A 218,811-nucleotide genomic window follows, 5' to 3' on the forward strand; every position below is an offset into this window, starting at 1 on the left:
CGTCGCCGCCGGTGTCGATCCGCGCGTCAGCACCGTCGTCTTCGTGCCGTCGACGCCGGTCGAGACCAAGGTCGCGCGCGGCCTGCTGCCCGAGGTCGTGCCGCACGCCGACGCCGCGGCCAACAGCGGGCGCGCCGCCCTGCTCGTGGCCGCCCTCGCGGGCCGCCCCGAGCACCTGCTCGCTGCCACGCGCGACTACCTGCACCGGGGAGCAGCGGGAGCCGGCCATGCCCGAGTCCCCGGCCCTCGTGCACGCTGCTGCGCCCGACGGGATCGCGGCCGTGATCAGCGGAGCCGGCCCCACGGTGCTGGCCTTCACGGACAGCTACGGCGACGACCTGACCACGCGCGCCCCTGCCGGGTGGGCCTGTCACGTGCTCGACATCGAGCGCGCCGGCGTGGTCGTCGGGGACTGACACGGACGCGTGTCCCCCCGGTGTTAGCATCACGCTGCGCCGTAGATCGGCTGCCTCTCCACTCCTCCGGCCATCTGGTTGCCGGAGTTCTTGTCCTGATGACACGCGCCGCCCACCTTCGTGGCAGCGGCGGCGCCACAACTGAGTTGGACTCACGTGACTGAATCAACCGACGCTCCCGCTGCAACGCCTGCCAAGAAGAAGAGCGGTGGCCTCAGCTCCATGCTCCCGGCCGACCTCAAGTCGATGGCCGGTGGCCCGGGTGTCTCCGGCGCCGGCTCGATGAAGAAGGCCCAGCTCGTGGAGGCGATCAAGGCCGCCCGGGTTGGGTCCTCCGCCCGGGTTGGGTCTTCCGCCCGGAGCCGGTTCTTCCACCCGGGCCGGCTCGTCCGCCGCTGCCCCTGCCAGTGCTCCCGCCAGCGCTCCGACGGTCACGACCGGGACGCGTACGCCGCGGACCGCCCCGACGAGTGACGCTGCGCCCTCGCCCGAGGAGGCGAAGGTGGAGCCCCGGGCCGAGCGTGCGGCGGAGAAGGTCGAGCCCACCGCCGAGCCCGGGGCGGAGAAGGAGAAGAAGTCCGACGAGCAGCCCGCCGTCGAGCAGACCAACCGCCAGCGGACCCGCAACCGGCAGGGCAACCAGCAGGGCAACCAGCAGGCCCCCCGGGACAAGCCGGAGCAGAAGTCCGAGCAGAAGTCCGAGCAGAAGCAGGGCCAGCCGGAGAAGCAGTCCGAGAAGCAGGGCAACCAGCAGGGCCAGAACCGGAACCAGCAGCAGGGCCAGCAGGCCAACCAGCAGCAGGGCCAGAAGGGCGACCAGCAAGGCCAGCAGGCCCAGCAGCAGGCCCAGCTCGACGACTACGACGACGACGAGCGAGGGCGGAAGCCGTCGCAACCGTCGCCGTCGCGGTCGCGACCGTGACCGCCGGGCCCCCCGCGTTCCCGGAGGCCGCAACGAGCCCGACACCACCGTGCTCGAGGACGACGTGCTGGTGCCGGCCGCCGGCATCCTCGACGTGCTCGACAACTACGCCTTCGTGCGCACCTCGGGCTACCTCCCCGGGACCGACGACGTCTACCTGTCGTTGTCGATGGTGCGGAAGTTCGGCCTGCGCCGCGGCGACGCCGTCGTCGGCCGGGTGCGCCAGCCCCGCGAGGGCGAGCGCAAGGAGAAGTTCAACCCGATGGTCCGCATCGACAGCGTCAACGGGACCGACCCCGAGGCCGCCCGTGAGCGCCCGGAGTTCGAGACCTTCACGCCGGTGCACCCGACCGAGCGCCTCCGCCTCGAGACCGATGCCGCCAACCTGACGGGGCGCGTCATCGACATCGCGGCCCCGATCGGCAAGGGCCAGCGCGGCCCGGTCGTCGCCCCGCCGAAGTCCGGTCGCACCACGCTGCTGCAGTCGGCGGCCCAGTCGATCTCACGCAACAACCCCGAGGTCCACCTCATGGTCGTGCTGCTCGACGCTCGCCCCGAGGAGGTCACCGACTTCCAGCGCGCCGTCAAGGGCGAGGTCATCGCCTCGACCTTCGACAGGGCAGCCAGCGACCACACCATGCTGGCCGAGCTCGCGATCGAGCGCGCCAAGCGACTGGTCGAGCTCGGCCACGACGTGGTCGTCCTGCTCGACTCGGTCACGAGCCCGGCCCGGGCCTACAACGTCTCGGCTCCCGCGACCGGACGCACCCCGGCCGGAGGCGTCGATGCCGGCGCCGTACACCCGCCCAAGCAGATCTTCGGCGCGGCCCGCAACGTCGAGGGCGGCGGCTCGCTGACCATCCCGGCGACGGTCGTCGTCGAGACCGGCTCGGCCACCGACGAGGTGATCTTCGAGGAGTTCGGCGGCACCGCCAACATGGAGCTGCGGCTGCGCCGCGAGCTGGCCGAGGCGCAGACCTTCCCCGCCGTGGACATCGTCGCGTCGGGCACCCGCCGAGGCGCTGCTGTCCAGCGAGCAGGAGGCCGGGATCGTCCAGTCGCTGCGTCGCAAGATGTCCTCGGACCCGATCGGCTCGGTCCGGGGGGTGCTCGACCAGCTCCGCAAGTCGCAGAACAACATCGAGTTCCTGACCAAGCAGCAGAAGCCCGGCGCGGCGCGCGGAAACTAGCCCGTGGCGCGCATCCTTGTCGCCGACGACGACGTCGACATCCGTGAGCTCGTCGCCTTCAAGCTGACGTCGCTCGGACACGACGTCGTCGCCGTCGGCGACGGTGCCGCCGCAGGTCGAGGCGTGCCGCGAGCAGCGGCCCGACCTCGCGGTGCTCGACGTCATGATGCCCGGCATGTCCGGTCTGGACGCGGTTCGGCTCCTTCGCGCCGAGGCGCACCCGGCCACCCTGCCGGTCATCCTGCTCACGGCTCGCGCGCAGGAGTCCGACGTCGAGACCGGCTTCGACTCCGGCGCCGACGACTACGTCACCAAGCCGTTCAGCCCGCGTGAGCTGGCCCACCGCGTGGCCGCCCTGCTCGCTCGGGAATCCACGGATTCGCCCTAGCGTTCAGACCGGTGGCACACTGTGCCGGTTCCGGTTCACGTCCTCCGCACCCAAGCGGCGACGACCCGGAGCATCGTTTGAAAGGACGACACCCCATGAAGAAGGACATCCACCCCGCTTACGTGGAGACGACCGTCACCTGCACCTGTGGCGCGAACTTCACGACCCGCAGCACCGCGACCTCCGGCGTGCTCAAGGCCGACGTCTGCTCGCAGTGCCACCCGTTCTACACCGGCAAGCAGAAGATCCTCGACACCGGCGGCCGCGTGGCCCGCTTCGAGGCCCGCTACGCCAAGAAGGCCGACAAGGCCGAGACGGCGGAGCCTGCCGAGAGCAAGTAGCTCCCTTCCAGCGCCGACCTCCCGCACTGCGGGCGGTCGGCGTTGTGCATTTCGCGCAAGCCTTTGTCGATCGACCATCTGAGGAGCACCGTGTTCGAGGCCGTAGAAGGGCTCGTCGCCGAGCATCGCGACATCGAGGGTCGCCTCGCGGAGCCGGAGACGCACGCCGACCAGCGCCCGGCCAAGAAGCTCAACCAGCGCTACGCCGAGCTGTCGGCGATCGTCACGACGTGGCGCCACTGGTTGCAGCTCGCCGACGACATCGAGGCGGCACGCGAGCTCGCGAGCGAGGATCCGGGCTTCGCCGCCGAGGCCGACCAGCTGAGCGCCGAGCGGGAGAAGGCCCAGGAGCGACTGCGCCACCTCCTCGTCCCGCGGGACGCGACGGACGCCAAGGACGCCATCCTCGAGGTGAAGTCGGGGGAGGGTGGCGAGGAGTCGGCCCTGTTCGCCGGCGACCTGCTGCGGATGTACACCCGGTTCGCCGAGCAGCGCGGGTGGTCCACCGAGATCATCGACGCCACCGAGTCCGACCCGGGCGGCTACAAGTCCGTCACCGTCGCGGTGAAGGCCAAGGGGATTGCGGAGCCGGGCGAGGCGCCGTACGCACTGCTCAAGTTCGAGGGCGGCGTGCACCGCGTGCAGCGCGTGCCGGTGACGGAGTCCCAAGGACGCGTCCACACCAGCGCCGCCGGCGTGCTGGTGATGCCCGAGGCCGAGGACATCGACGTCGAGGTCAACGACTCCGACCTGCGCATCGACGTCTACCGCTCGTCCGGCCCCGGCGGCCAGAGCGTCAACACCACCGACTCGGCCGTGCGCATCACGCACGTGCCCACGGGCATCGTCGCCAGCTGCCAGAACGAGAAGAGCCAGCTGCAGAACAAGGAGTCGGCGATGCGGATCCTGCGCGCCCGCCTGCTCGCGGCCGCCCGGGGAGGAGGCCGACGCCGAGGCCAGCGCCGCGCGCAAGAGCCAGATCCGCACGGTCGACCGCTCCGAGCGCATCCGCACCTACAACTACCCGGAGAACCGCATCTCCGACCACCGCACCGGCTACAAGGCCTACAACCTCGACACCGTCCTCGACGGCGAGCTCGGCCCGGTCCTGCAGTCGTGTGTCGAGGCCGACCTCGCCACGCGCCTCGAGGCGCTCGAGCAGTGACCGGCGTACGCCGCACGGTGGCCCCGGCAGCGGCCGCCGACCGGCTCCGGTCGGCCGGGGTCGCGAGCCCGGAGCACGACGCGGCCGAGCTGCTCGCCCACGTGCACGGGCTCGAGCGCAAGACCCTGTTCCGGGTCGACACGGTCGAGGGCGAGCCGGCCGACCGCTTCGACGCGCTGATCGAGCGACGGGCTGCCCGCGAACCGCTGCAGCACCTGACCGGTGCGGCCTTCTTCCGGCACGTCGAGCTGGCCGTCGGTCCGGGCGTCTTCGTGCCGCGGCCCGAGACCGAGCTGCTGGCCGGCTGGGCCGTCGAGCACGCGTCGGCCGTCCCGGCCGCCGGACGGACGCCGGTCGTCGTCGACCTCTGCACCGGCTCCGGTGCGATCGCCAAGGCCGTGACCGACGAGGTCCCGGACGCCGACGTGCACGCCGTGGAGCTGGACGAGTCGGCCCACGACTGGGCCGAGCGCAACCTCGCCGGTTCCGGGGTCGACCTGCGTCAGGGCGACATGGGTACGGCGTTCGACGACCTGCTCGGGACCGTGGACGTGGTCGTGTGCAACCCGCCGTACATCCCGCTGGAGGCCCGGGAGTCGGTGGCCGCCGAAGCGCGAGACCACGACCCGCACCCGGCCCTGTTCTCCGGGGACGACGGGCTCGACGCGATCCGCGTCCCGGCCGTGCGCGCAGCGCTGCTGCTCAGGCCCGGTGGAGTGGTCGGCGCCGAGCACGCGGACGTGCAGGGGGAGTCGGCACCGGCCGTCTTTGCGGCGACCGGTCGGTGGGTCGAGGTCGTCGACCACCGCGACCCGGCAGGTCGTCCGCGCTTCACGACGGCACGGCTGGCACGATAGGCGGGTGCAACGCCTACCCGTGACGACCGACGACGAGCGCGAGGCGGCGATCGAGGCCGCGGCCCCGGCCATCCGGCGTGGAGAACTGATCGTGCTGCCGACCGACACGGTCTACGGCATCGCCGCCGACGCCTTCTCGCCCGACGCCGTCAAGGCGCTGCTGGCGGCCAAGGGCCGAGGCCGGGAGATGCCGCCGCCGGTGCTGGTGAGCGCCGCGACGACGCTCGATGCACTCGCCGTCGGCGTCCCGTCCTACGCCCGCGCCCCGGTCGCGGAGTTCTGGCCCGGCGCGCTCACCGTCGTCTGCCGTCAGCAGTCCTCCCTGCAGTGGGACTCGGGGGAGACGCGCGGCACGGTCGCGGTGCGGATGCCCGACGATCAGATCGCCCCCGGCCGTGCTCGAGCGCACCGGCCCGCTGGCCGTGAGCTCGGCCAACCTGTCGGGGCGCCCGGCCGCGCGGACTGCCGACGAGGCGGAGGCGATGCTCGGTGACTCGGTCGAGGTGATCGTGGACGCCGGCACGAGCGCGGGTGCCGATGCCTCGACGATCGTCGACTGCACGGACGTCAACCGGGGCCGGATCCTGCGCCGGGGTGCGATCTCCCTCGACGAGCTGAACGCCGTCCTCGATCCGCTGGGCATCGCGCTCACGGACGAGGGCTAGAAGCCGCAGATGCGCGAATACCTCCTCGTCTTCCTCGTTGCCGGCACCGTCACCTACCTGCTGACCGTGATCGCACGCGAGATCGCGCTGCGCACTGGCGCGGTCGCGGCGGTCCGTGATCGCGACGTCCACACCGAGCCGATTCCCTACATGGGAGGGCTCGCCATGCTCGGTGGCCCGGGCGCGGCCTACCTCGTGGCCCGGGAGCTGCCGTTCCTCTCGCGCAGCGACCCGTTCGTCTTCCGCGACGCCGGCGTGGTGCTGCTCGCCGGTGCCCCCGGTCTGTGCCGTCGGCGTCCTCGACGACATCTTCGACATCGATGCGCTGACCAAGCTCGGCGGCCGTGCTGGCCGCCGCACTGCTCGTGGTCTTCGGGGTGCGGTTCTACTACTTCCCGGGCCTCGACGGCAGCAGCCAGTTCATCCCGGATCCCGCGCAGGGGGCCCTGCTGAGCGTCGTCGTGGTGATCGCGACCATCAACGCCGTCAACTTCGTCGACGGGCTCGACGGGCTGGCGGCCGGCGTGGTCGGCATCGGCGCCGTCGCGTTCTTCCTCTTCTGCTACGTCCCGGCCAGCAAGAACGACCTGACGCTGGCCACCACCGGGGCGCTGCTCACGGCCAGCCCGGCGGGGGCGTGCGCCGGCTTCCTGCCGCACAACTTCCACCCGGCGAGGCTCTTCATGGGCGACTCCGGCTCGATGCTGATCGGTCTGGTGCTCTCGGCCAGCGCCCTGACGGTCACCGGCCAGTTCGCCGGCAACGAGATCGACTCCGACGGCAACAACCTGCTCGTGACGGTGCTTCCGGTGCTGCTGCCGGCCTCGCTGCTGATGGTGCCCGTGGCCGACCCGGTGCTGGCGGTCGTACGCCGCACGCGGGCCGGTCGCTCGCCGTTCGCGCCTGACAAGCAGCACCTGCACCACCGCCTGCTCGAGATCGGGCACTCGCAGCGTCGCGCCGTCTACATCATGTGGATGTGGGCCGCCCCGGTCGCCGGGGGATCGGTGCTCGTCAGCCTGCGCAGCGGGGCCTCCACGTGGGTCGGACTGGGAGCCGCGTTCGTGCTGGTGGCGGTGATGACGTTCGTCCTGCCGGTGCTGCACAAGCCCGGTGCGAACAGGGCCGGTTGTCAGGGCCCGGAAACTTTGTGATAGTTTTCACGAGCGGACGAGAAGCCCCGTAGATCAAGGGTTTTCCGCACTGATCTGACCCCTCCACAGGACGGCCGCCGCCATGACGACCGAGTCGAAGCAGGACACCCGCCCGGGTGCTTTCGTGCTCCTCGGTGCCGCCGGAGCGGCGTTCGTCGCCGGCCCGGTGATGGCCCTGCTCGCTCGGCTCTTCGCCGACGCCACCGCGGTGCGCAGCGTCGCCGTCAGCACGCTGCTGGTCGTCGCGGTGATCGGCTTCGGGGTCTATGTCCTCAACACCGTGGCCTCGATCATGCCCAGCATGACCGTGCTCGTCGCGCTCGTGACCTACGCCGTGCAGCTGGTCGTGCTGGCCGCCGTCGTGCTCGGTCTGGCGCGCAACGGGATGATGGACGACACCTTCGACCGACGCTGGTTCGGGGGCGGCGTCGCCGTCGCCACGCTGGCCCGGATGGTGGCCCAAATCATCGCCGCCATGCGGGCCCGGATCCCGGTCTACGACCTCCCTGAGCCGGGTGCGCGATGACCACCCACGCCTGCTATTGTCCGGGGCGCGATGGCTCAGCAGCAGGCCTCTTCGGAGCATCCCGACGAACCCCATTACGGCGACCCCCGGTTGGCGTTCTCCTACCTCGTCTCGGGTGCTGCGATCTACGGTCTCATCGGCTGGGGTCTCGATCGATGGCTCGGAACCGGGTTCCTCGTCGTCGTCGGCATCCTGCTCGGTGTGGCGCTGGCGATCTACATGACTTTCGGACGGTTCGGCGGGCTCAGCCCGCGCCAGGGACAAGCAGAGCCAAGGCAGGAGAGAGAATGAGCTTCCACGTGACTCTGAGTGAGGGCGCTGCAGTCGAGGAGAGCGGTTTCCACGCTCCCGGCCCGGGCAGCTTCGAGCTGCCCCCGGTGTTCCACGTCGGCGACTTCGGCGTCACCAAGCCGATGCTGCTGCTGATCCTCTCGGCCGTGCTGATCCCGGGCTTCACGATCGCTGCCTCGGGCAAGCGCCAGCTGGTCCCGGGCCGCCTTCAGTTCGCCGGGGAGGCCGTCTACGGCTTCGTGCGCAACACGCTGGCTCGCGACAACATCGGCAGCGAGCACTTCATGAAGTTCGTGCCCTACCTCTTCTCGTTGTTCATGTTCATCCTCGTGAACAACTACTACGGCATCATCCCGCTGCTGCAGTTCTCGAGCTTCTCGCGCATCGGCTTCGTCGTCCCGCTGGCGGCCATCTCCCCGGCTGGTCTACGTCGGCACCGGCGTGTGGAAGCACGGCCTGTTCGGCTACCTCAAGCACGCGACGATGCCCTCGGGCGTCTCCGGGCCGATCCTGATCCTGCTGGTCCCGCTGGAGTTCTTCTCCAACATCCCGGTCCGCCCGGTCACGCTCACGCTGCGTCTGTTCGGCAACATGTTCGCCGGCCACCTGCTGCTGATCCTGTTCGCGACCGGTGGTGCCGCGCTCCTGACCAGCGGAAACCTGTTGTACGGCGGCGTGGGCATCCTGTCCTTCGCCCTCGGCATCGGCGTGAGCTTCCCGGAGATGCTGGTGATGTTCCTCCGGGCCTACGTCTTCACCCTGCTCACATCGATGTACATCGGGGAAGCGCTCGCAGACGAGCACTGATCCACCCCTCATAAGTTTCGCCAAACAGCGGCGCGACAAGCGCGTCGCCGACGAAAGGAAAAGCCGTGGAAGGCTCCATCAACATGATCGGCCTCGGCCTCTCCGCCATCGGTCCCGGTGTCGGTATCGGCCTGATCTTCGCCGCGTTCATCAGTGGCGTTGCCCGTCAGCCCGAGGCTCAGAGCCGCCTGCAGTCGATCGCCATCCTTGGCTTCGTTCTTGCTGAGGCACTCTTCATCATCACCGTCGCGCTCGCGTTCGTCCTGCCCATCTGACGACCGTCCCGGCATAAGGGAGATCACCTGTGAACACCGCTATCCAAGCGGCCGAAGAGGCCCACAACCCTCTCGTACCGGTCGTTTCGGAGATCGTGCTGGCGCTGATCGTCTTCGCGATCTTGTTCTTCGCGATTCGAAAGTTCGTCGTACCGAACTTCGAGAAGACCTTCGCCGAGCGCACTCAGGCGATCGAGGGCGGCCTGAGCGCCGCCGAGTCGAAGCAGGCCGAGGCTGACGCCAAGCTTGCCGAGCTCGAGAAGCAGCTGGCCGACGCCCGGCACGAGGCCGCGCGCATCCGTGAGGAAGCGCGTGAGCAGGGTGCCCAGATCGTCGCCGAGATGCGGGAGTCGGCCCGGAGCCGAGGCCACGCGGATCGTCGAGCACGGCAAGACGCAGATCGAGGCGGAGCGCCAGCAGGCGGTCACCTCCCTGCGTGCCGAGGTCGGCACCCCGGCCACCGGTCTTGCCGGTCGCATCGTCGGGGAGAGCCCGGACGACGAGGCTCGCCAGAGCCGCGTGGTCGAGCGCTTCCTCGCCGAGCTCGAGAGCGACGGCTCCACCAGCACCGGGAGCGGGGTCAACTGATGACCACCGCCTTTCGTGGAGCATCTGCCGACGCCCCGGCTGGGCTCACCAGCGAGCTGGAGAGCAAGCTCGGTTCAGGCGCGGACGCGAGCCGCATCGGCGACGACCTCTTCACGGTGTCGACGCTGCTGCGGTCCGAGCCCGGCCTGCGCCGCGTGACGACGGACCAGTCCGTCGACGCCACGGCGAAGGCCGGCCCGGTCACCGAGATCTTCGGTGGCAAGGTCGACCAGGTCTCCATGGACATCCTCGTGTCGGCCGTCGGCCGGCGCTGGACCGTCGCCCGCAACCTCGGCGACGCGCTGGAGCACCTCAGCGAGGTGGCAATCGTCCGGTCCGCCGGCGACGACTCGGCCCGCCTCGCGGACGAGCTGCACGCCTACGCCCGGGCCGTCAACGACAACCCGTCGCTGCGCGACGCGCTGTCCGACCCGGCCCGGTCCGTGGACGACAAGGCTGTCCCGGTCAACGGACTCCTCGAGGGCAAGGCGCTGCCGGCCACCATCACGCTGGCCCGGCAGGCACTCGCGGGCACCTACCGCACCGTGGCTGTCGCCCTGAAGACCTACCAGCAGGTCGCCGCCCGGGTGCACGGCGAGCGAGTCGCCACCGTTCGGGTGGCGCACCCGCTGGCCGACGCAGAGAAGCAGCGCCTCACGGACGCCCTGTCGCGTCAGTACGACCGGCCGATCCACCTCAACGTGGTGATCGACCCGGACATCATCGGCGGCATTCGCGTCGAGGTCGGTGACGACGTCATCGACGGCACCGTCGCCACGCGCATCGACGACGCCCGCCGCAAGCTGGCCGGCTGACCCGGCGACATGAACACCCATACTTTCGAGCAGCAGCAGATGAAGACGAGGAAGAGGAAATGACGGAGCTTTCGATTCGTCCGGACGAGATCCGGGACGCGCTTCAGCGTTTCGTGTCCGACTACAAGCCCGAGGCGGCCAGCAAGGAAGAGGTCGGCACGGTTGCCGAGGCAGCCGACGGCATCGCCCGCGTCAGCGGCCTGCCCTCGGTCATGGCCAACGAGCTGCTCGAGTTCGAGGACGGCACCCTCGGCATTGCGCTGAACCTCGACACCCGCGAGATCGGCGTCGTCGTCCTCGGTGACTTCGACAAGATCGAGGAAGGCCAGTCGGTTCGCCGTACGGGCGAGATCCTCTCGGTCCCCGTCGGTGACGGCTACCTCGGACGCGTGGTCGACCCGCTCGGCACCGCGATCGACGGACTCGGCGAGATCACCCCGCTCGAGGGTCGCCGCGCGCTGGAGCTCCGGGCTCCCGGCGTGATGGTGCGCAAGTCGGTGCACGAGCCGCTCGCCACGGGCATCAAGGCGATCGACGCTCTGACCCCGATCGGCCGCGGCCAGCGCCAGCTGATCATCGGTGACCGCTCGACCGGCAAGACCACGATCGCGATCGACACGATCATCAACCAGAAGGCCAACTGGGAGTCCGGCGACCCGGACAAGCAGGTCCGCTGCATCTACGTCGCCATCGGTCAGAAGGGTTCGACCATCGCCGCCGTGCGTGGCGCCCCCGGAAGAGGCCGGCGCGCTCGAGTACACGACGATCGTCGCGTCTCCCGCGTCCGACTCGGCCGGCTTCAAGTACCTCGCCCCCTACACCGGCTCGGCCATCGGCCAGCACTGGATGTATGAGGGCAAGCACGTCCTCATCGTGTTCGACGACCTCACCAAGCAGGCCGAGGCCTACCGCGCCGTGTCGCTGCTGCTGCGTCGTCCGCCGGGCCGCGAGGCCTACCCGGGTGACGTCTTCTACCTGCACAGCCGCCTGCTCGAGCGTTGCGCCAAGCTCTCCGACGAGCTGGGCAAGGGCTCGATGACCGGCCTGCCGATCATCGAGACCAAGGCCAACGACGTGTCGGCGTTCATCCCGACCAACGTCATCTCGATCACCGACGGTCAGATCTTCTTGCAGTCCGACCTGTTCGCGGCCAACCAGCGCCCCGCCATCGACGTGGGTGTCTCGGTCTCGCGCGTGGGTGGTTCCGCCATGACCAAGGCGATGAAGACGGTCACGGGTTCGCTCAAGGTCGACCCGGCGCAGTTCCGCGCCATGGAGGCCTTCGCGATGTTCGCCTCCGACCTCGACGCCGCCTCGCGTCAGCAGCTCGACCGCGGACAGCGCCTGATGGCGCTGCTGAAGCAGCCGCAGTACTCGCCGTACCCCGTCGAGGAGATGACCGTCTCCTTGTGGACCGGCACCTCCGGCCGCCTCGACCGCGTTCCGACCGACGACGTCCTCCGCTTCGAGAACGAGTTCCTCGACTACCTGCGTCGCAGCCACGCCGGCATCCTCGCCGGCATCCGCGAGACCACGAAGTTCGAGGACTCCACCGAGACGCAGCTCATCGCGGCGTACGACTCCTTCCTCGACCAGTTCGAGACCTCTGACGGCCAGAACATCAAGGCCGGCAAGGAAGAGCACGTCGCTCTCGAGGACGCGGACGTCGAGCAGGAGCAGATCGTCAAGCAGAAGCGGAGCTGACCGATGGCTCTTTCGGTACGCGAGTACCGCGCGGATCAAGTCGACGGAGTCGATGAAGAAGATCACGCGTGCCATGGAGCTCATCGCCGCGTCCCGCATCATCAAGGCGCAGCAGCGGGCCCAGGGGCCGCCGCTGCATGCGCGTGAGCTCACGCGTGCGGTCTCGGCCGTCGCCACCTTCTCCAACGTCGACCACGCGTTGACGGTGGAGCCGGAGGACCCGAAGAAGGCGGCGATCCTGATCGTCACCTCCGACCGCGGTCTGGCGGGCGCCTACTCCTCGAGCGTGCTCAAGGAGGCCGAGCGCCTCATCGAGAAGCTCAAGGGTGAGGGCAAGCAGGCCGACATCTACGTCACCGGTCGCAAGGGCGAGGCCTACTTCAAGTTCCGCCAGCGCCCGATCGTCCGGGCGTGGACCGGCTTCAGTGACCAGCCGACCTACGACGTCGCCCGCGACATCGGGGAGACGCTGATCTCGGCGTTCCTCAACGAGTCGGACGCAGCGCCGGAGCAGGGCACTGCACCCGGTGTCGACGAGGTCCACGTGGTCTACACGCGGTTCCGCTCGATGCTCAACCGGGAGCCCACCGCGGTCCGGTTGCTGCCGCTGGAGGTCGTCGAGGGCGAGGAGAAGCCCGCCGAGGAGGACCTGCTGCCGCTCTACGAGTTCGAGCCCTCCCCGAGTGAGGTCCTCGACTCGTTGCTGCCGCGCTACGTCCAGAGCCGGATCTTCTTCGCCCTGCTGCAGGCTGCCGCTTCCGAGCTGGCCGCTCGACAGAAGGCGATGAAGTCCGCCACGGACAACGCCGACGAGCTCATCAAGAAGTACAAGCGCATTGCCAACCGGGCTCGCCAGGGCTGGCATTACCCGAGAAATCAGCGAGATTGTCGGCGGCGTGAATGCCCTTGCCGACGCCCAAGCCGGGAGTGAGTGAAAGACATGACTGCCACCATCAACGAGTCTGCAGAGACCAAGGCCGTGGCCGGCGTGGGCCGCATCGCCCGCGTCATCGGCCCGGTCGTGGACATCGAGTTCCCGTCCGACGCGATGCCCCCCATCTACAACGCCCTGACCTGCACCTTCGAGCTGGGTGATGAGACCAAGACGATCATCCTCGAGGTCGCCCAGCACATCGGTGACGGCATGGTTCGTGCCATCTCGATGAAGCCCACCGACGGCCCGGTCCGCGGCGGCCAGATCGTCGACACCGGTGAGTCCATCACCGTGCCCGTCGGCGACGTCACCCTCGGCAAGGTGTTCAACACCACCGGCGACTGCCTCAACCTCGAAGAGGGCGAGACCCTCGACGTCACCGAGCGCTGGGGCATCCACCGCAAGGCGCCGAAGTTCGACCAGCTGGAGTCCAAGACCCAGATGTTCGAGACCGGCATCAAGGTCATCGACCTGCTGACGCCCTACGTCACCGGTGGAAAGATCGGCCTGTTCGGTGGTGCCGGTGTCGGCAAGACCGTGCTGATCCGGGAGATGATCGCCCGCGTCGCCAAGAACCACGGTGGTGTGTCGGTGTTCGCCGGTGTCGGCGAGCGCACCCGTGAGGGCAACGACCTCATCGTCGAGATGCAGGAGGCCGGCGTCTTCGACAAGGTTGCCCCGGTCTTCGGCCAGATGGACGAGCCGCCGGGCACCCGCCTGCGGGTCGCCCTGTCGGCCCTGACGATGGCGGAGTACTTCCGCGACGTCCAGAACCGGGACGTGCTGCTCTTCATCGACAACATCTTCCGGTTCACCCGGGCCGGTTCCGAGGTCTCCACGCTGCTCGGCCGCATGCCGTCCGCGGTGGGCTACCAGCCCAACCTCGCCGACGAGATGGGTCAGCTCCGGGAGCGGATCACCTCGACGCGTGGTCGCTCGATCACCTCGCTGCAGGCGATCTACGTGCCGGCCGACGACTACACCGACCCGGCGCCGGCCACGACCTTCGCGCACCTCGACGCCACCACCGAGCTCTCGCGCGAGATCGCGTCGCTCGGTATCTACCCGGCCGTCGACCCGCTGACCTCGACGTCGCGGATCCTCGACCCGCAGTACATCGGTCAGGACCACTACAACTGCGCGATCCGCGTCAAGCAGATCCTGCAGCGCAACAAGGAGCTCCGAGGGACATCATCGCGATCCTCGGTGTCGACGAGCTCTCCGAGGAGGACAAGATCATCGTCCTCCGCGCCCGTCGCATCCAGCGCTTCCTCTCGCAGAACACCTACGTCGCCAAGCAGTTCACCGGCATCGAGGGTTCGACGGTTCCGGTTGCCGACACGATCGAGGCGTTCAACAAGATCGCGAACGGCGAGTACGACCACGTCGCCGAGCAGGCGTTCTTCATGTGCGGTGGCCTCGACGACGTCGAGCGCAAGTGGGCCGAGATCCAGAAGAGCCTCTGATGGCTGGCACCCTTCAGGTAGAGCTCGTCGCGGCGGACCGGCTCGTCTGGTCCGGTACGGCGAGCCGCGTGATCGCTCGCACGACCGAGGGCGACGTCGGCATCCTGCCGGGGCACGCGCCGATCCTCTCGGTGATCATCGAGGGTGTCGTCGACGTGCTGACCGAGGACGGCGAGACCCGGGTCGCGGCCGTGGACGCGGGCTTCCTGTCCGTGGCCAACAACCGCGTGTCGATCCTCTCGGAGCACGCAGAGATGTCGCACGAGATCGACCTCGAGAAGGCCCGTGCGGACCTCGAACGGGCGAAGGCTTCCGGGGAGAAGAATCTCGACGTCCTCGGCGAGGAAGTCCGCCGCGCCGAGGCGCGGATCCGTGCAGTGGAACGGGCTTCCTGACCACTTGCCCAGACAGCCCGATAGGGTGAGCGCACGAACCCCGCTGGGGTTCGTGCGCTTCTCTGTTTCTGCCTCACCCGCCTCGATCAACAGCAGGAGAGTGGATGCCCGTCTGGCAATGGCTCCTCGAGTCTGCTGCCGTGCTCCTGCTGCTTCCCCTGCTCTACGGACTGGCGCTCATCGTTCGCCGGCGGGTCCTGTCTCGCAACGGCGGCACCTTCGAGCTCAGCTGTCGCCTGCACACCGCCCACCCGGGCCGCGGCTGGCTGCTCGGACTGGGGCGCTACAGCGGTGAGCACCCGGAGTGGTTCCGCATCTTCTCGTTGTCCCACCAGCCCCGTCGGGTCTGGTCGCGGGGGTCGCTGTCCTACTCCGGACGCCGCGACGCCGTCGGGGCCGAGCAGATGTCCCTCTATGCCGGGCACGTCATCGTGTCCTGCGCGACGCCGAACGGTCCCGTCGAGCTCGCCATGAGCGAAGCCTCGCTCACCGGTTTCCAGTCCCGGCTCGAGGCGGGTCCGCCCGGCACCGACTGGGATCGGCACCGCACCTGATGCCTGCGCTGACCTCCGCACGCAACGCGGTCGGTCTCACCTTCTTCCTCAACGGGCTGGTCTTCGCCAGCTGGGTCGCGCGCATCCCCGAGGCGCGAGTCGAGCTTCGACCTGACGAACGGTCAGCTCGGGCTCTTGCTGCTGGCGATCGCCGCCGGGTCCGTCGTTGCTCTGCCCACGACCGGGGCGGCCATCAACCGGTGGGGGACCGTGCGGGTCGTCCGGCTCAGGCGCGGTCGCGGCCGCGCTCGGGATGGCGTTGGCCGCGGTCGGCCCGGGTGAGGTGCTGGCCCTGACCACGGTCGGCCTCTTGTTGTACGGCGTCGGCATCGGCGTGTGGGACGTCGCCATGAACGTCGAGGGTGCCGAGGTCGAGCGCGGGCTGGGTCGCACGATCATGCCGCGCTTCCACGCCGGCTTCAGCGGCGGCACGGTCGTCGGTGCCCTGCTGGGTGCCCTGCTGGTCGAGCTGTCGGTGCCGGCCGTGGTGCACCCGGTCGCCGTGGTCGCCCCGGCCCTCGCCCCCGGTGTGGGTGACCTCGCCGCGCTTCCTGCCGATCGTCGAGGTCCACGCCGACGAGCGCACGTCTGCTGCCCGGGCTCGGCTCGAGCCGCGCACGCTGCTGATCGGGGTGATGGTGCTGGCCCCGGCGACGACCGAGGGCACTGCCAACGACTGGCTCGCGGTCGCCCCGGTCGGTCGACGGCCACGACGTCTCGCACTCCGTAGGCGTGGCCGGCTTCGCCGTCTTCGTCGCGGCGATGACCGCCGGCCGCTTCGCCGGCACGACCCTGATCGACCGCTTCGGCCGGGTGACGATGCTGTGGGGGACCATGGCGACCGCGGGACTCGGCGTCGTGCTCATCGTCTTCGGCTCGCATCCGGCCGTGGTCGTGACCGGCATCGTGCTGTGGGGAGCGGGCGCCTCACTCGGCTTCCCCGTGGGCATGAGTGCCGCGGCCGACGATCCGGTCCGGGCGGCGGCACGGGTCTCGGTCGTCTCGACGATCGGCTACGCCGCCTTCCTCGCCGGCCCGCCTCTTCTCGGTTTCGTGGGGGACGAGGTCGGCACCCTCAAGGCGTTGCTGGTCGTCGCCGTACTCCTCATGCCGGCGGCGCTCGTGGTGCCGGCCGCGCGCGAACCGCAGCTCAGCCGAGTGCGCGACGCATGATCAGTCGTGGCAGCTTGCTCGCGACCGCGTCCGTGCTCCCCACCACCTCGAAGCCGCACCGCTCGAACATGGCCCGGGTGCCGACGAACGCCATGGTCAGGTCCATCCGACCGGGCGGGTCGACGGGATAGGTCTCCACGGCCGGGGCGCCTCGCGCTGCGGCGTAGGACACGGCGCCCTCGATCAAGTGCTGGGTGACACCCAGCCTGCAGGTGCCCCGACCTCACGACGACACAGATGATGCTCCAGACGGGGAGGTCGTCGATCGGCCGGATCAGCCGGGAGGCGGCCAGCCGGGTGATCTCCGCGCGCGGGGCCACGTGGCACCAGCCAACGGGCACCTCGTCGCGGTAGGTGACGACGCCGAAGCTGCCCCGCTGCGTGGCCGGGGCTCGCGCGGCGCTCTCACGGCTGCCGTCGCCGAGCTCGTCGATCTGCTCGGCCTGCAACCGGTGCGACAGGCACCAGCAGTGCGTGTCGCGCCGGTTGGGGTTGATGACGTCGGCGAAGTCGTCGAACCGCGCCGCGGTGACCGGGTGGGTTGCCCAGCGAGCGTCGTCGGTCACCCCTCAGGAGTACATCAGCGAGCCGGGGGTGTCGAGCGGCTCTCCGGTCTCCGGGGAGCGTCTTGAGGCCGGACAGGATCATCGGCCAACCGCCGTACAGCTCGGGGTTGGCCCGGGCGGGCAGGCCGTCGTGGATCACCGTCAGCCGGCACGAGGTGCCGACCTGCTCGATCTCCCGGGTGACGCGGGTCGTGCCCTGTGCCTTGACGTCGTCGCTCCACAGGGCGTCGAACGTCTGCACCAGGAGATGGGGCGGATCGACCTCGATGTTGGTGCCCGAGGAGATGTCGACGACCCCCGGGATGCCCGCGGTGTAGTCGGAGCCCGAGGTCCAGTCGCTCTGCGTCTGGACACCGAAGCTGTAGATCGCCCGCTGCGCGGGGTCGGTGATCGCCTCCCAGAGTCGCTCGGGAGTGGTCTTGATGAATACCTCGAACACGGCGGTGCCCTCGGCGACGGGAGCGGTGCCCTCGGCCCAGGAAACGGTCTTGACGGTGGTCATGTCCTCATCCTCCAGATAGGTCTTGAGCCCGCTGAGCGTCGCGGCCCGGGGCTCGGCAAACTTGCTCACCCACCGGTCGTGGACGAGCCTGATCGGGACGGGGTTGAGGAAGTGCAGCTTCTCGCGGCCTTCGCGGCGCGTGGTGACCACGCCGGCCTCCTCGAGCACCTTCAGGTGCTTCATCACGCCGAAGCGCGTCATCTCGAGGCGCCCCTCCGGGGCGCTCAGCGTCTGACCGTCGGTCGCGAAAAGCGTCCAGCAACGCCCGACGGGTCGGGTCTGCCAGTGCCTTGAACACCTCGTCCATGCGCTCGAGAATAGGTGACCATTTGGTCACATGTCAATGGATCAATCGGTGGAGCGCTCGCCGCCCGGGACCCACAGCACGTCGCCGTTCTCCCGGTTCGCGTGGCGGGCCGGGATGAAGACGAGGTCGGAAAGGCGGTTGAGATAGGTGATCGCCAGCTTGTTCATGGTGTCGCCGTGCTCGGCGTAGGCCGCCCGGGCGGACCGCTCGGCCCGGCGGACGACGGTGCGGGCGACGTGCAGCAGGGCCGCGCCCTCCGTGCCGCCGTTGAGGATGAACGAGCGCAGGTTGGGCAGCTGCTCGTTGTAGAGGTCGCACCGGGACTCGAGCCGGTCGACGTAGTCCTGCTCGATCCGTAGGGGCGGGAACTCGGGGTTCTCCACGACCGGGGTGCAGAAGTCGGCGCCGACGTCGAAGAGGTCGTTCTGCACGTGCGTGAGCACCTTGACGACATCGTCCTCGAGCCTGCCCCGGGCCAATGCCGGGCCGATCGTCGCGTTGGCCTCGTCGACATCGGCGTACGCATGCAGGCGCAGGTCGTTCTTCGTGGTCTCGCTCATGTCGCCGAGCCGGGTGGAGCCGGCATCGCCGGTGCGGGTGTAGATGCGCGTCAGGTTGACCATGTCGGTGAGCGTATCGCTCGGGACACACCGAAAAGGTGTGGCATGAATGCAACGGTCGCGGGTAGTACTGCGTCATAGTCGGTGACGGCGGTCACTCCGCTGCACGGCTCCGGGGGAATGCAGTCCAATCTCGGGACACAGGGGGCAACACCATGGTCATCACCTTCGACGGCACCACACTCATACTCCACGGCGACTTCGACGTCCGCAGCACCTTCGTGGTGCGCAACGCGATCTACGAGTGCCTCGAGGGCACCGAGCAGGACGTGGTCGTCGACATGACCCGGGTCGACACCATCGACGTCACGGCCCTGCGAGTGCTGGCCGTGGCCACCCGGCGGGCCACCCGGTCGGGACACCACCTGACGCTGCGCAACTGCGGGCCGTCGGTGCGCCGGATGATGCACCTCTCGCGGTTGGCGCACTCGTTCGAGGTCGAGCGGCAGGCTGCCAGCGCCTGACCGGGTGGGGTTCTTCACATTTCCATCCGGTGACTCAGTGGTAATGCGGGCCATACCCTGTGCCCATGACAGACAAGCAGGTTGAGGCCGCACGTCCCGAGAAGGATCGCCCGTGGGTGATGCGGACCTACGCCGGCCACTCCACGGCCGCCGCGTCCAACGCGCTCTACCGCGGCAACCTCGCCAAGGGCCAGACCGGCCTCAGTGTGGCCTTCGACCTGCCGACGCAGACCGGCTACGACCCCCGACTCCCCGCTCAGCCGCGGCGAGGTCGGCAAGGTCGGCGTGCCGATCCCGCACATGGGCGAGATGCGCCGCCTGTTCGAGGACATCCCGCTGACGGGGATGAACACCTCGATGACGATCAACGCGACCGCCATGTGGCTGCTCGCGATGTACCAGTCGCCGCGGAGGAGCAGAACCCCGGCATGGCGCCGTCCGAGGTCGCCCACCAGCTCGCGGGCACGACCCAGAACGACATCATCAAGGAATACCTCTCGCGCGGGACCTACGTCTTCCCGCCCGAGCACTCGTTGCGCCTGATCAGCGACATGATCGCCTACACGGTCCACGAGATCCCCAAGTGGAACCCGATCAACATCTGCAGCTACCACCTCCGGGAGGCCGGGGCGACGCCCACCCGGGAGCTGGCCTACGCGTTGTGTACGGCGATCGCGGTGCTCGACCAGGTCAAGAACTCCGGGCAGGTCTCCGAGGACGACTTCGAGAAGGTCGTCGGCCGGATCAGCTTCTTCGTCAACGCCGGCGTCCGCTTCGTCGAGGAGACCTGCAAGATGCGGGCCTTCGTGCAGCTCTGGGACGAGATCACCCGCGAGCGCTACGGCGTCGAGGACGAGAAGATGCGCCGCTTCCGCTACGGCGTGCAGGTCAACTCGCTGGGCCTCACCGAGGCGCAGCCCGAGAACAACGTCCAGCGGATCGTGCTGGAGATGCTCGGGGTCACGTTGTCGAAGAACGCCCGCGCCCGCGCCGTACAGCTGCCGGCGTGGAACGAGGCCCTCGGCCTCCCGCGACCGTGGGACCAGCAGTGGTCGCTGCGCCTGCAGCAGGTGCTCGCCTTCGAGTCCGACCTGCTGGAGTACGACGACATCTTCGACGGCTCGCACGTCATTGCCGCCAAGGTCGCCTCGCTCGTAGAAGGTGCCAAGGCAGAGATCGACCGCGTGCAGGCCATGGGCGGAGCGATCGCCGCCGTCGAGTCCGGCTACATGAAGCAGGCGCTGGTCAGTGCCCACGCCGCTCGCCGGGCCCGGATCGAGGCCGGCGACGAGATCGTCGTCGGGGTGAACAAGTTCGACACCACCGAGCCCTCGCCGCTGACCGCCAACCTCGACGACGCGATCATGGCCGCCGACCCGCAGGCCGAGGCGACCGCGCTCAAGTCCGTCGCCGACTGGAAGGCCCAGCGGGACGAGGCCGCAGTGACCGCGGCGCTCGCCACGCTCGCTGCCGAGGCGAAGACCGACAAGAACCTGATGCACGCGACCACGGCCGCCGCCCGCGCCGGCGCCACGACGGGGGAGTGGGCCGGCACCCTGCGCGAGGTGTTCGGCGAGTTCCGCGCCCCCCACCGGGGTCTCCGGTGCGATCGGTGTGGTCGAGGCCGGTGCCGAGCTGACGGCGGTCCGCGAGAAGGTCAGGGCCACGGGCGCGGAGCTCGGCGGCCGACTCCGACTGCTCGTGGGCAAGCCCGGTCTGGACGGTCACAGCAATGGTGCGGAGCAGGTCGCCGTACGCGCCCGCGACGCCGGCTTCGAGGTCATCTACCGGGGCATCCGGCTGACGCCGGAGCAGATCGTGGCCGCGGCGATCGCCGAGGACGTGCACTGCGTCGGTCTCTCGATCCTGTCGGGCTCGCACATGGAGCTGGTGCCCGACGTGCTCGAGGGGCTGCGGGCCGCGGGCCTCGACGACATCCCGGTGATCGTCGGCGGCATCATCCCCGAGTCCGACGGCAAGCGGCTGATGGAGCAGGGTGTCGCGGCCGTCTACACGCCGAAGGACTTCGGGCTGACCGCCATCATGGGCGGCATCGTCGACGTGATTCGCAAGGCCAACGACCTGTCCTAGGCTCGGGTCATGGGGGATCTCCAATGTGCCGCCCGGGTGTTCGTGGCCCGGCACGGCGAGGCCGAGTACGAGTCGGAGCTGCTGTCGGATGCCGGCGGCAGCCTGAGCGCGCTGGGCAGGACGCAGGCCTTGGCGCTCGCGGACCCGGTGGCGGGGGAGCGCATCGCCCACGTCTACACGAGCTCGATGTCGCGCGCCGTCCAGACGGGCGAGATCGTGGCCGCGCGGCTCGGAGTCGGGGTGACCGTCCGTCATGACCTGCGCGAGTTCGGTGTCGGGTCCCACGCGGGCCAGCCCGCGGAGCCTGATCCGTTCCGCCCGGTCTTCGACGACTGGCTCGAGGGTCGGCTGGACACGCCCATCCGCGGAGGCGAGTCGGGCGCCCGGGTCATCGAGCGGATGTGTGGCGTGCTCGAGGAAGCCGCCGATCGCTATCGCGGCGAGGCCGTGCTGGTCATCAGCCATGGCGGGGCCATCTGTACGGCGATCTCGAACCCGGCACGCAACCTCGAGCCTCGCTTCCCGCTGACCCGCCCGCTCGCGAACTGCGACGTCATCGAGCTCGCGGCGGACGCGGACGGCTGGGTCGCCCGGTCGTGGGCGGGCGAAACGTTGCCGATGTGACGGACGCCTTAGGTAAGGCAAGCCTTCATCGGGTATCGTGCGGGCCATGGGCAAGGGCAAGCGCGGCAAGGTCATGAAGCTTCCGAAGAAGGAATGTTGCGTTTCGAAGTCGAAGTGCAACCGCTGCCCCCTGCGCATGCTCAGGGAGGGCACCCTGCCCGAGGGCTACACCGTGCACAAGCGCAAGCTCGTCAAGGTGAAGAAGTCCCAGATCAAGAAGGCCGGCAAGAAGGCCGCCTGATCAACTCGCGATCTTGCCGGCCACGACGACGGCGATCACGATCAGTGCCATCACCAGCACCGCGATGCCCATCCGCTTCGCGACGCCCCTGATGAAGACCCGGGCGAACGTCTCCGGACGCCCGTGCCGGTCCAGCGGCACGACGTCGACGACGGCCTTGCGGTTGATCGGGCCGTAGACGTGCGGGTAGGTGTCGTCGCCGACGGCTTCCGCGCATACTTCCGACTCCAGCCGCGCAGGGTCGATCGTCAGCAGCACGAGCGGCTCGCCGGCCGCTGCGTAGTAACGGTCGAACACGCCCTGCACCTGCTCGCGGCGTGAGGCGTGGATGAAGCCTTCGTCTGCGAGCGTCCTCCCGGCGGTCGAGGTCGTGTACGTCCCCGACTCGATCGTCGCCTCCCAGTCCGCACGGGTGGCGATGTGGTAGATCCGCTCGCTGGTCACCGGGTGAGGGTAGCGGTCACGCCGCACCGGGCCCCGGCCGCCGATGAACTTCCACTCGAGCGAGTGGAAATTCAGGCCGAGACGGGCGGTCCCACGCTCGACGGCGGATGAATTTCCACTCGTGCGAGTGGAAATGCAGGCCGGAACGCGAGCAGCGGGGTCGCGTGCGCGGCGCGGTGAGTCAGAAGAGCCGGTGCTCGGAGTCGTCCATGCCGCGCAGCAGGTCGTAGTCGACGAGCGCGCAGGCGATCCCGCGGTCGGTCGCGAGAACCCGCGCCCGGGGCTTGATCTCCCGGGCGGCGAAGATGCCGCGGACCGGCCCCTTGCTGTTGAGCAGCGGGTCGCGGTTGAGGAGCTCGAGATAGCGGGTCAGCTGCTCGACGCCGTCGATGTCGCCACGCCGCTTGATCTCGACGGCGACGCTGAGGCCGGCGTCGTCGCGGCACATCAGGTCGACGGGACCGATGGCGGTCGGGAACTCGCGGCGTACGAGCGTCAGGCCGTCGGCCGGGGTCGCGGGGTGCTCGGCGAGCAGCTCCCGGAGGTGCTTCTCGACGCCGTCCTTCTGCAGGCCGGGGTCGAGCCCCGGGTCGTGGATGGAGTCGGCGTGGATCTCCTCGATCAGGATGCGCAGGGTGTCGTCGGTCTTGGCCGCCGTGACGGTCCACTCGACCTGTCCGTCCTCGGTGCTGCCCTCGCGGAACGTGGCCGGCGGAGACATCCAGTTGAGCGGCTTGTAGGACCCGCCGTCGGAGTGCACGAGCACGGAGCCGTCGGCCTTGATCATCAAGACCCGCGTCGCCATGGGCAGATGGGCGGTCAATCGGCCGGCATAGTCCACCGCGGCAGCGCAACGACGATCCTCACGGGGCGTGAATCTACAGTGACCCCGTGACCGCTCCCCGACGTGCGACCCGCTCGCGCCCGCGACCTTCCCCTGCTGACCGGCCCGGCCGGCGACGTCGGACGCGAGGAGATGGTGCTCGTCGTCAGCGACCCGCCCGTCGGCTTCGCGCGAGTCAGCTTCCCCGATGGCCGGGCACACTGGCCCAGCTGGCCGTGTGGACCGAGCAGGACGACGCGCTGGTCGGAGATGCGCTCGTCGAGGCGGTCTGCGAGCAGCTCGCCGTGCGCGGCCACGGGCAGGTCACGACCCTCGTCGAGGCGGGGGCGACCGGGCCGGGCTTCGAGCCGTTCACCCCCGAAGAGCCGCGGGCCTCCCACCAGCTCGCGCTGGAGGCGGAGGCCGACCTGACGGCCAGCACCCCGGCCCGGCGGACCCTGCGCCGACACCGCACCAACGAGGAGCTGCACGCGTTCCTGCCGACGCTCGACGCCTCGCCCAAGGACGAGGGCACGGTCCGCCTCGTCGTACGGCGACCTGCGGTCGGCCAGCGCGAGGTGCTCGCCCTCGGTGAGCTCGACCCGGCGGTCGGGCTCGTCGGCGACAGCTGGGACGCGCGCGGTAGTCGCCGTACGCCCGATGGGGCGGCGCACCCCCGACATGCAGCTCAACGTGATGAACCACCGGCTGGTCGAGTTCGTCGCCCGGGACGCCGAGCGCGAGGCGTTGGCCGGCGACCAGCTCTTCCTCGACCTCGACCTGTCACACGAGAACCTGCCCGCATGGAGCCTGCTGATGTTCGGCGAGCCGGGCGACGGGGGAGCGGTGATCGAGGTGACGGACCAGCCGCACAACGGCTGCGCCAAGTTCATCGCGCTACAGGCAAGGACGCGATGGCCTTCGTGAACGGCCCCGAAGGCAAGCCACGTCGGCTGCGCGGGCTGTGTGCGCGTCGTCCAGCCCGGCGCCGTACGACCCGGCGATCGCGTGGTCGTGACCCGGCCGTGAAGCGTCGGAGGTGACCGACGTCTCAGGCGTCGGGGGTTACTCATGGGTATAACCCGGTGTCACACTTTGCCGCATGACTGAGCTGACGAACGAGCAGATCCACGACGCGCTCGTCCTCCCGTACCTGAACCACGCCGCGCGCATGTTCGAGGCCGGCTACGCCTCTGCGGTCGACATCGACAACGCGATGCGCTTCGGCTGTGGCTACCCCCGGGCCCGCTGACGGTCATCGACGAGATCGGCGCCGACGCCGTGCGGGCCGGGCTCAATGCTCGCTTCCTCGACAGCGGCGACGCGCTGCACCAGCCGGCCGAGGTGCTCCAGACCCTCGCGGCCGACGGCTCGACGTTCGCCGAGACCGGCTCCGCCGCCGGGGCCACGGCCCCCGAGCTCAAGCAGGAGATCGCCAAGGTCGGCGTCGTCGGCACCGGCACCATGGCCTCGGGCATCGTCCGGGTCTTCGCCCGGGCCGGCTACGACGTGGTCTTCGTCGGCCGTGGCGACGACAAGATCGCCGGCGTCGTCGCGTTCATCGACAAGGGCCTGTCCAAGCTCGTCGAGAAGGGCAGGATCGACGAGGCCGCCAAGACGGCTGCGCTCGGCCGCCTGACCGGCGCGACCGACCGCGAAGCGCTCGCCGACGTCGACATCGTCGTCGAGGCGATCGCCGAGGACCTCGCGATCAAGACCGACCTCTACAAGGACCTCGACCGGATCTGCAAGCCCGGCGCGATCCCGGCCACCACGACCTCCTCGATGCCGATCACCGCGCTCGGCGCGGTCACCTCGCGTCCCGAGGCCGTCATCGGCATGCACTTCTTCAACCCCGCCACGATCATGAAGCTGGTCGAGGTAGTCACCACCGAGGCCACGTCCGCCGAGGTCAACGAGACCGTGCTCGCGCTCTGCGCGAAGGTCGGCAAGGTCGCGGTCTCGTGCGGCGACCGGTCGGGCTTCATCGTCAACTGCCTGCTGTTCCCCTACCTCAACGACGCGGTCAAGCTGCTCGACTCGGGCGCCGCGACGATCGACGAGATCGACGACGCGATCAAGGAGCAGGCCGGTTTCCCGATGGGACCCTTCGCCCTGCTCGACGTGGTCGGCAACGACGTGTCGCTGGCGATCCAGCAGGAGCTCTTCGCCGAGTTCGGCGAAAGGGCTTCGCGCCCGCCGCCACACTGGAGTCGCTGGTCGCCGAGGGCAAGCTCGGTCGCAAGACCGGCGAGGGCTTCCGCACCTACTGACAGGTAGTGAACGCCGGCTCGGCGTCCTCTCGTCGCATGGCATGCTGCCGCCATGACGACTGCATCAACCGAGCGCGCCCCCCGCACCTTCGACACCATCGGTGTCATCGGACTCGGCACGATGGGCGCCGGCATCGCCGAGGTCTTCGCACGCAACGGCTTCAGTGTGATCGGCATCGAGCTGACCGACGAGGCCGTCGAGCGCGGCCGCGGGCACCTCTCGCACTCCACGGGGCGTGCGGTGGCGCGCGGCAAGATGTCCGAGGCGGACCGGGCCGAGATCCTCGGCCGGATCTCCTTCGCCACCGACCTGTCCGCGCTCGCGGAGGCCGACTTCGTGGTCGAGGCGGTCGTGGAGTCGCTCGAGATCAAGAAGGACCTCTTCCGCCGCCCGGACGACATCGTCAAGCCCGATGCGATCCCGGCGACCAACACCTCGTCGCTGCCCGTCACCGAGATCTCCACGGCCAACAGGCACCCGGGCCGGGTCGTGGGCGTGCACTTCTTCAACCCGGCGCCCGTCCAGAACCTCGTCGAGATCGTCCGCACCGTGGTCACCGAGCCCGCGGTGCTGGCCGACGTCGAGGGCCCGGTGGGCAAGCTGGGCAAGAACCCCGTCGTCTGCGGCGACAAGGCCGGCTTCATCGCCAACACCTTGCTCTTCGGCTACCTCAACCACGCGGCGTCCATGCTCGAGACGAAGTACGCCACCCGCGAGGACATCGACGCCGCCATGCGGTTCGGCTGCGGCTACCCGATGGGTCCGCTGGCGCTGCTCGACCTGATCGGTCTCGACACGGCCTACGAGATCCTCGACACGATGTACAAGCAGGGCCGCGACCGCCTGCACGCCCCAGTTCCGATCCTGAAGCAGATGGTCACCGCCGGCCTGCTGGGCCGCAAGACCGGCAAGGGCTTCTACACCTACGAGAGCCAGGGACAGCTCGGCGGTCGTCGCCGACGCGAGCACCCCGTCGGCCGACGACCTGCCCCAGCTCAAGCGCCCGGTCGCGACGGTCGGCGTCGTCGGCACCGGCACCATGGCGGCGGGCATCGTCGAGGTCTTCGCCAAGAGCGGCCTCGACGTCGTGTACGTCGGACGCTCGGCCGACAAGGTCGAGGGAGTGCGCGCCACGATCGAGAAGTCGTTGGACAAGGCGATCCAGCGCGGCAAGCTCGAGGAGGCGACCAAGGCCGAGGTGCTCGGCCGGTTGACCGGCACCACCTCGCTCGACGACCTCGCGAATGTCGATCTCGTCGTCGAGGCGATCGCCGAGGACCTGCGGATCAAGACCACGCTGTTCGAGAATCTCGACGAGATCTGCAAGCCGGGCGCGATCCCGGCCACGACGACCTCCTCGCTGCCGGTGATCTCGCTGGCGAAGGCGACGAACCGTCCGCAGGACGTCATCGGCATGCACTTCTTCAACCCCGCCCCGATCATGAAGCTGGTCGAGGTCGTCTCCACCGTCGCCACGGCCGAGGACGTCGCCGAGACGGTCCGTGCGCTGTGCGACAAGGTCGGCAAGGTCGCCGTCTCGTGCGGTGACCGCGCGGGGTTCATCGTCAATGCGCTGCTCTTCCCCTACCTCAACGACGCCGTGAAGATGCTGGAGGCGCACTACGCCACGGCCGACGACATCGACACCGCGATGAAGCAGGGCTGTGCGCTGCCGATGGGTCCCTTCGAGCTGCTCGACGTGGTCGGCAACGACGTGTCGCTGGCGATCCAGCGCGAGCTCTACCTCGAGTTCCGTGAGCCCGGCTTCGCGCCGGCGCCGCTGCTCGAGCACCTCGTCACGGCGGGCTACCTCGGTCGCAAGACCCAGCGCGGATTCCGGGACTACAGCCAGCGCTGACTGTCACCTTGTGCCGACTCGGCGGGCAACTTGCGCCGACTCGGCGGGCAACTTGCGCCGACTCGGCGGGCAACTTGTGCCGACTCGGCGGTTGACTTGCGCCGACTCGGCGGTTGGAGTCAGCCCGGGTTGACGACGAGGGCGGCGAGCTTGGCGCGCGTCGTGATGTCGAGCTTGCGGTAGATGTGCGTGAGGTGGGCGTCGACGGTGCGCGGCGAGATGAAGAGCTCCGCGGCGATCTGTCGACTGGTCAGGCCCAGCGCCACGCGCTCGGCGACCTGTCGCTCCGCGTTGCTCAGGCGGTCGAGCACGGTGTCGGTCGCTCGGGCCGTGGCGCCCGAGAAGAGCCCGACGACCGCCTCGACGCCGGCCGGGGTGAACGTCGTGTCGACGATCCAGCCGGCCGGAACCGACCGGCCGACGACGAGCGGCTCGTCGGCGGCGTAGCCCCACGAGGCGGCCCGGCTGGGAGCTCAGGCGCGGTTGGCGGCTGCCGCCAGTGTGCGGGCATCTCGCATCTCGCGCTGCTGACCGACCCGGGCCCGGGCCGTCGAGCGCATCGGCGACACGCAGTGGCATCGGCAGCTCGGCGGCCCGGTCGAGGGCGGCCGGGAAGGTGGTGATGGCTCCGGGTCTGGTCGCCGCTCGCAAGCAGGGCGCGAGCGAGCAGCAGTCGCCCCTCGACCGCGTCGCGGCCCGGGCCGGTGCTGTCGGCGAGCACGACCACGTCGGCCGCGAGCCCGGCCGCCCGGGCCAGCTCCCCGTCGCGCAGCAGCTCGCGGGCATCCTGCGCGAGCACCGGGATCCGGACCGCCCACGGCAGGGCGTCCCGATCGATGTCGGGAGGCACGAATGACGGGTCGAGGTGGCGCAGCAGCGTCTCGGCGATCAGCGCGACGCGGTCCTCAGCGATGGCGCGGGCGTCGGCCACAACCGCCCGCGCGGCGGACGCTGCCTCGGTCGGGCGTCCCTGCTCGAGGGCGATCCGAGCCAGCAGGGTGCGCGCGGACAGCGAGATCCAGCGCTCGTCCTTGTGGTCGCGGCCGGCGAGAAGGTCGCTGAGGGTCACGGTGGCGTCGCGGAAGGCGCCACGGGAGACCCGGACGTCGGCCGGGGTGCGGGCGGCCTGCCGGGTGATCTCGGTGACGGTGCCCAGCTCGAGCGACCGGCGGGCCTCAGCCTCGGCCTTGATGAGTGCACCCGCGTCGAGGTGCATCTCGGCGCGGATCGAGGCGTTCTTCGCCAGCTGGTCGTCGGGGTCGGGTGCGCTGAGCGCGTGCTCGTCGGCGCGATCGAGCAGCCAGAGCCCCTCGTAGGTCCCGCGCACCTCCGAGGCGGCGATGCCGGCGCGTCGGGCGACCCGGGCGCCGATCTCGGCCGGGCCGTCGCCGCTGACCGGGGGTGGCCTCGAGGATCTCCACCGCATCGCGGGCCCGCATCGAGGTGTAGAGCGAGGAGAAGATGCGGTTGGCCGGGCCGTAGCCGAGGGTCCGGGTCGCCGGGTCCGCACATGCCGTCGAGATCGCGGCGCGCATCACCGGCAGGTCGCTGAGCCGGGGGCGTCGGCGGCACCGGTGTTGAAGTCGGCCGGCGCCACCCGGTCGGCCCAGGGAGAGCAGCGCGCGACGGGTCTGCTCCCGGTCGTCGGTCGACGCGGTCAGGAACTGCCCGTGCCGCCGGATCGGGGTGAGCATGTCGAAGCGGCCGTCGGGCATGAGCTCGAGCAGGCTGCGGCGTACGAGACCACCCGCCGTGGTGCTGGCACGATCGCGGTCGACGCCGCTGATCTCGGCGAGCACGTCGATCGATACCGGCGAGGTCATCTGCGCCATCCGTCGGAAGCAGCGCTGCTGGTCGGCGTCGAGGAGCTCGTAGGACCCGTGCACGGCCTCGGACAGGGACGCGGTCGGCACCACGTTGGTGACCCCGACGAGAGCGATCTGGACCGCGATCTGCTCGATCAGCAGCGGTAGGCCGCCGGTGGCGTGCAGCAGGCGGCGGACGTCGTCGGCGTGGGTGTCGAGATCGATGGGGTGCCCGCCGGCCGCCTCCACCCGGTGCAGGAACAGCTCGACGGCCGCACCGGACAGGGGCTCGTGGTCGCGGGGGACCGGGAAGGGGGCGACGCGCACGACGCGCTCGGCCGGCTGGCCGGCCATCGTCACGGACGTGACGGCGAGGCGCGCGTCCGTGGTCGCGGACATGACCTGCTGGAAGGTCGGCCCGACCGGGCTCGGGTCGAGGTCGAGGCCGTCGACGACGAGCAGGGTGTCCATGCCGTCCATCGCCCGGCACAACGCGCCCTCGGCGGAGTCGCCGGGCGTCGGGGGCACGTCGAGGGCGTCCGGGCACGCCGAGAGGACCCGGTCGGCGCGCTGCATGCCGCGCGCATTGACCCATGTGCTCGCGTCCGCGGCCGTCGCGTGGCGCGCCAGCAGCGTCTTTCCGCTGCCGGGAGGACCGACGATGCTGACCCAGCGCGACGACGCCAGCGCCGTGGCGAGGCGAGCCCGGGTCTGCTCGCGACCGAGACATGGGGTGAGCACGAGGCGAATCTATCGGGCCGGCGCCACTGAATAGGTAGTCCTACCGATGCCGCGACCCCTCGCGCCGCGAGAACGTAGTCCTGCAGTCAAGGCGTGTGGACCGAACAGGGGACAGCCCACCCGCCCGGCGCAGACAGCAGGCCGCGGGATTCGCGGGGGTGAGCCCGCGGCCTGCTGCGCCGAACGGCCCCGATCGAGGGTCAGTCGAGGCAGAACTCGTTGCCCTCGGGGTCGCTCATCACGATGAAGCCGGCGCTCATGCCGCCGTCGGGCTCGAACCGCTTGAGGCGTACGGCGCCGAGCGCGACGACTCGCTCGCACTCCACCTCCGGGGCGGCCATCCGGGCGTCCCCGGCGAGGCCGGGCGCGGCCCGCACGTCGAGGTGCACGCGGTTCTTGGCCACCTTGTCCTCGGGCACCTGCTGGAAGAAGATGCGTGGTCCCTTGCCGGACGGGTCGATGATGCCGAACGCCGAGTTGTGCAGCGACTCCGGAAGTCCGGCCCTCGTCAGGAAGCCGAGCCACGCGTCGGCGGTCTCCACGGGGTCGCCGACCTCGCAGCCGGGCGGCGGGTCGACCGCGTAGTCGAGCACCTCGCGCCAGAAGAGCCCGAGCCGGCGCGGGTCGTGGGCGTCGAAGGTCACCCGGATCTCTGCTGTCATGGCTCCAGCATGCCTCGCACAGGCGGACAGGTCCTGTCCGCTTCCTCTGACACGATGACTGTCATGAGTGACACCACCCAGCGCGTCCTGCTGCTGCTCTCCCTGCTCCAGAAGCGTCCGGTGTGGACCGGACCCGAGCTGGCCGAGCGGCTCGGCGTCACCACCCGCAGCATCCGGCGCGACGTCGAGAGGCTGCGCGGCCTCGGCTACCCGGTGCTGGCCACCCGGGGGCTCGGTGGCGGCTACCAGCTCGGCCGCGGCAAGGACCTGCCGCCGCTGCTCCTCGACGACGAGGAGGCCGTCGCGATCGCGGTGTCGCTGCGGCTGGCGGCAGGCGGCACGGTGACCGGTGCCAGCGAGGCGGCGCTCAGCACGCTCGCCAAGCTGGACCAGGTGATGCCGCCGCGGCTGCGCTCCGAGGTCAAGGCGATCCACGAGTCCACCGAGACACTGAGCACCAACACCGACCCGGTCGACGGTGACGTGCTGCTGACGCTCGCGAAGGCCTGCCGCGACCTGCTGCGCGTCCGCTTCGGCTACGACGCGCGACGGCGCCGCGACCGAGCGCTGGGTCGAGCCCATCCGGCTGGTGGCGACCGGCCGCCGGTGGTACCTCATGGCGTGGGACGTCGACCGCGAGGACTGGCGGACCTTCCGTCTCGACCGGATGCGGGAGGTGGTGCCGTCGACTCGGCGCTTCAAGCCGCGCGATCACCCGGATCCGAAGGACTACGTCCAGAGCTCGATCAGCCGTGCGCCGTACAGCAACCGAGGCCCGGGTGAAGGTGTTGGCCGGCCTCGACGAGGTGTCCGCGAAGATCGACACCCGCTGGGTGACGCTCACCGCGATCGACGAGTCGACCACGCTGCTGGAGGCGAGCGCCGACTCCGCTCGAGCACGTGGCGTTCCACTGCGTGATGACGGGCCTCGACTGCGAGTTCGTGCAGCCGCCCGAGCTCGCGGTGGTCGCGGCCGAGCTGGGGGACCGGCTTCAGCGGGCGGCGGCCAACGGGTAGCCGCGTCGGACCGTGCGCTCGAGGATGCCCAGCGTGGCCTTGAGGTTGGCCTCGGAGATCACCGGGAAGATGCCCGAGTCACGCCACTCGGGGGCAATGTCCGACCAATCGTAGTAGGACGTGACGAGGCTGCCCTCGTCGGTCGGCTCGATCCGGTAGCCGTAGACGTGGCCGATCTGGGGTCGGACGCGCCCCAGCACCTTCCGGGCGATCTCGCGCTCGGGCTCGAAGGCGGTGATCGTCACGGTGACGTCGTACTTGCCCATGTCGAAGTCGCCGAGGGACTCACGATCCATGTGCACCACGAAGGAGTCGCCGACGGCGGTGACAGGGGCGCCGTCGGCGTCCTGCAGCATCCCGGACGCGTCGATCGCGACGTGGCCCTGCGGGTCGCAGAGCACCGCGAAGACGTCGGCCGACGCGGCGGGGAACGGGCGGGCGACCTCGATGCGTTCGACGGCTGTCATGGGGCGAGTCTGACAGGCGGCGCGCGGACCGCGCAGGCTCCGGGCATGGAGCGCCCGCGTACTCTGGGCGCATGGAACTGGTTCTGTTGCTCGTCGTGCTCGGCGGACTCGTCGGGACGGCGTTGTTCTGCGGGCCAGACCGCGAAGAAGCGGCAGCTCGCCAAGGCCGAGGCGGAGCTGGAGCCGGTCAAGCGGCTGGCCGAGGAGGACGTCACCGCCCTCGGTGTGGAGCTGCAGGACCTCGACATCGACATGGCCGGCCGCGACCTCGGCAGCGGTGAGAACGCCGACTACCAGCGCGCCCTCGACGCCTACGAGTCGTCCAAGACCGCGGCGGCCCGGATGACCAAGCCCGACGACGTCCGCCACGTCACCGAGATCCTCGAGGACGGTCGCTACGCCATGGCGTGCGTGCGCGCCCGGGTCGACGGTCAGCCGCTCCCGACCCGGCGTCCGCCGTGCTTCTTCGACCCGCGCCACGGCATGTCCGTGGCCGACGTGGCCTACACGCCCCCGGGCGGCGCACTGCGCGACGTCCCCGCGTGCCAGCTCGACGCCGAGCGCGTCAGGGTCGGCGCCGAGCCCGACATCCGCAAGGTGATGGTCGGCTCACGGCGGGTGCCCTACTGGCAGGGCGGTCGCGCCTACCAGCCCTACGCGCAGGGCTACTTCGGTGGCTTCGGCCCGATGGACTGGATGTTCATGGGCATGCTCTTCAGCGGCGGCTTCGACGGCCTCGGTGAGGGCATCGGCGCTCTCGGCGAAGGCCTCGGCGACATGTTCAGGCAGCATCGGTGACGGCATCGGCGGGATGTTCGACGGGTTCGACTTCTAGCCGATCAGGCCGATCAGCCCGTCAGCCCGTCAGCCCGAGGCCGAGCCGCTCGGTGGTGACCTCGCGCATCTCGGCCTTGCGGATCTTGCCGGTGACGGTCATCGGGAACTCGTCCACGAGCAGCACGTAGCGCGGGATCTTGTAGTGGGCGAGCCTGCCGTCGGCGTACGCCCGGATCGCCGCGGCGTCGAGCTCGGCCGCGCCCGCCTTGAGCTTGATCCAGGCGCACAGCTCCTCGCCGTACTTCTCGTCCGGGACGCCGATGACTCGGACGTCCTCGATGTCGGGGTGGGCGTAGAGGAACTCCTCGATCTCGCGCGGGTAGACGTTCTCACCGCCCCGGATGACCATGTCCTTGATCCGGCCGACGATGTTGCAGTAGCCGTCCTCGCGCATCTCCGCGAGGTCGCCGGTGTGCATCCAACCGTCGGCGTCGATCGCCTCGGCGGTCTTCTCCGGGTCCTCCCAGTAGCCGAGCATCACGGAGTAGCCGCGGGTGCAGAACTCGCCCGGCTGGCCGCGCTCCACGATCTCGCCGGTGACGGGGTCGACGATCTTGATCTCCACGTGCGGGTGCGCGCGACCGATGGTCGACGTGCGCCGGTCCAGTCGTCGTCGGAGCGGGTCTGGCACGAGACGGGCGAGGTCTCGGTCATGCCGTAGGCGATGGACACCTCGGACATGTGCATGTCGTCGACGCAGTGCTTCATCACCTCCACCGGGCAGATCAGAGCCCGCCATGATGCCTGTGCGGAGCGAAGAGAGGTCGTGCTCGGCGAAGCTCGGGTGGTTCTGCATCGCGATGAACATCGTCGGTACGCCGTACACGCCGGTGCACTTCTCCGTGGCGATCGTGCGCAGGGTGATCTCGGGGTCGAACCCGGGCGCCGGGATGACCATCGTGGCGCCGTGGGAGGTGCAGCCGAGGTTGCCCATCACCATGCCGAAGCAGTGGTAGAAGGGCACCGGGATGCAGAGCCGGTCGTCGGGGCCGAGGTCGATCAGCTCGGTGACGAAGTAACCGTTGTTGAGGATGTTGCGGTGGCTCAGCGTGGCGCCCTTGGGGCGACCGGTGGTGCCGGAGGTGTACTGGATGTTGATGGCGTCGTTGGGCGAGAGCCCGGCCATCCGCTCCGCCACGGCTCCTTCAGGCACGTCCGCACCCGACGCGACCAGCCCGGTCCAGTCGTCGGTGCCGATGAAGACGACCCGCTCGAGGGCGGGGCAGTCCGCGTGCGTCTCGGCGACCATCGCGCGGTAGTCGCTGGTCTTGAAGCTCTCCGCGCTGACCGGGAGGCGGACACCCGCCCGGTTGACGGCGTACGCGAACTCGTGGGTGCGGTAGGCCGGATTGACATTGACCCGGGATGATGCCGAGCTTGGCGGTGGCGAACTGGACGAGCACCCACTCCCGCGCAGTTCGGCGCCCAGATCCCGACCCGGTCGCCGGTCGTCAGCCCGGCGGCGAGCAGCCCCCGCGCGAGGGCATCGACATTGCGATCCAGCTCGGCCCCGGGTCCAGCGCCGCCCGCTGGCCACATCGACGAGTGCCTCGCGGTCGTGGTGCTCGGCAACGGTGCGCTCGAAGTTGGCGCCGATCGTCTCCTCGAGCAGCGGGGGCTCGAGCTCTCCAGCGGCATACGACTCCATGGGGCGATGCTGTCAGACTGCCCCGGTGAGCGCTACGGAGCTGAACGTGACCCGGCTACAGGCGCGGTCGCTTGGAGCGCGCTCGCGCTACCGAACAGTACGGGCGGGAAATTTGTTGGCGAGCCCCTGACGGTTCGGTAACCCGGGCGGGCTGCGTGTCGGGGCGACCCATCACGGGATCTCGCCGCCGGCGAGCGCCACGAAGCGTCGCATCACGACCTCGACGTCCGCGCGGAACTCCTCGCGTGGACGAGGTGGCAGCACGTCCTCCCAGCTGGACAAGAACGTCCCCCGGAGCTGGGTGGCCCCGGTAGGGCGCCCCAGCACCCACCAGTGCAGGTGTTCCTGACCGTCACCCCAGCGCAGGATCTGGACGCGGGGTACGTCGAGCACGTCGGTCACCGCACGTTCGAGCAGCACCATCAGCTCACCCATCCGGGCGGCCTCGTATGGCTCGAGGTCGGAGAGGTCGGCGTGGCGTCTCGGCATCAGGAAGCCGATGAAGGGGATCGAGATGTCCTCGTGGGGCATGCCGATCATGGCGATGTCGTCGCGCCACACGATGTAGTCCTGATCCTCGGCAGCCACCGCGGCGCACATGAAGCAGTCGACGCCGCCCGACCCGCCCCGCGTGTCCTCGGCGGCGGGCGGCTGCAGCTCGCGCGGTGCTCCAAGGTCACCGTCGAACGGCCACGTCTCCCCGGGTCGACCACTCGACCGGTCGGTAGCCGTCCGTCTCGATGCGGCGGCGGACGTCGTCGTACCACTCCTGCGCTGACTGGGGCATGGGCGGATGCTGTCAGACTGCCCCGGTGAGCGCCACACAGCTGAACGTGACACGACTGGGGGACCGGGGGCCGATCATCGCCTTCTGCCACGGCCTCTTCGGCCGGGGCAAGAACTGGACGCAGATCGCCAAGGCGTTCGCCGATGACCACCGGGTGCTGCTGATCGACATGCCCAACCACGGGCGCTCGGGGTGGACCGAGGGCTTCGCCTACGCGGACTCGGCCGACGACGTCGCCGCGCTCTTCGGTGCCGACGATCCGGTGACGCTGATCGGTCACTCGATGGGCGGCAAGATCGCGATGGCGATCGCGCTGCGCCATCCCGAGCTCGTCTCGCGGCTGGTGGTCGTTGACGTGTCGCCGGTGGCCTACGAGTCCGGGCGCGAGTTCCTCGGCTACATCGACACGATGCGCGCCTGGATCTCGGCACCCCGGAGCGGCGTGACCCGGGCCGACGAGGCGCTGCGCGGCGCCGTACCCAACACGACGGTGCGCAGCTTCCTGCTGCAGAACCTCCGGCGCGAGGGCGACGGCTGGCGCTGGATGCTGAACCTCGACCTGCTGTCCAAGCACATGTCCGAGCTCGCGGGCTGGCCGGCGGACGAGCTCCGTGGGTCCTACCCCGGACCGGTGCTGTGGATCGGCGGCGCCAACTCGGCGTACGTCGCCGACGACTACGCGACGGCGATGGAAGCGCTCTTCCCCCGGGTGCGACGGGTGACGATCAAGGGCGCCGGGCACTGGGTGCACTCCGAGCAGCCCGCGGTGTTCGTCGAGGTGCTGAAGCGGTTCGTCTCCTAGGCCTGCTGCCGCGCGCTCATTCCTATCCGCGCTGGCGCGCGCGGTAGGCGGCAACGGCCTCGCGGTTGCCGCAGGTGGTCGAGCAGTAGCGCCGGGAGCGGTTGCGCGAGAGATCGAGGACCAGCCCGTCGCAGTCGTCGGCCGCGCAGATGTCGAGGCGGTCGTGCTCGTCGGCGCGGATCACGTCGATCATCGCCATCGCGGTCTCCACCAGCACCCGCTCCGCGAGGCGGAGCGTCGTCGTCGATCGCGTGGATGTGCCAGTCGAGCCGGTCGTGGCGGACCAGTCGAGGCACGGCCGTCGCGTCGGCCGGGGATGCCGTTGACGAGCTCCACCGACGTGGCCCGATCCGCGGTGAGCAGCTCGCGCAGGGCACCACGCACGGCACGGACCGCCTCGAGCTCGGCCGCGTCACGGCGGTGTCCACCGGAGTACTCGTGCTCGGCGTAGAACGCCGACAGCTCCTCGACCGTGGTCAGGGTGTCGGGGTCGAGGGCCGAGTTGGCGAGCGCCACGGCGGCCTGCAGCGACCCCGCCGTGTCATCAGTGAAAGTCACGTTGACACCTTACCAAGTGTGCGCGTAGCGTCATGACCCATGGCGACGATGACTCATGACACCCCCGTGGCCCGGTCGTCCAACACCACGACCGGGCTGGCCTTCGCGGTCGCGTCCGCGGTGTCCTTCGGGCTCTCCGGCGCCCCGGCTCGCGGCCTGCTCGATGCGGGCTGGACGGCGGGGTCGGCCGTCGCCGTACGCATCACGATCGCTGCCGTCGTGCTGGTGGTCCCCGGTGCGCTCGCGCTGCGTGGTCGCTGGCACCTGCTGCGCGAGAGCCGGCTCGTGGTGATCGGCTGCGGCGTCGCCGCGGTCGCCGGTGCGCAGCTGTGCTACTTCTACGCCGTCAGCCACATGCAGGTCGGCGTGGCCCTGCTGATCGAGTACACCGCGCCCGTCGCGGTCGTCGTCTGGTTGTGGCTGCGCCACGGCCACCGGCCCAACCGCCTCACCGTCGCGGGTGCGGTCATCGCCCTGCTGGGGCTCGTGCTGGTGCTCGACGTGGTGTCGGGCGCTGATCTCAGCACGGCCGGAGTGCTCTGGGCGCTCGGTGCGATGGTCGGCGCGGCGACCTACTTCGTCATCAACGGCAACACCGACAACGGGCTGCCGCCGATCAGCCTCGCCGCCGCTGGGCTGGTGGTCGGGGGAACCGTGCTGCTGCTCGCCGGCTGGACCGGCGTGCTGCCGATGCGCGCGACCACGGCCGACGTCGCCTACAACGGGCACGTCGTGGCGTGGTGGATCCCGGTGCTCGCGCTCGGGCTCGTCACGGCCGCGTTCGCCTACGTCACCGGCATCGAGGCCGGGCGTCGCCCGGGCTCGCGCCTCTCGTCGTTCGTCGCGCTGTTCGAGGTGCTGATGGCGCTGGTCTTCGCTCGGCTGTTGCTCGGCGAGCTGCCACGCACGGTGCAGCTGCTCGGCGGGCTGCTGGTGCTGGCCGGCGTCGTCGTGGTCAAGCTGGGTGAGGGGTGGGGCGAGTCAGCGAGCGTCCTGCCGCCTGAGCAGCACCTCGCGGTGCAGGAGGAGCAGAGCAGCAGCGACGGGTACGGCGAGGAGTGCGCCGACGATGCCGAGCAGGCTGCCGCCCACGAGGGCCGAGATGACCGTGATCGAGCCGGGCATGTCGACCGCGCGCTTCATGATCCGCGGATAGATGAAGTAGGACTCGACCTGCTGGTAGGCGACGTAGTAGACCGCCGCGATGATCGCCACCGTCGGTGAGACCGTCAGCGCCAGCAGCGTGATGATCACGCCGGACACGACGGCACCCACGACCGGGATCAGCGACAGCAGGCCGACGATGAAGGCGAGCGCGAAGCTGTAGTCGCGCAGCCCGACGACGAACGTGAAGATCAGCGTGCTGATGCCGGCGCACACCGAGACCATGAACGCGCCGGACACGTAGGAGCCGGTGGAGCGGATGATCTGGTCGCCCAGCTGACTGACCCGGACCCGCTTGGAGGCGGGCGCGATGTTGTAGGCGGCGTGCTTGATGCTCGGCAGCGAGGCCGGGAAGTAGACCATCAGCACGACCACGATGAAGGCGTTGGCCAGTGCGGACAGCACGGCCGGGCCGACGCCCGGGGCGCCGCCGAACACCTGCTGGCCGAAGTCCCCGTCCGTGACGTAGTCCTGCAGCTTGTCGATGACCGAGAAGCGGTCGTCGATCTGCTGGACCGTCCTGTTGGTCTGCAGGTCCTGCAGCCAGCCGGGGGCGTTCTTGGTGATCTGGGCGATCTGGTCGCTGATCACCGGCGCCACGGCGAACACGAAGAGGGTGAGCACGCTGATGACGACGCCGAGCACGAGCAGCACCGAGACACCGCGCCGCATGCCGCGCTTCATGAACCACTCGACGGTCGGGTTGAGGCCGATCGCCGGGAACATCGCCATCACCAGCAGGATCAGCACCGACGAGATGCTGAGCAGCTGCTGGCTGAGGAACACTGCGACGATCGCGCCGAAGGCGCCGAAGAAGCCGATGTTGAAGGGGGAGTGGCGCAGCAGGGACGGCTGCTCGACCGTGGGTGCCACGGGTGCGTATGCCGCCGTGCTGCCGTCCTCGAGGACGAGGTCGGTGGCGTTGTCGATCTGCTCGGCCGAAGCCCGGGCCTGCTCGGCGGAGTCATCCGCACGATCCGCGGCGGCCTCCGCGCGGTCTGCTTCCGGAGCCGGCCCGGTCGACGGCCCGGTCGACGGCCCGGTCGACGGCCTCGTCCACGGCCCGGTCGACCGCGTCGTCGACGTAGTCCGCGATCGTGGTGCGCGGGGCAGTGACCGCCCGCAGGCGGTCGCGCCAGCTCAGGACTCGTCCTCGACGAATCCGGACACGACGTCGCGCAGGGCACCGAGCTGGGCGGCGACGGCGTCGCGGCGCTTGGTCATCCGCTCCACCTCGGCCTGCACGGCGGCGAGCTCGCGCTCGGCGTCAGCGGCACCGCTGGAGGCGATCGACTCGGCCCTGGGTCGAGGCGGACGCGACGATCTGCTCCGCCTCGCGGCGGGCCCGGCTGAGCAGGCCCTCCGCCTCGCTCTGTGCCTGCTGGCGGTGGGCGTTGGCCTGCGTCGTGGCCTCGCGGGCGCGCTGCTCGGCGGCGTTGGCACGCTCCTCGGCCTCCCGGGACCGGGCGCTGCGTCTCGGCGGTGGCGTTGCTGTGGTGGTCGGTGGCCTCGCGGGCGAGCCGCTCCTTCTCCACGGCGAGCGTGCGACGGGCCTCCCGGACCTCGCGGTCGGCGGCGGCGCGCGCCTGCTCGGCCTCGCGCTTGGCCGTCGTGCGCAGCTCGTTGGTCTCCTGCTGGGCGGCGAGCCGCACTGGTCGGCCTCGCGCTTGGCGGCGGCGAGCAGGTCGGCAGCCTCGCCCTTGGCCGGGGTGCGCTCCCGGTCGGCGTCGGCGGTGAGACGGTTGCGCATCTCGTCGAGCTCCTTGAGCTGGACGAGGCGCATGTCGTCGGCCTCGCGGGCGGCCTCGGCGCGCACAGCCTTGGCGTCGCGGGTGGCCCGGAGACGGATCTCGTCGGCGTCGCGGGCCGCGGCGTCGCGCACGTCGTTGGCCTCGTCCTCGGCGAGCTTGAGCATCGAGGTGGCGCGGCCACCGAGGCCGGCGTAGGACGGCGACTTGTTCTCGGCGAGCTCGGCGCGGATGGCTTCCAGCTCGGCCTCGAGGTCGCGCACGCGCTGCTCGGAGGCGCTCAGGCTGCTGCTCAGGCCGGACTTCTCGCCGGAGAGCTGGGCGAGCCGCTGGTCGACGGCGACCTTGTCGTAGCCGCCGCGGCGCACGATCGGGATGAGCGAGCCCGGGGTCGCTGGTGCGGGCGCGGCCGGCCGCGGCACCGTCGGCGCCGCGGGCCGCGTGAAGGACTGGGCGGAGGTGCGCACCGGCTCGGTGGGCGGGGCCGTGCGCGGCTTCGTGGGCGGCGCGGCGGGCTCTGCTGCTGACCGGGGCTCGGCCTCGGTCTTGGGAACGGTCGGCATCACTTGGGTCTCCGTGCTGTCGGGGCCTGCGGGAGCGGCTGTTGCTGGTGCGGCCGGGGACGAGACCTCCGCGTCGAGGTCGGAGTCGGGCTCTGGCTCCTCGTCGAAGATGGACAGGCCCTGATCGCTGCTCATGGTCGAGCACCCACTCTCTGCGTCGAACTTGGTCGCCCCCGATGGCGTTCGGCCCAGTCTGTCTGACCGGCTGCAACAAACACACCCCGGCGCGCAGACGTTTCGCGAGCCGGGGTGTGAATGATGTGTAACTGGGCGGTCAGACTCCGCGGAACCGGTTGATCGCGTCGATGTGCTTGGCCCGCAGCTCCGGGTTGCGCACGCCGAGGCCCTCCTCGGGCGCGAGGCAGAGCACGCCGACCTTGCCCCGGTGGGCGTTCTTGTGGACGTCGAGCGCGGCCCCGGCCGACCTCGTCGAGCGCGTAGGTCTTCGACAGGGTGGGGTGGATCTTGCCCTGCGCGATGAGGCGGTTGGCCTCCCACGACTCGCGGTAGTTGGCGAAGTGCGAGGAGATGATGCGCTTGAGGTTCATCCACAGGTAGCGGTTGTCGTACTCGTGCATGTACCCCGAGGTCGACGCGCAGGTGGTGATGACGCCGCCCTTGCGGGTGACGAACACCGAGGCACCGAAGGTCTCACGACCCGGGTGCTCGAAGACGATGTCGATGTCCTCGCCGCCGGTGAGCTCGCGGATCTTGGCGCCGAAGCGCTTCCACTCGCGCGGGTCCTGCTTGGTGTTCTCGTCGTTCCAGAACTTGTAGCCCTCTTCGGAGCGGTTGATGATCAGCTCCGCGCCCATGCTGCGGGCGATGGCGGCCTTCTCCTCGTTGGAGACGACACAGATCGGGTTGGCGCCACCGTTGAGGGCGTACTGCGTCGCGAAGCCGCCGAGACCGCCGGACGCGCCCCAGATCAGGACGTTGTCGCCCTGCTTCATGTCGCCACCGTTCTTGGAGACGAGCTGGCGGTACGCCGTGGAGTTGACCGGGCCGGGAGCGGCGGCCTCCTCCCGGTGAGGTGTCCGGGCTTGGGCATCAGCTGGTTGGACTTGACCGGGGGCGATGTGCGCGAGACCACCGAAGTTGGTCTCGAAGCCCCAGATGCGCTGCTCCGGGTCGAGCATCGTGTCGTTGTGGCCGTCGGGGCCCTCGAGCTCGACCGAGAGGCAGTGTGCGACGACCTCGTCGCCGGGCTTCCGGGCGTTGACGCCGAGGCCGGTCTTGAGCACGACACCGGCCGGGTCCGAGCCCACGATGTGGTGGTCCGTGGTCGTGGCGCTTGGTCAGCTCGGAGAGGCGGCCGTAGCGCTCGAGGAAGCCGAAGGTGGAGACGGGCTCGAAGATCGAGGTCCACACGGTGTTGTAGTTGATGGCGGAGGCCATCACCGCGACGTACGCCTCGCCCGGGCCGAGCTCGGGCAGCGCGACGTCACCGATGTGCAGCGACTTGCGCGGGTCCTTCTCCTTGGTGGGCACGCCCTCGAACATGTCCACGTCCTCCTTCTTCACGAAGGCGGCGCGGTAGTGGTCGGGGAGCTCGAGGTTCGCGAAGTCGTCGGACGTCGCGTTGCCACTCTGGATGGCGTCGAGGATGTTCTGCACTATGTCTCCCGGTGAGGCAGTTGTGGCTCAAGATCTGGGTCAAGGTACCGGTGAGTAACCCGGCGTGGGGTGGGTTGTGACGTACTTCCCACCGGTCTCGGCTCTCAGTGCGAGCCGTTCGGTTCCACCAGCTCCACGAGGACGCCGCCGGCGTCCTTGGGGTGGATGAAGTTGATGCGGCTGTCGGACGTGCCGCGCTTCGCCGCGTCGTACAGCAGGCGCACACCGCGCTCGCGCAGGATCGCCGAGACGGCGTCGAGGTCGGTGACACGGTAGGCCAGCTGCTGCATGCCCGGGCCCGAGCGGTCGATGAACTTGGCGATCGTCGACTCCGCGTTGAGCGGTGCCAGCAGCTGGATGTGCGAGCCGGACTCGCCGACGGCCAGCATCGCCTCGCGCACTCCCTGCTCCTCGTTGGTCTCCTCGTGCGCGACGTGGAGCCCGAACGTGTCGCGGTAGTAGGCGATGGCCTCGTCCGAGGTCGGGGACGGCGATCCCGACGTGGTCGATGGCCGTGAACAGGTGCTGGGGGATCTCGACGGGAGCGGTCATGGGGACATCGTCCAACAGGCTGTCTCGTGCATCACCTCTCCGGGCGAACAGTGAGACACCGGCGGTATCGTCAGGAACAGACGTCAACCCCTGAAATTCTCCCGGAGGCAGCACTCATGTCCACATCTGTCATCGTCGCGGGCGCCCGCACCCCGATCGGTCGCCTGCTCGGCGGTCTGAAGGACCAGTCCGCTGCTGACACAGGTGGCGTCGCCATCGCCGGCGCCCTCGAGAAGGCCGGCGTCGCGGGCGACCGGGTCGACTACGTCATCATGGGCCGAGGTCATCCGGGGCCGGTGCCGGCCAGATCGCCGCTCGCCGGGCCGCAGTCAAGGGCGGCGTGCCCATGACCGTGCCCGCCATCACCATCAACAAGGTCTGCCTCTCCGGCATCAACGCCATCGCGCTGGCCGACCAGCTGATCCGTGCCGGCGAGCACGAGATCGTCGTCGCCGGCGGCATGGAGTCGATGACCCTCGCTCCGCACCTGCTGCCGAAGAGCCGTGACGGCTTCAAGTACGGCGACACCACGCTGGTCGACTCCATGGCCTACGACGCGCTCTACGACCAGTTCACCGACCAGGGCGATGATCAACCTCACCGACAGCCACAACGTCGCCGGCGCCAAGCTCACCCGCGAGGAGCAGGACGCCTTCTCGGCGCAGTCGCACCAGCGTGCCGCGCTCGCGCAGAAGAACGGCCTGTTCGACGACGAGATCGTCCCCGTCACGATCAAGTCCCGCAAGGGCGACATCACCGTCAGCCGGGACGAGGGCGTCCGCGGCGACACGACCGTCGAGTCGCTGGCCGGCCTGCGTCCGGTCTCCAAGGACGGCAGCATCACCGCCGGCTCCGCCTCGCAGATCTCCGACGGTGCCTGCGCCGTCGTCGTGATGAGCAAGGCCAAGGCCGAGGAGCTCGGACTCACTCGGCTCGCCGAGATCGGTGCCTCCGGCCGGTCGCCGGCCCCGACTCGACGCTGCAGCTGCAGCCGGCCAACGCCATCGCGAAGGCCGCCGAGAAGGAGGGCATCGCGATCTCCGACATCGACCTCTTCGAGCTCAACGAGGCGTTCGCGGCCGTCGGCATCGAGTCCGGTCGCCAGCTCGGCGTCTCCGACGACAAGATCAACGTCAACGGCGGGGCGATCGCGCTCGGCCACCCGGTCGGCATGTCCGGCGCCCGGATCGTGCTGCACCTCGCGCACGAGCTGAAGCGTCGCGGCGGCGGCACCGGCGCGGCCGCGCTGTGTGGTGGCGGCGGTCAGGGCGATGCCCTGATCATCCGCGTCCCGCAGGCGTGACCGACAGCTCCACCACGAGCGCCACGGGAGGGGGCCGACGCCGCGCTGCGGTGTCGGCCCCCGATCTCGTCTCCCGGGCGCGCGCCGGTGACGCACGTGCCGTCGCGCGGCTGATCTCCTTCGTCGAGGACGAGTCACCGGTCCTGCGCGAGGTGATGGCCGAGATTTCTCGGAACGCCGACTCTTCCCATTCGCGGGCCCACCCGCGTGCCCACGTCGTCGGGATCACCGGCTCCCCGGGCGTCGGCAAGTCGACGTCGACCAACGCGCTGGTCACCGAGCTGCGCAAGGCCGGCAAGCGGGTGGGCGTGCTCGCGGTCGACCCGTCCTCACCGTTCTCCGGCGGCGCCCTGCTCGGCGACCGGGTGCGCATGCAGGAGCACGCACTCGACCCGGACGTCTACATCCGGTCGATGGCCTCCCGCGGCCACCTCGGCGGGCTCGCCTGGACGACGCCGCAGGCGCTGCGGGTGCTCGACGCTGCCGGCTTCGACGTGATCCCGGGTCGAGACGGTGGGCGTGGGCCAGAGCGAGGTCGAGATCGCGGCGCTGGCCGACACCACCCCCGGTGCTGCTCGCGCCCGGGATGGGGGACGGGATCCGGGCGGCCAAGGCCGGGATCCCGGAGATCGGCGACCTCTACGTCGTCAACAAGGCCGACCGTGACGGGGCCGACCAGGGTGCGACGCGACCTCCGGTCCATGCTCGCGCTCGCCGAACGCCGTGAGGGTGCACGGAAGCCGCCGATCGTCAAGACGGTGGCGGCCCGGGGCGAGGGCGTGGACGAGGTGGCCGTCGAGATCGAGCGGCACTTCGCGTGGCTCACGGACACTGGTGAGCTCGCGGTGCGCCGTGCGCGACGGGCGCGCGACGAGATCGAGGCGATCGCCGTGACGGCGCTGCGGGCGCGGTGGGGTGACGTGCACGGGCGTTCCGAGCTCGACGACCTCGCGGGCGCGGTGGCCGCGGGGGAGTCGGACCCCTATGCGGCGGCCGACTCGCTGCTGGAGCAGCTCTAGGCAGGCGCGCCTCCTCGGTGCAGAGCGGGCGAGATGGTAGACATTGGTCCGTCCTGTGCACTGCTTCTCGAGGAGTACCCGATGAACGTCAAGAAGGTCGGCATCGCGCTGGTCGTGCTGTTCCTCGGTTTCTGGATGTTCACCGACCCCAACGGGCTGGCCGAGGCGGCCAAGTCGGGGGCCGACCGGGGCTGGGTCCTGACGCAGGAGCTCTTCACGGCGATCATCGACTTCGTCGGTGCGCTGACGTGAGGCCCTGACGTGAGCAGTCGGTGCTGACGTGAGGGGCATCTTCGACCCCAACATCCGCCGGCACCTCCTCCGCGAGGAGGGCGAGGTGATCGTGGACGAGGTCCGCCACCACGGCATCGTCTACGTCCGCCCGATCGCGGAAGTCCTCGTGGCCCCGGCTCTTGTCGTCGCCGTGCCGTTCGTCGACATGGACCTCGCGTGGGTGCCCTTCGCCCCGGCTTTCGTGATCCCGGCGCACGCCGCCCGGCGGGCGCTGACCGAGCACATGGACCGCTTCGTGATCACCAACATGCGCGTCTTCCGCGTGCACGGGGTGCTCTCGCAACAGCTGGCCACGATGCCGCTCTCGCGGATCCTCGACATCACGGTGAAGAAGCCGCTGCACGGCCGCCTGCTCGGCTTCGGACACTTCGTCTTCGAGTCCGCCGCCCAGGGAGCAGGGCCTGCGCGACATCCGCTTCGTCGGTCGCCCCGACGACCGTGACCTCGCCATCCAGCGGGTCGTCCAGCGCTCGGGCCTGCGTGGGCCCCGCGTGACCAACTGAGGCGGCTGTCATGGACGAGCGCCTCGTCGAGATGGTGCTGAGGGCGGTCGACCTCATCCCGCGCGGTCGCGTTGCGGCGTACAGGCGATCTCGGCCGCATCATCGGCATCGGGCCGCGGCAGGTGGGTGCGGTGATGAGCCGCTACGGCGACGGCGTGACCTCGGTGGCGGGTGACCAACGCGAGCGGCGGCTTCGCGCCCGACCTGCTCGAGCGGGCCCGGCCGCACTGGCTCGACGAGGGGATCCCCGGTCAGGCCGAGCGGTGGCGGCTGCCGGATCGCCGAGCACCGCGTGGACTCGGGTGGCTGGCCGACGAGTGGCGCAAGGCCGTCGCCGACCCGGGAGTGACCCAACCCACGCCCCGCAAATGTGCACTGCTGTGCAAAGTTGCCCTACAGTGCAGGTATGAGTCATGACCTGTCCGTCTGCGGCCTGCGTGCCGTCAAGAAGGAACGCACCCGCCGGGCGCTGAGCCGGGCGGCCGTCGCGATCGTCGCCGACGAGGGCATCGACGCCCTGACCGCCGACCGGATCGCCGCCGAGGCGGGCGTCTCCCGGGCGGACCCTGTTCAACTACTTCCCCCGCGTCGAGGACGTGCTGACCGCCTCGATCGAGCAGGTCACCCGCGACACCGTCGCGGCCTTCCCTGGCGCGTCCGGCGCACGAGCCCCTGCGCGAGTCGGTCGCGGCCGTGCTGGCCGGGCTGCTCGACGACCCGGTCTTCGTGCAGGCCCTCGTCCTCGAGCGGGCGGCGGAGTCGTCGCCGGCGACGCGCCGGTTCCTGCGCGAGTTCTCCGACTCCCAGATCGACGCCTTCGAGGAGGGCCTGCGCGAACGCATCGGCCCCGGACGCCGATCCCGTCTACGTCGCCGCGCTGGCCGCCTCCGTGGGCGCGATCCTCACCCGGATGACCCGTCTCGTGGTCGCCCAGATGCCCGATGCGGACCCGACCGACGCGTCGCTGAGCCGGCGCTACCACGACTCGATCCGCCGCTCCTTCGACCTCCTCTTCGCCGGCTTCGACGAGACCGGTGCCCGCTCCAACCCCACTCGGGAGAACTGACATGGCTTCCTTCCTCTACCGCCTCGGCATGCGCGCAGCGCGCCGACCCGTCGCCGTACTCATCGCCCGGATCCTGATCCTCGGCAGCGTGGCCGCCGCGATGGTGTCCTTCCAGCGCCCGCTCACCAACGAGTTCGAGCTGCCCGACAGCGAGTTCGCGGCGGTGCTCGACGACCTCGGCGAGCAGATCCCCGAGATCGCCGGCGGCACCGGCACGGTGGTGCTGCACAGCGAGGACGGGTTCACGCCCGCCCAGCGCAGGGCCATCGACGCGACCCGGGCGGAGTGGCGCACCCTGCCGCACGTGACCGGCATTGTCGACCCGTTCGAGACCCAGCGGCAGCTGGACCGTGGCGCCGCCGACCTCGCCGAGGGGAGCAGAAGCTGCTCGACGGCCGCGCGAAGTACGCCAAGGGGGCCCGCCAGCTGTCCAAGCTCCGCTGGTTCATCGGCGAGGGCGAGCGCGACATCGCGCGATTGCAGCGGACCGACCCCGACAACGCCACCCTGCCCTACCGCGTCAGCGGGCAGGCCGAGCTCGAGCAGATGCTCGCCGACGGCGAGCGCAAGCTCGACCGGGCACGCGCGCAGCTCGATGCCGGTCAGGAGAAGTACACCGACGGTGCCACCCTGCGTGGCCTCGGTGACGGCGTCCGCCTCGTCAGCGAGGACGGCACCACCGCGCTCCTGCAGATCCGTTTCGACGACAGCATGCAGGAGATCTCACCCGACGACCTCGCGCTCGTGCCCGAGACCGGCGAGCAGCTGGCCGACGCCGGCGTGGACGTCGACTACGGCCGGGAGCTGGTCTTCGTCACGGAGGTCGGTGGCATCGGCGAGGCCATCGGGGTCGCGGTCGCGGCCGTGGTGCTGCTCGTGATGCTCGGCTCCTTCGTGATGGCCGGTCTGCCGCTCGCGATCGCCTTCGCGGGGGTCGGCGTCAGCCTGATGGGTGCGATGGGCTTGACCCACTGGCTCGACATCCAGCAGATGGCGCCCGTGCTCGGCGCGATGCTCGGTCTTGCGGTCGGCATCGACTACGCCCTGTTCATCGTCAACCGGCACCGCCGGCAGCTCGCCGACGTGGTCCGCGGTGGAGCCGAGACGACTCGCGAGGAGATCCGGCACAGCATCGCGCTGGCGACCGGCACGGCTGGTACGGCGGTCGTGGTCGCCGGAGCGACCGTGATCATCGCCCCGGCTGCGCTATTGGTGTCCGGCATCCCGACGCTGATCCAGATGGGCCTGCTCGCCGCTGCGACGGTCACTGTCACCGTGCTGGTGGCCCTCACCCTGACGCCTGCGCTGCTGTCGCTGGCGGGGCGCCGCGCCGTACCCCGCAAGGCGGCTGTGTCCACGGCCCCGCGCCGGGACGGCTGGCCCGAGAAGTGGGTGGACGCGGTCACCCGCCGTGCCCCGGCCGCGATCGTCGCCGTCGTCATCGTCATGGGTGCGCTCGCCGTGCCCGCGCTGTCGCTGCGCCTCGGCCTGCCCGACGGCGGCTCGGAGAGTGTCGACTCCACGGCCTTCCGCGCCTACGACCGGGTCTCCGACGCGTTCGGCACCGGTGCCAACGGCCCGATCCCGGTCTCGGCATCGGTGGACTCCCCGATCGCGCGGCGACCCGGTGGGCGAGCAGGCACGGATCGGTGAGGAGATCGCGTCCGTCGACGGCGTGCGTGACGTGCTCCCCGATCGGTGTCAGCGAGGACCGGCGCACCATCGCGTTCCGTGTCGTCTCGGAGGAGGGGCCGTCCGCGGAGACGACCGTCAACCTCGTCGACGAGCTGCGTGGCCCGGTCACCGCCGACCCGGCAACGGATGGCGTGGATCTCGGCGTGACCGGCCGGGCCGTTGCCAACATCGAGGTGTCCGAGCGGCTCGCCGGAGCGCTGCCGCTCTACATCGCGCTCGTCATCGGGCTCTCGCTCGTGCTGCTGACAATCGTCTTCCGCTCCGTGCTGGTGCCGATCCCGGCCACCGCGGGCTTCCTGCTGTCGGTCGGTGCGAGCTTCGGCGTCGTGGTCGCGGTCTACCAGTGGGGCTGGCTCGGCGGTGTCTTCGACGTGCACAACCCGGGCGCAGTCATGAGCTTCATGCCGACGCTGCTGATCGGGATCCTGTTCGGCCCGGCGATGGACTACCAGATGTTTCTGGTCTCCGGGATGCGCGAGTCCTACGTGCACGGCCAGACGGCGCGACAGTCGGTGCGCAGCGGTTTCGCCTCCGGTGCCCGGGTCGTGGCCGCGGCCGCGCTGATCATGGTCGCGGTGTTCTCCGGCTTCGTCTTCTCCCACATGACGATGGCCCGCCCGATCGGGCTGGGGCTCGCGGTCGGCGTACTGCTCGACGCGTTCCTGATCCGGATGACGCTCACGCCCGCGGTGATGTCGCTCCTCGGCGACAGGATCTGGTGGATGCCCGTGTGGCTCGACCGGCTGCTGCCGCACCTCGACGTCGAGGGTTCGGCGCTGGTCGACAAGCAGCGCCCGCCGCGGCGCACGGCGCCTCGTGAGGACGTGCTCGTCTAGATTGACCCTCGTGGTCACTGCCGACGACGTCCGCCGCGTCCTCGACCCCGTTGCCGCGCAGCTACGAGGTCGAGGTGCGCGGGCTCTGGAAGTTCCGCGTGGGTCAGATCGTGTACGTCGCCTTCTCGGCCGACGAGCAGGCGATGGGCTTCGGCTACCCGAAGGCCGCGCGGGACGGGTTGATCGCGTCAGCCCCGGAGACGTTCTTCCTGCCGCCGACGTCAGACCTGCGTTTCCAGTGGGTGTGCGCTCGCCTGCCGTCGCTGGGTCCTGACGAGATGCGTGAGCTCGTGCTCGACGCATGGCGGATGTGCACGCCGAAGATGCTGCACGACCTGCCCGAGCTCCCGGCCCGGGCGATGGCGGCCCGGGCCTGCATCGACGAGTCCGACTGGGCGTCGCTGTCGCCGCTGCTGCATCCGCAGCTGCACTGGCAGGACCGGCGCGTCTCGCTCCGTGGTCGACTCGACGTGCTGTCGCACCTGCGATCCGTGCCGACCCCGCGACCACCCACGTCGGTCGAGATCCGGGACGGACAGATCTACCGCTGGAGCCGCTGAGCGTGGATCGGGTCCTGCAGCTCCCGGTGGTGCGTGCGGACCGCCGCGAAGGTCCACAGCTTGTTGATCACGAAGGACAGAGGCGTGACCACTGCGATGACGATCAGCTGGGCCCAGTAGAGCCGCGTCCGGAAGCCGGTCGAGTCGTCGAGGACGTCGGTCGGCAGGCTGATCAGCGAGTGCGGGTGCAGGAGGCCGGTGAGCAGCGCCAGTCCGATCGCCTGTCCGGCGAGGCCCACGGCCGGGAACGGCAGGTACTCCGTCAGCCAGCGCGTGTGGCCGGAGCTGCGGAAGGTCCAGCTGCGGTTGAGCTGGAAGTTCCAGAGGTTGGCGACGAAGAACGCGATCGTCGAGTAGACGTGGTACCAGCGCAGGTTGAACTCGCCGATCGGCAGGCCGAAGACCGCCTCGTCGAAGCCGGGCCCGAGCTTCTTCACCGGGATCAGCGTGATCAGGTTGATCAGGACACCCGAGGCCCCGACGACACCGAAGCGGACGAGCAGCACGACGTTGTGTCGGTGTCGGTCGATGAGGGCGGCGGCTTGCACGCGGCGAGGCTACCGGCGTCCGGTGCACGGGGGTGCATTCGCCGTCATGGGGGGCGACACGGAACAATGGCCGCATGACGCAGCAGCCGTTCTCCCGTCCCGGTGCGATTGACCTCTCGGCGCTCAAGCGCTCCGCGCCACCCGCTGGCGCCCCGGCCGGTGCTCCCTCGGGGGCCGGCCACTCGGCGTACAGCCTCGACGTCACCGAGAAGAACTTCCAGCAGGTCATCGAGTCGTCGATGAGCGCGCCGGTGCTGCTGGTGTTCTTCTCGCGCACGCAGATGCCCGAGAGCGGTCAGCTGGCCGACGACATGGCCGCAGTGTCGGTTGAGTTCGACGGTCGCTACCTCGTGGGGCTCGTCGACATCGACGCCGTGCCGCAGATCGCGCATGCCATGCAGATCCAGTCGATCCCGCTCGTCGTCGCCGTGGTCGACGGCCGGCCGATGCCGCTCTTCCGGGACATCGTCCCGATCGACGAGCTGCGCACCGCGCTGACGCAGGTCGGCCAGCAGCTCACGACCCGGGGTGTCACCGGGCGGCACCAGCCGCGCGGTGTCGCACCCGTCGAGGGCGAGGAGGAGCAGATCGATCCGCGGTACGCCGCAGCGCAGGACGCGCTGGGCGAGGGCGACATCGACCTCGCGGTGGCCGAGTACCAGAAGCTCGTCGACGCCAACCCGGCCGACGCCGAGGCCGTGGCCGGGCTCGCCATGGCCAAGGTGCTCCAGCGGACCCGGGGCGCCGAGCTCAACGCCGCACGTGCCGCCGCCGCGGCTGCGCCCGACGACGTGGACGCCCAGAGCCTCGTCGCCGACCTCGACCTGCTCGGTGGGCACGTGGACGACGCGTTCACGCGCCTCATCAACCTCGTCGCGCGGACGTCCGACGCCGATCGGACCAAGGCCCGCGACCACCTGCTCGGCCTCTTCGCCGCCGTCGGCAACGACGACGAGCGGGTGCTGGCCGGGCGGCGGAACCTCGCGTCAGCGTTGTTCTGAGAGCCGGGCCCTGAGCGTCGGGTTCGTGCGCGGGTCGTCCCGGATGCGGTGGGTCGCGCCGGTCAGCGTCTCGTGGCGCGCGCCCTTGCGCTTCAGCTCGCCGGCTGTCTGCTCGTAGAGATCTCTTGATCCTCCGGTGAGGACGAGGGTCGGCGTCCTCAGGCTCGTGAGGCCGAGGTCCCGGGGCGGGCGCAGGGCCCTCAACCGCCGTACACGCTCCTCGAGGGCGTTGTCGAGAGCTCCAGGTCGAAGCACGCCACTCGAGCAGGATGAGTGACTTGACGAGCGCTGGCGCTGCCTGCGCGGCGAGCGACGGGGTTTTCGCGGGATGGCCGCCTACACTCCGCAGGTGCCTCGACAGACGGTGAAGCTCCTGTTGGTGGACGAAGAAGACCGTGTCCTCCTCATTCACGCGAAGGATCCTCACACCGGGCGGGAGGCCCGGTATCCCGTTGGCGGAGGGATAGAGGCAGGTGAATCCTGCCAGCAGGCGGCCGCGCGCGAGGCTCGCGAAGAGACCGGGCTGGAAGGGCTGCCAATGGGCACGTCAGTGTGGACTCGCGACGACACCTACCGCTTCGACGGGCGAGAGTGGCAGGTCCACGAAGAGTGGCTGCTGCACTCGGTGCCTCATTTCGACCCGGCCCCAGCGGCGTTGAGCGAGGTCGAGGCCCGGAGCGTCATGGGCTTCGGCTGGTGGACTGCTGCCGAGCTGATGCGGACTTCCGACACTGTGTTTCCGGCGGGGCTCGGAACCCCGTTCGCAGGTTTGCTGCGCGATGGGCCCCCAGATGTCCCGGTCGACATCACAAGGCGTTCGCTGGCAGCGAACTGGGCCGATTCCTGACCCCGAGGCCCTTCCATGGCTGCTCGAACGGGCGTACGATTGCTTCAGCAAACGGCCCAAAGCGGACCAGATCAGCGGGTGAGCAAACTGCGACTCATCCCATCAGGGAACTGCTGATCGAACCACCACCCGGACAAGGCGCCCCGGACCCCGAGTCACTCGACCGTCGGGGTTGGTTCGAGCCGATCCGGGGGGTGCCGATGTCGATCGATGAGGATTGGCGTGCACCCGGTGCCCCGGCTGTGCCGTCACCGATCCTGACCTCTGTGCTGGCGCGGTTGGAGACGGCGTACGACGACGTGGGCTCGATCCCGGTCACGACCCTGACTGACGAGGACCTCACTCGGCTGGTCGATGCGGCCACCCGGCTCGTGGACCGCTCTACCGGTGTGGTGATGGCGGCGGTCGGGGAGGCGGACCACAGGCGTCTCGGCGACGGTTGGGGGACGGTATTGGTGCCCGGCACACGGGGCAGTGGTGGGCGCAGCGCTCGTTGCTGACCCGTCCGGAGGCGAACCGGTTGACCCATCTGGGTCGGCGGCTGTCCGAGGAGCTCTATGCGCCGGTGCAGGCCGCGTTGGCCGCGGGTGGGGTGCATGTGGATCAGGCGTGGGTGATCGTGAAGGCCGTCGATGCGGTCCCGGCCGAACACGGCGACGTGAAGCCCGCGGCGGTCGATCACCTGCTGATCGCGGCGAAGGACCACGACGCCAAGGCCCTCAAGGTCCCGGGGCGGCGGATCCCGGACACGGTGGCCCCGGAGGTGGGCGAGGCCGCCGAGGCGAAGGCGTTGGCTGATGAGGAGGCCGCCGCGGCCCGCAAGGTCACCCTCACGCTGCGCGACCATCCCAACGGCACCACCACCGGCAAGTTCACGCTGCCCACCGCCGGCGCCGGAGAGATGCTCCGCAAGCAGCTGATGGCGATCGCCGCCCCCCAGCACCAGAACGCCACCCGGGACCCGGACCCCAAGGCCGAACGGGATGCGCGGCCGCTGCACGAGCGCCTCGGGTGGGCCTTCATCGAGTGGATCGAGCGCTACGCCGCGGACCGTCTTCCCACCAGCGGTGGGGTGTCGGCGACCGTCGTGGTGACGATGGGCCCGGGGCACGCTGATGGGTGGCCCGGCTGCGGCGTCGCTCGACACCGGTGGCCGGATCAGCGCCGGACAGGCCCGGCGGCTCGCGTGCGAGGCCGGGATCATCCCGGCCGTGCTCGGCGGGGCCTCGGAGGTCCTCGACCTCGGCCGCACCCGTCGGTTCCACACCAAGGCTCAGCGGGTCGCGATCGCGCACCGCGACGGTGGCTGCACCGCCGAGGGGTGTGACCTGCCGCCCGCGGCGTGCCATGTCCACCACGACCAGCCGTGGTCCCGGGGCGGACCCACCGACACCACCACCGGGCGGTTGTTGTGTCACCGCCACCACCGGGTGATCCATGACGACCGCTACGAGACGACGCGCCTGTCCAACGGCAAGGTCAGCTTCCACCGGCGGACGTAGACGGACAGATCCGGGCGATCACGCCTGCGTGCCGTAGAGCGCCGCGAGGAGTTGATGGCCGAACTTCTCGAACCACTCGTCGCCGACCCCGTAGGCCCACACGGCTGTGCCGACTGCTTCGCCGACCAAGGCCCTGCGCCACTCCGCCGGTTCGCGGGGGTCGCACCCATAACCGTCGAAGAACGCTGCCTCGAGGCCGGGCTGGCGTGCGAAGTCCTGCCGTGCCGGGCGGACGAAATCCTCGGTCGGGGGACGCAGGTCGGCGCGTCCGAAATCGATGACCCGGACAACCCCGTCGTCGATCAGCCAATTACGAGGTTGCCAGTCTCCGTGCGTCGGCACGACGAGCGCGCTGCCGCTCGGCCACCCGGAGATTTCCGCGTGGATCTGTCTCACGATCTCAGGATCGATCCTGTGCGGTTGGGCCAGATGGCGCTCCACGCGTGCGCGAAACCTGCTGTTCCAGTCTTCGTCGACGACCGAGAGCTGGGCGTGGAAGGCGGCAAGAAGCGAGCCGGCCCGCCGGTAGGTCTCAGGATCATCCCGGGCACTGGTTCCCTGCACCAGCGTGCCCGAGAGGTAGCGCGTGACCAGCAGCTTGGCGGAATCGTCGCCGAAGAGGAGGACAGGAGCGTGCCCTGTGCTGACCCACGGATGCAGCCACTCCCCGGTGGGCGCGCAGCTCGCGCGCGATGTGGCCGTCCGCGACGCCTCCGGCCTTCGCGATGAGGCGGCCCCCGGTCGCTCGCCAGCTCGAGCACTGTCGTCTCGACGAGCCCCCAGCTCAGATCGGCGAGAACCTGTGCATCCGGGAGCCACCGTGCGAGTAGTCCGCGCTGGTCCGGGCTCAATCGGCTCAGATCGTCGGCCACGAGCAGCGATCCTAGATCCCGTGTCATGCGCGAGTCGGGTCGGCACCGGTCTGAGATGGGCACGGACGTGGCCGAGTGAATCAGCGACTGAGGACGACATACCGCCGCTGGTCGTTGGTCGACTCGAACTCGCCGACCGGCTGGAAGCCGAGCGAAGCGACAACCCGGAGCGCGCGTATTGAAGGACGCGACGGTGACCCGAAATGCCGGTGGGTGGAACCGCTCCGTTCCGAACGCGAGGCCGGTCTGGATCGCGGTCCGTCCGTATCCCTGCCCGATGAGCGACGGCCGCAGACCCCCGCCCGTGTCCAGTGCGGCGTCGTCGTAGTCCCATCCGGGGACCTGCCCATCGGCGCCGAACGAGCGAAACCCGATGAGTTCGCCCTCCATGAGGACCGCGTTGAACCCGGCGGCTGGGTTTAGCAGGTTCGCAGGACGAGCGCCCGTCATGTCGTAGCAGTCGTACGGCGACGGGTACTGCCACGTGCAGATGTCCTGGGCGTGGGCCAAGGTCAGGGGCGCAATCCGCATGGCCGGAGGTCGATCGGGCGACGCTGCCATCTCGGAGCTTTTCATGCGCCTCATCCTCGCGCCCGCAGCGCTAGGCGTGCCACCGACACCGAGCGGGCCGCGCCCCGTCGGCGAGGATGGCGGGGTGACGAATCACCTGACCGATGTCGAGGTTGCTCTGGCGGCCGCCGAAGCCGGCGCGCGGATCGTGCGAGCTGCCTACGGAACGGGCCTCACCGGGCACGCCAAGTCGGGGCTCGACTTCGCGACGAACGCGGACCTCGACGCCGAACGCGCCATCCTCGAGTTCATCCGCGTGGCCCGTCCCGGCGATGCCTGCGTCGGTGAGGAGAGTGGCACCGGCGGCGGCCCCGGCTCGCGCCGCTGGCTCGTCGACCCCTTGTGCGGCACCTTGAACTTTGCGGCTCAGACGCCGCTGGTCGCGGTCAACGTGGCCTTGGTCGAGGGGCCTGACGTACTGGTCGGCGTGTCGGCAGATCCGATCTCGGGGGAGACGTTCTGGACCGATGGCCACGGGGCCTTCGTGCGCCTCGACGGTGCGGATGTGGGGGTATCTCCGTCCGCCCGGTCGCTCCTCGTCGACGTCAACTGCGACGGCCCGGCGGGACGACCCTTCCTCGGCCCGCAGTTGCTTGCCGATCCAGCGTTTCGCACCATGTTCGGCCCGCGAGTGCTGTCCACGACGCTGGCAGTCGCGTGGGTGGCGGCGGGTCGGCGAGCGGCGTACGTCACGGATGGATCGTTGGTGGACAACGTGCACTTCGCTGCCGGGATCGGACTGTCTCGCGCCGCCGGGTGTGTGGTCAGCGACCCGGCGGGCGAGGAGCTGAACGCCGGCAGCGGCCTTGTCGTTGCTGCTGACCGTGGGGTTCACGACCGGCTCATCGAGATCATCCGACCGCACCTCATGGCGGTGAGGGACTAGGAGCCCGGCCGCAGCGCAGCAACCACAGCACGCACCGCGGGGGAGTCGACCATCGAGGCGCGGTGCAGGACCGTGATCTCGCGGGTGGGCACCGGCCGGTGGGCGGCAACAGCGACCACGTCCGGAGCACAGCGGCGCGCGCCCCAGCCGCGGGATGAGCGCGATGCCGAGCCCGGCACCGACGAGGGCGAGGTGGGAGTCGAACTCCATGGCGACGTGCGCGATCCGGGGCGCGCGGCCCGTGCCGTCGTACATCCGCATCAACCACTGTCGGCAGATGGAGCCCTCAGGGGTGGCCACCCACGGCTCGTCGACGAGGTCGCGCGGCGAGACGCGCGTCCGGCCGGCGAGCCGGTGACCGCGGGGGACGATGACGTCGGCGACGTCGCGAGCGATGGTGACGCCGACGAGGTGCTCCGGTATGTGCAGCGGCACGTCGCCCCAGCTGTGCACGATGCCGAGGTCCTGCTGGCCGGACGCGACGAGGTCGATGGTGTCCCGGGGCTCGCGCTCGGTCAGGGTGAGTGACAGATCGGGATGGAGATCGAGCAGCCTGCGCACGACCGGAGCGACCAGCCCGCGCATCGCCGTCGAGAACGCGGCGACCCGCAGCCGCCCGGCGACCCGTCCCGCATCGCGATGGAGGCCGGACTCGAGCTGCTCCAGGTCGCTCAGCAGCCGCGACCCGTCGGTGACGAGTCGGCGCCCGTGCTCGGTGAGCATCACGCCGCGCCCCACCCGCTCCAGCAGCGCGACACCCGCCTGCTTCTCCGGGCGCTTGACCTGCTGGGAGATCGCACTCGGCGTGAAGCCGAGGGCCTCAGCGGCGGCGACGACGGAGCCGTGCGTGTCGACGGCCCGCAGGCTGGTCAGGGCAGCAAGGTCGATCATGAAGCAATGCTACTGCGAAAGATGCAGAACCATTTGCTGGTGCTTCATCATCATGATCGAGAGACTTTGCCTCGTGACCACACGTGACTCGCTCCTCGCCGCCCTCGTCGCCACCATCTGGGGGTTCAACTTCGTGGTCATCGACTGGGGCATGACCGACGTGCCGCCCCTGCTCTTCGTCGCCCTCCGATTCACCGCGGTCGTGCTCCCGGCCATCTTCTTCATCAAGCGCCCGGACGCACCCCCGGCGCAGCATCCTCGCGGTCGGGGTGTTCATGTCGTTGGGCCAGTTCGGCTTCCTGTACGTCGCCATGTCGGCCGGCATGCCGCCCGGACTCGCCGCCCCGGTGCTCCAGGGCGCAGGTCGTCTTCACGATCGTGATCGCGGCCGGGGTGCTGCGCGAGATCCCGACCGTCGCCCGGGCCGCCGGGGTCGCGCTCGGAGTCGTCGGCCTCGTGGTGGTCGCGCTCGGTCGCGGGGGCCACGTGCCGCTCGCGGCGCTGGGGCTGTGCCTGCTCGGCGCCCTGTCGTGGGGGATCGGCAACGTCGTCGCCCGGGCCACGAAGGTGCCGGGCGGCCTCTCGCTCACGGTCTGGTCGGCGGTCGTGGTGCCGGTCCCGCTGCTGGCCCTGTCCCCGGTCATCGACGGTCCGGCCGCCATGACAGTCGCGATGGTCGACTTCGGCTGGCGCGCAGGGCTGTCCACGCTCTACACCGCGGGGCTCGCGTCCCTCGTCGGCTACGGCATCTTCAACAGCCTGCTCGCGCGCTGGCCTTCGAGTGCGGTCGTACCGTGGGTGCTGCTCGCCCCCGTGGTCGCCATGGCGTCTGCGTGGGTGATCCTCGACCAGCGGCCCAACGCTGCCGAGGTCGGCGGGGGCGTGCTCCTGCTGGTCGGCGTCCCGGTGGCGCTGCGTCCCTCGGGACGAGCACGCAGCGCCGTACAAGAACAACAAGATCTCGTGGAGGAACTCCTGTGCACGAAGTAAGGATCGGCGACCGCGGCGTCGCCCAGCTCGGCTTCGGCGCGATGCGCCTCAGCGGCGCTGCACCCTTCGGCGACGCCCCCCGACCGCGACACCGCCATCGCGGTCGCGCGCGGCCGTGGAGGCCGGCTGCCAGCTCATCGACACCGCCGACGCCTACGCCCTCGGCCTCAATGAGGAGCTCGTCGCCGACGCCTTGAGCCCGTACGGCGATGGCGTGCTGATCGCAACGAAGGCCGGTCAGGCCGGGCCCGGCACGAGATGGGTGCCGCTCGGGCGTCCGGACTACCTGATCCAGCAGGCGCACGTGTCCCGGCTGCGACTGAAGCTCGAGGTGATCCCGCTCTTCCAGCTGCACCGGGTGGACCCGACGGTGCCGCTCGCCGACCAGGCTGGCGCGCTCAAGCACCTGCTCGACGACGGTGTCGTCGAGGCGGTCGGCCTGAGCCGTGTGAGCGTCGCGCAGCTCGAGGAGTTCCGCGAGATCGTGCCCATCGCATCGGTGCAGAACAAGTACTCCCTGTCCGACCGCTCCGACGAGGACCTGCTCGAGCACTGCGAGCGCGAGGGCATCGCCTTCCTGCCGTGGCGCCCGCTCGAGCTCTCCGAGACGGTGGCCCCGACCGTGCAGCCGATCGCCGACCGGCTCGGCGTGACGCCGTCGCAGGTCGCACTGGCGTGGCTGCTCCAGCGCTCGCCGGTGATGCTGCCGATCCCGGGCACGGCGTCGCCGACGCACCTCGCCGAGAACGTCGCCGCGCGGGACCTCACCCTCGACGACGAGGCGCTCGCCGCTCTGTCGTAGGTCAGGCGCCTCGGTTTCGACACGGCGCTGGCGCGCCTGCTCAACGAGCGGGCAGCGTCGCCCGGCCGGCCTCCAACCGAGCCACCGGCACACGGAACGGCGAGCAGGAGACGTAGTCGAGCCCGACCTCGTCGAAGAAGTGGATCGAGCGCGGGTCGCCGCCGTGCTCGCCGCAGACGCCGAGGTGCAGGTCGGGGTTGGCCTCGCGGCCGTCCGTTGCGGCCTTGCGGACCAACGCGCCCACACCGTCCACGTCGAGCGACTCGAACGGTGACACCGGGAACACGCCCTGCTCGAGGTAGGTGCTGAAGAAAGACGCCTCGACGTCGTCGCGCGAGAAGCCCCACGTCATCTGGGTCAGGTCGTTGGTGCCGAAGGAGAAGAACTCCGCCGACCCGGCGATCTCACCGGCGGTCATCGCCGCGCGTGGGAGCTCGATCATGGTGCCGATCTTGTGCGGGATGGTGACGCCCAGCTCGGCCTCGACCTCCGAGGCGATCTGCTCGATCCGACCCTTGACCGAGTCGAGCTCGCGCACGCTCGCGACGAGCGGGATCATGATCTCCGGCTCGGCACGACCGCCGTTGCGGATGCGCTCAGCGGCGGCCTCGAGGATCGCCCGGGCCTGCATCGTGAACAGGCCGGGGATGACGATGCCGAGGCGCACGCCGCGCAGGCCGAGCATCGGGTTGGACTCGTGCAGCCGCTGGACCGCCGCGAGCAGCTTGCGCTGGCGCTTCTTGCGGTGCCCGTGGATGTCGGCGACCGCCATCGCGACCGAGAGGTCGGTGAGGTCGGGCAGGAACTCGTGCAGCGGGGGATCGATCAGCCGGATGGTGACGGGCAGCCCGTCCATCGCCTCGAAGATCTCCGGGAAGTCCTGCCGCTGCAGGGGCAGCAGCTCGCCCAGCGCGGCGTCCACGCCCTCCTCACCCTCCGCGACAATGAGGTTCTCGACGAGCTGGCGGCGCTCGCCGAGGAACATGTGCTCGGTGCGGCACAGCCCGATGCCCTGCGCCCCGAAGCGGCGAGCACGGGCCGCGTCCTCGGCGGTGTCGGCGTTGGTGCGCACGCGCAGTCGTCGCTTGGAATCGGCGTGCTCCATCAACCGGGCCACCGCCCGGACCAGCGGCTGGTCGACGTCCTCTCCCTCGAAGTGGCGGACCACGAAGGACGGCACGACCGGCACCTCCCCGTGGAAGACCTCGCCGGTCGAGCCGTCGATCGAGATGACGTCGCCCTCGCGGATCGTCTTGCCGCCGCGGACGGTGAACTCGCCCTCGCGGGTGTCGACGTCGAGCGCCTCGGCGCCGCAGACGCAGGTGCGGCCCATGCCCCGCGCCACGACGGCGGCGTGCGACGTCTTGCCGCCACGGCTGGTCAGCACTCCGCGCGCGACCATCATCCCGTGCAGGTCCTCGGGGGTGGTCTCCTTGCGCACGAGGATGACGTCCTCGCCCTGCTCGGCCCACTCCACGGCGGTCGCCCAGTCGAAGACGGCCTTGCCGACGGCGGCACCGGGGGAGGCGTTCATGCCCACGGCGAGCAGGTCCTTGGCTGCCGACGTGTCGAACCTCGGGAACATCAGGTTGGCGAGCTGCTCCCCGTTGACCCGGCGCAGCGCCTCGTCCATGTCGATGAGGCCTTCGTCAACCATGTGTACGGCGATCCGGAACGCCGCTTCGGGAGTGCGCTTGCCGACCCGGGTCTGCAGCATCCACAGCTTGCCCAGCTCGACGGTGAACTCGATGTCGCACATGTCGAGGTAGTGCTGCTCGAGCGTGGCCATGATCTCCAGCAGCTCGTCGTGCGACTTCTTGTCCACCTTCTCCATGTCTGCCGGGGGACACCGTGTTGCGGATCCCCGCGACCACGTCCTCGCCCTGTGCGTTCTGGAGGTAGTCGCCGTACACGCCCCGGTCGCCGGAGGCGGGGTCGCGGGTGAAGCAGACGCCGGAACCGCTGGTCATCCCGCGGTTGCCGAAGACCATCGCCCGGATGTTGACGGCGGTGCCGAGGTCCTCGGGGATCCGCTCCCCGGCGGCGGTAGAGGACCGCGCGGTCGGTGTTCCACGAGTCGAAGACGGCCTTGATCGCGCGGTCCATCTGTTCGCGCGGGTCCTGCGGGAACTCGATGCCGGCGTGCTCGCGGATCAGTCCCTTGAAGGTCTCGATCAGCGCCTTGAGGTCGTCGACGTCGAGGTCGAGGTCGTCGGTGACGCCCTTGGCGTCCTTCGCCCCGTCCAGCGCGTCGGAGAAGTGCTCGCCGTGGATGCCGAGCACGGTGCCGCCGAACATCTGCAGCAGCCGGCGGTAGGAGTCCATCGCGAACCGCTCGTCCTCGCTCTGGCGCGCGAGGCCGGTGACGGATGCGTCGTTGAGGCCGATGTTGAGGACCGTCTCCATCATGCCGGGCATCGAGAAGGCGGCGCCGGAGCGGACGCTGACCAGCAGCGGGTCGTCGGCGTCGCCGAGCTTGCGGCCCATCTCCTGCTCGAGCTTCGCGAGATGCTCGCTGACCTCGGCCGTCAGGCCCTCGGGCTCGCTGCCCTCCTTGAGGTAGGCGCGACACGCCTCCGTGGTGATCGTGAACCCAGGGCGGCACCGGCAGGCCGAGGTTGCTCATCTCCGCAAGATTGGCCCCCTTGCCTCCCAGCAGGTCCTTCTTGCTCTTGTCTCCCTCGGCAAAGTCGAACACCCAGTGGCTCATCCGGTCATCTTCCACCCACGCGCCGCAGTTTGGGCAGGGGGCGTTCCGATGGGTGGTCAGGTGCCGGATTCGGTGTACGCCGCACCGCCGGCCAGCACCGAACGGACCGCGGCCTCGACCCGCCGCGCGGTGAAGTCGGTCGAGCGCTCGCGCACCTGCTCCGGGGTGCAGAACTGCGCATCACGGATCTCGCGCTCCTGCTTGACGATCGTCTCGACGATCGCCGCGTCGTGGACGCCGCCGTCGAAGACCGGGCAGACGGCGTCGTCCCAGCCGCCCCACGGGGGAAGCCAGTCGGTGAGCAGCAGGTCGCCGGCCGTGATCGCCAGCCCGAGCTCCTCGTCGACCTCGCGGCTGACCGCGAGCCGCGGTGACTCGCCGACCTCGACCACGCCACCGGGCAGGTCCCAGTCGGTCTTGTAGGTGAGCTGGCAGATCAGCACCCGGCCGTCGTCGTCGCGGATCAGCATCTGGCTGATCGCGCGCTTGCGGGGAGGAACGAGTTGAGCAGCGAGCGGAACCCGCCCGGCTCGTCGAGGGGCGCGTCGGTGCTCAGCCGGGCGTAGACGATGCGGTCGACGGCCTCGTCGCCGACCGTCACGCCGCGCATCACGCCCTCGCGGTGCATGCCGGACCGGGTGGCGAGCCGCTGGCCGGTCTTGTCGTGGGGATCGACCCGGGTCTCAACGCGGGAGTGCTGGACCAGTGCGGCGGCCACCCGGCGGCGTACGTCCTCGATCGTGTGCTCGTGGCTCCGGGCCAACCGGGCGATGCCCTCGGCCACGGTCGTCACGTCGATCGGCTGGCTCACCCTCCAACCCTAGCGAGCAGCCTCACGCGGTGGACGACGAGCCGGAGGTCAGGTGGAAGGCGGGCTGCGACAGCGCGGGCACGACGATCACGCGCGGCTCGCGGCCCAGGATCGCCGCCGCCTCACGCAGCGCCTCCTCGACCGTGGCCGTGGTGCGGGCGCCCATCGCGCGCGCCGGTCGGGGACGCTCGGCCCCGGCCGGGAAGAACGCGGAGGAGTGCTCGCGGGCGATGCCGCCGACGTAGATCATCGAGAACGCGTGGAACGGGTGGTAGCCGTCGTGGTGGCGGTAGCTGTCGATCCAGTGCTGATCCGTGGCCAGCGTCTCCCGGTGGGCGACCATGTCGGCCGGGTGCTGGCACGACTGGAGGAGCTCGAAGGCCGCAACGTATGGCGGGAACTCTGCGCTGTTGAACCAGCCGTCGCAGATGGCGGCGGCGATGACGACCGGCTTGTCGACCGGGGGCACGCTTGGCGCGGACCGGGCTCGAGCCGACGGCCTGCGTCATCAGGATCGGGTTGGAGCCCATGCCCGGGCCGTAGTGGAAGTTGCGGGGGATGCCGATGAGCAGCACGTCGGCGGGCGGGCCGTCGACCACGAGGTCGGTGCGTGCTGTCGCCAGCGGCCACGACGCCTGCTCGACCTCGGGGATGCGGCCGGCGTAGACCCCGAGCTGGCGGGCCTTCGAGTCGAGGACGGCATCGACGGTGAAGAACGGCTGCGGCATCTCCTCCTCCATCCGCTGCCCGATCGCACGGAGCTGGTCGCTGGAAGCGGCTGCGGGTCGAGACCGGCACGAAGTCGTCGCGGTAGAGGCTGCGCGGGGCGTGGTGCGAGGCGATCGAACGCCAGCTGGTCAGTCCGGTCGCCGGCATCTTGTAGCCGCCGCTGAATCCGCCGTAGGGGTTGCCGGCGGTGTGGCCGATCATGATCGCGAGGTCGCTCTCGATCACCGCGCGGTTGACCTGCACCGGGTCGCCGAGCGCGGAGACACCGAGGTCGACCATCTCGTCGGGGTCCTCGGCGTCGTGGTTGACGATGTTGGCGCGCGGCAGCCGGGCCATCGTCTCGGCTCCGAGGTAGGCCTCGAACTCGTCCCAGCGGTTCTTGCGGTGCAGCCCGATGGCGCAGACCAGCCGGATGTCCTCGGGTGCGACGCCCGCCTGCTCCGGGTCGTCGAGGAGCTGGGGGAGCACGACGCGGCGATGGGCCGTCTCGTGGGCGCCGCCCTTGACCCGGTCGGGGAAGGCGATCGTCACCCGCTGGCCGGGCCGCACCAGCCCGGTGATCGGCGCGCAGCCGAGCGGTGCGTCGAGGGCGGCCCGGGTCGCGGCGACGGGGTCGGTGAGCGGAGGGGGCTCGTGGTCGGTGCGGTCTGCCGCCACCACCACGGAGTCGTCCGGCACCTCTACGGTGAGGTGGCCGTCGCCGTACTCGATCTCGACCTGCATGTGATGCCCTTCACGTGACGGAGTTTGCCTGTTACACATTACATTCAATCCTCTGCTAATGTGCAGCAAGTCAATTGACTTTATCTCAGGAGGTCGGGTGCAGGCGCTTCGACGCACGCTGCTGCCGTTCGTGGGCTTCGCCCTCGTCATCGCCCTGTGGTGGCTGACCGCCGTCTCGGGTGTGGTGGGGGAACGGAACCTCCCCACCCCGGCCGCGGTGCTCGACGCCGGATGGACAGGGTTGACGACGCCCGACGGGTTGTTGGTCGACATCCGCCTCAGCGTCCTGCGTGTGCTGATCGGGGTCGTCGTCGGTTGCGCGCTGTCCCTGCCGCTCGGCTTCCTGCTGGCGTGGTTCCCCACGACGCGGGCGATGTTCGACCCGATCGTCAGCTTCTGCCGGGCGTTGCCGCCGATCTCGCTGAGCCCGCTGGTGATCATCTACCTCGGCATCGGCGAGGACGCGCGGCTCTTCGTGCTGATCTGGGCGGCGTTCTTCGCCTCGGTCGTGGTGCTCTACGAGGGCATCGCCGCAGTCGACGACATCTACGTCCGCGCCGGCCGCGCACTGGGCGCCTCCGAGTTCGAGATCTTCCGCCGGGTGATCGTGCCGGCCACGGTGCCGCAGATGTTCGTCGCGGTCCGGGTCGCGCTCGGTGTCTCGTGGGCCACGCTGGTGGCCGCCGAGCTGATCGCGGCCCAGCGCGGCCCGGGCTGGTCCATCCAGCGGGCCGCGAGCTTCTTCCGCACCGAGGACGTCTACGCCGGGATCATCCTGATCGGCTTCTCCGCGCTCCTGATGGACATGGGCGTCCGGCTCGTGCAACGCCGGGCCGTCAGCTGGCAGGAGCGGGTGGTCCGATGACGGGCGATATCAGCAACGCGCGCATCTCCTTCGACGACGTCCGTGTCGGCTTCGGTGCCGGCAAGAAGCGGAAAGAGGTCATCGACGGCGTCTCCTTCGACCTCGGCCCCGGCGAGTTCGTCAGCGTCCTCGGGCCGTCGGGCTGCGGGAAGTCGACGCTGCTCAACATGGCGGCCGGCTTCCCGGCGACCGACTCCGGCGAGGTGCGCTTCGACGGCGAGCGGATCACGAGGCCGGAGAGTCGGCGTGGTGTCGTCTTCCAGCAGTATGCGATCTTCCCGTGGCTGACCGTGGAGAAGAACATCGCCTTCGGGCTCACGCTGAAGAGCAACCGCCGGTCGCGCTCGGAGATCGACGAGACCGTGCGCCGCTACATCGACCTGATGGGGCTCGGCGGCTTCGAGAAGGCGCTGCCCAAGGAGCTCTCCGGCGGCATGCGCCAGCGGGTCGCGCTCGCTCGCGCGTACGCCACCGACCCCGACGTGCTGCTGCTCGACGAACCCTTCGCTGCCCTCGACGCCCAGACGCGCGAGTTCATGCAGGAGCTGTTGCACGAGGCGAGCCGGGCCGAGCGCCGCGCGACCCTGCTGATCACGCACTCGGTGGAGGAGGCGATCTACCTCTCGCACCGGATCGTCGTGCTGGGCAACAGACCGACCAGCGTCCACGAGGTCATCGATGTGGATGTCCCGTGGCCGCGCACTCCGCAGTCGCGGCTGCAACCCGAGTTCCTCGAGGTGCGTGGGCACCTCGAGGGCGTCATGCGCCCCCTGTCCGGGAGCACTCTTCGAAAGGCACAGACATGAGATCTCTCCGTACGCCGCTGCGCACCCTGTCACTCGGGTTGGTAGCCGTGCTTGCCCTGTCCGCGTGCGGCGCCCTCGACGAGGGCGGCGAGTCCGCTCGGGCGCGGGCGACGACGCGACCACGGTCAAGGTGGGTTACCTCCACACGATCGCGGTCGACGACAAGCTCTGGCTCGGCCAGATCGACGGCCAGTGGGCCGACCACGACCTGAACATCGAGACCACCGAGTTCGCGACCGGCATCGAGCTCAGCCGGGCGCTCGCCGGCGGCAGCCTCGACGTGGCGATCATGGGCGGTGTCACGTCCAACTTCCCGGCGCAGGGCCGGGGGCAGGTCATCATGCTCAACTCGATCGAGAACGCGACGGCCCGGCTCTACGCCGCACCCGGCAGCGGCATCGAGAGCGCGGCCGACCTCAAGGGCAAGACCCCCGGTCACGACGGAGGGCACGACGGCCGACATCTTCCTGCACCGCGCGTCACCGAGGCCGGCATCGACCGCAAGCAGGTCGACGTCGTCAACGCCAAGATGCCCGATGCGGTGCAGGCCTTCGTGGGTGGCTCGGCCGACGCGATCGCCTTGTGGGTGCCCTTCGACCTGCGCGTGCAGGAGGGGCTCGAGGGCGCGACCGAGATCGACGACGCCGGCAACTACCCCGACGCCGCGGTCGGTGACGGCTGGATCGCCAACAACGAGTGGTACGCAGAGAACGAGGACACCGTCCGCACGCTGATCGACGCGTGGCTCGACATCAACGACGACTTCCGTGCCGACCCGGAGGGCTCGCTGGAGAAGGTGCACGCCGAGGCCTACGAGGGCGCGGCGACGCTCGAGGACCTGACCTACCGTGTCGGGTTCCAGACCGACTACTCCAACGAGGAGTGGCTGGCGGCCTACGAGGACGGGACCGTGCTCGACGTGGTCGGCACCGCCGAGCAGGCCTATGTCGAGCTCGGTGGTGTCCCCACCTACGTCGAGCCCTCGGAGTTCTTCGACACCTCGCTGTTCATCGAGCAGGCGAAGGCGCACCTCGAGTGACCCAGCCTGTCGAGCAGGGTGCCGTCGGCGTGGTCGGACTCGGGGCGATGGGCGGCGCGATCGCCGTTGCCCCCGGTCTCGGCCGTGCCCGAACGACGCGTCGTGGTCCACGACCCGTCCCCCTCTGCCGCCGCACGGGGTGCGGCCGCCGGGGGCGAGGTGGCGGCCGACCTCGTCGCGCTCTGCGAGGCCGTCGACACCGCGATCCTGTCGCTGCCCGACGCAGCCACGGTGGCCGCGGTGCTCGACACCCTGCTCGGTGTGGACTCGCCACCGTCGCTGGTCGTCGACACCTCGACCATCGCTCCGGCCGACTCCCGGCGACATGCCGACCTCTGCGCCGCCCGCGGAGTGTCGTACGTCGACGCGCCGGTGCTCGGCCGGCCGGGTGCCGTGGGCAGGTGGACGATCCCGGTGGGCGGATCGACGAACGAGCACGGCGACAAGTCGCTGCTGGCACGCCTCGACGAGCTGCTCGCCCCGGTCGCGGCCCGCGTCGTGCCCGTCGGGCCCGTCGGCTCCGCCGCGACCGTGAAGGTGGTCAACAACCAGATGCTCGCGGTCATCAACGCCGCGACCGCCGAGGCCCCGGCCGTGGCGGCCGCGGCCGGGCTCTGACCCGGGGGTCTTCGTCGACACCGTGCTCGACAGTGGTGCGGCGTCCGTCAGTGGGCTCTTCCGCGACGTGGCGCCACGCGCCGTGGACGGCGACTTCGATCCCGTGTTCTCCCTCGCGCTGATGCGCAAGGACAACGCCCTCGCCGTCGAGCTCGCCTCGGCGTCCGGGGTGCCGACCCCCGTGACGGCCGCGGCACTGGCGCTGCACACCCGCGGGGTGGACGCTGGGCTCGGCGACCGGGACTCGATCGCGGTGCTGTCCGTGCTCGAGCACGATTCCGGGGTTCCCGCCCGGCGACAGGTCTGAGGAGGCCATCCAAGTGTCCGTGGACGACCAGCCGCTGATCTCGCGCCAGCGCCTCGCCGATCAGGTCTATGACGTGCTGCGCGGCCGGATCCCGGACCGCTCGCTGGTGCCGGGCGACCGCCTCAGCGTCCCGCTGCTCGCCTCCGAGCTGCAGCTCTCGCGCAGCCCGGTGCGTGAAGCGGTCCAGCGGCTCGTCGTCGAGGGGCTGGCGGAGGAGCAGCTGCACCGCGGGGCGCGCGTGGCCGGGGTGGATGCCGCCGACCCGGTCGACGTGTTCGCCGTACGCGGTGCGCTCGAGGGCCGGCCGCGTCGCTGGCGGCAGCCCGCGACACCGAGGCGCTCGTGGCCGGGCTCCGAGCATCGATCGCCGAGCACACTGCCGCCATCGCGGCCGACGACGAGCAGGCGATCATCGCCGCCGACCGGGCCTTCCACCGGGCTCTGCTCACGGCCGCGCACAACCCGGCACCTCGACCGCGCGCTCGGCCCGCTGCTGGGGCGCGCCCGGTCGCGATGCTGTCGGGCGACCTGTCGCGCTGGCCGCGCAAGGCACTGGCCGAGCACAAGACGATCTTGGCCGCGATCCGGGCCGGCGACCCCGGCGCGGCCGACCGGGCGGCCCGCGACCACGTGGCCGCGGTGCTGGCCCGGCACCTCACCCGGGCCTGACCCTCAGCGTCGCTGGCGACGATCGGGCACCACGTCGAAGCGCGCCATCATGCCGTGGTCCTCGTGGTCGAGCATGTGGCAGTGGATCATGAACGGTCCCGTGAAGTCCTCGAAGCGCGCGGCCACCTCGACCACCTCGCCCGGCTCGAGGCGCCACGTGTCCTCGAGCCCCTGCTCCCACGGCGGCGGTGCCTTCCCGTCGCGGAGCACGGTGCGCCACTGCTCGGCGTGGATGTGCACGTAGTGCGTCATGTCGCTGGCGTTGCGCAGGCGCCAGCGCTCGACGGTGCCGAGCCGCGGCCGGTGGTCGATCCGGTCCGGGTCGTAGGCGTGCCCGTTGACCGACCAGAAGGTGCCGTGCTCCTCGTGGCCGTCCGGGTCGAACGTCCACGTCTTCGACACCGTCGCCGGCACCTTCACGAGCTGGGGTGCGGGCAGGCGGGCGGGCAGCCGCGACGGGTCCGCAGCGTCGGCTCCCACGCGGAACTGCATGAGGGCGGCCCGGCGTGCGTCAGCACCGGTGGCCCCGGGCTCGGCGGGCACCGAGTCGAGCACCACGTCGCGGCCGCTGGCGTCGTGGAAGTCGACGATGACGTCGGCGCGCTGTGCGGGCCCCAGCAGCACCCGGTCGCGCACGACCGGCTTGCGCAGCAGCCCGTTGCCGGTGCCGATCTGGAGCAGCGGGCGGCCGTCGGACAGTCCGATCGAGTAGGCCGAGAAGTGCGAGGCGTTGAGCAGCCGCAACCGATAGCGCGTCGCGCTCACCGGCAGGTAGGGCGCATGGCGGCCGTTCACCGGGACGTGCGTGCCGACGGTGGCGTCGTTGGGCGGAGCGTGCGGGCCGACCCACGCCATCGCGCCGCCGTGGCCGACCATCCGCGGCCCGTTCGCGAACGGGTTGGTGAGCGCGTTGTCGCTGCGGGAAGGAGCGGTCGGAAATCATCAGCGGCACGTCCCGGCTGCCCGACGGCAGGCGCAGCGTCTGTTCGTCGTCGTCCTCGACGATGAACATCCCCTGCAGGCCACGCCAGTTGTTGCGGGCCGTGTGGTCCATCCGGTGGTCGTGGTAGAAGAAGAACGAGCTCGGCTCCGGCAGACCGCCGTAGGTGAGCGGATATTCGTAGGTGCGGGACTGCCCGGGCCGCACGAGCTGCGTGGTCGGCTGCCCGTCGTGCTCGGGCGCGTGGTGGTCGCCGTGCAGGTGCACGCTCATCGCACCCGCCTTCCGGGGCAGCCGGTGCTGGAACCGCACCCGCGTCTCGCGACCTGCCCGGCCCACGATCGTGGGGCCGGGATAGCTCCCGCCGTACGTCCACATCGGTGTCCGCGGCCCGGTCGCCAGCATCCGCACGCGCGCCAGCCGCATCGGCAGCGTGACGAGGGCACCGCGTTCCTGCTTCGGTACGGCGAGGGGCTGGTCGAACGACGGCAGCTCGGGTGTCACGGTCCCGCCGGCGCCGTCGACCGCGAGGGTCCCGCGCATCTGCGGGTGCAGCTTGCAGAAGAAGTCGTAGAACCCCTCCGCGAGCAGCTCGACGCCAGTGATGGTCGCGCTCGTCCCGGCGGGCACGCGGACGTCGAAGAGGGAGTGCCCCCGGCGTCCGTGGCGACCGAGGTCACCGTGTGGTCGAAGGTGTCGAGGTTGACCGGGGTGAGCGTCCCGCCGCCCGCCACCGTGACCTTGGCCGGCGAGAACGCCACCGCGCCCCGGTCGATGACCATGGTCGCGGTCCGCGGTGCGGCCGCAGCGGCCGCGGGCGACCCCGACGGCCTCGTCGTCAGCGCGGGCACGGCCAGCAGGAGGGCCAGCACCGGGGCACCGACCAGCCACCCGGCGAGCGTTCGGCGTGTGGTCACCCCGTCAGGGTGCCGGTCCGGCGGCCTCGCGGCATCCCCATTCGTGTGGATGTTCTTACCTCACGCGGGCGATGACGCGCGCCGCCGAGAGGAGCAGAGTCGACGCGGTTCATCACTCACGTCCAAGGAGACGCTCATGCGATTGCACAGCACAGTTCGCACGGCCGTTGCAGTAGCCTGCGCGGTCACCCCAGGGAGCGGCTCCGCTCCCGGGTGCACACAGCTGCGACCTCGAAGACGGCCGAGGCCGCCATGTCGCACATCACCATCAAGGTTGCCAAGACGGCGATCACCGTCCGCGGGGCCAAGGGCATGCACGCCGGCCGCGTGCACGTCGACGTCAAGGGCTCCGGGGCCGCCGAGATCGTGATGTTCGACCGTGGCTACGACTATGCAGACTTCGCGAAGGACCTGCGCACGGCCGGTCCCAAGGACATGAAGGCGCTCAGGCGCCTCGTTGCCAAGACGGAGATCTTCGGCGGCTTCGATCCCGGCGGCAGCGGGACCGTCGTCCTGCCGAAGGCGGGTGAATACGCCGTATTCTCCTTCGCCTCGCGCGGGCACGCCGAGTTCAGCGTCGGGAGGGTGCGAAAGTCTCCGACGCCCGACGTCGACGGCAAGATCGTCGCCGGGTCGGGCCCGAAGTGGACGGGATCAGCGACGATGCCGGCCCGGGGCACGTTCAAGTTCAAGAACGCGGACAGGACGACCCCGCACTTCGTGGTCCTCCAGCAGGTCGCCGAGGGCACCACGACCGACCGGGTGATGGCGTTCTTCCAGAGCCAGGCGGGCCCGCCGCCGTTCCCCGGAGGCGAGCATGAACACGGGCACCCTCAGCCCCGGTCGCTCGTTGACGGCCGACTACGACCTGCCGCCCGGGCAGTACGTGATCATGTGCTTCTTCCCCGACCCCAACATGGGCGGCATGGAGCACGCGTTCATGGGGATGCTCAGGATGATCCACCTGACCTGAGCCCTGCACAGACCGGGGAGTGCTCACCCCTCGTGACGGAACCACACCGTCGCGAGGGGTGGAACCACGATGTCGGCGTAGGCCGGTTGGCCCATGATGCCGCCGGTGTCGCCGGACACCGCCTCGATCCGCCCGAGGTTGCCGACGCCCGATCCGGTGTACGCCGCAGCGTCGGTGTTCAGGATCTCCGACCAGCTCCCGGCGACCGGGAGGGGGAGCCGGTAGCCCTCGTGGGGCACCGCGGCGAAGTTGGCCGGGCACACGACATCCGGCTCGCCGGGGGAGCGGCGCACGAACGAGAAGACATTGCGGTGGGCGTCGTTGGCATCGAGCCACTGGAAGCCCTCGGGGGAGTTGTCGCGGCCCCAGAGCGCTCCGGACGCCGTGTAGGACGCATTCATGTCGCGCACCATCGCGTGCACGCCGGCGTGCTCGGGGTGCTCGAGCAGCCACCAGTCCAGCTCGCGGGACTCCGCCCATTCCGACTCCCCGGCCGAACTCGCAGCCCATGAAGAGCAGCTGCTTGCCGGGGTGGGCCCACATGAAGGCGAGGTAGGCGCGCAGGTTGGCGAGCTGCTGCCAGCGGTCGCCGGGCATCTTGCGCAGCATCGAGCCCTTGCCGTGCACGACCTCGTCGTGGCTGATCGGCAGCACGTAGTTCTCGGTGAACGCATAGACCAGCGAGAAGGTCATCTGGCCGTGGTGGTGGTTGCGCCAGAGCGGATCCTTCTCGACGTAGCCCAGCGAGTCGTGCATCCAGCCCATGTTCCACTTGAAGCCGAACCCCAGTCCGTCGTCGGAGGTGGGGCCGGTGACGGCCGGCCACGACGTGGACTCCTCGGCGATCGTGACCACACCGGGGACGCGCTTGTAGACGGTCGCGTTCATCTCCTGCAGGAACTGCACGGCCTCGAGGTTCTCCCGGCCGCCGAACTTGTTGGGGCTCCACTCGCCCGGCTCGCGGGCGTAGTCGAGGTAGAGCATCGAGGCGACGCCGTCGACGCGCAGGCCGTCGGCGTGGAACTCCTCCAGCCAGTAGAGCGCGTTGGCGTAGAGGAAGTTGCGCACCTCGTGGCGCCCGAAGTTGAAGATGTGCGAGCCCCACTCCTTGTGCCAGCCGCGCTGGGGATTGGGGTCCTCGTAGAGCGGGGTGCCGTCGAAGTTGGCCAACGCCCACTCGTCGGTGGCGAAGTGTCCGGGCACCCAGTCGAGGATCACGCCGATGCCGGCCCGGTGCAGCCGGTCGATCAGCACCTTGAGGCCGTCCGGGTCGCCGAAGCGGGCGTCGGGGGCGAAGTAGGACGTCACGTGGTAACCCCACGAGCCGCCGAACGGGTGCTGCATCACCGGCATCAGCTCGACGTGGGTGAAGCCCGGGTCGGCGAGGTAGGGCACGAGCGCGTCGGCGATCTGGTGCCAGTCGTAGAGGTCGCTGCCCTCGGCATCGGCGCTGTAGTGCTTGCGCCACGAGGCCGGGTGCATCTCGTAGATCGACATCGGACTGTCGACCGCGACCTTCTCCGCCCGGGCCGCGAGCCAAGCATCGTCGCCCCACTCGTAGCCCGAGTCCCAGACGATCGAGGCGGACCGCGGTGGCTTCTCGGCATAGCGGGCCATCGGATCGGCGTGGTCGACCCGGGCGCCGCCGGCGCCCCTGATGCGGAACTTGTACTGCGCGCCGATGCCGATGCCGGGCACGTGTGCACTCCAGACACCGGAGTCGCCGACGCGCGACATCGGGTGCCGGGCGCCGTCCCAGCCGGCCCACTCGCCGGCCACTCGGACCTCGAGCGCGTTGGGTGCCCACACGCGGAAGTCGACCCCCGCCTCCACCACCTGCGCGCCGAGCACCTTCCACAGCTCCTCGTGGCGGCCCTCGTGGATGAGGTGGATGTCGAGCTCTCCAGGCGCTCCGCTGACGGTCGTTGGTTCGCTCATCGTTTCACCCTAGTAGCCGAACAATCTGCGCGACGAGTGGAACTTTCCCGCCGGCCGCGCCTGTGACTGGGTGGAGGTGATGAGATGAATGCGAAGGCAGCGAGCGGGATGATCGGCCCGATGACGGTCGTGCCCGGCCGACGCGAGGCCACGACGCAGGACTTCCAGTCCATGTTCGTGGCGCATTACACGATGGTGGTGCGCACGGTGCGCCTGATCGTGCACGACCACGCGGTGGCCGAGGAGGCCACCCGGGACGCTTTCGTCCAGCTCCTGCGCAACTGGCGCAAGGTGAGTGCCTACGAACGACCTGATCTGTGGGTACGCCGCGTGGCGATCCGGCAGGGCCAGCGACAGGTGCATCGCGACCGGCAACGGAGCCGCCTCGAGCTTGTGAGCCTGCCGACCGTCGCGACCACCGACTCCGCTCCGGACGACGAGGTGCTCGATGCCGTCCGCGAGCTGCCACCCGGCCAGCGGGCCGTCGTCGTCCTCTTCTACCTCGAGGACCGGCCGATGGGCGAGATCGCCGACATCCCGGGCTGCTCGGTCTCGACCGGCTGGAGCCAGCTCCACACCGCACGCAAGCGGCTCGCCGCCGCACTCTTCGAGGAGGTGGACCCCGATGTCCGTTGACCAGCGAATCTGTCAGGCCTTCGCCGACGTGGAAACTCCGTCGCTGCCCGAGGTGAACCGGGCCATGGACCGGGTGCTCGTCGCCGAGCGCCGGGGGCGCGCACGCCGCCGGGCCGCGCTCGCATCAGGAGTCGCCGCCGCCGTCGCCGCGGGAGCGGTGCTCTGGGGCGTGCTGCCCGACGACGGAGCGGAATCCCCGACGCCCGCGCCGCCCGCACCGTCGCAGTCCGCGACGTCCTCCGGCGCCCCGGGTGGGGGAGTGGACGACCAAGCCACTGACGCGATCGGCCATCCGCAGCCACCCGGAGGCGCTGGGCCTGCAACAGGACGCCGACGAGGTGGTGGCCGTTCTCCCAGAGGGGCGCTTCCGGTTCCGTCTGTATGTCCGGGCAACCCGGTTGTGGTCGCTGTGCGTGACGACCCCGGCCGGCAGGCTCGGCGAGTGCTACGACAATGAGATGGCGCGCACCGACGGGGATCGCCTGTTCCTCCAGCCCTATGACTCCCGGGTCGAGGGTGACACGACCTACGAGATGGCGCGCACCGACACGACCCTGACGTTGAGTTTCGTGGGGACGAGCGAGCCGACCACCGACGGCGTCCCGGGTGCGGTGTGGCACCGGGCGTTCTACACCGTGGCGCCGTTCACCCACGACTGACGGGTCACCCTCCCGCGAGACGCGCGAGCGCGTCGAGCGGGATGCTGACCCACGTCGGTCGGTTGCGGGCCTCGTAGACCGCCTCGTAGACGGCCTTGTCCGCGACGTAGGCATCGAGCAGCGTCCGCTCGGCTGCGGTGAGCTCGCGTTCGGCATACGCCGCAAGGAAGGCCCCGGCATTGCGCTCGGTCCACTCGGTGGCGCGGTAGGCCAGCTGGCCTTCCTCGCTCTCTCCGGCATCGAGCGCGAAGCTCGTCATCCGCACCGCGCTCGGCGCGTAGTCGAACGAGCGCAGCATCCCGGCGACGTCGCGCCACGGCGAGTCGGGCAGCAGGCGCTCGGCCAGCGGCTTGGCCGGCTCGCCCTCGAAGTCGACGATCTTCCAGCCCTTGACGGTACGCAGCGTCTGGCCGAGGTGCAGGTCGCCGTGGATCTGCTGCACGGGCACCTCGCTCAGGGCGCCGAGGGCGTCGTACGTCGCGCGCAGGGCGTCCGCATGCTCCGCGAGCTCGGGCACCACATCGATCGCGGCGGTCAGCCGGTCGCGCATGGCGCCGGCCAGCGCGGCCGTCTCGTCGGCAGCCGGGGTCGAGACCGGGAAGTGCTCGGCGAGCGTCTCGTGCGTCTCGGCGAGCGCGCGGCCCAGCCGGGCGGACTCGCCGGCGAAGTCGCCGCCGACCTCCTCGGCATGCAGGTCGGCCTCGGCGAACAGGTTGCGGACGCTGGCCAGAGCGAGCTCCCAGCCGTCCGTGGCGGTGCGCAGGAACTGCTGGAGCATCGCGAGCTGGATGGTGGCGTCGGTCGTCTCGTCGACGACGTCGAGCCAGCCGAAGAGCGCGGCCACGTGGTCGGAGCCGGCGCGTGTGAGCACCTCGTGGATCGAGACATCGGGGTTGACCCCGGGGGTGACCTTGCGGAAGACCTTCATCAGCGAGTCCTCGCCGAAGGCGACCGAGGAGTTGGACTGCTCGCCGGTGAACAGCGTCGAGTGCGCCTCGGTGTCGAGCTCGTGGCCGGCGACCCGGTGGAAGGCGAGGTCGTCGGCGGTGACCTTGCCGTCAGCCGCCGCCGCGAACGCCTGCAGCCACAGGGCCATTGCGTCGCGGTCGTGCAGTGCGTCGTACGCGAAACGCACTCCGATGCCGCCGTCATCGACTCGGCCGATCAGCGCGTGCCCGAGCCGGTCCTGCTGCTGGGGGTAGAGGGCGAGCGGGACCCGGTAGAACTCCGGGTCGCCGTCGGCGTACACGATCTCCACCAGCTCGATGACGACGGTGAGGTCGGGCGTCGATCCCGGCAGCGTGCCGACCCGCCGGATCCGGCCGACCTCCCAGTCGCGGCCCTTGCCGCCGAACCAGCGCGCACCGTCGATGTAGTCCTTGAGTGCGGGTGTCAGCGACCCTGTCGTTCGTGACTGCGTCACGCGTGACCCTCCTCGCTGGGCTGTCCGTCGATCAGTCGCATCCAGTAGAAGCCGTACCCGCCGAGGGTGAGGAGATACGGCAGCTCGCCGATCGCCGGGAACGGCACGCCGCCGAGCAGCTCGACCGGGACCATCCCCTCCCACTGGCGCAGGTCGAGCTCGACCGGCTGCGGGAAGCGGGACAGGTTGTTGATGCAGAGGATGACGTCGCGCTCCCCCGTCGGCGCCCGTGTGCTCGCGCACGTAGGACAGCACCGTCGGGTTGGAGCCGCCGAGGTCGGTGAACGTGCCGAGCCCGAAGGCCGGGTGACGGCGCCGGGCGTGCACGAGCCGCCGCGTCCAGTGCAGCAGCGAGGAGGAGTTCTCCAGCTGCGCCTCGACGTTGACGGACTGGTAGCCGTAGACCGGGTCCCGGATCGCGGGCAGGTGCAGCTTGCCGGGAGTGGCGGACGAGAAGCCGGCGTTGCGGTCGGGCGTCCACTGCATCGGGGTGCGCACGCCGTCGCGGTCACCCAGCCAGATGTTGTCGCCCATCCCGATCTCGTCGCCGTAGTAGAGGACGGGGGAGCCGGGCAGCGACAAGAGGAGCGCGGTGAAGAGCTCCATCCGGTTGGTGTCGTTGTCGAGGAGCGGGGCGAGCCGACGGCGGATGCCGATGTTGGCCTTCATCCGCGGGTCCCGGGCGTATTCGCCCCACATGTAGTCGCGGTCCTCGTCGGTGACCATCTCGAGGGTGAGCTCGTCGTGGTTGCGCAGGAAGATGCCCCACTGGCAGCCGTCGGGGATGGCCGGCGTCTGCTCGAGGATCTCCGAGATCGGGAAGCGCGACTCGCGGCGGACCGCCATGAAGATGCGCGGCATCACCGGGAAGTGGAAGGCCATGTGGCACTCGGTGCCGACCCAGCGTCCGGTCTCCGGGTCGAGCTCGGGACCGAAGTACTCCACCACGTCGGCCGGCCACTGGTTGGCCTCGCACAGCAGCACCCGGCCGGGGTAGTTCGTGTCGACGAACTGACGGCACTTCTTGAGGAACTCGTGGGTCTCCTTGAGGTTCTCGCCGTTGGTGCCGGGGCGCTCGTAGAGATAGGGCACCGCGTCGAGGCGGAAGCCGTCCGGGCCCATGTCGAGCCAGAAGGCCATCGCCTCCATGATTGCGTCGTGCACCCGGGGGTTGTCGAAGTTGAGGTCGGGCTGGTGGTGGAAGAACCGGTGCCAGAAGTACTGCTGGCGCACCGGGTCCCACGTCCAGTTGGACGGCTCGGTGTCGACGAAGATGACGCGCGCCTCCTCGTAGAGCTCGTCGGTGTCGGACCACACGTAGAAGTCGCCGAAGGGACCCTCCGGGTCCTCACGACTGGCCCGGAACCACGGGTGCGCGTCGGAGGTGTGGTTCATGACGAAGTCGATGATCACCCGGATGTCGCGCTTGTGGCACTCGTCGAGGAACTCGTGGAAGTCCTCGGTCGTGCCGCACTCGGGGAGGATGTTGGTGTAGTCGGCGACGTCGTAGCCGCCGTCGCGCAACGGCGAGGTGAAGAACGGCGGCACCCACAGGCAGTCGACGCCGAGCCACTGGAGGTAGTCCAGCTTCTCGATGAGGCCCTTGAAGTCTCCGGTCCCGTCCCCGTTGGAGTCGCGGAAGGACCGCACCAGCACCTCGTAGAAGACAGCGGTGCGGAACCACTCGGTGTCGGTGTTCGCATTCACCGGGCTGTCAGTCAACGGGGGCTCCTCACCGTCAGGATGTGCGCCGGTTCGGCGCCGGGGTCGAGACGAACGTAGTTGTCCCGGCTCCAGCTCCAGTCGGCGCCGGTGATCTCGTCGTGCACGACGAAGGAGTCCTGCCACTCGAACCCGAGCGCGGGCATGTCGAGGTGCACCATCGTCTCGCGGGCACCGTGCGGGTCGAGGTTGACCACCACGATCACGGTGTCACTGTCCGGGCCCTCGCCGTGTTTCTTGGAGAAGACGAGCACGTTGTCGTCGTCGCTGGTGTGGATCGCCGGGTTGCGCAGCAGCTGGAGAGCCGGGTGCGTGCGCCGGATCTCGTTGAGCCTGCTGATGTACGGCGCCAGCGTCCGCCCGTCGGCCTCCGCCTGCTTCCAGTCGCGGATCCGGATCTGGTACTTCTCCGAGTCGAGGTATTCCTCCGACCCCGGGCGCACGGCCACGTGCTCGAACAGCTCGTAGCCGGCGTAGACGCCCCAGCTCGGGGACCCGCACGCTGCGAGCACCGCGCGGATCTTGAACGCCGCCGGTCCGCCGTACTGCAGATAGGCATGGAGGATGTCGGGGGGTGTTGACGAAGAAGTTGGGCCGCATCAGGTGGTCTGACTCCGTGGCGACCTCGGTGAGGTAGGACTCGAGCTCGCGCTTGGTGGTGCGCCACGTGAAGTAGGTGTAGCTCTGGTGGTAGCCGACGGCGCCGAGGCCGTGCATCATCGCCGGGCGGGTGAACGCCTCGGACAGGAAGATGACGTCGGGGTCGGTGCGCCGGACCTCCTTGAGCAACCACTCCCAGAACGCCAGCGGCTTGGTGTGCGGGTTGTCGACGCGGAAGATCCGCACGCCGTGCTCCATCCAGTGCTGCACGATGCGCAGCACCTCGCGGCAGATGCCGGTGGGGTCGTTGTCGAAGTTGACGGGGTAGATGTCCCGGTACTTCTTCGGCGGGTTCTCGGCATAGGCGATGGTGCCGTCGGCGCGGGTGGTGAAGAACTGCGGGTGGCTCGTGACCCACGGGTGGTCGGGTGCGGCCCGGAGTGCCGGGTCGAGGGCGACCTCGAGACCGAGCTCGTTGGCCCTCGCGACGAACGCGTCGAAGTCGTCGAAGGTGCCGAGGTCGGGGGTGGATGGCGTCGTGCCCGCCATCCTTGCTGCCGATCGCCCACGGCGAGCCGGGGTCGTCGGGTCCGGGTGTGAGGGTGTTGTTGGGACCCTTGCGGTTGACCTCGCCGATCGGGTGGATGGGCGGGAGGTAGATGACGTCGAAGCCCATGGCCGCGACGGCGTCGAGCCGCTTCGCCGCGGTCACGAAGGTGCCGGTCGTGACCTTGCCGGTCTGCTCGTCCGACGTCGCGCCCTCGGAGCGCGGGAAGAACTCGTACCGGGAGCCGAAGAGCGCGAGGTTGCGGTCGGCGTAGAAGGGATAGGGGCCCTCGTGGGTGACCAGCTCGCGCAGGGGGTGACGCGTCAGCACGTCGACCAGCTCGGGGCTCTGCAGCACCGCGAGCCCGGCCTCGACGGGGCGGTCGTCGTCGGCCGCGGCCCGGGCGCCGCCGCTGATGATCGCGACCTCACGGTCCTCGAGGCCGCCGCCCGCGATCACCCGGTTGAGCAGCAGCCGCGCCTCGGTGAACATCAGCTCGACGTCGACACCGGCCGGGATCTTCAGGCCGGCGTCGTGCTCCCACGTGGCCAGCGGGTCGGACCACGCCCGGATCTCGAAGGTCCACGCGCCCTCGACGTCCGGGGTGAACCACGCCTCGTAGAGGTCGGGCACGTCGGTGCGCTTCGTCATCCGCACCGGCGCGCGTGGCTCCACCCGGGTCGGTGAGCACCACCTCGGCACTCAGCTGGTCGTGCCCCTCGCGGAACACGGACGCACGGATGGGCAGAGGTTCACCGATGGTCGCCTTGGCCGCGTGACGGCCGAGGTCGACGACGGGGGAGACGTCCATGACGGGGATGCGGCCAACCATGCGTCCACACTTGCGACTCGCGGAGCCACACGCAAGCCCGACGGCGAGGCGGCCCCCCGAGAGGCCACCTCGCCGTCGTGTCAAGTGCGGTGCGGATCGATCAACCGCGCACCGTGATCCGCAGGGTTCGCGACCGGGCCGGCTCGTAGGCGGTGCGGTCGGCCGGGCGGAAGAGCACCACCACCTTGTGCCTGCCGGCTGCGAGACGGCGGGTGATCGACCGCTTCAGCGTGAGCGACGACGCCTTCACCTTGGCGTAGGTCCGCCCGTCGAGCTTGATGATGAACCGGCCGGGAACGTCCGCCAGCTCGCCATCGGCGCGGACCAGCTTCGCAATCACCTTGGGTGCCGCGTTGGCCCGCGTCTGCAGGGCACGGACGAGCCGCACCTTCAGGGCCGTGGCGACCTGCTCGGCGCCCGTGCCGGTGCCGGACGGGCCGGTCGTGCTCGTGGTCGGGCTGGGGGCCGTCGTGGTGAGCTCCGAGGTGGCCGGAGCAGGCGCCCGGCTCGGCGGCGTCGTGCCGGGACCACCCGTCTGCTTGGCGGCCGTGGTGAAGACCCGGAGCTCGGCGGCGTGGACGATCGTGCCGCGGTCGGACGCCGTCTTGCAGTCGGTGTCGTTGAGCGGGTCGTTGTCGAGCTCCCCGGCGTAGCCGGTCTGGCCCGTGCACTGGTTGTGCAGGGTGACGAGGCGTGCGGCGGCCGCCTGCGTGTCAGGCACGTCGAACTCACGCATGGTGAGGTCGGGCGCGACCGGACGGGGCAGCACGGCGGGGAAGGCGTCCGCGGGCGAGGTGTAGAAGCGCGACCACGTGGCGTCGGTGGATGCACAGCTCGCCGTACAGGCCTCGAGGGCGAACTGGCGCAGCGCGGTGAAGCGCGAGCCGGAGTCGGGGTCCTCGACCGCGAGCAGCGGCAGCTCGTTGGGGTCGGCGGGGGCCGGGTTGAGCATGGCGCTCACACCGGACCCGACGGACCGTCTGCTGGTCACCCGCCGGGTCGACGGCCACCGACGGGGTGGTCTCGTCGACGTTGCCGGCCGTGACGCCGCCCCAGTTGGTGGCCTCGGTGCCGTCGATGAGGTGCTCGGCGTTGCGCGAGCCCTCGGTGGCTCCGATGATCGTCGCGCCGGCCGCTGCGGCGGCGACGTTGACCTCGTCGCTGACCTTGACGGTCCGCGCCCCGGCGTCGTCCACGGTGAGCGTGGACCGGGTGAAGCCACGGTCGGCCGAGACGGCAAGGATCTGGTAGGTCCCCGGCGTGAGCTCCGCGGTGGCGCCCAGCTCGGTGGAGCCGATGGTGTCGGCGACCGGCGTGGCGCGAGCCTCGTAGGTGCCGACGTAGATCTTCGACGGGCTGGCCGTCTGGAACGTGATCGGCGCGTTGGGCGTGAGCGCGGCAGCGAAGCTGGGGGTCGGCTCGTGGTCGTCGGCGTTGGCGACCGAGGCGGCCTTGCCCATGCCGCGGCGGGCGAAGGCCTGCCACATCACGGCCCGGTCAGCACCGCCGAAGCGCATCTGGTCGGCCGCGAGCATCGCGTCGCGGGCATCCAGCATCGACGTCGCACCCTGCTGGAGCAGGAACGAGTCGAACATCAGCTGGAGCCAGCGCCGGTTGCCCGGGCACTGGTCTGCGGGCAGCGGTGACAGGTCGTCGCGTGCTGGCGCAGCGCAGCTGCAGGGCCTTGTTCTCGTAGTCGAACTGGGCGTCCCACTTCTGCACGAGGGCCCGGCGCACCTCCCACTGCGTACCGTTCCAGATCTCGCCGTCGGCGTGGACCTCCGGACCGGTGCCGTCAGAACCCGTAGTCGGAGTAGTTGAGCGGGTTCTTGTCGATGGAGTAGTCGCGGATGGCGACGTCCTTGTTGCCGGTGGCGTAGACGCCGACGGCCCAGACGTTGCCGCCGTTGGAGTAGTCGTGCTCGTAGTGGTACTCCCGCGGCGACCGGGTCGCTCCACGACTCACCCATGGCACCGCCCTGCTCGGAGGTGAGGTTGTCGTCGGGCCCACCGACCATGCGGTTGCTGATGGCGTGGGTGTACTCGTGGCCGACGATGCCCATGTCCAGACCGCCGTCGGTGCACGGCGCGTAGAAGGCGCCGGCGATCGGCTGGAAGAGGTACTGGTTGGTGATGCCGGGCGTGCCGTCCTGCAGGGTGATCTGGTTGGCGTTGTCGCGGCCGAGGCCGTGCTGCAGCCCACCGATCGCACCGGCCTGCGTGTTGCCGACCTCGGGGTCGCCCCCGACGCCGCCGCGCCCGCCGTTCTCCGCCTGCATGTTGTAGTTGGACTCGGTGAAGCCGAGGTCGTAGCTGAAGTCGTGCATGCGGTTGTGCGCCACGAACAGGTTGGTGACCGAGGCGTCGATGTCGTTGCCGCCGGGGACCAGGTTGGCAGGGTCGCACTTGGCGTTGTTCCAAGCGTCCGTGAACTCGGTCGTGTACTCGCGGGTGGGCGAGATCGGCGCTTGGAAGAGACCGCCGGGAGTCAGCGGGCTGAGCCGGGCCTCGTGCGTGTTGGCGTTGTTGCCGACCGTGGTCGAGGTCGGCAGGTTGCCGCCGAGCATCGTGTCCCACGGACCCGTGGCCTCGGAGGTGCGCAGCTGGCCGGGAGGCGTGTCACAGCCCGACTCGGAGCTCCAGCAGCCGAGCACCGAGTTGGTCGGCGTCTCCTCGGGGGAGTCGAGGGTCGGGTTGGCCGGGAAGTAGCGCCACTTCGGGTTGAGCTGGAGCGCATCGGGCGACGGAGCTGCCTCGGTCGCTGGTGTAGACGCCCGGGGTGTACTGGCCGACCACGGCCGAGGCTGCGTCGAAGGGGCAGACTCGGATCGAGTAGGTGCCGGCCGGGATCGAGTCGGCGGGGTAGGTCATCAGCTCCGGGCTGGTGAGGAGGTCCCGGTCGGTGAGCAGCTCGTCGCCGGGACCCCAGAGCTTGACGGTGACGTCGTCGAGGGGCAGCGCCGCGGCGAGTGCGTTGATCGACTTCGTCAGGTCGTCGGTCAGCTCGAAGGCGTGCTTCGGTCCGCACGCGAGCGCGGTGAAGGTGCCGGTGAAAACGTTCTGGTAGGACTCGTTGTCGACCCGGTTGCGACGCACGAGCACGGCGCCGCTGACGGCATCGACGAGCGAGGTGTAGGCGAAGGCGTCCCCGCCCTCGGTGTCGACGACGTTGGCCTCGAAGACGGGGCGCACCGTGCCGTCTGCCATGGCGAGCGCGCGCAGGCGGACCTGCTGCTGCTGGGCGAGGCCCGGGACTGAGAACGTGGTCCAGTCGCGCGGCGTGGCTCCCGCCACGAGGTCGGCGACCTTCGCGGCGTCCGTGACGCGGCCGACGTTGGCCGCGGCCTTGAGCCAGCCCCTGGACGGGCGTCAGTGTCGCTGCGGCAGGGGTGGCGCTGGTGCGGGCCAACGACGAGGAGACGTAGGCGACCCGGCCGTCCGCGACGCCGAGGGTGACCATGCCGCCGGTGGCGGAGACCAGTGCGCCGTACTTCTGGCGGAAGAGCACGGCACGGCTGGTGCTGTCGGCCAGCTTCTGGGAGTTGACCAGCTCGAGGCCGTCGACCCGGGCGGCGCTGAGGCCGAAGGCGGCGGCGTGCTGGCGCAGCCACGACCGTGCGCCGTCGGCGGGAGAGCCGGGCGCGGCCCCCAGCGAGCCGTCCGCGGGGAGCAGCGAGGAGGGCGTGCCGAGCGCGTTCCAGCGCACCGTGACGTCACCGAGTGCACCGACCGCGGTCTTCTGCGCCACGGTCGGGGCGGCGGTGCCGCGGGTGTCGATGTCGGCAAGTCCGTGGACCGGGTCGCCGAGGGTGCGGACGAGGTCGGCGACGCTGGGGGCCGTGGTGGGCCGTGCGTCGGCGGGGAGCTGGCTGAGGGCTGGGACCGGGGTGATGGTCAACAGTCCCGCAGCGGCCGCCGCGAGGCGGCGGTGAATCGGGCGGGGAGTGGTCATGTGCCGACAACGCCGATACCCTCCCCGCGGTTACGCGCCAGTAGGAGCTGGTTGTCGGCCCCGTCGTGCGAGCACCGGGCCAATGAGCCCCGTCAGAAATCCCGCGCCCAGCAGTGCAGCCGTCGACGGGCTCGCGACCTCCCACACGAAGAGCTGGTCGGTGTGGGCCATGCCGACGAAGAGCACGAAGCCCACGATCGCCGCGAGGCCGCCGAGGACGGCAAGCATGAGCGACACGAGCGACGCCGTGTCCCGGCCGGCGAGCTCGGGCTCGACTTCGGTGGTGTTCGACACTGGTCCCCTCCCAAGGATCGGGCACATCATGTCGCAGAGCCGACGGTGGCGTAGGAAAAGTCCGCGCCATGAAATTGGAACGATCCAGTCAGAATTGGGCTACGGTCGGCCGGTGCGAGCGATTCGACGATTCACCGTCCGTCCTGTCCTGCCCGAGGCCCCGGCCGGTCTGTCGACCCCGGCCGGCAACCTGCGCTGGTCGTGGCACCCGGAGACGCAGGACGTCTTCGCCTCGATCGACCCAGTGCTGTGGACCGAGGTCAACCACGATCCGGTGCGCCTGCTCGGCGCCGTCGGGCGCGAGCGGCTCGACGAGCTCGCCGGCGACGACGACTTCCGCGGCCGCCTGCACGCGGCCAACGAGTCGCTGGAGCGCTACCTGACGGGGGAGCGCTGGTATGCGCGCAAGGCGGGCGAGGACGCACCCCGCTCGATCGCCTACTTCTCCCCGGAGTACGGCATCACCGCGGTGCTCCCGCAGTACTCCGGCGGCCTCGGCATCCCGGCCGGCGACCACCTCAAGGCCGCGTCCGACCTCGGCATCCCGGTCGTGGGCGTGGGCCTGTTCTACCGCCACGGCTACTTCAAGCAGTCGCTCTCGCGTGAGGGCTGGCAGCAGGAGACCTATCCGGTCCTCGACCCCGACGAGCTCCCGCTGTCCCTGCTGCGCGAGGCCGACGGCTCGCGCGCGATCGTCTCGATCGCCATGCCCGGCGGCCCCGACCTGCTCGCCCGCATCTTCGTGGCCAGCGTCGGTCGGGTGCCACTGCTGCTGCTCGACTCCGACATCGAGGAGAACCCGCAGCACTACCGCGACGTCACCGACCGCCTGTACGGCGGAAACTCCGAGCACCGGCTGCGCCGGGAGCTGCTCCTCGGCGTCGGCGGAGTGCGCGCGCTCCGGGTCCACTCCCGGCTCACCGGTGCCCCGGCGCCCGAGGTCTTCCACACCAACGAGGGCCACGCCGGCTTCCTCGGCATCGAGCGCATCCGCGAGCTCACCCTCAGCGAGGGCGGCCCGGGACTCGACTTCGACACCGCCCTCGAGGTCTCGCGGGCCGGCACCGTGTTCACCACGCACACGCCGGTCCCGGCCGGCATCGATCGTTTCCCACGCGAGCTGATCCAGCAGTACTTCGGCGGCGGCTCGTCACCGACGCCGGGCGTGCCGGCGGACCGCGTGCTCGCCCTCGGCGCCGAGGACTACGACGGCGGCGACGCCGGTGTCTTCAACATGGCGGTGATGGGCTTCCGTCTCGCCCAGCGCGCCAACGGCGTCTCCGAGCTCCACGGCCACGTCAGCCGCGGCATGTTCAACGGCCTCTGGCCCGCCTTCGACGAGGCCGAGGTGCCGATCGGCTCCATCACCAACGGCGTCCACGGCCCGACCCGGATCGCCCGCGAGATCTTCGACATCGCCGCCGAGCTCGGCGCCGACGTCGACAGCGACGACACCGATGCGCTCTGGCCGCTCATCGACCAGATCCCGGGCCGGCGCCTGTGGGACCTGAAGCGCGACCTGCGCGCCCGCACGGTCGAGGACGCCCGCGTCCGGCTGGCCAAGTCGTCGGCCAAGCGCGGGTTCGCGCCCGCCGAGCTCGGCTGGATCGAGACGGCGCTCGACCCCGACGTGCTCACGATCGGCTTCGCCCGCCGCGTGCCGTCCTACAAGCGGCTGACGCTGATGCTGCGCGACCCGGAGCGGCTCAAGCGGATCCTGCTCGACCCGGAGCGGCCGGTCCAGCTGGTCATCGCCGGCAAGTCGCACCCGGCCGACGACGGCGGCAAGAAGCTGATCCGGGGAGCTGGTGCGCTTCGCCGACGACCCGGCCGTCCGGCACCGCATCGTCTTCCTGCCCAACTACGACATCGCCATGGCGCAGCCGCTCTACCCCGGCTGCGACGTGTGGCTCAACAACCCGTTGCGCCCCTACGAGGCGTGCGGCACCTCCGGCATGAAGGCCGCGCTCAACGGCGGGCTCAACCTCTCCATCCTCGACGGCTGGTGGGACGAGTGGTACGACGGCAGCAACGGCTGGGCGATCCCGTCCGCCGACGGTGTCGACGACGTCGACCGTCGCGACGACCTCGAGGCCGACGCGCTCTACGACCTGATCGAGAACGAGGTCGCGCCCCGGTTCTACGACGTCGACCACGAGGGCGTCCCCACGCGCTGGCTGGAGATGGTCCGCCACACGCTCAAGTCGCTCGGTCCCAAGGTGCTGGCGACGCGCCGGTCCGGGACTACGTCCGTGAGCTGTACGCACCCGCGGCCCACACCTCGCGCGCGCTCAACTCCGACTACCACGGCGCCCGCGAGCTGGCCGCCCGGAAGAAGAAGGTGCGGGTGGCCCGGCCGTCCGTGCGCGTGGAGCACGTGGAGTCCGCCGGGGTCGGGGACGTCGCCGAGGTGGGGGCGACCCTCGCCGTACGCGCGTTCGTGGCCCTCGCCGACCTCGGACCCGACGACGTCGAGGTGCAGGTGGTGCACGGGAAGACCAGCGCCGACGACGACCTGCTCGACGCCGGCGTCACCGTGATGCACCCGACCGAGTCCTACGAGGGCAACCGGCACCGCTTCGACGCCGACGTGCCGCTCGACCACTCCGGCTCGTTCGGCTACACGGTGCGCGTGGTGCCCCGCAACGCGGCCCTCGCGTCCGTCTCGGAGATGGGTCTCGTCGCCGTACCCGCCTGATCGGCGCTGTTCCGGTCTGACGCACCGGCGGTGAGTGAGCCACATTCTCTCGAACGGAATTGTGGCTGGCTGACCGCTCCTCGGGCGAGTCGCCTGCAGCGCGCCCCGGAGAGGTGAGTCACCCACATTCGAGCGTCAAGGAATGTGGCTGGCTCACCGCTCGGAGGATCAGCCACGTGCCATCGTGGGCCCATGGAGTCAGATCAAGACGCAGTCGTCGCAGCTGCCCTCGAGCGCGCCGCAGCGCTCGCCGACGGTGACGCTGTGCGCCTGTGTGCATTGCTGCACGAGAACTTCCAGTGGACCGCGCACATCGGCGAGACCTACAGCCGCGACGAGTACGTCCGTCGCAACACCGGCGGCCACACCGTGTGGCGCTCGCAGGAGATGCGCGACGTCGATGTCGTGGTCGTGCGAGACACAGCCGTGCTCCGCGCCGAAGTGGTGGACGTGGTGCTCTCGGACGAGGGCGAACCCGTCACGTTCCGGATGCCGATGACCCGGGTCTGGGTGCGCCGGGCCAACGCATGGATCTGCCTCGGCGGCCACGCGGGCCCGCGCCGCACGTGAACGTTCAGTCGTCCCGGCTGAGCCGGGTCGAGGTCCTCGAGACCGTCAGCGCGATCATCCGCGCCACCACGAGGGCGAGGTAGAGCATGCCGGCGATCTGCTCGATCATCACGAACGACCGCGCGTGCGGCCTGATCGGATAGATGTCAGACAGACCGGTGCTGGTCATCGTGGTGACCGAGAGGAAGAGCATCTCGAACCACGCCTTCGCGTCGAGCGGGCTGGCCACGACCGAGAACGAGTCCGGCCACACGATGTCGACCGCGAGGTAGACGTAGGCGAACCCCCATGCGACGACGGTGAAGGTCGCGCCCGTCGCGTAGAGCTCGTCGGTGGTCACGACGTGGTCCGCGAACATGTATCTCAGCAGCGCATAGCCGGTGTAGAAATAGAACGCGGCGTGGAAGACCGAGGACCACAGGACGATGGACTCGGCGCCGGGTGAGACGGCTTCCCAGATCGTGAGCACGACGACGGGCAGGCCGAGGATGGCCGAGACCCAGTTGAGGGCGGGGGTCATCCGCACCGCCATCACCGCGATGACCAGCACGAACAGGGCCAGTGTGGAGAACACCGCGCGGCCCAGCGGCTGGTCGCCGAGGAACGGGTAGACGAGGATGCCGGCCAGCTGGATGATCAGCAGGACGGCGCACGGGTGCTTCAGGACCGGGACGTGGCGCCAGCTCACTTGACCTCTCTCATGACGATCACCGAGCGGGCCTCCCGGAGCAGCGTGCTGCCCGCCTTGACCGGCGTCCCCGTCGCGTTGCCGGGATCGGTCGAGACCACGATCTCGCCGGCAAGGACCCAGTTGTTCTCGGGCAGCGTCAGCTCCACGTCGTGCGCCGAGGCGTTGAGCCAGATGATGAACGAGGCGTCTCGCAGCTGCTCGCCCCGGGGGCCGGGGGACCGCAGGGGGTCACCGGAGACGACCATCCCGAAGCACTGCAGGCCGTCGTCGTGCCAGTCGTCGCCGGTCATCTCGCGCCCGGTCGGGTGCAGCCAGATCAGGTCCTTCGGCCCGCCCTTGATCGTCGGGCGGCCCTCGAACCAGTGCCGCTGGCGCAGGGCCGGGTGGTCGCGGCGGATGCGCAGCGCGGTCTTGGTGATCTCGTAGACGTCGAGCCACGCGTCGTCGGGTCGCCAGTCGATCCGGGAGATCTCGTTGTCCCGGCCATAGGCGTTGTTGTTGCCCCGCTGGGTGCGGCCCCGCTCGTCGCCGGCGGTCAGCATCGGCACGCCGTTGGAGAAGCACAGAGTTGCCATCAGGTTGGCCGCCTGCCGCCGACGCAGCGCCGGGATCTCGGCGTCGTCGGTCTCGCCCTCGACACCGCAGTTCCGGGACCGGTTGTTGTCGGTGCCGTCGCGGTTGTCCTCGCCGTTGGCCTCGTTGTGCTTGTCGTTGTAGGACACCCGGGTCGCGCAGCGTGAAGCCGTCATGGGCGGTGATGAAGTTGACCGAGGCGTACGGCGAGCGGCCGTCATCGGCGTACAGGTCGCTCGACCCGGCGATCCCGGTGGCGACGGTCCGCACGCCGGAGGTGTGGCCGCGCCAGAAGTCGCGCATGGTGTCGCGGTACTGGTCGTTCCACTCGACCCACGGCGGCGGGAACTCGCCGACGCGGTAGCCGTCCATCGAGGCGTCCCACGGCTCGGCGATCAGCTTCACGTGGCGCAGCAGCGGGTCCCGGCCGATCGCCGTCAGCAGGTGGCTGCCCATGTCGACCTGCTGGTCCGTGCGGGTCAGCGCGCTCAGCAGGTCGAAGCGGGAAGCCGTCGACGTGCATCTCGTTGACCCAGTATCGCAGCGAGTCGAGGATCATCCGCAGGCTCTGGGTGTGGGTGGCGTCGACGGTGTTGCCGCAGCCGGTGACGTCCCAGTAGGTGTCGGCGGGCGGCTCGGCGAGGGCCTCGACCACCTGCTCGGCGTCGACGCGCTGGTAGTAGCCGAGATCGTCGAGACCGCGGAACGACAACGTGGGTCCGAGCGGTCCGGCCTCGGCCGTGTGGTTGTAGACGACGTCGAGGATCACCTCGAGGCCCGCGTCGTGGAACGCCTTGACCATCTGCTTGAACTCGCGCACCTGCTCGCCGCGATCGCCTCCGGGAGATTTGGCAGAGGCGGAGTAGGCGTTGTGGGGGGCGAAGAAGCCCAGCGAGTTGTAGCCCCAGTAGTTCACGAGGCCGCGCTCGGCCAACGCCGGCTCGGAGAAGAACTGGTGGATCGGCAGCAGCTCGACCGCTGTAACGCCGAGGTCGCGCAGGTAGTCGGTGACGGCCGGGGTCGCCAGCCCGGCATAGGTCCCGCGCAGCTCCTCGGGGACGCGGTCGTGCAGCTGGGTCATGCCCTTGACGTGCAGCTCGTAGATCACCGAGTCCCGCCAGCGCCGACGCTGCGGCGCGTCGCCCTCCCAGTCGAACTCGTCGTTCACCACGACACTGCGAGGGACGTACGGCGCCGAGTCGAGGCGGGCTCCGCTCCTCGGGATCGCCGAGGACGTAGCCGAAGATGGCGGGCTCGGGGGTCAGCGTGCCGGAGACCGCCTTGCCGTAGGGGTCCAGCAGCAGCTTGTCGACGTTGAAGCGCAACCCCCGGGTCGGCTCCCACTCGCCGTCGACACGGAAGCCGTAGCGGGTGCCGGCGGCCGGGCCGGGTACGGCGCAGTGCCAGATGCCCGGGGAGTGCTCGGTCAGCTCGATGCGCTGCTCGGTGTCGTCGTCATCGAAGAGGCATACCCGGGCAGCGGCCGCGCGCGGCGCGTAGACGGCGAAGTTGGTCGCCTCGGCGCGCCACGTCGCTCCGAGTGGCCAATTGCGCCCGGGCCAGACCGTGGTGGTCTCGCCTGCGTGGTCCCACATTCCGGGTGTCACCCGGGGCATTCTGCCCGCACCCGCATGGACGACGGCAACGACGTGACGGTAGGAATGCCACATGACCGACGAGAACCAGCCCCCGTCCGACTCGAGGTGGCCGACGGCGTCGGCACCATCCGGCTCGACCGGCCGAAGATGAACGCCATCAGCTTCGCCGTACAGGCCGGGCTGAAGGCCGCAGCGGAGGAGGCGACCGAGCGCGACGACGTGAAGGCGGTCGTGGTCTACGGCGGCGAGCGCGTCTTCGCGGCGGGCAACGACGTGAAGGAGATGCTCGACCTCTCCTATCCCGACATGGTCAAGGCCGCCGCGTCCGTGCAGGGTGCCGTGACCGCGATCGCGCGGATCCCCAAGCCGGTCGTGGCCGCGGTGCGCGGCTATGCGCTGGGCGGCGGCTGCGAGCTCGCGCTCGCGGCCGACATCCGGATCGCGGCCTCGGACGCGACGTTCCGGTCAGCCCGAGGTGCTCCTCGGCATCATCCCCGGCGCCGGCGGCACCCAGCGCCCGGCGCGGCTGATCGGGCCGAGCAAGGCCAAGGACCTGATCTTCACCGGCCGCTTCGTCAAGGCCGACGAGGCTCTCGCGATCGGCATGGTGGACCGGTGGTCGAGCCCGATGAGGTGTACGCCGCAGCGCTGGCCCGGGCCGGACAGTTCTCGGGCGCCGCGAGCCCGGCGCTCCGGGCGGCCAAGACCTGCATCGACCGGGGCCTCGACGGCGACCTCGAGACGGGCCTCGGAGATCGAGCAGATGCAGTTCGCCGCAGTTTTCGCGACCGAGGACCGTGCCATTGGCATGCGGTCGTTCGTTGAGAGCGGGCCGGGCAAGGCGACCTTCGTGTCGCGATAGTGCCCGAACGACACAGCAGGACCTACGGAAGGACCCCAGTGGCCAAGGACTCGACCGACGTTGACGACAAGAGCGGCAAGAAGCGCGCAGCCTCCGCCGCGACCGCGCTGCGGGCGCGGATCGCCCAGTGATCTGGCTGGTCTGCGTGCTGTGCGCGCTGGCGCTGGCGCTCGGTGCGCTGCTGATCGCGCTCAAGGCCAACACGGGCAACAACCTCGGTGCAGTTCGTGCTCGACGCCGCCGACGCGGTCGACCCGGGTGTCTTCTCGAAGGACGAGGGGATCAAGCAGTTCAAGGGCTCGGGCGCCGAGATCAAGAACGCCCTCTTCAACTGGGGCCTCGGCGCGATCGCGTGGTTGATCGTCGGCCGCATCCTCGATCGGATCATCCGCCCCTGAGGCGTTTCCGCCCTGAGGGTGGTCGTTTTTCGAGTGCACATCTGCCTATGGTCTAGACCGTCCGGACCTCAACCTCCGGGCGCTCAGTCACACGAGACCTTTGGGGGACACTGCATGTCTGCATCCATCCACACGAAGCGCGCCTTCGCCACCGGCTCGGCCGTGGTGCTGACCGGCGGCGGGTTCGCCGCCGTCGCCGCACCGGCCAGCGCCGGGACCGGGGCGGTCAACTACACGTGTCCCGTCGCCGGGAACAACTATCAGGTCAGCGTCGACACCGACAGCAACGCTCCGGTCAAGATGTACGTCGGCGACAGCACCAACGTCACCATCGACTCAGACGTCGTCCTCCCGCCGGAAATGGCCAAGCTCGCCTACGACTTGCTGCAGGCGCGTTCCTTCGATGGGACCGTTGCCGCAAAGGGGACCTTCTCCGGTGCGCCGGTCCTTGCCACGGAGACGATTCCTACGACCTCGTTGGGGGACCAGTCGACGACAGCGACTGCAGTGCCTTTCACGGCCATCGCAACCGCCGTCCCCCTGAAGGCAACGACCGTAGGTGACCAAGCCATCGAAGCCGGTGACATCACCGCCAACCTGAACTTCACCAAGCAAGACGGCACCACGCAGCAGTTGGCCGTGACCTGCACCAAGCCCAATGGCAAGGTTCCGCCGATCGACACGGTGGTCGTCGTCTCCAAGTCGACCACCGCGCTCGCGCTGGCCCCGACCACCGCCGGCTACAGGCGCTCCTGTCACGGCCACTGCCAAGGTGACCACCCCGGGCGGCACGCCCGACGGCGACGTCACCTTCGTGGTCGCCGGCGTCTCGACCAAGGTCCCGGTCAAGGACGGGGCCGCATCGTTGGTCATCGACCGGGCCGCCGTCGGTGACAACGCGGTCAGCGCCACCTTCACGCCGAAGGACGCGGTCCACTACGAGGGCAGCTCGGCCGGCCCGGTCAACCTCAAGGTGAGCAAGGCGGCCACGTCGACCGGGGGTGAAGATCACCGGCAAGCGCGTGCGCGAGCACGACCGCCGCGATCAAGGTCGTCGGCATCAACAAGACCGTGCCGACCGGCAAGGTCAAGCTCGTCCTGCGCAAGGTCGGCAACAAGGGCTTCCACAAGGTGAAGCGCGGTTCGCTCACCAAGGGTTCGCGCACCTTCAACCTCGGGCGCCCGGGCAAGGGCAAGTACAAGGTCGTCGTGAAGTACGCCGGCGACACCAACCACCTGAAGTCGAAGACGGTCAAGCGCTTCCGCGTCCGTCGGTGACGCAGACGCAGGACTGATCGAGGTCTAACCGCCGCCCGGAGCACCCGCTCCGGGTGGCGTTGGCCATTTGGGGTGTAGGGGCGGTCCCCCTATACCGCACCTACGGTCCAGTAACCAGACCTAGATCGCGGGGCGTGTCCATGGCAGAGTCCCCGACGATGGCGCCTTCGGGAGGATCGCGCCGTCGAACATGTCAGAAATTCCCGGGAGGGACACACGATGATCAACCATGCCCCGAGGACGGCCACAGCCGTCGTCGGACTCACATCAGCGGCACTCTTCGCGGTCGGGGGGACGGTCCTCGGCCTGTCCTCCGCCGGCGCTGCGTTGCCCGGCGGTGTCTCGCAGACACAGGCCTGCGTCACCAACGCCTCGAGCAACCAGTTCCAGATCGACACGCAGTGGGCAGGTACGGCGCCGGAGACCTCGGCCGCGGGCCGGGCCGTGACGCTCACGGCCCCGAAGGTGGAGGCCACCTTGCCCGGCGCCATCTTCGTCACCGGCTACAACCCGGGGCTGGTCCCGGGACGGCGCCGTGATCCCCGGCACCGTGAAGGGCATGATCGAGGGGGTCAACACGGTTGAGGGCGTCAAGCCGACCAACGTGGTCGCGACCAGCATCGGTCCGATCGACATCGCCGACCCCGATGGGATCAAGAGCACCGGCGACGAGACCGCCGGGCCCGTCACGCTCAGCGTGACGTTCGCCGACATGGCGTTCACGGCCAGCGGCACGGGTCCGGTGTCGTTCCGTGAGGACACGAGCCCGATCACGCCGACCCCCGGGCCCGGGCTGCTGATGGTCGCCAACCCGGGCTTCAACGTCCAGATCCGCTGCAGTCCGGGCACGGTGGCCGGATCGGAGCCCGGGGTGGTCACCTTGATCGACCCGGCGGCGGCCTTCGCGCCGACCGCCGCCATCACCCCGCCGACGATCCCGCCGACGACCCTGCCCACCACTCCGCCGACGACGCCGCCGACCACGACCCCGACGACGACAGCTCCGGCGACGACCGCTCCGACCACGGCTGCTCCGACCACGACCACCCCGACGACCACTCCGGCACCGCCCGCGAAGCAGAACACCACGACCGCTGCGAAGGCGAAGTACTCCACGGCCAAGAAGAAGGCGACGGTGACCGTCGCAGTCAAGGGCGCTGACGGCAAGCCCGGAACGGGTTCGGTCAAGGTCACCGTGAAGCTCGGCACGAAGAAGATCAAGACCATCACCGCTGCCCTCTCGTCGAGCGGCGTGGCCAAGGCCGTGTTCAAGAAGATCGCTGCCAAGGGCAAGTACAAGGTCACCGTGAAGTACGCAGGATCCGCCACCACCAACGCGTCCTCGGGCAAGACCACCTTCAAGGTCGCCTGACGCATCCGGGGAGCGTCGCCCGGGAGGACTTCGCTGGGTGACGCTCCTGCGTGGCACGGAGCGTTGTTGGTCGTCCATGGGGGACGGCCGCGCTCGAATCATCCCCGGGAGGGAAAGAATGTCTTCCACACTGTCCAAGAAGATCTCGGCTGCAGCTGTCTCGGCACTGATCGTGGGCGGCAGCGCCCCGGTCATGGTGCCGGCCGAAGCAGCGTCGCAGACGCTCAACTACACGTGTCCTGTCCTCAACGAACCCAAGCAGTTCAAGCTCACGGCTGACACGACGCTTCCCGACACGGCCGTGGCAGGCAGTGCGATCACCGGCACCACGAGCGCGTCGGTCGTCATCGGCGACGACGTGCGCGACACCATGTACGGCTTCATCGGGGCCCGCCAGGTGAAGGGGACCGCGACGATCTCTGCGACGGCGTTCGGTTCGGCCGCCTCGCTGGCAGCCACGATTCCGCTGACTCCGGTCCCTGCCAGTGGCGAGCTGACCATTCCGGCTTCGGGCCCCGTCGCGTTGACGGCCCCGACCACCACGGGCGTCCACGAGATTCACGCCGGGAACTTCACCACGCAGATCACTCTGGTCAAGGAGGACAATTCCGAGGTCGGCCCGATCCAGCTCAACTGCACGCTCGATGCCGGGCAGAACACGCTCATCGACACCGTCACGGTCACCGCGGCCCCGACGCCGCCTCCCGTGGTGAAGGTCGACACGAGCACGACGGCCAAGGCGAAGTACGCCGCCGCAACGAAGAAGGCCACCGTCAAGGTCGTCGTCAAGGCCGCGAGCGGCGGTGCCACCGGCAAGGTCGCGGTGACGCTCAAGAAGGGCTCGAAGAAGATCAAGACGATCTCGGTCAACCTCGCCGCAGGCAAGGCCAAGGCCGTCTTCAAGAAGGTCAAGGCCAAGGGCAAGTACAAGGTGACCGCGAGCTATGCGGGCTCGCCCACCACCAACCCGTCGTCGGGCATGACGACCTTCAAGGTCGGCTGACGCCGTACGCACCAAAGCCCGGCTGTGAGTAACCCCACCGCGGACAGTGTTCCGCGGTGGGGTTACTCACTTGTAACCTCACCTGCACAATCCTCGGATTTCAGGCGGGCCGGACGGCCCGTGGGAATCAACATCTCAGGAGGGGCCGCGAGGCCACACACCATGAACATTGTCGTCTGTGTGAAGTACGTGCCCGACGCGACTGCCGATCGGCATTTCGAGTCGGACAACACCGTTGACCGCGTTGGCGTGGACGGGCTGCTGTCCGAGCTCGACGAGTACGCCGTCGAGCAGGCCTTGCAGATCAAGGAGAAGGCCGGAGAGGGCGAGCACACGGTGACCGCCCTGTGCGTCGGTCCCGAGAAGGCCGTCGACGCCGCCCGCAAGGCGCTGCAGATGGGCGCCGACGCGGCTGTCCACGTCCTCGACGACGCGATCGCCGGCTCGGATGCCGTCGCGACCTCGCTCGTGCTGGCGAAGGCGATCGAGAAGATCGGCACGCCCGACCTCATCGTCTGCGGCATGGCCTCGACCGACGCCTCGATGAGCGTCGTGCCGGCCATGCTCGCCGAGCGCCTCAACCTGCCGCAGGTCACGCTGGCCTCGGTCGTCGAGACCCGGGGCGACCGGGTCCGGGTCAAGCGCGACAACGAAGGCTCCACCGACGTCATCGGCGCCACGCTGCCGATCGTGCTCTCGGTGACCGACCAGACCGGCGAGGCTCGCTACCCGTCCTTCAAGGGCATCATGGCGGCCAAGAAGAAGCCGCTCGAGGTCCTGTCGCTGTCGGACCTCGGCGTCGACGCCGGCCGGGTCGGCCTGTCGGTCGCGTGGTCGCAGGTCGAGGAGACCACCGCCCGCCCGCCGCGCACGGCTGGCGAGATCGTCACGGACGAGGACGGCTCGGGCGCGGTTGCGCTGGCCGACTTCCTCGCCTCCAAGAAGTTCATCTAAGGGAGCATCGTCAATGTCTGAAGTTCTGGTTGTCATCGACCACGCCGACGGTGTGGTCAAGAAGCCGACGTTCGAGCTCCTCACCATCGCCCGCCGCCTCGGCGAGCCGTCCGCCGTGTTCTTCGGCGCGACCGCCCGAGGCTGACGCGGTGGCCGAGAAGGTCAAGGCCTACGGCGCAGAGAAGGTCTACGTCATCGACGACGCCGAGCTGAAGGGCTACCTCGTGGCCCCGAAGGCCGAGGCCCTGCAGCAGCTGGCCGCGCAGGCGTCCCCGTCGGCGATCCTCTTCCCCTCCACGTTCGAGGGCAAGGAGGTCGCGGCCCGCCTCGCGATCAAGATCGAGTCCGGCCTGATCACCGACGCCGTCGACGTGCAGGCCGGTCCGGTCACGACGCAGTCGGTGTTCGCGGGCTCCTTCACCGTCACCGCGAAGGTCACGCAGGGCACGCCGATCATCACGGTCAAGCCCAACTCGGCCGCCCCGGAAGAGGCTGCCGGTGCCGGTGCGGTGGAGGCGTTCACGCCGACCATCTCCGACGGTGCCAAGACCGCCCAGATCATCGCCTCGCAGCCGCGTGCGGCCACCGGTCGTCCCGAGCTGACGGAGGCCGCGATCGTGGTCTCCGGTGGTCGTGGCACGGGTGGCGACTTCGCGCCGATCGAGGCCTTCGCCGACTCGCTGGGTGCCGCTGTCGGCGCGTCGCGTGCCGCCGTCGACTCGGGCTGGATGCCGCACGCGTTCCGGGTCGGCCAGACCGGCAAGACCGTGTCGCCGCAGCTCTACGTCGCCAACGGCATCTCCGGTGCGATCCAGCACCGCGCCGGCATGCAGACGTCGAAGACCATCGTTGCCGTCAACAAGGACAATGAGGCCCCGATCTTCGAGCTCGTCGACTTCGGTGTCGTGGGCGACCTGCACACGGTCCTCCCGGCCGCGACCGCGGAGATCACCAAGCGCAAGGGCTGATCGCTTCAGCCTGTACGGCAAACGCCCCCGACCGCACGGTCGGGGGCGTTCGTCATTTGTCGGCGATCAGTAGAGCGTGCGCCGGACCTTCCATCCGTCCCCGCTGGGCGCGACGGTCAGGCCGACGGCGCGGGTGGTGCCGTGGAAGGAGTACTGGACCGGGCGCACGTAGACGTCCGCATCGGCCTTGGTGCAGCGGTCGGTGCCGATGTGCAGGCGCGGAAGATCGGTCCGCGTCCGTCGCCAGCCGTTGACCGTTGACTCGTCGAGGCGGCCGGGCCAGCCGCGCTTGCTCGTCGTGGTCAGCCGGATCGCCGCGTCGGGTGCGACGGGCTGGACCACGTCGCACCGGGCCCGCGTCGGCAACGGCAACCGGACGAGACCGCGCTCGCGGGAGAAGACCAGCGTGCGCTTGCGGTTGGACGCGGAGACGTACGCACCGTCGGGTGACACCCCCAGCGGAGTCCGGCTGAGCCAGACCTCGTGCCACACCTGCGCGTCGGTGCTGACCAGCACGCGCTGCTTCCGGCCGCACGTGAGTCGGAGGGCGAAGACCCCGAGCGGCTCGTGGATGAAGTTGTCGCCCCGGGTGCAGCCGGGGATGCTCCTGCCGATCGAGCGCGGCTCCGACCAGTGCTGGGCGACCGGGTCGTAGGACTGGGCGTAGAAGGTCTCCTCGTCCGGCGATCCCACCGCGAGCAGAGGCAGGCCGGGCGAGCTCGGGAACAGGGTGGTGGCGGTGCCCTTGCCGCGGTGTCGGACCGGGCCCGGAGCCTTCTCGGGCGCGATGCCGGTCACCGCCCACGGGGAGGCGGTGTTGGGCCCGGTGATGGTGATCGTCGACTCCGGATAGCCGGCCTCCCCGAAGAAGACCGTGGTCGCGTCGGCGTTGGCGAGGCGGACGTCGGCACACGCGTCGTCGACGTCGATCGTCGTCTGCTGCGTCTCGGTGCCGCTCGCGGCCACGGTCAGCACGCTGAGGACACAGTTCGTGCCGTCTGCGGCCCGCGCTCCGCCGTACAGGACCGAGACGTCGCCGGTGTCGGAGATCGTGCCGGTGACCGTGTATTCTCGGCTTCGGCAGCTCGTGCTCGACGAGCCGGAAGCCCGCGGCGGTGCGAGTGACCCAGCCGTCGTGCAGCGGCCAGACCGCGTTGGCCCCGTCGGGCGAGATGCCGGGCTCCTCGTAGGCCTCGCCGGGCAGGGTGAACGCCTGCCGGGAGAGCGTGTCGGGGGAGTAGAGCGCCTGCGAGTGCGTGGGCGCTCGGTCCTCCGAGTAGCCGCCCTCGTCGCACTCGGCAACCAGTGCTACGGCGGTGCCGGCGGCGCGGGCGTCGACGTCGCCGCAGTAGAGGTTCTTCGACCGAAGCACGACGCTGCGCTCGCTCCGGGAGGCGGTCGCGCCGTCGTAGCGGCTGCCCCACACGGTGCGCTGATCACGCGAGACGGTGGCCTTGAAGCGGTCACCGTCTGCGAGGTCGACGATAACCCCGGCGTCGACCTCCCGGGGCAGGTCCGTGGCTCTCGCGGCGGCCGGTTCGCCCGCGACCGGCTGGGCGGCGACCAGCAGTCCGGCGGCGAGCAGTGACACGACTGCGATGTTCCCCCGCATGGTGATCCCTTCCGAGAGTGAGACGTCTGCCGACACCGGCTCGTGTCGACCTACGCTTTCAAGCATGAGCATTGCCTATGACGCCGACGGCGTGCGCGAGGTGCCACGCGCGCCCGCGTCGCCAGCCACGACTCGGCCCTCGCGACCCGCGCGACCAAGGACGCAGCGCTGCAGGCGATGGCCGATGCGCTGCTGTCGCAGGCACCATCGATCCTGACCGCCAACGCCGAGGACATCGCCCGCGCCGAGGCCAGCTCCACGCCGCCCAACATCATCGACCGCCTGCGGCTGACCGACGAGCGGCTCGAGGCCATGGCGTCCGGGCTGCGTGAGGTCGCAGGGCTGGCCGACCCTGTCGGCGAGGTCGTGCGCGGCTCGACGCTCGCCAACGGCCTCGAGCTCCGACAGGTCCGTGTCCCGTTCGGCGTCGTCGGGATGATCTACGAGGCGCGCCCCAACGTCACCGCAGACGCCGCGGGCATCTGCCTCAAGTCCGGCAACGCCGTGCTGCTGCGCGGCTCCTCCAGCGCCCGCTCGAGCAACGCCGCCATCGTGGCCGCCCTGCGCGCGGCACTGCTGGCCTCCGGACTGCCGGAGGACGCCGTACAGCTGGTGCCCGGGGACACCCATGACTCGGTCAAGGCGCTGATGCGCGCCCGCGGCCTCGTCGACGTACTGATCCCGCGTGGGGGAGCGGGCCTGATCCGCAGCGTCGTCGAGGAGTCGACCGTCCCGGTGATCGAGACCGGCGTCGGCAACTGCCACGTGTACGTCGACGCGTCGGCCGACCTCGAGATGGCGCTGTCCATCGTGGTCAACGCCAAGACCCACCGCACCAGCGTGTGCAACGCGGCCGAGTCGCTGCTGGTGCACGCCGACATCGCCGACGACTTCCTGCCGCAGGTCATCGACGCGCTGCACGAGCACGACGTGACGATCCACGGCGACGACCGGTTCCGCGAGTACGACGGGGTGGTCGAGGCCACGGACGAGGACTACGGCACGGAATACCTCTCCCCTGGACATCTCGGCCGCCGTCGTGGACGACGTCGAGGGTGCGATCGAACACATCCGCGCGCACTCGAGCGGCCACACGGACGCGATCGTGGCCCGCGACCGGGGCACCATCCGCCGGTTCGTGGCGGCCGTCGACTCGGCCGCGGTGCTGGTGAACGCGTCCACGCGCTTCACCGACGGCGGCGAGTTCGGCTTCGGTGCGGAGATCGGGATCAGCACCCAGAAGCTGCATGCGGGGGGGCCGATGGGGCTGCCCGAGATGACGTCGACCAAGTACGTCGTCATCGGCGACGGCCACACCCGATAGGATCGCGCGCATGTCGCTGAGCGCCCTCACCATCCAAGCCGCCGAGACCGTCGAGTCCCACGGCGAGCCCGCCGTCTCTCCCTACTTCATCGGCGCCATCGCGCTGGGGATCCTGCTGTTCCTGCTGCTGGCCCTGATCACCTTCGGCGGCGGGCGCGAGCACAGCTGATGCGCCGCGTGGGCGTGATGGGCGGCACCTTCGACCCCATCCACCACGGTCACCTCGTCGCTGCGTCCGAGGTGCAGGCCCGGTTCGACCTCGACGAGGTCATCTTCGTGCCCACGGGAGCTCCGTGGCAGAAGGCCGACCGCGACGTGTCGCCGGCCGAGGACCGCTACCTCATGACGGTCGTCGCCACGGCTGCCAACCCGCGCTTCAACGTCTCCCGCGTCGACATCGACCGCGACGGGCCGACGTACACGATCGACACACTGCGCGACCTGCACGCGAAGATGCCGGACGCGGAGCTCTACTTCATCACCGGTGCCGACGCGCTCGCCGACATCTTCACTCGGCGCAACGCGGAGGATCTCTTTGAGCTCGCCCAGTTCGTCGGCTGCACGCGACCGGGCTATGAAATGGACAAGAAGACCCTCGATGCGATCCCCTCGGACCGTGTGACCATGGTCGAGATCCCCGCACTGGCGATCTCCTCCACCGATTGCCGCGATCGCAAGCGTCGCGGCGAACCCGTCTGGTACCTCGTGCCCGACGGCGTCGTGCAGTACATCGCCAAGCACGACCTCTACGCATCCTCCACAGTCAAGGACTCCTGAATGACCGCCACCGACCACGCCATCGAGCTCGTCCAGATCGCCGCCTCCGCTGCTGCCGACAAGCTTGCCCTGCAGGTCGTCGCCTACGACGTCAGCGAGGCCATCGCCATCACCGACGCCTTCCTGCTCGCCTCCGCCACCAACGAGCGCCGGGTCAAGGCCATCGTCGACGAGGTCGAGGACAAGCTCCGCGAGGCCGGCGCCAAGCCCATCCGGCGCGAGGGCCACCGCGAGGGTCGCTGGGTGCTGCTCGACTACGGCGAGATCGTCGTGCACGTCCAGCACGAGGAGGAGCGGGTCTTCTACGCCCCGGGAGCGGCTGTGGCGCGACTGCCCGTCGATCCCCGTTCCCCAGCCGGGACCACCTCCGGCCTCCGACGAGGCGTGACCCCCCGCACCCCGGTCCTGCTCCGCCACGGCCAGACCGCGTGGAACGCGGAAGGTCGCGCGCAGGGGCACCTCGACATCGAGCTCGACGAGGTCGGGCTCGCGCAGGCCCGAGCTGTGGCGCCCGCGATCGCGGCGCTCCGGCCGGCCGCGCTGTGGAGCTCCGACTCGGTGCGCGCCAGCGCGACGGCCGACGAGATCGCCCGCGTCACCGGCCTTCCCGTCCAGCAGGACAAGCGCCTGCGTGAGTACGACGTGGGCGACCGCTCCGGCCTGACGATGGCCGAGTTCGCGGCGGCCTTCCCGTCCGAGCACGCGGCATGGGCGGCCGCCGGCGGACTCTTCGAGGCCGCCGTCGGCGTTCCCGGTGCCGAGACCGCCGAGGACGTGCTGGACCGCATCGTGCCCGCCCTGCGCGAGGCACTGGCCTCCGTCGGGCCGGGCGAGACGGTCGTCGTCGTCGGTCACGGCGCCTCGTCCAAGGTGGGTCTGGCCGGGCTGCTCGGCTGGGACGCCACCACCCGTCAGAGCCTGCGTGGCATGGACAACTGCGGATGGTCGACCCCGGTGGAGACCGGCGTCGACGAGGGGTTGCGGCTGACGGCGTACAACCGAAGCGCACCCGATTTCACATCTGCCGGAGGCGTTGGCTAAGATTCTGCGAGTTGTTCGACGCAGGATTGGTCGGACGCCCCGATGGGGGTGTGGCGCAGCTGGTAGCGCATCTGCATGGCATGCAGAGGGTCAGGGGTTCGAGTCCCCTCACCTCCACCATCACCGCAGGGCAGAGGCCATTTTCTCGCTCGAGAGGATGGCCTCTGGTCGCATCTATGGCCCATTCTGCTGCCTTTTTGCTGCCGGAACCGTGGGTTCGAGTCGATGGGACGGGTTCCGGGTCTCGTCGCGCCCTCAGAGCCACGATGACTCTGGAACCATCCCTGCAGATATCATCGTCATATGACGATGAAAGCGACGATTGTCGAGACGACGGTTCCCGACGATAGCGCGACGATGACGGCGGCAGCCTGTCTGTTCCATGGGTTCTCGGATCCGTCCCGACTGGCGATCGTGCGCCACCTCGCGCTCGGCGAGCACCGGGTTGTTGACCTGACCAAGCATCTGGGGTTGGCGCAGTCCACAGTCTCCAAGCACCTCGCCTGCCTGAAGAACTGTGGCTCGGTGACCTCTCGCCCGGAAGGCCGGGCCTCGATCTGGTCGCTGAACCACACCGACACTGTCATCGAGCTGTTCTCCGCGGCCGAGCGGCTGCTGGCCCTGACTGGTGATGCCGTCACGCTGTGCCCCGACTACGGCACCACCACCCCGGAAGGCGCCTCATGACCACCCACGTCCACACCCACGCGAACCTCGATGCGACCGAGAAGGCGCGGCTGGGACGACGGGCGCAACTGCTCGCCGCAGCCTCGGTGTCCTACAACCTCATCGAGGCCATCATCGCCATCACCGCCGGCCCGGTCGCCGGCTCCGTGGCGCTGGTCGGGTTCGGCCCTGGACTCGATCGTCGAAGTCTCCACCGGCTTGATCATCCTGTGGCAGTTCCGTCACCGGCTCCCCGAGTCCCGGGAACGAGAGGCGCTGCGTTTGATGGCGTTCTCCTTCTTCGCGCTGGCGGCGTACGTGACGTTCGAGTCCGTGCGAGCAATGGTGAGCGGGCACGAGCCGGACCCCTCACCGGTCGGCATCGGACTTGCGGCTGCATCGTTGGTGAGCATGCCGTTCCTGTCTCGGGCGCAGCGCCGCACCGGCAAGGCGCTGGGATCCAACGCAGTCGTGGCCGACTCCACCCAGACCCTGCTGTGCACCTACCTATCTGCCGTACTGCTCCTCGGTCTGGTCCTCAACGCGACCCTCGGCTGGTCGTGGGCCGACCCGATCGCCGGCCTCGTCATCTCGGCGGTCGCGGTCAAGGAGGGCCGCGAAGCCCGGCGAGGAGAAGGTTGCTGCGCTCCCAGCAGTGTCCCTCACGCCAGCGCCCCAACGACCGAATCCAGCACCACCTGCGGCGACGGCTGCTGCAGCCACGAGAACACTGCGCTGTTTCAGATCCCCGACCAGCCGAACGACTGAAGCGCAGTGACGGGGGCGGGGGAGCTGCGGCGGATGCCGCCAGTGGGTTGGGTAGCGGCCTTTCGGCAAGCCCCGGACTCTCGGGTCCGGGCAGTGACCACCTTCCGGAGACACGAGATTACCGTTGACCCGCTCGCACCGGAGTGCGCCAGTCATCCGTTGAGTGAGGGCCGTTTCTGGGTCACCCGCAACCCGATGTACGTGGCGATGGCCGGCGTGCTCGTGGCCAACGTGGTCGCGCGGCGCTAGATCCTCGCTCTCCTGCCTGCCACCGGCTTCGTACTCGTCATCAACAGCGCTCAGATCGAAGCCGAGGAGAGTCCGATGGCCGGCCTGCTGCGCCGCTCCCCAGCGCACGGCTGACTCGCAAGGACGTACCTATTTCATGGCTTCGTTCTGCCGGAGGTGGTCGGCAATGTCATTCGCCCTGACTTCAGGCCTCATTCGTGATGATGACCTTGATCGCGTGTTCGTCTGCCGCTCGAGCGAAGGTGTCGTAGGCCTCCAGCATCTGGTCGAAGGTGAAGCGGTGGGTGACGAACTTTCCGGGGTCGATCTCGCCGGCCTTGATCTTCTCCAACAACTCGGGAGCGGTGGTCGCATTGACGAGCCCCGTGGTGATGGTGATGTTGTTGATCCAGTCCCGGTCCAGTGGCAAGTTGACAGGCGCGCCGTGGACGCCGACGTTGGCCACCCGCCCTCCCGGACGAATGGAGTCCGGGGCAAGGGTGAAGGTTTCTGGAATGCCGACCGCCTCGATCGCCACGTCGACACCGAGACCGTCGCGACTGTGCTTCTTCAACTCCTCCACGAGGTTGTCGGAAGAGGCGTCAACGGTGTCGGTGGCACCGAACGCCCGCGACTCCTCAAGCCGGAACTTGTTGCCATCCACGGCGATCACCTTCGCGGCCCCCTGTGCTGCGGCCGTCATCACCGCGGCAAGACCCACGGGGCCGACGCCGACGACGGCGACGACGTCGCCCTCCTTGACCGCACCGTTGATGACGCCGATCTCGTATCCGGTGGGCAGGATGTCGCTGAGCATCGTCCCCTGCTCGGCGGTGACGCCGTCCGGGGAGTGGGATGAGGCCATTGTCGGCAAACGGTACGCGCACGTACTCCGCCTGTGTGCCGTCGATGAGGTGGCCGAAGATCCAGCCGATTCCACCGAGCGTCTGGCAGTGCGAGGTAAGGCCCGACAGACAGTAGTCGCAGGTCATGCACTTGCTGATGCACGAGACGATGACCCGGTCGCCGACCTTGACCCCGGTGCAGCCCGTGCCGACCTCGGTGACGACGCCGACCCCTTCGTGGCCGAGGATTCGGCCCTTCTCCACTGTGGGAACGTCCCCCTTGAGAATGTGCAGATCGGTACCGCAGATGGTGGTGCTCTCGATCTTGACTATCGCGTCCGTCGGTTCCACGATCACCGGCTCCGGGACTTCATCCCATGACTTGCTGTTCGGGCCGTGGAAGACAAGAGCTTTCATGGGGGCACCTCCATGCACCAGCGGTCGCCCGTCTCTTGCGACGGACGCTCACGTTCATGGAAGCAGTGGCCGGCTGTCCCTCCAGTCTCAGTTTGAGACGAGGCCCGGTAACGCCCCTTGGTGAGAGCTGTTCTGGCTCAAACCCAATCCACGATGCGGGCGATGGTGGCGGTCGTTGCGGTCACCGCGAAGGCAAGGCCCGGGGGCAACAAAGTAGCTGTGGTCGTCCACTTGAGGCTCCCGGTCTCCTTCCAAATGGTCAGCACCGTGGTGCTGCACGGGTTGTGGAGCATGCTGAAGAGCATGAGGTTGATGGCGGTCAGGAGGGTCCAGCCGCCGGCCCGGATGAGGACGGTGCCGGCTTGCGCGTCGGGCAGGTCCAACATCACGCCGCCGGCTACGCCGTACTGCAGGGGGCCCGGGGTCATGGTGAGCATCAAAATGGTGGGGATGATGATCTCGTTGGCCGGTATCGCCACCGGGTAGGCAAGCAGGATGATGCCGTTCAGACCGAGCATGACCCCCAACGGGTCCATGCCGTTCACGAGATGAGCGGCGATGCTGGATCCCCGGACATCGACGTTGCTGATCAGCCAGATCAGGGCGCCCGCAGGGGCCGCCATCACCAGAGCTCTGCGGAGGACCTTGAAGGTCCGGTCGACGAGGCTGATGTAGATCGTCCGCCAGACCCGGGGCGGTCGGTACGGCGGAAGCTCCAGTGTGTACACGGACGTCTGTCCGCGCAGAACCGTCCGGGACAGTGCCCGGGAGACAATGAGGGTGGTCGCGATACCGAGCACCGCGACCGCAACCACGCTTGCTGCCGCGACAAGTCCCGCCACAGGTGCCGGAACGAGGCTGCCGATGAAGATCGTTCCCATCAGGATCAGCGTCGGCCAGCGCCCGTTGCAGATGCTGAAGTTGTTGGTGATGATCGCGATCAGGCGTTCACGAGGGCTGTCGATGATGCGCGTAGCCGTCACGCCTGCGGCGTTGCAGCCGTATCCCATCATCATGGTCAGTGCCTCGGTTGCCATGCGCTCCGGCCTTCATGAACATGCGATCCAGGGTTGAACGCCACTCTGGGGAGATAGCCGAAGTCCTCCAGAAGGGTGAAGAGGGGAAAGAAGATCGCCATGGGCGGGAGCATGACGGCGACCACCCATGCTGTGCCCAGATATACGCCGTCGATGAGCAATCCAGTCACCCAAGCTGGTGCGCCGAGGTCGACGAAGACGCTTCGAAGGGACGAGTGCCAGTTCTCGACGAGTAGTGCGTAGAGCAGATCGGAGGGGACTGCCGCACCGGCGATGGTGAACCAGAAGACGGCGAAGAAGAGCACTCCCATCACCACAAAACCCCAGAAGCGGTGGGTCAACGCCCGATCCGGGGCCCGGTCGAACGCGAGGCGATTTCGTTGGCCGTCGGTGGTAACGCTGTGCTCGGCGATTCGGTCGGCATCATCGAAGATCGACGCAACCACACCGTCTCGAAAGTCGGCGGGGAGATCGTTGCGCAGTCGACTCGCATTCTCGAGGATGTCGCGGCTACTCATGACGCTGTCCTGTCGCGCCCGAGCAAGGCAAGCTGTCGTGCGGTGTGTTGGCGACTGAGGCCACCGAGAGTTCCATCGAGTACGGCGGCCTCAGTGTTCTGATGGCCCTCAAGCAGTCGCAAGGCAACCCAGCGCCCGTTCGCGAGCCCGGGGAACTCCGAGTTGAGCTGTTCGCTCAAGATGTCCACCGCGCGTTCCACGGCCGGACCGAGCCTCTGCTTCGGGCGGACCCGGGTGGCATTTCCTCCGTGGGCGACCTGCCCGATCGCCTCGAGCAGTTCTGCGATGCCTTTCCCTTTGCGCGCCGACATCGAGATCACCGGCACCCCGAGCTCTCGCGAGAGGTGCCGGATGTCGATGGTGATCCCATGACGGTCGGCCTCGTCCATCAGGTTCAGTGCGATGACCACGCGGTTCGTGATCTGCAGGATCTGGAGCACCGGGGTTGAGGTTGCGCTCGAGTCGCGTGGCGTCGACCACGACAACGGTGACGTCCGGGTCGCCGAACAAGAGGAAGTCACACGCAGTGTGTTCGTCATTGCTCGTCGACAGCAACGAGTAGGTGCCCGGAAGGTCAATGACCTTGTAGAGCTCGGCCTTGGTGCCGGAAGCCGCCTTCGGCGCGGGCCACAGTCGTACCCGGCCAGTTTCCGACGTGCTGTCGCAGACCGGTCAGGGCGTTGAAGACCGTGCTCTTCCCGGTGTTGGGGTTCCCGGCAAGGGCGACGACGAAGTCGCTGTCGCCAGTGTGAACGCCGAGCTTCTCGAGGTTGGTGACGTTGAAGACGGAACATGATCCACACGCCTTGCTTGGCGCGGTGTCCACTGTCTCTGCGCGCCGCGGGATGGGGTCCGGCAGGTCGACGCTCATGCGGTCGGCCCCTCTGGCGATTCGATGTGAATTCGCTCGGCCTGTGACCGCCGGAGAACGATGACGCTGCCGCGCACGAGGTAGGCCGTCGGGTCACCGAGCGGGCTGGTCTGCTCAGCGCGCACTTCGATGCCCGGCATGACACCCGGGTCCATCAACCTGCGACGCTCGGCGCCAACGCTGTCAAGTCTCGTGACGACCGCGCCCTCGTCTCGCAACAGCTCGTCGAGCGTCATGACGGCATCCGGATCTCGTCGGCTGCCACGACCACGTGCCCCCGGATGATGCCCACCAGTGTGCTGCTGAGGACGTGCCCGCGTCCGCGGCTTCGGACGTACATCGACCCGAGCGCAGAGCGCTCCTCGATGTGCAGCTCGGCACCGGGGCCGATCCCGAGCAACCCAAGGCTGCGCAACGCGGCACTGTTGCGGTCCGAGACACGCTCCACCATGAAGCGGTCGCCCACTCTCGCATCGGCGAGAGGCGACTCCGCGCTCTCGCAGTGTTCACCCGTCTTGGCTGGGATCGGGTCGCCGTGAGGGTCACGCTTCGGGAAGCCGAGCGAAACATCGATGAGGTCTTCGAGCTGCTCGCTGAGTCGGTGCTCGAGCACCTCCGCCTCGGCGTGCACCTTGTCCCAGCTGAGTCCAAGCACTCGATGGAGGAAGGTCTCCAGCAGTCGATGACGCCGGACGATGCGCTGCGCATGTATCCGCCCGTGCGCTGTGAGCCGCACCTGCCCCCACGTGGCCTGCTCGATGAGCTCGCAGTCCCGGAGCCGGCGGATCATCGTGGAGACTGAGGGCGGGGCAACCGCCAACCGTTCGGCGATCTCCGAGGTGCCGGCTGACTGACCTTCCGCCGCGAGAGCGAAGATGGCCTTGAGGTAGTTCTCAACCGTCTCGGTGTGCTCGATGGCGCAACACGAGAGGGCCTTCGACTGTGTTTGTGTTCCGGACATGTCGCGACATTAGGGCGCTCTAATCGCGGTGCTTGTCGCAATTTGAGACCGCGTTGCGAAAGCTCGTCCTCAGCGTGCAGACAGCCACTGCAAGGCGCCCGCCAGCATCATGGCACCCACGATGAGAGACATGGTGGGAGTCAGGCGGTTGCAGAACTGGATGCGACTGCTCAGCACCGAGGGAACCGACTCGGCAGGCAGATGGCGCGCGCAGTAGCCGCGGATGACGATGCTGACTGCCAGCAGTGCGCCGCATTGGACGAGCGTCTGGCCAACTTCCGGTGAGACCGGCATCGGTACTCCCTTGGGCGTTGAGAACGGGAGTCGTGCCGCGCGCCCCCTGAACGCGCGGCACGACCTACAACGAGAGACGATCAGTAGATGTTGGACGGCCGAACCATGCCCTCGGCAAGGTCGCCGAAGCCGGGCGCCATGATTGCGCCGGGCTGTCCATAGACCTCTTCGACGATGGCCGTCTCGGTCGTGATCAGCAGCGCGGCGATGGAGGCAGCGCTTTCCAGCGCGGCTCGGGTCACCTTGAGCGGGTCCATGACTCCAGCGGTGTACATGTCGCCGTACTGACCGGTGAGGGCATCGAAGCCATGTCCCGGCGTCAGCCCCGCGACCTTGGCCACGACCTCGTCGCCGTCGTAGCCGGCATTGATCGCGATCCAGCGCAGCGGCTCTGACAGCGCTCGCTTCACCACTTCGCGCCCCACAGCGTCGTCGCCGGTCAGCTCTACCTTCGAGACTGCATTCTGTGCCTGCGTCAGGGCGGTACCACCGCCGGGCACGACACCCTCCCCGGACCGGCGCGCGCCCGCAAGCGCGTCATCCACGCGCAGCATCCGCTCCTTGAGCTCGACACTGGTGGCACCTCCCACCTTGATCGCGGCCACGGTGCCGGCCAGCCGCGCTATGCGCAGCTGCAGCTGGTCCCGGTCTGCGTCGAGCTTGGCGCGTTCGAACTGGGTCTCGAGCTGGGTGATGCGCGAGTCCACGAGTCCCTTCTCTCCGTGACCCCCGACGATCGTCGTCGAGCCCTCGGTGATGGTGATCCGGTCGCACGAGCCCGGTGTTCGATCGTGACCTCACTCAGCTCGAGGCCGGTGTCCTTGGCAATCACCCGGCCGCCAAGTGCGACGGCGAGGTCCTCCAGCTCGGCCACTCGGCGGTGACCAAAACCGGGGGCACGTACCACGACCGACTGCATCGTGTTGTGCATGTTGCCGCCCACGAGCAGCTGAAGTGCGGCCCCGTCGACGTCCTCGGCCGGGACCACGAGGGGACGTTCTGCGCGCTTGGCGACCTCGAGGGTCGGCATGATTTCTTGGACCTGCGAGATCTTCTTGTTGGTCAGCAGGATCACAGGATTGGTGTAGACCGTCTCCATGCGCTCGCGGTCGCTGACCATGTAGCCGGAGATGTAGCCGTGGTCGAATTCGATCCCGTCCACGACGTCTACGGAGATGCCTGCGTCGTCCGACTCCTCTGTGGTGACGATGCCGTTCTTCCCGACTCGGGCCACAGCTTCGGCGATGACCCGGCCGATCGCTTCATCGTCACTGGCGGCGAGGGTCGCGATGTGCTCGAGGTCTTCCTGCCCCCCAACATCGGTCGCGGCCGGGCGCAGGGCCTCTACCACCGCGGGGACGGTCTGCTCGATGCCTCGGCGCACGCGCATCGGGTTGGCGCCGGCGTCAACAGCGCGCATTCCTTCGCGGACCATGGCCCGGGCGAGGACAGTCGCGGTGGTCGTTCCGTCCCCGACCATCCCGTTGGTCTTCATCGCCACTTCCTTGACCAGCTGGGCGCCCATGTTGGCGAACGGCTCCGCCAGCTGGATCTCGCGGGCGATGGTGACACCGTCGTTGGTGATCGTCGGTGGTCCGGTGAGCTTCTCCAGGGACGGCATTTCGACCCTTCGGGCCGAGCGTTACCTTCACCGCGTCAGCGAGTGCGTTGACTCCGGACTCGAGCAGTCGTCGTGCGTCTTCGTTGAAGCGCAGTTCCTTGGCCATTTCGATAACCCTTCATGATGGTCGAGCATTGGTCTGTTGATGGGGTTGGTGCAACGGCCTTCGGGGCGACCGCTTCTCTCGTGGTCAGGGGATGAGAATTGCCCGGCCCCGGACCTTGCCCGCGGTCAGGTCATCGATTGCCTGCTGGAAGTCCGCCAGCTTGTACTGCGCGGTGTGCAGCTTCACCTTTCCCTGCGCAGCCGGGACCATCAGGTCCCGGAGGTCGGTGAAGCTGCCGACGAGGTTGCCGATGAAGTTGATCTCGGTCGAGATGATGTCGATCGTCGGGACATCGATGTTCTCGCCATACCCGATGACGTAGTAGTTGCCTGCGTTCCGCAACATTGCGATGCCCTCGTTCGTGGCGCCGCCCTCGCCGACGAAGTCGAGCACGGCTTCGGCGCCGCTGCCTCCGGTGAGCCGAAGCACGGCGTCAATATGCGTGCCGTCCGCCGGGACGGTGTGGTCGGCCCCCACCTCCTTGGCCAGCGCTAGTGCCTCCGGATTGCGGTCGACGACGACGAGAGTCGCCGACGACATCGCCTTCATGCACTGGATCCCGATGTGGCCGAGGCCCCCGGCGCCGATGATCACGCAGGTCTCTCCCGGCCGCAGCACACGCGCCGCTTTGGCACAGGCGTGCTGGGCAGTCAGACCCGCGTCGGCCAAGGCCGCAACATCAGCCGGCTCCAGTGAGTCGTCCAACTTGACGCAGCTGCGAGCACTCGTGCGGAGGTACTCGGCATACCCGCCGTTGGTGTTGATGCCCGGGAACTGGTTGTTCTCGCAGTGCACGTCGTCACCGAGGCGGCACGCACGGCACAGGCCGCAGGTCATGAGCGGGTGGAGGATCACCTTGTCGCCGATCTTGACGTTGGTGACCGCGTCGCCGATGGCATGCACCCAGCCGGCGTTCTCGTGCCCGATCGTGTAGGGGAGCTGGACTCCGCTCTTCTCCTCCCACTGGCCCTCGATGACGTGTAGGTCGGTCCGGCACACCCCGGCCGCGCCTACCTTGACGATGACGTCGAGCGGTCCCTGCACCGTTGGCTCATCGATGTCGGTGAGCTGGAGGTTTTGGTGATAGGCGACAACTTGTACTGCCTTCATGATGCGTTCCTGCCTATGAGTCGGGTGTTGGTGACGTGGGTGGCGAGGTCTTCCTCGTCCGAGTACCGGGTGGCCAACAAACCCCGACAAAAGTGGGAGTTGCCTTCGATCGAGATGCGCACCGACTTGGCCATCCTCAGGCGCAACGACACTGGTCCAGCGGCACGGGCACGCCGTGCTCGTCGACGAAGACCGGTTCGTCGGGGCCGATGCGCAAACCGATCGCCGCACGCCGTCGTAGTAGCGCCTCCTTGAAATGCCCTCCCGGCAAGTTGCGCAACCGAAGCCGATGAATGTCGGTGACGGCGAGCCCCGAGTGCTTGAGCCGGTCTTCCACACAACGCTCCATGGCCGCTGTGTGCGCCTTGCGCTGGAAGGTCAGCCGAAGCTCGTCGAGGCTGTCCTCGGCCTCGGACCCGAAAGTGCCGCGGTAGCCGGCGTCGGCTGCGAGTCCGGCGTTGATCTTGTCCGAATCGTGGTGGTCATCGAGCGCGACGACCACCCGGCCGATCCCCGGGATGCGCCGGAGCGCATCCCGGGAATCTGAGGCCATGAGGTAGGCAAAGTTGGGGGAGCAGAATGAGGTGGGTAGCCGCAGATGCACCTCGACGCCCTCGTTGTCGATCGTCACCGAGCGAACGAAGCCGAGCTCTGTGATCGGTTCGTCCAGCTCGGGGTCGTTGACCGTCCCCAACGCCGCCGGGACCTCAGCCTCGAGGCTGGTGGCAAGGCAGGTCATGACGACACGACCTGCTTAGCGCCGGCTGCGACATCGAGGTCGGCCGACCCGTCATCGGCGTCCGCAAGTTGGAGATCGGCGGGCACGTTGAGGCCATACATCTTGGCCGCGTTGAGGCCAAGGATCTTCTTCTTGGCGGTCGCCGTGAGCTCGGGGTACTCGGTCATGTCTTCGGGGATCTGGAAGTCGACGAACGCCTCGATGAGCCACTTCGGCGTCCAGATCGCGTAGTCGCTCGAGAACTGGATCTTGTCCTCGCCGACCCAGTAGAGGAGCTCGCCGATGATCTGGGCGAAGTACCGAGGCCGCGTGTGGATGAACGGCATCGCCACCGCGAGGCCGGCGTGGACGTTGGTCTCCCGGGTGGCGATCCAGCAGAAGTCCTCCGGGCGCGGCAGGCCGCAGTGCTCGACGACGAAGTTGAGACCCCTGGAAGTCGGTCGCCACCGAGTCGACGTCAGCGACGTCGAAGGCGTCGCGGTCGAGCGGAATGATCGTCGGGCCCTTGTGGACGTGGATGTTGGTGATCCCGAGCTCTTCGCAGGCCTCGAGGTACTTGTAGGTCCGGGGATCCGTCAGCTTGTAGCCGCGCGAGCCGCCGTGCCACTCGGCCGTGTAGAGCTTGACCCCCTTGAGCCCGAAGCGCTCCGCGTCGCGCTTGAGCTGGTCGAGGCCAGCCTGCTCGTTGCGCGGGTCGAAGTTGTGGTTGTAGGTCAGCTTGCCCGGGTTGGCTCGGGTCAGGGCCCACGCCTCCTCGGTCTGGCCGAACCCGTTGTTGTAGAAGTCACCGAGGGCGGCTGGCTGAAAGATCGCGTGGTCGACGTAGCCGTCTTCGAAGAGGTCCTTCATGAGGCGGTCGCCGCCGTAGTAGGTGTAGGTGTCGTAGTCCCACACAACTTCCTCGGGGCTGAGGTTCTTGTGATAGTCGTAGAAGCAGTCAATGAACTGCTTGCCGTGGACATTCTTCAGGTTGCTCTCACGGGCGTCCCAGAGGGCGACGTGGGCATCGACGATGAAGTAGTTCTCGCCATGCTTGCTGTACATGTCATGCCTCGCTTCTTGTGCGTCTTCGTGGTCTGTTGGAAGTCCCGTCCGGGGCCACAGACCCCGGCCCCGGACGGGACGCTCTGGGGTGGGTCAGTGCGCCGTCAGGTCGAAGCCGATGTACTCGGCGGCGTCCTCGGGACTGGCGAACAACATGGTCTTGTCGTCCGGGTGCACCATGCGGCCGTAGTGCGTGGAGCTGATCTCCTCGAACGTCGAGCCGTCGAAGTCCGACCCGAGGGCGTCGGTGAGCTCGTCGTACTCGAACTCGAGAAGCTTCACGCCGTCGACGCGAATCATCGAGGGGTACTCGGTCAGCTCGACACCCTCCTTGTTGCCCATGACCTCTGCGACGACCCGGCCGATGGGGGTGTTCATCAGCGTGACGCCACACATGTTGGAGAACTCCGTGGCAGATCCGAATTTCATAGTCACTGGTCAAGCTCCTTCGGGATGTCGAGGCCCGGGTCCTCGAGAAGAGAGACGAACTTCGAGTTGGCGTTGGCGTAACTGGTCGCGAAGGTGACCGGCTTCTCGGCGGCCTGCGACCAGATCGGCTGGAGCGCGTGGGTGGCCGCCCGGCAGCGAGGCACCCACTTGGCGAGCCAGTGCCGAAGAGCTCCTTGTTGGCGGCGCCGTGCTCCTCGTCCGCGGTGAGGATCCGGAACAGTGCCCGGGTGTAGCCGAGGTCGCGGTCGTAGTCGTTCTCGCCAGTACCGACGATCGTGGGAGTGATGTAGTCCCCGTTGCGGGCCGCGACCTGCATGACCAGCTCGGTGCGGAACAGTGACCCGACCAGCTGCTCGAAGACGATGTTGGTCGCGAACAGCAGTTCGCACCAATCGCCCACGGCCGTCAGCTGCTCGACGACCTCGCGGGTCGGCTGCCACTCCGGCGCCTCCTGCCAAACCTCCCGGTGCGCCGAACCCTCGAACGTCACGTCCGCCTCGGCGAGATCCGGGTTGAACAGTGCGAGGTCCCGGGCGAAACGCATCTTGTGGGCCGCATTGAACGCCACCGCGGTGTTGATCATGTTGGTGGGGCCGGAGCGCTGGATGGAGGTGAACACGTGCAGTGCCAACCCATTCTCGGCGTGCATCCACGCGCCCACGTTGCGCTCGATGAACTTCAGCCAGTGCTGGTCCGGGAGTCGTAGACACGGGCTCGCTTGGCGTTCTTCAGGCACAGTTCGACTGGGTGCACGACCGCCGAGTTGTTGCGGTAGATCGTCTGCTCCCACTCCTCGTTGGGGTCAAGGAATGCGTGCCAGTTCGAAGACTTCGCCACCGTCCACTCGTGGGGGTAGCCGCCCGGGCCGTCACCGAACCCGTAGACCCAGCCTTGGCTGAGGTGCCGGTCGGGGTCGGGCTGCACGTCGACGGTCACGTCCTCGTACATGGTGGCGCGCAACTTGGCCGGCTTGTAGTAGTTGTAGCTCCGGCTCTTCGAGCTGGGAAAGGTCAGCGCTCCTGCCTCCGAGTCGGTGAACTCGATCTTCGGAAAGCTGCGTTCCTTCTGATCCGTGATGTCTGTCATGCTTGTCAACTCCCTGTTTGATCTGCCTGTGTGGTCGCGTGGGCGTGAATGCGGATGCTCAGTCCTCTGTCACGGGACTGGTGAACGAGTCATGGAAGACCTGGTCCTTGGGCACTCCATGTACATCGAGGAAATCCATGGCCGCATCCACCATCGGCGGCGGACCGCACAGGTAGACCTCGGTCTTGCTCAGGTTCTCCTCGCGGCGCGCCACCACCTCGGTGACGTTGCCGGGCTCGGCCTCGAACGGATAGGCCGAGGGATCCTCGGGCATCGACTCGGACAGGCAGACGACGAACTCGAAGTCCCTCAGCCCTGTGCCGATGGTGTTGATCAGGTCGACGTAAAAGAGGTCGTCGGCCGTTCTGGCGCCGTAGTAGAACCGCACCGGCCCGGTGCTCTCGGTCTCGCTGAGGTGCCGGAGCAGGGACAGGATCGGCGCCATCCCCGCGCCACCGCCGATGCACACGACCGGTAGGGCGTGGCCCTCCTTGATAGTGAAGGACCCGTAGGGGCCCGTCAGTTGAATCGCGTCGCCGACCGACAGCCCATCGTCCAGCAGCGCGGAGAACTTGCCGCCCGGATACTTCTTGATCAGGAACTCGACTTCACCCGGCGTCGACTGGGTTGTCGCCATCGAGAAGGACCGGGTCTCGTCGCCCCCGGGGATGGTGAGGTCGGCGTACTGCCCGGGCTTGAATTCGTACGTCGTGGGCTCGGTCGCCTTCAGACGGAGTGACACGATGTCGCGCGTCATCGGCTCGATCGCCGTGATGCGGGTCGAGACGTCCCGGATCGGGACACCGCCCAACAACTCGTCCTCGTCGTAGTTGAGCAATTCGATGGTGCAGTCACTGAACGCGTGAGCCCTGCAGAGCAGGACCATTCCTTCGGCGACCTCGGCGTCGTTGCAGGCGAACGTCGAGTAACGCTCCATTTGGATCTCGCCCTCGAGGACGTAGGACTTGCAGGCCGAGCAGCGTCCTTCTCGACAGCCGTGCATGAGGTGGATTCCCTGACGGAACGCGGCGTCGAGGATCTTCTCGTCCTCGGCGACCTCAATCTCGATGTCGACAGGCTCGAAGTAGATCTTGTGTGTCTCGGCCATAGGGGCCTCCTCTCGTGGTTGTGCTGCTGGGGTCCCCGCTCAGGGCGGGTTGGCGGCGCCCCATGAGGGCGCCGCCAACCCGTTTGGGCGGAGGATCTCGACGCTCAGCCGAAGCTGCGCTCAGGCGATCTTCGACATGTCGTTCAGCCGGTAGTCCGCAATGTGCGACTCCCGCTCCGCGTCGGACATCTGGTTCAGGAGCACGTTGGGGCTCATGAACTGAATGCCCTTCATGTGATCGAGCGTCCAGAGCTTCTTCGGGTCATCCAGCTGGAGATGGGGCTGACCGATGAGGGTCTTGCCGTCGTCTCGCACGTAGCCCAGCTCGGTGATGATGTCGGCGAGGTCCCGGTCGTGGTGCAAGGTCTCCCACTCGCGGAAGCCCGTGAGGCGGCCCATGTTGGGCGTCTCGCGACCCTCGTACTCCGGGCGGAACGCGACCGCGTCGGTCCAGTGGCAGGTCTCGGAGCAGTAGGTCTTCCACTGTCCGTCGACCTTCTCGCACACCGTGTCCTCACGGATGAGGCAAGGCACCATGCAGGTCCAGCACCGGTGTGGGTAGTTGTAGCCCACGTTCTCGAACGCGATCGGCTTGTTGTTGCCCGGGTGGGCCGGGCGGTTGTAGTCCTCCCACCACTTGCCGAACTTGCTGTACCAACCTCGGGTACTTGTGCTCGAACCACTCGAAGTCCGTGTCGGTCATCGCGTCGATGCGCCAGTAGTTGACCGGCCACCCGGTGGCGAAGAACTGCGCGACGCGGTGCACGTAGTCCTTGTTGACGATCCGGTTCCAGGGCCTCCTCGACCGGGTCGTGCGGGATGACCGGGCCGTACTTCTCGAGGGGGAGCAGGTAGCTGCGGTAGTAGTCGTCGTAGATCCAGCGACGCCACATCTCCGCGTAGCTCTCACGGTCCTTGCGGCGGTCCTTCGTGCCGTACTCGATGAAGGTGCCGATCGCGGCGTCGACCACGCAGTGGTTGTTCCACCACGCGTGGCGCATGTCGCGCTCGAGCAGCGGCCGGTTGCGCTCGTCGGCCGGGGGCCATCAGCAAGATGGAGTAGCCGTTGGAGATGTGCCGGGATTCATCCGACTGCACCGAGTGGAAGACCGTCGGAAGCAGGTAGTCGCCGTTGGCGGCCGCCTCGTCGGGCATCGCCACGAACAGGGTGTTCGTGAACGCCGTCTCGGCAACTACCGTCAGGTAGATGTTCGCCGCGGTGATCGCGTCACCGGTGATGAAGCCCTCGCCGAACTGACGACCGATGGTGCCCGCGTAGTTGTTCGCGAACGCCTTCTCCGTCATGTCGAAACCAGCAGGGTCGATGTAGTTGTTCATGTACAACTTCTTGAGGTTCATCTGGATCGTCGAGTGTCGAACCTCGTCGATCATCTGGACCGCAAGACCGTTGTGGATCTCCGGGTTGGGCACCGCGTCGATGGCCATCGGCATCGCACGAGCCGCCGAGATCTCGGGGAACGGGATGATCGAGAGGAACAGCTTCTGCCACTCGAGCCACCGCTGCTGGACTCGGCGGAACATGTTGCCGCGGATGGCGCCGTCCATGGCGCCGTACACGCGGTTGTCCTTCTCCTCCTCCATGGGGAAGTAGGACCGCATGATCTGCTTCAGCGGGTCCTTCTTCGGTGCCTTCTCAAAGGTGTAGTCGGTTCCGAAGCGGGTTGCCGGGGTTGCGAAGGTCGGCTCCCACGTGAGTTCCGAGATCTTGGCATGCGCCTTGGTGAGACTCTGTCTGCTCAATGTCTGCCTCCTGTGTCGGGAGCTGGCTGAGGGCCGCTCCGGCGGATCTCTGATCGGGGTCTGCGATGTACCGATAGAACCCCCGGCGACAGGACGGCTTTGTCTCAATGTGAGACGCGCGTCACAGGGGCGGAGCGTAGAGTGGCTCTTGCCCCGCCCGGACGGGCGGCAGCACCAGCACGGGGCAAGCGACGGGAGTCGAAGGCATGGGCACACCGAGCCCGTGGGCCACCACACGAAGCGTTGAGGGTGTGCGACGTGCCCGGGATGCCTTCCTCGCTTCAGGAGCTGACGCGGCTGACGACGTGACGAACTTGATCCGGGTCTCCCGGCAGCGTTCTCAGGAGTCACACGTCGACACCGACCATCCGGCCCCGCTCTACACCGGACGTGAACCTGACGAGACAACCCTGACGAGGGCTGCGCTACCCGTGCTTGATTCACTCTGCGCGGAACTCATCAACGAGCCTGCCTGTCTGATCCTGACCGACTCCAAGGGCGTCGTGATCCACCGAGGCGGAGGCGACGGGTCCCTCTTGCAAGCGCTGGACTCCGTCAACCCGGCGCCCGGCTTCTGCTACAGCGAGACCGGAGTCGGCACGAACGGCATCGGCACGGCTCTCGAGGTCGGCGCGCCAGTTCTGGTCAATGGCGACGAGCACTACACCGGGAGCCTGCGCATGTTCTCGTGCGCCGGCGCACTGGTCACCCACCCAGTCACCGGGGCGCTGCTGGGCGTCGTGGACATCACGACGAAGGCAAAGAACTCCAACGCACTGTTGTTGTCCTTCGCGAAGCTGGCGGCAAGGCGCATCCAGGGAGCGGATCCTCGAAGAGGCGAACCAGCTGGACCACGCACTCCCCGGGCGACTACTACGCCGCCTGCCAACACACCGGCGGCTCGGTGATCGCCATCGGTGGGGAGGTGTTCATGATGAACTCGGTGACCCAGCAGCACTTCGACGCCAACGATCAGGCGGCCCTCATCGATCAGACACGCGATGTGCGAGGGCGCACCACCGCATTCACCCCGGTGACGGACCTGCCGAGCGGGGTGACCGCACGCCTCGCCTACCAGCCCACATTCGTGGGTTCCAGCTTTGCAGGCGGGGTCATCCAGGTGAAGGAACAACGCGCGGGGACACGCACCACCGAAGGACGCGGTTTCCCGGTCATACCCGGTCTGGCCGGCACCAGCTCGCCGTGGCGCCATGTCATGCAGGAGGTTTTGGCCGCGCGCGGTCGCTCCGAGTGGCTGGTCATGGAGGGCGAAGCGGGGGCCGGCAAGCTGTCCATGCTCCGCGCCGCCCATGAGCACGTGGCCTCGCATCGACGGCTGGCTGTCCTCGACAGGGCGGAGGACGAATCCACCCGGGAGTTCCCGGAGCGCGCGCACACTGAGCTGGAATCAGGCGCCGACCCGGTCATCAACCACGCGCACCTGCTCCCGGCCGAGACCCGCGACGGGCTGGCCGAGTTGCTGCAGCTCGTGTCCTCCAACGCGGTCTCCAAAGATCCCCGGGTGGCTCTCACCGTGCACTCGGACAAGCTCGACGATGAGCTGGCCTCGCAGTTGCTGCGCTTCTTCCCGAGAACGGTGGTCGTCCCGCCACTTCGCCACCATCTCGAGGACATTCCCGCACTGGTGCGTCATCTGCTGAACCGCGCCGGGAACTCGGGTCTCGCACTCTCCGGCCCGGCGATGAATCAGCTGAAGCGCCTCGCCCGGCCGGGCAATGTCACACACTTGAGCGAAGTTCTCGCGGAAGTGAGCCGGAAGCGACGCTCAGGAATCGTTGAGGTCGACGAGCTCCCAGCGGAGTGCCACGCAACGTGTCGCAGGCGCTTGACCGGGATGGAGTCCCCCGGAGCGCGACGCGGTGGTCGACGCACTGGCTGCCCACGACGGAGACAAGGCGGCTGCGGCTGTCGCTCTGGGCATGTCGCGCGCCACGATCTACCGGAAGATCCGTGACTTCGGAGTCGTCGGCTGATCAGATCGAGGGGCACCCCTCCGAGTGCAGCGGCGTATCACATTGAGACAACGTCGGCTGCTTGCCTGCGCAAGCCTTGCACTTCACCTGTGACATGCCGTCCGGGATCACCGGGCCGAACGAGGAGAAGTGATGGCGGAGAACACCAAGCCGTTGACAACGGCGGCGGGGGCGCCGGTCCCCGACAACCAGAACAGCTTGACGGCAGGACCGCGCGGACCGATCCTGCTCCGGGACGTGTGGTTCCCGGAGAAGCTGGCACATTTCGATCGCGAAGTGATTCCGGAGCGGCGGATGCACGCCAAGGGCTCGGGTGCACATGGCACCTTCACGGTGACCAAGGACATCACTCGCTACACCAACGCTTCCATCTTCTCCGAGGTCGGCAAGCAGACCGAGATGTTCATGCGCGGTTCTCGACGGTGGCCGGCGAGCGGGGGGCAGCCGACGCGGAGCGCGACATCCGCGGGTTCGCCCTCAAGTTCTACACAGATGAGGGGAACTGGGACTCGGTCGGCAACAACACTCCGGTGTTCTTCTTCCGAGACCCGCTGAAGTTCCCCGACCTGAACCACGCTGTGAAGCGGGACCCCCGCACCAACCTGCGCGACGCAGAGAACAACTGGGACTTCTGGACGCACCTGCCTGAGGCCCTTCACCAGATCACCATCGTGATGTCGGACCGCGGCATCCCTGCGTCATACCGCCACATGCACGGTTTCGGGTCGCACACCTACAGCCTGATCAACGCAGACGGCGAGCGCTTCTGGGTGAAATTCCACCACCGCACCCAACAGGGCATCAAGAATCTCACGGACGCCGAAGCCGCACGGGTCGTCGGCGACGACCGCGAGTCCCACCAACGCGACCTGTTCGACTCGATCGAGAACGGCGATCACCCGAAATGGACGTTGTGTGTCCAGGGTGATGCCAGAGGCGGATGCAGAGACCTACAAGTACCACCCATTTGATCTGACGAAGGTGTGGTCGAAGCAGGACTATCCGTTGATCGAGGTCGGTGAGTGGGAGCTCAACCGCAACCCTGAGAACTACTTCGCGGACGTGGAGCAGGTGGCGTTCTCGCCGGCGAACGTGGTCCCCGGGATCAGCTTCTCACCCGACAAGATGCTGCAGGGTCGGTTGTTCTCCTATGGAGACGCGCAGCGCTACCGCCTCGGGGTCAATCACCACCAGATCCCCGTCAACGCTGCGAAGTGCCCCGTGAACAGCTTCCACCGTGATGGTTCGATGCGGGTGGACGGCAACCGGGGAGTACGCCCGGTATCGAGCCGAACAACTACGGCCGTTGGCCCGAACAGCCTGCCTACCGGGACCCGGCTCAGGCGGTGGGCGCGATGGCCGATCGCTTCAACTTCCGCGAGGACGACGACAACTACTTCGAGCAGCCGGGAATCCTCTTCCGCGACAAGATGACAGCCGAGCAGCAGCAGGCGCTCTTCGAGAACACGGCCCGAGCCATCGACGGGGCCTCGGCGGCGACGGTCGAACGGCACATCGCCAACTGCACGCAGGCAGATCCGGCGTACGGCGAAGGCGTGCGCAAGGCGATCGAAGCGCACCCGGGCCAGCAAGGGCTGATGAGCTCGTCGGGGGAGTTGCAATCATCGATCGTCGAGCGATTGCGGCAGCACGTCGCTGGCCGGGTGATCGACTCCGCCGACGCGATGGAGGCCTACCGCAGGGACCAGTGCCTGCTGACGACGGCCGGTGATCCGCTCGTCGTGGTCAGGGCGCAATCCAGCGATGACGTCGTCGCAACCCTCCGGGTCGCCCGGGAGACGAGAACTCCTGTGGTGACCCGGGGTGCGGGCACTGGTCTGGCGGGCGCAGCGAACGCTCTCGATGGGGCCATCATGCTGAGCACGGCAGACTTGACTGAGATCCTCGAAATCGACACCGCGGCCAGAACTGCCACGGTTCAGGCGGGAGTGCTGAACGGGCAGCTCCATCGCGCCGCCCGAGACCTGAACCTCTGGTATGTCCCGGACCCGGGTAGCCGTGACATCTGCACGATCGGCGGCAACATTGCCACCAATGCTGGCGGGATGTGTTGTGCGCGCTACGGCGTGACCGGCGATCACGTCCTGAGCCTGACTGCCGTTCTTCCCGGTGGAGAGACGATCACGGTTGGTTCGAGCACGCGCAAGAACACGGCCGGACTCGACCTTCTTCGCCTGCTCGTCGGATCGGAGGGCACACTCTGCGTGATCGTCGAGGCCACGGTCCGCCTGCTGCCCCGGCCCTCGGACCGGGCCACCGTGGCCGCCTCGTTCCCGACTGTTCGCTCGGCGATCGATGCGGTGCTGGCTCTCGACGGACGCGCAGATCCCACGGCGGTCGAGTTGATGGACCGGACCACTGCCCGGGCAGTCAACAAGATGACAAGGATGGACCCGGACGAGGATGCGGGCGCCTTACTCCTCATCGAGTGCGCGGGTCGTCGCGCCGCCGACGAGGCAGCGGAGTGCGCGGCGCTGGCCCGGATGCATGGCGCCACAGAGGTGTTTCACACCACCGATCCGGACGAAGGAGAAGCGCTCATGCTGGCCCGGAGGGTGGCCTTCACCGCGCTCGAACGCCCGGGAACGGCGCTCCTCGATGACGTGTGTGTGCCGGTCCACCGGCTGCCGGAGCTGCTCGCCGCGATCGATGACGCGGCTGCGACCTACGACCTGACCATCGGGACCTTCGGGCACGCCGCTGACGGCAACCTGCACCCCACGATCGTCTTCGACCCGACCGAGACAGGCGCGCTCACACGGGCTCGCGACGCCTTCGACGCCATCGTGCGAGCCACGCTAGAACTTGGCGGCACGATCAGCGGGGAGCACGGGCTCGGCTCGCTCAAGCCGGACTACCTCTCCCAACAGTTCGGCGTGCTCGAGCGATCCCTCATGACCGGCGTCAAGACCGTTTTCGACCCTCACCGCATCCTGAACCCGGGTCGCGCGTACTGAAATGAAAGGTGCATCTCGATGATCTTCATCGTCGTCAAGTTCAAGACAAAGCCTGAGTGGACCGAGCGCTGGATGGAGCTCGTGGGTCCGTTCACGGAGGCGACACGTGCTGAGCCGGGCAACAAGTGGTTCGACTGGTCGCGCAGCGTGGATGACCTGAACGAGTTCGTGCTCGTGGAAGCATTCGAAGAGGACGGAGCCGCCTCCCATGTGAACAGCGAGCACTTCCGCGATGCCGTGCGCATCATGCCTCAAGCGCTCGCGGAGACGCCGCGAATCGTCAGCCAGAAGGTCAACGCCGAGGGCTGGTCCGAAATGGGCGAGATCCAAGTCAGCTGACCAGATGTCTCGATATTGAGACGGCCCGCTGGCCGGGGGAGGTGTTCGATTGAACGAGAAGCAGCCCGACTCGTCTTGTGGGATTGGAGTCCCGATGAGCACCGACATCACTACTGGTCCGCTTGCCGCGGCCCTCCGCCGTGAGCTGTTGCGCCTTGCTCGGGCGGAGGAAGATCTGGCCTCGGCAGAAGCGGCAGAAGTTCCGTACTGGGCTGGGCATCCGCCGTCGGTCCAGGGGCCACCGATCCGCCGCCGCCATCCTGCGCGCTGACGCCGACGAATTCCTCGCCGGCTGATTCCGTCTCACATTGAGACCGGTGTGACGCCGCTGTCCATGGATCCTGATCGGAATGCAGTCGACCAGACAGAAATGGGATGCACATCATGAGCGCAGCCGCGCAGGCGAAGGACTGGCAGAGGCTCGCAGCGGAGGGACTCGCGGGATTGAGTCCGACCAGTCTTCCGTCTGCTGAGCTCCTCTACCTCGATGGGCTCGCGGTGTACCTCATGGGGCCTGAAGCCCCTGAGTCACCGTTCACGATCGAGCAGGGGAGTGTCGTCGTCGGCCACTTGCTGCGATCACTCGTCGACAGCTCGAATCTCGAGCTTGATGACGAGCCGCAATCCAGCCCGTCGATGGCGGAGGCCCGCGAAGCGATAGTTGAAGGGGCGCACCTGTTTGCGGTTCGCGGCGTACCCGGGGTGAAGCAACTCGTGAACCGATTCCTCGCGGCAGCGGTCGGGGAGCTCGAGATCCACAAGGAATCAGCTGAGGCCCAAACGCGGTCGCTGTTCTACTACGGGTTGCTTGCCATCGCGTCCGGCCCCGACAACGCTCTGTCGCAGAGTGCGGCGAACGGGATCATCGACCTGTTCGACGCTTGGGACGCGCAGATCGGTGCCGGATTCGTGCCCCCTTGGCGACTCGTGCAGTCGAGCTGATCGTGAATGCCGGTGACGGTGACTGGCCGGGAGAACAGCTCCGACTTGAACATCGCGCTCGTGGTGGCCTCCTCGCTCGACTTGCGGGGTCTCAGGAAGAAATGTCCTAGTCAAGAGGCGTACTCCACCCGACCTCTCGAGCTAGCCGGGCGTTCATCAAGGCACTGATCAGGGCAGACTGGGCCATGGCCTCTTCGAGCGTGCTCATGGCCGGGGCGCTGGAAGCGAAGGAGTGTGTCGGCACGTGCGCCTTAGATACGTCGAAGGCTCGGTCGCGGAGTTCCATGCGCGCCCGATCCCGGCGGATCTGGGTGAGCCCGAGATCTGGCTCTTCGTTCCTGAGCGTCCGGCGCTCGTCCTCGGCAGCGCGCAGGATCAGTCGATCGTCGATGCGACTGCCGCGGCTGCGGCGAACGTGGATGTCGTACGCCGTCGCAGTGGCGGGGGTGCCGTCTTCGTCCATCCTGATCGGTGCTTGTGGCTGGACGTTGTCCTGCCGCGCCATGACTCGCGCTGGGTCAATGACGTCCGGACGTCGCCGCTGTGGCTGGGGAAGGCGTGGTCGCGGGCGCTCGCAGAGGTCGGTCTGTTGGCCCAGATGTACTCCGGCGGCCTCGAGCAGAAGCCCTGAGTCGTCTGGTCTGCTTTGCCGCGCTGGGCCCGGGGGAGTTGCTCGTCGGTGGCCGCAAAGCGGTCGGTATCTCGCAGAGGCGGACACGGGACGGAGCCCGGTTCCAGTGCATCACTTACGACCGTTGGGATCCGCGCGACGTTCTGGACCTGCTGACGCTCTCCGAAGCGAATCGGGCCGGTGCCTCGGCGGACCTCGCGGAGGTCGCAGGCGGCGTGGGGGACCGACTGCTCGACCTCGAGGACGCGATCCCGGGCTGAACTACTCGGCGGATCGCTTGGCCGCTGACTCATGCACTGAGAACATGAGTCCATGGAGATCGAGACGATCCGCGCGTTCCTTGAGGTTGCTGACGGGAGCACCGTGACAGGTGCAGCGGAGCGAGCTCACCGGACTCAGCCAGCGCTATCGCGAGCGCTGGCCCGGCTGGAACGGGAAGTGGGCTCGGAGCTCTTCCAGCGCTCCGGTCGCGGGCTCACCCTGACGCCCGCCGGACGGGAACTGCTCGACTCTGCACGCCGTATCGTGGAGGCCTACGATCGCGGAGTCCGGGCCGTCCGGGAGATGGCTGCGCCTCATGGTGGATTCGTCCCCCTAGCCTTCCTGCACACCCCGGGCACTGGCTGGTGCCCGCGCTCATCCGCAGCTACCGCGCCGAGCGTCCCGACGTTCGATTCGACTTGCGCCAGCACGGTGACGCCGGCTTGGTCGAGGACCTGCTGGGCGGTGCGGTCGACCTCGCGATCACGGGCGAGCAGCCCGACCACCCGCAGGTCGAGAGCCGTCGCCTCCTGATCGAGCCATTGCGGCTCGTGGTCTCACCCGACCACCGGTTCGCAGGGCGCCGCTCGGTCCGGCTCGCTGACCCGGCCGGGGATCCGTTCATCGTGCTCAAACGGGGCTTCAGCCTGCGCGATGTCACCCAGCGCCTGTGCGGGGAAGCAGGCTTCGCGCCAGAGATCGGCTTCGAGGGCGAGGAGGTCGAAACGCTTCGCGGGCTGGTGGCGGCCGGGCTCGGCGTGGCGCTTCTTCCTGATCCGCACGGGATCGGCGCGCCCGCAGCGCCGCACCTGCGGGTCTCGGACGTGCCGGCATCGCGCGAGATCGGCATCGCTCGGATCCGCGACCGGCGCCTCCCCGCCGCGTCTGAGCAGTTCCGTGAGCACGCGCTCAAGAACGCGCGGACGGTTGCGCGCGCCTGACCCATACATACCTAGAGCACATGAGTTATCGATCAATTAGGCATTGGACGCATAATCAAATGACCCGGATGATGTGACGACACCCACTTTCGTCCGGAAGGCCCCCGTGACCGACATCGATCCGGCAGAAACCCGGGAGTGGCTCGAAGCTCTCAATGCGGTTCACGACTACGACGGCGAGCCCCATGGCGTACCTGCTGGAGCAGCTCGTCACAGAGGCCCGGGCCGCCGGCGTCCGCGTGCCGCACCGCGCCACCACGCCGTACGTCAACACCATCCCCGTTGATGAGGAGCCGCAGCACCCCGGCGACCGGGAGATTGAGCACCGCATCCGCTCCGCGGTTCGCTGGAACGCGCTGGCGATGGTGCTCCGAGCCAACCAGGAATCTAGCGAACTCGGTGGTCACATCGCGAGCTTCCAGTCCGCTGCGACCCTCTACGACGTGGGATTCCAGCACTTCTGGCACGCCGCGGACGACAGCCACGGCGGCGACCCGGTCTACGTCCAGGGCCACTGCTCGCCCGGCATCTACTCCCGCGCCTTCCTCGAGGGCCGCATCACCGAGGAGCAACTCGACAGCTTCCGTCAGGAGACGGGCGGCGGCCAGTCCACCTCGACAGGCCTGTCGTCGTACCCCCACCCGTGGCTGATGCCGGACTTCTGGCAGTTCCCCACCGTGTCCATGGGCCTCGGTCCGCTGATGGCGATCTACCGGGCACGGTTCCTCAAGTACCTGCACGCGCGGCCTCGCCGACACTGCACCGCGCAAGGTCTGGGCCTTCCCGGGCGACGGGGAGATCGACGAGCCAGAATCGCTCGGCGCGATCTCGATGGCCACCCGCGAGAAGCTCGACAACCTCGTCTTCGTCGTCAACTGCAACCTGCAGCGCCTCGACGGCCCGGTCCGTGGCAACGGCAAGATCATCCAAGAGCTCGAGGGTGTTTTCCGCGGCGCTGGCTGGAACGTCGTCAAACTGGTCTGGGGCTCCACGTGGGACACCCTGCTCGCCCGCGACACCGAGGGCCTGCTCAAACGGCGCATGATGGACTGCGTCGACGGCGAGTACCAGACCTTCAAGTCCAAGGACGGCGCCTACGTCCGCAAGCACTTCTTCGGCACCCACCCGACGCTCAAGGCAATGGTCGAGGACTGGACCGACGAGGAGATCTGGCGCCTGACGCGCGGCGGCCACGACCCGCAGAAGGTGTACGCCGCCTACGCCGCCGCCCAGTCCAGCGTCGGCGCGCCGACCGTGATCCTCGCCAAAACCGTCAAGGGCTACGGCCTCGGCGCCGCCGGTGAGGCGAAGAACATTGCCCACCGGGCCAAGAAGGTCGCCGAGCCTGCCCTCCGCTCGTTCCACGACCGCTTCGGCATCGAGGTGCCGGACGAACAGCTCATGGACTACCCCTACGTGAGGTTCGCCGAAGGCTCGCCGGAGCACACCTACCTGCACGAACGCCGCACCAAGCTCGGCGGCTACCTCCCGAGCCGTCGGGCTAAATCAGCCAATCTCCGGGTCCCGGGAGTGGAGGCATTTGCAGCGCAGACAGCCGGCTCCAACGGCCGCGAAATCTCGACGACGATGGCATTCGTGCAGATCCTCACCAAGCTGCTGCGCGACAAGGAGATCGGCAAGCGCATCGTCCCGATCGTCCCCGACGAGGCCCGCACCTTCGGCATGGAGGGCCTCTTCCGCACGGTTGGCATCTACTCCCAGACTGGCCAGCTCTACACCCCGGAGGACGCCGAACAGCTCATGTTCTACAAGGAGGACGCCTCCGGGCAGATCCTCCAAGAGGGCATCAACGAGGCGGGCGCGATGTCCTCCCGGATCGCAGCGGCCACGTCCTACTCCCACAGCAACACGCCAATGATCCCGTTCTACATCTACTACTCGATGTTCGGGTTCCAACGGATCGGCGACCTCGCCCGGGCAGCAGGCGACCTCCGGGCACGCGGCTTCCTGCTCGGCGGCACCGCCGGCCGGACGACCCTCAACGGTGAGGGCCTGCAGCACGAGGACGGCCACAGCCATCTCCGGGCGGCGATGATCCCCAACTGCGTGTCCTACGACCCGACGTACGCGTTCGAGCTGGCGGTGATCGTGGCCGACGGAATGCGCCGAATGTACGCCGAGCAGGAGGACGTCTTCTATTACCTCACGCTCATGAACGAGAACTACGAGCACCCGGCGATGCCCGACGGTGTGGAGGAGGGGATCCTCAAGGGGATGTACCTGTTCCGCACCGGCAAGGGCCGTGGCAAGGGCAAGGTGAACCTCCTCGGCTCGGGCACCATCCTGCGAGAGGTGATCGCCGCCGCAGACCTGCTCGCCGAGGACTTCAAGGTCAAGGCCGATGTGTGGAGCGTGCCCAGCTTCACCGAGCTGCGCCGCGACGGCCCGGCTGCTGAGCGCTGGAACACGCTGCACCCGCTCGAGGAGCGCCGCACGTCGTACGTCGAGCAGTGCCTTGCTGGCCGGCCCGGCCCGGTGATCGCTGCCACCGACTACATGAAGTCGTTCGCGGACCAGATCCGAGCGTTTGTGCCCAACAAGTACGTCGCGCTGGGCACCGACGGCTATGGCCGCTCCGACTATCGCCGCAACCTGCGCCGCCACTTCGAGGTGGACCGCCACTTCATCGCGGTCTCGGCGCTGCGCAGCATGGCAGACGAGGGGACCATCTCCCCGGAGGTCGTGGCGCAGGCGATCCAGAAGTACGGCATCGACCCCGACCGGTGCGACCCGGCCTACGCGTGAGGACAGCTGTCATGGAGATCAAGGTTCCCGAGATCGGCGACTACGCCGACGTACCCGTCATCGAGATCCACGTCGCCCCCGGTGACGTCGTCCGAGCCGAGGATCCCCTCGTCACACTGGAGACCGACAAAGCCACCATGGACATCCCCGCGCCGTTCCGGGGGCACCATCGTTTCGGTGTCCGTGAAGGTGGGGGACTCGGTCAGCGAGGGCACCGTCATCGCGATCTCGTCCGATGCGGCCGATGCGGCCGATGATTTGTCGCAGGATGCAGTGCAGGTTGCGCCCGAAACGGTCAGTGAGACGGACGTTGTCGTGGCTACCCGTGATGCAGTGGTCGATCGCGACTCCGTTGTCGCGGCAACGGAGCCGGCCACGGATGAGCACGGAACCGCCGACGGGCTGCGTGCCACGCCGCTGGTCCGCCGCCTCGCGCGCGACCTCGAGGTCGATCTGGTGAGGGTCAGCGGCACAGGCGGCAAGGGTCGCGTGACCAAGCAGGACCTCCTTGCACACTACGAAGGTTCGATCGTCACGGAGCACGGAACCCCGTCCGGAATGGGCATCCCGCCGATTCCAGAGATCGACTTCGCGAAGTTCGGTCCGGTCCGCACGATGCCGCTCTCCCGCATCAAGAAGATCTCCGGCCCCCACCTGCACCGCTCGTGGCTCAACGTCCCCCACGTCACCCACAACGACGAGGCCGACATCACCGACCTTGACGCCTACCGTCGCGAGCTCGACGCAGCCGCGAAGGAGGAGGGCTACCGGGTCACGATGCTCAGCTTCCTCCTCAAGGCTGTGGCGTCGTCGTTGCGGACGTTCCCCGTCGTCAACAGCTCGCTGGCTGGTGACGAGCTCGTGCTCAAGGACTACGTCAACATCGGCGTTGCCGTCGACACCCCCGACGGACTTGTCGTCCCGGTCGTGAAGGACGTCGACCGAAAGGGCATCACCGAGCTCAGCCGCGACCTCGGAGACCTCTCCGCCCGCGCCCGCGATGGCAAGCTCAGCGCCGGCGACATGCAGGGTGCGACGTTCACGATCAGCAGCCTCGGGGGCATCGGCGGCACGGCATTCACGCCCATCGTCAACGCCCCGGAGGTGGCGATACTCGGTGTCGTCCGCTCGAAGATGGCCCCGGTCTGGAACGGCATCGAGTTCGAGCCGCGCCTCATGCTGCCCCTGTGTCTCTCCTACGACCACCGTGTGATCGATGGCGCACTCGCCGCACGCTTCACCGTGCACCTCGCTCACCTCGTCGGTGACGTACGCCGCCCGGTGCTGTGAGCGGCATTTCCCTCGCTGCCAAGCTGCGAGCGTTTGCCGAACTCGCCGAGGGACAACCCATGGCCACCAAGTAGGCAGCAGAAAAGCAGCACTTTGGGTTCGCAGACGCCCCGATTCGGGACGAAACGAACCGAGGCCGCGGGGTATCGTGGTGTCGACAACGAACACGATTCAGAGCGTCGTCGCAGGTCAGAGGATGTCCGGGCGAACAGAGGCGAGTTTCTCCGAGATCGGGGTACTCGGCGGACTGCTTCAGAGGGTCAGGGATTCGAGTCCCTCACCTCCACCATCACCTGAAACGTCGGCCCCGAGCCGGCGTTTCCGCTTTCCTCGACCCGGAGGGAGACACGGATGAGTCACATGGCGCGACGGCTCCGGGCCGACTTCGAGGCGCGGTACGACAGCCCGCCGGACGTGGTCGTGATGGCTCCCGGCCGGGTCAACCTGATCGGCGAGCACCTCGACTACAACGGCGGGCGCTGCCTGCCGATGGCGCTGCCGCTGGCGACGTACGCCGCCGTCCGGCTCCGCTCCGACAGCGTCGTGGCCATCGGCAGCCGGCAGCAGTCGGAGCCGTGGGTCGGGGACGTCAGCCGGCTGGGGCCCGGCCACGCCAAGGGCTGGCCGGCCTACGTCGCCGGCGTGCTCTGGGCGATGCGCGAGCGCGGTGTCGAGCTGCCGGGTGTCGACGTGCTGGTGGACGGGCAGGTGCCCCCGGGAGCCGGTCTCTCCAGTTCTGCCGCCCTCGAGTGCTCGGTCGCGCTCGCGGTGAGTGCCGCCCTCGGGCGACAGGACGACGAGGACGAGCGGCGAGCCCTGATCGAGGACTGCATCCGTGCCGAGCGCGACGTCGCAGGCGCGCCCACAGGCGGGATGGACCAGACGGTGTCCCTGCTGGCCCGCGCGGGTCACGCGCTGCTCCTCGACACCGCGACCGGTGCCACCTCGCACCTGCCGTGGCGGCCGGACGACGCCGGACTGACCCTGCTCGTCGTCGACACCCGGGCCTCGCACGAGCTCAACGACGGCGGCTACGCCAGCCGCCGCGCCTCCTGCGAGGCGGCGGCACGACGACTCGGTGTCGGCCTCCCCGGTCGAGGTCACCGACCACGAGGACGCGCTGTCACGGCTGGCGGGTGACGACGTCACGCTCCGGCGGGCACGACACGTGTTCACCGAGATCGAGCGCGTGAGCGCTGCCGTCGACGCGCTGGTGACCGGGGACCCGGCGGAGTTCGGGGCTCGTCTCACCGGGTCGCACGCCTCGCTGCGCGACGACTTCGAGGTGTCGTGTGCCGAGCTGGACGTGGTCGTGGAGGCCTGCCCGGCCCACGGTGCCCTCGGCGCGCGGATGACGGGCGGCGGCTTCGGCGGCTCGGCCATCGCACTGCTGCCCGAGGCCGTCGTCGATGTGACCGTCGCGTCCCTGCAGCAGGAGTTCGCGGGCCGTGGCTGGACCGAGCCCCGGGCCCGGCGAGCGACACCCGCCGACGGGGCACGGCTCATCCAGGATTGAGCCGGTCGGGTCAGGCGTTGCTTGCCACCTGTGAACCCATCAACAGGAATCAAGTGCTTCCGGGAAGCGGATGATTCCTATATGGTCTCTCCGTGACCGCAAGCACCCCTGTTCAGGGGCCCTCTGCCAAGCCGGACCGGCTGTGGCAAGGGCTGACCCCAGCAGCCCGTGAGGCCGATCGTCGAGAGCGCTTGGTCGCGGCGGGGGTCGAGCTGGTCGGCACCCGGGGGGTGGCGGCGCTGACGATGCGAGCCGCCTGCCGGGAGGCATCGGTGGGGCCTCGATACTTCTACGACCTGTTCGCGACCCGCGAAGACCTCCTCGAGGCGGTGTACGACGAGGCCGTCGACCGCATCCGCGAACCCATCCTCGCTGTCGTCGCATCCGCCGTGGTGGATGAAGGCGTGTCCGCAGCGTTGTCCGGGGCCTTCGAGACGGCAGTTGCCGTCGTCGAGGACGATCCCCGGATCGGCCGCATCCTGTTCCGGGAGTCGGCGGCCGATGACACGCTGCGCCCGCGGTCGCAGGCCGCCATGCCCGACTTCGTGCTGACCGTGCTGGCCCAGATCTTGCCCGAACGGGCCGAGGAGCTGGGTGCCCCGTCGGCACGGTGGACCCTGATCGGGTTCTCGGCCGCGATCTTTGCGCTGTTCCTCGCCCGGAGCGAGGGCGAGCGGCACACCTCGCGCGCGGAGTTCGTGCGGCACGGCGCGTCCCCCGGCCGACCGTTGTCTCGGGCTCGGCATCGATCCGAAGCCCGATCTCCACCACCGTCTCGCCCTCGAGGACGCGTCAACCACCCAGGAGTCCCGATGACACAGCTCGCGAAGAATCCCTCGGTCGCCGTCATCGGCACCGGCTTCGGCGGCCCGGCCGCCGTGATCGAGCTGAAGAGGAAGGGTTTCCGAGGACATCGTCGTCCTCGAGAAGGCCGACGACGTCGGGGGAGTGTGGCGGGAGAACACCTATCCCGGCGCGGCCTGCGACGTGCCCTCGCCGTTCTACTCCTTCTCCTTCGAGACCAACCCGAACTGGCCGCACCGGTTCTCCCGGCAACCGGCGATCCTCGACTACATCCGTCACGTCGCCGACAAGTACGACATTCGTCGCCACATCAGGTTCGGCACCGAGGTGCTCGGTGCGACCTACGACTCCGCGGCGGGCACCCGGCAGATCGAGCTCAGCAACGGGGTTCCGCTCGTCGTCGACGTCCCGGTGTCGGCGGTCGGGCAGCTGTCCCGGCCGTCCTACCCAGCCATCCCGGGCGCCGACACCTTCGCCGGCCCTGCCTTCCACTCCGCCCTGTGGGACCACGACGTCGATCTCGCCGGCAAGCGGGTCGCCGTGATCGGCACCGGGGCGAGTGCGATCCAGTTCGTGCCGGCCATCCAGCCCGAGGTCGGCCACCTGACGCTCTTCCAGCGCACCCCGCCCCACATCGTCCCCGGGCCGGACCGCGAGTTCACCCGGCTGCACCACCTCGCCTTCGACAAGGTGCGGTTGGCGCACCTCCTCGAGCGCGGCACCCGGTACGGCGTCACGGAGAGCCTGAGTGTCGCCCTGGGCCTACTCCGGGCCGCTCGCGAAGACCGTCAACGCGATCTCCAAGCAACACATGCGCAGGCAGACGAAGGCCGGGCCCGGTCTCTTCGAGAAGGTCTGGCCGACCTACCAGATCGGCTGCAAGCGCGTCCTGTTCTCCAACGACTACCTCCCGGCACTGGCCCGGTCCAACGTCGATGTCACCACGGAGGGCATCACGGCGATCACGCCGTCCGGCGTCGTCACCGCGGACGGTCAGGAGCATGAGGTCGACGTCATCATCTGGGGCACCGGATTCAAGGCCACCGAGTTCCCGGCCCCGATGACGATCACGACCGGCGACGGGCGTGACCTCCGGGAGGAGTGGATCGAGGGGGCGCACGCCTACTACGGCATGACCGTGCCGCACTTCCCCAACCTGTTCATCATGTACGGGCCGAACACCAACACAGGTGGCGGCTCGATCATCTACTTCCTCGAGGCCCGGGCGGAAGCACCTCGGCGACTATGTCGCGCACCTCGCGCAGGTCGGCGCCCCGCTCACGGTCCGACCCGAGGTCGAGCAGGCCTACGACGACAGTATCCGGGCCCAGCTGTCCGACAGCGTGTGGAGCAAGTGCTCCTCGTGGTACCGCAACGCCAACGGCCGGATCACGGCCAACTGGCCCGCTCTCGGGATCCAGTACAGATCGCAGGCGAAGTTCGACCCTGCCGACTACGAGGTGGTTTCCCCGATGAGCAACGACGACTACGACTACGACGTGATCGTGGTTGGCTCCGGCTTCGGCGGCAGCGTGACGGCGCTGCGGCTCACGGAGAAGGGCTACCGGGTCGGGGTGCTCGAGTCCGGTCGGCGGTGGGAGGCCGGCGATCTTCCGAAGACCAATTGGGACGTACGCAACTCGATCTGGGCGCCGCGCCCGGGCCTCACCGGTCCGCAGCGGATCAGCGCGCTCGGCAAGTGCCCGGTGTTCAGCGGCGTCGGTGTCGGCGGCGGGTCGCTCATCTACGGCAACACCCTCTACGAGCCGCTGTCCGACTTCTACCGCGACCGGGCGTGGTCCCACATCACCGACTGGCAGAGCGAGCTGGCGCCGTACTACGACCGGGCGAAGCGGATGCTGGGCGTCGTCGAGAACCCGCGCACCGGCCCCAAGGACGACCTCCTCCTGCAGGTCGCCCGCGACCGCGGTGTCGCCGAGACGTTCCACCGGACGCAGGTCGGCGTCTTCTTCAACGAGGGCAAGGAGGGCGAGGAGGTCGACGATCCCTACTTCGGTGGGGCCGGCCCCCGGCGGGCGGGCTGCATCCACTGCTCGGAGTGCTTCACCGGCTGCAAGCACAACGCCAAGAACACGACCACCACCAATTACCTCTACCCGGCCGAGCGCAACGGCGCGGAGGTGCATCCGCTCACCACGGTGACGTCGGTGAGGCCGGGTCCCGACGGCGGCTACGTCGTCGAGATGCAGCGGTCGAACGGAAGGCTGCGCAAGGGGCGTCGCACCCTCACGGCCGAGCAGGTGGTCTTCGCGGCGGCCGCGCTCGGCACCCAGAAGCTGCTGCACCGGATGCGGGACGAGGGCACCCTGCCGGGGCTCTCCCCACGACTGGGCGAGCTGACCCGCAGCAACTCCGAGGCGATCATCGGTGTCCAGAGCCGGAGCCGCGACGACTTCGCCCGGGTGTGTCGCGATCACCTCGTCCATCCACCCGGAGCCGCAGACCCACGTCGAGGTCTGCACCTACGGCAAGGGCCAGAACTCGATGTTCGCGCAGACCGTGCCCATGATCGACGGAGGCGCCTTCCGGTTCCTGCGGCTGCTGCTGTCGATCGTCCTGCGCCCCGGGGCGATGCTGCGCAACCCGGACCTGCGGCGGGCCTCCGAGCGGTCGGTGATCCTGCTGGTGATGCAGTCGCTGGACAACTCCCTGACGTCCTACCTCGAGCGCGGCCTGCTCAGGACCGGGCAGGGGACCGGTCAGCCCAACCCGGACTGGATCCCGCTCGCCCATGCCATCGCCGGGGAGTACGCCGCGAAGGCCGACGCCGACCCCGGCAACATCGTCACCGACGTCTTCAACATCCCGGCCACCGCTCACTACATCGGTGGGTGCACGATCGCCGAGTCGCCCGAGGCAGGGGTGGTCGACCCCTACCAGCGGATCTTCGGACACCCGGGCCTGCACATCGCCGACGGCAGCGCGATCACCGCCAACCTCGGCGTCAACCCGTCGCTGACGATCACCGCCCGGGCGGAGCGGGCCATGGCGTTCTGGCCGAACAAGGGCGAGGCGGACCCGCGACCCGCCCTCGGATCGCCGTACCGGCGGATCCTGCCTGTCAGCCCGCAGCGACCCGTCGTTCCTGCCACCGCCCCCGGCGCACTGCGCCTGCCGGCATGAGCGCGGCCGCCGCACTCGAGACGCTCGGGAGCCGCACCGACCCGGCGCGCGCCCCGGCGCTCTTCGACTCGCTGCCCGCCGTCGCCTGCGAGGAGATCACCGGTCGCTACTGCGGACGCGAGCTGGCGACCGGTCATCCGCTGGACGGCCTGCTCGAGGTGTCGGGGGTGGTACGGCAAGCAGTTCGACGACGTCGACCACGTGCACCCGCTGCTGTTCAGGGGACGAGGCGGCGAGGTCTTCGCGGTCGAGCCGCGCAAGGCTCCGCTCGGCCTCGCGCCGAGGCTGCCCACGGCCGTCGTCGCGCGGTCGGGGAAGGCGGTCGCTGCCCTCGAGCCGGTCCTGCGCACCGACAAGCACCGCGCGCGGCTGCGGGCCGTCGAGCACCGGGGCGTGGTCACGGCCGCGATGGTCTACGACCACCTGCCGATCATCGACGTGTTCCGACGGGTCGACGCCGACACCCTGCTCGGCGTGATGGACCTGCGCGGCATGCCGCCCTACGTCTTCGTCCTGACCCGCGAGCAGTCCCCGCGCTGAGCGAGTGCGAGCGCGCAGCTCTCAGGCGATCGTCATCCCGCCGTCGACCGGGATGGTCTGGCCGGTGATGTAGCCGGCCGCGGGGGAGGCCAGGAAGACCACGGTCGCGGCGAGCTCGGCCGGGTCGCCCTTGCGGCGGGCAGGGACCCGCATCATCGCGAGATCGAGGTAGCCGTCGGGGTAGGTGTCGGTCATCTCCGACTCGAAGAAGCCCGGGGCGATCGAGTTGACCCGGATGCCCTTGCGCTCCATCCACTGCTGGGCCAGGGTCGCGCGTGAGGCCGTTGAGACCGGCCTTGGAGGCGCTGTAGGCCGCCCGGGGGAGCCCGCCGGTGGTGATGCCGAGCACCGAGGAGATGTTGATGATCGACGAGCCCGGCTGCATGACCCGCCCGCAGGCCTGCGCCATCCAGTAGCAGCCGTTCAGGTTGACGTCGATGACCGAGCGGAACTGCTCCGGTGTCTCGTGCGTCGCGGGGACGGCCGTCCCGACGCCGGCGTTGTTGACGAGCACGTCGACGCGACCGAACTCCGCCATCGCGGCGTCCACCGGGGCCCGGCACTGGGCGGGGTCGGCCACGTCGGTGGCGACGGTGAGCGCACGGCGACCGGCGGCCTCGACGAGCTTGGCCGTGTCGGCGAGCTTGTCGACGCGACGGGCGCCGAGCACGACGTCGGCGCCGGCCTCCGCGAGGGACTGGGCGAAGGCGACGCCGATGCCGCTGGATGCGCCGGTGACGATCGCGACCTTGCCGTCGAGGCGGAACATGTCAGTCATGCGTCGACCCTAGCCACATGATCGACCTTGGTTTCGACGCGTTCCTCGCTGCGCTCGTCACTGCTCAACCAGCGGTCTCCGGGACCGGATCCGGAGTCGAGCGCCGCGGCAGGTCGCGCACTGAACGAGACGTGAGGACGAGCAGGCAGATGGCGGCGTACGCAATGCCCGAGACCACCGGGACGCGCGAGTTGCCGAACGCGGCGCCGAGCGGACCCCGGGCGAGCTGGCCGATCGGCATCGCCACGAACGAGCCGAGGGCGTCGTAGGAGTAGGCGCGCGAGAGCATCCGGTCGTCGATGTTCTCCTGCATGGCGAGGTTCCAGCCCATGGAGAAGACCTCGATGCCGGCGCCGGCGACGAACGCGGCGCAGACGAGTGCGACGAGGTGCGGGTCGACGCCGAGCACCACCATCGGCACCGAGGCGAGAGCGATGGCGAGCATCCCCCAGAAGAGCGGCCGTTTCAGGGGGACGCGCAGCAGCACGACCGCCATCGCGAGGAGGCCGAGAGCCTCCGCGGAGAGGACGTAGCCCCAGCCCCGGCGCCCGATGGTGTCCTCGGCCACGACCGGGCCGAGCACGAAGAGCGCGCCGTTGTGGATCATGTTCAGGAACCCGAAGCCGAGCACGACCGCCCACAGCCACGTGGTCGAGATGAAGAAGCTCCAGCCCTCGCGCAGCTCGGCGATGGTGCTCTTGTGCTCCGTATCCTTCGCGGCCCGCGGCACCTTGACGGGGATCAGCAGCAGCGCGGAGACCAGCCGGGTGGCGGCGTCGATCGCGAGCGCCCAGCCGGCGCCGACGGTGACGACGAGGAGGGCGCCGAGCGTCGGGCCGAGGACGGTCAGGCCGTTGCGGGTCAGCGACATCAGCGCGTTGGCCGGCTGCAGCTGGTCGCGCGGGACCAGCTGGGGGAGGAGTGAGGCCATCGCCGGGAAGGAGATCGCGGAGACCGCTCCGTGCACGACGGAGAGCGCGATCAGCATCCACAGCTCGGCGCTGCCGGTGAGCACGAGGAACGCGATCATGCCCTGCGTGATCGCGGACGCGACGTTGGAGACCCGGATGACAAGCTCGCGCGGGAAGCGGTCGGAGATGACGCCTCCCCACAGCAGGAGCAGCACCATCGGGATCGTGTGCGCGGCCAGCACCTGCCCGAGCGCGGCCGCCGAGTCGGTGATGTCGAGGACGGCGAAGGTCAACGCGATGTTGGCCATCATGTTGCCGAGGGTGTTGACGAAGCGGGAGCCGAAGTACCACGCGAAGTTGCGCTCCCGCAGGGGTCGTACGGCGTTGGCCCGGGTCATGCGGGGTCCCCGCCACGTTGTTCGGGGAGCGGAGCGGAGGAGAAGAAGGTCGTGGGGTGCTCATGCGTGGTCGTCCATCCGGAAGGCCTGCGTGGAGGCGCTGACGTGGATCGTGCCCTCGGACCGCGGTGGCCGGGCCTGCTCGTGCAGCAGGATCATCGCCTCGGAGATCGCCTCCATCGCTTGCTGCCACGCCTCCGGAGTCACCCAGGTCTCGATGTCCGAGGACGATCCCGGTCCCTTCGCGCGCTGGGCCAGCCGCCGGACGACCTCGGCGTTGGTGGCGAGCTGCCGGGCGAGGTGGTCCTCGTTGGTCGACGGTCCGGCCGGCCGCTCGGGATCGCCGCCGACGAGGTAGCGGTAGCGCTTCGCCGTACCGCCCCGGATCTTCTCCTCGCTCTCGACGACCAGCTCGCCGGCGTCGTGCAGGACGCGGAGGTGGTACGACGCGTTGGCATGCGTCAGGTCGAGCTCACGGGCCACCTCGGCGGCGCTCATCGGCTGGGCAGTGAGCATCGACAGGATGCGCAGGCGCACCGGATGCGCGACCGAGCGCAACGCCGAGAGTCCCTCGTCCATTGCCCACCCTCCAAGAGTCGTTGGACGGTCAGGATGCACGGCCGTGCGAGCGACTGTCAAACAGTTCTTGGAGGGTCGACCCGAGCCGGTCCCTGACTCGACCCTGAACCACCCCCGAAACGGGATGGAATCGGTGGATCGGCGTGGTTGAGTTGATGACACCAGACCCCAAGGAGGTCCCCATGAGTCAGCCCAACCCCTACGCCCAGTCGCAGAGCCCGATCTCGGCGAGCCGGGAGCGCACGCTGGGCGCCGTCGCGCACGGCGTGCCGCTGATCGCGATGGTGCTCTCCGCCGGGCTCCTCGGCTTCGTCAGGGTCGCTCGTCATCTACCTGATCTATCGCGACCGCGGGCCGTTCGTCCGGGCGCACGCCGCCAACTCGCTGAACGTGCAGATCATCACCGGAATCATCCTGCTGATCTCCTTCCCACTGATGCTGCTGCTGATCGGCTTCGTGACCTACCCGCTCGCGCTGGTCTTCGCCTTCGTGCTGCACGTGATCGGCGCGATGAAGGCCAACAACGGCGAGTGGTGGAACCCGCCGATGACCCCGCGCTTCGTGAAGTGAGCTGAATGCGGCGGCGACCCGGTCCAACCGGGTCGCCGTCGCGAGCATTTCGGCGGTAGCATGGGCCCATGAGTACGCAGGTCCTGCTTCTTGGCCAGCCGCGCTGACTCCCTGTCTCCACAGGAACGTCACGCGGCCACCCCTCCATGCGAGGGGTTTTTTCATGCCAGGAGCACGAGCCGGAACACACGAGGGCGGTAGACACATGAGCGAGACACACGACGACCGAGGCTGCGACGTACGACGTCGAGGCCGTCCGGCGAAGTGGCAGCCGGTCTGGGGAGAAGCTCGAGCCCTTCCGCGCCGACGACGAGGCCGTCCGCTCCGGCGCCCGCGAGAAGCGCTACGCGCTGACGATGTTCCCCTACCCGAGCGGTGACCTGCACATGGGTCACGCCGAGGTGACCGCGCTGCACGACGTGCTGGCGCGCTACTGGTGGCAGCGCGGCTACGAGGTGATGAACCCGATGGGCTGGGACTCCTTCGGCCTGCCCGCGGAGAACGCCGCGATCAAGAACGACGCGCACCCCGCCGACTACACCTACGGCAACATCGACATCCAGCTGGAGTCGTTCAAGAAGTATGCCCTCAGCTTCGACTGGTCGCGCCGCTTCAACACCTCCGACCCGGAGTACTACCGCTGGACCCAGTGGCTGTTCCTGCGCCTGAAGGAGCAGGGCCCGGCCTACCGGAAGAACTCGCCGGTCAACTGGTGCCCCAACGACCAGACCGTCCCGGCCAACGAGCAGGTCGTCGACGGTGCCTGCGAGCGCTGCGGCGCGGTCGTGACGAAGCGCGAGCTGACGCAGTGGTACTTCCGCACGACGGCGTACGCACAGGAGCTGCTGGACTCCCCGGACGACCCGGAGGACACCCGGTCCACCAAGGTCGTCAACGCCCAGCGCAACTGGATCGGTCGCTCCGAGGGGGCGCACGTCGACTTCGTCATCGATGGCCGCGAGGAGCCGGTGACCGTCTATACGACGCGCCCCGACACGATCTTCGGCACCACCTTCATGGTCGTCGCGGTCGACGCCGCGCTGGCCGACGAGCTGGTCACGGACGGGCAGCGGGCGGCCTTCGAGGCCTACCGCGAGGAGGTCCGTCGCGAGACCGAGATCGAGCGGCTCTCCACCGATCGGCCCAAGACCGGCGTCGACTCGGGCGTCACCGCGACCAACCCGGTGACCGGCCAGCAGATCCCCGTGTGGGCCACCGACTACGTCCCGGCCGACTACGGCACCGGCGCTGTCATGGGCGTGCCCGGAGGCGACCAGCGTGACTTCGAGTTCGCCACGGTCATGGGTCTGCCGATCGTGCGTACGACGCAGCCGCCGGCCGACTTCGAGGGCGACGCCTACTCCGGCGAGGGCGAGACGATCAACTCGCCCGCAGCAGGGGCCGACGCCCCGCTGGACATCAACGGGCTGTCGGTGGCGGACGCCAAGGCGCGGACCATCGCCTTCCCGGACGAGCAGGGGACCGGGCGCGGCACGGTCAACTTCCGGCTGCGCGACTGGCTGCTGTCGCGCCAGCGCTACTGGGGCGCGCCGATCCCGATCATCCACTGCCCGGTCGACGGCGAGGTGCCGGTCCCGGACGACCAGCTGCCCGTCGAGCTGCCCGCACTGCGCGGTGCCGACCTGAAGCCCAAGGGCGTCTCCCCGCTGGGTGGCGCCGAGGAGTGGGTCAACGTGTCCTGCCCGAAGTGCGGCGGACCGGCCAAGCGCGACACCGACACGATGGACACCTTCGTCGACTCGTCGTGGTACTTCCTGCGCTACTGCTCGCCGCACGACCACACCCGGGCGTTCGACTCCGACCCGGTCGACATGTGGGGCCCGTGCGACATCTACATCGGTGGCGACGAGCACGCCGTCCTGCACCTGCTGTACGCCCGCTTCTTCACCAAGGCCCTGCGGGACATGGGCCTGCTGTCCTTCGACGAGCCGTTCTCGGCGTACCTCTCCCGGGGCAAGGTCATCAACAACGGCCGCAAGATGAGCAAGTCGCTGGGCAACGGCGTCAGTCTGGGGGGACAACTTGCCGAGTTCGGCGTGGACGCGGTGCGCCTGACGCTGGTCTTCGCCAGCCCGCCGGAGGACAACATCGACTGGGCCGACGTGTCGCCGAGCGGGTCGCTGAAGTTCCTGCAGCGCGCGTGGCGACTGAGCGGTGACGTCACCTCGACTCCGGGCACCTCGCCGGACGGCGGTGACGTCGCGCTGCGCAAGCTGACGCACAAGACGGTGCACGAGGCCGGGCAGCTGGTGGAGGTCCACCGCTTCAACGTGATGGTCGCGCGCACCATGGAGCTGGTCAACGCGACCCGCAAGGCCATCGACTCCGGCTGTGGTCCTGCCGACCCGGCCGTGCGGGAGGCCGTCGAGGCGATCGCGATCCTGCTCTCGCTGGTGGCGCCGTACGTCGCCGAGGAGATGTGGGAGCGCCCGGGCCACGAGCCTACGGTGGCCCGAGCCGGCTGGCCGGTCGTCGACGAGGCGCTGCTGGTGGAGGACTCGGTCACGGCCGTCGTCCAGATCAAGGGCAAGGTGCGCGCACGCCCGGAGGTGTCGCCCGACATCTCCGAGGCCGACCCGGAGGCCGCCGCGCTGGCCGACGAGGCGGTCGTGCGGGCGATCGACGGGGCCACGATCCGCAAGGTGATCGTGGTGCCGCCCAAGCTCGTCAACATCGTCGTGTGAGCAAGCCTCCGGCCCCGCGGGATCACCCGCGGGGCCGGAGTCATCTCTGTTGGGTGTCGATCAGGGGCGATCGAGGCCGAACGTGTAGCTGCCCGACCCGGAGTAGGACTCCACGCGCCACGAGTAGTAGCCCGCGGTGCCGTTGTAGGTGATCTTCTCCTCGGACGTCGAGCTGATGCTCTGGGCGACCGTCACCCACGAGGAACCGTTCCAGCGCTCGAGGTAGAGGTCGAAGTCGGCGGTCGCCGGCCCGGACAGGCAGCCCACGTGCGTGCCGGCTGCCGAGTAGTAGTAGTCACTCGTGCCCGGGTGGTAGGCGACGCCGCCGCTGGTGAGCGAACCGGTCTCCTTCTCGGGCATCGTGGAGCAGGTGGTCGGCTGCGGGTCGGGGTCAGGCGTCGGCGTCGTGCCGGTGCCCATGTACAGCAGTCGGTTGGGGGACCCGGTGCCCGCGTTGGTGACCTTGTTGGGGGTGGAGGCCGAGATCAGGGCGTTGCTGACGCTGGCCGGCGAGGCCGTCGGGTTGGCCTGCAGGTAGAGGGCGGCCGCACCCGCGACGTGCGGGGTCGCCATGGACGTGCCGCTGATGGTGTTGGTCGAGCTGTCGCTGCTGATCCACGCCGAGGTGATGCTCGAGCCGAGGCGCGAACAGGTCGAGGCACGAGCCGATGTTGCTGAAGCTCGAGCGTGCGTCGGTGTTGGTCGTCGAGCCGATCGTCAGACCAGCGGCGACCCGACCGGGGGAGCCGTTGCACGCGTTGGCGCCGGAGTCGTTGCCAGCCGCGAGGGCATAGCTGACGCCGTCGGCGATGGAGTTGCTCACCGCGGTGTCGAGCGCGGAGGACACACCACCGCCGAGGCTCATGTTGGCCACGGCCGGGCTGCCGGCCGAGTGGTTCTGGGTCACCCAGTCGACGCCGGCGATGACGCCGGAGTTGGAGCCCGAGCCGTTGCAGTCGAGGACGCGAACCGCGACCGGGCGCACGTCCTGCGCGACGCCGTACGTCTCACCGCCGACCGTGCCCGCGACGTGGGTGCCGTGGCCGTTGCAGTCGTCGGTCCCGCGACCGTCGGCGATCGCGCTGTAGCCCGCCACCGCCCGGCCACTGAACTCGCTGTGGGTGGTGCGGATGCCGGTGTCGATGATGTACGCCGTCACGCCGGCGCCGGACTGGGCGTAGGTGTAGGAGTTGTTCAGCGGGAGGTCGCGCTGGTCGATGCGGTCGAGACCCCGGGTGGCGGGGGACTGGGTGTCGGTCAGCTGCACCGGGGCGTCGGCCTCGATGTAGGCGACGTTCGGGTTGTTGCGCAGCCCGCGCAGGGCCCGCGGGGAGAGCTTGGCCGCGAAGCCGTCGAGGACCGAGGTGTAGGTGTGGGTCACCCGGGCGCCGTCGGCGCGGGCGTCGGACTTGGCCGCCGTCAGGTTGGCGGCGCCGGCGTCCTTGTCGAGGACGACGATGTAGCGACCGTCGCTCGCGGTGCCGACCACCGGGGCCCGACCGTCGTCGGCCCGGGCAGCGGTCGTTGCGTCGAGCGGGGTGGGCCTCGTCGCTCGCGCTGGCCGTGGCCGGTACGAGGGACAGGGTGACGCCGACGAGCGTGGCGGCGGCGCCGACACCGAGTCGTTGGGGTGTGGGGATGTTCATCGAGGGTTCCTTCCCGAGACAGATGGACGTCGCTGACCTTGCGCAACAACCACCCGTCCCGGCAAGGGATGAGGCTCCGTTAACAGTTAACTCAGGGGCTCGTCGGCCCAGGTCCACCTGATGCCGGTGACGCCGGGGGTGGCGTCGGTGTGGGCCGGGGGGGCGCGGTGCGCCGGGTCCAGTGCGATCACCGACTCACGGTCCTCGGTGAAGGCGACGGTCGTCGCGGGGAGGGCCTCCGGGTGAAACTCCACCCGGAGGAGGTATTCGCGCATCGGCATCCGCAGGCGTCGGTAGTACTCCGACTCCAGCGGCCCGGGGCTCGGCGAGACCACTTCGTACTCCACGACCACGGTCTCCCCACGACTCAGCGGCTGGTGGAAGATCAGCTCCGCGCCGACGACGCCAGCCTCCGGGCTGCGTTCGACCCGCCCGATCACACAGCCCCGGGACCGCGCGGTACTCGCCGACGTCGACCGAGATGTCGTCCCGGCAGTGCATCACCACGCGCCGGTCCGGTCCGTCCGAGCGAGCGCGCATCACCCGGCGCACCGTCAAGGTCTGCTGACGACGGTCGGCACCCAGCCGCAGCACGTCGTGCAGGGTCACGCGGTCGAGCTCGGTGTCCCACCGGGTGTCGAGGCGACGCAGCAGCTCGGCGGCAGGGGGTTCGGGCCACAGCGCGTCGAGGTCCCGCACGACGGTGCGTCGAGGTCGGTCGCGCGTCAGCGGGAGCGTACGACGCAAGTGACCCCCGGTCGAGGGCGAGCACCTCCTCGAGGTGGGGGATCGCCGCGATCGAGGCCTTGCGTCCGGGCAGGCTGCGCCCGGACTGCCAGTAGCTCAGCGTGGCGACGCTGACGGACACGCCGCGTTGGTCGAGGTGGTCGCGGATCCGCTCGAGCCCCAGCCCGCGGCGGTCGATGGCGCGGCGCAGCTCGTCGGCGAAGCTCCCGGAAGCATCGGACATCTGCCCCATCCAAGCGGGTGCAGGTGCGCACGGCAACCGTCTCGGACCCACTAGCCTCAGCGTGTGCCCCGGACCGTCATCGTCACCGATTCCACCGCGAGCATCCCGCCCGAGCAGGCGGAGGAGCGCGGGATCGTCGTCGTACCGCTCCGTGTCGTCATCGGTGCGCAGGTCTTCGACGAGGGAGTCGACGGCGCCACCCCGGAACGCGTGGCGAAGGCGCTGGCGGAGTTCGTGCCCGTGAGCACGTCGCGCCCCAACCCCGCGGCGATGGCCGAGGTCTACGAGCGGCTCGCCCGGGAGGGTGCAAAGGAGATCATCTCGATCCACATCTCCGGCGAGATGAGCGGCACCTACGAGTCGGCGCAGCTGGCGGCCAAGCAGGTCAACGTGAAGGTCACGTGCATCGACAGCCGGCAGGTGGGCGCCTCGACGGGCTACGCCGCGCTGTCGGCCGCCGACGTCCTCGACGCCGGAGGCACGGTGGCCGAGGCGGCGCAGGCCGCGCGCGACCGGGCCGGGGCGGCGACGTCGCTGTTCTACGTCGACACCCTCGAATACCTCCGGAGAGGCGGCCGGATCGGTGCCGCCGCGGCGATCCTCGGTGGCGCGCTCTCGGTCAAGCCGCTGTTGAGCATCGTCGACGGGAAGGTGGCCAACCTCGAGAAGGTCCGCACCGGGGCGAAGGCGCTCGCCCGGCTCGAGGACCTCGCGGTCGAGGCGGCGGCTTCGCAATCGGTCGACATCTACGTCGCGCACCTCGCCAACCACGACCGCGCCGAGCAGCTCGCGGCGACGCTGGGCGACCGGCTGGCCGACAACCTCGAAGGTCGCGAGCTCTGGTGCGGTGAGCTCGGCGCCGTCCCGGGGGCGCATGTCGGGCCGGGCATGGTCGCGGTGTGCGTCGCTCCCCGCCTGCCGTTGGGCTGAGCGGGCCACTTCACGCTGCTTCCCTGTGGATGAATGGCGCTGCGCCGGAGTTGTCCACAGGCTGAAGGTTCCCGGGTGGCGGCTGTCCGTGTGGCTTCCTAGGTTCGTCGCATGCGCCCACTTCACCCGCGGAGCACGACCAGCGACGAGCACGCCGAGGCCGTCTCGCGCCGCCCGGCCACGCTCAGTGCCGAGCTCGCGGCGGTGCGTGGCGATCCGCCGGCCGCGCACCGGCACACGCAGGTGCGCGGGTTGTACGCCGATGACGAGCCCGAGTCCGGCGAGGCACCCATCGTCCCGGTGCCGGGTCGGCACGCCTCTCGCCGCCTCGTCGGTGACCCGGCCTCGCGGATCCACCTGACGGGTGCGCACGTCGCGGTGATCTCGATCGTGGTCGCGGTGGCGATCGGGGTGGCCGCGTTCCCGGCTGTTCGTTCAGATCCGGAGGTGGTGCCGGCGCTGGCGCCGGTGAGTGAGCCGCTGGTGTCGACATCGGTCTCGGCCCGGCCGTCGGATTCGGTGTCAGCTTCGGTGCCTGCCGCGGACGCGGCCGAGGTCACCGTGGACGTCGCCGGCAAGGTCCGCCGGCCGGGGATCGCGGTGCTTCCGCCCGGGTCGCGGGTGGTGGACGCAGTGGAGGCGGCTGGTGGCGCGCGGCCCGGCGTCGACCTCGCGTCGCTCAACCCTGGCGCGGCCGCTGGTCGACGGCGAGCAGATCCCGGTGGGGGTGCCGGTGCCGACGGGCGTGGTGGGCTCGCTCGGGGCGACCCCCGGACCGGGGCAGGCAGGCCCTCTGGTCAACCTCAACTCGGCCGACCTCGCGGCGCTCGAGACGCTGCCGGGAGTTGGACCGGTGACCGCGGGGGCGATCGTGGCGTGGCGCACCGAGCACGGCGGCTTCACCGCGGTCGAGGAGCTGCTCGAGGTCGACGGCATCGGCGATGCGACGTTGGCGGAGATCGCTCCGCACGTGACGATCTGAGGAGGAGGGGGTGTCCGATCTCCGGCTGCCGCTGCTGGGCGTCGGGGCGTGGGCGGGTGGGTTGTGCGCGGCCGGACTGCCGCTGTGGGCGACCGTGCTGCTGGGCGTGGAGGGTCTGGTGGCCGCCCTGTGGTCACGGTCCCGGCCGGCGCTGGCGTGCGCGCTGGCCGCCCTCGCCGTGATCGGGGTGGCGACCCTCCGGGTCGCGCCGTTCGGCACCGGACCGGTGGCCGACCCGGTCACTGACCGGGCCGTGGTGTCGGCACGCGTGTCGGTGACGAGCGACCCCCGAGTGGTGTCGGGCAGGTTCGGCGACCTCGTGGTGGTGCGGGGCGCGCTCACGGAGGTGACGGGTCGCGGTGCGACGTACACCCTGCGGGCGCCGGTGGTGCTGCTGGCGGACGAGAGCTGGCTCGACGTGCGCCTCGGCTCGTCGGTCGGCGTCTCCGGGCGGCTCGCCCCCGACGACGGCGGCGGCCCGGCGGTGCTCGGGGTGCTGTCCGTGCGCGGCCCGCCCCGAGTGGAGACCGGGCCGGACATCTGGTGGCGGGCGGCCGCGGCGGTGCGCGCGTCGATCCGCTCGTCCGTCGAGCCCCGGGGCGAGCACGCCCGGGAGCTGGTGCCCTCGCTGGTCGTGGGCGACGACAGCGGTCTCGACCCGACGCTGGCCGACGACTTCCGCACCACCGGACTCACGCACCTGCTCGCGGTGTCCGGAACGAACCTGACCCTGCTCGTCGGCTTCCTGCTGATCGTCGGGCGCTGGTGCGGCGTGCGCGGGCGCTGGATGTATCTCACCGCGGCGCTCGGCATCGTCGGGTTCGTGCTGATCGCGCGCACCGAGCCGAGCGTGGTGCGAGCGGCCGCGATGGGCACCGTCGCCCTGATCGGGATGGGCAGCAACGGGCGTGCACGCGGCACCCGGTGTCTGGGTGCCGCCGTCTTCGCGCTGCTCCTCGTCGATCCCGGGCTGGCCGTGACGGCCGGGTTCGCGTTGTCGGTGCTGGCAACCGGCGGGATCCTGTTCCTCGCGCCGGTCTGGCGAGACGCGATGATGCGCTGGCTGCCGCGCTGGGTCGCGGAAGCGGTCTCGGTGCCGCTCGCAGCCCAAGTGGCGTGCACGCCGGTGGTCACCGCGATCTCGGGCCAGTCAGCTTGGTCGCGGTCCCGGCAAACCTGCTCGCCGCCCCCGCGGTGGCGCCGGCGACCGTGCTCGGGCTGGCCGGGGGACTCGTCGGCCTCGTGTGGACCCCGCTCGGACAGGTCGTGGCCGCGCCGGCGGCCCGGGTCTGTGTCGTGGATCGTGGTCGTCGCCCAGCGCGGAGCGGCCCCTGCCGACCGCGGCCGTGGAGTGGGGGACCGGGCCGGTCGCGCTGGTCGTGATCACGCTCCTGTGCGGCGCGGTCGTCGTGGGTGCGCCCCGGCTGCTGCGATCACCGGTCACGGGGGTCGGCTGCTCGGTGCTGCTCGTGATCACCGTGCTCACGCGGCCGCCCTCTCCCGGGTGGCCGGCCGACGGCTGGGTGCTCGCGATGTGCGACGTCGGGCAGGGCGACGGTCTAGTGCTGAACGCCGGGCCCGGAACGGGCGTGGTGGTGGACGCTGGACCGGACCCGGAGGTGATGGACCGCTGCCCGGACCGGCTCGGCATCACCGACGTCCCGCTCGTGGTGCTCACACACTTCCACGCCGACCACGTCGACGGACTCCCCGGTGTGCTCGCCGACCGACGCGTGGGGGAGGTCGACGTGACCTCGATGGTGGACCCGCCCGAAGGGGCGGCGGCCGTGAGTCGGTCGCTGGACGTGTCCCCGGTCGTCGCGCCGTACGGCCTGACTCGAAAGGTGGGCGACGTGACCCTGCAGACCCTGTGGCCACTGCCCGACGCCCCGACGGCCGGGATCGGCGACGGGAGCGCGGCCAACGACGCCAGTGTCGTGCTGTTGGCGCAGGGCGTGCGGATCCTGCTGACCGGCGACATCGAGCCACCGGGGCAGCTCGCGCTGCGGCGTACCCTCCCTGATCTCCACGTCGACGTGCTCAAGGTGCCGCACCACGGCAGCCGGCACCGGGACCTCGACTTCCCGGTCGGGCTGAGAGCCGGGCTGGCGCTGGTGTCGGTGGGGGCCGACAACGACTACGGCCACCCCGACTCCGGCCCGGTGGCTGCTCTGACGGCAACTGGCGCGGTCGTACGGCGAACGGATCTCGACGGCGACCTGCTGGTGCTCCGGACGGACGACGGGATCGCTGTCCGTGGGCGCGGCTAGTGTTCTCACACCATGGCTTCCACCCCCACCGCAGCGCAGGTCCTCGGCCGGATCATCCTCGTCACCGGCAAGGAGGAGTTCCTCAGCGAGCGCACCGTCGTCGGCGTCCGCACGGCCGTCAAGGGCTTCGACTCGGACGCCGAGATCGCCGACTCCGACGCGGCCGGCCTGACCCCCGGCGAGCCCGGGCGAGATGGCCGCACCGTCCCTGTTCTCCTCGACCCGGTGCGTGATCATCCGGGGTCTGGAGGGGCTGCCCGACGACTGCTACGACGGCATCCTCGACTACGCCGCGGCGCCCGCGGACGACATCGCGCTGGTGCTCGTGCACGGCGGCGGAGCCAAGGGCAGCGGGCTCCTCACCAAGCTGCGCAAGCTCGCCTCGGTCACCGAGGTGAAGTCGCAGGAGATCAAGGCCTCCGACCTGACGAGCTTCGTCATCTCCGAGTTCGCCGGGCACGGCGCCAAGATCGCCTCCGACGCGGCCTCCTTCCCCGGTCACAGCCGTCGGCGGCGACCTGCGCTCGCTCGCCGCCGCCGCCCACCAGCTGACCAACGACTTCCCCGGCGAGCAGCTCACGGTCGAGAAGGTGCAGCGCTACTTCGGGGGCCGGGCCGAGGCGAAGTCCTTCGCGGTGGCCGACGCCGCGTTCGCCGGTCGCAAGGCGCAGGCGCTCGAGGCGCTCCGCTGGGCGATGGACGGTGGCACCGCCTCGGTGCTCGTGACGTCGGCGATGGCCGGATCGGCCCGCAGCATCGCGCGGTTCATCGGCGCCCCCAACGGGATGCGCGAGGCCGACCGGGCGCGCGAGCTCGGGGTCCCGCCTTGGAAGGTCCGCCGGGTCCGTGACCAGTCCCGGGCCCGGACTCCCCGACGGGATCTCGTCCGCCGTGCGCGGGGTTGCCGTCGCGGACGCCGACATCAAGGGGCAGGCCCACGATGCGGCGTACACCCCGGAGCGGTTGGTGCTCACCGTCGCTGATCTCCGCACCGGTCGCTGACGCAGCCTGCCCCCGCTCCACCATCGGCCCCCGCGGCGGTGGGTGAGCCACATTCCCGAGCCGGAAATGTGGCTGCGTCACCCCCGGCACGCGTGTCCCCGGCGACTCTCCGAAGTAGGGGTGAGGTACCCACATTCGAGACGCGGAAAATGTGGCTGAGTCACCGCTGGAAGGCAAGGGAGGAGAGGGGACGTGCCCCGAAATGCACGAGCGCCCCGCCGCAGTGCGACGGGGCGTAGGTGGGTGAAGATCAGAGAGCGGCGGACTGCTTCACGATCGACGACTTGCGGTTCGCGGCCCTGGTTCTTGTGGATGACGCCCTTGGAGGCGGCCTTGTCGAGCTTCTTGGCGGCGTCGCGGCCCGGGGTCACGGCGTTGTCCTTGTCGCCCGAGGCGACGGCCTCATGGAACTTGCGGACCGCAGGTCTTGAGGCCGGTCTTGACGGCCTTGTTGCGCTCCTGCGCGCCTTCTCGTTCTGCTTGTTGCGCTTGATCTGGGACTTGATGTTGGCCACAGGTGAACCTTTGCTCGTTGCTTGGTCAGGGAAAGTCTGGTGTCGGCTGCCGACTCACCCCACTGTGTTGATCGAATGCGGGGCAGGGCGCCGGACAATCAAGGGGAAACACTACCGCCGAGGCGGGTGAGCGCCCAAATCGAGTCGGCTGGACTCACGCCCAGCCCCGGCGCTCGCTCAGCCAGTGCCACACGACGTCGCCCTGCCAGCGCTGGTGGTCGCGGATGTACGGCGAGGTCGAGGGCACCGGGTCGTCGGCGGACTTCCAGAAGTAGCCGACGAGCAGCGCGAGCACGCGGTCGATCGAATCCGGTGCCACGTCGCGCGTCAGCCGGCGCGAGGAGAGGACCGGCTCCACGTCGACCCCGTCGCCGCGCGGGCCGATCAGGGTGAGGAGCGTGTCGATCCACGCGGCACCGACGATCGGCCAGTTCCAGTCGCAGATCCACACGGCGCCGTCGGTGTCGATGAGCAGGTTGTCGTCGCGGATGTCGGTGTGGACGAGGGTCTGGCCGCCAACGACGTCCGCGAACGAAGCCGCCAGCGCAACGGCGTCGTCGAGGTGGGGCAGGTCCGGCCGGGTGGCCCGGACGTGCTCCCACATGGCGAGCAGCGGCGCGAAGTCGTCCTCGACCGAGTCGAGGTCCGGGCCCGCAGGCGGTGGCGTCAGCTCGTCCGCCACGACCTCCGGGGCGTCGAGGGCGGAGTCGAGGTCGGCCGGGCTCCACGGTCGATGCGGCGCGCGCCCGTCGACGTACTCGATCCCGAGCGCCACCCAGTCGTCGTCGAGGTGCCAGAGAAGCCGTGGTGACGGAACCGAGGTCGGGAGGGCAGCGAGCTTGCGCGCCTCCTCGCGGTAGGAGTCGGCGAACAGCCGCTGCGCCTTGACCGACGCGGCCTTGACGAAGTGCTTCGAGCCGTCCGCGCACACCGGGACGCTCGCGAAGCCGGGCGTGAAGCCGGACGTCTGCGAGATCGCCTCGACCACGGTGGAGCCGCACTTGCGCTCGACGTACGCGCGCAGGTTGGGCGGCAGGAACGCCCACTCGAGACGGCGCGAGGTCTTGCCGACGGGGGCGGGGTAGGGGCCGGGCGCGGAAGGCATGCGGGACATCCTCCCCAACAAATGAATTCGACGTGAATCGGATAATCGATCCATGCCCGACCTCATCGAGCCGCACGTCCGCGTCCGCGAGTCCTTCCTCGAGTCCGTCGAGGAGTTCCTCGCCGAGGGGCGTGGGGGACACAACACCATGCTGGGCGACTGGCGTGCCCTGTTCGAGGACCGCTGGCACACCGATGCCGGATTCTGCGAGTTCGTCGATCACCTGCACGCGGATGCACTGCCGCAGAGCCCGCGGCCCGAGCACCACGTGCCGCAGAGCACCTGGTGGCTGGTCGACGGGGACGAGTACCTCGGCCGGATCTCGTGCCGGCACGTGCTCAACGAGTGGCTGGCAGAGTACGGCGGCCACATCGGCTACGAGGTGCGCCCGTCCGCACGCCGGCAGGGGCACGCGACAACCATGCTCCGCGGCGTGCTCCCGGAGGTTCATGCGCTCGGGATCGATCCCGCCCTGCTGACCTGCGACCACACCAACCCTGGCCTCGCGCATGGTGATCGAGGCGGCGGGTGGGGTGTTCGAGGACCAGCGGTTGAACAAGCTGAGGTTCTGGCTCCCGACCGGTCTGGACCGGTCTGGAAAAACTAATACTCTTAGGACAACCTGATGGTGTGAGCGACAGGCGCGCGGTCCGGCGGCAGGAGACGATCGAGGAGATCGTCGCGATCTCTTTGCGGGAGATGACGCGCGTCGGCGCTGGCGGGCTCAGCCTCGGGTGCCGTCGCCCGCGAGCTGGGCATCCGCACGCCCTCGCTCTACGGCTACTTCGACTCCAAGGCCGCGCTCTACGACGAGATCTTCCGTCGGGGCTGGGTCGAGATCGGCGGGCTCGTCGGTGGCCTGCTCCCGCTGGAGGACCTGCGGGCCCAGCTGACCGAGTCGTTCCGGCTGCTCGTCGTCTGGGCGGCCGAGCACCCAGCACAGGCGCAGCTGATGTTCTGGCGTCCGGTCCCGTCCCGGGAGCCCAGTCCGGAGGCGTTCGAGCCGGCCGTCGCCACGATGAGCACGTTCATGGACGGCCTCGCCCGGGCGAACGATCGGGGCGACCTCCGCACCGATGTGCCCATCGAGGAGCTCACGCAGGTCTGGTCGGCGCTGGTCACCGGCGTGATCAGCCAACAGCTCTCCAACGAGCCGGGCGTCTCCCTCGAGGAGGGACGCGTGTCCCGCTACCTCGACTCCTTCGTCGACATGTTCATCAACTTCTACTCAACCGGGAGGACCCCATGACGACCAGCACCAACCAGCGAGCAGCGCACCTGCCGCAGACGTCGCGCGCCGACGCCGAACGACACAGCACCGCCGAGTACGCCGCACTGGTGGCCCGTGTGGGCGCCCCGGAGCCCGAGCACTGGGCCGCGCAGACCGACTGCACCGAGTGGACCGTGCGCGAGCTGGTGGCCCATCTCGCGGGAGCATCGGAGGAGGCCGTGCGGATGGGCGTGAGCGCCGTGCACATGACCAAGGCGGCGCTCCGGCTCCGCAAGCCCTCGGACCGCGACCCGGCCGGGCACGTGTGCGACCTCCAGATCGAGCGCCGGGCGGGCATGTCCGCGGAGGAGCTGCGGGCCGACCTCGAGCGCTGGGCCGCGGGGGCGCCCCGCGCCCGACGCCGGCAACCCCGGCTGATGCGCGCGGTCAAGCTGCCGACCTTCGCGGGGCTGCGCCCCGGCGTTCGCATGAGCTACGCCCTCGACGTCATCTACACCCGAGACCTCTGGCTGCACCGCGTCGACCTCGCCCGCGCGACGGGCCAGCCGATGCCGACATCGACGGCGGAGGGCGAGGTGGTTGCCCGTGTCGTGCGCGACCTCGATGCCGCGTGGACCGGCCCCGCCTTCGAGCTCGTCCTCACGGGTCGTGGCGGTGGCAGCTGGCTGGTCGGGGAGGGGGCCGTGACCGGCCGCCTCGAGGGTGACGCCGTGACGGTGATGAGGTCACTGTCGGGCCGGCACGGCGACGTACCGCTCGACGGTCCGACCCGGTTGGCGGACGAGCTGCGAGCGGCTCGCGTGGTCTTCTGATCCCATCTCGGCGCTGAATCGGGGTCCGGCTGCCCTGCGTGGAAGAATGGCGACTCCGCCGTACCGCTGCAGAAAGTCGCCCGTGTCCCTGAAGAACGCGCCCAAGCCGGGCCAGACCGATCCGGCGATCATCCGCAACTTCTGCATCATCGCCCACATCGACCACGGCAAGTCGACGCTGGCCGACCGGATGCTGCAGCTGACGGGCGTCGTCGACGCGCGTGCGGCGCGGGCGCAGTACCTCGACCGCATGGACATCGAGCGCGAGCGCGGCATCACGATCAAGAGCCGGGCGGTCCGCATGCCGTGGACCGTGCCGGCCGACAACGACGAGGGCGCCGAGCCGGGCACCTACGTCCTCAACATGATCGACACCCCCGGCCACGTCGACTTCACCTACGAGGTCTCCCGCTCGCTCGAGGCCTGCGAGGCCGCCGTGCTGCTGGTCGACGCCGCCCGGGGCATCGAGGCGCAGACGCTCGCCAACCTCTACCTCGCGATGGGCGCCGACCTCCACATCATCCCGGTGCTCAACAAGATCGACCTGCCCGGCGCGATGGTCGAGAAGTACGCCGCAGAGCTGGCCGGCCTCGTCGGCTGCGAGCCGCACGAGGTGCTGCGCGTGAGCGCCAAGACCGGTGTCGGCGTCGCGGGTCTCCTCAACGAGATCGTGCTGCAGACCCCCGCGCCCGTCGGCGACCCCGACGCCCCGCCGCGCGCTGATCTTCGACTCCGTCTACGACACCTACCGCGGCGTCGTCACCTACGTCCGTGTCATCGACGGCAAGCTCTCGCACCGCGACCGGATCAAGATGATGTCGACCGGTGCCGTGCACGAGATGCTCGAGGTCGGTGTCATCAGCCCGGAGCCGGTCAAGGCCGGCGACCCGGGTGTCGGCGAGGTCGGCTACCTCATCACCGGCGTGAAGGACGTACGCCAGTCCCGGGTCGGCGACACGGTCACCAGCCAGCACCACGGCGCGACCGACGCGCTCGGCGGCTACAAGCACCCCAACCCGATGGTCTACTCCGGGCTCTACCCGATCGACGGCGACGACTACCCGACGCTGCGCGATGCCCTCGAGCGGCTCCAGCTCAACGACGCCGCGCTGACCTTCGAGCCGGAGACCTCGGGCGCGCTCGGCTTCGGCTTCCGCATCGGCTTCCTCGGGCTCCTGCACATGGAGATCACCCGCGACCGCCTCGAGCGCGAGTTCAACCTCGACCTCATCTCGACCGCGCCGAACGTGGTCTACGAGGTGCTGATGGAGGACGGCTCCAAGGTCGTCGTCACCAACCCGAGCGAATACCCCGAGGGCAAGATCGCCGAGGTGCACGAGCCGGTCGTCAAGGCCACGATCCTCAGCCCGAGCGACCACATCGGCACGATCATGGAGCTCTGCCAGACCAAGCGCGGCAACTTGCAGGGGATGGACTACATCTCCGAGGACCGCGTCGAGATGCGCTACACGCTGCCGATGGGCGAGATCGTCTTCGACTTCTTCGACCAGCTCAAGTCGCGCACCAAGGGCTACGCCTCCCTCGACTACGAACGCTCCGGCGAGCAGGCCGCCGACCTCGTCAAGGTCGACATCCTTCTTCAGGGCGAGCCGGTCGACGCGTTCTCCGCGATCGTGCACCGCGACTCGGCCTACGGCTACGGCGTGATGATGGCCGGCAAGCTCAAGGACCTCATCCCGCGCCAGCAGTTCGAGGTGCCGATCCGGGCCGCCATCGGCGCGCGTGATCGCCCGCGAGAACATCCGCGCCATCCGCAAGGACGTGCTCGCCAAGTGCTACGGCGGTGACATCACCCGCAAGCGCAAGCTGCTCGAGAAGCAGAAGGAAGGCAAGAAGCGGATGAAGATGGTCGGCCGCGTCGAAGTGCCGCAGGAGGCCTTCATCGCCGCGCTGTCGACCACGCAGCCGACGGAGACGAAGAAGTAGGTCGTGAGCGTCGTACGCCGCAGCGCGGTCGCGCCCCAGCCGTGGGCCAACGGCGGCGGCACGACGCGTGAGCTGCTCGTCGCCGACGACGGCGCCCGGCGGATCAGCCTCGCCGACATCGAGCAGGACGGGCCGTTCTCGTCCTTCCCCGGGCGCGCGACTGCTCACGGTGGTCGACGGCTTGGTGCTGGCGCTGGACGTCGACGGCGTCGAGCAGGTCGTCGAGCCGCGCCGTCCGTTCGCCTTCGCCGGCGACGCGGTCGTGACCGCGTCGGTGCCCGAGGGGCCGGTGGTCGCCCTGAACGTGATCGTCGACCCGGCGTTGGTCGACCCGTTCGTCACGGTGCTCGAGCTCGGACGCACCTCGACGCTGCCGCTCGCCGATGACCGGGCAGCGCTGGTGCTGCAGGGACAGGCCGCGGCAGGAGGCGACGACGCGTCGCCGTACGACCCGGTGGTGGGTCCGGCCGAGGTGTCCGGCCGCTGCACGCTCGCGGTGATCACCCCCGGACAGGTCACCCGCGTAGCGCGCCTCCCGGACGGTCGTAGGACTCCGCGACGATCTCGGCCACGACGGACAGCGCGATCTCACCGGGCGCCTTGCCGCCGAGGTTGTGCCCGGCGGGGACGTGCAGCCGGCTGACGTCGACGCCCTCGGCCAGCAGCTCGGCGACCGGGCCCTCGGACCGTCGGCGGCTGGCCATCATCGCGACGTAGGCGGCGTCCGAGACGAGCGCCGCACGCAGCACGGCCGGCGCGTCCGGCGCGTCGTGGTCGCACAGCACGACCGCGTCGCCGGGCTCGAAGCCGAAGCCGGGGCCACCGTCGTCGGCGGCCTGCACGACCACCTCGCGACCGACGGTCGTCGCGATGACCACGATCGCGCGCGCGATCGGGTTGTCGCTCAGCACCGAGATCCGGCCGGGCTGCGGGCCATCGTCGGACCAAGGCTGTTCCCTCATGCGCCCACACTGACACTCTCGCGGGTCAGCGTCACCCCGGTGATCGTGATGTCGAGGGCTGCCTCCGGGGAGGAGACCGGCTCCGACAGCTCGGACTGACGCGGCTTGCGGGTGCCGGCGAACCACACGACCTCGAGCGGCCGCTTCCGGGCCGAGCCCGTGGCGCGCCAGTAGCCGGTGATCCGGCCGTCGACGAGCAGCGGTGGCAGCACCATCCCGTTGCTCAGGTTCCAGAGCCGGCGCAGGTGCCCGGGGTGCGCGAAGCGATCCCGCGACGACGGGTCGTAGCCGCACATGAGCGCGTCGAACTCCGGCAGGAAGCGCACGCCGTCGAGGGAGCGCCCGGCCGTCGGGGCGCGTACGTCGACGTACGACCGTCCGTCAGGACCTTGGACGCCCACCGGGCCCAGCGAGTCGATGGCCTCGTCGACGACGCGCAGGCCGAGGCCCGACCACCACGCGATGTCGTGCCTCGAGACCGGTCCGTGGCAGCGCACGTGCAGCGCGACGGCGTCGACGGGCGTCATGGGCTCGGCCGGGCGGAGCGTCCGGTAGACCGGCGCCCCCTGCCCCGACCAAGTGCCGTTCACCGGCCGACGGACGAGCCCGCCGTGCCCGAACGCCGGGTAGCGCCCCGCCTGCTGACCGGTCACCTCGTCGCGCCCCTCGTGCGACACCAGCCAGTCGTGCAGGTGCTGCTGCAGCTCGTCGGGCGTGCGCCAGTCGGCGGCGAACTCCTCGGTCGCGGCCCACAGCTCGTCGAGGGTGCCGTGTTCGAGCTTGAGCATCCGCTGCCACAGCGTGCGCTGGCCGACCCGGGTCGCGGCACCGAGTGCGGCGTACTGCTCCGGCGTCGCCGTGTGCACCGTCCCGCGGATGGTGCTGCCGCGCACGATCTCTCCCGATTCGTACGCCGCCGTGATCTCTTCGTGCGTCGTGCCGAGCCGGCGCGCGGCCAGCCCGATGAAGGGGGAGCGTGCCGTCTGGGACTGCACCGGGCCGGTCGCGGACACGAGGTCCACGACCCCCCGAGCATCGACGGGGAACTGTCGTCCCAGCGACAGTGCCGCCAGGTCCTCGAGTGCGAACGCCATGCCCTCACGCTAGAGGCAGACGCGGACCGGACCCGTCCTCATGCGAGCGCGGGCGGCTGCCACTCCGGGTCGCGACCGAGCCCGGCGAGCAGGCGGTCCGTGGCGGAGGCGTCGTCGGGCACGGGCACCGCCGGGGTACAGACGCCCTCGGAGTAGAGCGCGTCTCCCCAGCCGTCGGCCGTGGCCGCCGGGGGATGCCGCTTCGGAGTCACTGATGTACCGGGGCTGCCCGGTGGCGCGGGCCACGTCGGAGCCGTGGATGACCGGGTCCCAGCCGTAGAAGTCGGCCATCGTGGCCGCGATCGTGGTGCGGCCGAAGTGGCCGTCGTACTCCCGCTCGGCCACGCCGGCCTGCCCGAGTATCTCGGCGACGGCCTTGGCGTGGTCGCGCCGGGCGGCGGACGAGTCGGTGACGTCGGGAGCGAGGCCGGGGTCGAAGCCCCGGCGCGCCAAGAAGTCGCGCTCGCTGTCGATGACGTGGGCGACGACGTCGCGCACGGTCCAGCCCTCGCACGGGGTGGGGGCGTCCCACTGCTGGGCGGAGGAGTCGAGGATGGCGGCGAGCGCGTCGGCCCGCTCGATGAATCGCTGTGCTGTCTCGGTCATGGCCCCACGCTCCCAGCGCGGGCGTCGGCGACTCTTGTGATAATCCGACACATGTCTGACAACGGGGGAGTGCGTGCTGTCGACCCGGTCGATCGCGCCCACCTGACGGGCGTGACGCGGCCCTCGCCGCCGATCCACCGCTACCCGGCGTCACGGGAGCTGGCCGACCCGGTCGAGCGCTTCTGGATCCCGGTGTGGTCGCTGCCGGAGCCGTCGACGCAGAGCACGCTCCAGCACCCGGTCTGCCTCGTCGTCATCAGCAACACCTACGCGCGGTTCTACGGCGTGACCCGCGGGCGCTCCAGCGTCACCCTCGAGGGCGACGGCTGGGCGGTCGGCACGATGTTCACGCCGGCGGCAGGACGGCTGCTCCTCGGGCGGTCGGTCAGCGAGGTCACCGACACGTTCATCGACCTGACCGAGGTCGATGGCCTCCTGACGACGCGACGCTCGTCGCGGAGGTTCGTGCACGGCGATGGATGACGACCCGCACGACCCGGCCGCGCACGCGAGCGCGATCGCCGCCGTCGAGCGGCGGCTGGCGCCGTACCTCCCGGTCGATGAGCCGGGCCTGCTCATCAACGAGGTCGTGGCGTGGCTGCGCGATCACCCGGAGGTGACGCGGGTCGACGAGCTCGCGGCCCATGTCGGCCTGTCAGAGCGGAGCCTCCAGCGGCTCGTCGAGCAGCGCGTCGGCATGAGCCCGAAGTGGCTGATCCAGCGGCGCCGGCTTCACGACGCGGTGGAGGCGCTGAAGGCCGGTGCCTCCTCGCTGGCCGACATGGCGGCGCGCCTCGGCTACGCCGACCGTGCCCACTTCACGCACGACTTCCGCACGGTCACCGGGATGACGCCGGGGGAGTACCTCGGCGATCAGCCGCGATGACCGTGCGACAGGGCGGCTGTCAGGCGAGGGCCAGCGTGACGCCGGCCGCGGCCGCGACCGTGCCCGGGACGGCCGGCGGCACGATCGCGGTGTCCTTGGCGCGCAGGTGGAAGACGATGGCGCCGACGAAGTAGAGAACGACGCCGATGGCGGCGGCGACTCCGATCGGGGTCCACCAGATGCCCCAGACGAGACCGATCGCGCCGGCGATCTCGACGGCGGCGAGGAACGGGTAGAGGCTCAACGGCACGCCCGCCTTGGTCAGGCTCTCCACGATCTGGTCGGACTTCTTGAGCTTGGCGATGCCCGACGAGGTGAGCACGACGGCGAGCAGGACGGCGAGGATGATGGCGATGATGGTCATGGCACCTCTAAGCGGACCGCGGTCCGGTTAATTCCCGGCCGGCTCCATGAGCGCCTCCCGCACCACCATCGCGCCCGCGAGCTGACCGGCGTAGGCGGCGGCCAGCACCGACGGCATCGGCATCGGCAGCTCGGCGACGTGCGCCGGTCGCCGGCGGCGAACACGCCCGGGACGCTGGTGTGGCCGAAGAGGTCGATCGCGACGGCGCCACTCTCGCGCAGCTCGAGGCCGAGCTGAGCGGCGAAGGGGGCTGCCTGCTCGAAGGTGGGGTGCGCGAAGAGTCCGTCCACGACGACCGTCGTGGAGCCCGAGGTGACCACGAGACCGGCCGCCGAGGGTGCCACCCGCGTCACCGGCGGCACCACCTTGATCGACCCCGCGATCGCCGAGAGCATCGCCACCGCGTGCCCGGCGTTGGGCGAGTCCCGGATGGCGACGCGCTTGCCGCTGAGCTCGTGGCCGTGGCAGAACGGGCACACGTGCACGGTCCGCCCCCACTGCTCGGCGAAGCCGGGGATGTCCGGCATCACGTCGCGCAGCCCGGTCGCGAGCACGATGTTCCCCGGCTGTCACGACGGAGCCCTCGGCCAGCGTCACCTCGAAGGTGCCGTCTCCCAGTCGCTCGACGGTCGTCGCCGCGACGTCGCGGATCTCGACGTCGCCGTACGCCGCAAGCTCGGCGCGCACGATCGACCTGAACTCCGCGGGGTCGCGGCCGTCGTTGGTGATGATGTTGTGCATGGCGTCGACCGGTGCGTTGCGGTAGGCGCCCGAGTCGAGCATCAGGGTCGGTCGGTGCATGCGACCGAGGGTCAGGGTGGCCTCGGAGGCCGGCGGGACCGCCGCCGATCACGATTGCGTCGTACATGGGAGTTCTCCTTCTGGCGAACGGGATTGCCAACTGACATGAGCATGTGACTTCATGTCAACATGAAGTCAAGTCGTGATCGCACCCGGTCGGTCGGGGAGGTGGCGCAGCGCTTCGACCTGCCCACCAACGTGCTTCGGCACTGGGAGTCCGTGGGTCTGCTGACGCCGGCGCGCGACTCCGCCGACCGCCGCCGCTATGCCCGGCCCGACATCGTCCGGGTGGCCGCGATCCAGCGGAACAAGGACGCGGGGATGACGCTCGACCAGATCGCTGTGCTCCTCGACGCCGGTGCGCCCGAGCGGCACGCGGTGCTCCGTGGCCCACCTCGACGACCTCGACCGGCGGATGGAGCAGATGCGGATCTCGCGGGAGATGACCGAGCACGCCTACAACTGCAAGGCGCACGACATCGGCGCGTGCCCGGGCTTCCAGAAGCACGTGCACGACCTGATGGGGGCCTTCGAGTGAAGGTCCCCGCGGGGCTGGATGCCCAGCGACGTCTCGGCCCGCTGTGGGTCGCTCGGCTGGACCGCCTCCCGGCCCCGGCCGCGACGATCCTCGACGAGTGGTCCCTCACGACCGACGGCGAGGCCATGCACGGCTTCTGCTCACTGGTGCTGCCGGTGCGCACGAACGCGGGGGCGCCGGCCGTCCTCAAGCTCACCTTCGACGGCGACGACGAGTCGGAGCACGAGGGCATCGCGCTCCAGCGCTGGGGCGGCCACGGCGTGGTCAGGCTCCTGCGGGCCGACCCGCACCGGCGCGCCCTGCTCCTCGAACGGCTCCACACCGAGGACCTCGCCGACCTCTGGGACGTCGAGGCGTGCGAGGTCGTCGCCGGCCTCTACGCCCGCCTCCACGTCCCCGCCCTGCCCCAGCTCCGCACCCTCACGTCGTACGTCGATCGCTGGACCGACGACCTGCAGCGGATGCCTCGCCATGCACCGATCCCGCGGCGACTCGTCGAGCAGGCGACCTCGCTCGCGCGGGCCTTCGTCGCCGACGATGCCAGCACGGGGGTGCTGGTCCACGGCGACCTGCACTACGCCAACGTGCTCGCCGCCGACCGGGAGCCGTGGCTGGCGATCGATCCCAAACCGATGAACGGCGACCCGCACTACGAACCTGCGCCGATGCTGTGGAACAGGTGGGACGAGCTGGAGGGCGACATCCGCGGGGAGTGCGTCGCCGCTTCCACGCGCTCATCGACACCGCCGGCCTCGATGAGGACCGTGCCCGGGACTGGGTGGTCGTGCGGATGGTGCTCAACGCGCACTGGACGGTGGCGGACGCCGAGAGAGCGAGCAGGCCGCTGGCCGCGGACGAGCAGGCCCGGATCACCCGCTGCATTGCCATCGCCAAGGCTGTCCAGGACTAGCCACTGTCTCGAAACGGACAATACGTACCAACGCGTAACCGGGTGATCTAGGTTACTCCCGGGAGTCAGCCCTGCGGTCCTCGCTGGCCGCAGCCCGAGCAAGTGAGTCAGGGAGTCGCATGCCCATCAACCACGACACAACCTTCGTGGAGAACCTGCCCCGCAACGTTGCGGTGCAGTTCCACGACCGAGTCGCGAAGTCGTCCGCCCACGAGGCCTACCGCTACCCCAAGGGTGACGGCTGGGAGTCGATCACGTGGAAGCAGACCGGCGAGCGCGTCGAGGCCCTCGCGGCCGGACTGCTGGCGCTGGGCCTCGAGCCCGAGCAGCGCGTCGGGATCGCGTCGAGCACGCGCGTCGAGTGGATCCCGGCCGACTGGCGGTCACCTGCGCCGCCGGCGCCACGACCACGGTCTACCCGTCGACCAACGCCGACGACACCGCGTACATCCTCAGCGACTCCGAGAGCCGCTTCGTGTTCGCGGAGGACGACGACCAGATCGCCAAGCTCGTCAGCCACCGCAACGAGCTGCCGCACGTCGACAAGGTCATCACCTTCGACGGCAAGACCGACGGCGACTGGATCATCTCGCTGGACGACCCGGCCAAGCTGGGCACGGACTACCTCGCCGAGCACCCGGGGATCATCGCCGAGAAGGCGGCGGCCATCGAGCCCGACCAGCTCGCGACCCTCATCTACACCTCCGGCACGACCGGTCGCCCCAAGGGTGTGCGCCTGCGCCACAAGTCCCGGGTCTACGAGGGCGAAGCCATCCGCGTCCAGGGACATCCTCGACGAGAGCGACCTGCAGTTCCTGTGGCTGCCGATGTCGCACTCGTTCGGCAAGGTCCTGCTCTCCACCCAGATGGCGTGCGGCTTCGCGACCGCGGTCGACGGCCGGGTCGAGAAGATCGTCGACAACTGCGCCGAGGTGAAGCCGACGTTCATGGGCGCGGCTCCACGCATCTTCGAGAAGGCCTACGGCCGGATCCAGACGATGCAGGCCGCCGAGGGTGGAGCCAAGGAGAAGCTCTTCCACAAGGCGTTCGCGACCGGTCTCAAGGTTGAGCAGCTCAAGCGTGAGGGCAAGTCGATCCCGGTCGGCCTCAAGCTCCAGCACGGCCTGTTCGACAAGCTCGTCTTCAGCAAGGTGCGCGCCCGCTTCGGTGGCCGCGTCCGCTTCTTCATCTCCGGCTCCGCCGCCCTCAACCGGGAGATCGCCGAGTGGTTCAACGCCGCCGGCATCGTGATCCTCGAGGGCTACGGCATGACCGAGAACTCCGCAGGTGCGACCGTCAACCACCCCCTCGAGAACCGCATCGGCACCGTCGGCCGGCCCTTCCCCGGTTCCGAGGTGAAGATCGGTGACGGCGACGAGGTGCTGCTGCGCGGCCCCCACGTCATGGAGGGCTACCACAACCTTCCCGAGGAGACCGCTCGCAACCTCGACGCCGACGGCTGGCTGCACACCGGCGACAAGGGATCCCCTGGACGCCGACGGCTACCTCACCATCACCGGTCGCATCAAGGAGCTCTTCAAGACCTCCGGCGGCAAGTACATCGCGCCCCCGATGATCGAGTCGAAGTTCAAGGCGATCTGCCCCTACGCCAGCCAGTTCATGGTGTTCGGCGCCGAGCGCAACTACGTCATCGCCCCCGGTCGCGCTCGACCCCGACGCGATGGCCGGCTGGGCCGCGGAGAACGACATGGAGGGCGCGTCCTACACCGACATCGTCCGCAGCGACAAGGTCAAGGCGATGGTCAGCGACTACGTCGACCAGCTCAACGCCAAGCTGAACCGCTGGGAGACCATCAAGAAGTGGGAGCTGCTCGACCACGACCTGACGATCGAGTCCGGCGAGCTGACCCCCTCGATGAAGGTCAAGCGCAGCGTCGTCGAGGACAACTACAAGAGCGTGATCGACGGGCTCTACGCCTGACGGTCGGTTCATCGCACCCGCACAGGGAGCGCACGGCAACGCACGGCTGAATGGGTGCCGGTGGGAGACCACCGGCACCCATTCGCCATTCCCCGGGTGCCTTTCCGATCCGAGTCAGGAGATCCCCTGAAAAGGTGATTCGGCACGGCCACCCCGAGCGGGAGAGTCGAACCATGAGGAAGACATATCGGTTCCTTGGCTATGCCATAGCGGTGCTGGTCGTCGTGCAGGCGTTCGCGATCGCCCGGGCGTTCTTCGGACTGAGCAACTGGATCAACAACGACGGCGGCGTCGTCGACAAGGCCCTGCTCGAGTGCACGGACTGCGATCAGGAGTTCACGGCCGAGTGGGGCTTCGCCATCCACATGTTCTTCAACGGGCTGATGCTGATCCCCCTGACCACGCTGGTGATGCTGGTGGTCTCGTTCTTCGCCAAGGTGCCGGGCGGGGTGAAGATGGCCGTCGGTCTCGTCGTCCCGGTCGCCCTGCAGGTGATCGTGCTCCCGATGCTGGCCCGAGAGGTCGGCTCGGGGTTCGGAGGACTGCACGGGCTGAACGCGTTGCTGATTCTCGGTCTCGCAGTCGTGGCCGCTCGACGGGCAGAGGTGGGCAGCACGGCACCGAGCTCCGCCGCCTCCGTGGTTGTCTAGCAGGTGGCGGCACGCCCGCGGTTCCGGCTGTGGCTGGCCAGCGCAGCCACCGGCGCGCTGGTCCCGGCTCTGGGCTGGTCCCGGTCTGCCAGTCGCTTGCCCGACACCTACGACTCGGCCGAGATGGGCTACGCCGATCAGGGAGGCGGCCCCGCCGAGGCGCACGCCGGGCACGACGGTGTCGCGGTGGCCGACCTCACCGCCGACCCGGAGCGACCGGCCGATGTCACTGCCCGGTTGGCCGTGCGCGTCGAGGACGGCGACTACACCGTCAACGGAAGCTCCCCGGGGCCAGTGCTGGAGGCGACCGTCGGTGACCTCGTCCGGGTGACGCTGGTCAACGACAACGTCGCCGAGGGCACCACCCTGCACTGGCACGGGGTCGACGTGCCCAACGCGGCCGATGGGGTCGCGGGGGTCACCCGGGACGCGGTCCTGCCGGGCGAGGAGTTCGTCTACCGCTTCGTCGCCGACCGGCCCGGGACCTTCTGGTACCACTCGCACCAGGTCTCCCACGCTCAGGTCCGGGGAGGACTGTTCGGGGCTCTCGTGATCCATCCGGCCGGCCCGTCCGACAGCGACGTGATGGACGAGGTCGCGGTCGTGCATCGCTACGACGACGGGCCCAGCTCAACGGTGAGGCCGGTGCGACGACGGTCGTGGCCGAACCCGGGCAGCAGGTGCGGCTGCGGGTGGTGAACACGGACAACGCCGTCACCTCGGCCTCGGGTCACCGGCGCGCCGTACCGGAGTGCTGGCCGTCGACGGCACCGACCTCAACCGGCCCGGCCGGGTCGAGGGGGTCGCGGTGCAGGTCTCGGCCGGCGGCCGGGTGGACCTCGGCTTCGTCGTGCCCGACGGCGGTGCACGAGTCGATCTGGGCGGCACCACGGCGCTGGTGCTCGGGCAGGACCCGACGACGGCTCAGCCGGCGGTGCCGGAGGAGTTCGTCGACCTGCTGAGCTACGGCGAGCCGACCGATCCGGGGCTGGACGTGTCCGAGCCGGATCGGCGGTTCGAGTACAGCATCGGCAAGCGCCCGGGCTTCCCGGACGGCCGACCCGGGATGTGGTGGTCGATCAACGGCCATCTCTTCCCGGATGTCCCGATGTTCGTGGTCAGCGAGAACGACATCGCGGTGATCGAGATCGACAACAGCAGCGACGAGGCCCACCCGATGCACCTGCACGGTCATCACGCCCTCGTGCTCTCGCGCAACGGTCAGCCGTCGACGGGCAGCCCGTGGTGGGTCGACTCCCTCGAGGTCGGCGTGAACGAGACCTACGAGATCGCCTTCGTCGCCGACAACCCCGGGATCTGGATGGATCACTGCCACAACCTGCCCCATGCCGCGGAGGGGCTGGTCGCGCACCTGATGTACGACGGCGTGCGGTCGTCCTTCCGTGTGGGCGGCCAGCGGGCCAACCAGCCCGAGTGACTCCTGCTGGTGGTTGGATGTGCACGTGCCCCCCGCCCAACCCGCCGGTCTCGTCATGCCCGCAGACGGATCGCTTCCCCGAGGCGGCGCTGGCGGAGTTCGGCTCCCAGCCGTTCGGGCTCTACGTCCACGTTCCGTTCTGCACCGTGCGCTGCGGCTACTGCGACTTCAACACCTACACCGCCGAGGAGCTGGGGGACGCGCCCGGCGCGTCGCGCTCGACGTACGCCGAAGCGGTGATCGCGGAGATCCGACACGCGCGTCGCGTGCTGGGGGACCGGGACGTGCAGATCGACACCATCTTCTTCGGCGGCGGCACACCCACCCTGATCAAGCCGGCCGACCCGGGTGCGGTCGTGGCGAGCGCGGCCGCCGAGTTCGGGCTGGCCGACGACGTGGAGATCACCACCGAGGCCAACCCCGACAGCGTGACCGCACGGGACCTCGCCGAGCTGCGCTCTGTCGGCTTCAACCGGATCAGCATCGGCATGCAGTCCGCGGTCGACCACGTGCTCCGGGTGCTCGATCGCACGCACGACCCGCTGCGGGTCCCGGCCGCCGTCGACTGGGCCCGGCAGGCCGGCTTCGACGAGGTGTCGCTCGACCTGATCTACGGCACGCCGGGGGAATCGGTGGCCGACTGGGAGACCTCGCTCGAAGCGGCGCTCGCGTGCGAGCCCGACCACGTGTCGGCGTACTCGCTCATCGTCGAGGACGGCACCGCGCTGGCGCGACGCGTGCGTCGTGGCGAGTTGCCCATGCCCGACGACGACGACCTCGCCGACAAGTACGACCTCGCCGACGAGCGGCTCACGGCCGCCGGGCTGGAGTGGTACGAGGTCTCCAACTGGGCGCGTCGGCCCGAGAGCCGGTGTCGCCACAACATCCTCTACTGGACCGGCGGCCACTGGTGGGGCGCCGGCCCGGGCGCACACTCGCACGTCGGCGGCGTGCGCTGGTGGAACGTCAAGCATCCCGCGGCGTACGCCGACAGGCTGGCCGCCGGCACGAGTCCGGCCCCGGCCCACGAGCAGCTCAGCGACGACGACCGTCGCGTCCGAGCGCATCCTGCTCGAACTCCGGCTCCGCGACGGACTGCCGGTCCTCGCCCTCGATCGCCACGGGCGGGCGCAGGTCGCGCGGCTCGTCGAGGAGGGGCTGGTCACGCTCGCGACCGAGCGGCTGATCCTGACCCGGCGCGGGCGGCTCCTCGCCGACGCGGTCGTGCGCGACCTGACCTGAGGGTTTCTCCTCTTGCCGCAAGCGGCTGCGGGGCTTCGCCTCCGTCCTTCACCGCGACTGCGTCGCGTCGAGGGACGTCGGCTCGGTCGTGAAGTCGATCAGCTCCTCGACGCGCCCGAGCAACGCAGGGTCGAGGTCCTCGTAGCCCCGCACGCCGCCGAGAATGTGCTTCCACGCCCGGGCGATGTCTGCCCTGGTCGCGGTGCGGCCAGCCGAGCTGCTGGCAGGTGCCCTTCTTCCAGTCGATGTTGCGCGGCACGTCGGGCCAGCGCTTGATGCCCAGGCGCGACGGCTTCACCGCCTGCCAGACGTCGATGAACGGGTGCCCGACGATCAGTACGTGCTTGCCGACCGGCGACTTCATGATGCCCTGCGCGATCCGGCTCTCCTTCGACCCCGGCACGAGGTGGTCGACGAGCACACCGACGCGGCGCTGCGGCCCGGGCTTGAAGTCGCGCAGGTGGTCGGCCGGGTCGTCGACCCCGCCGAGGAACTCCACCACCACGCCCTCGATCCGCAGGTCGTCACCCCAGACCTTCTCCACCAGCTCGGCGTCGTGCCGGCCCTCGACGAAGATCCGGCTCGCGCGCGCCACGCGGGCCTTCACGTCGTGGACCGCGATCGAGCCACTCGCCGTACGCGTCTTCTTCTCCGGACCCGACCGGACCGGGCGACCCAGCACCACCGGCTTGCCCTCGAGCAGGAAACCGGGGCCGAGCGGGAAGGTACGCCGCTTGCCGCGGCGGTCCTCCAGCGTCAGGGTGTCGAGGTCACGGTCGATGGCGACGACCTCGCCCACCCAGTCGGTGATGACCTCCTCGAGGATCATCCCGATCTCGGCGGGCACGTCGACGGCGCGGCCGTTCTTCGGTGCGCGCCAGTCGGTGGTCAGGACGTCGGAGCCGTAGCGGTCATGTGTGGGGGAAGGCACCGTCCAACGCTAGGCGGGCACCGCCTGCTGGTCGGCCCGCCACGCCGGGCGTCAGGAATCCAGGTCGTCCTCGGACACCCCGGTCGTCTCGTCCGGCCGCACGGCCTCGCCGTCGGTGCGGTAGGTCCCGGGAGTGTCCTCCCCGGGTGTCCTGCATGCCCAGGTCGTCGGGATCCCCGGTCTCCTCGGCGTCCGGGTCGAGCGGCTCGGCCAACGGGTTGTCCTCGCCGGGCTGCAGGTCCTCGGGCAGCTGGTCGTCGCTGATGCCGGGCCCGGGAGTTTCGGTCATGCCTCGTTCCTACGCTCCCGTGGCTCCGGCGGCTACACCCCTTCAGACGAGCGGCTACACCCCTCCTAGACGAGCGGCAGCCGCTTCTGCGCACGCGGCAGGTGCTCATATCCCAGTCGTACGGCGGACAACAGCTGCTCAGGGTCCCGGGGCCATTCACCTTGCTCGAGCGCCCGGGAGACGGGCACGCCACGGCTCGCGAGGTCGCGGATCGTCTCCACGCGATGATGCCCAGCTCGACGCGCTGGTCCCGGACGTAGTCGCGATCGATGACCTGACCGTGCCCGGGGACCACGACCGTGGAGGAGGTCATCAGGCCGAGCACGAGGTCCAGCGTGAGCGGCCACTCGAGCGGGAAGGAGTCGTCGCCGATGAACGGCTTGTCCGACTCCTCGACCGGGTCGCCGCCGACGATCACGTCGGCGTCGGGGACCCGACACGACCGGGTCGCCGGCGGTGTGGCCGCGACCGGGGTGGATCAGCTCGACGGCCCGGTCGCCGAGGTCGAGCGCGACGGCGGAGGAGAAGCCGTGGGTGGCGGGCCGGAGCGTCGTCGACAGGATCTCGTCGGCGCGGGAGTGCTTGGCCGGGTGGGCGTCGTGCACGCCGCCAGACTCGACCATCCGGTCGAGCGCGAAGTCCGTGGCGTGGACCGGCAGGTCGCCGTACTCGCTCAGGATGACGTCGTTGCCGAACCAGTGGTCCCAGTGGTTGTGGGTGTTGACCAGTGCGGTCAGCGGGCCGGCACCGAGACGGCGGACGTCGTCGGCGACGATCCGCGCCTGCTTCTCGGAGCCGTGGGTGTCGACCATGACCGGGCCGTCGGAGCCGCCGATGAGGGTGATGTTGACGTGCATCCAGTCGTAGTGGACGACCCAGACACGCGGCGCCACCTCCGTGATGTTGCCCGGGGTCTCCACGTCTCCACCCTACGTACGGGAAGTGTTCAGGCGTACGTCGAGTGGTGGAAGCGCCGGGACTCCTAGCGTCGGAGCATGACCTCCACCCCGCAGACGTCCCGCCGCAACCTGCTCCGCGGCGCCGCCCTGACCGCCGGTGTCGCCGGCCTCCCGTTCGCCTCGCTGGCGACCCGCTCGGAGGGCGCCACCGCCGCGTCCGCCGTCTTCTCCGACGCCGGCTACGGCCCGCTCCTGCCGGCGATCGACCGGGCCACCGGGCTGCAGCTGATCTCGCTGCCGCGTGGCTTCGAGTACCTCTCCTACGGCTGGACGAACGACCTGATGAGCGACGGCACGCCGACGCCCAGCGCCCACGACGGCATGGGTGCCTACCGCCTTGGCGACCCGGTGCACATCGTCCGCAACCACGAGCGGAACCCGTCCGCAGCCTTCACCCAGCCGGCCTACAACCCGCTCGGCGGCGGTGGCACGAGCACCATCGTGTTCGACCCCGAAGCAGGCGCCTTCACCGAGTCGTGGGGCAGCCTCGGCGGCACCGTGCGCAACTGTGCCGGTGGCGTGACCCCGTGGGGGACGTGGCTGACCTGCGAGGAGACCTTCAGCGAGGCCGGGGGCATGCGTCACGGCTACGTCTTCGAGGTCCCGCCGACGGGCAAGGGCAACCCGGCGCCGTACAAGGCGATGGGCCGCTTCAACCACGAGGCAGCGGCCATCGACCCGGCCACCGGCATCGTCTACGAGACCGAGGACCGTGGCGACGCGTGCATGTACCGCTTCGTCCCGACCACGCCGGGCAAGCTGGCCGACGGCGGGCGCCTGCAGGCACTGGCGATCGGTGCGGTCGGCGTCGACACTCGCGCGGCCGGGTCCGGCACCGCCTTCGGCAGCGTGCACTGGGTCGACATCGACGAGCCCGACCCGGCCAACGACACCGTGCGTCGCGAGGCACAGGGCAAGGGCGCCGCGATCTTCTCGCGGCTCGAGGGCGCGTGGTACGGCAACGGGCGCATCTACGTCATCACCACCGACGGCGGTCCGGCCCGCCGGGGGCCGGGTCTTCGAGCTCGACCCGGTCACCGGCGAGCTGACCGTGCTCTTCGCCTCGCCGAGCGGCGAGGTGCTCAACGCGCCCGACAACATGTGCGTGAGCCCGCGCGGCGGCCCGGTGCTCTGTGAGGACGGCGGTGGCACGGAATACGTCCACGGACTGACGACCGACGGCGAGATCTTCCGGTTCGCGTCGAACGACGCCGACCTGCGTACGTCCGGGACGGCCGGCAAGAACGTGCCGGCCAACGACTACCGCGGCTCGGAGTGGGCCGGTGCGGTGTTCGAGCCGACGAACGGCAGCTGGCTGTTCCTCAACATCCAGAGCCCCGGCATCACCCTCGCGATCACCGGCCCGTGGCGCCGGGGCGCCCTCTGAGCCGAGCTCCGCATCTCGACCACGGGCCCGCCCTCCCGCCGCACGCGCGGGAGGGCGGGCCTCGGCGTCTGCACCTTGTAGGCTTGGCACTCTGACGTGATGAGTGCCAGCGATGCCGGAAGGAGGCGACATGGTCGAGGACCGCAAGCTCGCCGTCCTGCGCGCGATCGTGGAGGACTACGTCGCCACCGAGGAGCCCGTCGGTTCCCGGGCGCTGGTCGAGCGGCACGGGCTGGGCGTCTCGCCCGCCACCGTGCGCAACGACATGGCCGCGCTGGAGGACGAGGGCTTCATCCACCAGCCCCACACGAGCGCCGGCCGGGTCCCCACCGACAAGGGCTACCGCCTGTTCGTCGACCGCCTGAGCGCCGTCAAGCCGATGAGCGCCGCCGAGAAGCGCGCGATCGCGACGCTGCTCGACAGCGCGGTCGACCTCGACGACGTCGTGCAGCGCTCGGTGCGGTTGCTCAGCACGCTGACGCGCCGGGTCGCGATCGTGCAATATCCGACCCTCTCGCGCAGCACGGTGCGCCACATCGAGCTCGTCTCGATCACTCCGACACGGGTGATGCTGATCCTGATCCTCAGCACCGGCCGGGTCGAGCAGCGCCTCGTCGAGATCCCCTCCGAGATGTCCGACGACCAGCTCGCCGACCTCCGGATCCGCCTCAACCAGGGCGGCCGCGGGGGAGCGCATCGCAGACGGTGCCGCCGCCCTGAGCCGGCTGCCCGACGCCGTACCCCACGCCGATCGGGCCCTGACCAAGAGCCTCGTCGACGTGCTCACCGACGCGATGTCCGACCACCGCAGCGACGAGCGGGTGGCGGTCGCCGGTGCGGCCAACCTCGCGCGGTTCGGCGACAGCTTCGACACCGCGGTGCGCCCGCTCCTCGAGGCGCTCGAGGAGCACGTCGTGCTGCTCAAGCTGATCGGCGAGGTCACCGTCGGCGACGCCGTCACGGTCCGCATCGGCCACGAGGGCCCCTATTCCGAGCTTGCCTCCACCAGCGTCGTGGCCACCGGCTACGGCCCCGCCCGACTGTGCCCCGGCGACGCTCGGCGTCGTCGGACCGACCCGCATGGACTACCCCGGATCCATGGCCGCCGTGCGCGCCGTCGTCGCGCTACGTCTCCCGGATCCTCGACGAAGGACAGCAGTGAGCACAGATCTCTACGCGCTGCTCGGTGTCTCCCGTGACGCCGATGCGGCCACCATCAAGAAGGCCTACCGCGGCTTGGCGCGCCAGCTGCACCCGGACGTCAACCCGGACCCGGAGACCCGGGGAGAGGTTCAAGGAGGTCTCGCGGGCCTACGAAGTCCTCTCCGACCCGCAGAAGCGGGCCGCCTACGACCGTGGCGGCGACCCCTTCGGCGGCGGCGCGGCCGGCTTCGGCCGGGGCCGGGGCTTCTCCTTCACCGACATCATGGACGCCTTCTTCGGTGGCGGCGCGCCCGGGCAGGGTGGCCGGGGTCGGGGTCCGCGTCAGCGCGTACGCCGCGGGCAGGACGCCCTGATCCGGCTCGACGTCGAGCTGGCGGAGGCGGCGTTCGGCACGACCAAGGAGCTCAAGGTCGACACCGCGGTCGTCTGCACGACCTGCCACGGTGACGGTGCCGCACCCGGCTCGAAGCCGATCATCTGCGAGACCTGTCGCGGGGCCGGCGAGGTCGCCCGTGTCCAGCGCTCGTTCCTCGGCGAGATCCGCACGCTGCGCGTGTGCGGCCTGCCGCGGCTTCGGCCAGATCATCCCCGACCCGTGCCGCGAGTGCTCCGGCGACGGTCGCGTGCGCTCGCGTCGCACGCTCAACGTCAAGATCCCCGCCGGCGTCGACCACGGCACCCGGGTCCAGCTGACCGAGCAGGGCGAGGTCGGTCCCGGCGGTGGTCCGCCCGGCGACCTCTACGTCGAGATGCACGTCGACGCCCACCCGACCTTCACCCGTCACGGCAACGACCTGCACAGCACGGTCACGCTGCCGATGACGGCCGCGGCGCTCGGCACGACGCTCACGCTGCCGCTGCTCGAGGCCGACCTCGACCTCGACGAGGAGTCCGAGGTGCGCACCGACTACGACCTCGTCATCCAGCCCGGCACCCAGTCCGGCAGCGAGCAGATCCTGCGCGGGTTCGGAGTCCCCGGCCTGCGTGGTGGTCGCGGCGACCTGATCGTCACGGTCGTCGTCGACACCCCGACCCGGCTGGACGAGCGTCAGGAGGACCTCCTGCGCGAGCTCGCCGCCCTCCGCGGCGAGGAGTCGCCCACCGGCCGGTGCAGTCCTCGCAGAAGTCCGTCTTCGGCCGGCTCCGCGACGCGTTCCAGCAGCACTGATGTCCCTCCCGGTCCACCTCGTGCCGTCGCTGGACGGCGTCGCCGTCGGGTCGACGATCGAGGTGACCGGGGACGAGGCACACCACGCTGTCGCCGTACGGCGATTGCGGGTCGGCGAGGAGGTCGTGCTCACCGACGGTGCGGGTCACCGGGTGGTCGGGTCCGTCGCGTCGACGGGGAAGCGGGTCTTCAGCGTGACCGTGGCTTCCCTGTCGTTCCTCGAGCGCCCGTCGCCGAGCTTCACCGTCGTGCAGGCGCTGCCCAAGGGCGACCGAGGTGAGCTCGCGGTCGAGGTGCTGACCGAGATCGGCGTCGACACCATCGTCCCGTGGGCCGCGTCCCGCTCGGTCGCGGTCTGGAAGGGCGAGCGCGCGGCCAAGTCGCACGCCAAGTGGCAGGCCACCGCCCGCGAGGCCGGCAAGCAGTCGCGTCGCTCGTGGTCGTGCTCGGTCTCGCCCCTCTCCTCCACTGAGGAGGTCGTGGCGCTGCTCCCGGACGCTGCGTTGGTCGCCGTACTCCACGAGGACGCGACGACGTCACTCGCCTCCCTCGACGTGCCGGCCGACGGCGTCATCGTCGTCATCGTCGGCCCTGAGGGCGGCATCGCCCCCGACGAGCTGGCGGCCTTCGAGGCCGCGGGCGCTGTCACCGTTCGCCTCGGTGACGAGGTCCTGCGTACGTCGACCGCCGGACTCGCCGCCGTCAGCGCGCTGCTCGCGCGCACGGCTCGCTGGGGCTGACTCGATGATCGCCGGGGCCTTGCTTGCGAGCCTCGTGACCCTTGCGATGACGGGATGCCAACAGGAGTCCGCTTCATCCGAGTCGGGCGTCGGCTGCGACGAACCGATGGAGGTCGAGCTCGGCCTGCCGACCGTGGATGTGCCTGCACGGCTCACGACCACCCAAGGGCGACTGCGGGTCTCCGTGACCGGCATGAGCCCTGACGCGATGATCCCGGTCGACACGACGACAGTTTTCCCCGGGGCCGGCCGAGACCGTGCCGACGCGTGACGCCGAGCGCCCCGAGTGGCCGGACAACGGGACCTACCGGGAGCGGGGTGAGCCTCGACCAGCCCGGCTACATAGATGTCGAGGCGGGCTCCTACTGGCTCGTGTCCCCTGCGGGCGGTCGGATCTTCGTTGCGGCCTGCCCGAACGTCACCCTGACCGACGTGGTGCCCGTCAATCCGAGACCGTGAGCGCCGACGGCCCAACTGCAGGCAGTTCGGCCGCGCTGCGGCTCACTAGACGCTCAAGGCTGCGAGTCACGTCACGAACTGCCTCAGTTGTTCGTGCGAGTCAGTCCACGACGGTGATGCTCCGGCTGTCTGTGTGCTCGCGGTTCTGCCCGGAGGGGTCGTCGGTGGACGAGACCACGAGGTAGTCGCCGGGTGGGACGTCGGTCAGGTCGAGCGTGACCTCGTAGGGGTACAGCTTCGCTCCGTACGCGCCGGATGCGATGGTGGGCGTCTGGTCGACCACCACGGTTCCGTCGAGGTCCTCGACCCAGTCACGATGTTGCCTTCGAACGAGTTGCCGGCCCCCCGGACCACGAACGGCTCTCGGTTGTCGACGAGCATCCCCTCGCTCGGCGTGGTCAGCGAGACATGGGCCAAGGTCTCCAGCACCGCGCCGTTCGCGAGCGGTTCCGACGTCGCCCGGCCGAGCAGCTCGCTGACGGGGTTTCCGTTGTGGATGAACTGCACGGGCAGCCGCTCCTGCACCGCGGCCCTGGGCGGTGTAGATCACCTGCTCGATGGCCATCGCGTACTGCTCGACGGGCGGGTCGTGCTCGAGGAGGTTCTCGGGGTCGCCGATCTCCACCCTGATCACGTCGTCGACGACCTCCGCACCGAGGAACGTCGAGTCAACCGGGGGCCACCCGGTGAAGTAGTCAGGATCCTGCGGGTCGCCCATGAACACCTGCGTCAGCGCACCGACCAAGGGGTTGTCCACGGGAACGGGCGCGAACTCGCGGTAGAGGCGAAGGCCGTCGGGCGTCTCACCGATGTAGTACACGGCGCCTGCCCTCATCTGGGGGCCGGCAGACTCCGACGCCGTCGCACTGGGGGAGGCCGACGTGCTCGCCCCCGGATCCGTCGCAGTCGGCGCGGTGTCCGGTCCCAGCACCGCGAACGCGGCGAAGGACGCGGCGACGGCGAGGACGGCTCCGGCTGCGGCGTACGGCCAACGGCGCCTCGAACCAGACGTCCGTGCGCGGATCTCGTCGAGGGCGTGTCGCGGCTCGACGTCGGCGACAGCATCGGTGAGGAGCTCGTGGAGGTTCATGACTCGTCCTTCCAGACGTCGCCGAGCAGGTCGCGCAAGGCGGCCGATCCACGCGATGCGTGCGACTTCACCGAGCCGCGGGCGATGCCCAGCGTGTCGGCGATCTCGGCCTCCGAGAGCTCGAGGTAGTGCCGCAGCACCAGCACTTCGCGCTGCCGGTCGGGCAGCTGCCCGAGAGCATCGAGTACGGCGGTGCGCCGGTCCGCGTCGAGCGCGCGGGTGTCGGACGGGGGAGCGGTCTCGGGGTCCCGGCCGGAGGAAGCGCGGAGATGCCGGTCCACCACGACCCGGTGCCGCTGCACGGAGCGGGACCGGTTGACGACCGCCTGCCGGAGGTAGGCGAGTGCCTTGTCGTTGTCGCGCAACCGACCCCAGCGAGAGTGCATGGCCACGAACGCGTCCTGCACGACCTCTTCGGCGGTGCCGACATCGCGCACCGGGAGGACGGCCAGCCGCACGAGCTGGCGCCAGTGTGCGGCGTACAGCGCGGACAGCGCCTCGTCGGCGCTCCAGCGATCGGCGCTCACCGCGCCTGCCAGTGCATGGGTCGTCACGCTAGTGGGACGCGCGACCACCCGGACCGGTTTACCGCGTTTTGAATCAGCCCAGCGAGAAGTCCTTGGTGTCCTCGTGCGGCCCGGAGCCCTCGGCGCCGCCGGACGGGTCGTCGGTGCGGGCCACGAACGTGTAGTCGCCGGGCGCGAGGCCGGAGACGTCGATCGAGGTCTCCCACGGGTAGAGCTTGTCCATCCAGCCCTCGGCCGTCGCGAACCCGTCGAGCACGACCTCGGTCGCCCTGCCGGATCTCCCACAGCAGGTTGGCCTCGAACGACGAGCCGACGCCGCTGGCCTCGAGCGTGCCGCCGGTGACGGTGGCTCCCTGCTCGGGCGTGGTGATGTTGACCAGACTCATGACGTCGAGCGCGTCGGCGTTGGTGAACTCGGTCTCGGTGCTGAGCCCGAACAGCCGGAAGTCGGTGCCGCCGCGCTTGATCACGACCGGCACCCGCTCCTGCTGGACGCCCCGGAGCGTGTGGACGAGCTGTTGCAGCGCGAGCCTCGCGTCGTACTTCGACATCCCGTCGGGGCGTTCGGTGAAGCCGTCGCCCGGCATCTGGACGAGCAGGACGCCGTCCGTCGCGCCCACCGAGGAGATCTCGACCTGCGGCCACAGCGTGCGGTAGTCGGGGTCGAGGGTGTCGCCGGCCAGCATCAGCGCAAGCGCTTCCCGGAGCGGGTTGTCGGAGGGTACGGCGCGGAACTCCCGGAACAGGCGCGGACCCTGCGGCGTCTCGCCCACGAAGTAGACCGGCACCGTCACGGTCCCCTCGCCCTCCGGGGACTCCGTCTCCGTCGGCGTCTCGGTGGGGGACGCGGCGGGGTCGGTGGCCTCGGACTCATTCGACACCGGGGTCGGAGCGCGGTCGGGGACCTCCTCGCTGCACGCCGTCGCGCCCGGGGCGAGCGCGCCGAGCGAGAGGAGGGCAGCCAGTCGGTGGGTGGGGGAAGTCATGTGTTTCACGGTAGTGGGACGTCCGGCGCCGCCAGCCGGTTACACGCCGCGCCCGCACGATCTACTGTGAAGGGCATGAGCGTTCGAGAACGTCCTGCCGACTGCCTGTTCTGCAAGGTCGTGGCCGGGGACGTCCCGGCCGAGATCGTGCACGCCACGGACAGCGCGGTGGCCTTCCGCGACATCAACCCGCAGGCGCCGATGCACGTCCCGGTCGTGCCGTCGAGCCACTACGCCAATGCCGCCGAGCTCGCCCATGGCGAGCCGTCCTGCGCGGCCGAGTTGCTGACGGTGGCGGCCGCGGTCGCCGAGAAGGAAGGCATCTCCGACTACCGCCCGGTGTTCAACACGGGTGCGGAGGCTGGTCAGGTCGTCTTCCACACGCACCTGCACGTCCTCGGTGGGCGGCCGATGACCCGGCCGCCCGGCTGACCCCCGGCCCAGAGCCGAGCCGCTAGGAGCTCGGCAGGCCCCGGGCCGCGTCGACCACCCGGTCCCGGGTGACGGTGCGATGGTCGTGGCCGTGCGCGAGCACGGCGAGTGACCGACGTCGCGTGACCGTGTCGAGCCGGGAGCCGAGCCGGTCCAGGGACCAGCACTCGCTGCGGTCGGCTCAGCCCGCCGAGCAGCTCGCGCGCGGCGTCCTGCAGGTCGCGCAACGTCGCCGGGGTGGGGGCGGCCTCGTCGGCCAGCACCACTGCGGCGCCGACGACGCGACCCGGGCGCTGGTCGGTCGTCTCGAACGCCTCGGCGTCGGTGACGAAGGGCTGGTCGCGCAGCACGTCGCGCACCTCGTTGAGGGAGACCAGCTGCCCCGAGACCGAGATGACCTCGTCAAGTCGGCCGAGGAACTCGATCTCACCCGTCGCGTTGCGCCCGGCCACGTCGCCGGTGGCGTAGACGCCGGGGTGCCGCTCCCAGTGGTAGGACGTGGGGTCGGTGCCGTCGGGGGCCTCGACCGCGCGCAGGACCCCGGGCCGGGGCAGCCGCATGACCCACTCCCCGGACTCGCCGGTGGCGACCTCGTCGCCGTGGGCGTTCACGATCGCGAAGCCGGGGTCCGGCATCAGGGGCGACGGGTCGTCGTTGCTCACGATCCCGCCGAGCTCGAGCTGGCCCCACGCATCGGACAACCTGACGTCGTCGCCGAGCACCTCGCGCAACCACACACGCAGGTCGGGGTCGAGCCGGTCGCCGATCGTGGTCAGTCGTCGTAGCGACCCGGTGGTGCCGGTCGGCGTCAGCGACCAGCCGCGCAGTGCGCGCACGATCGAGGGCGAGGTCAGCATCGCGGTCACGCCGTAGCGCTCGATGATCTGCCAGGTGCGAGCGGGCGCCGGGACGTCGAGGGTGCCCTCGTACATCACCGTGCTGGCGCCGGCCAGCAGCGGACCGACGATGCCGTGGGCCCGGGCGCCCAGCCACGAGATGTCGGCGGCACCCCAGAAGACGTCGCCCTCACCCATGACGTGGAGATGGTTGGCGAGCGCCGCCACGGCGAGGTTGGCCGTTCCGAGCCGGATCGCGACCGGCCGGCCGCGTCGGTTGGCGAGGTGGACGCACGCGACCGGGTGCGACGCGGGTACGGCGACGGGCTCGCCGGCGCGCGGATCGGCGGCGGTCAGCAGCTCGTCGTACCAGCGATCGCCCTCGTACCAGTCGACTCGGACGCCGGTGCGTCGCACCACGATGGTGTGCTCGACCCCGCTGCTGGCCTCGAGGGCCTCGTCGACCCTCGACTTGAGCGGCAGGATCGCGCCGTGGCGCCAGCCACCGTCCCGGGTGAACAACACCTTGGGACCGAAGTCGTCGACCCGCACGGCCGGGGCCTCGGTCGGCAGCGCCACGGGGATCACGGTGTATTCGGCACCGATCCGCGCGCAGGCCATCATCGCCGCGACCGCCTCGGGCACCCAGCCGAGGTGCAGGGCCACACGATCGCCCCGGCCGACGCCGAGCCCACGCAGGGAGGAAGCGAGTCGCACGACCTGCATGTGCAGCTCGCGGTAGGTGAGGACCCGGCGGTCGCCGGGCTCGCCCTCCCACAGGATGGCGGCTCGGTCACCGCGGTCGGCGAGGTGGCGGTCGATGCAGTTGACCGACAGGTTGAGGCGGCCGTCGACGAACCAGTCGTGCAGGGGCGGCTGCTCACGGAAGAGCTCGGTCCGGGGGGTGTCCCAGGTCAGCTGCCCGGCGGCCTCGGCCCAGGGCGGCGAAGTAGGCAGCGGTGTCCTGACCGTGCTCAGCCATGACCCAGCGTCCTTCCGGCAGCGGTGGCGGCGCGGGACAGGTGCGCCGCGATGACCTCGAGCCGGGCGGCATCCGCACCGGGCGCAACGGTGGTGGCGAGCGCGGCGACCGGGGTCCCGGAGGCGTCGTGGACCACGACCGCCAGCTCGTCGGCAGGGGAGGCGAGGAAGGGCGCCTTCGCCCACTCGGTGCGCAGCTGCGCCCGGGTCGTCCTTGAGCGGAACAGGGTGGGCGTCGAGGCACTGCTGCCAGAGATCGTCGCCCGACCGGGCGGCCAGCAGTCGGCCCGCCGACGTCGAGAGCGCGTCGGTGACGCGGTGGCTGTCGCGGTAGGGGCCGCCGTCGGCGGCGTCGATGCGGTCGACGTAGACGACCGACTCGCGCACCAGCACGGCCACGTGGATGGTCGACTGGAGGGTGTCGCGCAGGGACACGAGGTAGGGGGACAGGGCGCCGAGGATCGGCAGTCGGCCCAGTAGCGCTGGGACAGGCGGGTCACCTCGGGTCCGAGGCTGTAGCGCGAGGAGCGCGAGTCCTGCTCGACGAGATCCGCCGGGACCGGGGAGCGCAGCAGCCGGTGTGCGGTCGGCACCGAGAGGTCGGAGCGTTCGGCCGGGTCGGTCAGCTGCTGGTAGGCCGGGCCGTCGGCCAGCAGGTCGAGCAGCCTGACCGCATTGCGGACCGTCCCGAGAGTGCCTCGGACCTCCACTGGGTCCGGACGCGAGTCGCTCATGCTCCACCTTCCGTTATGTGACGCGGCGAGACTATCACCGGAAGATGATTCCAAATAGAGGGTTGTGCTTTCACATAGTGGAAAGTAGCGTGAGGTCCAGGTCACATCGTTCTGCCCTTTCACGCTGCTCGGTCACACAGGAGGAACCCCGGGTGCTCAGTCGGGCCTACCGCTTCGAGCTCAACTCCAGCCGGGTGCCGGTGGGGGAGCCGCTCCTCGAGATCGGGGACATCTCCCTGCGCTTCGGCGGCATCCGCGCCCTCTCCGAGGTGTCGTTCACGGTCCGCCGGGGCGACGTGCACTCGGTGATCGGCCCCAACGGCGCCGGCAAGTCCAGCCTGCTCAACTGCGCCAGTGGCCTCTACAAGCCGCAGGACGGTCACATCACCCTGCACACGCGCAGCGAGGAGAGGGGGGTCGCCCGAACCCACGACGTGGTCGCGCTGCCGCCGCACAGGATCGCGCGGTACGGCGTTGCGCGCTCCTTCCAGAACATCGAGCTGTTCGGCCACCTGACCCTGCTCGAGAACCTCATGCTCGGGCGCCACATCCACATGAAGCACAGCCTGCTGCCGTCGCTGGCGTGGTTCGGGCCGGCGCGCAACCGGGAGTTCCGCCACCGCGAGTTCGTCGAGGAGGTCATCGACCTCCTCCAGCTCCAGGAGCACCGGCACGCCCACGTGGGCGCCCTGTCCTACGGCATCCAGAAGCGGGTCGAGCTCGGCCGAGCGCTGTGCATCGAGCCCGGGCTGCTCCTGCTCGACGAGCCGATGGCCGGCATGAACGCGGAGGAGAAGGAGGACATGGCGCGCTACATCCTCGACGTCAACGAGCTGCGCGGCGTGACCGTGATGCTCATCGAGCACGACATGGGCGTCGTCATGGACATCTCCGACCGCGTCAGCGTCCCGGACTTCGGCCGGCTGATCGGCGACGGCACCCCCGCAGAGGTCCGCGCCAACCCCGCCGTCGTCGAGGCCTACCTCGGGGCGGACGCATGAGCACGACGATGCCCCGTCTCTCCGGCCGAGCGCGCCGCCGAGCGCCCCCCGGGGCATCGCGCTGCAGGAGAAGCTCTACGGCATCTGGCAGCCGATCACGTGGGCGGAGTATGCCGAGCGCGTGCGCGACATCGCCCACGGCATGGCCTCGCTGGGCGTGCGTCGCGGCGAGATCGTCGCCGTCATCGGTGACAACCGTCCCGAGTGGCTGATCTCCGAGCTCGCCGCCCAGTCCCTCGGCGCGGCGGTCGTCGGGATCTACCCGACGAGCCTCGACGAGGAGATCGTCCACATCCTCGAGCTCAGCAAGGCGCGGGTCGTCATCGCCGAGGACCGGGGAGCAGGTCGACAAGCTGCTCAAGGTCCGCCCGTTGCTCCCGCACGTCGAGCAGGTCGCCTACTACGACCCGCACGGGCTCGAGGAGTACGCCGACGAGTGGCTCGCCGACTTCGAGGACCTCGCGGCGCGTGGTCGCGACTGGGCCTCGAGTCGTCCCGGCTGGTTCGAGCAGGAGGTCGCGCTCGGCGCCCCCGACGACGTGGCCGTGGTCTGCACGACCTCCGGCACCACGTCGCTGCCCAAGCTGGGCCAGCTCAGCCACCACAACCTGCTCTCGATGGCGGAGCACCTCACCAACGTCGACCCGCTCGGCCCCAAGGACAGGTTCGTCTCGTTCCTGCCGCTGGCCCGGATCGGCGAGCAGATGATGGCGGTGGCCTGCGGTCTCCTGCGTGGTTTCACGCTCTCGTTCCCCGAGGACTCCGCCACCCAGCGCTCGGACATGCGCGAGATCGGGCCCAACGTGATGTTCAGCCCGCCGCGCATCTGGGAGTCCATGCTCTCCGAGGTCCAGGTGCGCATCGACGAGGCCGGCTGGCTCAAGCGACGCGTCTTCGGGCTCGCCTACGCCGTCGGCGACAAGGTGGCCGCCCGCCGGGTCAGCGGCAAGGGGGCCGGTCCGCTCCTCGGGCTGCTCGCCCTGCTCGCCGACTGGGTCGCGCTGCAGGCCGGTGCGAGACCAGCTCGGTCTCGCCCGCGTCCGTCGCTGCTACACCGGTGGCGCCCCGCTGGGTCCCGACGTCTTCCGGTTCTTCCACGCGATCGGCGTCAACCTCAAGCAGATCTACGGCCAGACCGAGATCTGCGGGATCGCGGTGCTGCACCACAGCAACGACGTCCGCTTCCACACCGTCGGCGTCCCCCTGCCCGAGACCGAGCTCCAGATCGCCGACAACGGCGAGATCCTGCTGCGCAGCTCGTCGGTGTTCCGGGGCTATGTCGGCAACGAGGCCGCGACCTCGGAGACCGTCGACGCCGACGGCTGGCTGCACACCGGTGACGCGGGCTACGTCGAGGACGGCCACCTCGTCGTCATCGACCGCGCCAAGGACGTGCTCACCGCCCCCCGACGGCACCCGCTTCTCCAGTGCCTTCATCGAGAACAAGCTCAAGTTCTCGCCGTACGTCGAGGAGGCGGTCGCCTTCGGCACGACCGACATCACGGCGATGATCACCATCGACCCGGCCACCGTCGGCTCGTGGGCCGAGCACGAACGACTCGGCTACACGACCTACACCGACCTCGCCGGGAACGACCAGGTCGCCGAGCTCCTCAAGCAGGAGGTCCACCGGGCCAACGCCGAGCTCCCCGAGAGCATCAAGGTCAAGCACTTCCCCGGTGCTCTTCAAGCAGCTCGACCCCGACGACGACGAGATCACCCGCACCCGCAAGGTCCGCCGCAGCGTCATCAACGAGCGCTACGCCGACCTCATCGAGGCGCTCGACCGCGGCGACGACCGCGTGAGCATGACCAACACCGTCTCCTACCGGGACGGCACCTCGACCAAGCGGGCCATCACCCTCGACATCCACCACCCGGAGGGATACGTGCCCCCGCAACACAGCAAGCAGCGCCCGGTCTGGAGTGGTCGGCGATGAGCAACTTCCTGACCCAGACGATCTACGGCGTCTCCGACGGCGCCATCCTCGCCCTCGCCGCGCTCGGCTTCGTGCTGATCTACAAGTCCACCGGCGTCATCAACTTCGCCCGGGGTGAGTTCCTGCTCATCGGCGCCTACACGGTCTACGCCGCGTTCGTGGTCTTCCAGCTTCCGCTGGTGCTCGCCGTGGTGGTCGGGATCCTGTTCGCGATCTTGATGGGCGTCCTGATCGAGCGGCTCATCCTCCGGCCGCTGGTGGGGGAGAACGCGATCAGCGTGATCATGGTGACGATCGGGCTGGCGGCCGTGCTCAAGGCCGTGGCCCAGCTGTTCTTCGGCACCCGCGCGGTCACCCAGCCCGCGCTGCTCCCGCGCACCACCATCGAGTTCGCCGGCGCCACCTTCCCGCTCAACCGGATCCCGGTGATCGTGATCGCGGCCGTCGTGCTGACGCTCTTCACGCTGTTCTTCCAGCGCAGCCGCCACGGCATCGCGATGCGCGCCGTCGCCGACGACCAGCAGGCCGCACTCACCCTCGGCATCTCGGTGCGGCGGATCTTCGCGATGGCCCGGGCACTGGCGGCCGTCAGCGCACTCATCGGCGGCGTGCTCCTCGGCGACATCACCGAGGTGAGCAGCCGGCTCACGACCTTCGGCCTGCTCGTCTTCCCCGTGGTGATCCTCGGTGGCCTCGACTCGGTCCCCGGCACGATCGTCGGCGGCCCGGTGATCGGCCTCTCCGGCCAGTACGTCAGCAGCTACTGGGACCCGGGCCCGGCCCAGATCGCGCCGTACCTCCTGCTGGTAGCCATCCTCCTCGTCCGCCCCTACGGGCTGTTCGGCGAGACGCGGATCGAGAGGGTCTGACATGTCTGCCACCGCAACCGGTGTCTACCACCGCAGCTATCGGCGCGAGTCCGCGCTGCAGGCACACGAAGGCGGAGTACTTCCGCCTTGCCCTGATGATCATCGGGCTGATCGTCACGCCCTACGTCCCGGACAACTACTGGCTCTCGATCGTCAACACGATCCTGATCGCCGTCATCGGCGCCGTCGGACTCAACATCCCGGGTCGGCTTCACCGGCCAGATCTCGCTGGGACAGGGCGGGTTCCTCGCCATCGGCGCGTTCTCGTCGGCACTGCTCTACCAACGCGCCGACCTGCCGGCGCCGATCAGCATCGCCTGCGCGGTGGTCATCACCGCTGTGGCGGGTGCCCTGTTCGGCCTGCCCGCCTTGCGGATCAAGGGGCTCTACCTCGCGATCGCGACGCTGGCCAGCCAGGGAGATCATCGTCTTCGTCGCCCGCCGCTGGACCTTCCTGCGCGACGGCAGCGCCCCGCTGACCGTCGACCGGTTGAGCCCGGGCAGCTTCGAGATCGAGCGCCAGTACTTCGAGTGGCAGTGGTACTGGATCCTGCTCACCTTCGCGGTGCTGGCGGTCCTCGCGGCCCGCAACCTGTTCCGTACGTCGCTGGGCCGGTCCTTCATGGCCGTGCGCGACCGGGACATCGCGGCCTCGGCGATCGGCGTCAACATCACCCGCGCCAAGGTCACCGCGTTCGCCGTGTCCTCGGGCTTCGTCGGCCTCGCCGGCGCGCTGTCGGCGCACTACACGGAGACGGTCACCCGGGAGGCGTTCACCCTCGACGTGTCGATCCTCTACCTCGCGATGATCATCGTCGGCGGCCTCGGCACGATCGCCGGCTCGGTCTACGGCGCGGCCTTCATGGTGCTGGTGCCGGTCTTCATCCAGAGAGACCGTCGGCGCCGTCGGCGACTCGGTCCCGGTCCTGCTCAGCCGCGTGCCGGCCATCGAGCAGGTCGTCTTCGGCCTCGTCATCATCTTCTTCCTCCTGTTCGAGCCACGCGGCCTCGCACAGATCTGGCAACGCATGAAGGACTACATCCGCTTCTGGCCGTTCCGCTACTGACCCACCGGATCCACCCGCACCAATCAGCTCCGCCCCTACCAACAAGGAGAAACCTCATGTTCAGGACACGCTGGACGGCCACCCTCGCGGCCTCCGCCCCGGTCGCTCTCACCGCCTGTGCGCCCCCGGTGCGGACGACGAGGGTGGCGACGAGGGTGGCGCCATCCCGATCGGCGTGATCGCCGACCTGACGGGCGCCACGGGCGACGTCGGCACGCCGTACAACGACGGCATGCTCGGTTACATCGACTGGATCAACGGCGAGGGCGGCATCGAGGGCCGCGAGATCGACGCGACGTCCAAGGACTACGCCTACGACGTCCCCACCGCCGAGCGCCTCTACAAGGAATACCTCAACGAGGGTGCCGTCGCGATCCGGGGCTGGGGCACCGGTGACTCCGAGGCGCTGTCGGGCAAGGTGACGCAGGACGAGATTCCCTTCATGTCCGCGTCGTACGCCGAAGCGCTGACCGACCCCGCGCAGGCGCCCTACAACTTCGTGGTCGCGCCGACCTACTCCGACCGGGCCCGCGTCGGCCTGAACTGGATCGACGAGGACTCCGACGCCACGGCCGAGGTCGCGTTCTTCCACAACGACTCGCCCTTCGGCCCGGCGCCCCTCGCGGACGCCGAGGCCCGGATCGAGGAGAAGGGCCTCGACATCAACATGGTGGCCTACCCGATGCCGGCCGGCGCCGCCAACTACGTCGGCCTGCTCGCGCGGGGCGAAGTCGCAGGGCGCGAAGTACGTCCTGATCCAGAACGTGTCCAGCCCGGCCGCCACGGTCGCCAAGGACATCGCCGCACAGGGCCCGGACATGCGGATCGTGTGCCTGAACTGGTGCTCCGACGAGCTCTTCCTCGACGGCGCCGGTGAGGCGGCCGAGGGCAGCGTGCTGGTCCAGCCGTTCGCGCCGCCGACCGCCGAGCAGCCGGGGCACGAGCAGATCCAGTCCTACCTCGCCGAGAACGGCTCCTCCCTCGAGGAGGAGGGCGTGCACTACGTCCGGGGCTGGTACACCATGCACATCCTCGCCGAGGGCATCCGCAAGGTCCTCGAGGACGGCGATGACATCTCCGGTCCCGCGATCAAGGAGGCCCCGGAGAACCTCGGCCCGATCGACACCGGTGGCGTCGTGGGCACGGGCGAGGTCGAGTTCACCGCTGACTCGCACCGCGGCTCGACCGGCACGGGCGTCTACGTGGCCGAGGGTGGCGCCATGAAGTCGCTCGAGAGCGGTGTGACGCCGGAATGAGTGACACGTCCATCCGGTCCGCAGCGGCCGGGCACGTCCCGGCCGCTGCGGCGGGCCGCTCCCCTGCTGAGCGTCGACAGCATCGAGGTGATCTACGACGAGGTCATCCTCGTGCTGCGGGGCCTCTCGCTGTCGGTGCCCGAGGGAAAGATCGTCGCGCTGCTCGGCTCCAACGGCGCGGGGAAGTCCACCACGCTCAAGGCTGTCTCGGGACTGCTTCCGAGCGAGGCGCGGCGAGATCTCGGACGGCAAGATCGTCCCGGACGGCCGGGACATCACCCGGATGGACGCCGCAGCGCGTCAAGGCAGGGCTCTCGCTCTGCATGGAGGGTCGCCATGTCTTCGAGCACCTGACGGTGCACGAGAACCCGGTGGCGGGTGGCTACTCGCGAGGTGGGGCCAAGCCCGAGGACTTCGACATGGTCTACACCTACTTCGAGAAGCTCGCCGACATGCGCAACCGGGTCGCGGGCTACCTCTCCGGTGGCGAGCAGCAGATGCTCGCCATCGGGCGGGCCCTGATGGCCAAGCCGCGACTCCTGATGCTCGACGAGCCGTCGCTGGGCCCGGCCCCGCTGCTGGTCCAGGAGATCTTCGGACACATCCGCAACCTCAACGCGGAGACCGGGCTCACCGTGCTGGTCGTCGAGCAGAACGCCCGACGAGCCCTCGAAGTGGCCGACCACGGCTACATCCTCGAGCGCGGCCGCATCGTCCTCGAGGGGACGGCGGCAGAGCTCTCGGAGAACCCGGACGTGAAGGAGTTCTACCTCGGCCTCGGTGGCGAGGGTGGCGCGAAGAACTACCGCGAGGTCAAGCACTACAAGCGCCGCAAGCGCTGGCTCTAGAGGGGGAACGGTGTCTGTGATGAAAGCGGTCCGCGACTACTACGACACTCGGGGAGCAGAGGCCGCGGGAGCGATCGGGCGGGTGGTGGACCGGGTCCCGTCCATCCGAGACCGCTCGGCCGCGGCGGGCGTGGGCGTCTCGACGCTCACCGCCGCCGACCTCGACACGGTGCCGGTGCTCACGAAGGACGCCCTGCCTGCCCTGCAGCGTGCCTATCCGCCGTGCACGGCGGTCTGGTGGCCGAAGGCACGCCCGTGGCGCGTCTCTTCGCCTCCCCGGGTCCGATCTACGAGGTCCAGCTCGAGGGGGAGGACCCGTGGCAGTGGGCCGCCGCGCTCGAGGCGTGCGGCATCGGCGTCGGCGACGTCGTGCTCAACTGCTTCGGCTACCACCTCTCGCCCGCGGGCATGATGTTCGACCCGGCCTGCCGGGCCGTCGGCGCCACCGTCATCCCGGGCGGCGTCGGTTCAGGTCGAGGTCCGGGCGCGGGTCGTGGCCGACATCGGGGTCACCGCCTACATCGGGTTGCCCAGCTATCTCAGCGCGCTGGTCGAGGCGTTCGACCAGCTCGGCCTGCCGGCGCAGGACTGGCACGTCGCCAAGGCGCTGGTCACGGCCGAGCCCCTGCCCGATCCGCTGCGTGAGCGCCCGGTGGCGCGCGTGCCGACCGTGCTGATGGCCTACGGCACCGCGGAGGCCGGCCTGATCGGCCACGAGGTCGATCCCGGCGCCGGGCTCGAGGTGCCCGGCCATGTCTTCGTGCAGGTCTGCGACCCCGAGAGCGGCGCCCCGGTGCTCGACGGGTCGCCGGGCGAGGTCGTGCTCACCATGGTGGGCGAGGGGACCCCGCTGCTGCGCTTCGGCACGGGCGACATCTCGCGCTGGCAGCTCACGGGCGACCGGCTGCGGCTGGCCGGCGTGCTCGGCCGGGTCGGTGCCGCGGTCAAGGCCCGCGGCATGTTCATCCACCCCCACCGGGCCGCGGAAGTGGTGCGCGGACTGGCCGACGTCGGGGTCGAGGCCGGGCGCTACGTCGTGCTGCGCGACGGCGACCGCGACGAGCTCAGGCTCGAGCTCGTCGCCGCCGGCGGTGCCGATCTCGACGCGGCCACGGCGGCAGCCGAGGAGCGCACCCGCGCCTCGCTGCGGGTGCGGCCCCGGGTCACCTTCGTGGAGTCGGTCCCGGCCGGAGACGTCCCGGGTGGACGGGCGCGACGCGATCTGATGAAGCCCGTTCCGGGCGCTCCTGTTGCGCCTAGGCTGTCGAAATGATGCATCTGCGCGCGCCGCGCCGTCTGATCGCGCTGGCCGCGACCGCCACGTTGCTGCTCGCGGGCTGCGGAGGCACGGACAGCTCCGAGCGACGACGGTCCCACGACGGCGACGCAGTCCCCGAGCGAGACGAGCGAGACGAGCGAGGCCGCGGGCCACGACGCTCACGCGGCTGCCAAGCCCGCCAAGGAGGTCCCGCTCCGTCAGGGCGAGCGGCGTTCGACGCTGACGATGCCCGCGGCGTACACGCCCTCCGCGCCGTTCGGCGCCGGGGCCGACGACTACCGCTGCTTCCTGCTCGACCCCGAGCTGACCGAGGACGAGTGGCTGACCGGCACGACCGTGCAGCCCGGCAACCCCGAGGTCGTCCACCACGTGATCCTTTTCCAGAGTGCCGCCCGAGCAGATCGCGGAGGCAGAGGCGGTCGACGCCGAGGAGGACGGCGAGGGCTGGACCTGCTTCGGCGGCACCGGCCTCGACAGGTTCCAGAACGTCGACGACGCCCCGTGGATCGGCGCCCGGGCGCCCGGCGGCAAGGAGTCCGTGCGCAAGCTCGGCTACGGCGTGAAGCTCCGCGCCGGCAGCCGGATCATCATGCAGGTCCACTACAACCTCCCGGCCGGCACGTCGCCGGACACCTCTGCCGCGCAGCTGCGACTGGCTCCCGGCAACCGCGACATGCAGCAGCTGCACACCATGCTGCTGCCCGCACCGGTCGAGCTGCCGTGCCGCGCCGCGCACGCCGACGGCCCGCTGTGCGACCGCAACGCGGCGATGTTCGACGTGATGGACCGCTTCGGGCCGGAGGGCTCGGCCACCGCCAACGCCCTCTACCTGCTGTGTGGCGGAGAACCCGAGCCCGGTCAGGTGCAGAGCTGCACGCGCACCGTGCGCGAGCCGATGACGATCCACGCCACCGGCGGCCACATGCACCTGCTGGGTCGCGAGATCCGGATCGAGGTCAACCCCGGCACGCCGGAGGCGAAGACCGTGCTGGACATCCCCGTGTGGGACTTCGACGACCGGGGGCGCGCGCGACATCGAGCCGGTCACCCTCGCGCCCGGCGACACCGTGGAGGTCACCTGCAAGCACGTGCAGTGGTTGCGCGACCAGCTGCCGTCCTTCGAGGGCCAGCCCGATCGCTACGTCGTGTGGGGCGAGGGCACCACCGACGAGATGTGCCCGGGCATGCTGCAGATCACCCGTCCCTGAGGATCAGGTCAGCTCTCCCCAGATTCGCATCACGGTGAAGACGACCGGCAACCCGAAGACCACCAGCAGCATCCGGGCGGTGACCCGGTGCAGCGCCTTGGCACCGTCGAGGTTGCCGGCGAAGTCCAGCAGCGCGCCCTCGGGCACGTGGTGGGTCAGGCCCATCAGCTTCGCGTCCTCGGGCAGCCGCTGGCCCGGGAACCACGAGGGATCGCTGTCGTCGTCGTGCGCGTCGGGATCCTCGTCGTACCACTCGCGGTCAGGGCCGGGCATGAGACCAGCGTGCACGGCGATCAGTCGCCCTTCACGTTGACGATCTCCGTGAAGCCGAGCTTGGCCAGCACGCGTCGAGACGCTGTGTTCCAGTCCCAGACGGTGGCCCAGAGCCGTTCGTGTCCCGACGACCTCGCCCAGTCCATCACCGCGCGCGAGGCCTCCGTCGCGTATCCCTGCCCCCGGTGGCGCCGCAGCAGCTCGAAGGCCAGCTCCGCTTCTCCAGCGGCACCCCGGTCGCTCTCGATGAGCCCGCAGTAGCCGATGACGTCGCCCTCGGCCCTTCGCTCGAGCGCCAGCAAGCCGATCGAGGAGGACGGCTGCCCGGTGCGGATCGACTCCTCGAGCTCTGCGAGCGTGGGGTGTCCTCCCGCGTCGATGCGGCGATGTGGTGGGACGCGCGGGTCGCGCTCTGCCCACAGGTCACGTTGCACGGCGGTCTCTTCGACGCGCCATGGCCTGAGCAGCAGGCGATCAGTCTCGAGCGCGACCATGAAGGCAGGCTCTCACGCGGGTCCACCCCGTGGCCGTGGCACCTCGTGCAGGAGTTCCGCTCGCCCGCAGTGTCGGTGGCTTCACTTAACGTCCGAGGACCAGCACTTCTCGGGAGAATCAGCATGGATGCATTTGAAGCAGAGACACTGGCGAACTATGAAGCCGAGGCGAGTCGTCGGGAGTTCGCTGCACTGATCGCCGGCAGCGTCGGGACCCTCATTGTTGGCGTCACGGGCGCATTGGCCCCGGCCTCTGGTTCATGGGGACGGTGCGCAACCCCGGCGAGCCTCAGTTCTCAGAACTCGTTGCGAGTGCGGTCGAGTCGATTCGATTGCCCGCTGGAGTTGACGCCGTGACCGTTTCCCTATCCCCGGCGGGAATCGTGCTAACGCTCGTGTTGGCGGTTTCAGTCGCGGAGTCGAAAGCGAGTGGGTCGTCGCCTGCGGCTTTCACGCGTGCGGTGTGGCTGGCCAGAATGGCCTTCTTCCTTGCGCTGGGGGTGTGCGCAGCACAGGTCTGGCTGTGTGCGGCATCGGTAGGAACGAGCTTGGGTCTTGGAGGGAGTGCGTGGGACGGGGCGGCGGCTAGCGCATTATCTGTGATGGTCACGTGCACCTTGGCACCGCTGACCGTGACCCGCCACGACTTAATGCTCAGTCGAGAGACGGAGAGTCGGCGCCACTCTCAATTGGTAAAACTCTCCGGGGACGCCAGCGGGTCGCCCTCGCCGCTTTGTGTGTTCCCGTGGAAAGCCACGCTCGTGATTGTCGCCCTGATGCTGATAGCCCGAACGCTCGCTACTGAGGTCTTGTCCTCGGCTCCGGCGCGGGCCGATATTGCGCTCGTCACGCTGGCCGGAAGCATCGGGACTCCTTGGCTGGTTCTTCGGGGCGGATGGTCGTTGGCGGCGTCGCCGGTCCTGCGCACCTCCCGCGGTACCGGGGGCCTCTGGGTCGATCGAGTGGTCGGCCTCGTCATGGGCGGGATCATCAGCGTCGGCGGGGCTGCAGCAGTGGCGTTTGGCTTGGGTCGAACCGATCTGGAGACGCTCATCATCTTCCCGGTGCTTCTCGTCCTTGACGCTTTCGCGTGCGGAGTCGTCTGGCGTTTGCCCCGCATGCGGACTCACCTCGACGCCGTGTCGAACGCAATCGTGTGGGCAGCAAGGAGAAGGGCTGAGAGGAGGCTGCTCACCTTGAACCTTCGCGTGCGCGCCTCGGGGCGAAGAGGAGTTCAGGACTGCGTACGTGAGGTCAGGACGATCGCGCGGTTACTCAGCGCCAGCACGTGTGGGAGGCCGAGCGCGGCGAGATGGACGGAAACCCACCGGGGCGGGCCCAAAGCGTTGCGCAGGTGTTCGAAAACAAGTACGATGGATGTCGCAGATCGTAACTGGCACCCGACCCCGGAGAAGGGCTCGGAGACACGCAGAGAACCGGATGTGCCCCGGACGCCACTTGGCTCACGCGTGTCGGAATTGGCGCAGCCCGACGATGCCTCGGGGAACCCACCGCAATGCGGTGGTGAACATCCCCAACGCGATCGGAGCCCCGCCCATGACGACCGGACACCTCGTCCGGGACTGCGAGCAGGCCATCGCCGCCGCGCTGGACAAGGTGGCTGCGGTCGAGCTCCTCTACCTCACGTCCACCGAGAAGGCCTCGTCCCTGCTGGCTCTGGACCGGCTCGAGTCCCGGGTCGCGGCCGCCAAGCTGCGGGTGCTGGCAGTCGCCGACGACGTGGCAGCAGAGTCGGGTGCCCGCGACATCGGGGCTCGGTTCCAGCAGGCCGCGCGGGCGGATCGGGGTCCGGGCCCGTCGGGCCATGCAGCTGGGCAGGTCGCTCGATCGACGGTGGCTGGTCCCGGCCGAGGCGTACGCCGACGGGCGAGCGTCCTCAGCCCAGACCGAGGTCATCGCTGGGGCTCTGGATGCGTTGCCCGACGACGTGTGCGCGGACATCGTTGCGAAGGCCGAGCGGGTGCTGGTCGAGCACGCGGCGACGTACGCGCCTCGCGATCTGCGCAAGCTCGGCCGACGGATCCTCGACGTGATCGCACCGGAGGTCGGCGAGGAGCACGAGCGCAAGCAGCTCGAGGACGAGGAGCGGCACGCCCGGGCGAAGACCAGCCTGACCACGCAGTCGCACGGCGACGGCACCGGCACGGCCAAGATCCGCCTTCCCGATGCGATCCTCGACCGGCTCATGACCTATCTCCATGCCCGGACCAACCCGCGCCGGTCCGACGAGACACCCGGCCGGACCGACGCGATGAGCGAGCTGCCCCATTCGACCCGGCTGGGCCACGCGTTCTGCAGAGCTGCTCGAACACCTCGATCCGGCCAAGCTCCCCGTCCATGGCGGTACGGCCACCACCGTCATGGTCACGATCCCTCTCGACAAGCTGCTCGCCGGCATCGGTGTCGCGACGACTGGCACCGACGGCCGCATCACTGCGTCCGAGGCGCGTCGTCTGGCCTGCACCGGCAACATCGTTCCCGTCGTCCTCGGTGGCAAGTCCGAGGTCCTCGACGTCGGCGGGGCGCAGCGACTCTTCACCGCAGCCCAGCGCCGGGCCCTCGCCGTGCGCGACAAGAGATGCCGGGCCCGGGGATGCGACATGCCCGCCGCCCGGTCCGAGGCCCACCACCTGCACGCGTGGTCCCAAGGCGGGAAGACTGATCTGACCAACGCGATCCTCCTCTGCAGCCACCATCACCACCGCGCGCACGACGATCGCTATCTGCACGACCGCCTGCCGAGCGGTGACCTTCGATTCCATCGGCGGACGTAGGCCGAACCAGCTCTATCGTCACTCAATGACGAAGCCGTCGTCCTACGTCCTGTGCGCGACCTCGCGAACCGGAAGCACGTTGCTATGCAGCCTGCTGACATAGACAGGCGTCACGGAGTGGGAAGCACAGTCGCGGCATCGGAGGCAGGGATACGAGATCAACGCCGCCCGGAGTGGTCGCGCTCCGCTCAGCGCTTGAGGCAGAGCGGACCTGACTCCGGTTACCGTGACCGCCATGGTGTCGTTCATCAAGTCTGTGACCTTCGACTGCCATGAGCCACTGCGCGTTGCTGAGTTCTGGGCTAAGGCACTCGGGTCCGACGTCGACGAGGACAGCACCCCCGACCGTGCCCGGGTCGAGCCGGCGGGATGGGGAGGTCCGAGTCTCTGGTTCGTTCGGGTTCCCGAGGGGAAGGCCGCGAAGAACCGCCAGCACTTCGATCTGCGTCCCATGGCGGATGCCGGTGACGAGGTACGGCGCCCGGTCGGCCTCGGTGCTCGGGTCCTGCGCGACTACGTCGACCCGGTGGTGCTGGCAGATCCCGAGGGCAACGAGTTCTGCGTCGAGCACAACTCGGTGGGCGGTGTCGGCGCGCCTCGGTAGCATGGAGGCACGCTCCGCCACCGATCCGGGAAGGTCGCCCGCCCGGGGCATCCATGACTGACAGTTCAGCAGCACCCACGCACACCGTCGTGGTGCCCAACAGCATCGACATGGTCAGCGTGCTCGGCCCCGGCGATTCGCACCTCGGCATCATCGAGCGGGCCTTCGGCGCTTTGGTGCACGTGCGCGGCAACCGGATCACGCTCACCGGCCCGCCCGCCGAGATCGCGTTGGCCGAGCGGCTGCTCGACGAGATCGTCACGATCATCCGCACGGGCCGGGGTGTCAGCGAGGAGATCGTCGAGCGCATCGTCACGATGATGAAGGCCGAGACGAAGGAACGCCCGGCCGACGTCCTCTCGCTCAACATCCTCAGCAACCGTGGCCGCACGATCCGCCCGAAGACGATCAACCAGAAGCACTACGTCGACTCGATCGACAAGAACACGATCACCTTCGGCATCGGCCCGGCCGGCACCGGCAAGACCTATCTCGCGATGGCCAAGGCCGTCCGGGCCCTGCATGCCAAGCAGGTCAACCGCATCATCCTGACGCGGCCGGCGGTCGAGGCGGGGGAGCGGCTGGGCTACCTCCCCGGCACGCTCAGCGAGAAGATCGACCCCTACCTCCGCCCGCTCTACGACGCGCTCCACGACATGGTCGACCCCGAGTCGATCCCCAAGCTGCTGGCGGCGGGCACCATAGAGGTCGCGCCCCCGGCGTTCATGCGCGGTCGCTCTCTCAACGACTCGTTCATCATCCTCGACGAGGCACAGAACACCTCGCCCGAGCAGATGAAGATGTTCCTGACCCGACTCGGCTTCGGTTCCAAGATCGTGGTCACGGGCGACGTCACGCAGGTCGACCTGCCCAGCGGGGTCAAGTCCGGCCTGCGGGTGATCGAGGGCATCCTCGAGGGGATCGACGACATCTCGTTCAACCGCCTCACCGCCAGCGACGTCGTCCGGCACAAGCTGGTCGGGCGGATCGTTGCGGCGTACGACGAGTTCGACGCGGCCGCGCCGCACGCCGAGCAGGGACGACCGCGGGGGACGCGTTCATGAGCATCGAGATCCTCAACGAGTCGGGGACAGACCTCGACGTACGCCGACTGTCCAGCCTGTCCCGGTTCGTGATGGACAAGATGCGGGTCCACCCGCAGGCCGAGCTCTGCATCAAGGCAGTCGACGAGGACACCATCGCACTGCTGAACAAGCAGTGGATGGAGAAGGACGGCCCGACCGACGTGCTGGCCTTCCCGATGGACGAGCTGCGTCCCGGCAAGGTCACCGAGGAGCCCGAGGAGGGCGTGCTCGGCGACCTCGTGCTCTGCCCGGTCGTCGCCGAGCGCCGGGGCGTCGAGGCCGGTCACGGGCGCGACGCCGAGATCGAGCTGCTGACCGTGCACGGCATCCTCCACCTCCTCGGCTACGACCATGCCGAGCCGGAGGAGCACCGGGAGATGTTCGGGTTGCAGGACGAGCTGCTGCAGGAGTGGCGGGCACCATCCGCTGACCCGGCCCGGTGATCGGCGATATCTGGCTGCTCCTCGTAGCAGCCTTGCTCGTCTTCCTCGCCGGACTCTTCTCCGCTGCCGACGCCGCGCTCGGCGGGTTCTCGCACGCCCGCGCCGAGGAGCTCGAGGACGACGGACGGCCCGGTTCGCGCCGGTTGGTGCGGATCCTCGACGACCCCGCGCCTACCTCAACACCGCACTGCTGCTGCGACTGCTGTGCGAGACGGCCGACGATCGTGCTGGTCGCGCTGTGGATCCACGACCTCTACAACGGTGACTTCTGGCCGGCCTACCTGACTGCCGTCGGCTCGATGCTGCTGGTCTCGTTCGTCGTGATCGGTGTCGCGCCGCGCACGCTGGGTCGCCAGCACGACGCCACCGTCGCGCTGGCCTCGGCGGCGCCGCTGTCCTTCGTCACCTCGATCCCGGGGCCACTCCCGCAGCTGCTGATCCTGCTCGGCAACGCGCTGACACCCGGCCGGGGCTTCCGTGAGGGACCGTTCTCGACGGAGGCCGAGCTGCGCGAGCTCGTCGACCCGGCCGAGGCGTCGGCGGTGATCGAGTCGGGCGAGCGCAAGATGATCCACTCCGTCTTCGAGCTGGGCGACACGACCACCCGCGAGGTGATGGTCCCGCGCACCGACGTCGTCTACATCGAGCGCCACAAGAACCTGCGCCAGACCATGTCGCTGTTCCTGCGCAGCGGCTTCTCCCGGGTGCCCGTGATCGACGACAACCTCGACCACGTCGTCGGCATCGCCTACCTCAAGGACATCGTCCGGCGCGACTTCGAGCAGCCCGACGTCGAGTTCACCCAGCGCGTCGACGAGGTCATGCGTCCCGCCCACTGGGTGCCCGAGTCCAAGCCGGTCGACTCCCTGCTCACCGAGCTGCAGGCCCGCCGCCAGCACATCGCGGTCGTCATCGACGAATACGGCGGCACCGCCGGCATCGTCACGATCGAGGACGTCCCTGGAGGAGATCGTCGGCGAGATCACCGATGAGTACGACGAGGAGGAGATCGAGGTGGAGTACGTCGACGACACGACGTACCGCGTCTCCTCCCGTTTTCCCGTGGACGACTCGGACGAGGTCGTCGGGGTCGAGGTCCACGACGAGGAGGTCGACAGCGTCGGCGGCCTGATGGCCAAGCACCTCGGCCGCGTGCCGATCCCGGGATCGGTGGTCGAGTGCCACGGGCTCCGGTTCGAGGCCGAGCGGCTCACCGGGCGGCGCAACAAGATCGGCACCGTGCTGGTGAGCGTGGTGGCGGAGAACGACGAGAGCGACGAGCAGGAGAACGACGATGACTGAGCTGTCGGCCGAGGACCAGAAGCTGGTCACCCCGGCGCGCCACCCGGGCGCGGACCAACGCCGCCGAGGGCGCCGCGGTGCGCGACCTCGACGGTCGCACCTATGCCGGTGCCACCGTCGCCCTGCCGTCGCTGGCACTGCCCGCGCTCGAGGTCTGCGTGGCCATGGCGATCGCGTCGGGCTCGCGCGGGCTTGAGGCCGCGGTCGTGCTCAGCTCGATCGACGAGGCCCCGTCGCTGGCGGCAGCCTGGGAGTTCGCCGGCACCGGCGTTCCCGTGCACGTCGGCGATGTCCGTGGTGCGATCGAAAAGACCCAATTCACCTGACAACCAGCCCACCTGAGCGTGCCCACGCGCTAGCGTGGAGATGTGCGCGCCGCGGTCGGGTGGGACTCACACCGGGAGGGCGTGGCGCGGCTCCCGGAGTCGTATGCCGCCCTGCCCCCCGGCGCGCCGGTCCGGCTGGCCAAGCCGACGACCAACCTGTTCCGCGGCCGGAGCCCGCGCGGCCCGGGCCTCGACGTGTCCGGGCTCGACGGAGTCATCTCGATCGACGACGTCGGGGGCACGGCTGACGTCCGGGGGATGTGCACCTACGAGCACCTCGTCGAGGCGACGCTCCCGCACTGGCTGATCCCGCTGGTCGTCCCGCAGCTGCGCACGATCACCCTCGGGGGCGCGGTCACCGGGCTGGGCATCGAGGCGACCAGCTTCCGCAGCGGGCTGCCGCACGAGTCGGTGCTCGAGATGGACGTGCTGACCGGCGCCGGCGAGATCGTCACGACGAGGCCGGGCGACGACCTGTTCGACGCCTTCCCCGAACTCCTACGGCTCGCTGGGCTATGCGATCCGACTGCGGATCGAGCTCGAGCGCATTTCGCCGTACGCCGCGATCCGGCACGTGCACTTCGACGATCTCGCCGAGCTGCCGGACGCGATCTCGACGATCGCCGAGAGCCGGGAGTGGGACGGGGAGCGCGTCGATGGTGTCGATGGCGTGGTCTTCGCGCCGGACGAGGCCTACCTGACGCTCGCCCGGTGGACCGACGAGCGCGGCCCGACCAGTGACTACGGCGGGCAGGAGGTCTACTACCGCTCGATCCAGCAGCACTCGACCGACCGCCTGACGATGCTCGACTACCTCTGGCGCTGGGACACCGACTGGTTCTGGTGCTCGCGGGCCTTCGGTGCGCAGCACCCGGTCCTACGCCGCATCTGGCCGCGTCGCATGAGGCGGTCCGACGTCTACATGAAGCTGGTCGCGCTCGACCGCCGGTGGGGGATCGGCGACCGGCTGGACCGGCGAGCCGGTCGCCCGCAGGGGGAGCGGGTGGTCCAGGACGTGGAGGTGCCGGTCGAGCGGTTGCCCGAGTTCCCGGCCCGGTTCGACCGGGAGATCGGCATGCGACCGGTCTGGCTGTGCCCGCTCCGACTCCGCCGGGAGGACTCCGCACGGCCGTGGCCGTCCTATCCGCTGGCGGCCGGGCAGACCTACGTCAACGTGGGCTTCTGGGGCAACGTCGCCGTCGGGCCCGACGCGCCGACATCGCCGCGCAACCGCGCCATCGAGGCGAAGGTGCACGACACGGGCGGCCACAAGTCGCTCTACTCCGAGGCGTTCTACGACCGGGACACCTTCGACGCGCTCTACGACGGCGCCAACCTGACCTCGGTGAAGAAGGGGTACGACCCCGACGACCGGCTGACCGGTCTCTACGACAAGGTGGTGTGGAACGCGTGACGTCCCAGTTCGCCGGGATCGCCCCGGCCTTTCGGAGCATGCTGCCGCAGGATCTCGACGTGGAGGTCCGGGCCTACGACGGCAGCCGTGCCGGGCGTCCCGCAGCGGACATCGCCTTCGACATCCGCAACCAGCGCGGTCTGCGCTACATCCTCACCGCCCCCGGTGACCTCGGGGTGACGCGGGCCTACGTCAACGGTGACCTTGTCCTCGACGGTGTGCACCCCGGCAACCCCTACCCCCTGCTCAACGCGATGCGGAACCACCACCGGTTTCGCGCGCCCGGCGCCGTCGAGGTCGCGGCCCCCGGTCAAGGCCGTGGGCCTCGCCGGACTCAAGCCGCCGCCGCCGCCCGCGGTGGAGCACCTGCCGAGGTGGCGCCGCGCGGTCGAGGGGTTGCGGCACTCCCGGATGCGCGACGCCGAGGTCATCAGCCACCACTACGACGTCTCCAACCGGTTCTACGAGCTCGTCCTCGGGCCGTCGATGACCTACACGTGTGCGGTGTTCCCGAGCCACGACGCCACGCTCGAGGAGGCGCAGGCCGAGAAGTACGACCTCGTCTGCCGCAAGCTCGACCTCCGACCCGGCATGCGCCTCCTCGACGTGGGCTGCGGCTGGGGCGGGATGGTGCGGCACGCCGCCCGGGAGTACGGCGTGTACGCGCTCGGCGTCACGCTGAGCCGCGAACAGGCCGACTGGGCCAAGCGGGCCATCGACGACGAGCGGCTCGGTGACCTCGCAGAGGTGCGGCACTCCGACTACCGCGACGTGACAGAGTCGGACTTCGACGCCATCAGCTCGATCGGGATGACCGAGCACATCGGGGTCCGCAACTACCCCGCCTACTTCTCGGACATGTTGCGCCGGCTGCGTCCCGGCGGGCGATTCCTCAACCACTGCATCACCCGTCCGCACAACCGGCCCGAGGCGACCGGGGCGGTGATCGACCGCTACGTCTTCCCCGACGGCGAGCTCACGGGCGTGGCCCGGATCGCCAGCGACGTACAGGACGCCGGTCTCGAGGTGCAGCACGTCGAGAACCTGCGCGAGCACTACGCGCTCACCCTGCGCGGCTGGTGCGAGAACCTCGAGGCCAACTGGGACGAGGCCGTCGAGGAGGTCGGCGTCGAGGTCGGCCGGGTGTGGGGGCTCTACATGGCCGGTTCGCGGATCGCGTTCGAGCGCAACGAGCTCAACCTCCATCACATCCTTGCCGCCGGGACGGACCCGGCCGGCGACTACCCGTTCCCCTTGCGTCCGACGTGGGGGGCGTGAGTCGGTAGCCTTGGCCGGTGAGCACCCGAGCAGAGACGTTCCGGGCCGAAGTCGTCCGCCGGGAGCAGCTCTCGTCGCACTTCGTGCGCCCGGTCCTCGCAGGGCCGGGACTCGCTGGGTTCACCTCGACCGGGATCCCCGACGAGTGGGTCGCGCTCACCATTCCGGGCCAGTTCCAGACGCGCTACTACACCGTGCGCGAGTGGGACGGCGCCGAGCTGACCCTCGACATCGTCGTGCACGAGCACGGACTGGTCACCGAGTGGGCGTCCACCGACTGCGTCGGCCGGGAGGTCACGATCAGCGAGCCCAAGGGCTCGTTCGCGATGCCGGCCGACGCCGAGTGGCTGCTCCTCGTCGGCGACCTCACCGCCCTGCCCGCCGTCGCCCGGATCATGGAGACGGTCTCCGTGCCGGTCACGGCGTGGGTCGAGACCCCGGACGAGCCGATTCGTGCGTACGTCGATCGCCAGAAGTCTGCACAGGTCAGCTGGTCCACCCCGCCGTCCGGAGTGGAGACCGCGACCGCCGACATCGTCACCTCGATCGACTGGCCGCCCGGTTCGGGCTACTTCTGGATGGCCGGGGAGTCGTCCCAGATGCGAGCGATCCGCAAGCACCTGATGCGGGAGCGACAGCTGCCCACCTCGGCCTACGACGTCATGGGCTACTGGCGAGGGGGTGGCCAGAAACGCCAGCCGCGAGCGGTCGATCCCGGCCCCATCTGGCGCGCGGGCAAGGCGGCAGGGAAGAGTGACGACGAGATCTGGGCCGACTACGACAGTGCACGAGACGATGCAGCACGAGAGAAGACCACATGAGTGAGCACGACGGCGAACGTGACAGGGACTTCGACGTCAGCGGGATCGAGCCCGCGGGCCCCGTCTACGGCACCCGGCCCGAGGGGTTCCGCAGCGGCTTCGCCAGCTTCGTCGGCCGCCCGAACGCCGGGAAGTCGACGCTGACCAACGCGCTCGTCGGCTCCAAGATCGTCATCACCTCCTCCAAGCCGCAGACGACCCGCACCGTCGTGCGCGGCATCGTGCACCGCGCCGACGGGCAGCTGATCCTCGTCGACACCCCCGGCCTGCACCGCCCGCGCACGCTGCTGGGGGAGCGGCTCAACGACCTCGTCAAGGCGACCGGGTCCGAGGTCGACGTGGTCGCGGTGTGCTTCCCGGCCAACGAGAAGCCCGGCCCCGGCGACCGGTTCATCGTCAAGGAGCTCGGCAAGGTTCGCCGTACCGTCAAGATCGCCGTGGCGACCAAGACCGACCTCGTGACGCCCGAGCAGCTCGGCCAGCACCTCCTCGACATCGCCGCCCTCGGGGTGGAGACGGACACCGAGTGGGCGGAGATCATCCCCGTGTCGGCCGTCTCCGGCGACCGGAGTCCAGCTGCTCGCCGACATCCTCCCGGGCATGCTGCCGGAAGGTCCGCCGCTCTACCCCGACGGCGATCTCACCGACGCGCCCGAGCAGATCCCGGTCGCCGACCTGATCCGCGAGGCCGCGCTCGAGGGCGTGCGCGACGAGCTGCCGCACTCGATCGCCGTCGTCGTCGAGGAGATGAACCTCCGCGAGGGCCGCGACGCCGACAAGCCGCTGCTCGACATCTACGCCAACCTCTACGTCGAACGCGACTCCCAGAAGGGGATCATGATCGGCCACAAGGGCGCCCGCCTGCGCGAGGTCGGCACCGCCGCCCGCAAGCAGATCGAGGCGCTCCTCGGCACCCCCGGTCTACCTCGACCTGCACATCAAGATCGCCAAGGACTGGCAGCGCGACCCGCGTCAGCTGCGCAAGCTCGGCTTCTGAGGCGGGCTGCCTCGGTTTCGACACGGCGCTGGCGCGCCTGCTCAACCAGCGGCGCAGAGTCTTCCGCCGGTTTCCCTCAGGAGCCTGCGCGCCGGAGCAGCTCGACCCGCAGCGGCGACCCCTCGCGCAACGGCTGCCACTCACCGGTGGCGACGAAGCCGCAGCTCTCGTAGAGGCGCCGGGCGGTGTCGTTGCCCTCGGTGACGTGCAGCTCCACGATCGAGATCGATCGGGTGTGCGCCCAGTCGAGCAACCGGGTGAGCAGCGCCCGGCCGTGGCCGCGACCTCGCGCCTCGGGGGCGGTCCACATGCCCCACACCGTCATCACGTCCGGCGGCTCGGGCGGCAGATACCCGCCGCCCGTCGCCAGCAGGTCGCCGGCCGAGCGCACGACGAGAACGGGCGTGGGCGAGGACAGGCGAGCCCGCAACGATTCCTCAGGCTCCTGCGCGGCGTCGGCGAGCAGGGTGGCGAAGGAGTCCGGGGCATCGGCCAGCGCCCGAAGTCGGATGGCGCGGAACTCCTCCCAGTCGTCCGGCCCGAGCTCGACGATCCTCATGCCGGCACCCAGCAGATCCCGTAGCGCTGGCCGGCCTTCCACTGGGCCCCTGGACGGGCGTTCCTCGGACCGAGGTGAAGTCGAGCGGGTCGTCGGCACGGGCGCGGGCGGCGGCACGGCAGGCCGACTCCATCAGCTCGCCGGCGGCCGACGCGGAGGGATAGGCCTTCCCGGGCAGGTCGACGGACGAGGCGGCGACCCACGAGTGCTTCGCCGAGCAGGGCACCCGCTTGAACGAGGCTGCGTCGGGCGGCGCCGTACCGCACATGGCGAAGCGGGAGGAGGAGCCGACGAGGCCGCGGGTCGAGCGGGGCAGGGCCGCGAGTCGCCCGGTCGTGGCCAGCGCCACCACGTCGCAGCGGAACCAGTCCGCCCCGGCCGCGGCGTCCTCGACGGACGGGGTGAACCACACGGCCTGCACCATGCTCAGCCGCAGGTCCTCGGGCGAGCCGCCGACGTGGTCGCGCAGCAGCGAGGTGCAGGTCGACGCGACGGACGCCTGCACCGAGGGGGAGTCGACGGCGACGAGGTGTCCGCCGGAGACCGGGGACAGCCGGCCGATCTTGTAGGTCTGCGACGTGTGCTTCTTCTTGCAACTCACGTCGGTGCCACCGACGACGGGCGCGACGGCCCGGTCGTAGCTCAACAGGTGGCAGCCGTTCTTCTCCGGACGGGGTACGGCGACGGACTCCGTCGTAGGAGCGGCGGTCGAGGGGGAGGGTGACCGAGAGGGCGTGGGTGCCGTAGGCGGGGAGTCCGAGCACCCAATGAGCGCCAGCGCGAGGACCAGCGCGACGACGGCTCTCACGTGGTCGTCCGGGCCCAGCAGATCGAGCGCCGGTTGCCGGTCTTCCACTCGGCCTCGTGGAACCGGGTGTAGGCGAACTTGTACTCCAGCGGATAGCCGAGCCATGCGCTCACCGACGTGTCGCAGAAGTCGCGTGACTTCACCTCGACGAGCCGGTCGCCCGGGTAGGGGTCCTTGTCGGCGCCGACCTTGATCGTGGTCACCGCCCGCCACGTGTGCGCCTCGCTGCACGGGATCCGCGGGGCGCCGGGCACGGCCTCACCGTTCACGCACGCCATCCACTTGTCCTCGGGCACGCCCGACGACATCAGCCCCTTCGCGGTGGTCGGCAGGAGCACGAAGTCGGTGGCGTCGTCGGTGCCGCCGACGACGTCGCAGCGATACCAGCGCGCGCCCTTGTCCCACGCCTCCTGCGACGGCCGGAACCACGCCCGGGACAGGATCGTGCGCAGCGCCATGCTCTCGTCGGCACCGAGGAACTTCATGAACGCCTGCGAGCAGGTCCGGTAGGCGAAGGCGCCGATGTCCGCGTCGTCGTACGCCGCATCCGAAAGCTCCGAGGGCAGCGGACCGACCGCATAGGTCTCCGCCGTGTGGTCCTGCTCGCAGTCCACGGTGGGGGCGGAGTTGGCCGACGCAGCGACGTCGTCGGGCTCGAGCATGCGGCAGGCGCCGAGCTCGGGGGCCTCGACCGGGTCGGAGGGCTCGTCCGCGCCACAGGCGGTGAGCGCCAGTGCAAGCGTCACCACCGTAGCCACGCCGTGGAGCAGCAGACGCCCGGCCATCCGTCTCCTCGTCATTCACTCAGCAGCGCGGCGATCGTACCGCCGAGCTCATACGCCGAGGCGCGTTGTTCATCGCCGACGTCGCCGAGAATCTCCAGCACGGCGGCCGACTGCTGCCAGCCGAGCGCCTGCACGATCGACTGGACGGACCGCACGGCGCCGGTCGTGTCGTAGCGCCCGTGCACCCAGAGCCCGTAGGGCTTGCGGCCGCCCGCCGCAGCGCCGGCCGAACCGTCGTCGGCCAGCGCGCCGCCCGCCTGCAGGAAGATCGTGTCGAAGAAGTGCTTGAGGGCCCCGCTCATGTAGCCGAAGTTGGCGGGCGTGCCGAGCAGGTAGCCGTCGGCGGCCAGCACGTCCTGCGCAGACGCGTCCAGCGCCGTACGCACGACGACCTCGACCCCCTCGATCGCGTCGTCCCCGGCGCCCGCGATGACGGCGTCGGTCAGAGCCTGCACAGTCGGTGTGGGGGAGTGGTGGACGATCAGCAACCGGGCCATGTCCGCCAGCGTAGAAGAGGCGCGCCGGAAATCGTCCGGGTGGAACTTTTCCTGATCCGCAGACTCTTGGGTCTTCCCGACGTCGGGCCGTGGAGGTTAACGTCGCGCGGTGACCATCAACCGTCGTTCCGCGCGAGTCTCCGCGACCGCAGGCCTTGCCGCCCTCGCCCCGGCCGCCACCATGTCAGCCACCATCTCCGCCAACCCCGCCAACGCGACCAAGCCGGGCAGCGGCTCCTCGGTCGGCAGCGCTCGCGTCTTCAAGGTCAACCCGGTGCAGTCCACCGGCGACCAGACGCTGCTCGACGCGAAGGACGGCAAGGAGGCCGCGATGCCGCCGGAGGCCTATGCCACCGCCGAGCTGCGCAACCTCGACGGGTCCGGCTTCCTGCGCGGCGACTGGGCCAACGTGCGCACCAGCACCGGCACGCCGGCCTACAGCACCGCCAACGAGTTCTTCTACACCCGCGACCGGGACCAGTTCGAGCAGGTGATGGGCTACTTCTGGGTCAACGAGGCCCGGGGAGTACCTCCAGTCCCCGGGCTTCGGCGGCGAGCTGCGGCCGATCCTCAAGCGGTCCTACGACGTCCGCATCGGGCAGTACGGCATCGACAACTCCTACATGACAGACAAGGGCGACTTCATCCGCCCGGGCAAGGGCGGGGTCGACGACGCCGAGGACGCCGAGGTGATCGTGCACGAGTACGGCCACGCCATCCACCACGACCGGGTCCCGGGCTACGGCACGACCATCGACGCCGGCGCCATCGGCGAGTCCTTCGGCGACTACTTCGCGGTCAGCACGGGCACGGCCGCGGCCCATCGCTACGGCTGGGAGGTCGGCGCCGAGGAGGCCTGCCCGATGGACTGGGACGCGGTCTCCTACACAGCGGCACCGCACTGCATCCGCCGCTTCGACCGCAACCTGACGCTGGCCGACCGCCGCAACCGGGTGCACTTCGACGGCCAGATCTGGAGCCGGGCCCTCTGGGAGATCCGCCCGGGCTATGTCGATGCCGGCCTCACCACCGAGGACTGGGACACGACGATGATCGACGCGCAGTTCGACTTCGCGGCCGACACCAGCTTCGGCGCCGCAGCCGAGAAGATCTGGGCCAAGGCGGGAGAGCGCGGAGACGGCACCCGGGACCTGATCCGCGCCCGCTTCGCCGCTCGGGGGATCACCTTCTGAGTCGCGGCCCGCAGGAGTAGCGTCTGTTGGCGTGACGTTCGAGGTGACGGGCGAGGCGTACGACCGGTTCATGGGTCGCTACTCGCGGCCGCTCGCCGGGTCGTTCACTGACTGGCTCGACGTCCGGGCGGGCGAGCGCGCCCTCGACGTCGGCTGCGGCCCGGGCGCGTGGACCGAGCACCTCGTCCAGCGGCTCGGCGCCGACCGCGTGTCGGCGATCGACCCGTCCGCCCCCTTCGTCGCTGCCTGCCGCGCGCTTCCCCCCGGGGTCGACGTGCGCGAGGGTACGGCGGAGGCGCTGCCCCACGAGGACGACTCGTTCGACGTGGCGGGGGCATGCCCGGTCGTGCACTTCATGACGGACCCGCTGGCCGGGCTGAAGGAGCTGGCGCGCGTGACGAGGCCGGGCTGCTGGGTCGGTGCGACGGTCTGGGACATCGCCGGGCGACGGGCCCCGATGGCGACGATCTGGTCGGCGCTGGACAAGGTGGCGCCGGCCCGGGAGACCGAGTCGACCGAGTGGTCCGAGGGCCACCTCGAGGAGCTCTTCGAGCGGGCCGGTCTGCACCACGTCGACGGCACCCAACTGGCCGTCACCGTCACCCACGCGAGCTTCGACGAGTGGTGGGAGCCCTACCTGCACGGGGTCGGGCCGATCGGCGAGACCATCGCCGGTCTGGATCCCGAGCGTCGCGAGCAGGTGCGGGCCCACTGCCACGAGCTCTCGGGCGACGGTCCCTTCGACCTGACGGCGGTCGCGTTCGCCGTACGAGGTCGTGCGTGAGACAAGTGAGGCGCGCTGCGCCGGACGGGTCTAGGCTGTTCCCATCATGACGCGCAGCCTCCTTCTTCGCTGCCGCAGCGGGGCCTGACCAGCCGGACCCCTCGCTGCGGAGAGTGTGTGCGCGCCGGCACCACCCACACCAGTTCGAGGACACCGTCATGATCTCCAGCAGCCCCGCACACGACCGCAACCCGCAGCAGCCGAGCGGCATGCCGCACGAGCGCTACGAACCGTTCATCCCGGTCGACCTGACCGACCGCACTGCCCCACCAAGCGGATGACGCAGGCTCCGCGCTGGTGCGCCGTCGACCTGCGCGACGGCAACCGGGCCCTCATCGACCCGATGAGCCCGGCCCGCAAGAAGAAGATGTTCGAGCTCCTCGTGAAGATGGGCTACAAGGAGATCGAGGTCGGCTTCCCGGCCGCGAGCCAGACCGACTTCGACTTCGTGCGGATGCTGATCGAGGAAGACCTGATCCCCGACGACGTCGTGATCCAGTGCTGACCCGGGCCCACGAGGAGCTGATCGAGCGCACCTACGAGTCGCTGCGTGGCGCCAAGCAGGCCATCGTGCACCTCTACAACTCGACGTCCACCCTCCAGCGGCGCGTGGTGTTCAGGTCTCGACGAGGAGGGCATCCTCGACATCGCCGTACGCGGCGCGGAGATCTGCAAGAAGTACGAAGAGCTGCTCCCCGACACCGACATCTACTACGAGTACTCGCCCGAGTCCTACACCGGCACCGAGCTGGAGTACGCCGTCCGGGTCTGCAACGCCGTCATCGACGTCTGGAAGCCGACGGCCGACAAGCCGGTCATCATCAACCTGCCGGCGACCGTCGAGATGACCACGCCCAACGTCTACGCCGACTCCATCGAGTGGATGGGCCGCCACCTGCGCAGCCGCGAGTTCGTGATCCTCTCCCTGCACCCCCACAACGATCGGGGTACGGCGGTCGCGGCGGCCGAGCTCAGCTACCTCGCCGGCGCAGACCGGATCGAGGGGTGCCTGTTCGGCAACGGCGAGCGCACCGGCAACGTCTGCCCGGTCACGCTCGGGCTCAACCTGTTCACCCGGGGCATCGACCCGCAGGTGGACTTCAGCGACATCGACGAGATCCGCCGCACGGTGGAGTACTGCAACCAGCTGCCGGTCGCCGAGCGCCACCCCTACGGCGGCGACCTCGTCTACACCGCGTTCTCCGGCAGCCACCGGGACGCGATCAAGAAGGGCTTCGAGGCGCTCGAGGCGCGACGCGGCCCGCGCCGGCGTGTCCGTCGACGAGCAGCCCCTGGGCCGTTCCCTACCTGCCGATCGACCCGAAGGACGTCGGTCGGTCCTACGAGGCGGTCATCCGCGTCAACAGCCAGTCCGGCAAGGGCGGCGTCGCCTACATCCTCAAGAACGACCACAAGCTCGACCTGCCGCGCCGTGCGCAGATCGAGTTCTCCCGGGTCATCCGAGGCGCACACGGACGCCGAGGGTGGCGAGGTCAGCCCCGAGCAGATCTGGGCGACGTTCTCCGCGGAATACCTCGAGCGTGAGACTCCGCTCAAGCTCGACTCCGTGCACACCTCGAGCGCGGCGGGCGAGAAGGACCAGCTCAACGTCGGCGTCTACGTCGATGGCGAGCTGCACGCTCTCTCCGGAGAGGGCAACGGTCCGCTCTCGGCGTTCGTCGGCGCCATCAACGAGGTGCACCGCGGGGATGCCGACAACTTCGACGTCCGCGTCCTCGACTACCACGAGCATGCGCTCAGCGCCGGGGGCGACACGATCGCTGCGGCGTACGTCGAGTGCGCGGTCGGCGAGCAGATCCTCTGGGGCGTCGGGCTCGACGCCAACATCGTCACCGCGAGCCTGAAGGCCGTGATCAGCGCGGTCAACCGGGCCGCCACCACCGGGTAGGGCCTGACCCACCTGCTGGACGTCCCGCCCGATGCGCTCGGAGTCGCCTAGATTTCCGAGCCATGTTGGTCTCCGAGCGCATTGGGCAGTTCTTCCTCACCAACCCCGACAGTGGTCGTGACCGCCTCGAATACACCGAGTACGGCTCCGGCGACCGCTGGGTGGTGCTGGTGCACGGGCAGCTGATGCCGCGCCGGATGCACCAGCCGCTGGCCCGCGCGCTCGCCGGCCACGGCCTGCACGTGGTCACCCTCGACCTGCTCGGGCACGGTCGCTCCGACCGTCCGGCGGATCCACTCGTCTACTCCATGACGGCCTTCGCCGAGCAGGTCGTCGCCCTGCTCGACCACCTCGGCGCCGAGAAGGCCGTCATCGGCGGCACCAGCCCGGGCGCCAACGTCTCGCTCGAGGTCGCGGTGCTCGCGCCCGACCGCGTCAAGGGCCTGCTGCTCGAGATGCCCGTCCTCGACAACGCGGTCGAAGCCGGGATCATGGCCTTCGGGCCGCTGCTGTTCACCGCCCGCTTCCTGCCGATCACGGTCTCGGCCCTGCGCTGGGTCACCCGGCCGATCCCGCGCGGCATCGTGCCGTTCTGGGCCGGCATCATCCTCGACACCTGCAACCAGCGCGCCGAACCCATGGCCGCGGTCGTGCACGGCCTCTTCTTCGGCCGGGTCGCGCCGTCGTCGAAGGAACGGCGTGCCATCACCGTCCCGGCCATGGTCGTCGGCCACCCCGCCGACCCGATCCACCCGGCCGCGGATGCCGCCATGGTGGCCGAGGAGATGCCCAACGCCACCTTCGTCCGCGCCCGCAGCATCCCGGGAGTGGCGCGCGCACCCCGAGCGCCTCACCGGGCTGGCCGTCGACTTCGCCACCTCCTGCTGGGAGACGCCGAAGCGGGCTCGCCGCCGCGCCACCTGAGCTCCCGCGCCCGAGATCCCTGCTCCACCCCTGCCATGGGGGAGAATGACCGGGTGCCTCTCTATCGCGACGAGGCGATCGTGCTGCGCACCCACAAGCTGGGCGAGGCCGATCGCATCATCACCCTCCTGACCCGCCAGCACGGCCGGGTCCGAGCGGTCGCGAAGGGCGTACGCCGCACCACCTCCCGCTTCGGTTCGCGGCTCGAACCCTTCATGCACGTCGACCTGCAGCTCGCCGAGGGTCGCAACCTCGACACGATCACCCGGGCCGAGACGCTCGACCCGTTCCATGCCCGCCTCGGTCTCGACTACGAGCGCTACACCGCCGGCACCGCGATGCTCGAGACCGCCGAACGCCCGGTCACCGAGGAGAAGGAACCCTCGGTCCAGCACTTCCTGCTGCTCGTCGGCGGCCTGCGCGCGATGGCCGCGGAGGAGCACGCCGCCAGCCGGTGCTCGACTCCTACCTCCTCCGCTCGCTGGCCGTCTCCGGCTACGCCCCCTCCTTCGAGCACTGCACCAGCTGCGGCCTCGAGGGCCCCCACCGCTACTTCAACCCGTCGGCCGGCGGCGTGCTCTGCACGACCTGCAAGATCCCGGGCTCCGCCACCCCCGCCCACGAGACCATCCGTGTGCTGTCCGCGTTGCTCACCGGCGACTGGGCCTGCGTCCGCGCCGCCGACCCGCGCCACCTGCGCGAGGCCAGCACCCCGGTCGCGGCCTACCTCGCTCGGCACCTCGAGCGCGGCCTGCGCTCGATGGCGTACGTCGAACGCTGACCCGGCGCAAACACACAGCCGAGTCGGCGCAAGTTGCACACCGAGTCGGCGCAAACACCCAGCCGAGTCGGCGCATAGGCTGCGCCCGTGAACCGATCCGTCCGCCGGCCCACGCCGCACCCCAGTGGCGCGCGACCACCCGCCGTACCCGCCGATCTCGTGCCGAGGCACGTCGCGATCGTGATGGACGGCAACGGCCGCTGGGCCCGGGACCGTGGACTGCCCCGCACCCGCGGCCACGAAGAGGGGGAGTCATCGCTCTTCGACGTCGTCGAGGGCGCGATCGAGATCGGCGTGAAGGCCATCTCGGCCTACGCGTTCTCCACCGAGAACTGGTCGCGCTCGCCCGACGAGGTGCGCTTCCTGATGGGTTTCAACCGTGACGTGATCCGCCGCCGCCGCGACGAGATGCACGAGCTCGGCGTGCGCGTGCGCTGGGCCGGACGCGCTCCGCGCCTGTGGAAGTCCGTGATCAAGGAGCTCAAGGTCGCCGAGGAGCTGACCAAGGACAACGACGTCTGCACCCTGACGATGTGCGTCAACTACGGCGGTCGCTCCGAGCTGGTCGACGCCGTGCGTGGTGTCGCGCGCGAGGTCGCGGCCGGGAGGATCAAGCCGGACAAGATCGACGAACGCGCGATCGCTCGCCACCTCTACGTCCCCGAGCTCGCCGAGGCCGACCTGATCTGGCGCACCTCGGGGGAGCAGCGGCTCTCCAACTTCATGCTCTGGCAGGCGGCCTACAGCGAGTTCGTCTTCACCGACGTGCTCTGGCCCGACGTCGACCGCCGTGACCTGTGGCGCGCGATCGAGACCTACGCGAGCCGCGATCGTCGGTACGGCGGAGCGAAGCCCAACTTCTAGGCGCAGCGCGCAGGTCCCGAAGATCTCCGGGGTGTGGGCAACGTCGGAGTAGCCGTGCTCGGCCGCGATCGCCGTGGTCCAGCGCTCGACCGCAGGTCCCTCGACCTCGATGGTCGCGCCACACGAGCGGCACACGAGGTGATGGTGGTGGGTCTCCGAGCAACGGCGATAGATCGCCTCGCCGTCCTCGGTGCGCAGCATGTCCACCTCGCCGGCCTCGACGAGGGCGTTCAGCGTCCGATAGACCGTGGCCAGCCCGACGGGCGTGCCCCGGCGACCGAGCAGGTCGTGCAGGTCCCGGGCGGAGCGGAAGTCGTCGAAGGACGCCATTGCCTCGACGACGGCGGTGCGCTGCCCGGTCCGGGCGCATCGGCGTCCGCTCAGTGCTCGTCCGTTCAGTGCTCGTCATAGTGCTCTCCGTGGGGGGCGTGGCGGTGGCCGTCGTGGACGTAGTCGACGTGGTCGCCGTGCTCGACGGCCGGGTGACCGCAGTCGTCACCGTGCACGTGCGCGTGCCCGTTCTCGATGGCTCGGTGGTCCCGCTCGTCGTCGGGTACGGCGGGGAAGGGGGCCCGGACCCGGCGTCGGTGCCGTAGCCACACACCGATCGGCCGGTGGAGGCGAACATGGCCAGCGCCAGCAGCACGATCGCGGGTCCCGGAGCGACGGTGATGCCGACCGGGAAGGACGCGGCGACGAGCAGGCCACCGACCGCGGCCGGGCCGCCGACACCCATCGCGCCTGCCAGCGTCGACCGGAACAGAGCCGGCCAGCTGCTGGGAGGTGGCGACCGGCACGACCATCAGGGCCGAGACCGGGGAGGAGGCCGACCGTGCGCATCGCGACGGTCACCGTGACGGCCGCGAGCACGGCGACGAGCAGGTTGTAGCTGCGCACCCGGAGCCCGGCGACCTTGGCGAACTCGGGGTCGGAAGCGACGGCGAACAGCTGCGGCAGGAGCCCGAGCGTGATCGCCACGATGCAGACCCCGAGCCCGATGGTGAACCAGACGTCGGCGTCCGAGAGGCTGGTGATCGACCCGAAGAGGTAGGCGTGCAGCTTGTTGGCGCCCTGCCCGGCGAGTCCGGTGATGAGCACCCCGCCCGCGAGCCCGCCGTAGAAGAGCAGGGCGAGCGCGACGTCGCCGTTGGTGTGGCCCAGCTCGCGGATGGCCTCGATCGCCACGGCGCCGAGGATCGCGACGAGGACGGCGGTCCAGACGGGGGAGGTGCCGGTCAGCAACCCGATCGCGACGCCTGTGACGGCAACGTGCCCGATGCCGTCGCCGAGCAGCGCCAGGGCGGCGCTGCACCGAGAAGGTGCCGATGGCCGGGGCGGCGAGACCGGTGAAGAGGGCCGCGAGCAGCGCACGCTGCATGAAGTCGTGCCCGAGGAGGTCGAGAGGATTCATCGTCCGCCCTCCGGGGGAGTCGAAGGGGGAACCCACGTGGGGGACGTGGTCGTGACGTCCCGGGCTCGGGTGGTGGTGACCGTGCACTGCTTCCTCCGACAGCGGAGGACCGTCATAGGCGATGCGTCCGTCGCGCATCACGACTGCCCGGTCGACCGGGGGTGCCAGCGGGCCGAGCTCGTGGGCGACGAGCACCACGGTGGCGCCGCGCTCCGAGAGTGTGCGCAGGGCTGCCGCGAGGGCCTGCTGGTTCGGCAGGTCCACTCCAGCGGTGGGCTCGTCGAGGAAGAAGAGCTCCGGCTCCCCGGCCGGGGCGCGCGATCAGGACCCGCTGCTGCTGCCCACCCGACAGGGTCGAGACACCGTCGTGCGCGCGGTGGGACAGCCCGACGACCTCCGGGGCGTCGTCGATGGCGATCCTGTCGGCCCGGGTGGGCAGGCGCAGCAGCCGACGCCCGGTCAGGCGGCCCGAGGCGACGACCTCGCGCACGCTGGCCGGCACCCCGCCGGCGGCCGTCGCCCGCTGCGGGACGAAGCCGATGCGTCGGCGGTCACGGAAGTCCTCGAGCGGGGTGCCGAAGAGGTGCACCGACCCCAGGGTCAGCGGACGCAATCCGGTCAGGGCGCGGACCAGCGTGGACTTGCCCGACCCGTTGGCGCCCATCAGTGCGACGAACTCGCCCTCGCGCACCGTCAGGTCGTTGCCGCGCAGCACGGGACGACCGCCGATGGCGACCGTCACCGCCCGCGCCTCCACGACCGGTGCGCCGAGGGCGTTCAGCATCCGTTGGCCGCCTGCAGTGCTGTCAGGTTCTGCTCCATGAGAGCAACGTAGTCGCTGCTCGCGGCGTCGTCGGACGGTCCCTCGATGGGATCGAGGACGGCGGTCGTGACGCCGGTGTCGGCGGCGAGCGACTCTGCCATCGCGGGGGAGGCCGGGCGCTCGGAGAAGACGGTGGTGATGCCCTCTTCCTCGATCAGCTCCTGCAGGTGCGCCAGCACTGCGGGCGTCGGCTCGGCGTCGGGGGAGAGACCCGCGATGCCCTCGAAGTGCATGCCGTAGCGCTCGAGGTAGCCGAACGCGTCGTGACTGACGACGACGTGGTCGCGCTCGCACGACGCCGGGCCTTCGGCGTACGCCGCATCGAGCCCTTCCGGGTCCGCGCGCACGTCAGCAGCGTTGGCCGCGTAGGTCTCGGCGCCGGAGGGGTCGGACTCCGCCAGCGCGTCGGCCACCGCGTCGGCCGGGTCGGCCATCAACAGCGGGTCGTGCCAGAAGTGCGGGTCGAAGTCGCCGTGCTCCTCGTGCTCCTCCGCGGTCTCGCCCTCGTGCCCCTCCTCCTCATGTCCCTCGTCCTCGTGGCCTTCCTCGGCTGGGTTCAGCTCGATCGCCTCGGCCGCGTCGAGGAGCGTCGCGGAGCCGACGTTCTCCACGGCCTCGTCGACGGCCGGCTGGAAGCCGTGCTCGAAGACGACGATGTCGGCCTCGTCGAGCTCGACGGTCTGCGAGATCCCGAGCTCGAGGTCGTGCGGCTCGCCGCCGGGCTGGGTGAGGTTCGTGACCTGCCAGCCGTCACCGGCCACCTGCTCGGTGACCCGGGCGAGCGGGTAGAACGCGGCGACGGCGGAACGACCGGACTCACCGGACCCGGTGGCGTCAGGTGTCACCGCCGCAGGCGGTGAGGAGCAGGGAGGCGGCACCGATGGCGACCGGGGCACGAGAGCGAGTGAACATGAGAATGATTCTCGACCAGTTGAGAATCATTGTCAAAACGGTCCCGGCCGCTACCCTGCGAGCGTGCTCGTCGTCTCCCGCTTCCGTGTCCCTGCAGTCGATGCTGAGGCGTTCCGCCGCGACATGGACGCCGCGCACGCGGCGCTCGCTGCGCGGCCCGGCTACGAGCGGGGCAACGTGGGTCGCAATGTCGACGACCCCGAGCTGTGGGTGCTCTCCACGCTGTGGGAGCACGTCGGTGCCTATCGGCGCGCGTGTCGGCGTACGACGTGAAGCTGCACGCCGTACCCCTCCTGAGTCGGGCGCTCGACGAGCCCAGCGCCTATGAAGTCGTGGAGCCGGGCACCGACCTGAATATCGCCTCGCCCCGCGCACTAGGCTGAGCGCTCGCTCATCTCCTGACTGGCAGCCAGCCAGCTCGCCAAAGATTCAACGCAGAAGGATTCACTGTGGCCAAGCCTGCTCCCACCGCCCTCGACAACGTCGTCTCCCTCGCGAAGCGCCGAGGCTTCGTCTACCCGTGCGGTGAGATCTACGGCGGCACCAAGTCGGCCCTGGGACTACGGCCCGCTCGGGGTGGAGCTCAAGGAGAACATCAAGCGCCAGTGGTGGAAGTTCATGGTCACCCGGCGTGAGGACGTCGTCGGCCTCGACTCCAGCGTGATCCTGCCGACGAAGACGTGGGAGGCCTCCGGCCACCTCAAGACGTTCAGCGACCCGCTCACCGAGTGCCAGTCCTGCCACAAGCGGTTCCACGAGGACCACCTGCAGGAGGACTACGCGACGAAGAAGGGGATCGAGAACCCCGACGACGTGAACATCAACGAGTCCGTCGCCTGCCCCAACTGCGGCACCCGTGGCGCGTGGACCGAGCCGCGCAACTTCAACATGATGCTCAAGACCTACCTCGGCGTCATCGAGGACGAGTCGGGCCTGCACTACCTGCGTCCCGAGACCGCCCGGGGCATCTTCCTCAACTTCGCCAACGTCGTGACCACGAGCCGGAGCAAGCCGCCGTTCGGCATCGCCCAGATGGGCAAGAGCTTCCGCAACGAGATCACGCCCGGCAACTTCATCTTCCGCACCCGCGAGTTCGAGCAGATGGAGATGGAGTTCTTCGTCAAGCCCGGCGAGGACGAGGAGTGGCACCAGCACTGGATCGACCAGCGCACACAGTGGTACGTCGACACGGGCATCAACCCCGACAACATCCGTCACTTCGAGCACCCCGCCGAGAAGCTGTCGCACTACTCCAAGCGCACCGTCGACATCGAATACCGCTTCGGGGTTCTCCGGGCGCGACTTCGAGGAGCTCGAGGGCATCGCCAACCGCACGGACTTCGACCTCAAGCAGCACAGCGAGTTCTCCGGCAAGGACCTGTCCTACTACGACCGGGCCAATGACGAGCGCTACGTCCCCTACGTCATCGAGCCTGCGGCCGGGCTGACGCGCAGCCTGATGGCGTTCCTGATCGACGCCTACACCGAGGACGAGGCCCCCAACACCAAGGGCGGCGTCGACAAGCGCGTCGTGCTCAAGCTCGACCCGCGCCTCGCGCCGGTCAAGGTCGCCGTCCTGCCGCTCAGCCGCAACGCCGACCTGTCGCCGAAGGCGAAGGCGCTGGCCGCCGAGCTGCGGCAGAACTGGAACGTCGAGTTCGACGACTCCGGTGCCATCGGCCGCCGCTACCGCCGTCAGGACGAGATCGGCACCCCGTTCTGCGTGACCGTCGACTTCGAGAGCATCGACGACAACGCGGTCACCGTCCGCGAGCGCGACACCATGGGCCGGAGCGGGTGAGCCTCGACGGCATCAGCCGCTACTTCGCGGAGAAGCTGCTCGGCTGCTGAGCCGTGCCGCTGGTTGAGCAGCGAGCGCCAGCGAGCGTGTCGAAACCAAGGCACACTGCCCTCATGCTGCGTTCCTTCCTCGTCTCCCTCCTCCCGGTCTGCGCGCTGTCCGCGTGCGCCTCGGGCTCGTCGGAGCCAGAAGCCGTCGTCACCCCGACCCCGTCGAGCACGCCGACCGCGGAGCCGACGCCGACGGTGCTCGCCTTCGGTGCCGCCGAGACGGTGGCATGGTCGCCCACGATCGCGCTCTCCGGCGAGCTGTCGATCGCCGTCGAGAAGGTCCGGGCCGGCGACTTCGCCGACTTCGAGGGCCTCGACGGGTCCGGGATCACCGAGGACAACCAGCCGTTCTACGTCGACGTCGTGATCGCCAACGAGGGTGAGGCCGACTTCGGCGGGCTCGACGTCCCGCTCTACCTCCGGGACTCCAACGGCACCCTCAGCCCGCCGTGGCGATTCGCGACGCCGTTCAAGCCCTGTGACTCGGGCCCGTTCCCGGCGTCGTTCGGCACGGGGGACGAGCTGGATGCCTGCCTCGTCTTCTTCGGATCACCCGACGGGACCTTCGAGTCCGTCACGTTCCAGCCGTCGCTCGAGGCGGCGCCGATCACCCGGACGGGCGAGGTCGCCGTACACGCTGACAAGCCGGCGAAGAAGCAGGGACGAGGCAAGAAGAAGCGCCGTTAGGTCCACTCGATGTCGGCATGGATGGCAGCGTGGTCCGAGGCTCCGAGTCGACGTCTCGCGTGAGGGTGTCGTACACCTCCCACGCGTCGGGTGTGCGTGATCCTCGGTGCACGCCCCTGCGGAACACGCCGCCCCCCCACGGCCCCGGCGAACAGGGCGGGGGAGAGCAGGACGTAGTCGATCTTGGCCGTCTCGCCGCCGCTGCGCCACGTCCCCAGACGACCGTTCCACTCGAAGGCCGGATGACCGCTGATGTCGGTCAAGGAGGTGTCCTCGAGCAGCGCGCCGAGTGAGCCGCCCCCGGGCCAGTCGTTGAGGTCGCCCACGACCGCGACGTGATCGATGCCCTCGGCGAGCAGGTCTTCGTAGATCTCGGCCACCCGTGCGGCCTGTCGTGCCCGCCGTACCGCACCGATCGGGTCGCCCGGAGTGCCGTAGCCCTTGGACTTGAAGTGGTTGACGAGGACGACGAGGCGCTGCTCCTCGGGCCCGACGAGGTGGAACTCGGCGCAGTCGCGCGAGAAGATCCGGCCCGCCGCGTCCTCGTCGTAGATGTGGGTGCGGATGAAGCTGACTTCGAACCCGCCCCGGCACATGAGGCCGACGTCGATCCCGCGGGCATCGTTCCCGTCGATCAGCAGGCTCTGGTCGTACGGCGACCAGTCGACCTCGGCGAGGGCTGACTCCGAGAACAGCTCGAGCAACGGCCGCGACTCCACTTCCAGCACCCCCAGCACGTCGGCCCCGACGTCGCGCACCACCATCGCCGTGTGTTGCGTCGCCAGCTCGGTGACCTGCTCGGTCACGAGCTCGACCCAGCCCACCCAGTCGGCCCGGCCACGAGCGACCGGGCTGGTCTCGCCGTTGCGGTGTCGGGTCAATAGCTTGCCCCGGATCCTGCGCAGCACCGCGAACCTGCTGGAGTCCGACCGCAGCAGTCCCAGCACCTCGAGCAGGTGCAGCAGCTCGTCGCGTGTGCCCGTGTCGTAGACGTCGAGCTGCGCGAGCTCGTTGAACCGCGCGAAGGCCGCGAGCACCGGCGCGCCCTCGGCCCAGTCGTCGGCGTTCATCACCCGGGGCCGGTCGAACATGTTCTCCACGTTGAACGACGCGATGCGGGTCCGGGACATGCCTTCACCAAACCAGAGCGGCTTGGTTTTGGGGAGACCTGCGTCGGGCCGTGACAATGGCATCATGTCCTTGCCCGCCTCGCTGACCCTCGGGTCCCTCACCATCGACACCCCGGTCGTGCTCGCGCCGATGGCGGGCATCACCAATGCGGCGTACAGGCGACTGTGTGCCGAGCAGGGCGCCGGCCTCTACGTCTGCGAGATGATCACCTCGCGTGGCCTCGTCGAGGGTGACGAGACGACGAGGAAGATGCTCGTCTTCGACGAGCTCGAGTCCGTCCGGAGCGTCCAGCTGTACGGCACCGACCCGGTCTACGTCGGCAAGGCGGTCGAGATCCTGTGTGCTGACTACGGCGTCGCGCACGTCGATCTCAACTTCGGCTGCCCGGTGCCCAAGGTGACGCGCAAGGGCGGCGGGGAGCGCTGCCGTGGAAGCGCGGTCTGCTGGCGGACATCCTCACGGCGGCGGTCGGCGCCGCTGCGGCGTACGACGTGCCGGTCACGATGAAGACGCGCAAGGGTCTCGACGACGACCACCTGACCTATCTTGACGCCGGCCGGATCGCCCAGGGAGACCGGTGCCGCGGCGATCGCGCTGCACGGGCGCACGGTCGAGCAGGCCTACTCCGGCAGTGCCGACTGGGACGCGATCGCTCGACTGGTCGAGGCGGTCGACATCCCCGTCCCGGGCAACGGTGACATCTGGGAGGCGGCCGACGCCCTCCCGCATGGTCGAGGAGACCGGGGTCGCCGGCGTCGTGGTCGGGCGCGGCTGCCCGGGGCGGCCGTGGCTCTTCCACGACCCGGCCGCCGCGTTCAACGGCGACGCCGTCTCGATCCTTCCGAGCCTCGGCGAGGTCGCGCACATGATGCGGCGGCACGCCGAGCTGTTGAGTGAGCACATGGGGGAGGAGCGTGGCTGCAAGGAGTTCCGCAAGCACGTCACGTGGTACCTCAAGGGCTTCCCTGCCGGCGGCGACCTGCGACGGTTGCTGGCGCTGGTCGACAGCCTCGCGACCCTCGACGTCCTGCTCGCCGAGCTGGACCACGACGCACCCTTCCCGACCAACGAGCTCGGCACTCCGAGGGGGCGCCGGGGGCGCTCCGCGCAAGCGCGTCGTGCTGCCCGAAGGATGGCTCGACGACACCGACGGACGCGACATCCACGTCCGCGAAGATGCCAACGAGGTCACGGGCGGATAACGGTCCGGTGACGAGCGGGTGACGGGAAACACCCCGAGACACTCGGCCCAGAATTGGGACAGGGGCGAAATCGTGTGTTTGACTCGTCAATCGTGTTCGGCGCTCGCCTTCCCCGCTTGAGTGCCTGACGCCAAATCCCCCGTACACGACAGCTAGGAACAACGCTGTGGCTCAACATCGCCACAAGCGGGAAACCAAAGCCCGCCGCCCCAAGGCCATCCAGTCGCAGGCCCCATCGCCATCATGGCGACGGTGTCCGCCGTCAGCCTCGGTGTCCTGACCGCGACCCCTCAGGCCGACGAGTTCCTCGCCGCGTCGAGCGGCTCCAGCGCCAGCGCGCTGTCGAGCACCGTCACCCGCGACGACATCGTCTCCCGCTCCGAGTCCCGCGTGCTGGCCGCCAAGGTCGCCAAGCGTGAGGCGAAGCGCGAGGTGAGGGCGACGCGCAAGGCGATCAAGCGCGCCGACCTCAAGATGTGGACCACCGCCGAGCTCAACCTGTGGTCCGGACCCGAGAAGGACGCCGACAAGATCGGTGTCCTCGAGGGCGTCGAGAAGGTGCTCCTCACGGGTCGCAAGGACAAGGGTCGCGTCGAGGTCGTCGTCAACGGCCGGTCGCGCTGGGTCAGCCCGGGCTACTTCGCCAAGAAGAAGCCCGAGACCGGCCCTTTGCTGGGCGGCACCTGCTCCAACGGCTCCACGATCGATGCCGGCCGGGCGACGCTCTACGACATCCACGACGTGGTCTGCGCCAACTGGCCCCAGATCACCTCCTACGGCACTGGCGCAACGACGGCGAGCACGGCGAGGGCCGGGCGATCGACATCATGATCACCGGCGAGACCGGCTGGGAGGTGGCCGAGTTCCTCCGCGCCAACTACTCCGCCCTCGGCATCAGAATACATCATCTTCTCCCAGAAGATGTGGTCGGTGGAGCGCAGCGGCGAGGGCTGGCGCTACATGTCGGACCGCGGTTCGACGACCGCCAACCACTACGACCACGTTCACGTCACGGTCTACTGAAAGCCCGGGTCCGGACCCTTCACCGCGCTGAACCACAGCTGTTGGCCGGGGCGGGCCCGGGCGGCGAGCCCGATGTCGGCGCCGATCACGACCGCGATCACCGGATAGCCGCCGGTGACGGGGTGGTCGGCGAGGAAGAGCGTCGGCTGGCCCGAGGGCGGCACCTGCAGGGCCCCGCAGACCATGCCCTCGCTGGGCAGCTCCTCGGTGCGGGACCGCGCCAGCGGCGTACCGCCCAACCGCATGCCGATGCGGTTGCTCTCGGCCGTCACCTCGTAGGGCTCGCGGAGCAGCGAGCGTCGTGCGTCGTCCGTGAACCAGTCGTCGCGGGGGCCGAGCACGACTCGCAGCCGCAGGTCGCCGGCTTCGGGCTGGCGCACGGGTGCCAGGTCGACGGTCAGTGGCTGAGGCGGCTCGTGGCCGATGTCCGGGCGATCGCCCGGCGACAGCGGTGCGGGCCCGACTGCCGAGAGGGTGTCGGTCGACCGTGAGCCGATGACGCGGGGCACCTCGATGCCGCCACGCACGGCGAGATAGCTGCGCAGCCCGGACGAGGGAAGGCCGAGGCGGAGCACGTCACCGTCCGGCATCCAGAACACGGAGTACGGCGCCACCTCACGCCCACCCACGCTCATCGGGCACGGCGCGCCCGTGAGCGCGACCCGAGCGCCTCCGTGCGCGCGGACTCGGAGACCACCGAACGTCACCTCCAGCGTCGCGGCGGACTCGGCATTGCCCACGAGCCGGTTGGCGAGACGCATCGCGTCTGCGTCCGCGGCCCCGGATCGTCCGACTCCCAACGCAGCGAGGCCGGGGCGACCGAAGTCCTGCACCGTGGTCAGCGGCCCCGCGTCGAGCACCTCGATGCTGTTCATGAGGCCTCCACGAAGCGAACCCGGGCGCCGGGCAGCATCAAGGCGGGCGGGTCGCGGTCGATGTCCCACGGGCGGATCGACGTGTGCCCGATCAGCTGCCAGCCGCCCGGCGACTCCCGTGGATAGACGCTGGCGAACTCACCGGCGAGCGCCACCGCTCCGGCCGGCACCCGGGTGCGTGGCGTGCTGCGACGGGGGACGCGGAGTCGCTCGTCGCCGCCCACGAG

230 protein-coding genes, 1 tRNA gene and 66 pseudogenes (2 of these 297 running past the window's edge) are annotated in these 218,811 nt (G+C 69.6%); 189 read left to right on the top strand and 108 right to left on the bottom strand.

Annotated features, from left to right (window positions below):
- The 25 genes and pseudogenes from LP418_RS20430 to LP418_RS20555 all read left to right on the top strand — a co-directional run.
- Positions 1–580, top strand: partial view of a homoserine kinase gene (locus LP418_RS20430; protein ID WP_257953440.1) — the 3' portion only. 485 nt of this gene lie to the left of the window's left edge; the window shows 580 of its 1,065 coding nt (coding positions 486–1,065); its start codon lies beyond the left edge, outside the window; its stop codon occupies positions 578–580.
- A complete protein-coding gene (locus LP418_RS20435) occupies positions 573–890 on the top strand; it encodes a Rho termination factor N-terminal domain-containing protein (protein ID WP_257953441.1) in 318 nt (105 codons plus the stop codon). Before LP418_RS20430 ends, LP418_RS20435 begins: the two co-directional genes overlap by 8 nt.
- Positions 891–918: 28 nt before the next feature.
- Entirely contained in the window at positions 919–1,338 is a 420-nt protein-coding gene (locus LP418_RS20440) for a hypothetical protein (RefSeq protein ID WP_257953442.1), read from the top strand.
- A gap of 49 nt (positions 1,339–1,387) precedes the next feature.
- A complete protein-coding gene (rho, locus tag LP418_RS20445) occupies positions 1,388–2,575 on the top strand; it encodes a transcription termination factor Rho (RefSeq protein ID WP_257953443.1) in 1,188 nt (395 codons plus the stop codon).
- A gap of 56 nt (positions 2,576–2,631) precedes the next feature.
- Positions 2,632–2,916 (top strand): response regulator transcription factor, encoded by a 285-nt coding sequence (locus LP418_RS20450; RefSeq protein ID WP_257953444.1) that lies wholly within the window; start codon positions 2,632–2,634, stop codon positions 2,914–2,916.
- 95 nt (positions 2,917–3,011) lie between these two features.
- Complete coding sequence (rpmE, locus tag LP418_RS20455; protein ID WP_257953445.1) at positions 3,012–3,257, top strand: 50S ribosomal protein L31; 246 nt, start codon at positions 3,012–3,014, stop codon at positions 3,255–3,257.
- A 90-nt stretch (positions 3,258–3,347) separates the two neighbouring features.
- Positions 3,348–4,422: pseudogene (gene prfA / locus LP418_RS20460) on the top strand (peptide chain release factor 1).
- Complete coding sequence (prmC, locus tag LP418_RS20465) at positions 4,419–5,279, top strand: peptide chain release factor N(5)-glutamine methyltransferase (RefSeq protein WP_257953446.1); 861 nt, start codon at positions 4,419–4,421, stop codon at positions 5,277–5,279. Before prfA ends, prmC begins: the two are co-directional and overlap by 4 nt.
- Before the next feature lie 19 nt (positions 5,280–5,298).
- Entirely contained in the window at positions 5,299–5,772 is a 474-nt protein-coding gene (locus tag LP418_RS20470; RefSeq protein ID WP_257953447.1) for an L-threonylcarbamoyladenylate synthase, read from the top strand.
- Complete coding sequence (locus tag LP418_RS20475) at positions 5,702–5,944, top strand: L-threonylcarbamoyladenylate synthase (protein WP_257953448.1); 243 nt, start codon at positions 5,702–5,704, stop codon at positions 5,942–5,944. Before LP418_RS20470 ends, LP418_RS20475 begins: the two co-directional genes overlap by 71 nt.
- A 9-nt stretch (positions 5,945–5,953) precedes the next feature.
- Positions 5,954–7,098 (top strand): annotated as a pseudogene (locus tag LP418_RS20485) (glycosyltransferase family 4 protein).
- An 82-nt stretch (positions 7,099–7,180) separates the two neighbouring features.
- Positions 7,181–7,624 carry a hypothetical protein gene (locus LP418_RS20490; protein WP_257953451.1) on the top strand — a complete coding sequence of 148 codons (444 nt, stop codon included), beginning with the start codon at positions 7,181–7,183 and terminating at the stop codon, positions 7,622–7,624.
- Positions 7,625–7,654: 30 nt separating this feature from the next.
- The gene (locus tag LP418_RS20495; protein ID WP_257953452.1) at positions 7,655–7,915 is read left to right on the top strand and encodes an AtpZ/AtpI family protein; all 261 of its coding nucleotides are present in this window, start codon (positions 7,655–7,657) and stop codon (positions 7,913–7,915) included.
- 122 nt (positions 7,916–8,037) lie between these two features.
- Positions 8,038–8,271 (top strand): annotated as a pseudogene (locus LP418_RS20500) (F0F1 ATP synthase subunit A); the annotation flags it as partial.
- An 85-nt stretch (positions 8,272–8,356) separates the two neighbouring features.
- Positions 8,357–8,722: a F0F1 ATP synthase subunit A gene (locus tag LP418_RS20505; protein ID WP_336276111.1), complete on the top strand. Its 366-nt coding sequence runs from the start codon at positions 8,357–8,359 to the stop codon at positions 8,720–8,722.
- Between the two features lie 65 nt (positions 8,723–8,787).
- Positions 8,788–8,997, top strand: a complete 210-nt coding sequence (atpE, locus tag LP418_RS20510; RefSeq protein ID WP_036490454.1) for an ATP synthase F0 subunit C — start codon at positions 8,788–8,790, stop codon at positions 8,995–8,997.
- Positions 8,998–9,038: 41 nt separating this feature from the next.
- Positions 9,039–9,585, top strand: a pseudogene (locus LP418_RS20515) (F0F1 ATP synthase subunit B).
- Positions 9,585–10,400, top strand: a complete 816-nt coding sequence (locus LP418_RS20520) for a F0F1 ATP synthase subunit delta (protein ID WP_257953453.1) — start codon at positions 9,585–9,587, stop codon at positions 10,398–10,400. The pseudogene LP418_RS20515 and the gene LP418_RS20520 overlap by 1 nt, the downstream one beginning before the upstream one ends.
- Before the next feature lie 59 nt (positions 10,401–10,459).
- Positions 10,460–12,104: pseudogene (atpA, locus tag LP418_RS20525) on the top strand (F0F1 ATP synthase subunit alpha).
- Between the two features lie 3 nt (positions 12,105–12,107).
- Positions 12,108–13,039, top strand: a pseudogene (locus tag LP418_RS20530) (F0F1 ATP synthase subunit gamma).
- A 5-nt stretch (positions 13,040–13,044) separates the two neighbouring features.
- Positions 13,045–14,504 (top strand): annotated as a pseudogene (gene atpD, locus LP418_RS20535) (F0F1 ATP synthase subunit beta).
- A complete protein-coding gene (locus LP418_RS20540) occupies positions 14,504–14,899 on the top strand; it encodes a F0F1 ATP synthase subunit epsilon (RefSeq protein WP_257953454.1) in 396 nt (131 codons plus the stop codon). The pseudogene atpD and the gene LP418_RS20540 overlap by 1 nt, the downstream one beginning before the upstream one ends.
- A 140-nt stretch (positions 14,900–15,039) precedes the next feature.
- Positions 15,040–15,453, top strand: coding sequence for a DUF2550 domain-containing protein (locus LP418_RS20545; RefSeq protein ID WP_257953455.1), 414 nt, complete (start codon positions 15,040–15,042; stop codon positions 15,451–15,453).
- A 253-nt stretch (positions 15,454–15,706) separates the two neighbouring features.
- A complete protein-coding gene (locus LP418_RS20550; RefSeq protein WP_257953456.1) occupies positions 15,707–16,183 on the top strand; it encodes a hypothetical protein in 477 nt (158 codons plus the stop codon).
- 2 nt (positions 16,184–16,185) lie between these two features.
- Positions 16,186–16,626, top strand: a complete 441-nt coding sequence (locus LP418_RS20555) for an MFS transporter (protein WP_257953457.1) — start codon at positions 16,186–16,188, stop codon at positions 16,624–16,626.
- Here the strand turns inward: LP418_RS20555 and LP418_RS20560 are convergent.
- The 3 genes from LP418_RS20560 to LP418_RS20570 all read right to left on the bottom strand — a co-directional run bounded on the left by LP418_RS20560 (position 16,604) and on the right by LP418_RS20570 (position 18,624).
- On the bottom strand, positions 16,604–16,813 hold the full coding sequence (locus tag LP418_RS20560) for a hypothetical protein (RefSeq protein WP_257953458.1): 210 nt from the start codon (positions 16,811–16,813) through the stop codon (positions 16,604–16,606). The two genes, LP418_RS20555 and LP418_RS20560, sit on opposite strands and share 23 nt — an antisense overlap.
- Positions 16,814–17,031: 218 nt before the next feature.
- Positions 17,032–17,895, bottom strand: coding sequence for an ArsR/SmtB family transcription factor (locus LP418_RS20565; protein ID WP_257953459.1), 864 nt, complete (start codon positions 17,893–17,895; stop codon positions 17,032–17,034).
- Between the two features lie 147 nt (positions 17,896–18,042).
- Entirely contained in the window at positions 18,043–18,624 is a 582-nt protein-coding gene (locus tag LP418_RS20570) for a cob(I)yrinic acid a,c-diamide adenosyltransferase (RefSeq protein WP_257953460.1), read from the bottom strand.
- 152 nt (positions 18,625–18,776) lie between these two features.
- Here LP418_RS20570 and LP418_RS20575 point away from each other — a divergent pair, with 152 nt between their 5' ends.
- The 5 genes and pseudogenes from LP418_RS20575 (at position 18,777) to LP418_RS20605 (ending at position 22,041) form a co-directional block, all read left to right on the top strand.
- Complete coding sequence (locus tag LP418_RS20575; RefSeq protein WP_257953461.1) at positions 18,777–19,085, top strand: STAS domain-containing protein; 309 nt, start codon at positions 18,777–18,779, stop codon at positions 19,083–19,085.
- A gap of 119 nt (positions 19,086–19,204) precedes the next feature.
- A pseudogene (locus LP418_RS34005) lies at positions 19,205–20,599 on the top strand (methylmalonyl-CoA mutase family protein); the annotation flags it as partial.
- Between the two features lie 187 nt (positions 20,600–20,786).
- Positions 20,787–21,176: a cobalamin B12-binding domain-containing protein gene (locus tag LP418_RS20595; RefSeq protein ID WP_257957129.1), complete on the top strand. Its 390-nt coding sequence runs from the start codon at positions 20,787–20,789 to the stop codon at positions 21,174–21,176.
- A gap of 9 nt (positions 21,177–21,185) precedes the next feature.
- Entirely contained in the window at positions 21,186–21,800 is a 615-nt protein-coding gene (locus tag LP418_RS20600; RefSeq protein ID WP_257953464.1) for a histidine phosphatase family protein, read from the top strand.
- A gap of 46 nt (positions 21,801–21,846) precedes the next feature.
- A complete protein-coding gene (locus LP418_RS20605; RefSeq protein WP_257953465.1) occupies positions 21,847–22,041 on the top strand; it encodes a hypothetical protein in 195 nt (64 codons plus the stop codon).
- On the opposite strand, the gene LP418_RS20610 is transcribed toward LP418_RS20605, so the two are convergent.
- Both LP418_RS20610 and nucS read right to left on the bottom strand, forming a co-directional pair.
- A complete protein-coding gene (locus LP418_RS20610; protein ID WP_257953466.1) occupies positions 22,042–22,485 on the bottom strand; it encodes a DUF952 domain-containing protein in 444 nt (147 codons plus the stop codon). It abuts the gene before it with no gap.
- A gap of 181 nt (positions 22,486–22,666) precedes the next feature.
- Positions 22,667–23,290 carry an endonuclease gene (gene nucS, locus LP418_RS20615; protein ID WP_442939969.1) on the bottom strand — a complete coding sequence of 208 codons (624 nt, stop codon included), beginning with the start codon at positions 23,288–23,290 and terminating at the stop codon, positions 22,667–22,669.
- Between the two features lie 86 nt (positions 23,291–23,376).
- On the opposite strand from nucS, the gene LP418_RS20620 reads away from it, so the two are divergent.
- The 5 genes and pseudogenes from LP418_RS20620 to LP418_RS20640 all read left to right on the top strand — a co-directional run bounded on the left by LP418_RS20620 (position 23,377) and on the right by LP418_RS20640 (position 27,440).
- Positions 23,377–24,351, top strand: a complete 975-nt coding sequence (locus LP418_RS20620) for a hypothetical protein (protein WP_257953468.1) — start codon at positions 23,377–23,379, stop codon at positions 24,349–24,351.
- A gap of 59 nt (positions 24,352–24,410) precedes the next feature.
- Positions 24,411–24,560, top strand: a complete 150-nt coding sequence (locus tag LP418_RS20625) for a 3-hydroxyacyl-CoA dehydrogenase family protein (RefSeq protein WP_257953469.1) — start codon at positions 24,411–24,413, stop codon at positions 24,558–24,560.
- A 29-nt stretch (positions 24,561–24,589) separates the two neighbouring features.
- Positions 24,590–25,588 carry a 3-hydroxyacyl-CoA dehydrogenase family protein gene (locus LP418_RS20630; RefSeq protein ID WP_257953470.1) on the top strand — a complete coding sequence of 333 codons (999 nt, stop codon included), beginning with the start codon at positions 24,590–24,592 and terminating at the stop codon, positions 25,586–25,588.
- 114 nt (positions 25,589–25,702) lie between these two features.
- Positions 25,703–26,449 (top strand): annotated as a pseudogene (locus LP418_RS20635) (3-hydroxyacyl-CoA dehydrogenase family protein); the annotation flags it as partial.
- A gap of 172 nt (positions 26,450–26,621) precedes the next feature.
- The gene (locus LP418_RS20640) at positions 26,622–27,440 is read left to right on the top strand and encodes a 3-hydroxyacyl-CoA dehydrogenase family protein (RefSeq protein ID WP_257953471.1); all 819 of its coding nucleotides are present in this window, start codon (positions 26,622–26,624) and stop codon (positions 27,438–27,440) included.
- Between the two features lie 119 nt (positions 27,441–27,559).
- Here LP418_RS20640 and LP418_RS20645 read toward each other — a convergent pair whose 3' ends face one another.
- From LP418_RS20645 to LP418_RS20655, 3 genes are all read right to left on the bottom strand, one after another.
- Positions 27,560–27,751, bottom strand: a complete 192-nt coding sequence (locus LP418_RS20645) for a helix-turn-helix domain-containing protein (RefSeq protein WP_257953472.1) — start codon at positions 27,749–27,751, stop codon at positions 27,560–27,562.
- An 864-nt stretch (positions 27,752–28,615) separates the two neighbouring features.
- Positions 28,616–29,986 carry a hypothetical protein gene (locus LP418_RS20650; RefSeq protein WP_257953473.1) on the bottom strand — a complete coding sequence of 457 codons (1,371 nt, stop codon included), beginning with the start codon at positions 29,984–29,986 and terminating at the stop codon, positions 28,616–28,618.
- Positions 29,987–30,186: 200 nt separating this feature from the next.
- The gene (locus LP418_RS20655; protein ID WP_257953474.1) at positions 30,187–30,648 is read right to left on the bottom strand and encodes a VOC family protein; all 462 of its coding nucleotides are present in this window, start codon (positions 30,646–30,648) and stop codon (positions 30,187–30,189) included.
- Positions 30,649–30,711: 63 nt separating this feature from the next.
- Here LP418_RS20655 and LP418_RS20660 point away from each other — a divergent pair.
- Positions 30,712–30,885, top strand: a pseudogene (locus tag LP418_RS20660) (helix-turn-helix domain-containing protein); the annotation flags it as partial.
- A gap of 352 nt (positions 30,886–31,237) precedes the next feature.
- Positions 31,238–31,567: a helix-turn-helix transcriptional regulator gene (locus tag LP418_RS20665; protein WP_257953475.1), complete on the top strand. Its 330-nt coding sequence runs from the start codon at positions 31,238–31,240 to the stop codon at positions 31,565–31,567.
- A 73-nt stretch (positions 31,568–31,640) separates the two neighbouring features.
- Here the strand turns inward: LP418_RS20665 and LP418_RS20670 are convergent, their stop codons facing one another.
- A complete protein-coding gene (locus tag LP418_RS20670; protein ID WP_257953476.1) occupies positions 31,641–32,132 on the bottom strand; it encodes a polyketide cyclase in 492 nt (163 codons plus the stop codon).
- A 45-nt stretch (positions 32,133–32,177) separates the two neighbouring features.
- Between LP418_RS20670 and LP418_RS20675 the strand changes: the two genes are divergently transcribed.
- Positions 32,178–32,930 carry a hypothetical protein gene (locus LP418_RS20675; protein ID WP_257953477.1) on the top strand — a complete coding sequence of 251 codons (753 nt, stop codon included), beginning with the start codon at positions 32,178–32,180 and terminating at the stop codon, positions 32,928–32,930.
- 58 nt (positions 32,931–32,988) lie between these two features.
- Here the strand turns inward: LP418_RS20675 and LP418_RS20680 are convergent, their stop codons facing one another.
- Complete coding sequence (locus tag LP418_RS20680) at positions 32,989–34,617, bottom strand: AMP-binding protein (RefSeq protein ID WP_257953478.1); 1,629 nt, start codon at positions 34,615–34,617, stop codon at positions 32,989–32,991.
- Between the two features lie 171 nt (positions 34,618–34,788).
- Entirely contained in the window at positions 34,789–35,217 is a 429-nt protein-coding gene (locus LP418_RS20685; RefSeq protein ID WP_257953479.1) for an HIT family protein, read from the bottom strand.
- 212 nt (positions 35,218–35,429) lie between these two features.
- Between LP418_RS20685 and LP418_RS20690 the strand changes: the two genes are divergently transcribed.
- Positions 35,430–36,206 (top strand): alpha/beta fold hydrolase, encoded by a 777-nt coding sequence (locus LP418_RS20690; protein ID WP_257953480.1) that lies wholly within the window; start codon positions 35,430–35,432, stop codon positions 36,204–36,206.
- A gap of 22 nt (positions 36,207–36,228) precedes the next feature.
- Here LP418_RS20690 and LP418_RS20695 read toward each other — a convergent pair whose 3' ends face one another.
- On the bottom strand, positions 36,229–36,405 hold the full coding sequence (locus LP418_RS20695) for a CGNR zinc finger domain-containing protein (protein WP_257953481.1): 177 nt from the start codon (positions 36,403–36,405) through the stop codon (positions 36,229–36,231).
- Positions 36,396–36,764, bottom strand: coding sequence for an ABATE domain-containing protein (locus tag LP418_RS20700; protein ID WP_257953482.1), 369 nt, complete (start codon positions 36,762–36,764; stop codon positions 36,396–36,398). The genes LP418_RS20695 and LP418_RS20700 overlap by 10 nt, the downstream gene beginning before the upstream one ends.
- Positions 36,765–36,812: 48 nt before the next feature.
- Between LP418_RS20700 and LP418_RS20705 the strand changes: the two are divergent.
- Positions 36,813–37,709, top strand: a pseudogene (locus tag LP418_RS20705) (EamA family transporter); the annotation flags it as partial.
- 36 nt (positions 37,710–37,745) lie between these two features.
- On the opposite strand, the gene LP418_RS20710 reads toward LP418_RS20705, so the two are convergent.
- From LP418_RS20710 to mce, 4 genes and pseudogenes are all read right to left on the bottom strand, one after another.
- Positions 37,746–38,801: an AI-2E family transporter gene (locus tag LP418_RS20710; RefSeq protein ID WP_257953483.1), complete on the bottom strand. Its 1,056-nt coding sequence runs from the start codon at positions 38,799–38,801 to the stop codon at positions 37,746–37,748.
- A gap of 394 nt (positions 38,802–39,195) precedes the next feature.
- Complete coding sequence (locus LP418_RS20715) at positions 39,196–40,374, bottom strand: hypothetical protein (RefSeq protein ID WP_257953484.1); 1,179 nt, start codon at positions 40,372–40,374, stop codon at positions 39,196–39,198.
- Positions 40,371–41,507, bottom strand: a complete 1,137-nt coding sequence (gene ccrA, locus LP418_RS20720) for a crotonyl-CoA carboxylase/reductase (protein ID WP_336275776.1) — start codon at positions 41,505–41,507, stop codon at positions 40,371–40,373. Before ccrA ends, LP418_RS20715 begins: the two co-directional genes overlap by 4 nt.
- A 453-nt stretch (positions 41,508–41,960) precedes the next feature.
- Positions 41,961–42,408, bottom strand: a pseudogene (gene mce, locus LP418_RS20725) (methylmalonyl-CoA epimerase).
- Between the two features lie 116 nt (positions 42,409–42,524).
- On the opposite strand from mce, the pseudogene LP418_RS20730 reads away from it, so the two are divergent.
- The 9 genes and pseudogenes from LP418_RS20730 (at position 42,525) to LP418_RS20760 (ending at position 46,593) form a co-directional block, all read left to right on the top strand.
- Positions 42,525–43,711 (top strand): annotated as a pseudogene (locus tag LP418_RS20730) (acetyl-CoA C-acetyltransferase).
- A 50-nt stretch (positions 43,712–43,761) separates the two neighbouring features.
- Positions 43,762–44,199, top strand: a pseudogene (locus tag LP418_RS34010) (methylmalonyl Co-A mutase-associated GTPase MeaB); the annotation flags it as partial.
- Between the two features lie 98 nt (positions 44,200–44,297).
- Positions 44,298–44,438, top strand: coding sequence for a hypothetical protein (locus LP418_RS34015; RefSeq protein ID WP_442940291.1), 141 nt, complete (start codon positions 44,298–44,300; stop codon positions 44,436–44,438).
- Positions 44,392–44,730 (top strand): hypothetical protein, encoded by a 339-nt coding sequence (locus LP418_RS34020; protein WP_442940293.1) that lies wholly within the window; start codon positions 44,392–44,394, stop codon positions 44,728–44,730. The genes LP418_RS34015 and LP418_RS34020 overlap by 47 nt, the downstream gene beginning before the upstream one ends.
- Positions 44,731–44,811: 81 nt before the next feature.
- A complete protein-coding gene (locus LP418_RS20740) occupies positions 44,812–44,982 on the top strand; it encodes a hypothetical protein (protein WP_257953486.1) in 171 nt (56 codons plus the stop codon).
- A gap of 28 nt (positions 44,983–45,010) precedes the next feature.
- On the top strand, positions 45,011–45,466 hold the full coding sequence (locus tag LP418_RS20745) for a PH domain-containing protein (protein ID WP_257953487.1): 456 nt from the start codon (positions 45,011–45,013) through the stop codon (positions 45,464–45,466).
- 71 nt (positions 45,467–45,537) lie between these two features.
- Positions 45,538–45,702 carry a hypothetical protein gene (locus tag LP418_RS20750; protein WP_257953488.1) on the top strand — a complete coding sequence of 55 codons (165 nt, stop codon included), beginning with the start codon at positions 45,538–45,540 and terminating at the stop codon, positions 45,700–45,702.
- Positions 45,699–45,944, top strand: coding sequence for a hypothetical protein (locus LP418_RS20755; protein ID WP_257953489.1), 246 nt, complete (start codon positions 45,699–45,701; stop codon positions 45,942–45,944). The genes LP418_RS20750 and LP418_RS20755 overlap by 4 nt, the downstream gene beginning before the upstream one ends.
- Positions 45,934–46,593 (top strand): TetR/AcrR family transcriptional regulator, encoded by a 660-nt coding sequence (locus tag LP418_RS20760; RefSeq protein WP_257953490.1) that lies wholly within the window; start codon positions 45,934–45,936, stop codon positions 46,591–46,593. The genes LP418_RS20755 and LP418_RS20760 overlap by 11 nt, the downstream gene beginning before the upstream one ends.
- A gap of 15 nt (positions 46,594–46,608) precedes the next feature.
- Here LP418_RS20760 and LP418_RS20765 read toward each other — a convergent pair whose 3' ends face one another.
- On the bottom strand, positions 46,609–46,887 hold the full coding sequence (locus LP418_RS20765) for a hypothetical protein (RefSeq protein ID WP_257953491.1): 279 nt from the start codon (positions 46,885–46,887) through the stop codon (positions 46,609–46,611).
- On the opposite strand from LP418_RS20765, the gene LP418_RS20770 reads away from it, so the two are divergent.
- The 3 genes from LP418_RS20770 to LP418_RS20780 are packed head-to-tail and all read left to right on the top strand — an operon-like array spanning position 46,879 to position 49,684.
- Complete coding sequence (locus LP418_RS20770; RefSeq protein WP_257953492.1) at positions 46,879–48,246, top strand: MMPL family transporter; 1,368 nt, start codon at positions 46,879–46,881, stop codon at positions 48,244–48,246. The two genes, LP418_RS20765 and LP418_RS20770, sit on opposite strands and share 9 nt — an antisense overlap.
- 26 nt (positions 48,247–48,272) lie before the next feature.
- Positions 48,273–49,124: an MMPL family transporter gene (locus LP418_RS20775; RefSeq protein ID WP_257953493.1), complete on the top strand. Its 852-nt coding sequence runs from the start codon at positions 48,273–48,275 to the stop codon at positions 49,122–49,124.
- A gap of 50 nt (positions 49,125–49,174) precedes the next feature.
- Positions 49,175–49,684 (top strand): hypothetical protein, encoded by a 510-nt coding sequence (locus LP418_RS20780; protein ID WP_257953494.1) that lies wholly within the window; start codon positions 49,175–49,177, stop codon positions 49,682–49,684.
- Here LP418_RS20780 and LP418_RS20785 read toward each other — a convergent pair.
- Entirely contained in the window at positions 49,666–50,232 is a 567-nt protein-coding gene (locus LP418_RS20785; RefSeq protein WP_257953495.1) for a GtrA family protein, read from the bottom strand. The two genes, LP418_RS20780 and LP418_RS20785, sit on opposite strands and share 19 nt — an antisense overlap.
- 74 nt (positions 50,233–50,306) lie before the next feature.
- On the opposite strand from LP418_RS20785, the gene LP418_RS20790 reads away from it, so the two are divergent.
- Entirely contained in the window at positions 50,307–51,233 is a 927-nt protein-coding gene (locus tag LP418_RS20790) for a co-chaperone YbbN (RefSeq protein ID WP_257953496.1), read from the top strand.
- On the opposite strand, the gene LP418_RS20795 is transcribed toward LP418_RS20790, so the two are convergent.
- Positions 51,219–51,437, bottom strand: coding sequence for a hypothetical protein (locus LP418_RS20795; protein WP_257953497.1), 219 nt, complete (start codon positions 51,435–51,437; stop codon positions 51,219–51,221). The two genes, LP418_RS20790 and LP418_RS20795, sit on opposite strands and share 15 nt — an antisense overlap.
- Before the next feature lie 124 nt (positions 51,438–51,561).
- Here LP418_RS20795 and LP418_RS20800 point away from each other — a divergent pair, with 124 nt between their 5' ends.
- The 3 genes from LP418_RS20800 (at position 51,562) to LP418_RS34025 (ending at position 53,582) form a co-directional block, all read left to right on the top strand.
- Positions 51,562–52,080, top strand: a complete 519-nt coding sequence (locus tag LP418_RS20800; protein ID WP_257953498.1) for an NUDIX hydrolase — start codon at positions 51,562–51,564, stop codon at positions 52,078–52,080.
- A 200-nt stretch (positions 52,081–52,280) separates the two neighbouring features.
- The gene (locus LP418_RS20805; protein ID WP_257953499.1) at positions 52,281–52,580 is read left to right on the top strand and encodes a hypothetical protein; all 300 of its coding nucleotides are present in this window, start codon (positions 52,281–52,283) and stop codon (positions 52,578–52,580) included.
- Positions 52,581–53,195: 615 nt separating this feature from the next.
- A complete protein-coding gene (locus tag LP418_RS34025) occupies positions 53,196–53,582 on the top strand; it encodes a DUF222 domain-containing protein (RefSeq protein WP_442939970.1) in 387 nt (128 codons plus the stop codon).
- A gap of 18 nt (positions 53,583–53,600) precedes the next feature.
- On the opposite strand, the gene LP418_RS20815 is transcribed toward LP418_RS34025, so the two are convergent.
- Positions 53,601–54,401 (bottom strand): phosphotransferase family protein, encoded by an 801-nt coding sequence (locus LP418_RS20815; protein ID WP_257953501.1) that lies wholly within the window; start codon positions 54,399–54,401, stop codon positions 53,601–53,603.
- A 627-nt stretch (positions 54,402–55,028) separates the two neighbouring features.
- Between LP418_RS20815 and LP418_RS20820 the strand changes: the two genes are divergently transcribed.
- Positions 55,029–55,910: an inositol monophosphatase family protein gene (locus LP418_RS20820; protein WP_257957130.1), complete on the top strand. Its 882-nt coding sequence runs from the start codon at positions 55,029–55,031 to the stop codon at positions 55,908–55,910.
- Between the two features lie 150 nt (positions 55,911–56,060).
- Here LP418_RS20820 and LP418_RS20825 read toward each other — a convergent pair.
- Positions 56,061–56,801: pseudogene (locus LP418_RS20825) on the bottom strand (LysR family transcriptional regulator); the annotation flags it as partial.
- 73 nt (positions 56,802–56,874) lie between these two features.
- On the opposite strand from LP418_RS20825, the gene LP418_RS20830 reads away from it, so the two are divergent.
- The 3 genes from LP418_RS20830 (at position 56,875) to LP418_RS20840 (ending at position 58,593) form a co-directional block, all read left to right on the top strand.
- The gene (locus LP418_RS20830; RefSeq protein ID WP_257953502.1) at positions 56,875–57,183 is read left to right on the top strand and encodes an EamA family transporter; all 309 of its coding nucleotides are present in this window, start codon (positions 56,875–56,877) and stop codon (positions 57,181–57,183) included.
- A complete protein-coding gene (locus LP418_RS20835; RefSeq protein WP_257953503.1) occupies positions 57,180–57,791 on the top strand; it encodes an EamA family transporter in 612 nt (203 codons plus the stop codon). Before LP418_RS20830 ends, LP418_RS20835 begins: the two co-directional genes overlap by 4 nt.
- A 115-nt stretch (positions 57,792–57,906) precedes the next feature.
- Entirely contained in the window at positions 57,907–58,593 is a 687-nt protein-coding gene (locus LP418_RS20840) for an aldo/keto reductase (protein ID WP_257953504.1), read from the top strand.
- A 40-nt stretch (positions 58,594–58,633) separates the two neighbouring features.
- Here the strand turns inward: LP418_RS20840 and LP418_RS34030 are convergent, their stop codons facing one another.
- From LP418_RS34030 to LP418_RS20875, 7 genes and pseudogenes are all read right to left on the bottom strand, one after another.
- Positions 58,634–60,310, bottom strand: coding sequence for a putative PEP-binding protein (locus LP418_RS34030; protein ID WP_442940294.1), 1,677 nt, complete (start codon positions 60,308–60,310; stop codon positions 58,634–58,636).
- Positions 60,305–60,584: pseudogene (locus LP418_RS34035) on the bottom strand (pyruvate, phosphate dikinase); the annotation flags it as partial. The pseudogene LP418_RS34035 and the gene LP418_RS34030, both read right to left, overlap by 6 nt.
- A 106-nt stretch (positions 60,585–60,690) precedes the next feature.
- Positions 60,691–61,080 (bottom strand): annotated as a pseudogene (locus LP418_RS34040) (pyruvate, phosphate dikinase); the annotation flags it as partial.
- Between the two features lie 279 nt (positions 61,081–61,359).
- Positions 61,360–61,773, bottom strand: a complete 414-nt coding sequence (locus LP418_RS20860; RefSeq protein WP_257953505.1) for an NUDIX domain-containing protein — start codon at positions 61,771–61,773, stop codon at positions 61,360–61,362.
- Positions 61,767–62,114: a GNAT family N-acetyltransferase gene (locus LP418_RS20865; RefSeq protein ID WP_257953506.1), complete on the bottom strand. Its 348-nt coding sequence runs from the start codon at positions 62,112–62,114 to the stop codon at positions 61,767–61,769. The genes LP418_RS20860 and LP418_RS20865 overlap by 7 nt, the downstream gene beginning before the upstream one ends.
- Before the next feature lie 22 nt (positions 62,115–62,136).
- Positions 62,137–62,364, bottom strand: coding sequence for a hypothetical protein (locus tag LP418_RS20870; RefSeq protein WP_257953507.1), 228 nt, complete (start codon positions 62,362–62,364; stop codon positions 62,137–62,139).
- The gene (locus LP418_RS20875) at positions 62,361–63,566 is read right to left on the bottom strand and encodes a nickel-dependent lactate racemase (RefSeq protein WP_257953508.1); all 1,206 of its coding nucleotides are present in this window, start codon (positions 63,564–63,566) and stop codon (positions 62,361–62,363) included. The genes LP418_RS20870 and LP418_RS20875 overlap by 4 nt, the downstream gene beginning before the upstream one ends.
- Before the next feature lie 97 nt (positions 63,567–63,663).
- Between LP418_RS20875 and LP418_RS20880 the strand changes: the two genes are divergently transcribed.
- The 7 genes and pseudogenes from LP418_RS20880 (at position 63,664) to LP418_RS20905 (ending at position 67,870) form a co-directional block, all read left to right on the top strand.
- Entirely contained in the window at positions 63,664–64,431 is a 768-nt protein-coding gene (locus LP418_RS20880) for an ABC transporter permease (protein ID WP_257953509.1), read from the top strand.
- Positions 64,428–65,237 carry an ABC transporter ATP-binding protein gene (locus LP418_RS20885; protein ID WP_257953510.1) on the top strand — a complete coding sequence of 270 codons (810 nt, stop codon included), beginning with the start codon at positions 64,428–64,430 and terminating at the stop codon, positions 65,235–65,237. Before LP418_RS20880 ends, LP418_RS20885 begins: the two co-directional genes overlap by 4 nt.
- Positions 65,238–65,301: 64 nt before the next feature.
- Entirely contained in the window at positions 65,302–66,276 is a 975-nt protein-coding gene (locus tag LP418_RS20890) for an ABC transporter substrate-binding protein (RefSeq protein WP_257953511.1), read from the top strand.
- Between the two features lie 84 nt (positions 66,277–66,360).
- Positions 66,361–66,894, top strand: coding sequence for an NAD(P)-binding domain-containing protein (locus tag LP418_RS20895; protein ID WP_257953512.1), 534 nt, complete (start codon positions 66,361–66,363; stop codon positions 66,892–66,894).
- A gap of 22 nt (positions 66,895–66,916) precedes the next feature.
- Positions 66,917–67,201, top strand: a complete 285-nt coding sequence (locus LP418_RS20900; protein WP_257953513.1) for an NAD-binding protein — start codon at positions 66,917–66,919, stop codon at positions 67,199–67,201.
- Positions 67,202–67,220: 19 nt separating this feature from the next.
- Positions 67,221–67,430, top strand: a pseudogene (locus tag LP418_RS34045) (GntR family transcriptional regulator); the annotation flags it as partial.
- 83 nt (positions 67,431–67,513) lie between these two features.
- Positions 67,514–67,870, top strand: coding sequence for an FCD domain-containing protein (locus LP418_RS20905; protein ID WP_257957132.1), 357 nt, complete (start codon positions 67,514–67,516; stop codon positions 67,868–67,870).
- 3 nt (positions 67,871–67,873) lie between these two features.
- On the opposite strand, the gene LP418_RS20910 is transcribed toward LP418_RS20905, so the two are convergent.
- Entirely contained in the window at positions 67,874–68,425 is a 552-nt protein-coding gene (locus LP418_RS20910) for a multicopper oxidase family protein (protein WP_257953514.1), read from the bottom strand.
- Entirely contained in the window at positions 68,382–69,701 is a 1,320-nt protein-coding gene (locus LP418_RS20915) for a multicopper oxidase domain-containing protein (RefSeq protein WP_257953515.1), read from the bottom strand. Before LP418_RS20915 ends, LP418_RS20910 begins: the two co-directional genes overlap by 44 nt.
- 843 nt (positions 69,702–70,544) lie before the next feature.
- Here LP418_RS20915 and LP418_RS34050 point away from each other — a divergent pair.
- Entirely contained in the window at positions 70,545–70,700 is a 156-nt protein-coding gene (locus LP418_RS34050; protein ID WP_442939971.1) for a hypothetical protein, read from the top strand.
- Between the two features lie 23 nt (positions 70,701–70,723).
- Here LP418_RS34050 and glgB read toward each other — a convergent pair.
- A pseudogene (glgB, locus tag LP418_RS20925) lies at positions 70,724–72,638 on the bottom strand (1,4-alpha-glucan branching protein GlgB).
- Positions 72,639–72,722: 84 nt separating this feature from the next.
- Between glgB and LP418_RS20930 the strand changes: the two are divergent.
- The 3 genes from LP418_RS20930 to LP418_RS20940 are packed head-to-tail and all read left to right on the top strand — an operon-like array spanning position 72,723 to position 73,933.
- On the top strand, positions 72,723–73,274 hold the full coding sequence (locus LP418_RS20930) for a sigma-70 family RNA polymerase sigma factor (RefSeq protein WP_257953516.1): 552 nt from the start codon (positions 72,723–72,725) through the stop codon (positions 73,272–73,274).
- Complete coding sequence (locus LP418_RS20935; RefSeq protein WP_257953517.1) at positions 73,264–73,731, top strand: hypothetical protein; 468 nt, start codon at positions 73,264–73,266, stop codon at positions 73,729–73,731. Before LP418_RS20930 ends, LP418_RS20935 begins: the two co-directional genes overlap by 11 nt.
- Before the next feature lies 1 nt (position 73,732).
- Positions 73,733–73,933: a hypothetical protein gene (locus LP418_RS20940; RefSeq protein ID WP_257953518.1), complete on the top strand. Its 201-nt coding sequence runs from the start codon at positions 73,733–73,735 to the stop codon at positions 73,931–73,933.
- Positions 73,934–73,937: 4 nt separating this feature from the next.
- Here the strand turns inward: LP418_RS20940 and LP418_RS20945 are convergent, their stop codons facing one another.
- The 6 genes and pseudogenes from LP418_RS20945 to LP418_RS20970 all read right to left on the bottom strand — a co-directional run bounded on the left by LP418_RS20945 (position 73,938) and on the right by LP418_RS20970 (position 82,351).
- Positions 73,938–75,356, bottom strand: coding sequence for a maltokinase N-terminal cap-like domain-containing protein (locus LP418_RS20945; RefSeq protein ID WP_257953519.1), 1,419 nt, complete (start codon positions 75,354–75,356; stop codon positions 73,938–73,940).
- Positions 75,353–77,078: pseudogene (gene treS / locus LP418_RS20950) on the bottom strand (maltose alpha-D-glucosyltransferase). The gene LP418_RS20945 and the pseudogene treS overlap by 4 nt, the downstream one beginning before the upstream one ends.
- Positions 77,075–79,057: pseudogene (locus tag LP418_RS20955) on the bottom strand (maltotransferase domain-containing protein). The pseudogenes treS and LP418_RS20955 overlap by 4 nt, the downstream one beginning before the upstream one ends.
- A 100-nt stretch (positions 79,058–79,157) precedes the next feature.
- On the bottom strand, positions 79,158–79,778 hold the full coding sequence (locus tag LP418_RS20960; protein ID WP_257953520.1) for a hypothetical protein: 621 nt from the start codon (positions 79,776–79,778) through the stop codon (positions 79,158–79,160).
- Positions 79,779–79,785: 7 nt separating this feature from the next.
- The gene (locus LP418_RS20965) at positions 79,786–81,711 is read right to left on the bottom strand and encodes a M36 family metallopeptidase (protein ID WP_257953521.1); all 1,926 of its coding nucleotides are present in this window, start codon (positions 81,709–81,711) and stop codon (positions 79,786–79,788) included.
- Entirely contained in the window at positions 81,677–82,351 is a 675-nt protein-coding gene (locus LP418_RS20970) for a hypothetical protein (protein WP_257953522.1), read from the bottom strand. Before LP418_RS20970 ends, LP418_RS20965 begins: the two co-directional genes overlap by 35 nt.
- 164 nt (positions 82,352–82,515) lie before the next feature.
- On the opposite strand from LP418_RS20970, the gene LP418_RS20975 reads away from it, so the two are divergent.
- Positions 82,516–82,989, top strand: a complete 474-nt coding sequence (locus LP418_RS20975) for a hypothetical protein (protein WP_257953523.1) — start codon at positions 82,516–82,518, stop codon at positions 82,987–82,989.
- A gap of 50 nt (positions 82,990–83,039) precedes the next feature.
- On the opposite strand, the gene LP418_RS20980 is transcribed toward LP418_RS20975, so the two are convergent.
- On the bottom strand, positions 83,040–83,303 hold the full coding sequence (locus tag LP418_RS20980) for a hypothetical protein (protein WP_257953524.1): 264 nt from the start codon (positions 83,301–83,303) through the stop codon (positions 83,040–83,042).
- A 28-nt stretch (positions 83,304–83,331) separates the two neighbouring features.
- Between LP418_RS20980 and glgP the strand changes: the two are divergent.
- The 3 genes and pseudogenes from glgP to LP418_RS20990 all read left to right on the top strand — a co-directional run.
- A pseudogene (gene glgP, locus LP418_RS20985) lies at positions 83,332–85,098 on the top strand (alpha-glucan family phosphorylase); the annotation flags it as partial.
- Between the two features lie 79 nt (positions 85,099–85,177).
- Complete coding sequence (locus tag LP418_RS31270) at positions 85,178–85,843, top strand: hypothetical protein (protein WP_336276113.1); 666 nt, start codon at positions 85,178–85,180, stop codon at positions 85,841–85,843.
- A gap of 350 nt (positions 85,844–86,193) precedes the next feature.
- Complete coding sequence (locus tag LP418_RS20990; protein WP_257953525.1) at positions 86,194–86,571, top strand: nuclear transport factor 2 family protein; 378 nt, start codon at positions 86,194–86,196, stop codon at positions 86,569–86,571.
- Positions 86,572–86,575: 4 nt separating this feature from the next.
- Here LP418_RS20990 and LP418_RS20995 read toward each other — a convergent pair whose 3' ends face one another.
- The 5 genes and pseudogenes from LP418_RS20995 to LP418_RS21015 form a co-directional block, all read right to left on the bottom strand.
- Positions 86,576–87,259 (bottom strand): ion channel, encoded by a 684-nt coding sequence (locus LP418_RS20995; RefSeq protein ID WP_257953526.1) that lies wholly within the window; start codon positions 87,257–87,259, stop codon positions 86,576–86,578.
- Positions 87,256–88,011 carry a hypothetical protein gene (locus LP418_RS21000; RefSeq protein ID WP_257953527.1) on the bottom strand — a complete coding sequence of 252 codons (756 nt, stop codon included), beginning with the start codon at positions 88,009–88,011 and terminating at the stop codon, positions 87,256–87,258. The genes LP418_RS20995 and LP418_RS21000 overlap by 4 nt, the downstream gene beginning before the upstream one ends.
- Positions 88,012–88,052: 41 nt before the next feature.
- Entirely contained in the window at positions 88,053–89,003 is a 951-nt protein-coding gene (locus LP418_RS21005; RefSeq protein WP_257953528.1) for an alpha-amylase family glycosyl hydrolase, read from the bottom strand.
- Positions 89,000–89,179, bottom strand: a complete 180-nt coding sequence (locus LP418_RS21010; RefSeq protein ID WP_257953529.1) for a hypothetical protein — start codon at positions 89,177–89,179, stop codon at positions 89,000–89,002. The genes LP418_RS21005 and LP418_RS21010 overlap by 4 nt, the downstream gene beginning before the upstream one ends.
- Positions 89,179–89,505, bottom strand: a pseudogene (locus LP418_RS21015) (hypothetical protein); the annotation flags it as partial. The gene LP418_RS21010 and the pseudogene LP418_RS21015, both read right to left, overlap by 1 nt.
- Before the next feature lie 75 nt (positions 89,506–89,580).
- On the opposite strand from LP418_RS21015, the pseudogene LP418_RS34055 reads away from it, so the two are divergent.
- The 10 genes and pseudogenes from LP418_RS34055 to LP418_RS21065 form a co-directional block, all read left to right on the top strand.
- Positions 89,581–89,835 (top strand): annotated as a pseudogene (locus LP418_RS34055) (enoyl-CoA hydratase/isomerase family protein); the annotation flags it as partial.
- Complete coding sequence (locus LP418_RS34060) at positions 89,825–90,295, top strand: enoyl-CoA hydratase-related protein (protein ID WP_257957134.1); 471 nt, start codon at positions 89,825–89,827, stop codon at positions 90,293–90,295. The pseudogene LP418_RS34055 and the gene LP418_RS34060, both read left to right, overlap by 11 nt.
- A gap of 218 nt (positions 90,296–90,513) precedes the next feature.
- Positions 90,514–90,693 carry a hypothetical protein gene (locus LP418_RS21030; protein ID WP_257953530.1) on the top strand — a complete coding sequence of 60 codons (180 nt, stop codon included), beginning with the start codon at positions 90,514–90,516 and terminating at the stop codon, positions 90,691–90,693.
- Between the two features lie 658 nt (positions 90,694–91,351).
- Positions 91,352–91,828 (top strand): Ig-like domain-containing protein, encoded by a 477-nt coding sequence (locus LP418_RS34065; protein WP_442939972.1) that lies wholly within the window; start codon positions 91,352–91,354, stop codon positions 91,826–91,828.
- Positions 91,765–91,971 carry a hypothetical protein gene (locus LP418_RS21040; protein ID WP_257953532.1) on the top strand — a complete coding sequence of 69 codons (207 nt, stop codon included), beginning with the start codon at positions 91,765–91,767 and terminating at the stop codon, positions 91,969–91,971. The genes LP418_RS34065 and LP418_RS21040 overlap by 64 nt, the downstream gene beginning before the upstream one ends.
- A 219-nt stretch (positions 91,972–92,190) precedes the next feature.
- On the top strand, positions 92,191–92,556 hold the full coding sequence (locus LP418_RS21045; protein ID WP_257953533.1) for a hypothetical protein: 366 nt from the start codon (positions 92,191–92,193) through the stop codon (positions 92,554–92,556).
- A complete protein-coding gene (locus LP418_RS21050; protein WP_257953534.1) occupies positions 92,531–93,343 on the top strand; it encodes a hypothetical protein in 813 nt (270 codons plus the stop codon). Before LP418_RS21045 ends, LP418_RS21050 begins: the two co-directional genes overlap by 26 nt.
- A gap of 118 nt (positions 93,344–93,461) precedes the next feature.
- Positions 93,462–94,346 carry an Ig-like domain repeat protein gene (locus LP418_RS21055; protein ID WP_257953535.1) on the top strand — a complete coding sequence of 295 codons (885 nt, stop codon included), beginning with the start codon at positions 93,462–93,464 and terminating at the stop codon, positions 94,344–94,346.
- A gap of 162 nt (positions 94,347–94,508) precedes the next feature.
- Positions 94,509–95,300, top strand: a complete 792-nt coding sequence (locus LP418_RS21060; protein ID WP_257953536.1) for an electron transfer flavoprotein subunit beta/FixA family protein — start codon at positions 94,509–94,511, stop codon at positions 95,298–95,300.
- Positions 95,301–95,313: 13 nt separating this feature from the next.
- Positions 95,314–96,268, top strand: a pseudogene (locus LP418_RS21065) (electron transfer flavoprotein subunit alpha/FixB family protein).
- 66 nt (positions 96,269–96,334) lie between these two features.
- Here LP418_RS21065 and LP418_RS21070 read toward each other — a convergent pair.
- Positions 96,335–97,243 carry a hypothetical protein gene (locus LP418_RS21070; RefSeq protein WP_257953537.1) on the bottom strand — a complete coding sequence of 303 codons (909 nt, stop codon included), beginning with the start codon at positions 97,241–97,243 and terminating at the stop codon, positions 96,335–96,337.
- An 82-nt stretch (positions 97,244–97,325) separates the two neighbouring features.
- Here LP418_RS21070 and LP418_RS21075 point away from each other — a divergent pair, with 82 nt between their 5' ends.
- From LP418_RS21075 to LP418_RS21115, 8 genes and pseudogenes are all read left to right on the top strand, one after another.
- Positions 97,326–97,856 (top strand): hypothetical protein, encoded by a 531-nt coding sequence (locus LP418_RS21075; RefSeq protein ID WP_257953538.1) that lies wholly within the window; start codon positions 97,326–97,328, stop codon positions 97,854–97,856.
- Between the two features lie 126 nt (positions 97,857–97,982).
- Positions 97,983–99,204 (top strand): annotated as a pseudogene (locus LP418_RS21080) (glutamate-5-semialdehyde dehydrogenase); the annotation flags it as partial.
- A gap of 10 nt (positions 99,205–99,214) precedes the next feature.
- Positions 99,215–99,373: a hypothetical protein gene (locus LP418_RS21085; protein WP_257953539.1), complete on the top strand. Its 159-nt coding sequence runs from the start codon at positions 99,215–99,217 to the stop codon at positions 99,371–99,373.
- Positions 99,374–99,390: 17 nt separating this feature from the next.
- Entirely contained in the window at positions 99,391–99,981 is a 591-nt protein-coding gene (gene nadD / locus LP418_RS21090) for a nicotinate-nucleotide adenylyltransferase (protein WP_257957135.1), read from the top strand.
- Positions 99,982–101,022 (top strand): ribosome silencing factor, encoded by a 1,041-nt coding sequence (rsfS, locus tag LP418_RS31280; protein ID WP_336275777.1) that lies wholly within the window; start codon positions 99,982–99,984, stop codon positions 101,020–101,022.
- Between the two features lie 44 nt (positions 101,023–101,066).
- Positions 101,067–101,142: transfer RNA gene (locus LP418_RS21105), tRNA-Ala, on the top strand.
- A 189-nt stretch (positions 101,143–101,331) separates the two neighbouring features.
- Entirely contained in the window at positions 101,332–101,709 is a 378-nt protein-coding gene (locus LP418_RS21110) for an ArsR/SmtB family transcription factor (protein ID WP_257953541.1), read from the top strand.
- Between the two features lie 198 nt (positions 101,710–101,907).
- Positions 101,908–102,456 (top strand): cation diffusion facilitator family transporter, encoded by a 549-nt coding sequence (locus LP418_RS21115; RefSeq protein ID WP_257953542.1) that lies wholly within the window; start codon positions 101,908–101,910, stop codon positions 102,454–102,456.
- Positions 102,457–102,889: 433 nt separating this feature from the next.
- On the opposite strand, the gene LP418_RS21120 is transcribed toward LP418_RS21115, so the two are convergent.
- From LP418_RS21120 to LP418_RS21215, 22 genes and pseudogenes are all read right to left on the bottom strand, one after another.
- The gene (locus LP418_RS21120; protein WP_257953543.1) at positions 102,890–103,501 is read right to left on the bottom strand and encodes a zinc-binding dehydrogenase; all 612 of its coding nucleotides are present in this window, start codon (positions 103,499–103,501) and stop codon (positions 102,890–102,892) included.
- A gap of 88 nt (positions 103,502–103,589) precedes the next feature.
- Positions 103,590–103,946, bottom strand: a pseudogene (locus LP418_RS34070) (alcohol dehydrogenase catalytic domain-containing protein); the annotation flags it as partial.
- Between the two features lie 137 nt (positions 103,947–104,083).
- Positions 104,084–104,983, bottom strand: a complete 900-nt coding sequence (locus LP418_RS21130; protein WP_257953545.1) for a nucleoside recognition domain-containing protein — start codon at positions 104,981–104,983, stop codon at positions 104,084–104,086.
- Positions 104,965–105,501, bottom strand: coding sequence for a hypothetical protein (locus LP418_RS21135; protein ID WP_257953546.1), 537 nt, complete (start codon positions 105,499–105,501; stop codon positions 104,965–104,967). Before LP418_RS21135 ends, LP418_RS21130 begins: the two co-directional genes overlap by 19 nt.
- Positions 105,498–105,941, bottom strand: coding sequence for a FeoB small GTPase domain-containing protein (locus tag LP418_RS21140; RefSeq protein ID WP_257953547.1), 444 nt, complete (start codon positions 105,939–105,941; stop codon positions 105,498–105,500). Before LP418_RS21140 ends, LP418_RS21135 begins: the two co-directional genes overlap by 4 nt.
- Before the next feature lie 67 nt (positions 105,942–106,008).
- Positions 106,009–106,056 (bottom strand): annotated as a pseudogene (locus LP418_RS34075) (hypothetical protein); the annotation flags it as partial.
- 19 nt (positions 106,057–106,075) lie between these two features.
- Positions 106,076–106,372, bottom strand: coding sequence for a FeoB small GTPase domain-containing protein (locus LP418_RS21145; RefSeq protein ID WP_257953548.1), 297 nt, complete (start codon positions 106,370–106,372; stop codon positions 106,076–106,078).
- Positions 106,369–106,608, bottom strand: coding sequence for a FeoA family protein (locus LP418_RS21150; protein WP_257953549.1), 240 nt, complete (start codon positions 106,606–106,608; stop codon positions 106,369–106,371). Before LP418_RS21150 ends, LP418_RS21145 begins: the two co-directional genes overlap by 4 nt.
- Positions 106,605–107,333, bottom strand: a complete 729-nt coding sequence (locus tag LP418_RS21155; protein WP_257953550.1) for a metal-dependent transcriptional regulator — start codon at positions 107,331–107,333, stop codon at positions 106,605–106,607. The genes LP418_RS21150 and LP418_RS21155 overlap by 4 nt, the downstream gene beginning before the upstream one ends.
- A 69-nt stretch (positions 107,334–107,402) precedes the next feature.
- On the bottom strand, positions 107,403–107,627 hold the full coding sequence (locus tag LP418_RS21160) for a hypothetical protein (protein WP_257953551.1): 225 nt from the start codon (positions 107,625–107,627) through the stop codon (positions 107,403–107,405).
- A gap of 80 nt (positions 107,628–107,707) precedes the next feature.
- Positions 107,708–109,354: pseudogene (gene groL / locus LP418_RS34080) on the bottom strand (chaperonin GroEL).
- Positions 109,355–109,438: 84 nt separating this feature from the next.
- On the bottom strand, positions 109,439–110,464 hold the full coding sequence (locus tag LP418_RS21170) for an NAD(P)-dependent alcohol dehydrogenase (protein WP_257953552.1): 1,026 nt from the start codon (positions 110,462–110,464) through the stop codon (positions 109,439–109,441).
- 136 nt (positions 110,465–110,600) lie between these two features.
- A complete protein-coding gene (locus LP418_RS21175; RefSeq protein WP_257953553.1) occupies positions 110,601–111,203 on the bottom strand; it encodes an iron-sulfur cluster assembly protein in 603 nt (200 codons plus the stop codon).
- Complete coding sequence (locus LP418_RS34085) at positions 111,200–111,775, bottom strand: amidohydrolase family protein (protein ID WP_442940295.1); 576 nt, start codon at positions 111,773–111,775, stop codon at positions 111,200–111,202. The genes LP418_RS21175 and LP418_RS34085 overlap by 4 nt, the downstream gene beginning before the upstream one ends.
- Positions 111,690–112,247 (bottom strand): annotated as a pseudogene (locus tag LP418_RS34090) (amidohydrolase family protein); the annotation flags it as partial. The pseudogene LP418_RS34090 and the gene LP418_RS34085, both read right to left, overlap by 86 nt.
- A 93-nt stretch (positions 112,248–112,340) precedes the next feature.
- Complete coding sequence (gene mimD / locus LP418_RS21185; protein WP_257953555.1) at positions 112,341–112,676, bottom strand: propane 2-monooxygenase effector subunit MimD; 336 nt, start codon at positions 112,674–112,676, stop codon at positions 112,341–112,343.
- Positions 112,677–112,953: 277 nt separating this feature from the next.
- A pseudogene (locus LP418_RS34095) lies at positions 112,954–113,346 on the bottom strand (hypothetical protein); the annotation flags it as partial.
- A 29-nt stretch (positions 113,347–113,375) separates the two neighbouring features.
- Positions 113,376–113,783, bottom strand: coding sequence for a hypothetical protein (locus LP418_RS21195; protein ID WP_257953557.1), 408 nt, complete (start codon positions 113,781–113,783; stop codon positions 113,376–113,378).
- 58 nt (positions 113,784–113,841) lie between these two features.
- A complete protein-coding gene (locus LP418_RS21200; protein WP_257953558.1) occupies positions 113,842–114,891 on the bottom strand; it encodes an FAD-binding oxidoreductase in 1,050 nt (349 codons plus the stop codon).
- 120 nt (positions 114,892–115,011) lie between these two features.
- Positions 115,012–115,398, bottom strand: a complete 387-nt coding sequence (locus tag LP418_RS21205) for a hypothetical protein (RefSeq protein WP_257953559.1) — start codon at positions 115,396–115,398, stop codon at positions 115,012–115,014.
- 7 nt (positions 115,399–115,405) lie between these two features.
- Complete coding sequence (locus LP418_RS21210; RefSeq protein ID WP_257953560.1) at positions 115,406–115,801, bottom strand: hypothetical protein; 396 nt, start codon at positions 115,799–115,801, stop codon at positions 115,406–115,408.
- Positions 115,798–116,652 (bottom strand): hypothetical protein, encoded by an 855-nt coding sequence (locus LP418_RS21215; RefSeq protein ID WP_257953561.1) that lies wholly within the window; start codon positions 116,650–116,652, stop codon positions 115,798–115,800. Before LP418_RS21215 ends, LP418_RS21210 begins: the two co-directional genes overlap by 4 nt.
- Positions 116,653–116,957: 305 nt before the next feature.
- Here LP418_RS21215 and LP418_RS21220 point away from each other — a divergent pair, with 305 nt between their 5' ends.
- From LP418_RS21220 to LP418_RS34120, 22 genes and pseudogenes are all read left to right on the top strand, one after another.
- Positions 116,958–117,560, top strand: a complete 603-nt coding sequence (locus LP418_RS21220; RefSeq protein ID WP_257953562.1) for a GAF domain-containing protein — start codon at positions 116,958–116,960, stop codon at positions 117,558–117,560.
- Between the two features lie 386 nt (positions 117,561–117,946).
- Positions 117,947–118,474 (top strand): annotated as a pseudogene (locus LP418_RS34100) (hypothetical protein); the annotation flags it as partial.
- A gap of 58 nt (positions 118,475–118,532) precedes the next feature.
- Positions 118,533–118,646, top strand: a complete 114-nt coding sequence (locus LP418_RS34105; RefSeq protein WP_442939973.1) for a helix-turn-helix domain-containing protein — start codon at positions 118,533–118,535, stop codon at positions 118,644–118,646.
- A gap of 132 nt (positions 118,647–118,778) precedes the next feature.
- A pseudogene (locus tag LP418_RS34110) lies at positions 118,779–119,000 on the top strand (catalase); the annotation flags it as partial.
- A gap of 26 nt (positions 119,001–119,026) precedes the next feature.
- Positions 119,027–119,617: pseudogene (locus tag LP418_RS29955) on the top strand (catalase); the annotation flags it as partial.
- Positions 119,574–120,080 (top strand): catalase, encoded by a 507-nt coding sequence (locus tag LP418_RS29960; protein WP_272496284.1) that lies wholly within the window; start codon positions 119,574–119,576, stop codon positions 120,078–120,080. The pseudogene LP418_RS29955 and the gene LP418_RS29960, both read left to right, overlap by 44 nt.
- Positions 120,002–121,624, top strand: coding sequence for an FAD-binding oxidoreductase (locus LP418_RS21235; protein ID WP_272496285.1), 1,623 nt, complete (start codon positions 120,002–120,004; stop codon positions 121,622–121,624). Before LP418_RS29960 ends, LP418_RS21235 begins: the two co-directional genes overlap by 79 nt.
- Before the next feature lie 18 nt (positions 121,625–121,642).
- Positions 121,643–121,963 (top strand): putative quinol monooxygenase, encoded by a 321-nt coding sequence (locus LP418_RS21240; RefSeq protein WP_257953564.1) that lies wholly within the window; start codon positions 121,643–121,645, stop codon positions 121,961–121,963.
- A gap of 384 nt (positions 121,964–122,347) precedes the next feature.
- Positions 122,348–122,905, top strand: a complete 558-nt coding sequence (locus tag LP418_RS21245) for a hypothetical protein (protein WP_257953565.1) — start codon at positions 122,348–122,350, stop codon at positions 122,903–122,905.
- Positions 122,906–123,149: 244 nt separating this feature from the next.
- On the top strand, positions 123,150–123,536 hold the full coding sequence (locus LP418_RS21250) for a lipoyl protein ligase domain-containing protein (protein ID WP_257953566.1): 387 nt from the start codon (positions 123,150–123,152) through the stop codon (positions 123,534–123,536).
- Between the two features lie 312 nt (positions 123,537–123,848).
- Positions 123,849–124,022: pseudogene (locus tag LP418_RS34115) on the top strand (LysR family transcriptional regulator); the annotation flags it as partial.
- 98 nt (positions 124,023–124,120) lie between these two features.
- Positions 124,121–124,738 carry a LysR substrate-binding domain-containing protein gene (locus LP418_RS21255; protein ID WP_257957137.1) on the top strand — a complete coding sequence of 206 codons (618 nt, stop codon included), beginning with the start codon at positions 124,121–124,123 and terminating at the stop codon, positions 124,736–124,738.
- A gap of 73 nt (positions 124,739–124,811) precedes the next feature.
- A pseudogene (gene aceE, locus LP418_RS21260) lies at positions 124,812–127,504 on the top strand (pyruvate dehydrogenase (acetyl-transferring), homodimeric type).
- Between the two features lie 11 nt (positions 127,505–127,515).
- Positions 127,516–127,761: a biotin/lipoyl-containing protein gene (locus LP418_RS21265; RefSeq protein ID WP_257953567.1), complete on the top strand. Its 246-nt coding sequence runs from the start codon at positions 127,516–127,518 to the stop codon at positions 127,759–127,761.
- 58 nt (positions 127,762–127,819) lie between these two features.
- Entirely contained in the window at positions 127,820–128,794 is a 975-nt protein-coding gene (locus LP418_RS21270) for a 2-oxo acid dehydrogenase subunit E2 (protein ID WP_257953568.1), read from the top strand.
- 351 nt (positions 128,795–129,145) lie between these two features.
- On the top strand, positions 129,146–129,934 hold the full coding sequence (locus LP418_RS21275; protein WP_257953569.1) for a galactokinase: 789 nt from the start codon (positions 129,146–129,148) through the stop codon (positions 129,932–129,934).
- Positions 129,873–130,310: a hypothetical protein gene (locus tag LP418_RS21280; protein ID WP_257953570.1), complete on the top strand. Its 438-nt coding sequence runs from the start codon at positions 129,873–129,875 to the stop codon at positions 130,308–130,310. Before LP418_RS21275 ends, LP418_RS21280 begins: the two co-directional genes overlap by 62 nt.
- A 948-nt stretch (positions 130,311–131,258) precedes the next feature.
- Entirely contained in the window at positions 131,259–132,119 is an 861-nt protein-coding gene (locus LP418_RS21290; protein WP_257953572.1) for a flavin-containing monooxygenase, read from the top strand.
- A gap of 851 nt (positions 132,120–132,970) precedes the next feature.
- Positions 132,971–133,363: pseudogene (locus LP418_RS31295) on the top strand (cholesterol oxidase); the annotation flags it as partial.
- A gap of 400 nt (positions 133,364–133,763) precedes the next feature.
- A complete protein-coding gene (locus tag LP418_RS31300) occupies positions 133,764–134,258 on the top strand; it encodes a GMC oxidoreductase (protein WP_336276115.1) in 495 nt (164 codons plus the stop codon).
- A pseudogene (locus LP418_RS21300) lies at positions 134,255–134,410 on the top strand (GXWXG domain-containing protein); the annotation flags it as partial. The gene LP418_RS31300 and the pseudogene LP418_RS21300, both read left to right, overlap by 4 nt.
- On the top strand, positions 134,394–134,798 hold the full coding sequence (locus LP418_RS34120; RefSeq protein WP_442940297.1) for a DUF4334 domain-containing protein: 405 nt from the start codon (positions 134,394–134,396) through the stop codon (positions 134,796–134,798). The pseudogene LP418_RS21300 and the gene LP418_RS34120, both read left to right, overlap by 17 nt.
- Positions 134,799–134,819: 21 nt before the next feature.
- Here LP418_RS34120 and LP418_RS34125 read toward each other — a convergent pair whose 3' ends face one another.
- The 4 genes and pseudogenes from LP418_RS34125 to LP418_RS21315 all read right to left on the bottom strand — a co-directional run bounded on the left by LP418_RS34125 (position 134,820) and on the right by LP418_RS21315 (position 137,464).
- Positions 134,820–135,050, bottom strand: a complete 231-nt coding sequence (locus tag LP418_RS34125; protein WP_442940298.1) for an SDR family oxidoreductase — start codon at positions 135,048–135,050, stop codon at positions 134,820–134,822.
- 31 nt (positions 135,051–135,081) lie between these two features.
- Positions 135,082–135,576 (bottom strand): annotated as a pseudogene (locus LP418_RS34130) (SDR family NAD(P)-dependent oxidoreductase); the annotation flags it as partial.
- 64 nt (positions 135,577–135,640) lie between these two features.
- Complete coding sequence (locus tag LP418_RS21310; protein WP_257953574.1) at positions 135,641–136,885, bottom strand: MFS transporter; 1,245 nt, start codon at positions 136,883–136,885, stop codon at positions 135,641–135,643.
- A gap of 60 nt (positions 136,886–136,945) precedes the next feature.
- On the bottom strand, positions 136,946–137,464 hold the full coding sequence (locus LP418_RS21315; RefSeq protein ID WP_257953575.1) for an ArsR/SmtB family transcription factor: 519 nt from the start codon (positions 137,462–137,464) through the stop codon (positions 136,946–136,948).
- A gap of 327 nt (positions 137,465–137,791) precedes the next feature.
- Between LP418_RS21315 and LP418_RS21320 the strand changes: the two genes are divergently transcribed.
- Together LP418_RS21320 and leuS are read left to right on the top strand one after the other, a co-directional pair.
- Positions 137,792–138,034, top strand: coding sequence for a DUF4870 domain-containing protein (locus tag LP418_RS21320; protein ID WP_257957138.1), 243 nt, complete (start codon positions 137,792–137,794; stop codon positions 138,032–138,034).
- Positions 138,035–138,261: 227 nt separating this feature from the next.
- Positions 138,262–140,739 (top strand): annotated as a pseudogene (leuS, locus tag LP418_RS21325) (leucine--tRNA ligase); the annotation flags it as partial.
- A 60-nt stretch (positions 140,740–140,799) separates the two neighbouring features.
- On the opposite strand, the gene LP418_RS21330 reads toward leuS, so the two are convergent.
- The 5 genes and pseudogenes from LP418_RS21330 to LP418_RS21345 all read right to left on the bottom strand — a co-directional run bounded on the left by LP418_RS21330 (position 140,800) and on the right by LP418_RS21345 (position 143,355).
- Complete coding sequence (locus tag LP418_RS21330; protein WP_257953576.1) at positions 140,800–141,159, bottom strand: hypothetical protein; 360 nt, start codon at positions 141,157–141,159, stop codon at positions 140,800–140,802.
- 96 nt (positions 141,160–141,255) lie between these two features.
- Positions 141,256–141,312, bottom strand: a pseudogene (locus LP418_RS31305) (hypothetical protein); the annotation flags it as partial.
- 124 nt (positions 141,313–141,436) lie between these two features.
- Positions 141,437–142,357: pseudogene (locus LP418_RS21335) on the bottom strand (S8 family peptidase); the annotation flags it as partial.
- Positions 142,358–142,471: 114 nt separating this feature from the next.
- Positions 142,472–142,825 carry a hypothetical protein gene (locus LP418_RS21340; RefSeq protein ID WP_257953578.1) on the bottom strand — a complete coding sequence of 118 codons (354 nt, stop codon included), beginning with the start codon at positions 142,823–142,825 and terminating at the stop codon, positions 142,472–142,474.
- A complete protein-coding gene (locus tag LP418_RS21345; protein ID WP_257953579.1) occupies positions 142,822–143,355 on the bottom strand; it encodes a hypothetical protein in 534 nt (177 codons plus the stop codon). The genes LP418_RS21340 and LP418_RS21345 overlap by 4 nt, the downstream gene beginning before the upstream one ends.
- Positions 143,356–143,418: 63 nt before the next feature.
- Between LP418_RS21345 and LP418_RS21350 the strand changes: the two genes are divergently transcribed.
- Positions 143,419–144,285: a DegV family protein gene (locus LP418_RS21350; RefSeq protein WP_257953580.1), complete on the top strand. Its 867-nt coding sequence runs from the start codon at positions 143,419–143,421 to the stop codon at positions 144,283–144,285.
- 122 nt (positions 144,286–144,407) lie between these two features.
- Here the strand turns inward: LP418_RS21350 and LP418_RS21355 are convergent, their stop codons facing one another.
- The gene (locus tag LP418_RS21355) at positions 144,408–144,845 is read right to left on the bottom strand and encodes a hypothetical protein (RefSeq protein WP_257953581.1); all 438 of its coding nucleotides are present in this window, start codon (positions 144,843–144,845) and stop codon (positions 144,408–144,410) included.
- A gap of 86 nt (positions 144,846–144,931) precedes the next feature.
- Between LP418_RS21355 and LP418_RS21360 the strand changes: the two genes are divergently transcribed.
- Positions 144,932–145,267 (top strand): ComEA family DNA-binding protein, encoded by a 336-nt coding sequence (locus tag LP418_RS21360; RefSeq protein WP_257953582.1) that lies wholly within the window; start codon positions 144,932–144,934, stop codon positions 145,265–145,267.
- Positions 145,268–145,400: 133 nt separating this feature from the next.
- On the opposite strand, the gene LP418_RS21365 is transcribed toward LP418_RS21360, so the two are convergent.
- Complete coding sequence (locus LP418_RS21365) at positions 145,401–145,967, bottom strand: hypothetical protein (RefSeq protein ID WP_257953583.1); 567 nt, start codon at positions 145,965–145,967, stop codon at positions 145,401–145,403.
- Here LP418_RS21365 and LP418_RS21370 point away from each other — a divergent pair.
- From LP418_RS21370 to LP418_RS21385, 4 genes and pseudogenes are all read left to right on the top strand, one after another.
- Positions 145,902–146,366 (top strand): annotated as a pseudogene (locus tag LP418_RS21370) (ComEC/Rec2 family competence protein); the annotation flags it as partial. The gene LP418_RS21365 and the pseudogene LP418_RS21370 sit on opposite strands and share 66 nt — an antisense overlap.
- A 247-nt stretch (positions 146,367–146,613) precedes the next feature.
- Positions 146,614–147,537 carry a ComEC/Rec2 family competence protein gene (locus LP418_RS21375; protein WP_257953584.1) on the top strand — a complete coding sequence of 308 codons (924 nt, stop codon included), beginning with the start codon at positions 146,614–146,616 and terminating at the stop codon, positions 147,535–147,537.
- Between the two features lie 12 nt (positions 147,538–147,549).
- A complete protein-coding gene (locus tag LP418_RS21380; RefSeq protein WP_257953585.1) occupies positions 147,550–148,089 on the top strand; it encodes a hypothetical protein in 540 nt (179 codons plus the stop codon).
- Positions 148,090–148,127: 38 nt separating this feature from the next.
- On the top strand, positions 148,128–148,520 hold the full coding sequence (locus LP418_RS21385; RefSeq protein ID WP_257953586.1) for a hypothetical protein: 393 nt from the start codon (positions 148,128–148,130) through the stop codon (positions 148,518–148,520).
- Between the two features lie 96 nt (positions 148,521–148,616).
- On the opposite strand, the gene rpsT is transcribed toward LP418_RS21385, so the two are convergent.
- A complete protein-coding gene (gene rpsT / locus LP418_RS34135; protein WP_442939974.1) occupies positions 148,617–149,054 on the bottom strand; it encodes a 30S ribosomal protein S20 in 438 nt (145 codons plus the stop codon).
- Positions 149,055–149,208: 154 nt separating this feature from the next.
- On the bottom strand, positions 149,209–150,159 hold the full coding sequence (locus LP418_RS21395; RefSeq protein WP_257953587.1) for a phosphotransferase family protein: 951 nt from the start codon (positions 150,157–150,159) through the stop codon (positions 149,209–149,211).
- 52 nt (positions 150,160–150,211) lie between these two features.
- On the opposite strand from LP418_RS21395, the gene LP418_RS21400 reads away from it, so the two are divergent.
- The 6 genes and pseudogenes from LP418_RS21400 to LP418_RS34145 all read left to right on the top strand — a co-directional run.
- Positions 150,212–150,766, top strand: a complete 555-nt coding sequence (locus LP418_RS21400) for a GNAT family N-acetyltransferase (RefSeq protein ID WP_257953588.1) — start codon at positions 150,212–150,214, stop codon at positions 150,764–150,766.
- Between the two features lie 345 nt (positions 150,767–151,111).
- On the top strand, positions 151,112–151,408 hold the full coding sequence (locus LP418_RS21410; RefSeq protein ID WP_257953590.1) for a hypothetical protein: 297 nt from the start codon (positions 151,112–151,114) through the stop codon (positions 151,406–151,408).
- Complete coding sequence (locus LP418_RS21415) at positions 151,405–152,202, top strand: maleylpyruvate isomerase family mycothiol-dependent enzyme (RefSeq protein ID WP_257953591.1); 798 nt, start codon at positions 151,405–151,407, stop codon at positions 152,200–152,202. Before LP418_RS21410 ends, LP418_RS21415 begins: the two co-directional genes overlap by 4 nt.
- A gap of 46 nt (positions 152,203–152,248) precedes the next feature.
- Positions 152,249–154,149: pseudogene (lepA, locus tag LP418_RS21420) on the top strand (translation elongation factor 4).
- 3 nt (positions 154,150–154,152) lie between these two features.
- Positions 154,153–154,290: pseudogene (locus LP418_RS34140) on the top strand (HutD family protein); the annotation flags it as partial.
- 43 nt (positions 154,291–154,333) lie between these two features.
- A pseudogene (locus LP418_RS34145) lies at positions 154,334–154,510 on the top strand (HutD family protein); the annotation flags it as partial.
- 154 nt (positions 154,511–154,664) lie between these two features.
- On the opposite strand, the gene LP418_RS21430 reads toward LP418_RS34145, so the two are convergent.
- Genes LP418_RS21430 through LP418_RS21440 form a run of 3 tightly spaced genes read right to left on the bottom strand, consistent with a single transcriptional unit; the run spans position 154,665 to position 156,811 of the window.
- Positions 154,665–155,060, bottom strand: coding sequence for an XdhC family protein (locus LP418_RS21430; RefSeq protein ID WP_257953593.1), 396 nt, complete (start codon positions 155,058–155,060; stop codon positions 154,665–154,667).
- Between the two features lie 47 nt (positions 155,061–155,107).
- A complete protein-coding gene (locus tag LP418_RS21435; protein WP_257953594.1) occupies positions 155,108–156,205 on the bottom strand; it encodes a winged helix DNA-binding domain-containing protein in 1,098 nt (365 codons plus the stop codon).
- 9 nt (positions 156,206–156,214) lie between these two features.
- Positions 156,215–156,811 carry a maleylpyruvate isomerase family mycothiol-dependent enzyme gene (locus LP418_RS21440; RefSeq protein WP_257953595.1) on the bottom strand — a complete coding sequence of 199 codons (597 nt, stop codon included), beginning with the start codon at positions 156,809–156,811 and terminating at the stop codon, positions 156,215–156,217.
- 51 nt (positions 156,812–156,862) lie between these two features.
- Between LP418_RS21440 and LP418_RS21445 the strand changes: the two genes are divergently transcribed.
- Positions 156,863–157,294, top strand: coding sequence for a DUF6597 domain-containing transcriptional factor (locus tag LP418_RS21445; RefSeq protein ID WP_257953596.1), 432 nt, complete (start codon positions 156,863–156,865; stop codon positions 157,292–157,294).
- Positions 157,287–157,697: a helix-turn-helix transcriptional regulator gene (locus LP418_RS21450; protein WP_257953597.1), complete on the top strand. Its 411-nt coding sequence runs from the start codon at positions 157,287–157,289 to the stop codon at positions 157,695–157,697. Before LP418_RS21445 ends, LP418_RS21450 begins: the two co-directional genes overlap by 8 nt.
- A gap of 19 nt (positions 157,698–157,716) precedes the next feature.
- Here the strand turns inward: LP418_RS21450 and LP418_RS21455 are convergent, their stop codons facing one another.
- Genes LP418_RS21455 through LP418_RS34155 form a run of 3 tightly spaced genes read right to left on the bottom strand, consistent with a single transcriptional unit; the run spans position 157,717 to position 158,929 of the window.
- The gene (locus LP418_RS21455) at positions 157,717–158,061 is read right to left on the bottom strand and encodes a DoxX family protein (RefSeq protein ID WP_257953598.1); all 345 of its coding nucleotides are present in this window, start codon (positions 158,059–158,061) and stop codon (positions 157,717–157,719) included.
- Complete coding sequence (locus LP418_RS34150; protein WP_442940299.1) at positions 158,058–158,588, bottom strand: FAD-dependent oxidoreductase; 531 nt, start codon at positions 158,586–158,588, stop codon at positions 158,058–158,060. Before LP418_RS34150 ends, LP418_RS21455 begins: the two co-directional genes overlap by 4 nt.
- Positions 158,588–158,929 carry a hypothetical protein gene (locus LP418_RS34155; protein ID WP_442939975.1) on the bottom strand — a complete coding sequence of 114 codons (342 nt, stop codon included), beginning with the start codon at positions 158,927–158,929 and terminating at the stop codon, positions 158,588–158,590. The genes LP418_RS34150 and LP418_RS34155 overlap by 1 nt, the downstream gene beginning before the upstream one ends.
- 101 nt (positions 158,930–159,030) lie before the next feature.
- Between LP418_RS34155 and LP418_RS21465 the strand changes: the two genes are divergently transcribed.
- From LP418_RS21465 to hemW, 8 genes and pseudogenes are all read left to right on the top strand, one after another.
- Positions 159,031–160,356 (top strand): aminoglycoside phosphotransferase family protein, encoded by a 1,326-nt coding sequence (locus tag LP418_RS21465; RefSeq protein ID WP_257953600.1) that lies wholly within the window; start codon positions 159,031–159,033, stop codon positions 160,354–160,356.
- A 73-nt stretch (positions 160,357–160,429) separates the two neighbouring features.
- Positions 160,430–160,621 (top strand): annotated as a pseudogene (locus tag LP418_RS21470) (long-chain fatty acid--CoA ligase); the annotation flags it as partial.
- Between the two features lie 50 nt (positions 160,622–160,671).
- A pseudogene (locus tag LP418_RS21475) lies at positions 160,672–162,109 on the top strand (AMP-dependent synthetase/ligase).
- Complete coding sequence (locus LP418_RS21480; protein WP_257953601.1) at positions 162,070–162,252, top strand: hypothetical protein; 183 nt, start codon at positions 162,070–162,072, stop codon at positions 162,250–162,252. The pseudogene LP418_RS21475 and the gene LP418_RS21480 overlap by 40 nt, the downstream one beginning before the upstream one ends.
- Before the next feature lie 173 nt (positions 162,253–162,425).
- Complete coding sequence (locus LP418_RS21485) at positions 162,426–162,902, top strand: hypothetical protein (protein ID WP_257953602.1); 477 nt, start codon at positions 162,426–162,428, stop codon at positions 162,900–162,902.
- A gap of 3 nt (positions 162,903–162,905) precedes the next feature.
- Positions 162,906–163,601, top strand: coding sequence for a multicopper oxidase domain-containing protein (locus LP418_RS21490; protein ID WP_257953603.1), 696 nt, complete (start codon positions 162,906–162,908; stop codon positions 163,599–163,601).
- 52 nt (positions 163,602–163,653) lie between these two features.
- Positions 163,654–164,340 (top strand): multicopper oxidase domain-containing protein, encoded by a 687-nt coding sequence (locus LP418_RS21495; protein WP_257953604.1) that lies wholly within the window; start codon positions 163,654–163,656, stop codon positions 164,338–164,340.
- 55 nt (positions 164,341–164,395) lie between these two features.
- Positions 164,396–165,582, top strand: a pseudogene (gene hemW / locus LP418_RS21500) (radical SAM family heme chaperone HemW).
- A 48-nt stretch (positions 165,583–165,630) separates the two neighbouring features.
- Here the strand turns inward: hemW and LP418_RS21510 are convergent.
- The 3 genes and pseudogenes from LP418_RS21510 to LP418_RS21520 form a co-directional block, all read right to left on the bottom strand.
- Positions 165,631–166,513: pseudogene (locus tag LP418_RS21510) on the bottom strand (DUF3097 domain-containing protein).
- Positions 166,494–166,802 (bottom strand): hypothetical protein, encoded by a 309-nt coding sequence (locus LP418_RS21515; protein ID WP_257953606.1) that lies wholly within the window; start codon positions 166,800–166,802, stop codon positions 166,494–166,496. The pseudogene LP418_RS21510 and the gene LP418_RS21515 overlap by 20 nt, the downstream one beginning before the upstream one ends.
- Positions 166,803–166,867: 65 nt before the next feature.
- A complete protein-coding gene (locus tag LP418_RS21520) occupies positions 166,868–167,722 on the bottom strand; it encodes an MBL fold metallo-hydrolase (protein ID WP_257953607.1) in 855 nt (284 codons plus the stop codon).
- A 75-nt stretch (positions 167,723–167,797) separates the two neighbouring features.
- On the opposite strand from LP418_RS21520, the gene LP418_RS21525 reads away from it, so the two are divergent.
- The 7 genes and pseudogenes from LP418_RS21525 to LP418_RS21555 all read left to right on the top strand — a co-directional run bounded on the left by LP418_RS21525 (position 167,798) and on the right by LP418_RS21555 (position 172,679).
- Entirely contained in the window at positions 167,798–168,898 is a 1,101-nt protein-coding gene (locus LP418_RS21525; protein ID WP_257953608.1) for a PhoX family protein, read from the top strand.
- The gene (locus LP418_RS21530) at positions 168,867–169,148 is read left to right on the top strand and encodes a PhoX family protein (RefSeq protein WP_257953609.1); all 282 of its coding nucleotides are present in this window, start codon (positions 168,867–168,869) and stop codon (positions 169,146–169,148) included. Before LP418_RS21525 ends, LP418_RS21530 begins: the two co-directional genes overlap by 32 nt.
- A gap of 130 nt (positions 169,149–169,278) precedes the next feature.
- Positions 169,279–170,310, top strand: a pseudogene (gene hrcA, locus LP418_RS21535) (heat-inducible transcriptional repressor HrcA).
- A pseudogene (gene dnaJ, locus LP418_RS21540) lies at positions 170,307–171,480 on the top strand (molecular chaperone DnaJ). Before hrcA ends, dnaJ begins: the two co-directional pseudogenes overlap by 4 nt.
- A complete protein-coding gene (locus LP418_RS21545; protein ID WP_257953610.1) occupies positions 171,480–172,220 on the top strand; it encodes a 16S rRNA (uracil(1498)-N(3))-methyltransferase in 741 nt (246 codons plus the stop codon). The pseudogene dnaJ and the gene LP418_RS21545 overlap by 1 nt, the downstream one beginning before the upstream one ends.
- A gap of 106 nt (positions 172,221–172,326) precedes the next feature.
- Positions 172,327–172,491, top strand: coding sequence for a hypothetical protein (locus tag LP418_RS21550; protein WP_257953611.1), 165 nt, complete (start codon positions 172,327–172,329; stop codon positions 172,489–172,491).
- Positions 172,492–172,538: 47 nt separating this feature from the next.
- Positions 172,539–172,679 (top strand): hypothetical protein, encoded by a 141-nt coding sequence (locus LP418_RS21555; protein WP_257953612.1) that lies wholly within the window; start codon positions 172,539–172,541, stop codon positions 172,677–172,679.
- A 100-nt stretch (positions 172,680–172,779) separates the two neighbouring features.
- On the opposite strand, the gene LP418_RS21560 is transcribed toward LP418_RS21555, so the two are convergent.
- Genes LP418_RS21560 through LP418_RS21570 form a run of 3 tightly spaced genes read right to left on the bottom strand, consistent with a single transcriptional unit; the run spans position 172,780 to position 175,282 of the window.
- Positions 172,780–173,769, bottom strand: a complete 990-nt coding sequence (locus LP418_RS21560; RefSeq protein WP_257953613.1) for a Gmad2 immunoglobulin-like domain-containing protein — start codon at positions 173,767–173,769, stop codon at positions 172,780–172,782.
- Complete coding sequence (locus LP418_RS21565) at positions 173,766–174,296, bottom strand: SigE family RNA polymerase sigma factor (RefSeq protein WP_257953614.1); 531 nt, start codon at positions 174,294–174,296, stop codon at positions 173,766–173,768. The genes LP418_RS21560 and LP418_RS21565 overlap by 4 nt, the downstream gene beginning before the upstream one ends.
- Positions 174,297–174,319: 23 nt before the next feature.
- Positions 174,320–175,282, bottom strand: coding sequence for a Gmad2 immunoglobulin-like domain-containing protein (locus LP418_RS21570; protein WP_257953615.1), 963 nt, complete (start codon positions 175,280–175,282; stop codon positions 174,320–174,322).
- Positions 175,283–175,357: 75 nt separating this feature from the next.
- On the opposite strand from LP418_RS21570, the gene LP418_RS21575 reads away from it, so the two are divergent.
- Positions 175,358–175,714, top strand: coding sequence for an HIT domain-containing protein (locus tag LP418_RS21575; protein ID WP_257953616.1), 357 nt, complete (start codon positions 175,358–175,360; stop codon positions 175,712–175,714).
- Here the strand turns inward: LP418_RS21575 and LP418_RS21580 are convergent.
- Entirely contained in the window at positions 175,648–177,966 is a 2,319-nt protein-coding gene (locus LP418_RS21580) for an AMP-binding protein (protein ID WP_257953617.1), read from the bottom strand. The two genes, LP418_RS21575 and LP418_RS21580, sit on opposite strands and share 67 nt — an antisense overlap.
- 110 nt (positions 177,967–178,076) lie before the next feature.
- Positions 178,077–178,265 (bottom strand): annotated as a pseudogene (locus LP418_RS34160) (helix-turn-helix domain-containing protein); the annotation flags it as partial.
- Positions 178,266–178,417: 152 nt separating this feature from the next.
- Between LP418_RS34160 and LP418_RS21585 the strand changes: the two are divergent.
- From LP418_RS21585 to LP418_RS21640, 14 genes and pseudogenes are all read left to right on the top strand, one after another.
- The gene (locus tag LP418_RS21585) at positions 178,418–179,266 is read left to right on the top strand and encodes an ABC transporter ATP-binding protein (protein WP_257953618.1); all 849 of its coding nucleotides are present in this window, start codon (positions 178,418–178,420) and stop codon (positions 179,264–179,266) included.
- A 121-nt stretch (positions 179,267–179,387) separates the two neighbouring features.
- Positions 179,388–179,546: pseudogene (locus LP418_RS34165) on the top strand (AMP-binding protein); the annotation flags it as partial.
- A gap of 73 nt (positions 179,547–179,619) precedes the next feature.
- Positions 179,620–180,102: pseudogene (locus tag LP418_RS34170) on the top strand (AMP-binding protein); the annotation flags it as partial.
- Between the two features lie 175 nt (positions 180,103–180,277).
- Positions 180,278–180,484, top strand: a pseudogene (locus LP418_RS34175) (AMP-binding protein); the annotation flags it as partial.
- Positions 180,485–180,602: 118 nt separating this feature from the next.
- A complete protein-coding gene (locus LP418_RS21595; RefSeq protein ID WP_257953619.1) occupies positions 180,603–182,075 on the top strand; it encodes a branched-chain amino acid ABC transporter permease in 1,473 nt (490 codons plus the stop codon).
- 252 nt (positions 182,076–182,327) lie between these two features.
- A pseudogene (locus LP418_RS34180) lies at positions 182,328–182,426 on the top strand (hypothetical protein); the annotation flags it as partial.
- A gap of 139 nt (positions 182,427–182,565) precedes the next feature.
- Positions 182,566–183,321, top strand: coding sequence for a branched-chain amino acid ABC transporter permease (locus tag LP418_RS21605; RefSeq protein ID WP_257953621.1), 756 nt, complete (start codon positions 182,566–182,568; stop codon positions 183,319–183,321).
- Entirely contained in the window at positions 183,318–184,019 is a 702-nt protein-coding gene (locus LP418_RS21610; RefSeq protein ID WP_257953622.1) for an ABC transporter substrate-binding protein, read from the top strand. The genes LP418_RS21605 and LP418_RS21610 overlap by 4 nt, the downstream gene beginning before the upstream one ends.
- The gene (locus LP418_RS21615; RefSeq protein ID WP_257953623.1) at positions 183,907–184,398 is read left to right on the top strand and encodes an ABC transporter substrate-binding protein; all 492 of its coding nucleotides are present in this window, start codon (positions 183,907–183,909) and stop codon (positions 184,396–184,398) included. Before LP418_RS21610 ends, LP418_RS21615 begins: the two co-directional genes overlap by 113 nt.
- The gene (locus tag LP418_RS21620; protein ID WP_257953624.1) at positions 184,399–184,752 is read left to right on the top strand and encodes an ATP-binding cassette domain-containing protein; all 354 of its coding nucleotides are present in this window, start codon (positions 184,399–184,401) and stop codon (positions 184,750–184,752) included.
- Positions 184,722–185,246, top strand: coding sequence for an ABC transporter ATP-binding protein (locus tag LP418_RS21625; RefSeq protein ID WP_257953625.1), 525 nt, complete (start codon positions 184,722–184,724; stop codon positions 185,244–185,246). The genes LP418_RS21620 and LP418_RS21625 overlap by 31 nt, the downstream gene beginning before the upstream one ends.
- 255 nt (positions 185,247–185,501) lie before the next feature.
- On the top strand, positions 185,502–185,891 hold the full coding sequence (locus LP418_RS21630; protein ID WP_257953626.1) for a hypothetical protein: 390 nt from the start codon (positions 185,502–185,504) through the stop codon (positions 185,889–185,891).
- Positions 185,773–186,519, top strand: a complete 747-nt coding sequence (locus LP418_RS21635) for a phenylacetate--CoA ligase family protein (protein ID WP_257953627.1) — start codon at positions 185,773–185,775, stop codon at positions 186,517–186,519. The genes LP418_RS21630 and LP418_RS21635 overlap by 119 nt, the downstream gene beginning before the upstream one ends.
- Before the next feature lie 391 nt (positions 186,520–186,910).
- Positions 186,911–187,771, top strand: a complete 861-nt coding sequence (locus LP418_RS21640; RefSeq protein WP_257953628.1) for a hypothetical protein — start codon at positions 186,911–186,913, stop codon at positions 187,769–187,771.
- Here the strand turns inward: LP418_RS21640 and LP418_RS21645 are convergent.
- Both LP418_RS21645 and LP418_RS21650 read right to left on the bottom strand, forming a co-directional pair.
- Positions 187,737–188,006 carry a hypothetical protein gene (locus tag LP418_RS21645; protein WP_257953629.1) on the bottom strand — a complete coding sequence of 90 codons (270 nt, stop codon included), beginning with the start codon at positions 188,004–188,006 and terminating at the stop codon, positions 187,737–187,739. The two genes, LP418_RS21640 and LP418_RS21645, sit on opposite strands and share 35 nt — an antisense overlap.
- A gap of 20 nt (positions 188,007–188,026) precedes the next feature.
- On the bottom strand, positions 188,027–188,500 hold the full coding sequence (locus LP418_RS21650; protein WP_257953630.1) for a GNAT family N-acetyltransferase: 474 nt from the start codon (positions 188,498–188,500) through the stop codon (positions 188,027–188,029).
- 1,756 nt (positions 188,501–190,256) lie between these two features.
- Here LP418_RS21650 and LP418_RS34185 point away from each other — a divergent pair.
- From LP418_RS34185 to LP418_RS21695, 10 genes and pseudogenes are all read left to right on the top strand, one after another.
- A pseudogene (locus LP418_RS34185) lies at positions 190,257–190,715 on the top strand (DUF222 domain-containing protein); the annotation flags it as partial.
- 166 nt (positions 190,716–190,881) lie between these two features.
- Positions 190,882–191,295, top strand: coding sequence for a DUF222 domain-containing protein (locus LP418_RS34190; protein ID WP_442940300.1), 414 nt, complete (start codon positions 190,882–190,884; stop codon positions 191,293–191,295).
- A gap of 235 nt (positions 191,296–191,530) precedes the next feature.
- Positions 191,531–191,899 (top strand): VOC family protein, encoded by a 369-nt coding sequence (locus tag LP418_RS21660; RefSeq protein ID WP_257953632.1) that lies wholly within the window; start codon positions 191,531–191,533, stop codon positions 191,897–191,899.
- 53 nt (positions 191,900–191,952) lie between these two features.
- Entirely contained in the window at positions 191,953–192,963 is a 1,011-nt protein-coding gene (locus LP418_RS21665) for a PhoH family protein (protein ID WP_257953633.1), read from the top strand.
- Positions 192,960–193,427, top strand: coding sequence for an rRNA maturation RNase YbeY (gene ybeY / locus LP418_RS21670; RefSeq protein ID WP_257953634.1), 468 nt, complete (start codon positions 192,960–192,962; stop codon positions 193,425–193,427). Before LP418_RS21665 ends, ybeY begins: the two co-directional genes overlap by 4 nt.
- Positions 193,424–194,419 (top strand): hemolysin family protein, encoded by a 996-nt coding sequence (locus tag LP418_RS21675; protein ID WP_257953635.1) that lies wholly within the window; start codon positions 193,424–193,426, stop codon positions 194,417–194,419. The genes ybeY and LP418_RS21675 overlap by 4 nt, the downstream gene beginning before the upstream one ends.
- Positions 194,420–194,441: 22 nt before the next feature.
- Entirely contained in the window at positions 194,442–194,729 is a 288-nt protein-coding gene (locus LP418_RS34195) for a transporter associated domain-containing protein (RefSeq protein ID WP_257953636.1), read from the top strand.
- A 77-nt stretch (positions 194,730–194,806) separates the two neighbouring features.
- The gene (locus LP418_RS21685; RefSeq protein ID WP_336275781.1) at positions 194,807–195,055 is read left to right on the top strand and encodes a cytidine deaminase; all 249 of its coding nucleotides are present in this window, start codon (positions 194,807–194,809) and stop codon (positions 195,053–195,055) included.
- A 42-nt stretch (positions 195,056–195,097) separates the two neighbouring features.
- Positions 195,098–195,796 carry an FAD-binding protein gene (locus LP418_RS21690; RefSeq protein ID WP_257953637.1) on the top strand — a complete coding sequence of 233 codons (699 nt, stop codon included), beginning with the start codon at positions 195,098–195,100 and terminating at the stop codon, positions 195,794–195,796.
- Positions 195,726–196,469 (top strand): hypothetical protein, encoded by a 744-nt coding sequence (locus LP418_RS21695; RefSeq protein WP_257953638.1) that lies wholly within the window; start codon positions 195,726–195,728, stop codon positions 196,467–196,469. The genes LP418_RS21690 and LP418_RS21695 overlap by 71 nt, the downstream gene beginning before the upstream one ends.
- On the opposite strand, the gene LP418_RS21700 is transcribed toward LP418_RS21695, so the two are convergent.
- On the bottom strand, positions 196,442–196,783 hold the full coding sequence (locus LP418_RS21700; protein ID WP_257953639.1) for a hypothetical protein: 342 nt from the start codon (positions 196,781–196,783) through the stop codon (positions 196,442–196,444). The two genes, LP418_RS21695 and LP418_RS21700, sit on opposite strands and share 28 nt — an antisense overlap.
- 4 nt (positions 196,784–196,787) lie before the next feature.
- On the opposite strand from LP418_RS21700, the gene LP418_RS21705 reads away from it, so the two are divergent.
- The 3 genes and pseudogenes from LP418_RS21705 (at position 196,788) to era (ending at position 199,565) form a co-directional block, all read left to right on the top strand.
- Entirely contained in the window at positions 196,788–197,747 is a 960-nt protein-coding gene (locus LP418_RS21705) for a class I SAM-dependent methyltransferase (RefSeq protein WP_257953640.1), read from the top strand.
- 17 nt (positions 197,748–197,764) lie between these two features.
- Complete coding sequence (locus LP418_RS21710; RefSeq protein WP_257953641.1) at positions 197,765–198,568, top strand: siderophore-interacting protein; 804 nt, start codon at positions 197,765–197,767, stop codon at positions 198,566–198,568.
- Positions 198,565–199,565: pseudogene (gene era, locus LP418_RS21715) on the top strand (GTPase Era). The gene LP418_RS21710 and the pseudogene era overlap by 4 nt, the downstream one beginning before the upstream one ends.
- 76 nt (positions 199,566–199,641) lie before the next feature.
- Here the strand turns inward: era and LP418_RS21720 are convergent.
- The 4 genes from LP418_RS21720 to LP418_RS21735 are packed head-to-tail and all read right to left on the bottom strand — an operon-like array spanning position 199,642 to position 202,214.
- Complete coding sequence (locus LP418_RS21720; RefSeq protein WP_257953642.1) at positions 199,642–199,956, bottom strand: GNAT family N-acetyltransferase; 315 nt, start codon at positions 199,954–199,956, stop codon at positions 199,642–199,644.
- 46 nt (positions 199,957–200,002) lie between these two features.
- Complete coding sequence (locus tag LP418_RS21725) at positions 200,003–200,932, bottom strand: septum formation family protein (protein ID WP_257953643.1); 930 nt, start codon at positions 200,930–200,932, stop codon at positions 200,003–200,005.
- On the bottom strand, positions 200,929–201,678 hold the full coding sequence (locus LP418_RS21730) for a septum formation family protein (protein WP_257953644.1): 750 nt from the start codon (positions 201,676–201,678) through the stop codon (positions 200,929–200,931). The genes LP418_RS21725 and LP418_RS21730 overlap by 4 nt, the downstream gene beginning before the upstream one ends.
- A gap of 50 nt (positions 201,679–201,728) precedes the next feature.
- Positions 201,729–202,214, bottom strand: coding sequence for a flavodoxin family protein (locus LP418_RS21735; RefSeq protein WP_257953645.1), 486 nt, complete (start codon positions 202,212–202,214; stop codon positions 201,729–201,731).
- A gap of 623 nt (positions 202,215–202,837) precedes the next feature.
- Between LP418_RS21735 and LP418_RS21740 the strand changes: the two genes are divergently transcribed.
- The 10 genes and pseudogenes from LP418_RS21740 to LP418_RS21765 all read left to right on the top strand — a co-directional run bounded on the left by LP418_RS21740 (position 202,838) and on the right by LP418_RS21765 (position 208,669).
- Positions 202,838–203,407 (top strand): M36 family metallopeptidase, encoded by a 570-nt coding sequence (locus LP418_RS21740; protein ID WP_257953646.1) that lies wholly within the window; start codon positions 202,838–202,840, stop codon positions 203,405–203,407.
- 31 nt (positions 203,408–203,438) lie between these two features.
- A complete protein-coding gene (locus LP418_RS21745; protein ID WP_257953647.1) occupies positions 203,439–204,191 on the top strand; it encodes a class I SAM-dependent methyltransferase in 753 nt (250 codons plus the stop codon).
- Positions 204,192–204,349: 158 nt separating this feature from the next.
- The gene (locus tag LP418_RS31310) at positions 204,350–204,472 is read left to right on the top strand and encodes a hypothetical protein (protein ID WP_336275783.1); all 123 of its coding nucleotides are present in this window, start codon (positions 204,350–204,352) and stop codon (positions 204,470–204,472) included.
- Positions 204,469–204,696 carry a hypothetical protein gene (locus LP418_RS31315; protein ID WP_336275784.1) on the top strand — a complete coding sequence of 76 codons (228 nt, stop codon included), beginning with the start codon at positions 204,469–204,471 and terminating at the stop codon, positions 204,694–204,696. Before LP418_RS31310 ends, LP418_RS31315 begins: the two co-directional genes overlap by 4 nt.
- A gap of 45 nt (positions 204,697–204,741) precedes the next feature.
- A pseudogene (locus tag LP418_RS34200) lies at positions 204,742–205,413 on the top strand (hypothetical protein); the annotation flags it as partial.
- A gap of 92 nt (positions 205,414–205,505) precedes the next feature.
- A complete protein-coding gene (locus tag LP418_RS34205; protein WP_442940301.1) occupies positions 205,506–205,736 on the top strand; it encodes a hypothetical protein in 231 nt (76 codons plus the stop codon).
- Positions 205,737–205,740: 4 nt separating this feature from the next.
- A pseudogene (locus LP418_RS34210) lies at positions 205,741–206,100 on the top strand (alpha-isopropylmalate synthase regulatory domain-containing protein); the annotation flags it as partial.
- A gap of 197 nt (positions 206,101–206,297) precedes the next feature.
- Positions 206,298–206,525, top strand: a pseudogene (locus LP418_RS34215) (alpha/beta fold hydrolase); the annotation flags it as partial.
- Between the two features lie 552 nt (positions 206,526–207,077).
- A pseudogene (recO, locus tag LP418_RS21760) lies at positions 207,078–207,805 on the top strand (DNA repair protein RecO).
- A gap of 87 nt (positions 207,806–207,892) precedes the next feature.
- Positions 207,893–208,669, top strand: a complete 777-nt coding sequence (locus LP418_RS21765) for an isoprenyl transferase (protein ID WP_257953648.1) — start codon at positions 207,893–207,895, stop codon at positions 208,667–208,669.
- A gap of 90 nt (positions 208,670–208,759) precedes the next feature.
- On the opposite strand, the pseudogene LP418_RS21770 reads toward LP418_RS21765, so the two are convergent.
- From LP418_RS21770 to LP418_RS21785, 4 genes and pseudogenes are all read right to left on the bottom strand, one after another.
- Positions 208,760–208,999: pseudogene (locus tag LP418_RS21770) on the bottom strand (Fur family transcriptional regulator); the annotation flags it as partial.
- Positions 209,000–209,164: 165 nt separating this feature from the next.
- Positions 209,165–210,040, bottom strand: a complete 876-nt coding sequence (locus LP418_RS21775) for a metal ABC transporter permease (protein WP_336275786.1) — start codon at positions 210,038–210,040, stop codon at positions 209,165–209,167.
- A 152-nt stretch (positions 210,041–210,192) separates the two neighbouring features.
- Positions 210,193–210,864: a metal ABC transporter ATP-binding protein gene (locus LP418_RS21780; RefSeq protein ID WP_257953649.1), complete on the bottom strand. Its 672-nt coding sequence runs from the start codon at positions 210,862–210,864 to the stop codon at positions 210,193–210,195.
- Complete coding sequence (locus LP418_RS21785; protein ID WP_257953650.1) at positions 210,858–211,748, bottom strand: metal ABC transporter substrate-binding protein; 891 nt, start codon at positions 211,746–211,748, stop codon at positions 210,858–210,860. The genes LP418_RS21780 and LP418_RS21785 overlap by 7 nt, the downstream gene beginning before the upstream one ends.
- 130 nt (positions 211,749–211,878) lie before the next feature.
- On the opposite strand from LP418_RS21785, the gene LP418_RS21790 reads away from it, so the two are divergent.
- From LP418_RS21790 to LP418_RS21800, 3 genes and pseudogenes are all read left to right on the top strand, one after another.
- Positions 211,879–212,088 (top strand): antibiotic biosynthesis monooxygenase, encoded by a 210-nt coding sequence (locus LP418_RS21790; protein WP_257953651.1) that lies wholly within the window; start codon positions 211,879–211,881, stop codon positions 212,086–212,088.
- A 176-nt stretch (positions 212,089–212,264) separates the two neighbouring features.
- Positions 212,265–213,666: pseudogene (locus LP418_RS21795) on the top strand (glycine--tRNA ligase).
- A 63-nt stretch (positions 213,667–213,729) separates the two neighbouring features.
- Complete coding sequence (locus tag LP418_RS21800) at positions 213,730–214,353, top strand: hypothetical protein (RefSeq protein WP_257953652.1); 624 nt, start codon at positions 213,730–213,732, stop codon at positions 214,351–214,353.
- Here LP418_RS21800 and LP418_RS21805 read toward each other — a convergent pair.
- Positions 214,350–215,483, bottom strand: coding sequence for an endonuclease/exonuclease/phosphatase family protein (locus LP418_RS21805; protein WP_257953653.1), 1,134 nt, complete (start codon positions 215,481–215,483; stop codon positions 214,350–214,352). The two genes, LP418_RS21800 and LP418_RS21805, sit on opposite strands and share 4 nt — an antisense overlap.
- Before the next feature lie 64 nt (positions 215,484–215,547).
- Between LP418_RS21805 and dusB the strand changes: the two are divergent.
- Positions 215,548–216,686: pseudogene (gene dusB / locus LP418_RS21810) on the top strand (tRNA dihydrouridine synthase DusB).
- A 252-nt stretch (positions 216,687–216,938) separates the two neighbouring features.
- Positions 216,939–217,517: a hypothetical protein gene (locus tag LP418_RS21815; RefSeq protein ID WP_257953654.1), complete on the top strand. Its 579-nt coding sequence runs from the start codon at positions 216,939–216,941 to the stop codon at positions 217,515–217,517.
- Positions 217,518–217,702: 185 nt separating this feature from the next.
- On the opposite strand, the gene LP418_RS21820 is transcribed toward LP418_RS21815, so the two are convergent.
- The gene (locus tag LP418_RS21820) at positions 217,703–218,584 is read right to left on the bottom strand and encodes a biotin-dependent carboxyltransferase family protein (protein WP_257953655.1); all 882 of its coding nucleotides are present in this window, start codon (positions 218,582–218,584) and stop codon (positions 217,703–217,705) included.
- A protein-coding gene (locus tag LP418_RS21825) for a 5-oxoprolinase subunit B family protein (protein WP_257953656.1) crosses the window boundary here: on the bottom strand, positions 218,581–218,811 show its 3' portion. 276 nt of this gene lie beyond the right edge of the window; 231 of the gene's 507 nt are visible here — the last part of the coding sequence; its start codon lies beyond the right edge, outside the window; its stop codon occupies positions 218,581–218,583. Before LP418_RS21825 ends, LP418_RS21820 begins: the two co-directional genes overlap by 4 nt.

It is taken from the genome of Nocardioides sp. B-3 (genome assembly GCF_024703895.1).
Lineage (GTDB): Bacteria > Actinomycetota > Actinomycetes > Propionibacteriales > Nocardioidaceae > Nocardioides.

What these genes read in the sequence shown, in the direction of transcription:
- rpmE (WP_257953445.1), top strand. Translation starts at nt 3,012, where the DNA reads ATGAAGAAGGACATCCACCCCGCTTACGTGGAGACGACCGTCACCTGC.
- LP418_RS20490 (WP_257953451.1), top strand. Translation starts at nt 7,181, where the DNA reads ATGACGACCGAGTCGAAGCAGGACACCCGCCCGGGTGCTTTCGTGCTC.
- LP418_RS20495 (WP_257953452.1), top strand. Translation starts at nt 7,655, where the DNA reads ATGGCTCAGCAGCAGGCCTCTTCGGAGCATCCCGACGAACCCCATTAC.
- LP418_RS20520 (WP_257953453.1), top strand. Translation starts at nt 9,585, where the DNA reads ATGACCACCGCCTTTCGTGGAGCATCTGCCGACGCCCCGGCTGGGCTC.
- LP418_RS20540 (WP_257953454.1), top strand. Translation starts at nt 14,504, where the DNA reads ATGGCTGGCACCCTTCAGGTAGAGCTCGTCGCGGCGGACCGGCTCGTC.
- LP418_RS20550 (WP_257953456.1), top strand. Translation starts at nt 15,707, where the DNA reads ATGGCGTTGGCCGCGGTCGGCCCGGGTGAGGTGCTGGCCCTGACCACG.
- LP418_RS20565 (WP_257953459.1), bottom strand. Translation starts at nt 17,895, where the DNA reads ATGACGCGCTTCGGCGTGATGAAGCACCTGAAGGTGCTCGAGGAGGCC.
- LP418_RS20570 (WP_257953460.1), bottom strand. Translation starts at nt 18,624, where the DNA reads ATGGTCAACCTGACGCGCATCTACACCCGCACCGGCGATGCCGGCTCC.
- LP418_RS20575 (WP_257953461.1), top strand. Translation starts at nt 18,777, where the DNA reads ATGGTCATCACCTTCGACGGCACCACACTCATACTCCACGGCGACTTC.
- LP418_RS20600 (WP_257953464.1), top strand. Translation starts at nt 21,186, where the DNA reads ATGGGGGATCTCCAATGTGCCGCCCGGGTGTTCGTGGCCCGGCACGGC.
- LP418_RS20605 (WP_257953465.1), top strand. Translation starts at nt 21,847, where the DNA reads ATGGGCAAGGGCAAGCGCGGCAAGGTCATGAAGCTTCCGAAGAAGGAA.
- nucS (WP_442939969.1), bottom strand. Translation starts at nt 23,290, where the DNA reads ATGGCGACGCGGGTCTTGATGATCAAGGCCGACGGCTCCGTGCTCGTG.
- LP418_RS20625 (WP_257953469.1), top strand. Translation starts at nt 24,411, where the DNA reads ATGACTGAGCTGACGAACGAGCAGATCCACGACGCGCTCGTCCTCCCG.
- LP418_RS20640 (WP_257953471.1), top strand. Translation starts at nt 26,622, where the DNA reads ATGGCGGCGGGCATCGTCGAGGTCTTCGCCAAGAGCGGCCTCGACGTC.
- LP418_RS20655 (WP_257953474.1), bottom strand. Translation starts at nt 30,648, where the DNA reads ATGACAGCAGAGATCCGGGTGACCTTCGACGCCCACGACCCGCGCCGG.
- LP418_RS20670 (WP_257953476.1), bottom strand. Translation starts at nt 32,132, where the DNA reads ATGACAGCCGTCGAACGCATCGAGGTCGCCCGCCCGTTCCCCGCCGCG.
- LP418_RS20675 (WP_257953477.1), top strand. Translation starts at nt 32,178, where the DNA reads ATGGAGCGCCCGCGTACTCTGGGCGCATGGAACTGGTTCTGTTGCTCG.
- LP418_RS20680 (WP_257953478.1), bottom strand. Translation starts at nt 34,617, where the DNA reads ATGGAGTCGTATGCCGCTGGAGAGCTCGAGCCCCCGCTGCTCGAGGAG.
- LP418_RS20685 (WP_257953479.1), bottom strand. Translation starts at nt 35,217, where the DNA reads ATGTGCGCCGCGGTGGCTGCCGAGGATCAGGACTACATCGTGTGGCGC.
- LP418_RS20695 (WP_257953481.1), bottom strand. Translation starts at nt 36,405, where the DNA reads ATGGCGATGATCGACGTGATCCGCGCCGACGAGCACGACCGCCTCGAC.
- LP418_RS20715 (WP_257953484.1), bottom strand. Translation starts at nt 40,374, where the DNA reads ATGAGCAGCGATCAGGGCCTGTCCATCTTCGACGAGGAGCCAGAGCCC.
- LP418_RS34015 (WP_442940291.1), top strand. Translation starts at nt 44,298, where the DNA reads ATGGGGGACGGGATCCGGGCGGCCAAGGCCGGGATCCCGGAGATCGGC.
- LP418_RS20740 (WP_257953486.1), top strand. Translation starts at nt 44,812, where the DNA reads ATGAACGTCAAGAAGGTCGGCATCGCGCTGGTCGTGCTGTTCCTCGGT.
- LP418_RS20750 (WP_257953488.1), top strand. Translation starts at nt 45,538, where the DNA reads ATGGACGAGCGCCTCGTCGAGATGGTGCTGAGGGCGGTCGACCTCATC.
- LP418_RS20760 (WP_257953490.1), top strand. Translation starts at nt 45,934, where the DNA reads ATGAGTCATGACCTGTCCGTCTGCGGCCTGCGTGCCGTCAAGAAGGAA.
- LP418_RS20790 (WP_257953496.1), top strand. Translation starts at nt 50,307, where the DNA reads ATGACGCAGCAGCCGTTCTCCCGTCCCGGTGCGATTGACCTCTCGGCG.
- LP418_RS20800 (WP_257953498.1), top strand. Translation starts at nt 51,562, where the DNA reads ATGGCCGCCTACACTCCGCAGGTGCCTCGACAGACGGTGAAGCTCCTG.
- LP418_RS20805 (WP_257953499.1), top strand. Translation starts at nt 52,281, where the DNA reads ATGTCGATCGATGAGGATTGGCGTGCACCCGGTGCCCCGGCTGTGCCG.
- LP418_RS34025 (WP_442939970.1), top strand. Translation starts at nt 53,196, where the DNA reads ATGGGTGGCCCGGCTGCGGCGTCGCTCGACACCGGTGGCCGGATCAGC.
- LP418_RS20820 (WP_257957130.1), top strand. Translation starts at nt 55,029, where the DNA reads ATGCGCCTCATCCTCGCGCCCGCAGCGCTAGGCGTGCCACCGACACCG.
- LP418_RS34030 (WP_442940294.1), bottom strand. Translation starts at nt 60,310, where the DNA reads ATGCTGCAGACCCGGGTCGGCAAGCGCACTCCCGAAGCGGCGTTCCGG.
- LP418_RS20860 (WP_257953505.1), bottom strand. Translation starts at nt 61,773, where the DNA reads ATGCTGATCCGCGACGACGACGGCCGGGTGCTGATCTGCCAGCTCACC.
- LP418_RS20870 (WP_257953507.1), bottom strand. Translation starts at nt 62,364, where the DNA reads ATGATCTACGTCGGCGGCATCGCCCGCGAGCACTCCTCCGCGTTCTTC.
- LP418_RS20875 (WP_257953508.1), bottom strand. Translation starts at nt 63,566, where the DNA reads ATGCAGGTCGAGATCGAGTACGGCGACGGCCACCTCACCGTAGAGGTG.
- LP418_RS20885 (WP_257953510.1), top strand. Translation starts at nt 64,428, where the DNA reads ATGACGGGCGATATCAGCAACGCGCGCATCTCCTTCGACGACGTCCGT.
- LP418_RS34050 (WP_442939971.1), top strand. Translation starts at nt 70,545, where the DNA reads ATGAACACGGGCACCCTCAGCCCCGGTCGCTCGTTGACGGCCGACTAC.
- LP418_RS20930 (WP_257953516.1), top strand. Translation starts at nt 72,723, where the DNA reads ATGAATGCGAAGGCAGCGAGCGGGATGATCGGCCCGATGACGGTCGTG.
- LP418_RS20935 (WP_257953517.1), top strand. Translation starts at nt 73,264, where the DNA reads ATGTCCGTTGACCAGCGAATCTGTCAGGCCTTCGCCGACGTGGAAACT.
- LP418_RS20940 (WP_257953518.1), top strand. Translation starts at nt 73,733, where the DNA reads ATGGCGCGCACCGACGGGGATCGCCTGTTCCTCCAGCCCTATGACTCC.
- LP418_RS20975 (WP_257953523.1), top strand. Translation starts at nt 82,516, where the DNA reads ATGCCGCCGGTGGCGGAGACCAGTGCGCCGTACTTCTGGCGGAAGAGC.
- LP418_RS31270 (WP_336276113.1), top strand. Translation starts at nt 85,178, where the DNA reads ATGGCGCAGCCGCTCTACCCCGGCTGCGACGTGTGGCTCAACAACCCG.
- LP418_RS20990 (WP_257953525.1), top strand. Translation starts at nt 86,194, where the DNA reads ATGGAGTCAGATCAAGACGCAGTCGTCGCAGCTGCCCTCGAGCGCGCC.
- LP418_RS21000 (WP_257953527.1), bottom strand. Translation starts at nt 88,011, where the DNA reads ATGACGGCTTCACGCTGCGCGACCCGGGTGTCCTACAACGACAAGCAC.
- LP418_RS34060 (WP_257957134.1), top strand. Translation starts at nt 89,825, where the DNA reads ATGCGCTGGGCGGCGGCTGCGAGCTCGCGCTCGCGGCCGACATCCGGA.
- LP418_RS34065 (WP_442939972.1), top strand. Translation starts at nt 91,352, where the DNA reads ATGGCAAGGTTCCGCCGATCGACACGGTGGTCGTCGTCTCCAAGTCGA.
- LP418_RS21045 (WP_257953533.1), top strand. Translation starts at nt 92,191, where the DNA reads ATGATCAACCATGCCCCGAGGACGGCCACAGCCGTCGTCGGACTCACA.
- LP418_RS21050 (WP_257953534.1), top strand. Translation starts at nt 92,531, where the DNA reads ATGATCGAGGGGGTCAACACGGTTGAGGGCGTCAAGCCGACCAACGTG.
- LP418_RS21055 (WP_257953535.1), top strand. Translation starts at nt 93,462, where the DNA reads ATGTCTTCCACACTGTCCAAGAAGATCTCGGCTGCAGCTGTCTCGGCA.
- LP418_RS21060 (WP_257953536.1), top strand. Translation starts at nt 94,509, where the DNA reads ATGAACATTGTCGTCTGTGTGAAGTACGTGCCCGACGCGACTGCCGAT.
- LP418_RS21085 (WP_257953539.1), top strand. Translation starts at nt 99,215, where the DNA reads ATGTCGCTGAGCGCCCTCACCATCCAAGCCGCCGAGACCGTCGAGTCC.
- nadD (WP_257957135.1), top strand. Translation starts at nt 99,391, where the DNA reads ATGGGCGGCACCTTCGACCCCATCCACCACGGTCACCTCGTCGCTGCG.
- rsfS (WP_336275777.1), top strand. Translation starts at nt 99,982, where the DNA reads ATGACCGCCACCGACCACGCCATCGAGCTCGTCCAGATCGCCGCCTCC.
- LP418_RS21110 (WP_257953541.1), top strand. Translation starts at nt 101,332, where the DNA reads ATGAAAGCGACGATTGTCGAGACGACGGTTCCCGACGATAGCGCGACG.
- LP418_RS21120 (WP_257953543.1), bottom strand. Translation starts at nt 103,501, where the DNA reads ATGCTCAGCGACATCCTGCCCACCGGATACGAGATCGGCGTCATCAAC.
- LP418_RS21130 (WP_257953545.1), bottom strand. Translation starts at nt 104,983, where the DNA reads ATGGCAACCGAGGCACTGACCATGATGATGGGATACGGCTGCAACGCC.
- LP418_RS21135 (WP_257953546.1), bottom strand. Translation starts at nt 105,501, where the DNA reads ATGAGTAGCCGCGACATCCTCGAGAATGCGAGTCGACTGCGCAACGAT.
- LP418_RS21145 (WP_257953548.1), bottom strand. Translation starts at nt 106,372, where the DNA reads ATGAGCGTCGACCTGCCGGACCCCATCCCGCGGCGCGCAGAGACAGTG.
- LP418_RS21150 (WP_257953549.1), bottom strand. Translation starts at nt 106,608, where the DNA reads ATGACGCTCGACGAGCTGTTGCGAGACGAGGGCGCGGTCGTCACGAGA.
- LP418_RS21155 (WP_257953550.1), bottom strand. Translation starts at nt 107,333, where the DNA reads ATGTCCGGAACACAAACACAGTCGAAGGCCCTCTCGTGTTGCGCCATC.
- LP418_RS21160 (WP_257953551.1), bottom strand. Translation starts at nt 107,627, where the DNA reads ATGCCGGTCTCACCGGAAGTTGGCCAGACGCTCGTCCAATGCGGCGCA.
- LP418_RS21170 (WP_257953552.1), bottom strand. Translation starts at nt 110,464, where the DNA reads ATGAAGGCAGTACAAGTTGTCGCCTATCACCAAAACCTCCAGCTCACC.
- LP418_RS21175 (WP_257953553.1), bottom strand. Translation starts at nt 111,203, where the DNA reads ATGACCTGCCTTGCCACCAGCCTCGAGGCTGAGGTCCCGGCGGCGTTG.
- mimD (WP_257953555.1), bottom strand. Translation starts at nt 112,676, where the DNA reads ATGAAATTCGGATCTGCCACGGAGTTCTCCAACATGTGTGGCGTCACG.
- LP418_RS21195 (WP_257953557.1), bottom strand. Translation starts at nt 113,783, where the DNA reads ATGACAGACATCACGGATCAGAAGGAACGCAGCTTTCCGAAGATCGAG.
- LP418_RS21200 (WP_257953558.1), bottom strand. Translation starts at nt 114,891, where the DNA reads ATGGCCGAGACACACAAGATCTACTTCGAGCCTGTCGACATCGAGATT.
- LP418_RS29960 (WP_272496284.1), top strand. Translation starts at nt 119,574, where the DNA reads ATGCCAGAGGCGGATGCAGAGACCTACAAGTACCACCCATTTGATCTG.
- LP418_RS21235 (WP_272496285.1), top strand. Translation starts at nt 120,002, where the DNA reads ATGGCCGATCGCTTCAACTTCCGCGAGGACGACGACAACTACTTCGAG.
- LP418_RS21240 (WP_257953564.1), top strand. Translation starts at nt 121,643, where the DNA reads ATGATCTTCATCGTCGTCAAGTTCAAGACAAAGCCTGAGTGGACCGAG.
- LP418_RS21245 (WP_257953565.1), top strand. Translation starts at nt 122,348, where the DNA reads ATGAGCGCAGCCGCGCAGGCGAAGGACTGGCAGAGGCTCGCAGCGGAG.
- LP418_RS21265 (WP_257953567.1), top strand. Translation starts at nt 127,516, where the DNA reads ATGGAGATCAAGGTTCCCGAGATCGGCGACTACGCCGACGTACCCGTC.
- LP418_RS21275 (WP_257953569.1), top strand. Translation starts at nt 129,146, where the DNA reads ATGAGTCACATGGCGCGACGGCTCCGGGCCGACTTCGAGGCGCGGTAC.
- LP418_RS31300 (WP_336276115.1), top strand. Translation starts at nt 133,764, where the DNA reads ATGCAGTCGCTGGACAACTCCCTGACGTCCTACCTCGAGCGCGGCCTG.
- LP418_RS34125 (WP_442940298.1), bottom strand. Translation starts at nt 135,050, where the DNA reads ATGGAGCGCAAGGGCATCCGGGTCAACTCGATCGCCCCGGGCTTCTTC.
- LP418_RS21310 (WP_257953574.1), bottom strand. Translation starts at nt 136,885, where the DNA reads ATGACCCGGGCCAACGCCGTACGACCCCTGCGGGAGCGCAACTTCGCG.
- LP418_RS21315 (WP_257953575.1), bottom strand. Translation starts at nt 137,464, where the DNA reads ATGGACGAGGGACTCTCGGCGTTGCGCTCGGTCGCGCATCCGGTGCGC.
- LP418_RS21330 (WP_257953576.1), bottom strand. Translation starts at nt 141,159, where the DNA reads ATGGGCACCGGCACGACGCCGACGCCTGACCCCGACCCGCAGCCGACC.
- LP418_RS21345 (WP_257953579.1), bottom strand. Translation starts at nt 143,355, where the DNA reads ATGTCCGATGCTTCCGGGAGCTTCGCCGACGAGCTGCGCCGCGCCATC.
- LP418_RS21380 (WP_257953585.1), top strand. Translation starts at nt 147,550, where the DNA reads ATGGCTTCCACCCCCACCGCAGCGCAGGTCCTCGGCCGGATCATCCTC.
- LP418_RS21395 (WP_257953587.1), bottom strand. Translation starts at nt 150,159, where the DNA reads ATGCCTTCCGCGCCCGGCCCCTACCCCGCCCCCGTCGGCAAGACCTCG.
- LP418_RS21400 (WP_257953588.1), top strand. Translation starts at nt 150,212, where the DNA reads ATGCCCGACCTCATCGAGCCGCACGTCCGCGTCCGCGAGTCCTTCCTC.
- LP418_RS21410 (WP_257953590.1), top strand. Translation starts at nt 151,112, where the DNA reads ATGTTCTGGCGTCCGGTCCCGTCCCGGGAGCCCAGTCCGGAGGCGTTC.
- LP418_RS21415 (WP_257953591.1), top strand. Translation starts at nt 151,405, where the DNA reads ATGACGACCAGCACCAACCAGCGAGCAGCGCACCTGCCGCAGACGTCG.
- LP418_RS21435 (WP_257953594.1), bottom strand. Translation starts at nt 156,205, where the DNA reads ATGGCGTTCGCACTCGAGGACCTGGCGGCACTGTCGCTGGGACGACAG.
- LP418_RS21440 (WP_257953595.1), bottom strand. Translation starts at nt 156,811, where the DNA reads ATGACCGAGACAGCACAGCGATTCATCGAGCGGGCCGACGCGCTCGCC.
- LP418_RS21445 (WP_257953596.1), top strand. Translation starts at nt 156,863, where the DNA reads ATGTCTGACAACGGGGGAGTGCGTGCTGTCGACCCGGTCGATCGCGCC.
- LP418_RS21450 (WP_257953597.1), top strand. Translation starts at nt 157,287, where the DNA reads ATGGATGACGACCCGCACGACCCGGCCGCGCACGCGAGCGCGATCGCC.
- LP418_RS21455 (WP_257953598.1), bottom strand. Translation starts at nt 158,061, where the DNA reads ATGACCATCATCGCCATCATCCTCGCCGTCCTGCTCGCCGTCGTGCTC.
- LP418_RS34150 (WP_442940299.1), bottom strand. Translation starts at nt 158,588, where the DNA reads ATGCCGGACATCCCCGGCTTCGCCGAGCAGTGGGGGCGGACCGTGCAC.
- LP418_RS34155 (WP_442939975.1), bottom strand. Translation starts at nt 158,929, where the DNA reads ATGTACGACGCAATCGTGATCGGCGGCGGTCCCGCCGGCCTCCGAGGC.
- LP418_RS21480 (WP_257953601.1), top strand. Translation starts at nt 162,070, where the DNA reads ATGGTCAGCGACTACGTCGACCAGCTCAACGCCAAGCTGAACCGCTGG.
- LP418_RS21485 (WP_257953602.1), top strand. Translation starts at nt 162,426, where the DNA reads ATGAGGAAGACATATCGGTTCCTTGGCTATGCCATAGCGGTGCTGGTC.
- LP418_RS21515 (WP_257953606.1), bottom strand. Translation starts at nt 166,802, where the DNA reads ATGACCGAAACTCCCGGGCCCGGCATCAGCGACGACCAGCTGCCCGAG.
- LP418_RS21525 (WP_257953608.1), top strand. Translation starts at nt 167,798, where the DNA reads ATGACCTCCACCCCGCAGACGTCCCGCCGCAACCTGCTCCGCGGCGCC.
- LP418_RS21545 (WP_257953610.1), top strand. Translation starts at nt 171,480, where the DNA reads ATGTCCCTCCCGGTCCACCTCGTGCCGTCGCTGGACGGCGTCGCCGTC.
- LP418_RS21550 (WP_257953611.1), top strand. Translation starts at nt 172,327, where the DNA reads ATGGAGGTCGAGCTCGGCCTGCCGACCGTGGATGTGCCTGCACGGCTC.
- LP418_RS21560 (WP_257953613.1), bottom strand. Translation starts at nt 173,769, where the DNA reads ATGAACCTCCACGAGCTCCTCACCGATGCTGTCGCCGACGTCGAGCCG.
- LP418_RS21570 (WP_257953615.1), bottom strand. Translation starts at nt 175,282, where the DNA reads ATGACTTCCCCCACCCACCGACTGGCTGCCCTCCTCTCGCTCGGCGCG.
- LP418_RS21575 (WP_257953616.1), top strand. Translation starts at nt 175,358, where the DNA reads ATGAGCGTTCGAGAACGTCCTGCCGACTGCCTGTTCTGCAAGGTCGTG.
- LP418_RS21625 (WP_257953625.1), top strand. Translation starts at nt 184,722, where the DNA reads ATGGAGGGTCGCCATGTCTTCGAGCACCTGACGGTGCACGAGAACCCG.
- LP418_RS21645 (WP_257953629.1), bottom strand. Translation starts at nt 188,006, where the DNA reads ATGCCCGGCCCTGACCGCGAGTGGTACGACGAGGATCCCGACGCGCAC.
- LP418_RS21650 (WP_257953630.1), bottom strand. Translation starts at nt 188,500, where the DNA reads ATGGTCGCGCTCGAGACTGATCGCCTGCTGCTCAGGCCATGGCGCGTC.
- LP418_RS34190 (WP_442940300.1), top strand. Translation starts at nt 190,882, where the DNA reads ATGGTCACGATCCCTCTCGACAAGCTGCTCGCCGGCATCGGTGTCGCG.
- LP418_RS21660 (WP_257953632.1), top strand. Translation starts at nt 191,531, where the DNA reads ATGGTGTCGTTCATCAAGTCTGTGACCTTCGACTGCCATGAGCCACTG.
- LP418_RS21665 (WP_257953633.1), top strand. Translation starts at nt 191,953, where the DNA reads ATGACTGACAGTTCAGCAGCACCCACGCACACCGTCGTGGTGCCCAAC.
- ybeY (WP_257953634.1), top strand. Translation starts at nt 192,960, where the DNA reads ATGAGCATCGAGATCCTCAACGAGTCGGGGACAGACCTCGACGTACGC.
- LP418_RS21735 (WP_257953645.1), bottom strand. Translation starts at nt 202,214, where the DNA reads ATGGCCCGGTTGCTGATCGTCCACCACTCCCCCACACCGACTGTGCAG.
- LP418_RS21740 (WP_257953646.1), top strand. Translation starts at nt 202,838, where the DNA reads ATGACAGACAAGGGCGACTTCATCCGCCCGGGCAAGGGCGGGGTCGAC.
- LP418_RS31310 (WP_336275783.1), top strand. Translation starts at nt 204,350, where the DNA reads ATGATCTCCAGCAGCCCCGCACACGACCGCAACCCGCAGCAGCCGAGC.
- LP418_RS31315 (WP_336275784.1), top strand. Translation starts at nt 204,469, where the DNA reads ATGACGCAGGCTCCGCGCTGGTGCGCCGTCGACCTGCGCGACGGCAAC.
- LP418_RS21780 (WP_257953649.1), bottom strand. Translation starts at nt 210,864, where the DNA reads ATGCTGAACGCCCTCGGCGCACCGGTCGTGGAGGCGCGGGCGGTGACG.
- LP418_RS21800 (WP_257953652.1), top strand. Translation starts at nt 213,730, where the DNA reads ATGCTGCGTTCCTTCCTCGTCTCCCTCCTCCCGGTCTGCGCGCTGTCC.
- LP418_RS21805 (WP_257953653.1), bottom strand. Translation starts at nt 215,483, where the DNA reads ATGTCCCGGACCCGCATCGCGTCGTTCAACGTGGAGAACATGTTCGAC.
- LP418_RS21820 (WP_257953655.1), bottom strand. Translation starts at nt 218,584, where the DNA reads ATGAACAGCATCGAGGTGCTCGACGCGGGGCCGCTGACCACGGTGCAG.